Here is a 230,686-nt window from a genome sequence, read left to right as displayed (position 1 = left end):
ACGAGAAACATAGTACCCAATCCGGCATGCGCATCGAATACCAACCGATGTTTAATAATGGGGTAGAAATAAGCGGCATTCAATTGAGCAAATAACAATCCCGCACTTAGTGTATAACCGTCTGTTTTATTCTTTAAATAGGTGCCGGAACCGGTAAGATTAAAACCGAAATTCCCGTACAACCGCTTTATTGGAACAACAGTCAGCCGTATACCGCCCGCCAAAGGTGCGATATTCGTATTAAAATAATCTTTTTTTGACAATACTTGATTTCCGATAAAGCCATTAAAAACATAGTTGCCGGAAAGAAATATATCGATCGGCTTTTGGAATCGGAAAACAATATCATCTTTTTCTGCTAACAAATCACTCGGATCAACCGCGGCAAAGGTATAGGTTCCCGGATTTGCCTTCATAAATTCAAAGGCAACGACTGCATGCGTGCCGTCATCTTTTATCTCCATAATAGTTCCACGCAAAACCGACCCACTGAAATTATTTGTAAGAATAAAAGACGTCTCTTCATGAAAATTTTTACCGGTTATGGTAAGCGTGTGATCTTCCAACTCATCGAAGTTGATAACTTGCGGAGAAATCGTAGTAACTTCCGGCTGATAAGCAATTCGAATAGCAAAGTTACGATATGGACTCGCGTCTTCTTTTTGCCCTAAAAGATTGATAACTCGTACACGGAAACGGTAATCCCCCGGAGGCAAAGAAACGTCTGCATAATTCGTTTTTACGGTACGTTTATCTATCACGCGCCATACTTTCGTTTTTCTATCCTGCTGTTCAAGTTCAAATTCGAATCCCAGAATATCATCCAACGCTTCCCAAGAAAGCCGCTGCACAAGCATGACACCCTTATCAGTTTCCTTGAGAAAATAATTTTTCTTTTCATTTGCTGCTGTTTTTACATCCTGTGCAGAATCAGCAGTCTGCTGAGCAGACAAGGGAATAAAACAAAGCAAGAGGATACCAACAAGTAAACCATACTTATTTTCCATATAAAACTCCCGTTTCATCTGTCGATACCGTTCTTCCCTTAGGAATATCTATTTGAAAACGTATACGGGCGACAGTACCATCTTGGAATACTTTTCCATTACTTAGCCGCCGCTGCGCTCTCACTTCTGCAGAGAAAGTTCCACGGGATAATCTCGCGATATCTTTAAAGCTGACAGCCTGCTGCCCTTTACCATCTGAACGGATATCGGCTGTAAATATTGAGCGCCCGGAAGAATCAGAAAGCTTAAAACGATAATGGGTAGCATCATTCACTGAGTTCCATCTAAACTCGATACTTCGGTTTGACTTAAAGAAAGCAGCATCCAACACGGCATTTGCAGTTGGAAAGCTGAACGCAGCAGGTGGAAGCGGCGGTATCGGTGAAACAGTAAACGTAAATCGTTTACGCGATGAAATATCAAATCCTTCCGGCACAACAGCTTTTACTTCCCAAGTATATCTGCCCTGTTCAAGCGGCGGTGCTTGTACTGCAGTAGCAGGATTGGATACTTCAAAAACAGGGTTAGCAGTACCGGATTTTCTCAATATAAGTTTCGATGAGGCGGGAGGAACAACCGACTCCCATTTAAAGGTAAACGGATTGAGTGCGGCATCCAACCCACTTATTTTTGTACCATCAGCCGGATACAACAGTTCTACAGACTTTAGATGCTTGAGTGTGAAGTTATGATCGACAGCTAAACCATACCGCCGTGTTGACGTTACAGAAGCTGAAGCAAAGCCTTGAATGCTAATCCGATAGTTTCCTTCTACGACACGTTGTAAAGCAATTTCAACTTGAGTTTCGGTGATAAATAAATTTTCATATAGCGGAGAATCTTCATCACCAATTTTCGTAATACGCACCTGATAATAATCAGCGCCCTTAACCGGCGACCATGCGAATTTTGTTTTTCCTTCAGGGAAAACAATAACGGTGCTTCCGATATCAAATAAATTCGGCCTTTCTAACGGCGACGCAATAGTAAAATACTTTGTTTCAGCCTTTACCAAGCCTACTTCACTATTAGCGACAACCCGCCAATACCACTGACCATGCGGTAGAGAGATACCTTCAATACCATTCCCCGATGTTTTTACATCAACAGCAAGTGTCGAGAAATCTTTGGAAGAAGAAACCTGAAAATGTTTTTCCGTTTCGACATTTGTTTTCCAAGTAAATCGGGTATCCGGACAAAGCGTATCGGCAAGTATGTATCCGTTAGGCGGAAAAATACCGCGCAATGCATAATCGGTATTAATCGTTTGAAATTTAATCGGCGCTGAAGTCGCCATCTCAGTTCCCTTTGAATCGATTCCCGATACTGTCCAATAATAATCACCGTTAGGCAAAACCGCTGCAGCATCGTCAAGTTTAAAAGAATTCGTTTCAACAATTTTATCCACGACGATTGTTTTCATTTCAGCGTCTTTTGCGACTTTAAGCCGATAAGACTTTGTTTCAGAGATATTTTTCCATGCAAAAGACATCTCTTTTCCATGCGCGGTTTCTGCCGTTGCCTGCGGAAACAACACCTGCGGAGTTTCAGCCGCGGCGGACTGCTGTTCTACATGGAAGAATCCTACTTTCGATGATTCAGGAGTACTGTCAACACCGATAAGATACCGAGGAGTAACACGCCAATACCACGTTCCTTCAGCAAAATCAGACAACGTAAGCGACTGTGTATTGACAAACCGGCTTAATTGGGGATTTTTCAGTTCAGGATTGTCGGCAACTTCCAATAAATAAGAAGCGACAAGGGAATTTCCCTCCCATAAGAAACGGATGGCAGGAGGTGCCGACGTATATGTATACTGCGCTTCGACTGCCGGTTCTAACAACAACGGAGCTGGAGCGGCAATAATATTCACCTTACCGGATTGAGCATTAACAGCGGACTCATCGCCTGTTGCAGCATACAATCTCCAGTAAAATGATCGGTTTTGCTTTGCAAGTGTATATTCCGTCAAATCGGCAAGTGTATACTTTTGCACTTCATCGGAAAAATTACTCAGCGGTGAAGTTTCAAGTATTAATTCTTCGCCGGCAGGCAAAGAACTTTGCCATTGAAAGGGAACATCGACACCGTTTCCACTTTGATTGAGTAATCGCACATTTTTGCCGGGAGTAACTACTACCAGAGGCGCTTGTATTCCCGTCTGTATAACCGCACCCTGTGTCAGTAGCGCCGATTGCGCTCCTCCCTCCTGTCCGGTAACGGCTGCTTCACCTTTTTCTACAACGAGCTGTAGATTTCCCTCACCGCTTTTATCCGCACGGAACGAAGAACCTTTTGAAATCTTTGCGGTGGTATTTTCAGAACTAATCAGCATATTGGAAGAGTCTGAGGTTTCAACCGACACAAGTCCGCTTGCCAGATCGATTCGGGATTCTTCATTATTGACAAATACTTGAATCATCGTACTCGAACCGAGTTCAACAACATTGCGGTCGACAAAATATAATGTCGCTTCCGCCTCAGGGGACGTACGTATGGTATCACCATTATACACAGGAGAATTCTGCTGAGGACGATCCCAAACGGCACGGTCAAGAAACTTACGCTGCACCGATTTATACTTAAAAGTTATGGTTGCAACCGGTGTCTTGTCGTTACGTGAAAACGTTCTATTTAAGTTTTTCACAAATAAAAAAGAAGATACAAAAATTACCAACAGCGACAAGACAACAACGGAAATATCCGCGCCGACATTTGTAAAACTAGGATTGGATTTTGTATTTTTTTTCGTCTTCATTGAGATTTACCTTTGCAAAATCAGGAATAGGGATTCCCAAAACCTTTCTAATCTGATTAAGACTCGTTGGGCCTTTTTCACCTGCACCCGGAATACCTTTTTCGTTGGGCATATTAATAACCGCAAACATGCGGAGCGGCTTTTCTTTTCCTTTGACGGTAACTGACGGCATTTCTTCTACCAGAACCTGATCCTGTACCAGCTTATAGGTATATTCGGTGATAAGGATATCGGTACCCATCGGTTTATTCAAAGCTTCCGTTCGAGACGCAAGGTTAACCGCATCGCCGATAACCGTATATTCCATACGCTTTTGAGAACCGATTTGTCCTGCAACGACATGCCCCGAATTAATACCGCATCCGATGCGGATAATCGGCTTTTTATCACCGCCCCGTCCGCGATTAAATTGCATAAGAGCCGCTCGCATACGGAGCGCAGCACGGATACAATTCAACGCATCTTCACGCGGAGAGCCGGAACTCGTCGGCGCACCCCACACTGCCATAATCGCATCACCGATAAACTTATCAACAACGCCATGCGTGTCGTTGACACATTCAACCATCTGAGTCATGTATTCATTCAAAAAGCCGACAACTTCAAACGGTTCAAGTTTTTCGGAAATAGCGGTAAAAGAACGAATATCAGAAAAGAAGATTGTTGTTTCCTTCGTTTCACCGCCGAGTGCCAGCCGTCCCTGAGCAGCAAGCTCTGCGATCTCTTTATTGATAAATCTGCCAAACGAATCCTTTAAACGCTCCCGTTCTGCAAGACCTTTTCCCATCTGTACGAAACTTGAAGTTAAAAGCCCAACTTCATCTTGTGTCTTCGGCTTTAAGTCAAGCTCATATTCACCCGCTTCAATCTGATGAGCGGCAACGGTCAAAAGCTTAATCGGTGTACTGATGGTCTTTGATAAAAACCACACGAACATTGCCGAAAGCGCGAGTACCGCGATGCTTAAATAAAGGTTCCGCTTTGCCGTATCATTGACAGGTTCAAGCACCTGTGCAGCTTCTGCAGTCGTAAGAACCGCCGCATCTCCAAGCGAAAGCCGTGTATAGGAACCAAAATATTTTTTACCGGTCTCATCTTGAAACAGCATTTGCCGGTTGGTATCTCCGTTTTCACGCATCTGAGTAAACAGCGGGAAAGAGGCCACATTTGCACCGCGGCGGATAAGATCAAAATCGGAATGAATAAGCACATCCCCCGTATCGTTCACGAGGTACGTTGTCTGTAATGTTCCTTGCCCGAACCCGTCGGAAAGCTTTTCTGCAGAAAAGAATACTGCAAGCCCTTGTGCAAGGCCTTTTTCTCTATATGGATAAAATAAGACCAGCATCGGTTGATTAAAAAGAGGTGCAGCGTTGAGGATTTTCATAATCCCCTGCTCCACTTGAGTTGCCGATTCCCGTTCCTGCTTTAAAAACGTTTCTACAAGAGAAGGATCAAGCTCATGGGATAAAAAGAACGTCGTATTCAGCAACGTACGATCGATACCGTCGGGACGCCGCGAATCGGTAACCAGAACGGCGGCAACCGAAGGATTTCGTTCAAAATAAAAAGAAGCGGCTTGCTTTGCAAAACTGCTTGAACTGTCAGCTGTATTGATGAGATCTAATAACAGAAAAGCATTTGCTCTAATAGAAGCTAGTTCATTTTCGACGGAACTTGCCGCCTGCGCATTGACCGTTCGATTGTTTTCTTCGGCTGTGATTTGAACATCTTCACTTCCAAATAATGTTACCAACAGGGTAATCGTACCAAGTGCAATAATGAGCAAAATGGAAATCATTATAACCAACTTTGCTCCAATAGGAAAGCGTACTTTCTCCTGCTTCATTTTTTCATTTTGCCCTGACATTTTTTTCTCCGTACTCGGAATGATCATAGTTTTCCTAAGAAAATACATACAATGAGCCGTTTTATACATTTAACACATTATATTCTATGACTATTACTGAATAATTCTACTACAACTTTCTATTTACTACAAGGATAGATATACCCAAGAAATATAAAAGTTTAAAAAAAAGAACCATGGTTATTGTTCTTTAATATATGTAACGCCGCCGGTATGGTACTATACACCCTCTAAAAAACAATTCTTAGAGGGTGTTTTTGTCTCATTTTATAATGCTGCCAGTTTTTTTCGTACCAGTTCCGTCGTCTGGTTGGGGTTTGCCTTGCCTTGCGACTTTTTCATCACTTGCCCCATCAACCAACCGGCGACATTGGTTTTACCTTTTTTCCAATCGGCAATAGCTTGAGGATTTGCCGCAAATACTTCATCCACCAGTTTTTCGATAGCGCCAGCATCACTTACTTGTGTCAATCCCCTGTTTTTGATGATCTGCTGGGGATGTTCACCGCTTTCCAACATCTCTACAAAAACATCCTTTGCCTGCTTGCTGGTAATAGTCTGTGCATCAAGCTCATTTACCAATTCGGCGATATGGCCGGGACCAAACGGAAGCTGCTCAAGTCCGATATGCTTTTCATTTAATACCGCAAGAACTTCCGCAAGTACCCAGTTAGCAACTTTTTTGGGGTCTTTTGTTTGAGCGGCGGCAGCTTCAAACCACTCTGCTAAACTCCGCTCGGTTGTCAGTGTTTCCACATCGAATTGAGAAAGACCGTATTCTTTCTTAAACCGTTCCCGTTTTGCAGCCGGAAGCTCTCCAACGGTTTTGCATACCGAATCGATGTATTCACGACTCAGCATCAGCGAAGGGATATCGGGTTCGCGCATAAAACGGTAGTCAAGCGCGGAATTTTTTGTACGCTGGATAACGGTCTTTCCGCTCGGCTCATCCCATCCCATCGTACGTTTAAAATCAGCCGAATACTCTTGCCGATCGGTTTTAAACTCTTCGAGCTGCCGCTGAACCTCATACGCACAGGCGTCGCGTACCGTTCTAAACGAGTTCATATTCTTGACTTCGGAAATCGGCGTCCGGTATTCTTTGCCGTTTTCAAATACTTTTAGGTTGATGTTCGCGTCGCAGCGCATCGCACCTTCTTCCAAATTACCGTCGGTAACGCCGATAAACTTTAAAATTTCCCGAATTGTCTGCATATACTGCGCTGCTTCTTCGGGGCTTTTCATATCCGGCTTGGATACGATTTCGATCAGCGGAACTCCACAGCGGTTATAGTCTACATAGCTATGCGCTCCTTCGATGTGAAGGCTTTTACCGGCATCTTCTTCAAGGTGAATGCGCTCAATTCTGATTGTCCTCATCTGCGGCGGTTCATTGGGAGCTGCCATATTGATTTCAACCTGACCGTTTTCGCAAATCGGTTTATCGAATTGGGTAATTTGATAGCCTTTAACCAAGTCGGGATAAAAATAATGTTTGCGGTCAAACTTACTGAATTCGTTAACGGTACAGCCGAGCGCAAACCCTGCTTTAATACCGAGTTTCACATATTCATCGCCGATAACGGGCAAGGCGCCGGGAAGTCCCAAACAAGCCGGACAAACACGGGTATTCGGCATTCCGCCGTAACGGTTTTCGCAAGAGCAAAAGGCCTTTGTCTTTGTTAACAGTTGGCAGTGAATTTCACAGCCGATAATTACTTCGTAGGATAATTCCGAACTCATACCCGTGCCGCCTCCAACGTTTTTGCCAATCGTAAGATTTTTTCTTCAGAAAGCTTCGCGCCCGCAATTTGCATACCGATCGGGCGGCCGTCCTGTGCTTTGCCCGCGGGTATCGACAGCGCCGGAATATGGGATAAATTAACAAATGTTGTAAATAAATCCGAAAGGTACATCGCAAGCGGATCGTTTACACGCTCCCCGAGCTTAAATGCCGGTGTCGGCGCAGTCGGACAGAAAATAAAGTCATACTGCTGTAAGACCGCCCCGACCTCTTTTTCCATACGGGCGCGGACACGAAGCGCACTTTCATAGCAATCTCCCGACAGATGATGCGATAATACATAGTTTCCGGTGATAATGCGCCGTTTTACCTCGCGGCCGAAACCGGCAGAACGGGTTGCACAGTATAATTCGTCGTATCCCTTTCCCGGATCCTCGCGTAAGCCGTAGCGGATTCCGTCAAAGCGGGCTAGATTGCTCGATGCCTCGGAAAGCGCAATAACATAGTACATCGCAATGGCAGATTCCAACACCGGTATGGAAACGGGATCGACTTGAATACCCTTTGAGGCAAACCAACTGCGGAACTTTTCAAACAGCGCCGCAACATCCGTATCCAAACCTTTTGCTTGCGTAAATTCAACCGGTAATGCAATGCGAAGTTTCTTTAAATCGCTGTCAGTGTATGGTTCCAAATGTGCGCAGGAAGAAAAATCATATTGAACACTCGTTTCATCATGCGGGTCGGCGCCTGCTGCAACGGAAAGCCCCAAACCGACATCATCCACACAGCGGGCGAAAAGTCCTACTTGGTCGAGTGAAGAACCGAATGCAACCACACCGTAGCGGCTGATAGCGCCATAAGTCGGTTTTAATCCGTATATTCCGCAATACGAAGCGGGAAGCCGCACGGAACCACCCGTTTCCGTACCGAGCGCAAACGGAACTTGAAAGCCTGCAACCACCGCTGCGGAACCGCCCGAACTGCCACCGGGTGTCAGCGCGCGATCTACAGGATTATGCGACGGCCCGTATACCGAATATTCGGTGGAAGAGCCCATCGCAAACTCATCCATATTTGCTCTACCAATCGGTATTGCGCCAGCCTCCGTTAAACGGGTAATAACCGTCGCATTGTACGGGGCTCTGTAGCCGTCCAATATTTTACTGCAGCAGGTACAGAGTTTCCCGCGTATTGAAATATTATCTTTTACTGCAAAGGGCAAGCCTAATAGCGGCTTATCAGTCCCTTTGCCTTCTTTCCGCAGTGCATCAGCTTTTTCCGCTTGCGCTTCTGCATCGTCAAAAAACTCAATAAATCCATGCAACGGCGTCGTTTGCTTTTCATCCGCCTGATATGCTGCCTTTAATGCACGAACGATGTCAACGGAAGAGACCGCCCCTTCTTCCAAGTACGTTTTTAATTCGGCTAAACTTGCTGTACAAAGATCTTTCATAATCACACCCCGCTCCCGAGGACTTTAGGTACACGGAAATAGCCGTCCATATATTCACTCGACATCTTCCTCAAATCCGACTGTGTTATGCCTGCTACAATAGTATCGCGGCGGAGTAACCCTTCCGAAATCATTGCAGTGTCGTCTGCCTCGGTAGGCACATCATACTTTTTGAGAATATCGAAATATTCAACAATTTGACCAACCTGTCCGGCAATAGACTCCATGTCGCTGTCGTTAGAAGAAAGACGCGAAAGATAGAGTAAATTGTCAAATACTTCAGGAGTAATTTTACTGTTTTGAGCCATCGTTTTTCCTTAACCCATAAATATCTAAGGGAATCTCCCAAAACAGAGTTTTAGAGATTCCCATTATTTTTAAGAAACATCGAAAATATGATTAGATTTCGGGAATTTCATTGTTATCCGCCACCACTTCCTGATTCTGAGAAGATAAACGATTTAAGCGACCGATAATTTCCCGTGTTTGCTCTTGCGATTCTGCAGTTTTTGAAAAAATACGTATTAAGTTGGTAATATTGTCAAGCATTGAATCAATTTCTGCATTAACTTTTTCCGTTGCTTTTGTTAAACGTCCAAAGCTGGAAACCGTATTTTCTCGTGTTTCAATTATTCGGCTATTTTCGTTCTTCAAAGCCGTCATTTCTTCCAATACTTCTTTCAGCGTTTCTTCCATCCGGGTTGTATGGGCATCCGTATGTCCGATAAAGGTTGCGATTTCCACGAGCATGTGTTCAAAGTCCGTCACCTTATCACTAATATCAGTGAAACTCTGAGCTAAAACATCTGTCGCAGAAGCAGTTTCATCAATGGAGGCAGTAATCTGCTTAATAATTTTCCCTGTTGAATCCGATTCGGCAGACGCCCTCTCAGCCAAATTTCGGATTTCTTCAGCAACGACAGCGAACCCTTTACCTGCATCACCCGCATGAGCCGCTTCGATAGCAGCGTTCATTGCAAGCATATCCGTCTGCTCCGCGACCTGTGTTATCAACTGATTGGTCTCAAGCAAAACGGCGGAACGGGTAGTAATGTCGGATATCGTCTTTGTCATCTTTGAAAAGTTCGTTTTTCCGACTTCATTTGCTTGGAAGATATTTATGAAGTTATCTTGAATAACCTTGAATTTTTCCGTTAACAGTTTTGTGTTTTGGATTAAGTCCGTAAGCTTATCCATCGCATCCTTCGATTTTTCACTTTGATGCGTAATCTTCGTATCTAAACCTTCAAGGAACGTATTTAAATAGTTAGTATTGGTTTCCCTATCAATCAAACTTGTTTTCTGTGAGGATACCTCTTCGAGTACTAACTTAATATAGCTTGAAATTTTATCAACATAAGACTGAGCGTTGTGCATATTCGAAGTCAACACGCTATCTTCGTTTGCCAAATCTTCGATAACCTTTTTAATTTCGGTGATAAATGTACCCAATTGATCGGAAGAAGCAATGACTTTATCACGCATCAACTCACTCTCTCGCTTTTCAAAATAAAATATTCTGGCAAACGACACTGCCTGAATCAGTAGGAAAAAGAGGAGCCCGAAGGGGAGCGTTGCCGATATCTGAATAATATCCATCCCTTCAAGGAGATCGATCACGGAGGTAATTATCAACGCGGCAAATCCAATTGCAATAAACGATGCCTCTTGTTCTTTTTTATAAATAAGCCGCACGATAAGATACAGAATATAAAAAACTTCAAAAAGGCAAATAATTTGGTGTACAAAAAGGAAGGATGTAAAAAAAGAACCTTTTGTAACAAGCGTTAGAATTCCATATAGAAGACCTTCGGAAACCCAGACAATGACAATCGCCTTATGAATATATTTCTTATATAGTTCATAAAAGTATAAGATGACGGGAACTGAAACAGTTGCAAAAGTAAAGTAATCCATACGGAGCGTTGCCATCCAAGACAAGCCGAATAAATCGCATCCAATCATCGTCCCTGTCGAGAGTATTCGTATCATAACGATAAATACGAGCATGGTAAAATACAAAATACTGATTTCTTTTGATCTGAAAATAAACAATATCAAATGGTAAAGACCGAGCGCTAACGCAAAGCTGAAAATCATTGCTTCGATAAGCTTACGTTGATATATGGACGATTCGAGGACGGATGTTTTATTAAGGATAACAGGATTGTATATACCCTGTTTTTTGTGATCAATACTCTTTATTTGAATCAAAAGATCGATCTGCGTTTCGCCCGAGGGTAATACAAAACAAGAAGATTGCGCATCTGTAAGTTTTCTTCCGGAAGGATTATATGCGTCAAGTTTTACGCCGTTTGCAAAAACTGTCAGCGAAGGGAATCGGTTTTTCAGATACACCGAAAGAGAAGGTGCTCCTTTGGGCAACAGTAGTCTTATGGTATATGTCGCATATCCGTTTGAAGGATAGGCCTTACCTTGTCCCGCTTTTTCAGCTGCCCAAGAAGACGGCACCGACATATAGACAGAGGGTTCTTTCCAATCTTCCAGAAATTCGTTCCAGAAAAAGCCATAAGTACCGTTAAGCATCACTTTACCCTGAGTGTCAAAGTTCCAGTTGCGTAAATCGATAACACCACGTTGTACCGTAGGGACACTTTCTGCATAGACAGCGGTGCCAAAGCCCAAAAAAATAAAGGTCGTCAATACGACCGACAAAAAATACTTTTTATTATAGAAAGCTTTTTTAAACAGTGAACCGAGGCGGTATACCATAGCAGAAGCGGGACAAATCACTTCGGTATATTTTGCACCGGAACGAGAAATTAATTCTTTCATGCTGTAACTCTCCATAGGTATGCCGTTATCACAAGGGTATGATACCCCCAGCGATATAGACCGGCTATTTTGAATACATTTAGTATAGACTAAAAATATGAATTATGCTAGCACCCTACTTTTGAAAATATGCATACCGTCTACGGCGTTGCATTACCAAAAGTGTACATCCTTGTACACTTTTGGCAGCGAGTTTCAGCATCGCTGAAACATCGATTCTGATATAACCAGCGGCATCCGTGCCGCTACTGAAAATCCTCGACGTGCAAAAAGCACGCCTGCGGGTGTTATTCACTCTGCGCCTTGTATCCGGTACTACTATTTTCAAAAGCGCTGGAATTACGGGGCATATACGGCGTTGCAGCGTTATTTTTTATCGATGGGGTAAAAACGGATAAGTATAAATCCCAATAAGCATGTTGCCGCCGCGATCGGCCCTGCAATAAGTCTGATAGCAAATATCGTATCGGAGGACTGGAGTATATCGGCGCGATATCCCGCAGCGCTGAGGATTAAACCTGAAACACCGGTCGAAACAGCCTGCCCGAGTTTACTGGCAAATGTCCACACTCCGTAATAACAGCCCTCGTTGTGTACCGTATCAGGTTGCCACGCAATCGCATCAGGCAACATTGCCCAAGGTGTCGCAAAAGCAAAACCAACCCCAACTCCTGCACATACGAACAACAAAGCAAGACCGATTAATCCGATACGGTGTCCTATAAAAAAGATTACCATCGTAGAAATACACAATACGGCAAGTCCTATGCGGTAGGAAACATTTTTCCCCAGCACATTTGAGCATTTTGCCGCAACAGGAATCGAAATAATAGCGGTTATCAGCAATAGCCCCATAATCGTACTTGAAAATGATTCCGCTTGGTAAATGTATTTTAGGTAATACACAACCATTCCCTGCAAAAAATTGAGCGCAGTAATATGCAGCACAAAAACTGCCAGCAACACTGTGTACGCGGAATTTTTAAATACCGAGCGGTAGGCGGAAAAGAACGCTCCTGTTTTTTTCTTACCGTTTTTAGGCGGTGCAGCAGACTCTCGCACTGAAAAAAAGGTGATAAGCGTTGCTATTATGATAATACCGCCGATAGCTGCCCCTGCAACCGAGAAGCCTAAGGCTTTAGACGGAAACATATTGACAATCGGCACCACAATAACGGCGCCCATTATCGTACCGATTCCGGCGCACAAAAAACGGTAGGCATTTAACGAGGTTTGTTCGTTATAATCCGAGGTTAATTCGGGGGTTAAAGCAGAATACGGAATATTCACGAGGGTCATCGTCGTATTTACCAAACAAAGCATCAACAATGCCCACCAAAACAGCGCCGTTTGACCGGTAAACGAAGGCTTGGTAAAAAACAGCCAAAGCGAAAGACCGAACGGAAGCGCTCCGAACAAGAGATACGGACGGCGCCTACCGAATCGGGAACGAGTGTTATCGGAAAGAAAGCCGACAATGGGGTCGGTAACCGCATCCCATATTTTCGCCACCATAATGGCGATGCCGGCAAGAGCGGGCGCCAGATACACCGTATCGGTAAGATAGGTCAGCGTCCAAAATCCCATCGCCGTAAAAAACAGATTTCCACCGATGTCGGCAATGCCAAAACCGATTTTTTTTCGTACCGGCAACCGTACATCGGCTAAGCATACTTCGGTTATCGGGACATCTGCACTATCGGCAATGTTTTTTTTATTCATAGTTTTCTTACTCATAAACGATAACAATCTGCGGAAGCGCCCGCTCTTTTAAGATACGGCTTATGCCAAAAGCGATAGCTGCCCCTACGGCAAGACCGGCAGCGATACCGGCTAAAGCCAGCGATTCGTTATGCGTTTGCAAAAAGATTACCGTAAAGAAAAGCATCGAAAGCACGAGCGGAATACCGACTGCGCACAGTCCCTGAAAGCGGGCGGCCTTCTCGGAAATAAAGACGCCAACCTTGTTCCCAATCCATAAATCTTTTCCCGAAACGTTCAGCGCATCGACGATGTTGCCCTGTACAACCAACAAACCGTCTTTACTGCCTCCGCCACAAGCATGACAACCGCCGCCGCATGACGCGCATCCGCTGCGGCTATCGGTAGATTTAATGGAACAAAGATCTGCTTCGGGCGTATCGTATTCAATAGTCGCAATCTGCATGCCGTTCCGTTTCGTTATCGGCATACGTATCACTCTTCCTATTCTTTCCATTAAAAGACCCTCCAAAATTAAATACGGATATATGTTATGATGACAGCGGCATCGCAGCGGTAGGCATTTCGATACGAACCCGTTCTATCGACAGGGCGCCGCCCGCCCCGTCCAGCTCAATATCCAGCCCCTGTATACAGACCCGTTGCCATGTTTCTTGCGGGTACTCAAAAAGACCGGTGCGGTATTCCCGTATCTTGCCGGACGGGGCATGTCCGCCGACAGAGTCAAAGCTGCCGGTTCGTCCCGCATCCGTGATATAGGCGGTTTTTCTGTTATGCTGTTCGCAGCCTGTTTCTACAGTTGCAGTCTGCATATCGATATGCGCATCAGCGGAACCGGCACCAGATAAATCACACTCGGCGGACATCAGCCGCTCGTCGGCTGTGGCGGCGCCCGTACCTGACCCAATCAACACGGAGATCCGCCCTGCAAGAAAGAACGCCATAGTCTGTTTTTCGGCTGTTGCGGTTGAAGAAAAATCCGCCACGATAAACGGCGTTTCTCTTTCTATTTTCGGAAGCAGCGCCTGCATCAACGTAAACGGATTATCCGCTAAAAGCCGGTGGCGCCCTACCCGCCCCAAAATCGAAACGACCGCAAGTTTTTCCCCATTTCGGGTTGTAAAATAGCGGTAACCGGCTCCTAAACTATGCTTGGGTAGATTGCAAGGACGCAGTACAAAAGGCATCTGTGGGAGATTTTCGACTAAATCTTTCTTTTGAAAGATATAATCCCCGCCGGTGATGCAATCGATCCCCATCTTTCTCAAATAACCGGCATGTTGTTTGCCAAGCCCGCCTGCGCCTGTCGCCATACCAGCATTTGCAATAATAAAATCAGGCTGATAGCGGCGCTTAATTTCCGCAATGTTTTTTTTAACCGCCCATACACCTGCCTTACCGGTAATTTCGGCGATATAAAAAATTCTCACAGCTCGTTCCGCTTTTGTACCAGCGTATTCGGATTTTTTAATGCCAGTCTATCGATTATTTTAGTGCATTTTTTTGCAAGCTTTTTGTTTCCCAGCATCGTATAGGTATCGCGTAAATTAAAAAGCGTATCCTCGGAATCGGGAGCGAGCGTCAAGGCTGATTCAAAGGCGCGACGGGCTTGTTCATAGTTTTCTTCATTAAAAAGAAGCGTACCGTAGTTATTCCATATACGGCCGTTTTCGGTTTCCAGCTCAAGCGCTTTCGTATATGCAAGCCGTGAAGCCTCCATTTCGCCGGTTTCATGGAGAACGACACCGAGCGTATCCCAAATGTCGGCATCAAAGGGGTTGCAACGCGCTGCCTCGTAGAGTGCATAACGGGAGTTATCTTTATCATCAAGCGCATAGTAGCTGAGCCCCAAATTAAACCACATTAAGCTGCTGTACGGTTCAAGCTGTAAACCGCGGCGAAGACATGCTATCGCTTCGCTATGGCATCCCTCGGCGGCAAGCATCACTGCACTGTCGTTAAAAAAATCGGCTGTTTCTTGCATACTTTAAATATATACTATTTTACGAAAAACCTCAATCGATGGGTACGATACCTTGCGGTCAAAGAAGAGAGAAAGTACAGGGATTCAGATCCTTGACGCCCTGTACCTTTCCCATTAAAATCCGCAGAGTAAGGAAATTAGGAATGGATATTATTAAGCGAAACGGAGAAAAGGAAGCCTACAATGCCGAAAAGATTACATTGGCAATGCAGGCGGCGTTTAACAGTGTAACGGATGCAGCGGCGCAGCATGATGCAAATACGGCTGTACAAAAGGATACGGAACTATCAAAGGTTGACAATCTTGCGCAGGTGCTGCAGCTTATGACGGCGGAAATCGAAGCCGATATATATGAACTGAGCAAAAACGGGAATGCGGTACAAGTAGAAACCATTCAAGATCTGGTTGAAAAAACGCTCATCGAACATAATTATTACGCAGCGGTAAAGAGTTTTATCCTTTACCGTGTTGAACAGACAAAAAAACGGGATGCGCGGCGTGCTATTGCGGCTCATTTTTCTTCCATTGAAATTCAACCGGTACTAACCCGTATTCAGCAGGATTTTCCCGAAGAACAGTACAGCTTAACCCTGCTCTTTCATAAGTTTGAATCCTTCCGTAAGCAGGATATGACAGAATCGGAATTACTCGCCTTGCTGATAAAGGCTGCCGTTGAGCTCACTGCGCAGGAAGCTCCCCGTTGGGAGTTTATTGCTGCCCGCTTTTTGATGCTTGATTTTTCCGAAAAGCTGAAAGTCGAACTTGCCAAGCGGAACATCCGGTCGTTCTACGAAAAGCTCACCTATCTGGAAGAAAAAGAGCTCTACGGAGCTTATATCCGTGCAGGGTATTCAAAAAAAGAGCTGGAAAAAGCCTATTCATATATCGATAACGGTAAAAACGACCTTTTTACCTACAGCGGTTTGGATTTGCTTTTGCGCCGGTATGTTATTTCCACACGGGGGCACATTCCGCTTGAAACACCGCAGGAGATGTTTTTAGGTATCGCTTTACACCTTGCGTTGCATGAAAAAAAAGACCGGATGGAGTGGGTGCGCCGCTTTTACCTCATGCTGAGCAGCTTGCAGGTTACCATGGCGACGCCGACCCTTTCCAATGCCCGTAAGCCCTATCATCAGCTTTCGTCTTGCTTTATCGATACCGTTCCCGACTCCCTCGACGGGATTTACCGCAGCATCGATAACTTCGCAAAGATTTCCAAATTCGGCGGCGGTATGGGGCTGTACTTCGGCAAGGTGCGGGCAGTCGGCGCACCCATCCGCGGCTTTCAAGGGGCGGCAGGCGGGGTCATCCGCTGGATAAAGCTTGCAAACGATACCGCCGTTGCCGTCGATCAGCTGGGGGTGCGGCAGGGTTCGGTAGCCGTGTACTTGGACGTATGGCACAAGGACGTGCCGGAGTTTTTGCAGCTCCGTACCAATAACGGCGACGACCGTATGAAAGCGCACGATGTGTTCCCTGCGGTATGCTGCCCCGACCTCTTCTGGCGCACCGTCGATGAGGACATCAATGCCCCGTGGTACCTGATGTGCCCGCACGAAGTCCTCACGGTAAAAGGCTACGCGCTGGAAGACTTTTACGGTGAAGAATGGGAAAAACGCTACAAAGATTGCATCAACGATAACCGGATTTCCAAACGGGAAATCCCGATAAAAGAGCTGGTGCGCCTCATCCTGAAATCAGCGGTAGAAACCGGTACGCCGTTCATCTTTAACCGCGACCATGCAAACCGCGCTAACCCCAACGGGCATAAGGGCATGATCTATAGCTCAAACCTCTGTACCGAAATTGCACAGAATATGAGCCAGATCGAGACGGTAAACACCGAAATCCAAACACAGGATGGAGAAACCGTGGTTGTAACCGTTACAAAGCCCGGTAATTTCGTCGTCTGTAATCTCGCGTCGCTGGTTCTCGGTAATATCGACACCGATAACGAAACCGAGCTGGAAGGTGTCATAGAAGCGGCGGTACGTGCTTTAGACAATGTAATCGACCTCAATTTTTATCCCGTACCATACGCGAAGATCACCAACGAGCAGTACCGCGCCATCGGCTTAGGTGTTTCGGGCTATCATCATTTACTGGCGAAAAAACACATTGCATGGGAAAGCGAGGCGCATCTCCGCCTTGCCGATGAGTTGTTTGAAAAAATCAATTACTATGCAGTGCAGGCGAGTATGCGGATTGCTGAAGAGAAAGGTTCGTACCGCCTCTTTGAAGGCAGCGATTGGCAAACCGGTGCGTATTTTGAAAAACGCGGCTATCATTCCGAACAATGGAACACGCTGCGGGACGCAGTTGCCCGACACGGTATGCGGAACGGCTATCTGTTAGCGGTGGCTCCGACCAGTTCAACCTCGATTGTCGCAGGCACCACCGCCGGCATCGATCCCATTATGAAGCGCTATTTTTTGGAGGAAAAGAAAGGCTCGTTGGTACCCCGTGTTGCTCCAGCCCTCTCGCTCGAAACCTATTGGCTATATAAAAACGCCCACACCATTGATCAGCTCTGGAGCATCCGCGCCTGCGGTCTCCGCCAGCGTCATATCGATCAGGGGCAATCCATGAATTTTTACATTACCAACGAGTACAGTTTCCGGCAGGTGCTCAACTTGTATGTTGAAGCATGGAAAAACGGCGTAAAATCCGTCTATTATGTCCGCAGCCGCTCCCTCGAAGTAGAAGAATGCGAAAGCTGCAGCTCGTAGCGAAAACGCACCCAACGCATCTTTCATATAATTGACGTACGGAAATATGTACACTATATTAAGGTTAGTTCTTAGAGGTTCCCTATAGTTTATCAATGGAGGTTCTGTATGAATGCAATCAATATAACAAAGGCACGGGCAAATCTATTCAAAATTATAGCAGAGGTAAATGCGCACTCCGAGCCGGTGATTTTGACAAATACGAAAGGCAAAAATGCTGTTTTGATTAGTGAAGATGATTGGAATGCACTACAAGAAACCATCTATTTAAATTCCATTCCCGGAATGGCTGCTTCGTTGCAAAAAGGAATGGAAACCCCGCTGGAAGAATGTATCGCAGAAAAAGATGTTTTGTGGTAATTGCCGATGTATCATATAGTATACGATAAGCAAGCTGTCAAAGACATAAAAAATTTAAAATCGGCTCGGCTGGATATAAAAGCAAAAAGACTGATAGAAATTGTCAGAAGCAATCCGTTTGCAAATCCTCCACCTTATGAAGCGCTTATCGGGAATCTTGCGGGACTGTATTCACGGAGAATTACTATTAAACATAGATTTGTGTATCAGGTCTTTCCCGGCAAGATTACGGTAGACGATAACGAATATGACGGAACTGTGAAAATTATCAGGATGTGGACACATTATGATGATATATCATGATGGGGCAATATACTAACTTTCACATAATTGGCAGCAGGGCAACCGCATTAAAAATATTTTTAGCGGTTGCCTTCCTTCTGTGCGAAATTTTGCTTAAAATTTTGCACATTTTTTCAATAGGCGGGTAAACGCATCAGGTAGAGTAAATAAAAACCGCGGAAAAATTGAGACTGTGAGACCATTTGAACCATCTTCAACTGTTGTACATCCATGTACATCAGTTGAAGGCGAGTTTTGCGTTGCGCAAAACATCGCTGCTGTATGGAACCACTGCCATCCTTGGCAGTTCCGGTCGAATAGTCTCAATTTTTCCGCGGGAATGTTAAAAAAACGACCTGATGCGTTTACCCTGTAATTGGCACGCTAATCGGTTGCAGTAAATACTAAAACTCGCTATAATACGCGTTATGATTTTTCCGTTAAAAGAATTGATTGAATTCAAAGGCAATATTTACGAAATTACCTGCGCTGCAACACGACGTGCTTTTCAGCTGGTAACTATTCAAGATCCGATACTTGAAGAAAACAACGATAAGGTTGTGTGTACTGCGGCGGCTCAAGTGTTTACCGGCGCTATCGACTATAAAATAGACTATCGCCCCGATCATTCCTAATTCTTGATATCGACACCTACAATTCCGGTCGCGGTTATTTTCGGGGCTACCGCCTGCGGAAAAACCGCGCTTGCCGCTCATCTTTTTACTTCTCCTGTTAACTCCATTAAAGCGGAGATTATATCTGCAGATTCGGTGCAGGTATATCGCGGTATGCCGATCGGTTCGGCTCAACCTCCGCAAGAGCTGCTCGATACGCTCCCCCATCACCTCATCGGGATATGCGACCCTTCCGAAGAATTTTCCGTAGCGGACTTTGTACGCAGCGCGGATGCACTCTGCAAGGATATTGCAAGCCGCGGCAAACTGCCGGTTGTGCTTGGCGGGACGGCGTTTTATATTAAGCATTTTATGTACGGTATGCCGGTTACTCCGCAGGCGGATCCGGTTTTACGTGCACAATTGCAGGAACGGATGCAACGTGTCGGCGCCGCGGCAATGCACGCGGAACTTGCATCTTTTGACCCCGCATCGGCAGCCAAGATCCACATCCATGACGAATACCGTATCCTCCGCGCGCACGAGGTGTATTGCGCATCGGGGCGTCCGCTCAGCTCATTCGAGCTGTCGTACCGTTATCGCGAGGGTTTCCGCTTTTGCCCGATATGTTTAGACCGCCCTCGCGATGAACTGTACCGGCGCATCGAAGCCCGTGTCGATGAGATGTTTGCGCAAGGGTTGCAACAGGAAATTGCACAGCTCGTTTCGCAGGGCTGCACTGCCGAATATCCTGCGATGAAGGCAATCGGGTACCGAGAGTTTTTTGAGCTGTCCCCCGATGCGCCGGCAGCCGCCCCGCTCGATGCGGTGAAAGACCTCATTAAGCGCAACAGCAAACGGTACGCCAAACGGCAGCAAACCTTTTTCCAATCCTTTCCGAATGTTCACCGCATCGACATGACCGACCCGCAAAGCGAACAGCAAGTGGTAGAGATACTGCACCAGGGGATGTCTCAAAAGTTGGTTACTTTTTCGACATCCCCGCGAGTTTAAAATTAAGTCTTTATACAATAATGACTTAATTTTAAACATCGCATCTAAATCTAAGAAAACTGTCAAAAAACTGTTTCGCAATCCGCTTTAGCGGATATAATGAATAATTTCCTTACAGAAAAAGCCGATAGGCTTTCAGTTTTTGGACAGCCCCATCTCTAGGAATATCAAGGTCTCTCTAAAAACTCGGTTAGATTTTTTGCCGTCCTTATCGGTTTTTAAAAGTTCCCACAAGAAGAGAGCGAAAAACCGGTGATTGACATTTCACAGTCAAGCTGGTACAGTTATTAACTGTCTATCTTAAAATTAAGAAAACTAAAATCTGGATAAATTAAGGAAACAAAACTATGGCGGGCTTTAAAAAGAATACTTTAGCAATTGGAAGTATTATTATTCTGGTGTTCTCGGTAATTGCGTTTGTTTTTGTTCCGGCAGTAGGCGGACAATGGGGCAGCAATACAAAAACAACGCTCGGTAAATGGAAAAACAAGCGGCTTGACTATACAGCCGACGGGCTTTTTTTACGGGAATACCGGCAGCTTCATCGCTCTGCCGAACTACGCGGATATCTGAGAAATGACAATAATAATAAGGCGCAGCAGGAATTTATAGAACGGCAGATTATGCGCACAGCATTCAATGCTTCGATGATTCAGCTTGCTGCGAAGGAAGAAGCCCTGAACGCCGGTTTTTATCTACCCAATAAAAATATCAACAAGGCGCTCATTTCCTATTATACCGACTCGACGGGTGCTTATTCTGAAAAATTATACACCCAGACATCGGAACAGCAGCGGCTTGCCTATAGACGGGAAGTAATCGATTATCTTACCGCGCAGCGGTACATCGAAGATAACTTCGGTACATATAATAATATATTCGGGTTAAAAACCAGTTCGGCAGAAACCGCTTTTGTGCAGAAAATGGCAGAAAAAGAGCGTATCTTTAAGTATGTCGTATTTGAAGAAAGCCAATTTCCGCAGGATAAAATTCGTGCTTATGGGGAAGAACACGCGGATTTGTTTGCAGAACATAGCTTACTGATGTTGACGTTTAACTCACAAGAGGATGCGAATAAAATCGCTCAAGCACTCCAAAAAGGAGAGATCACGTTTGAAGATGCCGTTGTAACAAATTCTACCAAACTGGGTACCGATTCTAGCGGCAAACTGTTATCTCCGTACCGTACAACGGTAAACCGGACATTCCCCGAATCAAAGGATCTTGATACCGTACTCAAGCTCGGTGTCGATGAGATCAGTTCCGTTGTTAAAACTTCTTCGGGATATGCAATTGTAAAATGCACCGCTCCGGTTACACCTGCCGATTTTACACTGGCCGAAACCCAAGACCGCGTACTTTCATATATGAAATCGAATGAACGGGGTATTATCGAAGATTACCTTGAACAAAAGGCAAAAACCTTTATCGAAGCGGCAAAAATCGGCGGATTCGCACATGAAGCCTCCGTAAACGATTTGGTTGTGCAGACAAGCAACCCAATATCACTGAACTACGGTAATGCGGCTATTTTACCGCAAATTTCTTATCAGTCGGATACTTTCTTTACAGCCGGTATACGGAATGAAACTTTCTTTAAAAAAGCATTTGCACTCAAAGAAGGAGGAATTTCAGAACCGATTTTGCTGGGATCAAACGTGCTGGTATTGCAGCTTGATGAAGAGAAAGCGGTTTCGGAAGAAACGCAAAACAATATCGCAACCTCATACCGGCAATTTGCATCGATTTGGTATTACGAATATCCGCTTGCTATGCTTGCCTATCAGCAGCTTTCATGGGGACAGCAGACATTCATTGATTTTGTCTTGAACAGCAAAAACTTTACCGACAATTTTAATACGGTATTCAACTAAAAAGATTGATTAGCGACAACGAAGATAAAAAGCCTCTGCCAATACAAACAAGCAGGGGCTTTTCCGTTTTATACCGAAATAAATATCTCTATTCAAAATACAATCCTCAAGCGGCCATTATGGCGCAGATTGCAGCGTTGCAGATACCCGATTCTACATTAATACTCTGCCTTTCGCCGGTACTCGGATACGGACTGAAAGAATTGGCGGAAAAGCTGCCGGCTTCTTCCTATATCCTTGCACTAGAATGCGATCAAGTATTGATGCGGTTCTCGCTTGATCATTACGATTTCTCCCCATTTGCACAGCAAAGGTTTTCTTATATCCGAACGGATTCGGTTGCAGAGGTGTTGAAAAAGATAGAAGCCTTACCGCTGTTTCCCTTTAAAAAATGTATTGCGCTTTCCTTTTCAGGAGGGGTTCAGTTGAATCAAACCTTTTATGATGAGGTGCGCTTATATGCAGATGAGGTAATTTCTCGGTTCTGGAAAAACAGGATAACGCTGATGCACCTCGGCAGGAATTACGCACATAATACATTCCGCAATCTCCTCTCGCTGGCGAGATCGCTTGCAAAATCGTCGGCGAGACCGATGACGGGATCACTCGCAAGCTCGCCGGAGAGTTCTCCGGCGGAGTCTCCGGCATGGTGTGTGCCGTCGAGTAAGAGGAATTTCCAGTTGCTCACCGGCGATGAGCGTATCCGCAAGCCTCTTTTGATTGCAGGCGCCGGACCATCGCTGGATACTGCGCGGGATTTTATCATCAAGAATAGAAACTCCTTTTTTTTACTTGCAGTGGATGCCGCGGCTGCAGCGCTTTTACCCGATATTCAACCTGATGCAATAGTATTGGTGGAATCTCAGTATTGGATTGATTCAGCGTTCATCGGCTTGCACAAATACGGCATACCGATCTTTGCCGATCTGACGGCTTCTCCCCGTGCGCTGCAAGCATGCGGCGGAAATGTATACTTTTTTTGCACCGAGTATGCTCGATTGAAGTATTTGGAACGTCTCTATCAGACGCTGCATCCGCTTACTCTTCCGCCGATGGGTTCGGTAGGATTGACGGCAATACAGCTTGCCTTATCACTGACTGCCCCTCACCTGCCCGTACTGCATACCGGTTTGGATTTTGCATGGCAAAACGGTCTTACCCATGCCGCCGGAAGCAGCCCCATAAAAAAACTCTTTGCGGAAATAAACCGCACCGAATCGCCGTATAAGCTCAGTGTTTCTACCGGTATGCAGTGTATTTCCGGAAAGCGAGGACTTTCCTATTGGACAACGCCGGTGCTTTCCGGCTACGCAGAACTGTACCGCCATACCTTCGCCGGAAATGAGCGGGTTATCGACATTGGAACGGAAGGCTGCTTTCTGAACGGACGACAAGCTGATATGACCGAAGCGGAGCTGATACTTACCGATGCTGGTAACCGGCTTACAATAGATACGGATAGCCGACAGGCTGCAGCAGAAATACCGAATAGCAGAACCGAAGTCTCGAATGCGGGTGTGCCGGATGCAGGCGTGCCGGTTGTCGGTACCGGCAAATCGAATATAAATGCGGACGGGAGGCTTTTTGCTTTCGCTTGTAAATCAGACACTGCAAACGAACGATATGAAGCGCTCAATGCCTATCTTACCGGTGAAGCAGAAGCCCTGACTGTACTGAATGATCACTTACAGGGTAAGCGCTTGATATCGGAACACACGATGAAACAACTCTTCGCAGAGCGTGACTATCTGTACAGCCACTTCCCCGATGCAGCACGGGGCTATTCGCTTGACCTCGGTTTTCTAAAGCGGGCAGGTATCGAGCTGCGATATCTGTTAAAGATTCTCAGCTAACAGCGACGGAACCTCCGTTTCAAAAAATTGAGAAATTTTTAGACTGAATATTTTTACCTTGCCTTTTTAAATAAAATATGCTAAATTGTAGGCAAATGGATACAGTATCGCTTAATAACCTGGTATTTTCTAATGCTGAAAACGGATCCGTTGAACTGGATGCTTCAACTCTTGCCGGATTAAAAAAGATGCCGGTCGATATATTCGATAACGTATATGTCGGTGATGTAAAACCTCATGCGCTTATCCTTTGTGTTGACGTACGTGGATTCAGCAGTTTTCTTTGTTCACATGATGAAAAGGCAGTGTTTTCGCTTATCACCTCGTTTACTTCAAACTTTTTATCTTGTGTAAACCAATTCGGATATGGATGTTCATACTATAAACTCCTTGGAGATGGCGCTTTAGTTATTTGGGACGAAACGACGCCAACAACGCTAGGTGAAGCGATTATGGTATTTCAAACCTATACTGAGTTCCTCGGCGAAGAGTTGTTTAGGCCATATCCCGAATTAGGGCTTGGCGGCGCCTTAGTGATGGAACAGGTATATAAGTATGAAATTTCTGCAGAAGCGTCCGCCTTAAAATATCGTGATTATGTCGGTTACGGTATAAATCTTGCCTGTCGATTGCAAGGGCTTGCGCAAAAATCGGAATTGATTATCAATAAGAAACTTGCAGACCTTAATGCCTTAACAACGGTAACTAAAGATGCTCCGGCACTGCTGGAAGAGGCAAAGCGGTTGAAAGGTGTTTTTGTTGAAGATAAATATCCGTTATATTTTTACGCAGGTGTAAATCCGGCAAACACTTTCGGGTTATAATACCCTCACTGTGCAAAATTTTGACTAAAATTTTGCACAGTGAAATGTATACTACCAGAAATATTTCAAGTGGGTATCTTGATAATGGCTCTAAGCTAAACAGATTTGTTCGCTCAGTGTTTCCAATGCCGCTTGAGGGGTGCTGTTAAAAATATCTACCGATTGCATGGCTGTGTGAATAAACTGTGAAACGCTGGCATAGCGTTCCAATTCACGCGGTGTACATGTGCCTGTGTGAATACTCTCCTGTAAAAAAGCAATAACCGCTTCTAAAAAAAGCAGATATATTCGGCGCGGTTTACAATTATTCAACAGTTTCAGTACAGCCGTAATCGACGGTTCGTATGTTGAAGGATGTTCGGCACGGTAAGCCATAAGCTTTTGAGCAAGAACAGTAAACGATGTTTTTTGCCACTCTCCCCTATTTAAGCAATATTCCCAAAAGACTGCAGCAGCTTCCCGAAAATGTTCGGGAGCAACCGGCAAAAAACTCTGTAAGTACGAAACAATACGGATCGGCTGCGATGGAGATATCGTCGTACAAAAATGATGATCGCGGAATACCCGTTCGATCACGGCCTGTTGATGTTCCGTATCCCGTTCAATGAACAGATAAGTCCGCACACGGGATAAAATAGTCGGGATAACGGCAGCACGGCGCGTCGTGGTTAAAATAAAAACGGTATATTCGGGCGGCTCTTCCAATATTTTTAAAAATGCGTTTCGGGCGGATTCTTGCATTTTATCAGCATTTTCAATAATCAGTACCTTTTTTTTTCCGACAGGCATTAATCGCACCCATGCGGACGCTTTCCGTACTTGATTAACGGGGAGCATATCATACATACAATCTTCTTGCAATTTTTGGCAAAGGTCAGTGATTTTTTCAGTCTGCTTTTGCAGTTTTTTTGCTTCTTCTTCCGATATGGCTTCTATATTACCATATTGACCGATAAGATCAGATAAAGCTTCTTCTATGTCAGTAAGAATCGGAGCTGCTTTAACAAAACGGGATTCATCCGTATCCCACAGCCGGGAATCAAATCGGGAGGTAAGCTTACGTACGGCTCGGACAAAAAGGTACCGCGCTGCCGTAGTCTTTGCCGTACAGAGCGCATGAGCTGCTGCCTTTGTTTCAAGCACGGTATCCCGTGTTCCAAGGATTAACAGATCGCTTGCCGATAAGTCTTTATGCCGTTTGCAGGATTCACAAGTACATGTCCAGCTACCATCTGTCGCACATGAAAGAATACGCGCCGTTTCCAATGCAGCAGTCAGTTTACCGCTTGATTCCGGCCCTGAAAAGAGCAATGCCGGCGGTACTTTTCTCTGCTCCAACTCATCACTGAGTAACTGAATAACCGGCTGTCCGAGTACATTTTCAAACATATACCCTCTCTCAGGGCAATCGTATCAGACCATTTTTTAAATCTCCCCGCAAAATCAGGAGACCGTTCAAGCAGAATTGAACCTCTTCGCGGTTCAAATACTTGCCTAACCTCCTGACTTTGCGATTTATATTTATTCGTCTGATGCGTTTGCCCTTCTCAAAAAAAATGATAGGGCTGTCCAAAAACTGAAAGCCTATCGGCTTTTTCTGTAAGGAAATGATTTGTCATATCCGCTAAAGCGGATTGCAAAACAGTTTTTGGACAGTTTCCTTAAGCTTTAGATGCGATGTTTAAAATTAAGTCATTGCTGTATAAAGACTTAATTTTAAACTCGTCGAGGATGTCCCGAAAGTAACCAACTTTTGGAACATCCCCAAGTGGCAAGTAACCGTTCAAATATTTTCAGTACGGTTGCCATGGTACTTTGCACATTAGATGCCGCTTCGGATTATCTGTAGGATATTGTCACTGTCTACCGGAAGCGGTACCAGTATCCGTACAATCATACTATGAGCAATCAGTGCATCAACATTAAAAAGCGGCTGTAATTGCAACAGGGCTACTATAATAATAAGGACAATATATGCTTCAAATAAGCCTAAAAAGAATCCGAGCGCATGGTCGAGGCTATTTAAAATTTCATTATCAAAAACTACGGATATCAACATTTGCAACAATTTGACGGCAATAAAGACTATGATAAAAATCATAAAAAAAGCGATAAGTTTCATTGCAGTCGGAGAAAGGCCGCTGACTCTTGTATGCAAAGAAAGCGGACGGTAAAACCAGAAGGCTACAGCGATTGCAAGCAAAAAAGCTGCCATTGAAAAAAACTCATCAACGAAACCTCGAACGGTAACTTTAATGATGACAATAATGCTGATAATCAATAACACCATGTCAAGTATATTTATGCTCATTCTGTTATCCATTGTTGTAAAAGATGCGCAATTTTGACTGCCGGTTTTTCATCGGCAAGAGCCGCCGATGCTTGAGCCATCGCTTGTAACTCTTCAGGATTTTCTAAAAGCCGAGTTAATACGCTGCAAAGCACGTCCGGCGTTGTATCTTTACCGGAAAGGGTGATTGCCGCCCCTTGTTCGGTAAAAAAATCTGCATTTTCAATTTGATCGCCGCGGCTGCTGCCTTTTTCAAGCGGCAATAAAAGCATCGGTTTCCCTGCCGCCGCAGCTTCCCAGATGGTATTGGCACCAGCGCGCGACATCACAAGATCGGAGGCAGCGAGGACATCCGGCATTTGCTCAACGATAAAAGGATACGGTTTATATTGACCGCTCAAATCAGGCCGTTCTTCCTTTAACCGTTTTTTAATTCGTTCTCCTTGGGCACGGTGCTGAGCGCCGGTTTGGTGCACAACAAAAAAAGACTCTGCTAAAAAGAGAATTGTTTGCTCTACCAATACATTGATCTGAAGTGCACCGAGGCTTCCTCCCTGTATAAACAGAATCGGCTTATCTCCGGTATATTGAATAAATGCTTTTCCTGCATCTACATTGGCTTCATAAAAACGCATTCTAACGGGATTTCCCGTAACGGTAATTTTACGCTGCACTGCATTTGGAAAAAAACTTGCCGTTTTTGTGTATGAAACAAAAATTTGAGCGGCAAATCGGGTGTTTATTTTTGTGGCAAGTCCGGGAGAAAAATCACATTCATGCGTAATAACAGGAATCTTGAGACACCGCGCTGCAGCACACGGCGGCACCGACACAAAGCCTCCTTTAGAAAACACGAAACAGGGCTTCAGTCTTAAAAGGATAATCAACGAGGCGAAAAAGCCCCCGATAATTTTAAACACATCGATAAGGTTTTCAAGACTGAAATACCGACGCAGCTTTCCTGCCGGTATTCCGTAAAAAGGGATATCCGCACTGCATACATAGGATCGATCGGTACCGTTATTGGAACCTATCCAGACAATCGGTATCCCTGTCTCTCTTTTAAACACTTCAGCAACGGCAATACCGGGGAATATATGCCCTCCGGTACCGCCGCCGGTAAATATAACACAACTCATAACCGCGCAAGTATACCAGAAAAAAGACCGTCATACAATGATCCGATATGTTGCCATATTCTTCCCAAAGAAGTTTTAATACATTACAATGAAGGAGTATATTATGGCACAGATTATAGACGGCAAAAAATTAGCCGAAGCATTGACCGAAGCGGTAACACAAGAAAACGCCGCATATTGTAAAGAACATCCGCAGCCCTGCCTCGCGATTGTATCATCGGGAAGCGATCCCGCCTCACAGGTGTACATTAAAACGAAGGTGCGGGCACTGGAAAAAGCAGGTATGCAGAGCAGAATTATTCCGTATTCCGAAACAATCAGCGAACAGGAATTAACAGCATGCGTACAAACCCTGAATGCTGACAATACCGTTGACGGCATTTTGATTCAGCTACCCCTTCCCTACCCGCTGGATAGCAGACGGATATTGGCGCCGCTCGATCCGGCTAAAGACGTCGATGGGTTTACACCTGAAAATTTGGGACGATTGCTTACCGGCAGCTCAGGCTTTATCCCCTGTACACCGCAGGGAATTATGTATGCGCTGCGGCAATACGGCATACCGCTCAGCGGCGCTCATGCAGTTATTGTCGGGCGCTCTGCGATTGTCGGGAAGCCTCTCTCAGCCCTACTCACTGCGGCGGATGCAACCGTTACACTCTGCCACAGTAAAACGAAAGACCTTGCCGCACTGACACGGCAAGCTGATATTTTGATTGCGGCTGCGGGACATCCGGCGCTCATTACCGGCAGCATGATAAAAAAAGGCGCCGCAGTTATCGACGTGGGAATTAACCGCCTCCCCGATCCTACTGCACCCAAAGGCAGCAGACTGACCGGCGATGTTGACTTTGAAAGCGCCGCTGAGCAAGCCGGCTGGATTACCCCGGTTCCCGGCGGTGTCGGTCCGTTAACCGTAGCAATGGTGTTGCGAAATACCATGCGTGCCGCACAGCTCCGACACGGTTGCTTGCCGGAAGCGGAAACCGGAGCAGGGCTTAATACAGGCGCTGCCGGATGCTAGTTCTCAGCCGCAGCCGGGAGCAAGCCGCTCGACACGAACCCACTGTAGAGCCGGATGCAGGAGTAACGGATAGGGCGGCTATTTTATCCGAAGCATCGGCACCCATAGCTGCCGCAGAAATAACCGTAAAAAAATCGGTGTTCCGTGCCGAGGTGTTTTATACGGACAATGCGCAGGAAGCTAAAGAGACTGTAAAGCGGCAAAAAGACCAATACCGCGATGCACGGCACGTGGTACACGCCTTTGTTATCGGCGAAAGCGGCGCAGTACTCGGCTGCAGCGATGACGGAGAGCCGGCAGGCACAGCGGGACAGCCGGTTCTTGCCGTCTTAAAAGGAAGCGGAATTACCAATATTCTTGTAACCGTTACCCGCTGGTTCGGCGGTACTTTATTGGGAACAGGCGGCTTGGTAAAAGCCTATTCTACGGTAGCAAAAGAGGCGCTTGGCAAAGTACACACGGAGCCGCTTATTCAAAAAGCGGACTTTATATGCGAATGCAGCTATGAGGATCACAACCCGCTGCTCCGCGCCGCCGCACACCTGCCGATCAGCTTTGCACAAACGGAATTTGCACAAACCGTTCAGCTGAGCGGCTCAATTCCGCTTGAATATTGCAATGAGCTTGCTCAGCTTGTTACGGAAATCACCAAGGGCGCCTCTTCGGTGCAATTTTTAGAATAGAGCATCTCTAAAAGCGGATATATTTCCAAAGGAGAAGACTATGTTTAACAGCATCAGCGGAACACTGACCGGTAAAACGGCGGAGTCCATCTACATAGAAACCAATGGCATTGAATGGGAAGTTTTTGTATCCGCCCTGAGTGCAGACCGATTCGGAACTGCGGGGAGCACGGTACGGGTCTATACATGGCTCTATCATCGGGAAGATCAGATGAGGCTTTTCGGCTTTTTAACACCGGCGGAGCGGAGTCTTTTTTTGGATTTAACAAAGGTTGATGGGATTGGCCCGAAACAAGCGCTGAAAATTCTTTCCGGTCTTGACAGCGCAGCATTGGAAGCGGCTCTTGAGGCAGGAGATGTTGCACAGCTGCAAAGTATCCCCGGTATCGGCAAGAAAACAGCGCAAAAGATGGTGCTTACTCTGAAAGGTCAACTTACAGGATTGCACGACACGGGACGGGCGGAAACCGCAAAAAAATCGGAGTTTGAGGATATCATCACTGCTCTTATCAATATGGGATACGATCGAAAGCGTGCTGCAGAAACGGTAGAATCGGTTGCGCAATCCATGCGCGCGAAAGGTATTGATCCTGCTGCAAAAGAAGAAGAGTTATTCCGTACTGCGATTGTCAATTTAAGTTCAACATAGATAGTGAACTCAACGGAAAAATAGAGAAACAGTAAGAAAATTCCGGAAGGAGATTATATGTCTGATAAAAAAGAGTCTTTGATAGGCGGTGTAGTTGTAAAAACTTTGACATACAAAGAACAAGCTTATGAACTTATAAAAGATGCTGTTTTATTTAACCGGTTTAGAGTCGGAGCCATATACTCGCAAGATGAAATATGCGAAGAGCTCGGTATCAGCAGAACGCCTGTACGGGAAGCCTTGTTAGAATTACAAAAAGAAGGCTATGTTGCTTTTGCACGGGGGAGAGGCGTAAAAGTTGTTCCGGTTACCGATGAAATCGCCAAAGATATTTTAGAGATACGGTTATTAACGGAACAAAATAATGCTTATCTTGCGGCAGCACGGGCAAATGATCAGAGTGTAAAAGATATTTTTAACTGCTTACAAAATCTTGAAGATCAACTGGAAACAAGAGATGGAATCAACAACCCCGACGCAAGCGTCGGGGTACAATGCTCAATGTTTCGCATTGTATGTTCTATAAGGTGGTTGCAGTCGGCTTTAATACCCTTTGTTACGACGCAAGCGTCGGGGTATTAAACCCTCCGCACGAATAAAACTCTATCGATTGGATCATACATTTCACAGATCAATAGCAAAAGCAACAAACAATAAATGGCTTTATCGGGAAACGGAATTGATCTTGGATAACTATCTCCGCTTTGAAAATAAATCCGTGTACAATAATTCGATTGATGCGCAAACCGTATTTAATGAACATCTTGCTATTGCAGAAGCAATTAAAAAGAACAATCCCGATAAAGCAAAACGAATGATCAGAAAACATTTGATCAATTCATATAAAAGAACGTTAAATAAAATATTTAATGATGAAGACATTCTATAGGGCATCTCTAAAAACTCAGGTATAGCTTTTAGAGATGCCAAATATTTTCAATAGGTATATTTCTCCGTTACCGAAGACTTCTCGATCATACTTCGGTATAGCGCCGATTTTTGTAACAGCTCTGCGTGCGTACCTTCCGCATCAACTTTGCCTTTATTCATTACGATGATTTTATCGGCGTTCTCGATTGACTTTAAGCGGTGCGAAATGATAATCACCGTTTTGCCTTTTATGAGCGTGTTGAGGCTCTCCTGTATTTTCATTTCGTTTTCCACATCGAGCGAGGCGCTGATTTCATCAAGGATGATAATCGGCGCATTTTTCAAAAGGGCGCGCGCAATGGAAAGACGCTGACGCTCTCCGCCGGAAAGCCTACTGCCGTTTTCGCCGATGACCGTATTGTAGCCGTCCGGCAGCGCTTCGATAAACTCGGCGCAGTTGGCAAGACGGGCGGCTTCTTTTACTTCATCATCGCTGGCATTTTTATTTCCGACCCGGATATTTTCCATAATCGAGGTATTAAAAAGCCCGACATCCTGAAAGACAATCGAAATTTTATCGAAAAGGCTGTCGGTATCAATTGTTGCAATGTCTTTGCCGTCGATAAGGATTTGTCCCTTGCCGTAATCATAAAGACGGGACGCAAGCCGGAGTACGGTTGTTTTTCCGCAGCCGGAAGGACCGACAAGCGCGGTAACTTTATTTTGTTCCGCCGTAAACGAAATACCATCGATAATCTTTTGTCCGTCGTTATACGAAAACTCAACATCTTTAAATTGAATACCGTAATGCTGCAAAGAAGCAGGTTCGCCTTCCTGCGTTTTTGTTTCGCGCAGCTCGTTTATGCGCTTAACCCGTGCATCGATATACATCATCTCCGCAAGGTTTGCTTCAACACCTGCAACCGCATCCACAACACGGGAAGCTGCAATAATATAGCCGATAAGATACAAAAGCGATGCCGTGCCAGCCAAATACATTTTCAGTCCAAAAAATACGGTAACGCCAATGGAAAACTTTAAAAACAATAGTGCAATGTTGAGGGGGATCGCTTGATGCGCTTCCACAGTTAAATGTAGTTTCTCTGCTTCATCAACATTGCGGTTCAATTTTTCCATTGTGTCTTCCGTAAGCCCGTAGCTTTTAATTTCCTGTTGCAGTTCTATCGCTTCTTGAAAAAATTCCGTGCGCTCACGCTGTTTATGAAAGTCCCGCGTTGTCTCCCGTATTTGAATTTTTTTCGACAGGATTAAGAGAATAAAACTGATAATAATCGGAACAAATACGCATAAGCCTAATCCCGGATGAGCGGTAATCATCACTGCACCGATTATAATCAAATAGAAGATAAGACCGATTGTTTGCGGAATTGCGTGGCTGAGCGCATGTTCGATTGTAGCGACATCGGTCATTACCGTTTGCGATAAGTCGGAAACATCGTGTTTAGAAAAATACGCAAGCGGCAACTCCTTGAGCCGGTCTGCAATATTCACACGCAGTTCTTTACATTCTTTAAATGTCGCGGTGTAGAGCGTATTGTAATTGATATGCACAAGCACATACATCACAACTGCAAGCGCAGCAATAATACCGATATAAAATCCCGCTGACCGCAAGGTCCCGTCAAAATAACTTTGCAAAAAAAACATCATCACAAACATCGGTAAAATAAATGCGACATCCGCAAACATCGACCATACCGACGCCGTAACAATCCCTTTTGCCCCCGATTCGGTTACCCCGAACCATTTTTGTAGTTTAGTCATATATAACTCCCTAATTAGGAAAAAATCTCTTTTCTTCCAACGCTTTTGCAAATATGTGAGGTAGATGCTAGGAGCGTACAAAAAACACCCGCAGGCGTACTTGGTGTACGTCGAGGACTGTTTTTTGTTAAGCGACAACGCAGATACCCGCATATTTGCAAAAGTCTAGACTCTCCAGTCATTTGCCTTAGAATACAATCGTTGTAGATGGCTGTATTTACCACCCTTCTGCATCAGCTCCGCATCGCTGCCGCGTTCGGCGATATTTCCGTCTTCGACAACCAAAATCTCGTCGACATTTTTAATCGAGCTTAACCGGTGTGCAATCATAATAACCGTTTTGTTTTTCATCAAATTGGAAAACGCCTGCTGAATTTCGTATTCGTTTTCCGGGTCGGCAGCGGCGGATGCCTCATCCAGAATAATGATATCTGCATTTTTCAAAATCGCGCGGGCAATCGCAACACGCTGAATTTCTCCGCCGGATAAGTGTACACCCTTTGAACCGATAACCGTTTTTTCACGTTCGGGGAATTTTGCTAAAATATCTTCGCAGCGGGCAAGCCGAAGCGCAGTCATCACCTCTTCATCACTTGCATGTTTATTTCCCATTTTGACATTTTCAAAAATACTTGTTTTAAAGAGTTTCGAGGTTTGAAACACAAAGGCGATACTGCGCATTAGCGCATTCCGTGAATATAACGAAATATTTTTTCCGCCGATTAAAATTTCACCCGAATTTATTTTGTAAAAACCCGAAATCAATTTTGCTATTGTACTCTTTCCTCCGCCTGATGAGCCGACCAGTGCATAAGTTTTATTCGGTTCCAAGGTAAAACTGACATCATTTAAAATCTTTTCTTCCGTGTAGCCGAACGATACGTTTTTAAATTCGATACCGAAGTTCTCAAAGGTTTCTTCCGTACCGTGTTCAAGGTTATCCTTTTCCATGTCTGCAAAAAGATTTTCGAGTTTATCTACAACGCTTTTTGCCTGAAAGTTATACATGCCGACATACATCACGCGCATAAATGCCGAAAAAAGCACACCGGCGATACAGACAAAAAAGACAAGCTTTGCAATGATGAGGTTAGCGTCCGCCCCCTTGTTCATAAAATAAATAGCAGCAGGAATGGTGAATACCGCGAACAGATTAAACAGCACTTGAAACATCACGTATGGCGTACGGCAGCTGAGCGTGTACTTGTATGCTAAATCGGAATAGCCGGTAATCGCTTCGTAAAACGCTTTAAAAGATTCAACCGTGCTTCTAAAGATTTTTACAATTTGCATACCGCGGACATATTCAACTGCTTCGGCATTCATCCGCTCTAACGCTGCTTGATACTTCCGCATAAAATCTTTATTGCCCATCATAAACATCATCTGCGCACCGCCGATAAGAGCAACGGCAACCAGCAAAAGACCGAGTTTTACATCAACTGCAAATACAATGATAAACATAAAAATCGGCGTAAACAATGCGGAAATATTATCGGGAATTAAATGCGCAACCAGCATATGCGTCTCCTGTGCATTGTCGTCGATCAGCTTCCGGATTTTTCCCGACGGGTTCATATCAAAAAAGGCAAACGATGCATTCATCAAATGATTGATTGCCGTTTTGCGCAAATTCGATTCAAGCCTGAACCCAAGCACGTGCGATGCCCACAAAGCGCAGAAATATACAACCGAATAACCTGCCAACAGCGAAACAATCACCGTTGCGTACATCGATCCGTCCGTAACACTTTTGGTAACTAAAAGCGCGTACAAAAACTTCCATAAAAACCAAAATGCACCCATCTGAGAAGCAACTCCCAGCGTAGCGCACACTACCGAAATATACGCACAGTGTATTTTCTCCGGCGTATATTTTAATAATCTTTTATATGTGTCCATATAAACTCCTATTATTCAATTTATAATTTGTAATGTTTAATGGATAATTATTTTGGGCGTTCCGGTTTCCGCATTCTGCGCAAACCGTCGGGCTTTACGGGGTTCCGCTAACGCTCCATTCCTTCGGAACAGCTGCGCTGCCCCTCCAATCCCTAACGCTTATTACCAATTATGAATTCCCCATACCCCTTTAGCCCTTTACTTGTTCCATCCAATATTGTTTCCAGCCGGCACAATGGTATACGTTAAAATCAAATACATATTCCACCGCTTCCGATTTTTTTAAATTATGATAAAAAATTTCTTTTAAATTTTCAAAGTGAGACGTTACCATGACATGAATAAAAAACCGTATGCGCCGCGACATTTTAACGCCGTCGAGTTTCAATAATCGAAAGGTGTCTTTTTCAGTTATATCGATTGCCTTATCGAAAATATGCTCGTAGGAACTTCCTTTTGAACAGCAGACAATCAATTTCATCGCATCCCAATTATCATAAAAAAAATCTATCATTCTTAAGAATCGGCGTTGTGATAGTTCGATAATTGAGGAAAGGTCGCTCGTTTTCATACCGAAGTTCTGCGATTCAAGAAGTTCGCTGTGTGTCATGGTGTTCAATAATTCATCAAATACGCCGCTTACAAGCGCTTCGAATATGCCGTCCTTATTATCAAAAAGGTTATACAGCGCCCCTGTCGTAACCCCCGCCTTTTCGGCAATGGCACGCACATTTGTGCCTGCAAACTCCTTATCTAAAAACTCTTGTTTTGCAGCGCGCAAAATCTTTGCCCGTGTGTTGAGTTCATCCTTATCGGCTAATATTTTTTCCGTATAGTTGTCCATATTGTAATAACTCTTCTACTAATTAGTAACAATGTTACTAAAAAGAGCTAAAAATGTCAAGTGCGGGTTACTTTTATGATGCAGACAGATATATTCGGGAACCTCTAAAAACTTCAAGCCTATCGGCTTATTCTGTAAGGAAATGGTTTATCATATCCGCTAAAGCGAACTACGAATCAGTTTTTAGAGGTGAGCTTTGTCACATTATCCGTTCGCTGCAAGTTTCCAGCTTATGCCCGATTGGAAGTTGTTCCACATGTTGTTGTACATGCTGCTCTTTGCTAAAAGCTCTGCATGCGTTCCCGTCTCTTCAATTTTGCCCTCATTGATAACGCAAATTTGATCTGCATTGACGATTGAAGAAAGACGATGAGCAATCATTATTACTGTCTTGTCTTTAAGTAATTGACTTAATGTTTTTTTGATTTTATATTCGTTTTCTGCATCGGCAAAGCTGGTAGCCTCATCGAGAACAATAATCGGAGCATCATGCAAAAGAGAGCGGGCAATTGCAAGCCTCTGTGCTTCTCCTCCGGAAAGATATATTCCCTTAGTACCGTATACTGTGTCTATGCCGTCAGGCAGCTTTTCGATAATATCCATACACTCTGCTTTTTGCAGTACTGCAAGTACTTCTTCGCGTGTTGCATCTTTTTTACCGTAGCGGATATTTTCAAAAATGCTTTCGTTAAAAAGTTTATTTTCTTGAAATACAAAGCTGATAAGGTGCATAAGGTCATCTGTTTTGATCTCTTTGATATTTACACCGCCGATGGTAATTTCTCCGGAATCGGCTTCCCAAAAGCGTCCGAGCAAATTGACGAGGGTGGTTTTTCCGCCGCCTGAAGGTCCGACAAGGGCAGTCAGCGAATGTTCGGGAAATTTAAGTGATATGCCGCTGATAGCCTTTTTAAAAGATTGTTCAGCTGTTTGCGTCTCTTGCGCCTTTTCTTCTTTATAAGAAAATACAACATCCTTAAACTCAATATCGAATTTTTTCGGCATAACCGAATGTTCGGGTTCGGGGGCAGGCTTTTCATTTAAGATAGCTTCGATACGGTTGAGGGCATCTCCTCCTTGAAGATTCAAAGTTGAACCGTACATGATTTTTATCATCATATTAAGTAAAACCGGCGAAAGAGAAAGATAAAAAATAAAGCTATATAAAAACTTTGCATAAGCCTCGCCTTCTCCTACCGTTCCGGCAAAGACAAAGGCGGCGGGAACCAAAAAGATAAAGCCCGCTTTTAAGATGGCAAGAAAAACCGCAAAACCGTTTTCCCAAGAAACGGTATACTTAAAAACATTATCGCGGTAGTTCATAATCGAACTGTAAAAATCCTTAAAGCGATGTACTGATTGATTAAAAGTTTTAATAACCGAAATACCGCGGATATATTCCGTACCGGCACTGTTCATTTTTTCAAGTGAGTTTTCATAGATTTCCATGAACCCCATTTTTTTACCTTTTGCCATCATCACACCTTGAAGAACAAAGGCGATAACAAGGGTCAAAAACAAAATAAGTCCGAACCGCCAATCAAAAAAGAATATTAAAAACAAAACGGCAATTGGACTCACAACATTTTGTACGACATCAGGCAACATGTGTGCAATAAGCCCTTCAAGCGAATGGACGTTTTTTTCAAAAACCTTACGCACTGAACCACTCGCGTGCGATGTATGCCAGCCAACCGGAAGGCGAGCAAAGGTTTCCGCCAAGCGCATATTCATATTCCCCATTAAATTGAATGCGGTAATATGCGAACATATAAGGGCACCGAAGTACAAAAGGAAGCCTGCTGCAGCGGAAATAAGAGCCGCAGCTCCGTAAAAAATCATCCGGTTTATATCGATCGGTACACCCGACATATAAGCTGAAATAATATCACGCATAACATAAAATACAATCGCATACGGAATGAGCAGTGCAACTGTACTCAAGCTTGATAAAAAAAGCGACACATAGATAAAGGGCTTATACTTCCCCGCATAAGAAAGAATGCGGCTTACAACACCCGCTTGTTTTTCCTTTTTAGCTTTCTTTTTTTCTTCATTTTTCTTCATAGTATGTCTCCTTTAAAATACAACTTGTAATGGACACTTTGTAATTGGCATTAAATTATCCACCGCCATCCGTGGCGGTGTTGGCAGTGTACGTCCGTGTACACTGCTCAACGACAAGTTTTTCTAACGAAAAACTTGCTGCTACATGGAACCACCGCCCTCCTTGGCGGTTCTGATACATCGAGGATATTCAGAAGCGGCAGGGATGCCGCTGGTATTAAACAGCAGCGATGTTTCGGCGATGCCGAAACTCGTAGCCAAAACTATACACGGATGTATAGTTTTGGCGCAGCAACGCCGTAGATGCCCCGCTATTTATGCCGACCATGACTCGCTTTCCTTTTGTAACTGATACATCCCCGGATACGATGACTTTCCTTTCATCAATTCTTCATGTGTACCTATTTCTTCTATCGTTCCTTCTTTGAGAACGACGATTTTATCGGCATTCTCGATTGTTCTTAAACGGTGAGCAATGACTATTACTGTCTTGTTTTTAACGAGCTTGCTCAGTGCTTCCTGAATTAAGGTTTCGTTTTCGGGGTCGAGGGCTGCTGTTGCTTCATCGAGGAGAATTATCGGTGCATCTTTTAAAAGAGCACGGGCTATGGAAAGCCGCTGTCTTTCTCCGCCGGAAAGAGTGTAACCGTTTTCGCCGATTACCGTGTCGTAACCTTGCGGCAGTTTTTCGATAAAGTCGGTGCACCTTGCAGCCTGTGCGGCGGCAAGTACCTGCTCCTTTGTAGCGTCTTTATTCCCGACAAGGATATTGTTGTATACTGTGTCGTTAAAAAGCACTACATCTTGAAAGACGATTGAAAAAGCGGTCAACAGGGTTTCAGGGTCTACGGTAGAAACATCCGTGCCCCCTACGCTCACCGTGCCGGAAGACACATCCCAAAAGCGGGCTGCAAGACGGGCAATCGTTGACTTGCCGCAGCCTGAATGCCCGACGAGAGCAGTGACTTCCCCCTGCTTGGCAGTAAAGCTGATATTGCTTACTGTGTCGCGGCTTGCATTATCATTGTATGAAAACGAAACATTGTCATATTGAATATCATAGCCCTTGGGATTAAAAATTTCGCTTCCTGTTTGTTTGGGATAGTTTATGATTTCCAATTGGCGTTCAACCGCCGTGCGTGCATGGAAAAACTCGCCGAGCATCATAAAGACGGCAGTAAGGGGTTCAAAAATTCTTCCGGCAATCAGCAAAAATACGAGGTAGGTAAAAAGCGGGAGACTTCCTTGTGCATACAAAATCGCCCCTACTGCAATAACCAACGGAAACCCGAAGCGGATAATTATGATGGAACCTATCATAGTTGAGCCGACAAATAATTCAGCTCTCACTGCTTCCTTTGTGCTGTGTGCAATATCGTCTTTTATTTTTTGTACATAACTTTCTTTTTTGTCGGAGGATTTAAGCACCTTGATATTGTCGAGCATTTGCTGAATGGAATTGTAAACGCCGAGCAGTACTGTGTTAATCCTAACCGCATAACGGCGGGCTTGTTTACGTGATAAGTATACAAATAAAAATCCGAAAACTGAACAGCTGAAAAGAGCAATCGTCATGCGCCAATCAAAAAGAGCAAGCATTGCTGCCGATACAATAATTGAAATTGCAGCCCCGAATAACTCGGATGCCGTGTGGCTGAGTGCGTGTTCCATTGTAGCAACATCATTTAAAAGCGTTGCCGTCAAATCCGATAAGTCTTTTTTTCCGAAATACGAGAGGGGCAGCTTCCGGATACTTTCTGCAAGGGAAATACGCACATTAGCCGACTCATCGTAACAAGTCGTATAAGTTTTGCGGTACTTGAGTTTTTCAATTAAAAAAAGAACAATAATGATCAGCACGCAAATCCCTAGATAAAGCCACGGATTGAAAGCTGCAAGAGAACCTCCTTGAATAGGCTTTAAAAGTTCCTGCAGTGCATAAAATGAAAGTCCCAACGGAACAATTAAAAATAAATTTCCAAAGGCCGTAATAGCTACCGCCTTGTTTAAATCCCGCGCACCCTTGTCTGATAGCGCAAAATAATTCTTTAACATAATTCCTCCTTTTACTAATTCATAATTTTTAATTCATAATTAGGAATTGAGTTAACTCCTATCTAATTAAGCACCCCATTTTTCAAATAATTAAAGACATCTTCGGCTTTTTCCTCTGTGAATTCTGAATGTGAAATTACTTTTCCTTTTTCCATCAATACTATTTCATCGGTAACGAGGTTTAAAAATTCAAAGTCGTGACTTATAATTAAAATAAGCGTTTGCTGAGTGCGTATTGAATTAATCAGTTTTGCTGTTTCTGTTCATAAATAATCTCCCATACAGAAAATAAGGTCAGCTACCGATTAAACTGACGACCGTGTCAGTAACAGACAACATTATACAAAAAACAAAAACGTAGTCAACTAGCGCTAACTTTTTTCAGTAAATTATGTTGATTCGTGCGGAGACAGGGTAATATCTCGACCTCTGTACCATAATAACAATTACAACTACCTTACGGACTTTCGGCACATTGTTTCTTTTCGACAAATGGTCTATACTTAGCAGTTAGTTCGGCATACATCAGTATGCATAAGAATACTTTAAAATTTTGATAGGAGCATTCAGCTATGAGCAAAGGACTAAAAACAGGTCTTATCGTTCTCGGCATCATTGTGCTGATTATTTTTTCGCTATACGGCTATGTAACCCGTTCGTATAATTCGATGGTAGCGGCGGATGAAAACGTTAAAGCGGCATGGAGTCAGGTAGAAAACGTGTACCAGCGCCGTTTTGATTTAATCCCCAACCTTGTTAACACTGTAAAAGGCTATGCAAGCCATGAGGAAAAAGTTTTTACCGAAATTGCGGAAATGCGTTCCAGAGCGGGCGGCGTTATCAATGTTTCGGACGAAGTACTCAACAATCCTGAAGCGTTTGAAAAGTTCCAAAAAGCACAAAGCGAGTTAGGTGGTGCGCTGCAGCGACTGCTTGCCGTTGCGGAAAATTACCCCGAATTGAAAGCAAATGAAAACTTCCGCGACTTACAAAGCCAGCTTGAAGGAACCGAAAACCGCATTGCGGTGGAGCGGAAGCGGTTTAATGAGGCCGTACAGACGTATAATCTACAGATTAGACGGTTTCCGCAAGCGTTCCTCGCCAATATGTTCGGCTTTAGAGAAAAGGCGTATTTTAAGGCTGATGAGCAAGCTGCAACCGCGCCTAAAGTTGAATTTTAACTGATTACCGATTAAGGAAGGAACACGATGAAAAGAAACAGGCTGTTAAAACTGATGAGTATTTCTCCCACTCAAATGAGAGAGATTGCCAATACGGTTGCGGAAGTTGAGAAAAAGACAACCGGAGAAATTGCCCTTGCGGTTGTATACCAAAGCGATTCCTATGCCTTTGTAGAGTTATTCGTTGCATTTTGTGCGGCCTTTCTTTCTTTTTTTATCTTGTTTTTATGCTCTGCCCCCATCTGGAACCTTTTGGAACGCACTGTTTGGTTCCCCTCTCCTGCTCAACTGACGGCGGTTATCGGAGGCAGTGCAGCTACCGTTGTGTTTATTGTTTATTTATTGGTAAATATTCCTGCAATCGACCGATTGATTATCCCGAATACATTAAAACGCCGTCGTGTCTATGCCCGCGCGCTCCAGCACTTTGTGGAAAGCGGTGTGTATAAGACTACGGAACATTCCGGCGTTCTCATATTTGCATCCGTACTGGAACGGAAATTTTTTGTTATCGCCGATTCGGGAATTGCCGCAAAAGTAGCTCAAACCGAATGGGACAGCATTTGCAAAATTATGACTGCAGGATTAAAAGAACGCCAAGCCGCCCAAGCTTTTGTCTCTGCAGTAAAAGAATGTGGCAGGATTCTGCAAGAACACTTTCCTAACAAAGCGGAAAATCTCAATGAGCTGCCCGATGGGCTTGTTGTCTTGGAAGACTAAAACCCTTTTGAAAATATACGGCGCATCTACGTTGTCGCATCATCAAAAGTGTACATCCGTGTACCTCTCTACCGATGTACAAATCTCGTCGTTAAGCAGTTGTACACGGATGTACAACTGCTTAACAGTCTATTTCAAAAGGAGTTTGCCCTGAGCAACTGCTGCGGATACTCAATCGACCATAAAAAAAGTCCCTGCGGAGGGGCGGTTTCTCCTGCATTCCGGCGGTCTTTTGAACGGAGAACAGCCTCAAAATCCTCTTTTGTGCCATTCTGTTGTTCATAATGCAGCAAACTACCGGTTATCGAGCGTACCATGCGCCACAAAAAGGCATTGGCAGAAATTTCAAACACGAGAAATTCCCGATCGGTAAAAAAATGAGCCGTATAGATATAGCGCGATTTGCTTTTACTTTGATCGCCCGCGGCAGAGAACGTTGTACAGTCCAATTCTCCCGACAAAACGCTTGCCATCCGGTTGAGTACATCGATATCTGGTTCGCGCCGTATGTGCCAGCAATAGGGTAACTGGTGTGCAAAGGCGGTTCGCCCGCAGTGAATAAAATACCGATATGTGCGGGATCGGGCGCTAAAACGGGCATGCAAGTTATCGGAAACATTGGTCGCTTCCATAATCCGTATATCCTTGGGCAACGCGGAATTGAGCGCCGGAATAAAACTTTCCGGTTTAATCCGTGCTATATCGGTAAAAAAATGGGCTGCTTGTCCGCAGGCATGGACTCCGGCATCAGTTCTCCCCGAACCGAAAAGTTCAACAGGGTGTTTATGTAGCAGCGCCAGCGCTCGCTCAATTTCGCCCTGTACGGTGCGGAATGATTCTTTCCCATGCTGTAACTGTTTTTGCCATCCATGGAAGCGTGTTCCATCGTATGAAATACGAAGGAGAATATTCCGCCGCAGAATAGCCGGCTCAGCATCAGTCGTCGTCATCGGTTTCTTTTAATTCGACTTTCAATGCATCATAAAGAGCTCGGGCATGCTCCAAAATCGGGCCGGGCTTACTTTTGGAAGATTTTCCGAGACCGAACATTTTTGCCAACGCAATTTTGTGCATTTCCAGCCGTTTTTGCCGAGTTTCGGCATCCTTTCTCTGCCCATATCGATATTCCAATAAGGCGCCCAAATAAATAACACCATCATACCCGTAATTTTTATCTACATCGGGCCCAAATGATTTTAAGCCTGCAATCATCTCTTTGCCGGTGGTTTCCAGCTCAAGCGCACGCCGGTACAAAAACAATGCCTTTTGATAAAAAAGCTTTGAGATATAGGTATAGTTTTCTTCCGGTTCTTTTTCTCCGAGCGTCGAAAAGAGCCATGCCGCACGGAGCGCACATATTGCCTGTTTAATAGTAGGAGAATACTTTGACGTAAAATGATCGTAGCAGAGCAAAGCAAGATAATAGGAAGCGGCTCCTTCGTGGAGCGTTCTGGCAGTATTAAAATCAACATGCCCGAAAAGACCTTTTACTGCACTATAGCGTTCGTTCATAGCTTCCAGCAACTTTTCGGCGATCGGTTTTTCGATAACTCTAAAATCCTGCGTAAATCCCGTGTACAAACACTGTGGACAAACAGTCATACTATAGATGAGTGGATAAACCTCTCCGTATTTTGCCGACGGTTCATATAGGCGGCGCAATTCTTCCGTTAAATCACCGGCAATAACGCGGCCTCCGCCGGAATACATTTCTTCCCGTTTAAACTTTGCTCCACATACGGGGCATTCAATCTGATCCTTGGAATAATAAGAAATAGCTGCTTCTTTTTTGTTTTGCTGATCTTCTTCACGTTTCATACTATGGATCTCCTTTTAACCCTACCGGATGCGGTAAAAACCTCATTTTTTACCGGTGTCCGGTTAACTTTCCAATATAACACCTGCAATAGCCATATTACTTTCATGAGTCAGCGAAAGATGAATATGAGTACCGTGGATACGCTTAAACGGTATAGCTGCATCACCAAAGAGCGTTAACTCGGGTTTCCCGTTCGGATTATTGGTAACAAGAATATTTTTCAATGTTATCCCCTTTAACCCGGTACCAAGCGCTTTTCCATAAGCTTCTTTTGCAGCAAAGCGGGCTGCCAAAGAATATGCGGCAGTCAAGCCTCTGCTTTTGGTCTCCATCAATTCTTGCGGATGAAAAAAGCGAGCAAGCAGTCCCTCATACTCCATCCACCGCTGTATCCGGCTTATATCAACAGCATCTATTCCGAACCCGACAATCATCTGTGCATCTCATCATCTTCCGATACTTCTGTAAACTCCACCGTTACCTGCACCGATTTAGGATTCACTTGCAGTATCTGCAACTTTGAATACTCTGCCGATAACACCGGCACAACGGGCAGCGTATACACCCCTCCCTCGGTAATGCTTTCGCATGATACCGTTAATATATTTTCGGAAGGACTCCATGTTTCCAGCAGTTTTTTTGGCCCTTGTACTTCCAAGCTGCCGGTTTTTGTATCGGAGGTTATCGACAGCTCCTTATGCTGCTTTTCAAAATAAATGGGAATATTATCAAACTTTTTTTGGATAGTTGTTTCATTGATTTTAACGGTGGACTGCACTTGAGATTTGCCGACAATAGAAATCAGAGGATTGTTATTGATGATGGAAGCGGTTCCCGAAAAGCCGTTTGTACGCGCTTCTATCGAAAGCGGCTCAGTCACGAGTTCGTTGATTTTTTCAACGAGTTCGGCAGGGCCTTCAATTTCAACAGCCGCCGGTTCCAGCGAACTTTCGGTTACCTCATATCCATCGGCGGGAATTCCTTTCAAAGAAAGCATAACAGGAACCTGTTTACGTATACTTGTCGCCAATCGAAGCGTTAAAATTGCCGGTTCCGTACTAATTTCCATATTGCCGAGCGGCGTTACCGTTCCTGCTAACCGAGTTTCGATCGGTATTCGATAGGTTCCTTCAGTTTTAAAATCCGATAAATTAATAAAAGCAATAATATCATTTTCACCGATGGAACCGATTCCTGTCGCATCCCCCCAAACGGTAACCTTTATCTTTGCAGGATATTGTTCCGCAGGTGCGAGGGTACCGTCGTTTTCAACTGTAAGCGGTACAATGAGGTATCGTTTATCCAATAAGGTTCCGCGATAAAACTCCGACAGGAAAACAGCAAAGACAAGACAGATAATTTTAACCGGCCAATTTTCGGTAAGCCGGAGCAGTATTTGTTTTATGTTCATGAAGCGCTTCCTTCAGATTTCTCGGCGGTTTGAGTCTTTGCCTTAACCTTGAGCAGATAGGTCAGCTCCGATTCAATATTGTCCGTTGTAAGGTCGTAATACAGTTTTGAATCGTATGCAAGGCTGATCGCTCCCGATTCTTCGGAGACAATAAGCACGACCGCATCCGTTTCTTCCGCAATACCGAGCGCTGCGCGGTGCCGTGTTCCGAAACTCTTGTTGATATCTTCCTGCTTGGTAAGCGGCAGATAACAGCCCGCTGCGATAACCCGTCCGTTATCGATAACAACCGCGCCGTCATGCAGCGGAGTATCAAATTCAAAAATAGTAACGAGGAGATTCGAGCTGATCTCCGCATTGATTCGAGTTGCGGATGGACTTTCAATAATCTCTTTTAAGTTATTCTGCCTTAAAAATATGACCAACATTCCGCGGCGTTCTGCGGAAAGGCGCTCGGCAGCAGTTAATACATAATCGATATGGCTGTGTTGGGAGCGGGAACGTCTAAACCAGTCGTTTTGCCCCATCGTCAGGAACATTCTCCGCAGTTCAGGTTGAAAGATAATTGCAGCGCCGATAACAACCCCAGTCGCAAGCGTATTCAATATCCAAAGCAGCGTCGTAAGATGCAGTAAGAATGCAACCGCATAGATGAGAAGCATCAACAATGCTCCTTTTCCGAGCTGTGCAGCCTGCGTTTTAATCAGTATCTGATATGACTTATACATCAGAAATGCAAGGAGCAGCACATCCAGCACCGGCCCAATATAGGAGAGGTAGAACGACAGCATATCCCTAAGTAGTTCCATATCTTTGCAATTCCTTTAACACCAGTAATAATTCCTTCGTTTCCGCAACATCGTGAACCCGTACGATTGATGCGCCTTGCTGTACTGCATACATCGTTGCGGCAAGTGTTCCGGCAAGCCGTTGTTCGGGAGAACCGCCGGTAACGGCTCCGATAAACGACTTTCGTGAAAGTCCTGCTAAAAGCGGATACCCCAAGCCGGTGAAATACGTACTTGCCGCAACCAGCCGGTAATTATCTTCAACCGTCTTCCCAAAACCGATACCGTAGTCGATAATGATACGCTCTTGCGCTATTCCGCAGTTTAGAGCATACGCCACCCGTTCTTCAAGGTAATCCCGTACTTCCGTTACTACATTTCCATACTGCGGAACATTTTGCTGCATTGTCGGCGGCGTACCCCGTTTATGCATAAGGACAACGGCGCCGGCTTCTTCCGCAATCAGCCTACCGAGAGCCGGATCATCGGTTAAAGCCGAAATATCGTTACACAGTGTTGCTCCAGCCTTAAAAGCGGCCTTCATAACTGCCGCTTTCCGGGTATCTACCGAAATGGGAACAGCGCTGCGCTTCCGGATAGCCTCGATTAATGGAATAACCCGTTCAATCTCATCTTCTTCACTGATATAAGAAGAACCAGGACGTGTCGATTCTCCTCCGATGTCGATAATATCGGCACCTTCCGCTTCCAATGCTAATGCCCGCTCCAAGCCTTTTTCCACACTTATCGAACGGCTCGGTTCATAAAACGAATCGGGCGTTGCGTTGATAATTCCCATGATAAAAGCCGGTAAATCGGTTTTTATGATATGCCCTTTTCCGCAATCAAGCTGCAACCGCATAGCAGAGATTATAACAGATTTTCCGGCTCTTGTCCTAGACTTCGCACACAGGGTAAACGCATTAGGCCGTTTTTTTAGTAACCCCGCAGAATAATAGCGGCTGTTCAACCAGAGTTGAACCACTTCGCGGTTCAAATGGTCTCACAGCCTCAATGATTCTGCGCTTTTTATCTACTCTGCCTGATGCGTTTACCCGTCTGCCAAAAAAAATGTGCGAAAATTTATTCAAAATTTCGCACAAAAGGGTATGGTAAACGCATCAATGTGTGTGTCCGTTGCTCGATTTGTTGTTTTACTCCATATTTTTTGATACAATGCCTCACTATCTATGAGTACCATCTATACCCCCGATCAGGCGGCGCAAGAATGCCTGAATACTTCTATTATACAGCTTTCATTTTCCCGCCCGTGCAAGGGAATCGATGAAGCAAAGGCACGGCTCCGGCGTATCACGGTAAAAGGGAAAGCCGTGTATCAGCTGGAAACCGTTAAAAACAAGCAAGCATTTCAGAAAACGATTGAACGGGAGGCGGTATCCGGCACAATAGCGGAATGTTTTGCCCGTTTTAAAGCTGCGGAATGCCGCGGACAAAAAGAACAGCTCTTTTTTTTACAGAACAACAAGGGAACCATCGCCCTCACCAAGCGGGTACCCTGCTCCGCTCCGCTCATGGAAAACAACTGCGGCGGGCACAATAAGATAAAGAAGTATCTTATTCCCGAAGGAACACCGCTTGCATTCTTAATTGAACAGGGGGTTATGAATACGGAGGGCGCCGTCTTAAAGCAAAAATACCATAAGTTCCGGCAGATCAATAAATTTCTCGAATTTATCGCCGGGGTTGAACCGTTTATACGGGATACGGTTGCCCGTTCCGGCAAGCCTTTTTCCATTACCGATTTCGGCTGCGGCAAGGCCTATTTGAGTTTTGCGCTTTATTATTATCTGCATGAACGGCAAGAGCTTCCGGTGCGGATTCACGGGCTGGATTTAAAGGCCGAGGTTATCGAACACTGTTCCGCGCTAGCGAAACGGTGCGGCTATACGCATTTGGACTTTGCCGAAGGGAACATCGGCGACCATCCGCTGCCGGACGGTACCGGAATGATGGTATGCCTCCATGCCTGCGATACGGCAACCGATTTGGCGCTTGCTCAAGCTGTCCGCGCGCAGGTACCGATTATCTTTGCCGTTCCGTGCTGTCAGCATGAGCTCTATGCCCAGCTTAAAACCCGAAAAGAATCGTTCCGCACGGAAGATCACTTGCTGCTCCCCTTTATGGAGCACGGCATTATCACCGAGCGGTTTGCATCGCTTTTAACCGACACCATGAGGGCGCTCCTTTTACAGGCCTGCGGTTACACCGTGCAAATTATGGAATTTATCGAAACGGAACATACCCCTAAAAATATCCTGATCCATGCGGTAAAAAAAATACAAAGTGCCGATCAAGCGGAACGGTTGAAAGAAACCGCGATCCGGCAATACCGCCGCATCAAAGACAACTTTTGTATCGAACCGACATTGGAACAGCTATTGAAGGATATACTTCCGGCAAAACAACAGGAGAACCTATGACACTACCCAACAATACCGGCAAAAATGAAAATGTTCCGACCGTCCATACTTCGGTCGTATCGGCACAGCCGGAAACAGCCGCCGCCGAAGCATTTGCAGCGCTTTTTACCACCATTAAACGGCTGCGGGCGCCGGGCGGCTGTCCGTGGGACATCGAGCAAACTCCGATGACGCTGCGGTCAACGCTCCTTGAAGAAACGTATGAAACAATTGAGGCGCTGGAAGAAGCCTCCGCGGACAGCGCAAAGTCCGTCCATGCGGCGGAAGAACTCGGCGACGTGCTTTTAAACATCGTGATGATTGCATATATGTTTGAGCAGGATGGCGCCTTTTCCGTCGCAAAGATGATCGGCGAGCTGAACGAAAAACTGATTAGGCGGCATCCCCACGTATTCGGACAAACGGCAGGCTTTCCCGATCCCGACGATGCAAAAAAGCCGGTTACGGCGGAAAAAGTGCTTGCGCAATGGGATACCATCAAAGATACCGTAGAAGGCCGCGCAAGCGCCTCTGCACTGGATTCCATCCCGAAAACCTTTCCGCCGCTCACCCGCGCATACAAACTGCAAAAGCGCGCGGCAAAAAAAGGCTTTGACTGGGATACGACGGACGGACCTCAGAAAAAAACAGAAGAAGAACTTGCGGAATTTACGGACGCGCTTGCACACGGTACGCATGAAGAAGCGGAAGCGGAATTCGGAGACCTCTTGTTCAGTTTGGTAAACACCGCGCGGCATTTACATATCGACCCCGCAATTGCGCTCGGCCGTACCAATGCAAAGTTTGAGCGCCGCTTCCGCTTTGTCGAAAAACGCATGGCTGAGTCCGGTATTCCCTGCTCCCACGACACTTTAGCCCAGATGGACGGCTTTTGGGAAGAAGCCAAGCGTATGGAAGCTCAAACTTCCGCCGCCCCATGCAGTAACGATAATGCCGCATTATAATTGTGCCGTAGTATTAGGCGCTACAGCAACGGGAAAAACGGCGCTTGCCGTCAAACTTGCACACGCAAAGCACGGCGAAATCATCTCCGCCGATTCCCGGCAAGTATACCGCGGGCTCGATTTGGGCACGGGAAAGGATTTGCAGGAATACGGCAGCATTCCCTACCACCTCATCGATGTCTGCGATTTAAGCCGCGAGTTTACGGTCTTCCATTTTCAGCAGGAGGTGTACCGCATCTTTCCGCAGCTTGTTGACAAAGGCGCATTGCCGATTATCGCAGGCGGCACCGGACTGTACCTCGATGCCATCCTCCGCGGCTATGAGCTGATTCCCGTCCCCGAAGACCACGCATTGCGAGAAATGCTGGCAACAAAAACACTGCCGGAACTGCAAGCTATGCTCATAGCGCTCAAGCCGGATATTCACAATAAAACCGACCTTGAGCAGCCTGACCGCCTTGTCCGCGCTATCGAAATTGCCCGTTACCGGCAGGAACATCCCGAATCCACCGCCGCGCATTTGCATGCAGTGCCGCCTATTAAGCCGAAAATCTACGGTATCTCTTTTGAACGCAGTGCCTTACGCGAGCGTATCCGCCGCCGCCTCATTGCCCGCATCGACGCCGGTATGATAGAAGAAACCGAACAAATCCATGCACAGGGCTATTCATGGGAGCGGCTCGAAAGCCTCGGTTTGGAATACCGCTTTACGGCGAAGTATCTACAGGGAAAAATCGAAAGCAAAGAAGTCTATATCGAGCAGCTCTATCGGGCGATCGGACAATTTGCAAAGCGGCAGGAAACATGGTTCCGGCGCATGGAGCGGAACGGCATCGAAATAGAATGGATTGACGGTAATAAGGCGGCTCAGCTGACGGCAGCGGCTATTTCGGAAATGGCACCTTTACATTAAGCTGTATATTTTGTGAAATGCCCTATAAGGAACCTCTGAAACTAACCGAGTTTTTAGAACAACCTATAGTAATTAGAACTATTCTTCTTATGAATGATTAAAAATGGAAGCAGATAATAACAAATTTCTCAAAACGGGTCAATTGACTAAAGCACGGTTATCAGTATAATAATATGGAACTATGATAGATCGTTCTGTTCAAACTATATTGCAGCCTGCTCTTGTCTTCCTTAAGCAAGGAGACCTTGAGCAAGCGCATATCAGTCTTGGGCGACTGCTTGAACAGGACTTAGAAAACCCTCAAGTGATGTACACACTGAAGGGGGTTAGTTTCTGGCTTGATCGGGTGCGTTATTCACAAGCATTAGCCGATGATTTCTTGCGTGGTGAGTATATTATTTCTCAATGGAAGCCCTTTCTTGATTATATAAAGAAGAAAGGAGACTTTAACGAACCGATTATTTATGCGCTCAAGTGCAGTGTGTTTACAATTGCGTTACGATTGTACCGTTCGCTCTTAAACGGAACTGAACCGGTGCATAATACGGCAGAAATATATCGGAAAACAGGGCTTTGCTATAAAGCGCTGGGGGATTATGAAACGGCTATCGGTTGTTTACGATATGCAGCCGATCTGAATACCAATTCATCAGCTATTCCGGCGGAACTTGCTGATGCTTATGCTTTAAGCGGCGAAGTACGACTTGCGAAGATTTTTTTCCGGGAAGCGTTCTTTAAAAATGCTTCCGAAATAGAATTATGCTTTCTTGAATCTGAAATTATCAACGCACTCGTTACTAAAGTCGCAAACATTGGTTTTACAGGAGAGGAGTTGTTGGAATGGCTTCCGGTTTACGGTACGCTTGATGGCGTACTCAATGTAAAACGAGAACTGAAAGCCTTGGAACTGGGGAAGCTGAAACAGTCTATCTATATGCTTGAAAATGAGCTGAGACAGAAGGACGTAAAAAACAAAAAGCTGCTTGTCCCCCGTTTAATTAATTACTATTTTTGGCTTATAGACCATTATATGAATGGTACTGTCGAAAAGATAAAAATAGATGAGATTCTTCTAAGAATTAAACTGCTCGACGAGAAAATCTATGACCGCTACATACGGTAATGACACAGTGAGGTGAATATGTCAGATGTATTAGAAAAGAATGTCCGCGATATATTTAATGAGGAAAAATGGACACGTGCTGCCATTACAAATTATTCCATTAACAATTTTAAAGAACTTGATACACTGATTGAAGAAGCAAAAAAGAATCGTCATCTGGATGAATTGAAAAATTTATCCGATGAACATCTCTCTCATAATAAAACAAGTATTACAGCATTGTATATTTCGAGTATTATTGCACTTTCCAAACAGTTGCTCGATGACTCTTCGCTCATAACGCTGGTAACTATTTTTATCGATAACCATCGGATGCAGATCGTTGAATATCTTTGTCAGCGGGTTCTTGAATTCGGGGACTCAAAATTTGCACTTCGAACGTTAGCGAACTGCTATAAAGAAGCCGGCAATGAGGATATTTACGATATTTGGGAGCGGCTTGTTCGCATTGACTATGAAGAAGCGGATATTCCCAAACAACTTGCCGAACGATATCAGCAAATGGGCGATATGGAAAAAGCCGTTGAATATTATAAAAAGGCCTTATATCGTTATATCAACCGCCATTCTTATACTGCTGTAAAAGAAGTGTGGGCACGTTTGGTGGAGTTGGTACCGCAAGAAATCGACTTTTTCTATCACGTACAGCGGAAAATAGCGGATCATCTCGGTGCGGAACGAGGCGCCGCGCTTATGCAGGATTTGTACGATTATTATAAAAAAGAAAAAGATTGGAATACCGCTATCGATATTTTAAAACTGGTGCTCACCAGCGACGATAAAGATAACTGGGCTCGGAAAGAAATTGTCGAATGCTTTAGAGAAAAGTATGCATCGCATAGTCAGCTTGAAGAATACATAAAAGTATCCAATTTGACACAAAGTTGGCGGAATGTTTTTGAAGCTATCGACGATTTTGAAAAGCATATTTCTTTTGATGAAGGTTGCTTTGTATTCCACCGGACATGGGGTGTCGGACGTATTGCGAAAGTTAATAACGATGAATTGGTTATCGACTTTGCAAAGAAGCGCGGCCATACGATGAGCCTTAAAATGGGTATCACCGCACTCCAAACGCTGGATAAAGATCATATCTGGGTATTAAAATCGATTATGAAGCGCGACGAACTCGCCGCAAAGGTGAAAACGAATCCCGAATGGGCGCTGAAAAACATCATCCGCAGCTTTGATAACAACTGTGATTTTAAGCGGATTAAGCATGAGCTGGTTCCCTCACTGCTAACCGACAAAGAATGGACAACGTGGAGTACCAAGGCGCGGAAAGTCGTCAAAGAAAATCCCGAATTCGGCATCAATCCTAACAATATCGATTTTTACACTGTACATACTCGTCCGATTTCACTTGAAGAAAAACTTTCGAACGAATTTAAAGCACAGAAAAATTTCTTTGAGCGGGTTGAAATCATCTTTAATGTTATGGAAAGCGGTGATACGGACTCAGACAGCTTTCAAGATATGATCAATTACTTTGATGCTTTCCTAAAAGCCTTTAGTCAGGTAAATGAACAAGTGATTGCAGCCTATTTAGTTATGTCAAAGCTGACCGCAGCGCTGCCGCACCTGAGTGTAACGCAACATCATAATTTTGCGGAATTATTCGCGCAGATAGAGAACCCTGCTGCCATATATCGCGGCATAGAAAATAAAGAACTCCGAAGCGCATATCTCCGCAACATTAAGAACCTTGTTCCGGATTGGAGCGATCAATATATCCGCCTATTCCCCGTGGTACTCTCTGCCGAAGTACTCAATCCACTGCTGGAAGAATATCCCGAAAAGGTAAAAGAGCTGGTACTAACATGCTTCAAAGATTATAAAGAATACCGTGAAGCGGTTATTTGGTTCTTTAAAAATGCTCAGGAAGAGCAATGGTTTAAAGATTTGAATATCGACTATGAACACGAGATTATTGTCCTTATTCACATCCTCGATATAACGTATCGAGAAATTGCAAGCCGGCGGAATACCACTGAAAATCGAAAAATCAACAAGCAGATCCATACAATTCTCTTTGGTAAGGACGCCTTGCTCGAAAACTTTATCCTCGACCACGATGAAGATGCCGTTACAAGACTCTATACACTCGTCAGCGATATTAAGGACTTGGATCCGCCGATTAAAATGCAGCTGCGTAACCGTATCCTTGAAAAATACAAGAACTTTAAGTTCTTCGACGAAGTGGAAAAAACGGTTACAGGACGCGGCTTAATTGTAACGTCAAAAATGCTTGAAGAAAAGAAGAAAGAACTTCAGCGCCTTATTGAAGTTGAAATACCACGTAACTCGAAAGAAGTCGGTTTTGCACTTTCCTTGGGCGACTTGCGTGAAAACTCCGAATATAAGGCTGCAAAAGAAGAGCAGAATAGACTTAACAACACGGTAAGCCGCTTGCAGGAAGAGCTGGAACGTGCTCAAGTATTTGATCCTACAACCATTACCACAACACGGGTCGGTTTCGGTACCATTGTTGTATTGGAAAAACCCGGCAACAGCGAAAAAGAGACTTATACCATCCTCGGTCCGTGGGAGTCGGATCCCGAAAACGGCGTAATATCGTATATGTCGCCGCTTGGTACCAACCTGTTAAACCACAAGGTAGGAGAGACGCTTTCGTTTACAGTAAACGAAGAAGAAAAAACATACAAAATCCTTGATATTTCTGCTGCAGCCGGTTGATACGAGAAGGCATCTCAAAACTAACCAAGGTTTTAGAGATGTCCGATAATATAAGAAAGAGCCTTTGCAAAAATTGGAGCTGCCCATGTTGTAGAGGCTCTTTTTAGATACCAGTAAAGGGGAGTACATAATGAAAAAAATAAGGATTTTCGCTGCCGCAGCGGTCTTCTTTTTAATTACATCTACATTGAATGCCCAGACAACTCGGCAGGATGCAGCCGATGTAATCGTCCTTATGGACACTTCCGGTACCGTGTTACCCTATTACGAGGTTATCAACAAGCGTGTACTACAATCTATCATTTCAAAATTTGTACGCATAGGGGACTCCTTTCATCTTATCTCATTTAGTGCGATTCCTCAGTATGAAATGTCACAGAAAATCAATACCGAAGCGGATCTATCCCGCGTTGTTTCCCGTTTTATGCTTCTGTATCAGCTGGGGCAAAGCGCCGATTTTTTATCCGGTATTAATTTTGCCGGTCAATATATGACGAGACTGCCTTCGCAGCAGGAAAAAATTCTTATTGTTATTTCGGACGGTATTTTTAATCCTCCTGCATCAAGCCCATACCGGGACTATACCGGTGAACAGGTAAAGACTGAATTAGCCAAGATTTCTGCCTCCATCCGTGCGCATGGCTGGAAGGTATATTATGTAAAACTGCCCTTCCCCTCCGATGCGGTCATTAAGGACTTGGACGGAGCTTTTTATGCAGGTAAGCTGGATGCTACAGGTTCGCTTGATCGATCAGGAGTCGATAGTGCAGTATCTTCTTCGGGTGCAGCTTCCGGCAGCACAGGCAGTACTTCGAACGGGCAGAAAGGATACGCATCTGATATCGGCACGAATGCACAAAACAAAGCAACAGGACGAACCGATAGTCCGGCTGCCGCTTCTTCCGGATCAAATACCGTGCAAGGTGTAACCGATTCATTTGCCACAGCGGATTCCAATTCCACTACCGGCAATACCATAGACGCTCAAAATCAGGCGGGTACAACAGACAGTTCGAATATGGCAGGGCAAAATGCCGTATCGGCAACCGGCGGACAGGGAACCGGCACAGGTAGCGATTCCGCCGGACAAGGAGCGAAAGAATACACCGATGTGTCGCAGGCCTTTACGGAAAACCTTGGTATTGAACCGAGCAGTTTGCCGGAAGAAGGCGAGGTGGAATTCAATGACACGGCATTCCCTATTCCGCACATTATCTTTCCCGAACGTATAGAAACCTCAGGTAATACCGCCGAACTGCCGCTCACTATTATTAATGAAGCGACAGAACCTGTTGAAATACAATTACAAAGTGTTTCTTTGACAACCGGCAGTGAAACACAAAAGCAGCAACTGGAAAATATCATTGTTCGTATTCCTCCCGAAGGTAAAAGCGAACTTACCATACGGATTGCACTGCCCGACAGCTTACGGAGAGAAGGGAAACACCGTACCGATATACGGCTTGACCTTGCACAACAAGATAAGTCATTTTCCCAAGCGGCAGCCGTATTACTCACCGTTAAACCGACATTCATGCAGTCACTGCTGCAGGGTAATCTTCTATGGATTCTACTCGCCGCGCTGGTATTTATCCTTATCCTGCTGTTAATCATATTTATACTTCGCCGCCGAGCTTCTGAACCGGTTAAATATGCCGCACGGATGGTCGGACAACAGTCGGATTTAAGACAGCAAAGCAATACTGTTCAACAAACCGATTTTAATAGGAACCAGCGAGAAGCGCTTACCGCTTCCCAAACAAAATATTATCCCGAACAGCTGGGAAATAAAACCGATCCGCGCGACACCCTGAATACCTTCGGTTCACAAACAGCGGCAGCGACTGCGGCAACTAAAACCGAAACAGCAGCACAATTTGATCACCTTGCACAAGAACGATCCCGTGCTGCCGAAGGGCGTTTTGCCTTGTTAAACAGCGCAGAAACCCATCTCAACCGCCGTCCGGGATTGAATCACGGCTATTATAGCGGCAGGGTCAGTACAAAGCCTTCGCAGTCGGGAATGACAGAGCTTTTCGTCTATAACCAAACCACACTAATTGGAAAACGAAATATTCACGTAATGAAGTCAGGCACCCGCCTTAGCATCGGCGGCAGCAAGAGCGATGATTTTTTAATCTTTCTAGTACCTTTCCCTGCCAATCTTGCGCAAGTACAGTATGACGGTAATGATTATCGTGTTTCGATTTTAAAACCCGAGTATTTCCCATACGAAACATCGAATACGATTTATCCCTGCATCGGGCGAGACATAACAGCGGTGTCTAAGAAAGGCTATCATGTTACGTTTACGTTTAGAGGCTATGAAGACCCGATGATTAGGTTGAATACGCTCCTTACGTCGATTAATTACACTGAAGATCGCTAGCTAAAAAACGGGGCGTATAGCCCCGCAATCATCCTATGACTGAAAGAATTGTTCATCCCTTTCCGCCGGTATATAACTCCAAATCGCGTATTCTTATTTTAGGTTCTTTTCCCTCTGCCGCATCCCGTATGCAGGAATTCTACTATGGTCATCCACGGAACAGATTTTGGCCGCTTCTTGCCGCTTTGCTGGACGAGGCAGAGCCTCATTCAATAAAAGAAAAAAGAGAGATGCTGTTGCGCCATCATATTGCGCTGTATGATGCCGTTACCGCCTGTACAATTACCGGATCTGCCGATGCAAGTATACAGTCCATCATACCGGCGGATTTAAGCAGTATTTTCCAAGAAGCGCCGATCCAAGCAGTCTTTGCAAACGGTACGAAAGCGTACGAAGTATGTATCAAACACATTGGAATTTCGGCTATTAAGCTCCCGTCTACCAGCCCTGCAAATGCACGGTTCAGCTTTGCAGAGCTTTTAGCCGCATGGAAACAAATACTGCCGGAAGCAGGGCGAATACATTAGGTCGTTTTTTAACACTTCTGCACCGCCACGGCACGAATGCCCTATCAACAGAGCTAATGCATTCGCAAAATTACCAGCCTATATTATTCTGCTTACTCGGTTCCGAGGTTATCTACGCTGTAATCGTAAACCGTCCAAATGTCATCACGGGAGGCAAGGTTATAGGTAAAGCGCTTCTTTTCGCGAAAGCTGGTGTAATCGAACCATTCGATAACCGTAACCTCCGCTTCAGTCGTGCTGTAAGTTGTCCGCTCGATGGTAAACTCTACCGGAATCATTGCGATGTCTTTATCGGTACGCGACTGCATAAGATCGTGCTTATAAGTGTCGATCATACTGATACGTCCAGCTTCTGCTTCCGCTTTATATCTGCGGCTCCGTATCGGATCGCGGGCAATCATACGTTCAATATCAAGATATAGGAAGAATTGATCCCACTGCGATTTTTGGCGGGCAGTCAGCATATAGCTGATAACCTTGTCGGGGGAGATCGGCTGAGGCTGAAGCACTTCCCGTGAAACAGAGGCGATCGGAACGGCTCCAAGGGCAGCAGCCGAAGGAGAAGGCTTTATTTCAAGCCCGAGTCTATTGGAAGATACATGCATCTCTGAAGAATCGCTGAGGCGTTTTAATTCAGGATAAAAATTGGCAGAAAGCATATATGCGCCCGGACTTTCAATCGTAATATAATCTTTTACATTCTCAACAAAGGCATACGTTTCCCCGGTCTCTATCGTAATTTCTCGGAAATAAATCTGCTGATTGGTATTCCGTTTCCGAATCCACGGCTCAGTATGGGCAAGGCTCTTGTTTTTGGTATTTAATACCGAAAAATCAATGCTAAACATACGATCGTTTGCCAGTTTAAACCGCAACGGTTTGCTCCCTTTATTGGTAATGGAAACCTTTACAAAAATAGGTTCCGTTCCATCGTTTCCGGGATAATATACGCGGCGATCGTAAAATCGGATTGCAACATCCGCATCAAAAGATTTGCTTTCAGTATCCGTTTCGGCGGCAAAACACCATACTCCGAATAAAACGGCGGCGACTACTATTGAGACTATTTTCTTTGCTGACATATTCCTCTTCCTTAACGGCATTGCATATCTACGATGCCCTCTTACGCTTATATCGGCAGTTTAACCCATTCTCTTTATGCCGAATTGATGTACCGCATTGCATATTTTACGATTTTATGGCATATACCGATTATGACTTCAATTATTTCATGGAACGTAAATGGCATTCGCGCCGCACAAAAAAAAGGGTTTTTGGAATGGCTTTATACCGAAAATCCTGACATACTTTGTTTACAGGAAACAAAAGCTCGTAAAGAGCAGCTGACTTCGGAACTGATCAACCCTGTTTGGAAAGAGGGAGTTTATAAAACATACTGGCAGGCAGCCAAAAAACCGGGCTATTCGGGAACTGCCGTATTCTGCAAAAAAGAACCGCTCAATATCCGTACGATGAACATTTCTGCTTTTGACGATGAAGGACGAGTGCTTGTAGCCGATTTCGAAACGGTATCGGTTATTTCCGCCTATTTTCCCAACTCTCAAGAAGGAGGAGCGCGGCTCGGCTATAAGCTCGATTTTTGCGCAGCGATGCTTGAGTTTTGTAATGCACTGCAAAAGGAAGGTCGGCATATTGTACTGTGCGGAGACTACAATATCGCTCATACCCCTATAGATCTTGCCAACCCAAAGGCAAACGAGCAAAACCCCGGTTATCTGCCCGAAGAGCGGGCATGGATGGATACCTTTACGCAGGCAGGATATACCGACACCTTCCGGCATTTTTGTGCGGAACCGCATCAATATACGTGGTGGAGCTATCGTTTTCATGCCCGCGAGAAAAACATCGGATGGAGAATAGACTATCACTGTGTAGACAACGCTTTCTTACCGAATATCTGCGAATCATCAATTAAAGCGGATGTATTGGGTTCCGACCATTGTCCCATCAAGTTAGTGTATAAGGAATAATGCGGCAGGCTATGTTTGAGATCTCGTGTATAATACTTATGGGAACCTCTAAAAGCTAATTCGCAGTCCGCAAGGCGGACAAGTTAATGAATTTCTTTACAGAACAAGCCGATAGGCTTGCAGTTTTTTAAGATGCCCTTTGCTCACCGGTTTTCCTTAGACTTAATTTGCGATGTTGTGATGAAAAATGTACTTCCTTGTACGTTTTTGGCAATGCGACGCAGTAGATGCGCCGTCTATTTTCAAAAGAGTTATTGGCCTTGATATTCTTCAATAGTATCATTCAGATGTTCGAGCGTAACCCCTGCTTGTTTGAACATCTCGATTGAGTCGGCGCTATCGTGGTACCGTTTTTCGGCAATAACCCGTTTGATACCGCAGTTGATAATCAGCATTGCACACGTTCGGCACGGGGTCATTTTGCAGTAGAGCGTTGCGCCGTCGATACTGATACCCCGTTTTGCCGCTTGGCAAATGGCATTCTGCTCTGCATGAACGGTACGGACACAGTGTTGACTGATGGAACCGTCTTCATGCTGCACCTTTTTAAATTGATGCCCTACGTCATCGCAATGGGGTAACCCGCGAGGAGCGCCCACATAGCCGGTAACCAAGAGCTGGTTATCCCGCGCAATAACGCAACCGGATCTGCCTCGATCGCAGGTCGCACGTTTTGCAATTGCACGGCACACTTCCATAAAATATTCATCCCAAGTTGGGCGGACGTACGGTTGTTCACTCATGTTTTATCCTTTTATAAGACACGTGTATGCGACTTGCGTTTGTGTCCTATCTGCTCCTTTGTGAAAACTCCCTTATAGCCACGGGTTAATACCTTCATCCTGTATTGTTCCATTGTCCTGTTCCTGTGTTTCGGATTCGGCGCCGGAAGGGGCAGTTTCTAAGGGCGGGAAAGACGGTAAAGGGGTTCCCTCGTCGATCGTTTCCAAATGTGTTTGAGGAATCGGCGGCTGCAACGTATTGCCCACTCCTGATGTTCCCGAAGTCTGCCCCTGTTGAATTGCTGCATTTTGTTCTTGCTGAGGAGTCAACGTCGAAGACTGATTTTCGGATGTCTCATCTTCACCTGAGCGTAAGTATGGGTTAGATTCAAAAATGCTGTCTGAGCTGGAAGGTACTGTAAGATCGCCGGTTATAGATGAATCTGTCGTATAGGAAGTATTTCCCCTCCGTCTTTGTTTGCTCGGTTCAGGGTCTTCAAAAATACGCGGGTCAATGAGTACATCCGTTTTAATAATGTCGACCGGCGCTTGTCCGGTACTGTAATTGCTTTTGCGTAGACGGTCTTTTGCAATTTCGAGCAGTACATTGTTTGCTTCATGATAAGTACACGCCTCTGTCGGTTCTGTACCGGATAAAAAGTAGAGCGACACTGTTCCTTCGTTGCAGTACGGCGTTTGCAACATTCCGGATTTTGAACAAACCGAAACGGCAGTTAATCCTGTTTCAGGCCGAATAAAGTCCCGATACGGCATATCTTCATGGATTGCCTTCATAAAGTTTGCCCACGGCGGTCCTGCAAGTGTCGCCCCCGTGTTATCAAGACCGAGCGACTGACCTCCTTTGTCATACCCGAACCAAACGGCGGCAGTATAATACGGAGAAAAACCGATTGTCCATGCGTCAGACCAGTTTTGGGTCGTACCGGTTTTACCCGCAACAGGCATAGAAAAATACTTACCGGTTTTCTTATCCTTATAACGGAACTTTGAACCGCTGCTTGAAGCATAAGCGAGTGTCCCTTCAGTAACCGTTCTCTTTAGTACCGAAGTCATAAGATAGGCATTTTGGGGGCTGATAACCTGCATCGCATTTCCTCGCCGCCGCTGATCCAACCGTAAATCCCGTTCGGGATCCATCACAATGGTGCCGTTGCGGTTTTCGACGGTTCGGATGGCTATTGGGTCAACCCGCCGCCCCTGATTTGCAAAGACGGCAAACGCCTTTGCCATCTGGACGGGTGCAACGCTGATAACACCGAGCGCGAGCGGATATAGCCGCGGGAACGTGCGGTCGATTTCGTCCGGATCGGTGATGCCGAGCAGCGCTGCTGAGCGGGTGATTGCCGCATCAAAACCGATTGTATCGAGTACCTTAATTGCCGGAATATTCAGAGACTTTGCAAGCGCTCTCCATGCGAGAACAGTACCCTGCCAATGCCCTGCATAGTTATTGGGGATATATGGAACGCCGCTCTGGTTTTGAAATACCTGCGGTGTATCTTCCAGCACGGTTGCCGGTGTAATCAATTTGGTGTCGAAGGCTGCGGAATACAGAAGAGGCTTAAATGAACTTCCCGGTTGGACGCGCCCCTGTGTCGCCCGAATCATCTGATTCGATTCGTCGAATTTACTTCCACCGACGAGCGCCGTAATGTATCCGGTATTATTTTCCAAACAGATGAGCGTTCCCTCAACTGTTTTTCTTGCAAGCTCATCTTGAACCTTAGCCGTACTTTTTGTACCGGTAATTTTGAGATTGTTTAAACCGAAGAGCATTGCCGACATATCTACAATAGGATTTAAATTGCTGCGATAGTAGGAAAGGGTTTTTGCTTGCACCCGTTCGGAATCGATATGGAGTGCCGGAATATTAAAGGCGAGTGAAACGAGCGCAGTGATGTTGCTGTACAGTTCGCTCTGTGCAAATCGGTGCGAACGGGTATTTCTTACGCGGCTATTGGCAATGCGGATATAGTCTCCCATCTCTTTTTCAGCTGCTGCTTGATGGCGCAGGTCGCAAGTGGTATGTACAATATATCCATCGGAATAAAAATCCATCGTGCCGTACATCATCGTTTCAAGCTGGCGGCGTACATATTCGGAAAACCAGCGGGCTTTATCTTCGCGGTTAAACCATGCGGACGAAGCGGTTCGGGTATAATCGAAATGAGCCCAATACTCATCGTAGGACTCGTCTCGTTCCTCTTTAGTGAGATAACCGAGCCTAACCATCTCGTCGAGGATGTAACCTTGGCGTTCCTGTACGCGGTTCGGGTATTCAAAAGGATTGTAATAGGCGGGGTTTGACAGCTGAATAACCAGTATCGCTGCTTCCGCAGGGGTAATTTCCGCTACGGAGTGTCCAAAATAAAAACGACAGGCAGCGCTGACGCCGTAGGTACCTCCGCCGAAATAGACTTTATTCAAATAGAGTTCGAGAATTTCGTCTTTTGAGTATCGGCGTTCCATTTGAACCGCCCACCACAGTTCTTTTACCTTTCGCGAAATACTCATATCGGTACGGTCACAGTACAAAAGCCCTGCTATTTGCTGTGTAATGGTACTTCCGCCGCCGAGTGTTCTGTGGGTAAGCTTGCCGATAACAGCACGGAAAATCGCCTTTAAGGTAAAGCCTCGGTGCTGATAAAAGCTGCGATCTTCGCGTACAAGGAGCGCATTAATCAATGCAGGCGGTATCTGTTCAAACTTAATAATTTCCCGTTTCTCGTTGGAAGAGAATTCGGTAATTAAGTCTCCGCGTATATCAAGTATCCGGGTTGGTAAATCGGGATTAAAAGCCGTAAATTGTTCACTTTGCTTTACGGCAGCCGTTTCTGCCAGTAAGTAGCCCAGCATCGCCGAACCTGCAGCAAGCACGGTAAAAACAATAATAAGGTAAATATATAAAAAGACGGTACGTCCGCGCATGTGCCTATAAAAGCACAAAATCATTTTTTTTTCAAGCATATACCCGTGAAGTATTTACCTTGCGTAATCTATAAAAAAAGGTTACACTAAATAGATAGCGGGATATGAAAACGATTTGAATTTTTAGATCCCTGTCGAAAATATCCGAACGTTGATTATTAGAGGAGACTCGATCATGGATAGTAATACCATTCTGACCTATGCAAAGCAGTACATGGCGGAAGAAACTGATCCGGCATTCGTAAAAGAAGTAGAAGCGCTCATTGCAAAGAACGATGAGAAAGAGCTGTTTGACCGCTTCTACCGTCAATTGGAATTCGGAACCGGTGGTTTGCGCGGGATTATCGGCGGCGGAACAAACCGGATGAATCCTATGGTGATTAAAAAGGCGACTCAAGGACTTGCCGACTATATTATCGAAACCTTCCCCGAAAAGGCAAAGAGCGGAACATTAAAAGCCGTTATTGCCCACGATTCGCGCCGCTATTCGGATGTGTTTGCAGAGGCAACCGCCCTCATTTTTGCAGCGAACGGTTTTACGGTCTATTTGTTTTCGGCATTGCGTCCGACACCGGAGCTTTCCTATGCAATCCGGCAGCTTGGCTGCGATACCGGCGTTGTTGTTACCGCTTCTCACAATCCGCCGCAGTATAATGGATACAAAGCCTATTGGAATGATGGAGCGCAAGTTATTCCACCCCACGATAAGGGCATTATCGACAAAGTAAACACGGTTAAGAAAATTAACATGATGAACCGCGACGAAGCAATTAAGAACGGTAAACTCATCATCATCGATAAAGAGATAGACGAAAAATACTGGGCGAGCGTTAAAGCCAAGCTGCACCGCGGTGATCTTATTAAAGAAATGTCCAAGTCCGTAAAAATTGTCTACACCCCGCTGCATGGTACCGGTGCGATGCATGTCGAAAAAGTACTCGGCGATATGGGCTTTAACATCATCACCGTGCCGGAACAGCGTCAGCCGGATGGAAATTTCCCAACAGTCAGCTACCCTAACCCCGAAGACCCGGCTGCGCTTAAAATGGCGATTGAATTGGCGGAAAAAGAAGGCGCCGATATTTTAATGGCAACCGACCCTGATGCTGACCGTTTCGCTTCGGCGGTAAAAGACAGCACCGGAAAGATGCACCTTATCACCGGCAACCAGATGGGTGCTCTTTTTACCGACTACCTCTGCCTAACTGCAAAAGAATTCGGTGTTATGCCGGCAAAACCTGCTATTGTTCGTTCTATTGTAACGTCCCACCTGTGCGACCGCATCGCAAAAGGTTACGGAGTTGAATCCTTTGAATGCCTAACCGGTTTTAAATGGATTTGCAATAAGGCTGACGAGATTACCAAACAAGGGTATCATTATATCTATGGTTTTGAGGAAAGCTACGGCTATAATTTCGGGATGGAAATCCGCGATAAAGACGGAATTGCAGCCTCCGCACTTTGCGCCGAGATGTCGCTTTATTGGCGTAAACAAGGGAAGAGCTTGTTAGAGCGTTTAGACGAACTCTTTATACAGTACGGTTGCTTCTGCGAAACAACCATCAACAAGGTGTTCCCGGGTGCGGAAGGCGTAGAAATTATGAAAAATATGATGATAAAACTCCGTACTTCCGCATTAAAGGATATTGCCGGTGTAAAGGTTCTCACCATCCGCGACATCGATCAATCATGTTCCTATAATCCGCTTACTCCCGATAAGAAAGAAACAGTACATCTTCCGGTAAGTAATGTGCTGCAGTATTATCTTGAAGACGGAACAATTATCAGTGTCCGTCCGAGCGGTACCGAACCTAAGATCAAGTTTTATATCATCCACCCGCAGCCGGTACAGGGTAAGGATGTTGCCGCTGCTCAGACCAAAGCGGAACAGCAGGTTAAAATTTTTGCTCAAGCACTGGACACTCTTGTCTAATGACGAGTTATGATTGGTTGGCTGCCGTATACGACACGGCGGCCTTTATCGCTTTTGATACCGAAACAACCGGTCTTGATCCCTCATCGGGGCGAATTGTCGAAATCGGTGCGGTAAAGTTCGATCGGCGCGGTGTCATTGCCCGGTACAATGTGCTTATCAATCCTGAAATGCCGATGCCGGAGGAGGCAGGCAAGGTAAACGGAATCACCGATGAGATGTTGAAGGATAAGCCGTTGATTGCCGATGTTTTTCCTGACTTTTTCGATTTTATCGGTACCGGTGTTTTAGTTGCGCATAATGCTCCGTTTGACATTAACTATGTTAATGCGGAGTTAAAGCGCGCTGGAAAACCGACTTTAACCAATAAAGCCGTCGATACGCGGATATTTGCAAAGGAAGTATTTCCCGGACTTTCCAGCTATGCATTGCAGGATCTTGCCGTGCAGTTCGGCATTACGGCGCTGGAAGCTCACCGCGCCGAAGATGATGCTCGCGTTTGTATGGAGCTTTTTGAAAAGATTTTAAGCAGATTTTTAAAAAACAATCCCGAGCTTGTAGAAAAAATCCGTGCAGAAACGGATGCTACAAGCCTGTTAGCTCCCGAAACGGAGCAAAAAGAGAAAGATTATTCACGGAGTTTATTTTGATACCGCAACAAAAACGAGAAACAACCTCAATCACAAATCCTTTTAAGGCACCTGTATATTATTACGCGCGTACCGATTCTACATTGCAAGCTGCCCGCGAATGTCTTGCGGACGGTTGTCCGGACGGAACATTCATCTATGCCGGTTATCAGACGGAGGGGCGAGGCCGCATGTCCGGTCGGCAATGGCTTTCTCCTGCAGGGGAAAACCTGCTTGGTACGCTTATTTTGAGGCAGCCTGCATCCACCGATTTTACGCTGCGGATAGGGCTGGCAGTAAGTTTAACACTCGATTCGTTTTTGCCTTCCGGTGTGCGGACTGCCGTTAAGTGGCCGAATGATATCTTTATCAATGGGAAAAAAGCTGCCGGCATCCTGTGCGAAAGTGCGGGCGGCTGTGTTCTTGCCGGTGTCGGTATTAACCTGCTTCAAACAGCTTTTTTGCGCAGTATAGAACACACGGCAACTTCGCTTGCAATGATCATCGGCGCCGACAAATGCCCCACGTTTGAAGTGTTTATTCCTGCGCTGCTGACTCAAATACAGGAATGTCTTAGCCGCCGCGATTGGAACGAGGAAATCAGCCACCGGCTTTGGAAGCGAGGTTCTGTAGTACGCTTTATGCGCGGGCAACAGGAGAACGACGTCGTCGAAGGTATTCTTACCGGTATCGCGCCGGACGGAGCGCTGTGCATTACGGAAGAGGATAAGGAACGCCGGTACTATTCAGGTGAATTGATCTATTAATCAGTTTACAGGAGCCGTTAAAAACAGATCGTATTTTAAGAGGCGTCCTAAAGTTTTTCTTTGGGGATGATAACGAGATTCCGTTCCGCGTCATAAAAGGGTGTTTGTACCGGTATCACCTGATAGTCCGGTTTATAAGCGCCCAAAGCTTGCATCTCTTCTTCAATTGCGGTGCGTTTTCCCTTGTAGGCAGCTAAGATACCGGTACTGCGAATTCGTTTTTGCAGGGTCGCAAGCATTGTGCGGTCAAGCGGCCGAAATGCTCGGAATACGGCAATATCAAAATAATCGGCAGGAGCTTTTTCTGCCTCGGATTCCAGCACAGAGGTATTGGTCAACCCTAGCATGGCTTGTACGTTTTCCAAAACAGCGCATCGTTTGTGCATCCGCTCTATTAACGTAAATTTAATGCTCGGATCTTTAAGTAAAAACAGACATGCAAGCGGAATACCCGGCAGCCCCGCTCCCGAACCGATATCCGCAATAGTACAGGTGTCTTCGCTTTTGTGTGAATCGAGCCGGTGCGCTAACGCTTCCCACGGCGCAAGGCTGTCGAGGATATGTTTGATAATCAGCTCTTGAGTGTTTTGTACCTTTATCAAATTAAATGCGGCATTAAACGTTTCAAGTTCGCGAATGTATCGCGTTAACATATCTACCAATTTTCCTTGGCGGTCTTCAATATGTAATGCGGCTAATCCCGCTTGTAAAAGTTCCGTGTTTTGTGTATCCATTGTAAAGTGCACTCCCAATGCCGATTGCAAATTAAATCTAAAGAAAATCGGTGAGCAAAGCTCACCTCTAAAAACTGTTTCGCAATCCGCTTTAGCGGATATAATAAATCATTCTTTACAGAAAAAGCCGATAGGCTTGCAGTTTTTAGAACTGCCCAACTGTTTATTTTATTCCGTAGGCGTCGGTGATGGGCAGCACGAATAAGATGCCGTGGCCGTCCTTTTCAATATCGCTATGGCTGCGGATGGCGGCAACGACGGGTTCAACCTGTTCGGGATCTACAATTGTTAAGACAATTTCTTTTTCGGGTTCTATTTCAATATCGAAAATCAGCTTTGTTTGATTCGCGCCTGAACCACGGGCGTGAAGGATGGTGCCCCCGCGTGCTCCCGCTTCTATGGTAGCGTCCACCACATCATTAGCTCGTCCTCTATCTACAATTGTAAAAATCGCTGACTTCATAGCTTGTATCTCCTTTTGCGTTTCCGGCGGCAGTGCTCCGCTGAAATGTTTGTTTGAATAGGTAATCGGAATGATGAACGCAATGCCGAAATTTTTTCTGGTTACTTGATGGCGCCGGTTCAGTTCCTCCATAATCGAGGCAAGTTTATCATGTTCTCCCATCGTCAAAATCAATTCCTTTTGGATTTGATTGATGCCGAGAAAATCGAGCAGCTTACTTTTTACCGTGCCTTGAGCAAGCAGTGTTGTTGCGCCAATGAGGCCGAGCTCCCTGCCTTCGTGGATAATTTTCCGCGCTTGCCCATGCGGCACTAAAATGATCAATACTGAAAAAGCGGTCATGTCGTATTTCCTTTTTTACACATTTCGTTGTTTTAAATAAAACAGTAATCCCAGCACTTGCAGCGAGATAACCGGCGCCAAAGCGACCGCCGCGATAATACCGAACCCGTCGATAAGTACGTTTGCACCCGGCGTTGCTGCCGCCAGCCCTTGCGCAAAGGAGAGTACGAATGTCGCCGTCATTGGCCCCGATGCGACCCCTCCTGCGTCAAAAGCCATACCGACAAACAGCTCCGGTACAATCCACGAAAGTGCAAGCGCGACCATGTATCCCGGTAATAGAATATGCCAGAGCTGAAATGCGGGAATGACAATCCGCAGCATAGAAAGAAATGTCGCAATACTCACGCCGAGTGCAAGGAAGATGAGTACCAGCTTTCTCGGAATATAGCCGGCGCTGACGGTTTCAATTTGCTTGGTCAATACATAGACGGCCGGCTCCGCAAGGATGACCACACAGCCGATAAAAGCCCCGATGATTAAAATGAGTGGCAGATTTGCAATCTCTCCGATTTTATGCCCAATCAGAAAGCCGAGATCCAAAAAGCCTGCTTTTACTCCCGCTAAAAATAACATTAAGCCGACAAAGGTGATAATCATCCCTTTAATAATTCCGCTCAAGGTATTCTTTTTCAACCGTAACGAACATACATCGGTGAGTAAAAAGATAACCGCAATCGGTAACAGCGAGAGTGCCGATTCAGAGGCTGCATGTTTGAGTGCTTCGGATATGGCGGTAAGGATTGAGGCTCCGGCAGCAGGCTCCGAAATGCTGAAATTGTCATCAAAGGTCGGTAACTGCCGTATCAAGGTTATTGCAAGTACGCTCAAGATTGCTCCCGCCGAAACCATCCCGACAAGTCCGAAAGAATCCGTTTCCGATGCGATGGAGTTTTTCTTCATGCGGGAAACACCTGCTGCTATTGCCAGAACAAAAGGCACCGTAATCGCGCCGGTTGTTGCACCCGAAGAATCAAAGGCAATCGATATGCCCTCCCGTACCGAAAAAATCGAACAGAGCAATATCAATCCATAGGAGAAAGTAAAAGCTTTATGCTGCGGGATATGATAGACAATAGTTAATAATCCGACGGCAAGAAATACCGCGACACCGATTGAAACGATAACAATCAGCGTGGTTTGCGGGATTGCCCCCTTGGTGACTTGCATAACTTGAGCGCCGAGGATTTGCAGATCGGGTTCGGCAATCGAAATAAAAAAGCCGAGTATGAGCGCCCCGATAATAACCACCGATATTTTATTTTTCGCAGTGATAAACTGCCCCATCACATCACCGATCGGCGTAATACCGATGTCTATTCCGAATAGGAATATCGTAAGTCCGAGGCAGATAAAAACAACGCCGATTAAAAACTGAATAAAAAAAGTATAATCAACCCGCACAAAAAGGAAGTTCAAAATACAAATTAACACGGCAATGGGTAAAACTGAAAAAATAACTTCTTTACATTTTTCAGCTAAAACATTCATGAGGACTCAAGCGCCTCCTCTTTGCGAGGGATAAGGATAAACGAGTGGAAACCTCTAAAAACCGGTTCGTAATCCACTTTAGCAGATATGATAAAATATTTCTTTACAGAACAAGCCGATAGGCTTGATATTTTTAGAGGTTTCCTAAATACCTTATAATGTTAAGAATGCTCCCGGACCGAGCGGTAAGCCGGTTACATACCAGATAATCATCAAGCCGAGCCATGAAAGCAGGAACGCGATTGAATACGGCAACATTATCGATATCAATGTTCCAAGACCGGAATCCTCATCATACTTTTTCATAAAGACGACGATCATCGCAAAGTAGCTCATCAGCGGAGTGATGATATTGGTGCTGGAATCTCCAATACGATATGCAACCTGCGTTAAAGCCGGTGAAAGACCGAGGTTTACCATCATCGGTACAAAAATCGGCGCCATGATTCCCCATTTTGCAGAGGCGGAACCGATAAAGAGGTTCAAGAAAGCGGAAATAATAACGAATGCGATGATAAGCGGTAAGCCGGTAAATCCGATGCTCTTTAAAAAGTTTGCACCGTTTACGGAAAGAATGGTTCCGAGGTTTGTTTTACCGAAGTAGCTGACGAACTGTGCTGCAAAGAATGCCAGTACAAGGTAACCGGCCATTGAGTTCATTCCATGTGTCATTCCTTTTACGAGGTCGCCGGAATTCTTAATTTTTCCCAATTTTTTACCGTATACTAAGCCGGGTACCAAGAAAAGGATTAAGATAACGGGGAGCAAACCACCGTGCATAAAATTGCTGAGGGAACTGACCCCTGTTTTTGGATTCACTTCTTTTAATATGGCGAGAGACGGAAGACCGGGCAAACCGAACATTCCGATAATAAGTATGACCACCATAATCAAAATAGAAATACCGGCACGTTTTAATCCCTGTGTTTCTTCCGCAGAAACCGGTATATTGTCCGGCTGATAGGTTCCATGATATTCGCCTAAGTTTTTTTCTACGATTTTTTCGGTTACCAAAGTTCCAACGATTGTCAGCAAGACTGTTGAAACCATCATAAAGTACCAGTTACACGTCGGATCAAGCGGAATATCCATACCGGCATTGTGAAGCGCTTCAATAGTAATACCGGTTAATAGCGGGTCGGTAGTTCCCAGTACGAGGTTTGCAGAGAAGCCGCCTGAAACACCGGCAAAAGCAGCAGCAAGACCTGCCAACGGGTGCCGTCCGGCATTTGCAAACACAATAGCGCCAAGCGGAATAACTACAACGTAGCCTGCATCGGAAGCAATATTACTGATGATACCTGCAAAAACGACAACCGCTGTCATCAACCGAGGGTTAACATTACTGAGGAGCTTTTTCAATGAGGTATTGATGAGCCCTGTCCACTCGGCAACGCCGATACCGAGCATTGCGACCAATACCGTACCAAGCGGCGCAAAACCGGTAAAGTTTTTCGTTGCGCTGTTCAAAATATAGCGAAATCCCTCGACATTCAAAAGCGAAACAGCCTTTATCGTTACTTCCTGTCCTTTTTTTGCGTCAAAATAGGTAACCGGCGCACCAACAGCCGCTACAATGGCGGAAATAAAGACAACGATAATGCTGAGGATAAAGAATAACATCGCCGGATGCGGCAGCTTATTCCCAATCCTTTCAACACCCTTGAGAAAGCCTGAGACTTCCTTGTTCTTTTTTGTACTCATAAGAACTCCTAGAAAATAGTTTTCGCATATCATAATGCGATAATATTCTCAATTATATACGATGATTTCCATATTAGCAAATATAAATTTTAATAATATCAATATTTTTTTCCCATATAATTCTACCTAATTCTACCGTAATCCGCGAAAAGCAGTCGATGTGCTTGCACTGTTAATTAAACTGTTGTATATGGTTGACAATCCGATTCCGTTTATATATAGTTCTTTTTATCAAATAACTGACGATATCGTCGGTTTCTGTTTTAGGAGTTCTTATGACGGATAAACGGGAAGAGCTTGTTTCAGGAAATATATTCAAGCTCATGCTAAAATTAGGTGTGCCGGGCATTATCGGTATGCTGGTAATCAGTTTGTACAGCTTTGTCGATGCAATGTTTGTTGGACGGTATGTGGGCGAAAAAGCGCTCGGAGCAATCAGCGTCGCCTATGCTTTTACGCTGGTGAATAACGGTATCGCGGTATTGGTCGGGATTGGTTCCGCATCGATTTTATCGCGGGCAGTCGGCAGAAAAGACCAAAAGACCGTCGATGCGGTGATGGGAAACGTATTGGTGTTGTCGGTACTGATGTCCTCAGTAGTGATGATAGTCGGATACATTTTTGCGCCGCAGCTTCTCACCCTTATCGGGGCGGAAGGAGAAATGCACGCAATGGGGGTGCAATATTTACGGATTGTGTACCTTGGCTCCATATTTGTAAACTTCGGACAGGCTTCAAATATGGTACTGCGCGGAGAAGGAAGAATTGCACTTGCGATGATTATCATGGGATCCGGCGCCGTGCTGAATATTGTGCTTGACGCGCTGTTTATTATTGTATTCAACCAAGGAATCGCCGGTGCTGCCGTTGCCACGGTTATTTCGCAGGCGGTTTTCGCATTGGTCAGCTTTTTTTACTTTTTATGCTTCAGCAAAAATGTTCGCTTTAAAACCATTAAACCGGATAGATCGATTGTCGGAGAAACAATTGCAATCGGTATGTCTGCGATGATTATGCAGGTACTTTCGTTGGTGCAGCAAACGGTAATGTATTCGACATTGAAAAAATACGGCGGAGAAGATCAGGTTGTTCTAATGGGCGCATTCTTCCGCTATTTGATGTTGAGCTTTATTCCGCTGTGGGGATTAAGCCAAGGATACCAGCCCTTTGTCGGTACGAATTTCGGTGCAGGACTTTTTGATCGGGTAAAAAAAGGCACCGGCTTGTTCTATGGCTTCGGTCTTTTGCTTGCAATAACGGCATGGGGTATCTTTTTGCTCAGTCCCGAAAAGGTATTGGGCTTGTTCATCGATAACCCCGTACTTGTAGCACAGGGAAAAACCAATGCCGTTATTGCCATGATAATCTTCCCTGCGCTTGCGATTATGATATTGAATATGACGCTCTTTCAGGCTATCGGCAAGCCGAAACCCGCCGGTATTTTAGCGATTTCTCGCCAGCTCGTGCTTTTTGTACCCGCAGTACTGATACTGCCCCATTTTTTCGGAGCGCGGGGCGTATGGCTTGCTATGCCGCTCGTTGACGGAATCGTCGTAGTGCTTTCCGTTATTATTATGATAAAGATATTCGCAACCGACTTGGTAAAAAAATAACACTTACAGTCAGGCAACCGCTTAAAGTATTTTCGATGCGGTTGCCGTGTACGAAACGGTTGTCAGGAGTTGGGCGACGATATTGTGGAAGGGAAAAAAAGTATGCCCGCAATATTGCATATCGAAAAACATCCCGAAGATGCTGCGGCTCTTGCCGCTTATTCGTGCTGAGGGTTTAATACCTGCCATTTTTCGGCAACGCTCTGCGTCAGGGGTGTTGATTTTGAACAGGCGCAGCGGGAAGGCATTGATTCCCCTGCCATAGAAAAAACGATAGCATTGCTCAAGTCAAACGGTTCGCTTTTTCCGCAGCGTTTACATACTCCTCGCCCCAGTAATCGCAGAGGATTGCATAAGCTTCATCGCGGAGAGAGGGAATAACGCGCTTTAAGTGGCGGAGGTTTTGAAGCAAGGCTGTTTTACAGCGGTTTTGCAGGGCTGCGGTCAGCTTTTCGGCATTGGGGGCGCTCAAGGGGTGTTCTTCAAGATACGAAAAGATTACGGCAAAGACCGAGGCTGCCGTGCAAACCCTTTCCCAGCGGGCGAGGTCTTTTATTTCTTGGTTGGAGCTTATGCCCGTGCCTATATGATAGTTATAAACGATGTCTTCTATTCCGAAATAGGAGCGGGTATGGAGCAGGACAAAAAAGTAAATAAGAAAGTCTTCGCCCATCGTGCAAAATGTGTGAGGAATATCTGCAAAAGCAGCCTTAGCCGCCTCCGTACGAAAGAGTTTTGCCCATAAAAAACTTGATAGCTCTCTTTTTAGTAAAAAAGAATTTAAAAGTTCATCGCCTTCCAAAAGACCTATATGAACCTTTTTTATATTTTCTTCCATTTCGGCAAGGGGGGCTTCTTTGTAAAGCGGAGCTTCCTCATCGGGAAAGTCGGTTTTATACTCGGCCTTACCGTGGATGATATCGGCGGCATCCGCAAGGGAACCATTGCCTGAGGCAAGCAGTCCATCGTACAAATGTAAAAGAGCATTCGGCGGAAGGGTATCGTCGGAATCCACAAAGCAGAGGTAGGTTCCGGAGGCGGCTTGTACGGCAGTGCGGCGGGCTTCAACCAGTCCGAGATTTTTAGAGTGTTCCAAAAGAATAAGAGGAATGCCGGCGGCTTTGCATTTCTTTTTATAAGGTTTAAGGATTGTAGGCAAGGAGCCGCCGGCGGGGCTGCCGTCGTTTACGATGATAACTTCAACTGGCAGATGCCCCGCCTTTGCATCCGCTACATGGGAATGTCCGAAAAGGCTGTTTTTTAGCGATATTCGCAGCGAGCGGTTTTGCCCACCGTTGCTGATGGGCAAAGGCGCCTGCGCTAACACGCTATCCAGCAGCGCAGGAAGGGAGCCTTCCGTTCCGTAGACCGGAACGGAAAGACTGATAAGAGGCGCCATTATTTCCACTCATAACCGCAATAGGGCCTTCTCGTAAGTGTTTTTGAAAACCCAATAGCGGAATCGGTTTCTGTCGATTGAGGCGTGCCTTCAAGTGAACCGTCATCTTTTATACCAAAATCCCATATAAAATTGAATTGTTTAACATCATCAGTATTCGGATCACTTCGATCGGTAATGTGCCCCCAAAAACCGTCAGAGGCAATGATGAGTTTTTTCGGCATGACGGCAATAAACCGGTAAGGTGCAAATTTGCCGCCTTCTTTTCTTTTCGCATCGGCCACAGAGCCAGAGGCGTGAATTTCACTCCTCGGCAATTCCGTAGTGTAAAGCACCTCCGCATTTCCGGAAAAATCGGCTGTAGAACTGCCTATTTTCATGAGTTTTCCTGAAATAGAGTCTTTTGGGTAATATACATAAGTATCGTCATGTTCATAGCGGTACTGCACTGCCGTTAGACCGTATAAAATACCTTCTTGGATATGCAGAGCGGTTAAATCTCCCGGTCTTGACCAAGTTGAAGCGTTGGTTACCTCACCGAGAACATTAATTGCATTACCGACTGCACTGCCATCGTTATGCATATATTTTTGCACTCTAACAGTATACCCAAAAGTACCGGTCTCTTTTAGAGCAACAAAGAAGCCGTTTTTATCGGCTGCAAGCGCGGTAAAGCGTGTTTTGTTATTGCCAACATCTTGAGTACCTTCAAGGACGCCGCTATCAGCGAAACTAGTATCCGCCGCAGCGGAAGAAAATACAGCGTTCCTCTCCCATGTAAGCCGTTTGATACATGATTTATTACTGCCATCATAGCTGTAATACAAGGCGTTTACCGATTGACCATCCTTTTTTACACTGCCCGATATGTCAACGGCAATGGCAACCGGTTGATCGGATAATGCTAATGTACTTACAGTTACGCTGCTATCATAGCTGCCGTCATCTTTCAGCTCAAAGCGGCATATACGGTAGCCTCCGGTTTTATATCGTACTATGTAGAGGTTTCCGGCTTCGTCAAAGCAAAACACATCGGTAAAACGACTGCTGGATGATGTTGAATTAGCAAGTTCAGTTTCTGCCGTGAGTGCATCAGCGGCTGAATTGAGCTGATAATAGTCGAAACCGGCAGCATTCTTTTTCCAGACGATGGTCTTTGTATTTACACCTGTCCATACAGGATCTTCGCCCAGCCAAGTAATCCCGCTTGGGGCATCATTAAAGGTAAGCGCATTGGTTCCTTTATTAAGCGTTGCAATGCGGTTTTTGTTTGCGGTAATACGGGGCTTTCCTTTTTGATACTCGAACGTTACGCCGTCATCGGCTATGTAGAGGTTTTCTTCATCAAAACCGACTACCTTTACGGGGCCGTAGAAGTTGCTTTCTTCGGTCTGGTAAATACCGTTTCCATCAGAAGTATGCTCATTTGCAATACCGATGCGGACAGGAGTGCTTATTGAAGCGGTTGTATCGTCAGCCGAATATGAGTATTTGACAATACCGCCTAAGGAAAAGGAGTCCGGAATGGTTTGACATTTAGAAAAAAGAACATAGAGGGTATCGGCAGTCATGTAAAGGCCGTTTATCGTCCCATGTAACCACCCCGCCGACACCTCTAATGTAATCTTTGTATCTTCGCGTAAATCGGGCTGAGCGGAAAGCGTAATTTCGGAAACGGTATCTTCGGTTATGCGGTACATTTTTAATTCCGGACCTACCATTCCATAGCCTGAGGCGATGAGTACATTATTATATACGGCATAGCCGGTTAGATACCCGAGAGACGCTCCCATCAATTCTATAGGCGAGCCGCCGGCTTCGTTTATTCTATACAGCTTCATATTCAAGCCGTCTTTTGCAACAAGGTAGACTGCACCTGTTGCATGGTCGCTTGTGAGAAGCAGTGGAGAAGTACCCAAGAAACCGTCAAAGCTTTTATCTTCCTTATCACCCTCGCTCGTGTAACGTTCAATATTCCACCGGTTGCCGGTGTTGTATGCAAGATAGATTCTTCCCTTATTGTCGCGGCAAAAGTTATGATATTTAATGTGCTCTTTCTTTACTTCCTTTGAACCTATTTTCAACGTGAATGTGTAATCATTTACACCGCCTGAATGGGATCCATGGGGCTTATTAGTACCGAACAGGAGTCTGTTTAAAGCAGCGGCAGCTTTTTTAAGCTTAACGCTGACGGTATTGGTGCCGGAAGTAACCTCGTGCTGTTTTTCGCCCGACCATCGAGCCGAAACGTTTTTAACAATAACCTTTACGACGATTTTTTCGCCGACCGGCAACGTTAAGGACATGGTTTTAGGAGCACTTTCGGCAAAGTGTTTTTCCGTAATAGACGTTCCATCATCCTTCGTAACCTTTATGGTCATTTGGGAATTATTGAGAAGCGGTAAGCCGTTTGAGCCAACCGCACGGCTTACGCCATTCCCGGCAATTCCGATAATCACCGTCCCGTAGCCCTGCGGAGCCTCCGGTTTACCAAAGGCTGCCTGCCCACAGGAAATAAACAAAAAACTTACTGCGATAAAAAATATTGTAATCTTTTTCATTTTCTTCCTCCGTTTCTAAAATAAAGGCAGTATTACCTACATAATGCGGTGTTATTTCGCATACTCTAAAATCACTATAAGTATAATCTATAAGGGGAAAAAGTCAATGCAAGTGATTGACATATAAGCAATTACCGTCCTTATCCTTGCCGGAGGACGAGGTATAAAAACTGTCGGGCTGACTTTTTATCAATACGGTGTACGATAACGATATAGAAAAAACAAGTGTAGAAAAAGCTGTAACGATTTTTTAATCAATGATGCTTTCTTGTGTGCTATTAACTACTGCTTAAGGGGTAAATCTTCCCAAAAAGCTTCTCTTTTTACTATTAAGTTTCGCGCTCACTCGAAGCTCGCTGTTAAAAGTGTACACGGATGTACACTTTTAACGATGCAGACGCTAGTAACGTACAAAAAACACCCGCAGGTACATTACTGACTAGAACCACCGACGTCCTTGTTGGAAATGATACATTGAGCATTCGCTTTTGCGTAACGATGCCGTGGCTGCCCTTATCTCCAGCGCTTTTGGAAATAGACGATGCAGATACGAGGCGCGAGCACAAATTAACCGCAGGCGTATCTTTGATACGTTGAGGATTAATTTGTGCGCAGCAACGAAGTAGATGTGTCGTTTATTTTCAAAAGGGATCAAGGCTGATACCATTGTGCAAGACCTTCTGCTAAAGCGTCGGCAGCTTGTTGGGGCGTCTTTTTGCCTTTCATAACGGCAATTACGCCGTCATTCATCAAAGTATAACCGGAAGGCGTCCCGTTCATCAACTTAGGCCATACAAAGCGAACATCCTGTCCTCGTCCGGTAAGAAGTTCATAGATTTCGGCACTTTGAGGACTTTCGATAGGAATACGGCCGTTGAACATAGAATAAAAACCGCTCGGCAAATACTTTGCAACAACGACAGCTCCTTTAGGTGTACAAAGCCACGACAAAAAGTCCCTCGCCTCTTTTTGATGCATTCCGTTCGCATTCATCGCTATTCCTACATCAACATGGAAGCAAATTTCAGGCTGTTTCCCTGTTGGAGGCGGAAAAGCAAAATTTCCCCACTGAAACGGTAAATCTTTGAAACTGTCGAGTGTCCAAGACCCATCGGCATACATAGCCGCTTTACCTGTTGCAAAAAGCATATTTGAATCGGCATACGTTAAGGACTCAAAATTTTGAGGGCAATAGGGGGCAATATCCTTCATTGCAGTAAACGCAGCAACCATATCGTCGTCGTTAAAAGGACGCAAACCGTTTTCATATTCATGCCGACCTTTTTCACCGCCGATAAAGTTCGGTAATAACCCCATCATAAAACATTCATTGATATCCCAAGCATCGGCAAGTCCGTTTGCAAACGGGGTATATCCGGCATCTTTTAAATCTTTACAGGCAAGCAAAAGATCTTCCCATGTAGTAGGAATAGCAAGGCCGGCTCTCTCAAAAATATCTTTATTATAGTAAATACTCTGTACAACAGCGGCAACGGGAACCGCAAAGGATTTACCGTCGGCGCCCCGCCATGCATCTTTACTACTTTCAGAAAAATGTTCCTGTAAATGAGGCAAATCGCTTATATCTGCAAAAAATCCTTTTTCGTACAGTTCCATACCTGTTGCATAAGAGCGAGCAAACATTAAATCCGGTCCGAATCCGCTATCCAACTGCGAACGCAACTCCGCATTGTAATTGGGAGGATTGATGGGCTTAAATTGAATAAGTACGCCGCTCACTTTTTCATATTCAGCAAGCAGCTGTGTCCACACTTCCAAATCGTCCACGCGCCACGATTCCAGTGTTAAAACGACTTTTTCGGTACTGTCTTTTTTTGTATTCGTATTTCCTGTGCATCCGATAGAGACCAAAAGGACGCTCAATATTATCGAAAAAATCAGTACACTTACGGTAATTCTTATCCGCATTTTCCCCTCCTCAATTATGGCGAGCAACATTGATTTTTCTCAAATCTTCCGTAAAAATGCTCGTAACGTACACCGGTAATCGATCTCTGTCAATCTGTTAGTATAAAAATTAATGAATCAATAGAATAAAATAAAATAGAATACAATTTAAAAATTAGCAAGAAAATAAATACCGAGAAAGATAGCTAGTCGGGCTTTCTCTGCGGAAAGCTTAGGCTGTGCCCTGAGGCATTCAAGATAATACCAAAAAAGTCCGAAATCGGGATCAATACGGATGGCGTATTCTAAAAAACCTTCGCTGTCGATTTGGCGACCGAAAAGCAATAATACGACATCATGCAAGACGCCGAGACATTCAGGCAACAATTCCTCATAATCGACCGGCTTTTCTGCCTGCTGCATGGATTCACAAAAACAGCGGAGCCGATAGAGAACATCCTCTTTTACATCTTCGTCTGCTTTTTCAACCCACATCTTATCGACAAGCAGCCGTACATTTTTTTCAAAGCTGCGGATAAGGTTGATTTGATAGTGCTGCGTAATCGGCTCGGTACCGGTAAATACCTGTTCAAATGTCCCCCCTGTATGAAAAGCCCTTGCAATAAGTAGGGCTTGCACGGCAAGTACTTCAGCATCCTCTGCAGAGAGAAACGCCGGAAGATATTCAACTGCGGCTTTATGTATTTGTTCCGGTAGTTGTATATCGGCATCGTTAAAAATAGATTGGAGCATGCCTAAAAATGGTCTTTAATTTATTTTTTGTCAAGTAGCTTGCACTTTATGTAGCCGGTGCTTTATGTCAGGTAAACACATCAAGATCAGGCTGGTCTTTAACTGCCCCGTAGAATAATCTAGAAGACAGTTTGCCTCTTTCGGCGATTTTCTTCCCTTCCTTTATACTTTTTTTTGTGTTCTTGCTATGCCGGATGCAAAAGTTTCGGAGATAAAGTTTAGGATTCAAAGTTCCGATTGTCCCGTAACTGCTAAAGTGATAAAATAATCAACAGCCCCGACGCAAGCGTCGGGGCACAGTGCTCAACGTTTCGCTCTGTGTGTTCCTATAAGGTGGTTGCAGTCGCCTCTGCTCAATTCAATAATCGGGAATTACCTCAGGAGGTACCAATGAATAGATTTTCAAAAATTATAGCCGTTATCATGCTTGCAGGAACTGTTGCCTTCAGCTCATGTGCTAAAAAAAGCGCTTCGGTTTCAAATAGACAGGTATATTCAGAGGCTGAACATCCCGCAGGAGCGGTAAAAAATGCGGCATACGCAAAAGATGTAAACCCCACTGATGTAGATACCGCCGATATGCAGCGTCCTTTAGACGGCACAGAGGCTGCAAGTACCGCTGCAATCTTCGAACGGCAGCTCATAAAAGAAGGCTCGATCAATTTTGAAACGCACGATATAGCGGAAACCCGTCAGCATATCGAATCGCTCGTTCAAAAATACGGCGCGTATATCAGTCAAGAAGATGAGCGCGCAAGCTCTTCGCGGATATATCAGAATATGACGGTCAGAATACCTAAGGCTCATTTTGATGTATTCGTAACGGAGCTTTCCGGCGGCGTTAAAAAAATCGATGAAAAGTCCGTTACCGTACAGGATGTAACGGAAGAGTTTATCGATAGTACCGCACGCCTCGCCGTCAAAAAAGAAACGGAACAAGGATACCTGCGACTGCTCAACCAAGCAAAAACAATAAAAGATATCCTCGATATTCAAAATGAACTGCAGGATATACGGTCGGATATAGAATCGATAGAAGGCAGACTGCGGTATCTGAAAAATTCCGTTAATTTCAGTACGCTGCATATCAGTATGTACCAACAGATAGAAGCCGCATCGGAAACCGGTTCAGTTTTTATGCCGGTATGGGATGCAATAAAAGGCGGAGTACAGGCCTTTGCCGCAGTCTGTATCGCACTGTTGTACGGCTGGGTATTTATCGCGCTGGGAATAGCCGCAATGCTTATCATACTGCGTCTGAGGAAACGGCGGCGGTGCAATTCGCATAACAAAGAAAGCATTCGAGGAGATTAACTATGCCGCAGATGAGTAAAGGCGGAAAATATATTTTCGGTTCTTTAAAATTCGGCAAGTGAAAAGATTATCAAATCTTGAAGGTTGCCGAATTCGTTGGTTCGTAACAAAGTGAGAAACAGCATATTATAAGCGATGTTTGCGCCTGCGCAAACTCGGCATTTAACGAGAGCGCGCTATTTTAGCGGCTGAAAATAAACCTTCATTGATACAAAAAGCAAATGAATATACTGGAGAAATAGAAGTCTTCTGAAAATATGGTAAGAAGTACTTACACCCATGAATGCCTGCAAAAATATATCATAATATGACTATTGCAATCTAAAAAACACAGCTTGCACTTTTTTTGCGAATATACTAGGATACGCAAACTTGGGGTGCCGGAACAATGAACGGGAACCTCTAAGAACCTCATCGGCTTTTTAGAGATGCCCGAATCTATTCGTTCCGTGCTGAGAGCATACCCGAAAAAGGCGTCTGTACGGATGCCTTACACCTGATCCGGATAATGCCGGCGGAGGGAATAATGAAGTTACGTCTTTATTTCTTTTTGTTTATCGTATGTTCAATCATACTGCCTTCAACCGCTTTTGCAGGCGGAAAACAAGATACTGCGGAAAAAATCGTTGTTGTCTATACCTATGGCTCCTTTGCTTCTGAATGGGGGCCGGGCGCGGAAATTGCCAAGCGATTCAAAGATGAAACAGGCTACACCGTCAATTATGTGATCTGCGAGGATTCCGGTTCCGTCCTATCGAAAGCGATAGCCGAAAAAAAGAATCCGCGTGCCGATGTACTGCTCGGTATCAATGCGTTTCTTGTCGATAAGACGCGCAGTGCAGGCGTTCTGGAACCGTATACCTCTCCGAATTTGGATAAAGTTGTTCCGCAAGATGTTATAATGACTGATGATCAACTACTCACCCCGTATGATTGGGGCTATTTTGCGGTTATGTATGACACTCAGTCAAAGGTGCCGGCTCCTCAGTCGCTGGAAGATTTAACAAAGCCCGAATATGCAAAATCCTTGGTTATCATGGATCCCCGCACAAGCGCTCCCGGCTTAGGTTTTGCCGCATGGACAAAGGCGGTTTATGGAAACGATTATCTTTCGTACTGGAAAAGACTGATGCCTTCCATCCTGACGATGAGCCATTCGTGGAGTGCCGGATACGGGCTGTTTACGGCGGGGGAGGCTCCGCTTGCCGTCAGCTATACCACCAGTATGGCCTATCACATCCGGTATGATAAAACCGATCGGTATCAGGCATTGACGTTTGCCGAGGGGAATATGATTGCGCTTGAGGGAATGGGCGTCGTTAAAAATGCGCCGCATAGAGCAGCGGCTCACGCTTTTATCGATTTTATGCTGACCGAAAAAGCGCAGGAAGTGTTGCCCGAAACGCAGTGGATGTATCCGGCAAATACCGCGGTGCAGCTTCCCGAATCATTTAAAACCGTCCCGATGCCGAAAAAATCACTGACGATTTCCGGTACCGAGGCGGAAACGGCGGTAGACGCTATTATTTCAGTATTGGAAAAATAACCGTATTTTCGCATTTTTATCGCAGAATTGTATGGTTTCAATTAATCGATACGCTGCGAAGCGGACACTACTGCAAAACGCTTTTATAGTAGGCGGCGGGGTGTTATTCTGTGCGGTACTGATTGCTTTTTTCGTACCGCTCGGAGCTGCCGTTTTTCCGGCCTTCGATGGAGGCGCTTCTGCAGTGTCGTTCCGGCCTTTATGGAAGGCTGCCCGCTTTACTGTGATACAAGCGTTTCTCTCTGCGACAGGAGCAAGCGGTATCGGCCTCTGTGCGGCGTTTTTTTGCGCCCGCCGGAGGTTCTTCGGACGAAAGTTGTTGCTCTCTCTTTCGGCGATCCCCTTGAGCGTGCCGCCGGTGGTTATTGCGCTCGCGTTTATCCTCTTTTTCGGAAAAAACGGTTTGCTGAACAAACTATTTGCGGCGCTTTCGGCAGGGGAGCTTTCAATCGGCACCTTCCTTTATTCGACGGGCGGCATTGTGCTTGTACACACCTTTTATAATTTTCCCATCACGATGCGTACCGTATCCGCCGCATGGGAACAACTCCCTGAGGAAACCGAACAGGCTGCTCTTTTGCTCGGAGCCTCACCGCTGCGTATTTTTAGAACAGTGATCTTTCCGGCATTGAAGGCGCCGCTGTGTGCTTCGTTCGTCATTATCTTTTTATATTGTTTTTTCAGCTTTGTGATTATTCTGTTGCTGGGCGGTCTCGGCGTAACAACGCTGGAGGTTGAGTTGTATCAAACCATCCGCAGAGATATACACGCGAGTACCGCGGCGCATATTGCGCTGGTGGAAACCGGTATCGCAGCGGCTGCGGTAGGGCTGTACGCTTATTTAAGGAGCAGAACACCCGATCATGCTGAAAACACCCAATATGCCCGCATTCGGTTGCGCATCGGCGGCGCAGCGGAACATATCTTTTTTGCCGTGCTTATCTGTGTTATTTGTTTTTGTTTGCTGTTTCCGCTCGGTTCTCTGGTGTGGTACTCCCTGTCGAGTCCTAAGGCGCCGCTCACGATAACCGCTGATGCGTGGCGGCAGCTTTTACAGCGGCCTCACTTTTGGGGCGCGGTGCGGCACACCATCCAGACGGGGATCGGAACCGCTGTGCTTTCCGTAACGGCTGCGCTTTTTTTTGCGTATGCAGCGTTTCAATCGAATCGGAAGTGGTATAAAAGCCTGCCGCTCATTCCTTTTGCAGTTTCTTCTATTATACTGGGATCGGGGTGGTTGAAGCTTGATACCATGCCGTCGCTGCTGTTGCTGGTTATTGTGCAAAGTTCGCTTGCGTGGCCCTTTGCGTGGATGCAAATAGAGACCGGCCTCGCAAAAATTCCCCGTTCGGTACTCGACGCCGCCCGCCTTTTGTCCTCTACCCGCACGGATGCATTTTTTCGGGTATTTCTGCCGTTATGCAAAACCGGTATTATATCTGCGCTGTGCTGCGTGTTTGCAATCAGCGCGGGGGACGCATCGCTGCCGCTTCTGCTCCAGATTCCGAACTTTGAAAATCTCGCGCTGATGCTGTTCCGCTTTGCCGGTTCGTACCGGTTCACCGAAAGCGCCGGTATCGCGGTGATTCTAGCCGTGCTGACGGGCTCGCTCTTTTATATTCAGGACACGGTGAGGGAGCGCGGACAAACGCATTAGACTGTTTTGTTATGTCCGCCACGGATGGCGGTGACACTAATCAGCAGCAAGTTTTTCGTTAGAAAAACTTGTTATGAACACTGTACAAGGAAGTACAGTGTTCATATTGTCCCGCAAAATAAAGAGGCCGTTCAACCAGAGTTGAACCTCTTCGCGGTTCAAATGGTCTCACGGCCTCTTTATTTTGCGATTTATATCAACCTGTCTGATGCGTTTGTCCTTCTGTGGAAAAAAGCGTTCAAAATTTTATTTAAAATTTTGAACGTAAGGAAGACAACCGCTTGGAAAGATTAAAGTGCGGTTGCCCTGTGTATCAAAAGTGCGTATGGTAGGGAGCGTATATGAAAGGTGATTCGATGGGTTTTCCGATAAATAGAGCGAATGATGAAGGTGATGCGTTTCTCCGGCTTGTTTGTTTGACGAAACGGTTGCCGTCAAAGACTATCAGTCTTTCCTGTTCGGTGGAAAAGGCTGGGACGCTTGCGCTGCTCGGTTCGTCGGGATGCGGTAAGTCAACCGTGCTTAAAATGATCGCAGGTTTGTTGCCCGCCGATTCGGGAAACGTCTTTTTAAACGGGCGCGACATTACCGATGAGCCCGTCAAAAATCGCAGCGTCGGTATGGTCTTTCAGGACTATGCGCTGTTCCCTCATTTAAGTGTCGAAGACAATATCGGGTACGGCCTCGTTTCGCAAGGGATATCCAAAAAGGAAAGCAGACAGGCTGCTGCGGAATGGCTCGAACGTTTCGGTTTGACCGGTATGGAAAAAAGACGGATTGAAGGGCTCTCCGGCGGGGAGCGGCAGCGTGTCGCCCTTGCGCGGACGCTTGCAGTAAACCCGCTCGTGGTCTTGTTTGACGAACCGCTTTCCGCCCTCGATGCTCCGCTGCGGCTTAAACTCCGCGAAGAGCTCAAAAAGCACCAAGCCGAAATGCAGTACACGGCAATCTACGTTACCCATGACCGCGACGAAGCCGAGTACCTCGCCGACAACATCATCGAAATGCCTTCCTCCTGATCGAAATTTTAGGTATCATTTCTTTAAGCTCAGAGCAAACGCATCAGACCGATAGATAAAAATCGCAGAATCACGAGGCTGTGAGACCATTTGAGACGCAATGCGGCGAAATTCTGGTTGAACAGCCTCGTGATTCTGCGGGGATATCCAAAAAACGTCTGATGCGTTTGCCCTGTGACCGGAGGTGTAGATGTCGCTTAATTGCGCTGAAATTGATAAAATTCTGGAAGAGCTCGATTTGGAAGGCTCATACATACAAAAGGTGGTGCAGTCCTCCTATTCCGTGATGGTGCTGCACCTCTACAAGACCCGCCCGATGGCTCTGGTCATCTGTCTTGAACCGGGGGCGTGTCGCTTGCATGAAACCACGCGGAAAATCCCCAAGTTCGACAAGCCGCTCCGTTTTATGGAGCTGCTCCGTTCCCGGATCCGCGGCGCCAAGATTACCGAGGCTGTTCAGCTGAACAACGACCGCATTGTCAGGCTTTCGTTGGAGACCGCTTCAGGTATGCTCTACCTCTATATCCGGCTGTGGAGCGGGGCGGCGAATATGCTGCTTGTCGATAACGGCATTATCGTCGATGCCTTTTACCGCCGCCCTTCCCGTCATGAAGTGAGCGGAGAGCCGTGGCAGCTTCTGCCGGGAGAATCCGAAGCGGCTGCGACGGACGTTGAAGCAAAGACCACAGAAAGCACACCTATCACCGTGTCGCCTGTAGCCGCTGACAAACCGATAAAAACCTACACCGTCCGCAGCTATGATACTTCCAAGACCTTTAACGAAGCGATTGACGAATGGTACGCGCGGCAGGCGCCTGTGCTTTCGCTCGAAGCCTTACGTGCGGAAGCGGAGCGCTTTTACGGTCTTAAAATAGAGAAGATTTCCCGCGCGCTTGAAAAACTCGAAGCGAAAAAGCATTCGTTCTTGCAGGCTGATACGCTGAAACATCAAGGCGATTTACTCTTGGCAAATCTCTACCGGATTCCGCAGGGCGCTTCTTCCGTTGAGCTTGAAGATTATGCGGCGGACAACCGGATTATCCGCATCGCCCTCGACCCGAGAAAAACCGCGCAGGAAAATGCTGCCGGATACTATGAGCGGTATAAGAAAGCGGTTTCGGGGCTTGAAGCGCTCACCGATGATATCGAAGCCTCCAAGCGGACGCTCGCCGCGCTTAACGAAGAGCTTGCAAAGCTGCGGATTGAAGAAAATCCTTACCTTATCGAAAAGGTACTGCATAAAAGAAAGATACCCGTGCAGCGGAAACAGGCGGCTCAAGAAAAAGAGCGGCCGGGACTTACGTTCTACCATGACGGATGGATTCTGTATGTCGGTAGGACAGCCGCCGAAAACGATGAGCTGCTACGGCATCACGTGCGGGGCAAGGATATGTGGCTTCATGTGCGGGATTATTCCGGCGGCTATGTCTTTATCAAAAACAAAAACGGAAAGACCGTTCCGCTGCCGGTGTTGATTGCCGCGGGGAACCTCGCCGTGTTTTATTCAAAGGCGCGCCAGAACGGACAAGCCGATCTCTACTACACTGCAGTGAAGGATTTGCGGAGGGCGAAGAACGCGCCGAAAGGAACCGTACTCCCGTCAAACGAAAAAAATCTTTCCATTAAACTTGATCCGGCAGTTCTGAAACAGCTTGAACAGTCACGAGAGGAAACGCTTAAGTAATGAGCACGTTGTAATATTTAATGGGTAACTATATTTTGGGCGTTCCGGTCGGTCAAACATCGACACGGATGTCAATGGTTGACCGACCGTCGGGCTTTGCGGGGTTTCGCTGGCGCTTCATCCCTTTCGGAACAGCTGCGCTGCCCTTCCAATCCCTAACGCTTATTATCGATGCCCATTACCAATTAATTTGTTTGCAGGAATGCCGTATGTGCCTTGTAATTCCAGCACTTTTGAAAATAGTGATACCGGATACAAGGCGCGTGTAAAAAACAACCGGAGACGTGCTTTTTGCACGTTGAGGATTGTTTTTTACTAAGCAACGCCGTAGACGGTATGCATATTTTCAAAAGCCCTTGCATTTCTCAATATTTACTCCTATACTATTTCTATGCTGAGTTTTAAAATAGGATTACCGCAGTATAAAAACTCTCCCCCAAAAGCGCAGATACCCACATCTTTTCAAAAGGTAGTTGACACACATAGCTTTGTCGGCATAATCACTCAGCAACTCAGCAACTCAGCAACTCAGCAACTCAGCAACTAGACTGTGCCCTGATAAACGGGCGGCTTTTTCATTCAGACAACAACATCATTATTTCTCATCAATTTTTGCAGACGGCAAACGTACTGTTAATCTTTTCCCTATTAAACCGCAAAGAGTACCACGTATGCGGAGAGTACTGTTGAGCAGTATACATCCGTGTATCCTGCTCAACGCGAGTTTTTTGCAGAGCAAAAAACATCGCTACTGCGTGGAACCACCGCCGTCCGTGGCGGTATTGAGAGCGATGTACCGTATAAGGCATTTAAAACCTTACCATTTTCTGTGAGCTTTGCGGTTGCATTAAGAACTAAACCGTTTAGCGGTTGAAAATATATAAGTGCTAGGAGGAACAATTATGGATAAAAATGGAAGAACGAATCGGCTGTTGAGCCGGTTAGCAGTAGGGTTGATGCTTGCTGCAATGGCCTTGTTTACCGGATGTCCGAATAAGATAACGGTTAAACCGGAAACATTTGCAGTAACGTTTAGTGCCGGGGAACACGGTACGCTTAAAGCAAAGGCGGATGGCGTAACGGAAACGGATAAAAGCCCCATAAACGTCGAAAAGGGCAAAACCGTAACCTTTACGGCAAAGCCTGCGAGCGGCTATGAAGTAGATAAATGGACGGTCAATGGCACGGCTATAACGAACGATACAACAACGTATAGCCATAAAGTAACGGCAAAGATAGAGGTAAAGGTGAGCTTTAAGGCAAAGCCGCCTGCTGTCATAGCGGTAACGGAGGTAAAGCTTGATAAAAGCAAACTGGCGCTTGAGGAAGGAAAGAGTGAGCAACTGACCGCAACGGTTGCTCCTACAAATGCAACGAACAAAAAGGTAACGTGGAGTTCCGATAAGCCTGCGATAGCGAGCGTTGATGCAACCGGAAAGGTAACGGCGAAAAAAACGGGAACGGCTAAAATTATCGTAACGACCGAAGACGGCGGTAAAACAGCGAGCTGTACGGTAAACGTAACAGCCAAGCCTCCGACGACATACAAGATAACCTTTAGCGTAGACGGCACAGGCGGCACGCTTAAAGCAAAGGCGGAAGGCATAGTGGAAACAACGATCAGTCCCATAAACGTTGAGCACGACAAAACCGTAACCTTTACGGCAACGGCTGATTCGGGCTACAGGGTAAAGGGCTGGACACGTGACGGAGAAGCCGTAAACGGCACAAACGATTCCTATTCGTTTACCGTTACAAAGGGCGTCGAGGTTAAGGTGAGCTTTGAAAGCAACAGCACACCGCCGCCACCGCCTGCCGGCGATTTTGTAACGATAACCCCGCTTGCAACAGGAATTACCGGTATGGATCCGGATCCGGCATCTTTGCCCGGAACGGGAGATTATTGGAAAGGGGTATTCCGTGCAGGGCGGAAGGTAAAATTGAGTCCTTATAAGCTGGGCAAAACGGAAGTGCCGTATAAGCTGTGGAAAGAAGTATACGACTGGGCAATCGGAAACGGATATACGTTTGCTAATGAAGGGCAAAAAGGTAGCAGCGGAAGCGGGAGCGAAGAAGAGCCGGTAACGAAGGTAAGTTGGCGGGACTGCGTTGTATGGTGTAATGCGTATACCCAGAAAACGAACAATGCTGAGAGCGAATGCGTCTACCGCAAAAAGGACGATCATACCGCCGTATTAAAAAACGCGACTGACACAGCTGCTTGCGATGCCGCCTATGCCGATATGAGTAAAAAAGGTTTTAGACTTCCGACGGAAGCGGAATGGGAGTATGCAGCTCGGTGGCAGGGGAGCGACAACACCAATGCAGAACAATACGGCGAAGTATGGCTTACCAAAGTGAACAGTGCGAGTGGAGCGAAAGACAAGTGGAATACAGCCGAAACGGGAGAAGTTGCATGGTATAGCGGTAATGCAGATAGTAAAACGCATCCAGTTGGAACAAAGAAAGCGAATGCACTTGGCTTACACGATATGAGCGGGAACGTCTGGGAATGGTGTTTTGACCGGTATGATAATAATCCTACAGCAAACGACGGCGCTTACGAATCCGGCGGATTTGTAACCGACCCACAAGGTGCACCTGCTGCTCCCGGTACTAGACGCGTCATACGTGGCGGTAGTTGGGGCTATGACGCAGAGGACTGCGTCGTCGGTGCTCGGTTCAGCAGCAGCTACCCTGACAACAGCATCGTCAATCTTGGCTTCCGCCTGGCGTTGCGCCCCTGATGAAAAATGTACATCCGTGTACATTTTTCATCGACGAGATTTGCAATGAGCGCAAATCTCGCTTCTACATGGAACCAGCGGCATCCGTGCCGCGTTTTGCCTGCGAGGTTGAGCAGTTACGGGCGTGCGTAAGCCGCCCGTTGCAGTGAAACCGAACCGGCAAAATGTGTAGAGGTGGTGCAGTATAGTTTTGAAAAAAAGGTGGAATTACGACAATCGGACAGGATGTCCGTGGTTCCACGCAGTAGCAAGTTTGTTTCACAAACTTGCTGTTAAAAAATGTACAGGACGTACATTGCAGAATCGCCACGGATGGCGATGGTTCTATGAAGTAGCGTGTTTGCCCTGCAAACACGTCGTTCAAGAATGTGCAAGGATGCACATTCTTGAACAATGCGGCTCGAAAAATTTTTTGCGATAAATCATAATTTCGGATAGATTTATATTACAACTTATTATAAGTTTTGCTGATGAGATATCTTTTAAAAATTAAACCGGGATGTTTCAAATATACGAGGAGATACACGAATATGACTGTACAAGAGTTATCAGCGAAATTGAGTGCTATGTATAATAATGCTGCTGATGGAGAAAAGGTAACGAATATCCATTTATTCGGAATAAAATATGCAAAAATCATTCAACAGGAAGGGCATAGCGTAACGGACATAATTCGAAATACGAAACTTGCCTCATCGTATGGGACTGAAATAAGTAAAGGCATAAATCTTGCAAAGTATGTTATTGAAAAATCACGCATACAAGAATTATTGGATGAATAAGCGTAATAATTTAAAAATGAATTAAACGGTAGGGGCAAAAAAGGGTGCTGCTTCCGGTACTAAACGCGTCAGTATCGCCAAGGATGGCGATTGTTCCACTCAGGAACGATGTTTTTTGCTCAAGCAAAAAACTCGTGATCATATTTTGACAAGGAGGTCAAAATATGATCAGGGCGGCAGCTGGAACAACAACGCGAACAACTGCGTCGTCGGTATTCGGAACAACAACAACCCCGACAACAGGAACAACGATCTTGGCTTCCGTGTGGCAAGTTCAAAAATTGACCTTCATGTCAATTTTTGAACGCGAGTTTTTGCTTGGCAAAAACGTCGCTGCTGCTGACAGGATGTCAGTGGTTCTTCACAGTATCGAGTTTTTCATTAGAAAAACTCGAAGCGCACAAATGTACAAGGATGTACATTTGTGAGCGATGTCATCCGTGGCGGTACTGAAACGAGTTAGTGTGAAAGTTACTACTGTTTAGCTTTTATTTTCAGAACTATGCTTTGGAATCAATGCGGGTTCTTAGGGCAGAGCCCTAAGTCGCCGTTTTTCTTTAGATGGGGTCGTAGGGGAAGACTTTTTAGGTAGCCTCTAAAAACTTCAGTTTTTTAGAGGGTTTCCTTGAAATTTTTTTTGCGATGTTTTTAATAAGTCATTCATATTTATAGACTTATTAAAAACTCGACGGGCATCTGAAAAAACTGACCGAGTTTTTTGCAGATGCCCTGTTATCGAAAAAAAAGAAAAGTCTTCCCCTAACTTAATAAAAAAGGTGATTTTTCTTTCATTTCTTTAGCCATTTCTGCATCCGTGCTGTATATATCCTGTAGGAACTACCACTGTTGGTGGCGGTGCACGGAGGTGAATGACTATGAGAAAACATAATAGCCATTACAAGGATTCGGTCTTTGTTGATCTTTTCAGTAGTGATAGAACTGCAAAAGATAATTTTTTAGCATTGTATAATGCTCTGCATAATACGAATTATCAGTCTACAGCTATATTGCAAAATATACGGCTTAAACAAACAATGTATATGTCATTCGCTAATGATGTATCATACCTTGTTGACAATAAAATTATTGTCCTTGCAGAACATCAGTCAACCGTAAATCCGAATATGCCATTACGCTGCCTTGAATATGTAACACGGCTGTATGAACATATCCAAAATCCCCGAGACCGCTATTCACGGGCACTGAAAAAGATTCCAGCTCCGGTATTTTACGTTTTTTACAATGGAAGAGAAAACATTCCTGCACAAAAAATACTGAGACTTTCAGATTCCTTTATTATGCAACCTGAAACGCCAACTCTTGAGCTTGTTGTAAAACTGATAAATATCAATTATGATAAAGACAGTCAAATATTAAAGAGTTGTGAACCGTTGGGACAATACAGCCGGTTTGTGGAGGCAGTACGTCGGCATATTGCAGTTGATAAAGAGCATGGGTTTGAAAATGCCATTAGAGAATGCATCAAAAACGATATATTAAGGGAATATTTACAAAGAAAGTCACGGGAGGTTATAAACATGTTAGTAGTTGAATATGATTACGATACCGATATTGCCGTACAAAGAGAAGAAAGTTTAATGCTTGGGATACAACAAGGAGAAGCTCGCGGCTCCCGCCAAAAAGCGCTTGAAACCGCAAAGACAATGCTAACTATGGGGTATCCACTCAATGATATTTGTAAAATTTCGGGCCTCTCTCAAGAAGAAGTAGAAGCTCTATAAGAATCAAGTTCTGGAACCAAGGCGGATTCTTAGGGCAGAACTCTGAAACCTTAATGGAAATCTCCCCAGCAGCTGCCCGCTTCGATGCTGACACGGAGCGGGACCGCGAGTTCGACGACGTGCTCCATCTCTTGTTTTAACAGCGCTTTGACGGAATCGACTTCCGCATCGGGCGCTTCGAGTATCAGTTCATCGTGTACCTGTAACAGGAGGCGCGCCTTTAACTGCTGCTGCTTCAATGCGCGATCTACACGCAGCATTGCCGTTTTGACGATATCGGCGGCGGAGCCTTGAATGGGCGTGTTGATGGCGATCCGTTCCGCTGCGGCGCGCTGTGTTTGGTTTCGGCTGTTGATAGCGCGGATGTACCGCCGTCTGCCCATCAGCGTTTCCACAAAGCCCTTTTCCGCGGCCGACTCTTTGAGCGTCTCCATAAAGGCGGACACTCCCGAATAGGTGGTAAAATAGCGGGTAATAAACTCCGCCGCCTCGGTGCGGGAGATGCGCAGTTGATTGGCGAGCCTAAATGCGCTCATACCGTACATCACCCCGAAGTTAATCACCTTTGCAATGCGGCGCATATCGGGGACAACGTTTTCAACCGGTATATTAAAGATGAGCGCCGCCGTTGCCGCGTGGACATCGGTTCCGTGCCGGAATGCCTTTACTAAATTTTCATCCTGCGAAAAATGAGCGAGGATAACCAGCTCGATCTGTGCATAGTCGGCGGAAATCAGTTTACAGCCGTCCGCTGCGTAGAACGCCTTGCGGATTTTGCGACCTTCTTCTCCTCTGATCGGAATATTCTGCAAGTTCGGATCGCGGCTCGAAAGTCTCCCCGTCGCAGTCCCCGTCTGAATAAAACTGGTGTGTATCCGCCCGTGTGTATCGGCAAGCAGGGGTAGCGCATCGGCGTAGCCCGATTTCAGTTTTGCGGAAGCGCGATAATCGAGAATTTTTGCGGGAAGTTCATCGATGGCGGCAAGCTCCTCAAGCACGGAAATATCCGTAGAGTAGCCGGTCTTTGTTTTTTTACCGGTCGGCAGTTTCCGTTCGGTGAACAACACTTCCTGCAGCTGCTTAGGGGAGGCGATGTTAAAGGGATGGCCGACCAGCTTGTAAATTTCCGCTTCGTCCCGTGCAAGCGTATCCGCCAATTCATCAGAAAACGCGGCTAGCTCTTCTTTTTTAAGGAAGATACCCTGTGCTTCCATATCTGCAAGGAGTGGCATCAGCGGCATTTCAAGCGTTTCAAAAAGAGCGGTGAGGTTTGCCTGTTCCAAGGCGGGCTTATATATGTGGTATAATTGCAGGGTGAGGTCTGCATCCTCCGCCGCATACGCAGTCGCTTGCGGAAGGGGCACCGCCGCAAAGGTACAGCCCTTGGGTACGACGTCTTTATAGTTAATGCCCTGCAAGCCGAGCTGTGCTTCGGCAAGGTTCTCCAGTCCGAAACTGAGGTTATCAGGTTCAAGCAGCCATGCCGCTATCATCGTATCAAAGAGGCGGCAGCCGGCGCGGGTAAAAATCTTTGCTGTCCGCAGCACCTGATAGTCAAATTTGCCGTTGTGCAACACAAGGGTGAGCGCTTCGTTACTCCAGAGCCGTGCGAGTAGTTCCTTTGCGGCGGCAAGGGGCATCACGGCAAAGGGTTGTTCCCCCAGTTCGGGCGCCGGCGCTTTGAGCGGTACGTAGACGCCGGTACCGGCTTTTAAGCTGAGCGAAAATCCGACAAGGGCGTCGTACAGCGGGTTGAGGCCGGTGGTTTCGCAGTCGAAGGCGGCAAACCCCTGCGCTTCGGCTTCTGCGATAACCGCTTCGAGTTCTGCCGCGTCCGTCACGGTGCGGTATTCGCCGTTATTTTTACGGAGCTCCGCCGGTGCTGCACCGGTACCGATTTCCGGTACGCCGTCAGCGCCGCCTATCGGTTTTGTACCAGCCGCCAGTTTTGTACCTGCGCCTGCCGCTTTCATGCCGGTTCCGGCAGACGAGGCTGCTTTGCCGCGGGAAATCGCATCGCCTGTACCGGAACCGTTCTCTGCCGAACCGTTATCCGCTGAACCGCCGGCTGCTGCGGTATTCGACGCGGCAGCTGCATCGGCCGTACTTGCTTCTTCGGCAGCCTTTGTGTACAGTTCGCCGAGGCGCGGCAGCTCATATTCTTTCAGCAGCGCAGCCGCCTCCATATAGTGCAGCGCATCGCAGCGGTAATCCTCAATCGAGCCTTCGATGGGAATATCGGCGGCAAGCGTTATCAGTTTTTTTGAAAAATAGGCGCTCTCCTTTCCGGCAGTCAATTTCTTTTGTACGGCTCCCGAAATGGAATCAATATGTTCATATACAGCGTCGAGCGTACCATAATCCTGCAAAAGCTTTACAGCCGTTTTAGGGCCGATGCCCTTTACCCCGGGGATATTGTCCGAAGTATCGCCGATGAGCGAAAGATAGTCGAGCATCTGTGCAGGCGCAACCCCCCAATGCTCCTTAACCTCTTCGATACCGCAGTGCGCCAAGGCTTCACTCTTATCGGGTTTAAGCACCGAAACAAAATCTCCTACCAGCTGCGCTAAGTCTTTATCTCCGGAGATGATGACACAGCGGCGGCCTTCTTGTGCAGCGCGGCACGCAAGGGTTGCGATAATATCATCAGCCTCAAAACCGTCTTTGCGGAGACAGGCGATACCGAGCGTTGTCAGTATTTTTTCGATATACGGAATTTGCGCGTGCAAATCTTCCGGCGTCTTGTCGCGGGTTGCTTTGTATTCGGGATACCATTCGTGCCGAAAGGTCGGCGTGCGGGAATCGAAGGCTGCAAGAAAATACTGCGGCCGATATGTTTTTAAAATCATCGCAAGACTTCTAAAAAAGCCGTAAAGCGCAGAAACGTTTTTGCCCGCCTTATTGGTCAACGGATGGCTGACAAAAGCGAAGTAAGAGCGATAAATTAAGCCGTAGGAATCAAGTAGGTAGAGCGTATCTTGTGTATGCTGTGTCATGGGGATGAGTGTATCATAAAACGCCCCGCAGTTATAGCGGAGAGTATATGCAATTCAAGTGCTTTTTGAAAATCTTTTCCATAGATTATATTTGGTTTAATGAGTTTTAGGGAACCTCTAAAAAACTAACCGATCTTTTTTAGAGATGTTCTATAGAAACTATAATACGCTATAGACCGCCGAGGAAGATGCCGGCAATTACCAAAATCAGGCATACGGGTACAAAGACATACTGCATATAGGGGGCGTACCAACTACCGACCTTATGCTTGGCATGAAGGTTGATATCTTCGAGTGTCCGCTGTGCTCCATACACCCAAAAGATGACAAACGCCGCCGTAACCGCTGCGAGCGGAAAAATGATGATGGCGATAGTGTCGGTAAAGGTGCCGAATACCCTCATATCAAAGTTGAGCGGTACGGCGATACATGCTGCTAACACGGTGATAATAATCGCAGCTTTTTTTCTGCTGATTCTGAATTTTGACATTAGCGACTCAACCGGCACTTCCAACATAACAATCGAAGAGGTGAGGGCTGCGAACATTGCGCAGAGAAAAAAGAGGATGCCGAAGATATAGCCCGCCGGCATGTGTGCGATAATGTTAGGCACGGCAATAAAGAGGAGCGCGGCTCCCGCCTGCGGATTAATTCTAAGCGAATATGCGACCGGAACGGTAAACAGGGCGCACATTATCGAAGCAAGAAAATCCAAGCCTGCCGTTTGGCGAGCGGTACGGGGAACATCGGAACCCTCCGGCATGTAGCTTCCGTATATCAGCATTGCAGCTCCACCGAGACTGAGGGTAAAGAATGCCATTCCCAGCGCATATATCCAGATTCGGAAATGACCGAATACTTCCCACTTAGGCCTCAGCATTATGGCAACTCCGCGTAACGCGCCCGGCAGGGTGAGTGCACGGATAACCATCACGGTAACGACGATATAAAAGGTTGCCATCATCACGGTGGTAAAACGCTCGATGCCTTTTTGAATGCCGAGACTGACGATCAGTGCCGTTGCAACAAGGGCGGCGAGCGTCCACGGAATATTGGCGGGAGTGCCTGCAAAAGATTCGAAAAAAGCGGGAGGCATTGACGGGAATGTATTGGTAATCGCCAATACAAGATAGCGCAGTATCCATCCGATGATAACGGTGTAGAATGATAAAATGCCGATAAGGGCTACAACCGGAAACCAGCCGACAGCACGGAGTACGGGATTCGTTGTCTTTTGCGCGATAACCGATTCAAAGGCAAGTACCGGTCCTTTGCGCATCTTTCGTCCGAATGCATATTCACCCATCAGCCCAAAGGCGGAAAAGCCGAATAAAAAAATGAGGTATGGAATAAGAAACGTGATGCCGCCGAACTCCGCTAAGCGGGCGGGAAACATCCAAATATTCGCCAAGCCCATTGCCGAGCCTACGCAGGCAAGGAGCATTCCGATGTTTGTTTTAAAAAGTTCTCGTTTTTGTTTCATCCGTAACCTCAATATGGCAACCGCATCAGAAATATGTTAAGCGGATACCTTCTTTCTGTACGAAATTTTATCCAAAATTTCGTACATTTTTTTAGTAGATGGGTAAATGCATCAGCTAGACTAAATCAAATTCCGCAGAATAATATGGGCAGTAAGACCATTTGAATCGCGAAGTAGTTCCACTCTAGTTGAACAGCCTATATTATTCTGCGGGGATAGTCAAAGATGAGCCTGATACGTTTACCTCTTTAAAAGTGGCGCCTACCGCATTCATATCCTCGATAAATCGAGGGTAGGATATTTTTACACAATCAAAATCTTCTATACAAGAGGTTTCGGAAAATTTTTCGGTATTTTCCCTCGTTGTATCCGATTGTTGCCCAGTATGATAACGTGCGGCAATTCCGCATGCTGCGACGGCGAGCATCATCGCGATGCGGTGGTCGCCGCGGCTTCGTACCCGTGCGGGATGGAGTTTCTGTCCGCCGCTGTCGTTTACAACGCTGCTGTTCCTACCGCTGCCGCCGATGCGGAGAAAATCTTCCCCTTGAGTGATATCCGCTCCGAATTTTGCGAGTTCTTCCGCCGAGGCGGCAAGCCGATCGCATTCTTTAAAGCGGCACACACCGGCTTTGAGCAGCAGCGTTTCTCCCGTACAAAACACGGCGGCAGCGGCGAGGATGGGAACCGCATCGGGGATATCCGAACAATCGAAGCGTCCGCCTTTTAGTGTGCCGGATATGGGAAATACCGAAACCGTGCGGCGCTCTGCATCGCAGCGGATGTCAGCTCCCATCGCTTTAAGGATGGAAAGCGCCTGCGAATCCCCCTGCGTGTCTGCGGGATCGAGGTTGGTCAGCGTAAGCGCCGCATTACAGATGACGGCTGCGGTCAGGGGAAAGAGGGCGGACGACCAATCGCCCGGTATCGTTTGCGTAAAGGCACGATAGCGCTGTCCGCCTTTGATTTCAAAATAGCAATCGCCGCGGTTCAGTACCTCAATAGCGGCAATGCGGAGCCAAGCGCAGGTCATCCTAAGGTACGGACGTTCTCCGGCCTTGTCAAAGGTAATGCGGCTCATCCCGTTTAAAAGCGGCGCGGCAAGGAGAAGCCCCGTTACGGGCTGAGAAAAGGGGCCGTCGAGTTGATATGCTCCGGCCGGCAGCGGACCGCAAAAACGAAGCGGCGGGACTTCCATGCTGCCTGTACCGTTTTTACTACTTGCCGCCGAGTACGGGATGCCCGCTTGCCGGTATACCGAAAGGAGCGGCTCTACGGGGCGGCTCCGAAGGGATGCATCTCCAGTGAGACACACCGGTGCATCGGCTGCGGCAAGGATCATGCCTAAAAAGTAGAGGAGGGAACCAGAATTGCCGAGGTCGAGAATGCGTTCCGTGGCACCGTGCTCTACGGAGGAGAGGAGACCGTCGGCTGGCGGCGTAACTTTGAGTACAAGCGGATTATTCGATACTTCCGTAATGGTAACGCCGAGCTTCCGCAGTACCTGTACGGCGCTTTCCATGTCCCCGCTGATAAGGGGCGCGGTAATAAACGAAGTATCGTCCGCTAAAGAGGCGCAGATGAGGGCGCGGAGCGTATGGCTTTTGGAAGACGGCGCCGTCATCGTTCCGCAAAAAGACGGCGTACTCACGCTGAGATTCATTATGATACAGTTCGTTCCATTATCCAGTTGTTTTTTTTGTTCGGGGCTTTTTTATCGCCGCTTTTTCGGTTTTTGTATCAGCCTTTTCTTCTGCGGTAGACTCAGTCGCTGCCGTTCTTTTTTTGCTTACAGCGGACTTGGTTCTTGCGGTTGGCTTTGCATCCGCAGCAGACTTAGCAGATGCAGCTTTTTTTGCCTTGGTACCGGTAGCGGGTTCTGTTGCGTCCGCTCCTTCTTTGCCTGCAGCAGACTTGGCGCTTGCCCTTTTTTTTGTCTTGGCGCTGATAACGGATTCCTCTGCATCCGCGGCAGATTTGGAAGCTCTGCTTGTTTTTTTTGCCAGAGCTGTCTTCTTGGGCTTTTGTTCGGCTTTTGGCTCTGCGGTAGGCTCAGTCGCTGCAGTTCTTTTTTTGCTTACAGCGGACTTGGTACTTGCGGTTGACTTTGTATCCGTAGCAGATGCCGCCTTTTTTTTCTTGGCGCTTGCAGCGGGTTCCGCTGTGGATGTTTCTTCCTTGTTTGTTGCGGCTTGAGCGGTTGTGCCGGTATCCTGCAAAAGGGCTTGTTCAAGCGCATCGACACGTTCCGACGTTTCATACCGTTTAAGCTGTACAATCTGTGCTTGAGCCTGCTCGAACCGTTTTGTGTTGCGGTACACACAGGCAAGGTCGTAGTGTAGGTCGGGACTTTCGGTAAAGGATTCAAGCCCTGCCCGTAACGTTACCTCCGCACGGGCATAGTCGCCTTTTTGAACGGATATGGATGCAATCAGTTGATATATCCGTACGGACGGCTGGATATCGAGCGCCTTAACCAAACCGTCATCGGCCTCGTTGAGGAGGAAGAGCGCATAATCGTTTTCAGCTTTATCAGTGAGAAGCTCAGGATTTTTCGGATCGAGTTTTAATGCCTTATAATACCACTGCTGCGCTTCTTCGCGAGCATCGTCGTCGGCAAATGCATTCGCTAAGGCGTGGAACGCAGCTGCCCGATTCCGTTCTACCGCGAGGTCGGCGGTTCCGTTTTCAATATCGAAGAGCGGCAGACACTTTGTAAGCTGTCCCTTTCTGCGTTGTACTTCAAGATAGTTTACCAGCAGGGATACTTCATCGGGCAGTAGCCTGCGCGCTTCCTCGACTGCCGCTTCCGCCTGTTCAATATCGTTTTCGCGCAATGCGGCTAATGCGCGTAAATTATGCACCCAACCGTTGTGCGGATCGGCGGCGAGCGCTTGTTCCAATACCGGCTGATATTTTCCATTACTTAAATAGAGCGCTTCGGCTAATCGGAACTGATATAATCCGTACTCAGGTTCAAGGGTACATGCTTTTTTGAATGCTTTGACGGCCTCTTTCGGTTCTTCGGTTTTGAGCAAAAGTCCGTACAGGTACCAGTCAGCGGAATCTTCCGAACCCTTTTTGCACGCCGTTTTTAATTTGAGCAAGGCATCATCGTATCTGCCCACTGCGTAAGCATATTTTCCGGCAATCGAAAGCGTTCGAGGATCATTCGGCGCTATACGTTCCAATATCGTAATAACTTCCGCAAGGTCATCGTAGGCTTCCTGCTGTAAAAAAGCGCGCGCAGCCTGCATATATGCATCTACCGCTTCCGGCTTTTTCCCGCAATCGTAGAGTTCATTCGCCTGATGGAAGGCAAAAAGCCCCTGCTCGGGATCGATTGTAAACGCCCGCCGGTATGCTTCAGCCGCTTCTTCATAGTTCCCTAACGCATGGAATAAATGTCCTTCAAGGTTTGAGAGGAATGAGGATTGCGACATCATCGGCTTCGGAACTTTTTGCAGTAAGCGCTGTAAATCCTCGTACCGTTCAGCCCGATAGTAAATGCCGCCGAGTTCCGCAAAGGCTTCCTCGTTAGAGGGATTCGCTTCCAAGACCGATTGAAATTCCTGCTCGGCTTCGTCAAGCATCCGTTGCGCAAAATAAATGCGGCCTGCCAGTATCCGATCCGCTTCTTCCGGCTCCTTTAACCGCGCTGCAGCCCGAAGCTGGAGCAAGGCGGGAACATACCGCCCCATCGCATAGAGCGTTTTTGCAAGGCTGATGCGGGCATCCGGCGGCACCGCGGAAAATTCGTTTGCTTCCGTGTATGCCGTTTCTACCGTCATCGGGATGGAGTTTAACGAAAAGCGGGAAAGCTGCGCGATAACCTGCGGGTAGGTTTCCCAGTTTTGAATTGCAAAGGCAATTTTTCCCGCTGCCTGAATGGTGTCATCCTCGCAGCAAGCAACCCAATGGCCGTTTATCAAAATGGTGATGGTCGTATTATTCGCGATCAGTTTGATTGAGTACGCACGTTTTGTATCCGCTTCTCCTTTATGATTTGAATAGTCTGAATCAGGGTGATCTGAACTATGATGATCGATATCGGAATGAACGGAACCGGGGATTTTTACCCAGCCTAGGAGGGGCATCGGGGTGCTGTTGACGACCGCATCGAGCCGTACCCATCCCGCATCGGAGATCATCAGTGCGTAAAAGGTACTTTGGCTGATATAACGGAACAGGATTCCGGCAGCGAATCCTCCCGCCTTATCGGTTGGTGTATCCTGTCCGTCCGGCTTTTTTGCAGGTTCCGGCAAACGGATATCCGCTTCGATAATCACATCCTTATAGCGAAATACCGGATTGACCGTCCACGCATAGAGATGCTTCCGCTGCGCTTCGAGCGTGATGCCGCCCGTATTGTTTTCGGCAGGCTCAGGCGGCGTAAAGGCAGCCGTATATCCGTCACCCGTTTCCGCAGCGAACCGGCAGTTTTCAGGCTTGGAAAAATCGGCCTGCCATTGTTCTTCGACAATCTCTTCATAATCAATCGGAATTTCTTCTTTAGGCTTCCGCAGATTTTTGAGTTTACTTTTAAAATAATCGATGTAAAGTTTGAACATCCCCATACATTAAAAATAGCGAAAAAGAGAAAAAAAGTCTATCTGAAAAATATATCCTCTACGATTGAAATCACGGTATATCTATGCTATAAAGAAATATGCAACCGTCTATATCTTTTTATAATGTGAGAGATCCATCCGTATGCATTCCTTTAGAAACGGTATTTAAAATAAACGATGCAGAAGGGGGAAATTATATTCCTCGTCAGATACCGATTTTACCCGATTCGCTGATATATAAAAATCCTCCGCCGTCTTTTCGTGATGTTGCATTTGAAGTGTTCCGAGCATTTTTTCGGGATGTTATTCCCGAATCCGATTTATACACCCTTATTGCACGCGCGTTTCCTTTCAGGGTTCCGGTGTTTCCGATCGATCCCCGGACTTATATCATTGAACTTACCCATGGAGGTGGCGGCTCTTATACCGATTTTGGCGCTCGGTTTACTGCGCAGCTGGTTGATTATTTCTATCAGTGCAGTGGACAGCCGGTGCATATTCTTTTTGCGGGAACAGAGCTTGAAACGCTTTCGCTTGCAAAAGCATTTTCCGAGTTTGAAGATATTCATGCAACTTTTTTATATCCTCAAGATTCGAAAGATACTTTTCAGACTATGACAAAACAGCAAATTCTGTTGCTTCCTGAAAATATTCACACCTTTGGCGTCAACGGCTCTCTGGCAGACTGTAAAACGATGGTTCAAGAAACGGCAGTAGATGCTGATATTATCGGTTCGATGGAGTTGTTTATTCCTCATGCAGCACATATCGGCTATCTATTATCGCAGGTGTGTTGCTGTATGTATGCTGCATTGGCGGTACTTTCACGAACCGGTTATGATAACAGTATTGAGCAACCTCAGCTGATTATCGGTACTTCGTTAAACCAGCCGAACACCCTCAATGCTGCCGTACTTGCAAAAAAAATGGGAGCGCCTATAAACGGTTTTATTACAACAGTCAATGCTTCTTGCCGTATTCCTGAAAGAGACTATGAAGGAGAATGTCGACGCTTTAGGATGCTTTATACGCAGAGTTCTCCTGAAAGACGTGCCCCGGAAGTCGCCTTATTTCGATTTGATCAGGATTCTGTGTTAGAGGCAATGCGCGACTGTAAAGATCGGACAGGGTATATTATCAGTTCCGACGTCGCAGAAGTATGGCAGGCGTGGGGTTCGATAAAAAACGGTCAGGCGATAGCGGATGAACATCATCCTATTGAAAGTTTTTGTATGAACACCGGTTCGCTGCCTTGTTGGGTATCCGATGAACACACTGCGCATTCCTGTATTACGATTATCCCGGAAATAACGCATCCCGCTTTTCATTCCGAAGCAGTTAGAACGGCAACGGGAATATACCCGTCGGTACCCACTCGCTTGGAATATAATCCGCAAATAACAGATGAGCCGGTACTTGAATGTTCATCCGCAAAAGATTTAAAAGATTGGCTTTTGTCTCTTGTCTAATCGCCTTTTGCAAAACATCGCTGCTGATCGAAACAACCGCATCCGTGGCGGTTCTGACAGTCAGAACAATATAAAGACTTATCAAAAAGACTCGTTATAAGCTTTGCTGATAAAGGAAATTTATGAATGTTATTTTCATGGCGGGTTGATAAAGTAGAAACGGTCTACCCTGAATTTATACCACATCTCCGACGGCTTCAACACTGTCAATAATACCGCCGCCGACTACCCTACTCCCGCAATAAAATACAGCGGCTTGCCCGCGCGCAACCGCCCGTTCGGGTTCGGTAAAAACGATGCGGACTCGGCTGGCACCAGTCGGTTCGATGCGGGCTTTTTTCAGCTGCTGCCGGTACCGTGTTTTAACCTCCGCGTAAAAAGGCTCCTGCGGCATTTCGGCAATCCAATTTACTTCCCGCACCGAACAGGCGGCGGCAAGAAGGGCATCCCCCGCACCGACGGTAACCGTATTATGCTCTGCCGATTTTTCAACCACGTAAATCGGATAGCCGAACGGCAAAGCAAGCCCCCGCCGCTGCCCGATGGTATAACGGTGCAAGCCGCGGTGCGTGCCGACCTTGGCGCCGTTGATGTCGATAAAATCTCCTTCGGGAAAAGCATCGGGCGCCAATGCTTCGATTACTGCCGTATAGTCGCCGTCCGGTACAAAGCAAATATCTTGACTGTCGCTCTTATGCGCATTGACCAATCCGGCTTTTTCCGCAATGAGGCGAACCTCCGGCTTCGTCAATTCTGCAAGCGGGAAAAAAGTTCTGCTGAGCTGCTCTTGGCTCAGTAAGGCTAAAAAGTAGCTTTGATCTTTCTGCACATCAGTCCCTCGTTCCAGCATATACCGTCCGGACGGCTCCTGAAACACCTTAGCATAATGGCCGGTCGCAATAGCATCACAACCTTCCCGTAAAGCCTGTTCCAAAAGCAGCCCGAATTTAATCTGCCTATTGCAAATATAACACGGGTTCGGCGTTTCTCCGCTGCGGTAGCTTTTTATAAAATAATCGATAATCTGCTTTTGAAATTCGGCACGGAAATCGTAGACACGGTGCGGAATACCGAGAAGCCGTGCTGCCTGCGCCGCTTCTTCAATAATCCGCTCGGTTTGTTTCTTTGCGATGGAGGTTTGTTCATTCAGCAACCGGAGCGTAACACCACATACGTCATGCCCCTCTTCTATCAGAAGCTTTGCGGCAACGCTGGAATCTACCCCTCCGCTTAAACCTACTGCAATCTTCATACTCACAGTTCAAATATCCTTCATACGGTATGTTGGGCATCTCTAAAAACTCAGGTATAGCTTTTAGCAATTCCCCGCATTGTTCCGCTGTTACTTTTTTACAGAAGTCCGCAACGATACAGCTTTACCGTCCGTCAGCACAACCGCTTCCAATTGTTTATAGGTATGAGCGGGGAACTGAGCCGGTACGCTTAAAGCGCTGCCGATGTAAATCACTTCGACGGTTTTCGTTTCCTTCTCTTCCGTATCGCGGTTTGCTGCGGTGATACGGACGGTAAGCGGCAGCGCATAGTCACCACTCTCTTCCGTAGCTCCAAATGAAACATTCACATAGAGATATTCCTGCTGAGTCAAGTATTCCAGTTTGACCGGAACCCCCTGAATTTTTCCGGACTGCCGATCAGTTTTTAATAGAAAAGATAGAAACGTAAGCGCAAACACGGCGATAATGGCGAATAACATAGATCGGGATGAACGTGTCGCAGTAAGACTTTTAAGTAGGCTGATTTTTTTTATGTAATCGGGCTCATACATCTGCTGCACCGCTTCCGGCGCACGCTTTAAACGCTCACTTCGGTCATAGCGGAGATATGAACTCCCCTCGCTCCACGAATCCGGTTGGTTATTCATTTTTTGACGCTCCGGTAATTGTGTTTGTCTTCCACCAAACGATGTCCGCCTGTTTGTCCCCTGCAAGAAGCGCCGACAAGATACCATCAGAAGAAAGATGAAAAGCATTATACACCAGTTCATCAGGAGAAACGGCCAATGTCCGTGTATATATTTTATTTGAATGTAAATCGATTAGTTCGAGGATATATCCGTCGGAGCGCGGCGTTGTCAACAAGCACCAATTATTTGCCGTTACACCCAGCAGCCCATACACCTTCTTAACATGGCGGACGCCGGTATTCGTATCTTCGGTATCCTCATAAGGAGCAATATCCACCGTCCGTTCATACTGCCTGCTTTCAATATTAAACGTATACAGACAGCTTTTATCATAACTGATTCCGGCGCTCACATTGATATCCGTATCGATATCTTCACGGTAATAATCGACTTTAATATACAGCTTCTTAGCCGTAAAATCGGGAACAGCCTTATCAAGGCTGGAAAACATCTTTACTTCGTTAGTATAAGGCGATGGCAATCCGTTAAACGCAATGGGAATTTTATACAGCAAACTGCCGGTATTGTCATACCAGTATACCCTAATACCGGTTTCCGCCCTGCACACCACAATAATACCGTTGCTTGAATCCGCATACAGCCCTTCGATAGGCGGAAATGGCGTACCGCCGACACCTTCTTGCCCGACGGTATCCACAAATTCACCGGTCTCATTAAAATGAATGACCGTATCGTGCAATGCAAGATTTTCCGTTTGATCGTACTCAATACGTTCTTCGTTGACCGTATCAACGGCGAACAGGTGTTTATTCGGCGTTACGGCAAGATATGTCGGATGATTAAGCGGATACGGCACGGCGCTGCGGGTCATAATTTTATCAGCTTGATCGGCATCGATAAATGTTGGGCGGGGATTCTTTTCAGGATTATAGTACAGCGCCAACAAATCGCCGAACGATGTCAACCTGAGGATTTTTCCCGCACCTGAATTGCTCAGATAAAAGATACCGTCATCCATGACAAGCTGAGTGTCGGGACGGACATACGGACTTGCCAGCTGAAACAAATCGAGCTGGTCTTCAAAATTTCCGTATTTTATTGAAAAAAGCTGTTTGCGCTCCAAGTTCCCCGTTTTTTCTTTCCCACACGAAACCACACAAAGGGAAAAAACGGAACATAAGAAAATACAAAACTTTTGAAAAAAACAACCACGGCGGTACATTACAATAATCCGTTTTTTATGCTGCTTATTTGAGCACTTCGGCGATTCCCGACACAAGCCCTGCCATATTTTGAATATCCGCAGGGATAATAATTTTTGTCGATTGTCCGTCAGCTACTTTCTCGAAGGCTTCGAGACTGCGCAATTTAATCAGCGCGGCATCCGCACCGACATTCTTAATAAGATTCAAACCTTCGGCAGTTGCTTTCTGGATAGCTAAAATCGCCTCAGCCTCACCCTGCGCCCTGCAAATAGCGGATTCTTTTTCCGCTTCGGCCTGTAAAATCATCGATGCCTTTTTTCCTTCCGCCACCAGAATGGAGGACTGCTTTTGTCCTTCTGCGATAAGGATGGCCTCGCGCCGTTCGCGTTCTGCACGCATCTGCTTTTCCATCGCTTCCTGAATGGATTCAGGAGGAATGATATTCTTTACTTCTACGCGGTTTACCTTAATACCCCATGGATCGGTCGCCTCATCCAGAATGCTGCGCATACGAGTATTGATAACATCACGGCTTGTCAGCGTACCGTCAAGTTCCAATTCACCGATAATATTCCGCAGGGTTGTCGCCGACAGATTTTCAATCGCATTCATCGGGTTTTCAACGCCGTAGGTATAGAGCTTCGGGTCGGTAATCTGGAAATAGATAACCGTGTCGATCATCATGGTAACGTTGTCTTTCGTAATAACCGGCTGCGGCTTAAAATCGAGCACCCGTTCCTTGAGCGATACCTTATTGGCGATTCGATCGACAAACGGCATCTTAACGTGCAGACCGACTTCCCATGACTGGAAATAGCCGCCGAGCCGTTCGATAATGAACGACTGAGACTGCGGTACAATTCTGATATTCAAAACAAGCAGAACAAGTACGAACACAATTAATGCAAAAGCAATCCACATAATAAAACCTCTCTATTGGGAACTTCTAAAGATTAAACCTGTTCGATAACTTCGTTGTCGAACAGGTTTAATCTTTAGAAATGCCCTATTCTATCTTTTTTACAATCAGGGTAACACCCTCGATCTTTTCGATGATACATTCATCTCCGGCGGGTATAGCCGCGCCGTCAACCGAAGCAGCCGTCCACACGATGCCGTTGATTTTAACTTGCCCCTTTTCCCATTCGGTAATGGTTTGCAGCACAAGAGCTTTTTTACCGATAAGGCTGTCCGCATTGGTCTTTTCCCGTTTGGCATGCAGCAATTTCAACGCAATCGGGCGTGTGAAAAAAAGCAACAGCAGCGCAACAAGCGCAAACAGAACGCACTGCACATAAAACGGCGGATGTAACATAGAGATAAAAATCATCAATATGGCGCTGAGCGAAAACCATACCGTCGTTAAACCGAGTGTCAGGCCCTCGATCACTGCACAAATAACTGCGATAGCAAACCAAAACCACGGCGTATAAAGGGCTAATAACATCGACAGTTGGAAGAGCATACGGCCATCTCCTTAGGTTCGTGCCAGCGCCGCTCCGATAAAGTCACGGAATAGCGGATGCGGTTTATTCGGGCGGGAGGCAAATTCGGGATGGAACTGCACCGCTAAAAACCACGGATGATTTTTCAGCTCAACGATTTCCACCAAATTGCGCTCAGGGTTGATTCCCGAAAGCAGCATGTCGGAGTTTTCAAACCGGCTGCGGTACAAATTGTTAAATTCATAGCGGTGCCGATGGCGCTCGCGAATTTCGTGCATTTTATAAGCCTGCTCCGCCTTGCTGTTTTCCGCAACCATACAGCGGAAAGAACCGAGCCTGAGCGTACCGCCAAGCTGTACATCTTTTTGGTCGGGCATCAAGTCGATGACCGGTTCACAATTCTTGATAAACTCGGAGGAATGCGCACGTTCCAATCCGAGTACATGGCGGGCAAATTCGATAACGGCAATCTGCATTCCAAGGCAAATACCGAAATAGGGAACGCCCTTGGTACGCGCATATTCCGCAGTAAGCACCATCCCTTCAATACCGCGTTCACCGAAGCCGCCCGGAACGATAATCGCATGCGCATCTTTTAACAGTTCTTCAGCCTTTGACGCATCTGTAATCTTCGCTGCGTCAATCCACAGCTGCTTTACACGTGCGCGGTGATAGACCCCTGCCGCGGTCAACGCTTCGCTTACGCTTAAATACGCATCGGGCAGCTCGGTATATTTACCGACAAGCGCAACCGTTACTTCTTTTTCGGGATGATAATAGGATTCAACCATTTCCTTCCACGACTGTAAATCGGGTTCAGGATTGGGAATATTGAAAAGCTCGCAGATTTTTTTACCGAGGTTTCCTTCTTCCAGCATCAGCGGAACTTCGTAGATGGACTTTGCGGTAAGATTTTCGATAATGGCGTCTTGGCTGACATTGCAAAAAAGGCTGAGCTTTTCACGAATGGACTTACTGAGCCGTTTTTCGCTGCGGCACATAATGATATCGGGCTGAATCCCGAAGCCGAGCAGCTCTTTAACGCTATGCTGCATGGGCTTGGTTTTAAGCTCGCCGCATTCTTTTAGGTACGGTAAAAGGCCGAGGTGGATAAAAAGGCAATGTTCCCTGCCGACCGTGTTCCGGATTTGCCGAATTGCTTCTATAAAAGGGAGCGATTCGATATCGCCGACAGTACCGCCTATTTCCGTAATAACGATATCGCTGCCGGTTTGCTCCGCCGTTTGCATAATGCGGTGCTTAATTTCGTCGGTAACATGCGGGATAACCTGCACGGTCGCTCCGCGATAGTCCCCTGCCCGTTCATGGTCTAATATGGAAAGATACACTTTTCCGGCAGTGTGGCTGTTGAATTTATGTAAAGAAACATCGGTGAACCGTTCGTAATGACCGAGATCGAGGTCGGTTTCTCCGCCGTCCTCCGTTACAAAAACTTCTCCATGCTGATAGGGGTTCATCGTTCCCGGATCGATATTCAGATAAGGATCAAACTTTTGATTGATAACCGAAAAACCTCTGCTCTTCAGCAAAAGTCCGATAGATGCAGCGGTAATGCCTTTCCCAAGGGAAGAAACAACTCCGCCGGTAATAAAAATAAAACGAGCTTTCATCATGTGCGCCACTATAGCATATTATGAGGGATTCCGCAATCAACGCCCCCGACGCAGAGCATCATAAGATAAAACCATCCTTAGCGCTTAAAATTTCCTTCGAACGGATGTTCACAATCTCCCTAAAAAAGTATAAAATACAAAAGATTGCCGATTATCTTGAATGAATGGGAACCGGCAAGTTCTTGAGGAGTTAATAGACAGGGTGTTTCTTAAAAGTCTTGAAATATTCGGATTTAAATCGTTTGCGGATAGGACGCGGATAGAGTTTGCGGAAGGTATTACCGCCTTGCTCGGCCCGAACGGCTGCGGTAAAAGCAATGTCGTCGATGCGATGAAGTGGGTACTGGGTGAGCAGGCGTCAAAAACGCTCCGTGCGGAGAAGATGGAAGACGTTATCTTTAACGGCACCGAGTCGCGGAAGGCGCTCAATGTGGCGGAAGTTACGCTGACTATCAGCAACGAAAACGGATTGTTAAATCTTGAAGTAAGTGAAATTGCCATAAAGCGCAGGCTCTACCGGTCGGGAGAAAGCGAATATTTTATCAATAATACGCCGGTGCGGCTCAAAGAGCTGCGGGAGCTTTTTTGGGATACGGGTGTCGGAAAGGCGGCGTATTCGGTCATGGAGCAGGGAAAGATAGACCAAATTCTTTCCAGCAAGCCGGAAGACCGCCGCTATTTGTTTGAAGAGGCGGCAGGTATTACGCGGTTTAAAGTACGCCGTGCCGAAGCGGAGCGCAAACTGCAAAAGACCGAAGAAAATATGCGTCAAGTGGAAGGCGTATTGGGAGAGGTACGCCGCTCCTACGACGTTCTGAAAGTACAGGCGGAAAAAACCGTCAAGCACCGGTCGCTACGGGATGCCATCTTTGAACACGACCTCGATATCCAGCTGTTGCGCCTTAAAAAATTCACCGACGACTACGCACAGCGCGAGGAAAGCATAAAAGAAGCCAAAGCTAAGCGCGATGATGTACAGACCAAAATCGATTCCATCCATACGATGCTTTCCGAGAACATGGACGAAGTCAACAGCTTGGAAAAAAAGCTCGACGAACATCAAAAAGAGATTTACGGACTTGCCATCGAAAAGCGCGGAAAGGAAAATCAGGCACGTTTACAGGCAGAGCGGCAAACCGAACTGAAAACCAAACTCGGTCAGCTGGAGCTGCGCAAGACGGGGCTTGAAGAGCGTATTGAAAACCTTGAAGAGGACGCCGGAGAGCAGGATGCGAAGGTGCACGACTTTAAAAAGAAAGTGCAGGATATTCAAAAAAACATCGATGACTTTGAAGAAAGTCTCCGGCTTGCGTCGCAAAAAATTACCGATAACGACACCGCCCGTATGACGCTGCAGGAACAGATTGAAGACCTCGATAAAAAACGCGCCGGTATGGAAACCGAGCTCCGCGCCATCACCGAAGACATCGTTACGGAACTGGATAAGAACCTTTCCGCAGCAGGCTATTCGGCGCAGGGACGCGGCAAGCTGGAACAACAGGTTTTTGACTGCATCAGCCAAATCAAGGTGCTGTTAAACGGCCGTAAGAATATCTTTTCGGACTTTGCCGCGCTCAGCGATCATACTGAAAAAGAGACTGCGCAGTTTGCCGACAATGCCGTACAGTCGTTTACCGAGCTGCTCGGCTTAACCGAATCGCTGGAAACATATTTGCAGGAGTATAAAAAATCTTCTGCAAGTTTTATCGACGATTTTTTAGCGCCGGAAGGTATTATCACTCAAAAGCGCAGTATCGATGCGGCGATCGAAGCAAATCGAAATACTATAGAAGAAAAACGAAAAAAGATAGCAAATCTGCATACCGAAAACGAGCAGCTCGCAGTAAAAATAAACGAGTACCGGAAAACGCTGGAAGACCTCCGTATCCATAAAACCAAGATGAAGGCGGAATCCGACGCAGCCGAGCAGCAAGCGGCGTTTTTGCGGAAAGAATTGACGGTACAGCAAAACGCGCTCCGCGAACTTGAAAACGAGCTGTACACGGAGCAAAAACGCTTTGACGAGGTAAAAGAACAGCTCCTCGAAATCGAAGGAGAAATCGCATCGATTGACCGCAAGGGACGGCAGTTGACCGAAGCGCTCGAGCAGCTGGAAAAAGAAATCACCTCTCGCAACAACGAGCTTTCAAGCAACGAAGGAACGCTGAAAACGCTCAATGCGGAACTTGCCAAGCATAATTCGCTCATCGAAAAGTATTATGTCGATACGGCAACCCTTGAAATCGAAATCAAAAACGTCAAAGACAATTTTAGAGAAACCCATTCGCGTGAATTGATGGAATTTGAAGAGCGGATGTATAAAATCACCGCTTCCCCGATGGACTTACGGACGGAACTTGCCGAGCTGCGCAAACAGCTGAAAGACCTCGGCAGCGTCAACCTGATGGCTCCGGAGGAGTTCCAAGAAGTAAAGACCCGATTCGATTTTTTAACCGGACAGATCAACGACCTTGATAAAGCCCGCTCTGATTTGCAGCGGATTACGGATGAAATAAAGGCGGAGTCTACGGAGCTCTTCCTCGTCACTTATAATAAGATCAAGAAGAACTTTCACAATATGTTTAGGCGGCTCTTCGGCGGCGGCAGGGCGGAAATTAAGCTGACCGATCCCAAGCAAGTGCTTGAGTCAGGCATTGATATCTTCGCACAGCCTCCGGGGAAAAAGCTGGAGAATATCGGACTGCTTTCGGGCGGAGAAAAATCCATGACGGCGGTGGCGCTCCTTTTTGCAACATACATGGTTAAGCCCTCCCCGTTCTGCCTCTTGGATGAAATAGACGCTGCGCTTGACGAGCAAAACGTTAGCCGTTTCGTTACCGCCCTGTCAGGCTTTGCGAATGTCAGCCAATATATCGTCATCACCCATAACAAAAAAACGGTACTCGGTGCAAACACCATGCTCGGTGTTACAATGGAGGAATCCGGCGTCTCAAAACTCATTGCAATCAAATTGGATAATGATATTGAGTTATTAAAGCAGGAGAAAGCGGAAGAAGATGCCGATACTTTTATAGAAGAGGATGTAGAACCTGAAGAAGGTATCTACATTCCGTCGCGGCCGCCGAAACGACGACATACAATTCAGGAGGAACAGCCGGATGAACATCATAGAAACGATTCGGACGCATAAGCTCATCGTTCTAGCTTCTGCACTCGGTTTGCTGATTATCATGTTGATTATTTCCGTGATTATTTTACTAAGCGGAACAAAAAAACCGAGCATCGATCCTGATGAAGTAATGATTTCAATCGATCCGGTGATTTTTATGCTTCCCGACGAGCCGCTTGAACTTCCGCCGGTACAATATTCGCGCAAACAAAAGAAAATCTGGACTGATTCGGATTTGCAGTATTGGTATACGATTCCTGATGCAGAGCAGATGCAAAAACTGCACGATATAAATGAGCGGCAAATGAACAAATTATGGGAGAGTGTTCCGTGAAAAAATCGATCTATCCGCCCTGCCTTATCCTTCTTATATTACTCATCGTACCGGTTACTGCCTGTACGACAAGAGCCGCTGCGGAAAAACCGCAGGATACCCCCTCTCGGCAAGAACAGTCCGCTACAGAATCGGCTTCTCACACCGGCAATACAATGTCTCCGCAGCCGGCACCTGCAGAAACACAGCCGTCAAAACCGGCAATGCAGCCCGATGCGGTATCGGGTGCGACAATCGATACCGTATCCGGCGCAACCATATCCCAGCGGCAGAAAAGAACACCTGCATCGGAAGCAGTAGGAACCGACAAAGATATGGCAACCAGCGGCGCAGCCGTATCGAAAAAGCAACATACTCCGGCAACCACCGCAGGTAAAGCAGCCGGTCAAAAGAACACTGACGCAGATAAAACCGCCGCGAAAGCACAGAGCGAACCAACGGTAACAGCAGCTGCACAGCATTCCAAACAGGACAGCAGCGAGGCAGTTGTACAGAACGAAGAAAATAGTGGCAAGACAACCGTGCAGGATTCGACTGCGGTCGCCTCCCCTGCCCTTGCTGCCGCCGATACGTCTGTCCCTACAAAAACCGCCGGTGAGGCAGAGCCTACTGCAGCAGCCGGTGAGTCTGTAGCTGCCGAAACTGCCGGTGAGCTGACACTCGCCGCTTCCAATCCCGATACCGTAACCGCCGAGAACACGACAGCGGCAGATATCGCTAAAGCCACCGAGAACACGCCACAGCCCACAACAACGGCAGATACAGCCGTCGAGCAGGTTCCGACAGCTCCGTCCACGGGCGAACCGGTACCGCTTGCAACCGCAGACACGCCCGTCCTTTCTGCAGAGCAGAACGTACCGGCGTACGAAACAACGCTTGCGGATCTTATCAGTGATTTTGAAAAACAGGGCGGCACACACGGCTACGAACCTCCGCCGACCTTCCACGAAGAGATGCTCGACCTTTTTTCTCCACAAATATTTACCGTTGCGCTTTCAAAAGAACCGGAAACCGAACAAAAGCCCAAGGTTTCGCGCATGGTTGCAGTCGAAGAAAAGCAGCGGTTGGAACTTACCTATCCGGGGCACGGATGGGTCTATGTCGGCGAACAAACTTCCCAACCGGGGTTAAAGTATGAGCAGCGAAAACTGCAAGACAACACTTCGATTTTTATGTTTACAGCGGAGAAAAAAGGAGATTACATACTCCATTTCTCCTATTTCGACGTATTTACCAATGAGTTTGTCACCGACGCGATAGCCGTATCGGTGAGCGCCGCCCGCTCAACCGCAGCGAAAGCAATGGTAAAAGCGCCGGACTATCAAACCGAAGCGGATTCCGATACGACAGAAGCGCAAGCTAACAAAAATACGCAAGCATCCGCTTCTCAGCCGTCAAGCAGTTCGACCGCAACCACCGGAACCGGCACAACAACACACACGGCACAAGCAGCCGCCGAAGCTCCGCAAACAGCGGGTACCGGTTCGCAAAGTAAAACTTTGGAACAGACTATGAGCGCCGGAACGGTGGAAACCGCATCCTCGGCTGCGGAAAATACCGGCGATTCAACCGGACAAGTCCCCACAGCAGCAAGCGAAGAAGTACTCAGCTCCGATCAATTACTCGAAAAAGCGCGCACGGCAATCGCAGCAGCGGATGCAGGCACCGCCTTAACATATTTGGACAATTTCTTTACCACCGCGGAAGAGAAACTGGATGAAGGGTTGTTTTTAAAAGGACGCGCGTATGAATTGAACGGTTCCGTACGCAATATCAGACTTGCCCTTGACGCATACAAAACACTTACAGACGGCTTTCCGCAAAGTAAGTATTGGGCGGAAGCGGATGCACGAATACGGTATATCACCGGTTTCTATATCAACATCCAATAAGGCTGCTTTAAAATGACCGATTACATCGGTAGAAATACTTTATACATTTTGTTTAATTTTTATTAAACCTGCCCTTGAGTAAATTATCTATCTATGGCAGTATTGTCGCACCATAAAGCCGGATAATCCGGTCATAATGAATTATTTTTAGTACATGTATGCTCCGATGAGGCGGAGCTGAGTTGAAGAGGAGAATATTGTGGTAAAACATACCCCCGCATTAAATGAAGAACAAATCACCGCATTTCTTAAAGAAGTCGTAGAAACCGTTAAGACAGAAGAAGATCCCGATGTTCTTAACGCTTATCGTAAGATTTTTAGAAAGAACGTACCCTTTACACTGCGTTCTTATATCGCTGCTTATCTAATCAAAGAATTTGAAGGCTCATCCTTCCCCCGCTCGAAACCGTATAGCCGGCGTCCGAACGCTCGCTTCGGCGATCGTTCACGGGGATATGTTTCCGACCGTCCGCCGGTAGAACGCCCAATACTCGATCCATCTGAATCGGTAAGTATCTTTATGAGCATCGGTAGAAGCCGCCGTGTATTTCCCCGTGATATTATTACGCTGCTCATCCAAAATGCAGATATAAACCGAGAACGAATCGGCGATATTCGTATCCTCGACAATTACTCGTTTGTGCAGGTAATGAATGAAGATGCAGATAAGATAATCGAGAAACTCAATGATTTTTCATATCGCGGTAAAAATATTTCCGTCAGCTATTCCCGTAAACCGGAAGCTGAAGGGAGCATTACCGAAACTGTTATTGAAACAACCGAAAGCGATGCGGAATAAATGAAGTTGTGGCCTGTCCTTATTATCTTTATCTACACGGCGTGCTCGTTTAACTATCAGGAACTGCCGGAACAAACGGCGCCTCAACCTGATATGATATTTACAAACGTTACCTTAAAGCGATACGAGAATGCGATCGTCGATTTAAGCGTGTATGCACAAGCGCTCGAAATGTATGATGAAGAAAAAATTTGGGCGGGCAAGCACATCAGTTTTGTACAGTACGATAAAAAAACACAAAAAGAGTCTATGAAGGGGCAAACCGGTATTTTATACATCGATGAAAAAGCCGAAGAATACTCGCTGGGCGACACGGTATCCTTTCAGTTAATTGAAGATGATTTTTCAATCCGAAGCCCCGCCCTTATATGGAAAAAAAAAGAAAATCTCTTATCGGCGCCTGCCAATGAAATAGTAACGATTACTCAAAAAGATGAAATTACCATCGAAGGCAAAAGCTTTGTCGCGAATACCGCTGCAAAAGAATTCGCCTTTAACGAAGGTACCATCGGAACTATCTTGATAAAAGAAAAAGAACATACACAGGTGTCCGATTGATACAGAGTATTCATTCTTGAAGATGAGTTTCCATCGTTTTTAATCTCCCTCGATGCTTAAAATAGCACATTTTTTCTTAAAATGTTCATAAAAACGGCACTTTTTCTCTCAAATCTTTAGCCGAATTGCGGCTCATGCCCTATATATCCTTTAAGAAACTGCAACCATCGTGTTTTTTATGAGACGGTGGCAGGATGAGGAGCGTAAATAAAAGCCGTACAATAGCACGGTTTTTATGGGAGAAAAAAATGACTATTATGAGTTTTGCCTCCTTCGGCTATGAGGGGGAGATTATCAAGGTTGAAGCGGATTTGCGGCGTGGGCTGCCGATTGTCGATATTGTCGGACTACCGGGTTCGGCGGTAAAAGAGGCACGGGAACGGATGCGCGCTGCTATCAGTAATTCCGAGTTGTCTTTTCCACAAGAACGGATACTGATAAATTTAAGCCCTGCCGATCAGAAAAAAGAAGGCAGCGGGTTTGACCTGCCCATTGCCCTTGCCGTATTGCAGGCCGATTGCGCGCTCGATACACCGGTTATGGTAATCGGAGAGCTGGAACTTTCGGGACGAGTGAGGCCGGTGCGGGGCGTATTGGGCGCTTTAATTTCGGGAACCGCCGCCGGAATTGAGTACTTTATCGTACCGAAAGAAAATGAAGCGGAAGCCCGTATCCAGCAGGGGGTGCGCATATACGGTGTTGAAACGCTGCGGGAAGCTTTGGAATGCCTCTATGCGATTGAAGCGGAATTGCGCACAGAAAAAGACTGCAAATCAAACACAGGCGAAAAAAACGGCGGCGCACCGGCACAGGAGGCTATCGGACACATAAGCAACTCATTACGGCAAGACACCGTAGCAATTCACGGTGGCAGTGCTCTTATTCAAGGGAAAACGGCATACTGCACTGGCACGGCGGTGGAACCGATAATTTCCACTACCGCATCATGGTCGGAACCAAGTCAAGCAGATGCTGCCGCCAATACGGGTACGGGCGGCTTTTTCGAGGAGGTTTACGGGCAACGCGAACTGGTGCGGGCTTTGCACATCGCCGCGGCAGGCGGACACAGCGTACTTGCCTACGGGCCACCCGGCTGCGGTAAAACGCTTTCGATGCAGCGCTTTGCAAGCTTACTACCCGACCTAGACCCGAAAACGGCGGAAGAGGTTACCCATATCTATAGCATCGCAGGTCTTTTACCGAGTATGCGCGGTCATGATGTGCGGATTAAACGTCCGCCGTTTAGAATGCCGCATCCGAATGCCAGCCTTGAAGGAATGATCGGAGGCGCCGGAAAATGTATGCCCGGCGAAATCTCCCTTGCGCACGGCGGAACACTTTTTTTGGATGAAGCTGTACAATTTAAGCAAACGGTGCTGCAAACACTCCGTGCGCCGCTGGAGACGGGAACCGTTACTTTGAGCCGTGCGGGAAGGACGAGTACCTTCCCTGCTCGCTTCCAGCTTCTCATGGCGCTTAACTCATGTCCGTGCGGAAATCTCGGCGCCGATGGTAAAGTATGTACGTGCATGCCTGCCGTAGTTGAACAATACTGGAAAAAACTGACGGCGCCGTTAATCGACCGCATCGACTTGCGGATTCCGGTGTTTCCTCCTCAAGCATACGGGCTGCCGGAAAAGCCGTGTTATAATACCGCGGATATGCGCAAAAAAATTGCAGCTTCGGATAAAATGCAAAGAGAGCGTTACGCCGCATATCTGCGTAAAGGAACAACTGGAATGACGACGGGGAAACCCATAAACAAAAAGGCCGATGGTATCATCCCTTCCTATACTGTACAATCAACTGGTGTGCAGCTGTCTTATAAAAATGTCCATCTAACTCCGTCAGCCCTGTCGGCATTGTGTCCGCTAACCGGCGACGCGGAGCGTATTTTTACCCATAATGCCGAAAAAAAAGAACTTTCGGGAAGAGGCAGCCACGCAATTTTAAAGATTGCGCGTACCATTGCCGACCTCGCACAGGAAGATGTAATCGCTGCGGCTCACGTCGAAGAAGCAATCCGTCTCCGCGAATGGAGCTCCTTTTTACCGTTTTTTATGCATTGAAAGAAGTGAGAACGGTAGATACATTTATCATGCTATCCGTGTAGAGGGTGTAATATCTGCCGTTCATCTACCGCCATGGATGGCGGTTGTTCCACGCAGTAGCAATGGTGTGACAGAGCCACACCATTGCAGTCAAAACTATACACGGATGTATAGTTTTGACGAATGCTCTGCGTCGGGGTATATTGATTTCTACAAACTCGTAATGCAATCTTTCCTTATTTTCTTTACATTGCAATTCATCAAATGTCTTCCTTTATGATTTCTTCTTTGACGGTCGATACAGGCGGTTGCATCGGTCATTGGAAGTTTATATACAATCGGCTTTTTACTTTTTGTAAGCTGAGAGCTCCTCCATTGCAATATCCAAAGAAGACTGTTTTCTTCTCTTTTCTTTTGTCTCTTTTATGGATCCAACCAAGACAACTCTGTGTCTTGGTATTTTTAATACGTAAGTTTTATACCAATAAGGCTGTGGTTCGGGAATCTTAATATTTACCGCTCCCTTTTTGATGAAGAATTCTTTATTTTTCCAATATAAAACGGCATGATCTTCATATAGTTCAAGCTGTGCCTCTTCCTCCTTGCTGCTCCAACATTTTGCAGCAATCCATGCCGGTAGCGACATAGCAATAGGAATTAAACCGAATATCAAATAAACAGCATGCATAGGATGTTCTCTGAAATATACCGGTCCATATTCCGGTCCTTTCTCAATACCGGAGAACACAAGAAATGCATAAAAAGTCAAAAGTCCAAGAGTTACTCCAAAGAACACCATAATATACAATACACCGGGTGAATATTTATTGTATTGAAATGTTATTCTTCTCATCCTTTGCAACTCCTTTTTTAACGCTTTCTTCATATACATTATCTGCTTTTCAGTGATAAAATTCTCTATATATTCAAGCTGCTCTATTGTCTCTTTCTTAGTATTATTCAAGTAATTTCTGCAAAATACTCTTCTAAATGGTAATATATTTTCATGTCTTCATCATCTACATCACGCAGCACTAAAAACTTATTATGTTTTTCTTTATCAGCAAATACGAAGTTATGTTCACCATAATAAAATTGATAGCCTTTATCTTTCAGTGTCCAAAGCTCTCCTGCCTTAAAACTAAAAATATCTTTTTTAACAAGGTAGATCTTTCCTATTTCCATTTTTAAAACCTCTCTTTCACCTCATCCATCGGCTCCATCATATAAACTCTCAATGAGCAATGTTTATTTTAATTTTGTTACTGCTCATACATCTCTTTAAGCGATACTAATATCACTTTTTCATCCTGTAAAGTATCAAACCATTTTGTATAACCTGACAGTGAAAACAAAATATACGTTATTATGTCGTATGTCGGTGATATTACATTTGCCCGTCGTATCAACGTTTCATATATTCCCTTATCTATCTTTTCATGCTTAAATTTACACTCTCCTATGACCGCCTTTTTTTCCATTTCTGACAATGCAACCACATCAATATCAACAGATTGTACGACTTTCTCTCCATTGCTATTCAAAACTGTTTCCGTTCCCCACCATGTACCAACCGCGGTAATAAAACAATTAAATTTTTCAAGAACGCCTTGTCGCAATGTATAATATCTGCACATATCCTCAAATACTGTTCCCATAAAAAAATGTAAAACCGGTTTTACTGCTTTTTTATAATACAGCTTTCCCTGTCCCATTTCTATTACGCTGGCAGCCTTTGGAATAAATGCATACCAAAACTTAAACATGTGGTCTTTTAAAACGTACTGTGTCTTTTTCTTATTATTTTCCTCTGTAATACATTTTTTCTTTTCTACCAACCCGACACTTATTAATTTTTCAAGAGAATAGAGAATTGTCGGCTCTTTTTCATTTATTTTGTTAGCGATAACATTGATGGTATTTTTTCCTGATGCAATCTGCTCAATTATATTATTAACCACTGTTATGTCTGAAAATTCCTGTGTCAGAAGGTTTCTTGTTTCATCATATAAATATCCGTCTGTTCGAAAGAATAACCGTACAATATTTTCATCAAGATTTTTCTTAGGATCAATCATTGACAGATACTTTGCTACACCGCCGGTAATTCCGTAGCAGATTGCTTTATCCTCATAAGAATACTTTGGTACGAATTGAGCTGCATCCAAATAGTCAAATGCTTCTAATTTTATTTGAGAATCCCGTCTTCCAAATAACGGGCTTTTTTCACTCAGTACTTTATTTTCCATAAAGCTTAATGCAGATCCGCACAGTATAATTTTTAAGTTTTTATCCCGCCAAACGGTATCAATATACTTTTGTAATACTGAAAGTAGCGCTTCATCTTTTTCTGCCCAATACGGTAATTCATCAATTACCAGCAGTATTTTTTCATCTGACATATTTTGTGCAATAAAGTCAAACACGGCCTCAATTGTACGAAAGTTTATGTCTTCAATACCTGCTAAAAATACATCCGTTACCTGTTTTGAAAATAATTCCAAATTCCTTTCTTTACCCACTTTAGTGGCTGTATAAAAAATCACCTTTTTATCTTTCACAAATTCCGAAATAAGGGTAGATTTGCCAATACGTCTGCGCCCGTATATAACAGTCATTCTTAGTCCGGGTTTTTGATAAAATTCATTTAGATACGATAATTCTGTTTATCAAGTCAAATATGCTAAGGTAACATTATACCATGTTTAAGGTGCTTTTCTAACAGTTATCAACAATCGCAGTTTTTGATATAATCGCAAATTAAATCTAAGGAAAACCTCTAGTTTTGGAGGTTCCCAATATAAACAACAGGAGAATTCTTATGTACATAAGACCTGAAGATCGGCGTGAAAAATCGAATGCAAAAATAAAGGGAATGGGAATCGCATGTATGGAAGAACTGCCCTTGGTGGAATCATCAAAAGAGGCGAAGCTTAAAAGCTTTGGGGAAATCTGTGACAGAGCCATCGCGTGTCTTTTGTCGATTCAGTTGGCTCAAGACATTCATAATGAGCAAGGGTATGAAGAATCGAAGGAGCTTTTTTTACGGTTGCTTGAAAAATATGAAGTATCGGACTGCCTTTTGGAAAAAGAAAAACGGCTTTTTGACGGAACATACAGCGAACAGGATGTCATCGATGTCTGCTGGACTTATGAAGCTTATTGGTCGCTTGTGTGGGCTTTGGGCTTGGTCGAAGATATTTCGTATCCGAACACTATCTGTGATGTGGAGAGAGCGATAAAGCTGGTCGGCGACACCGATGGGAAAACTGCGTTTAAAGCACAGTGCAGACTCCGCGGTATAGAAGAAATACTGGATATGCTCGATCTGCACTACCGTTATCATTGGGCAACGGAGGAAAAACGGCTTCGTCCCGAAACGGAAATCAAAAACTTAAATCCCGATGTTTTGATGGAACGAAGACGCGGACTTGAATGGCTTATTTCCGAAGAATCCGATTGGTTCGATATTTCGATGGATACGTAGGCGAAAGCCGCTACTGCACTTTTGCCTTTTCCTCTTTCTGTCCTTTCTTCTTGATTTTGAGCAAAGAAAAAACAGTAAACCGATTTGATTTACTGTTTCGTAAGTTGATAAGGTATAGGTTTTATTTAATTATTTCATTTCGACAAACTGTAATTTTTATCTCTAAAAAACTGGAATTTGTCTTTCTTATCTGGCTTTCGCGGGTTTCTTTTCCGGAAGTTCAGCATACATACCATCCAGAAGTTCCAGAATTAGAGCCTTATCATCAAAACTATCAAATACATGCATCAGGGTCTTTGAACCTTCATACGGATAACGCAGTTCGGAATCTGCAAGCAGTCTGTCCGATGTCGGCGTTCTCTTTAAAAACAATTCATTATTGCAAATGTCACCTATCAGCTTACCGTTAAAATATACAAGGTATCCGCCCATCATAGATTTTATGACAATATCGCCGGATTCAGAAAAACTATCGCGAATATATTCATTAAATTCATTCACCTTGATTGTCCCCATCAAATTCTAATTTTTCTCTATCAAATATACATCGCTATTTTTATCCGGCGAAAATATATTCGATGACAAGTTCACAGATGGCATCGTTTTTATCGTAGCCGAAATATACCGGATATTTTCCATCACCGAAACCGCTTTGTATCATAGGAACGGTCAAGTCCGTTCCTTCTAACGGATAGTTAATCCAGTCCCCGCCATCTCGCTGAAAGCGTGGATTTGCTGCATAACTCTTTTTGAACTCTTTTGCAAAATAATCGTCGTATATATTTTTGTCGGGATTTTCGTTTGCCCAACGGCTTTCAAAATCGCAATAGGCATCCCGTGTTTTTACATCGACAACCGTTGCAAGCCCTGCATCGACATTAAACCCGAAAAAACTTTCTCCATTGACGTCGTCCAAATCTTCATTACCCGTTAAAGCTTCTCGATATACGGCAGCCTTTTCATTGGAAAATTTTACCCGTGTTGCAACATATCGGTAATGGTCTTCTTCTATTTCGGCAACTAAAGTTTCTAATGGAAAAATTCCTGTAGGTACTTTTTGCAGATACGGCTCCTCATTTTTGTCAAGGTAGACAAGCGGATCACGCACCAAAATATTTCCCGTCGGAAAATGCACGGTTCCCATCGGCAATATAAATAACTTTTTCCCCTGTACTTCATCTTGAGAAAACAAGTTACCGTAATGCACCGGAGATACAAGCAGCTCCTTCACTTTTTCATATTTTTCAATCCATTCTTTTGTCGGTATCATATAAACCTCCACATAAAGATTAAATAATATAGTATTTATCAGTACCTGTGTCCACAGACAAAAGTTTCATTTTTTGATATACTTACAAAAAGTTTTTATCGGAGTCATGATAAACAGTTCGGCAGGAATTCAGCCTCACTGTTTATCTGCCGAGTTTGTCTTTCGACAAACGTCGCATTATTATATGTGCTTTTTAACTTCGTTGCAAAAGCACGGAAAAAACTTTTTTTGCAAATTGATATTTGCTGCAAAAAGTTTTTATCGGAGATTAAGTTATGAAAAAAATGGAGCATCAATACTTCGGTCAGTTGAATCTTGCAACAACAGATGATGTGGAAGTAATTTGGGAAAAAGAGATTCAGGGGATCGACACATGGCTTTGGCTCGGCAAAAATGTAGAACCATCTACCGGCATACTCGACCTTTATGCACAGTTTCTTGAGAACATAGACGATAAAATAAAAGAAGCAAGAAAAGCACTGATAACATATTTAAAAGATGACAGCTACTATATTGACTTTCATATTGAAGAATGCGGACTGGAAGATTTACCGAGTGATATTACCGAGTTTGTAAGTAAAATGAAGATAACCAATATCGGCTTATGGATTGAAAGTGAAGGGCCGCATATCACAATGGATTTTATGATTGCGCCTGATGAAAGCGATGAAATACTCTGCGTAAAATTCGGTGAAGATGCAAAGATCATAGCCATTGATTGGGAAAGTTAATATGCTTAATTACTAAGAAAAGGCAGGTGTAACATGAAAAAAATAATATTGACTATTCTAATTATATTTACAGCATTTTCTGTAAATATATCTGCAGAGGAACTGAGTATCCAGAAAAATACCATAAGCATAAGTTTTGATTTTAGCAAAAAATTAAGGCTTGCGAGTAATCAATTTGCTGTATGGGTCGAAAACGAAAAAGGAATGCTCGTAAAAAATTTATTTGTTACCGATTTTACAGCAAGAAAAGGTTGGGAAAAACGGCCTGAAAGTCTGCCCTCATGGAGAAAAAACGTAAAAGATACCGACATAGATGGAATAAGCAGTGTGACTCCTAAATCAGGAAAGATTCAATTGCAATGGGATATCAAAAATGAAAACGAAGAACCGGTAGAAAAGGTATCTATAAAATATTTATTGAAGCAAATATAAAATAGGAAAATACCGTGTTATTTACATACGAGATAAAGATAGATGGCAATATTACAATAGGCGAAATTACAGAAAAAATATCGGGAAAAGGTTATAATAAACAAACCTTGATAACTAATATAGAAATAAAATTTTATTCGTGTAGAGATGTTATGAAAAACAGCTATTATATACGCATAAAAATTTTCTTCTCATTTAAAAAGTAAAGGTTTTGATGTTTTAGGATCATTTGAATGCAAGGGCTTTGATACCTACGGCCTATTTAAATTCTTCGCTGTCCTAGCCAAAGGGCATCCCAATGTTAAAAACATTGAAAATGCCGTAAAATTTATAAAAGATATTGAATAGGTTAAAAGACGACGGAAAAGTTCTTCAATTTAAGGTTTGAACCATAAAAAATATGAAATATTATGAATAAAATGCGCATAATTGCTCCTTTACTCTTTATTTTTCACGATTTTGAAGAAATTATTTTTATTAAATATTGGATTTTCTAGTTGAAAAAACTAATTGATTCAGCTATACTTAAAGAGATACAAGATTATATTATCTTGATTAAACTATAGATTGGTTTTATAAAATAAAGGATATAATAATATGCAAAAAAATTGGTTTCCGAAAGATTATAAAATTTTACGAGATGCTGTACATGGAGATATAATTATCGAAAATAGATATATTGCTATTATAAGTACAAAAGAATTTCAAAGATTAAGAAGAATTCGTCAATTATCGATTGCTAGTCTAATATTTCCTAGTGCAGATCATACTCGATTTAGCCATTCTATTGGAACTTTTTATGTCATGAAAAAAATGATAACTCAAATTTCAGAGCAATTGTCAAACTTAAAGTATGATATAAGTGAACGAGATAAAGATGTTGCCTTACTTGCAGCATTACTTCATGATATAGGTCATGGCCCATTTTCTCATGCTTTTGAAAATATTTTTTCAAATATACAAACTCATGAACATTGGACTGTAGATATAATTAAAAATAAAAAAACATCAATACATCAAGCTCTATGTGTTGAGTTTGATGAAAATATGCCAAATGATGTCGCAAGTCTTATTGAAAAAAATACAATAAAAAAAATAGATGATTCTAATAGAATATTTTATAATGTACTATCTTCATTAATTAGCAGTCAAATAGATGCAGATCGATTAGACTATTTGCTCCGTGATAGTTATCATACTGGTGTTATTTTTGGCAATATAGATTTAAATAGGATAATAAGTGCAATACATATTACAATATATGATAGTCAACCTGTCGTATATATACAAGAAAAATATCTAACCGATATAGAAGAGTATCTATTTTCACGATATCAAATGAATAAAAGTGTTTATTATCATCCTATAAAGCTAGAATTTGAAGAGATAATACGATTAATATTTACACGAGTTAGAAAATTAATTGATGATAAGAAATTAGAGTATACTCCTGAATATATAAATAAAATAAATAATAATAAATTATCTATTGCTGAGTATTGTGATTTAGATGAATCAACTTTAACTTCTGATTTTAAAATCTGGATGAAATCTAAAGATAAAGTCTTATCAAAATTATGTACTGCTTACATTAATAGAGAGAAATTTACTAAAGTAAGAATCTTAGATGGGAAACAAAAGAATATTGATGATTTCAAAAAAGAGTTTTTTCAAATTTTACAACATTATAAACTAATTATGGATAATATGAATACAAAATATTTTTGGATAGAAAAAAAATTTGAATTTACAATGTATAAATCTAATAAAGAAAATATATTAGTATTGAATAAATTAGGAAAAATGCAAGATATCACAGAGATATCTTCGGTATTTAATAATTCACAGAATGATATAGTAAATAAGTATACTGGTATATACACATATATAAATTATGATATTTTGGAATATCTGGTTATCGAAAAAAAAAGTGAATGTATTCAGGAAGTAAGAAATTTAGTGGATTCTTATGATTCAAGAAATCATATTGAAATTGAAAATAAATATCTGCTAAATGAATTATCGTTTGATGAGATAGAAAAATTTTTAGCTGAAAATTATCATGAAAATTTTAAGCAAATTGATTTTTGTGAACAAATAGACACATATTATGATACCTTGAAAAGAGAATTTTATGAAGCCAGTGAAACAATAAGGATTCGAAAGAGGAACTCAGACTACATTTTCACAATAAAAACACCTGTTTCAAAAACAGATACTGATTTAGTAGAGAATAAAAATGAGAGATTCGAATATGAAAAAAAAATTTCTTCTGACGATATTGCTTCATGTTATGATTATATCAAAGAAAAATCCACGTTAGAAAAAGATATAACAACAGAATTTGTTGCACCGTTATTAATAATAAAAAATAAGCGTAAAAAATTTGAGTTAGAATATAAAAACGCGATTCTTGAAATTTCTTTTGATGATTTCTCTTATCATAGGGATATTTCTCAAGAATCATATTTCTCACAAAAGCAAATAGAAATTGAGTTGAAATCTGATTATTCAAAAAAAATACTTCTCGAATCTTTCTGTATATTTTTTGAAGATAAATTTCCATGTATACATAAAACAGTTGATTCAAAACTCAAAATAGGCATGTCAAAATTAAATGATTAAATTATAATAAATGAATTAAAAATATAACCCACTATCCACCTTTCAAAAGAATCTTCCCCTTTCCCGTAAAATATTTCCAAAAACCGCTTACCTTGAACCTAACTCCAAGGTTTATATTATTAGTAATTAGGATGGTTTAATATGAATAAAATTCGTATTATGGGTATTTTTTAATCAAGAACACGAAAAGTGGCTTTTAGCTGAACGTAAAAAGCAAAGCATCTACTTAGCAAAAATCTGTGAGAAAATCGACTTTTTTACTGAAATATGTTGTAACGAGAGCTTTCATAATCTATCGTTATGCACTATCAGCATGATTTTATACAGTTTTTGATTTATTTTGTTTTTTATGTGAGAAATGAGCTAAAATTTTGCCATAATTTTTTCTGGTGTGGTTTCCCTGTACCATAAATACTTCCTAACTATTTTTTTGAAAAAAATATGATATAATATTTATAGTGTTAATTATATAGGAGGTATCAAATGGCAGTTCCGGTTTCTGAGCTTACACAAATGGTGAAAATGCTAACGGAGGAAGATTATACAGCGGTGATAAAATATATTGAGTTTCTTATTAGTTCCTGTAAGAAAATACCAAAGCTATCATCCGACAAATACAGGAAATGTTTACCGATGATAAAGGATGGACTTCTGAAGAAGAAATGTTATCGAATATGGCGGCTTTTTGCCGCTCACAGTTAGTATAATGTGAATTTTTTTAGATACGAATGTTCTTATTTCTACATTTGTATTCGCAGATAAGACAGTCAATCTTTTAGAAAGACCTTTGATATTTTTTCCTACAATGTTATATAACATAGGTTATGATAGAGTATAAACTACTATGAAAAGTTTGCCCCTGCAAAATCAAATATAGGGAATGTTACAATTCTTCTATGAAAACGAGGACTTTGGCGATAAGCTGATAGATTACATTAAGAATAATCCCGAGAAATTTGTCTATGTGGGCAGTTATGAAACAGATGAGGATTAGAGAGAAAGCAACAAACTATGATTTATGTTAAATTCTATAGCAAAACTAAAGATTGTTTTTTAGAGGACATCAACAGAAAACCAAGTGCCGAGATTGAAAAAATGATAAACCGGGAAGCTGACATTATCTATCAATCTCCTCATACAAATAAGATTATTTGGGCATCAAAGCGGCGGGACGAAAATTGCGTAAGCATAATCGCATTTGATGAAACTGCGAACAAAATTGCTTCTATAAAAATGGAAGATGAATTGAGCGATTCAGATATAGCTTTTACAAGTTTAAATGAAGAAAATCGTATAATAGTATCTTTTTCAGCAGGACAGGACGGCTCCCAAGATTATTGCATAGAATTAACTCAAAATGAGCTGAAAATAATATATAAGTTTCCTAAAAATTTATCTTATATGTTTAGCTTCGATAAATATGCTTTTCTTGCTGATTTTTACAGTTCGGCTTTTTTTAAAATTTCTTCCTCGGATTTTACGCCGATTGCTGAAAATACATCTTCTTTATTTAAAGAAGATTCATTATCCAATGTACAGAAAATCAATGATAGTTTCGGAATATTTTGTACCACTGAGGGGAAATGCTATGTATTTGACTTATCCGCACTTGAATTAATTGATGAGCTTATTATTGATTGTAAAATAGATGATTTAGAAAAAAATTGGACTGTGAATGCATTATTTCAAACAAGGGATGAGATGATATTCCAATATCGCAATTATAAAAATGGGAAAGAAAGCATTGAATGGATAAGCGTAGATAAATTATATTTGGATAGGATTATCAAAGAACAGATACTATGATATAATTAAAAAAAGGATAAATATTATAAAATTAATAGAAGCACTAAAAAAATTAAAAAAATATCCTAGACGGCGGTTACGGTAAAGATGGAAACTTAAAAGAAATAGGATTGAGCGAATACAGTTTGTCGCAAAATTAAAATTTTGAAATGTAATAATATATAAGAAGAAGAGGGCATAATTATGCGAGCGAAAACCGGCGATGTATACTGTGTGTATAATTCACATTTAAAAAAATATACTGCGTGCCAAATAACCAAGATAGAGGAAGGTGAGAAAAAACCGAAAGCAGTGCTGCTCTGGTTAGATTGGTCGGGTGAACAGCCTCTCAAAGAGGAAGAATTACCTTTACTAAAGCCGCTTTATCAGGACTTTATGTACTGGAAACGTGGTCTGCATCTTTGTAATGTTGATATCATGGTGCCTGCGAACCATATGTTAATCGGTAACATGCAGCCATTAACCGATGAAAGCACAAATACCTATGCAATGTTTTGGGGAAACGGATATGAAGTATATCGTCAACTTAAATGGCAGGAGATTCCTAAAGAGCAAAGAGATGCGTTTAAAAAAGCGGAGAGCAGTAAGGAAAAAATTATATTTGCCGGAAAAGAAATATCGGTTTCCAGACATCGCATACATGATGATGTTCCTTTTGAAAATGTGCTGGAATTAAAAGCCTTTCCATGCTTATCCTATTTGGCATGTAAAAAATGGCATATCGGTTTATATGACTATTTACAATCATGTCCGTTTTTAGATGAGCTGGTACTTGAAAATCATCAGCAAAAAAGATTGGATTTTTCCAATGCGCATTTGCACAAACTTTCTATTGATATGAACGGCGTGGAAGAACTGTATCTGAATAACGAATTGGAAGAACTTATTCTGTTAGGTGAAGTAACAAATAACTGTAAAATACATGCTGTTGAAAACGGAGCTTTATTACTTTTAACATCAACTGAAATAGTGCCTAAAATACAGGGGCTAAAAGACTTGGGCAAACTGCATTGCTCAGAGATTACAGAACTTGATGTAGCCGAGATTTTAAAAGCATATCCGATGCTGAAGGAATTGCGACTATGGGGCAAACCCGGTATTCTTTCTAACCTTTCTATGCTATCCCAATTTACAAAACTGGAGAGCTTTACTACGGTTGATTTATTCGGTTTTTCTGCCGAAGACATTCCGGAGCCGGAATGTTTACCTAACTTACATTGGTTTTGGATGAGCAGCCTGCCGGAAAATGCGGCAAAAAAAGCAAAACAACTGTATAAAAAGAAAACAGAACGAGGTCTTAACCTTTGGATACAAAAGCCGAGAAAACCCGAATGGCTAGCGCAGAACCTTGACAATCCGTTCCGCTCATGGGACGGACAGGAAAATATTTCTGCAGCGAATGCCAAGAAAGCGGCCGATTTATATAAAAAAACAAGAGCCGAAATCCTCAAATTGGAACAAATGTCCCCAAGCGAAGCCGCACAGTCAGCCGAAGCTTTGGTGAAGGCCTATACCGAAAGTTTTAATAAAATGGACAAACGCAAGTATTTTATCGAAACAGTAGAAAGAGAGGATATCTATTGTGCTCTTACAGAACTTTTAGATTTAATACCGCCTTCTCTATCTATCAATAAAGAAAAACTCTTAGAAATTTTTGACCTGACACGGGATTTTTAGGATTAAAAGATGTTTCCGAATTATTTTGACGGCGCAACTATTTTAACGATTGCTCACTTAGCCGATGATTCTGAAAATGAATTTGTAAAAAAGATATTCGCAATGATAAATCAACAACCCCGACGCTTGCGTCGGGGCACAGTGCTCAACGTTTCGCACTGTGTGTTCTATAAGGTGGTTGCAGTCGGCTTTAATACCCTTTATTACGACGCAAGCATCGGGGTATTAAACTCTCCGCACGAATAAAGACTTCGAGAATCTTTCTCCAAAAGAATAGGAAGTGTTCACAGTAAATTTTCCGCATATCTTTAGAAATTAACATGAATAAAATTGTAACTACAACAGTAATAGTAATTTTTACTTTTTTAGTTTTTACAGCCGATATAGTGTTAATCACAAGATTTTTCACACTGCTAAAACAAAGGAGATATAATGATTCGGCCCCTCTTTGGGGAGGACTTCCCGATTTGTTTCCGAAAATTGAAAATAAATATCTTAAAACTTTTTTGAACTACATCATGCTAAATATTGCGGTATATATCATCGGATACTATTTCCCAAAGACAGGAGTTTTTACCGGAACTCTTACCTTTTCTTTTGATATTGTTATCGAGAGCTATAGATTTTTAGTATCGTTTATAATAACGAATTTGTTTTTAGCTATTAGACAACTTACAAGAAAAATAAAAATTTTTCAACAAAATACAATTTCGGCTAAACTATACTACATTGAACTTATCATCATTCCCATTATTGTTGTTTTTTCTCTTTATTTTTTTGACAGTGTTTTTGATAATCTTGCAAGGAAGGTAACAATATAAAAGAATAGTACACTTACAAAATTGCTAAAAGATGATAGAATAAATATATGGAGGCACGATAAACAGTTCGGCAGAAATTCAGCCTCACTGTTTATCTTCGAGTTTGCCTTTCAGGCAGACATCGTATTATTATATATGTGTGCTTTCCGGCACACATTTGAAAAAACTTTTTTCAGGATTTAATAATCCTTGTAAAAAGTTTTTATAGGGGTAAAAATATGAACGGAGAATTATATCTAAAAAAGGGCATGCTGCAACTAAATAAAAAATTGTATGATGAAGCCTTGGAAACTTTGAATAAAGTCATCGAACTCGATGATGATCTTGCCAGTGTTACATCTGCAAAATGTATTTTAGGTGAATATTATTTTATTCATCAAAACTATAAAAAATCAAAAGAATTTTTATCATGGATTTATGATAAACAAGATGAGCTTGAAGAAGAGTTTGACGATTTACTTTCAGAAGAAATTGATACCGCGTCTGTGCTGATGGAGCTGATTGAAAAATATAAGTTGTAAAACAAATTTACTAAAAATACGCAGGAAATGATATTGTATAAAAAACAATTCTTATATTCATAACTTAAAAATGGAGCATGCAGAGCCTCTCCCTCTTTTTGAAGATATGTTAAAGGAAGGAAAAAGTTTTGCAAGAACTTGAAGCGGAGCGGTTACGCCGTCAAAATCTTACAAAAGAAGATTTGCAAAAAAAGTATGCCGAATTACAAAGAGCCGATTTTCCTCTTAGCGAATGTATCGGTTTTATAGCCGATTTAGGCGGCAGTAATCAGCTCGCTTATCATTACGAATTGATTTGCGAAGACTGGGGGCGAGATGATCCGTTGCATTTGAGTAACAGTTTCGACAAACACGATTTAGCAGGAATTAATTTTCTTTTTGCGACTATAAACAAAGCAGCAACCGAAAAAATACGGGTGTTCACCGCCTATCTCATTGCCGAAATTCTTGTGAGGTCGAAACATCGCGATTTTCATACGGCTGCATGCAATCGTCTTGTGCCGATACTTGTTTCGCTTACAAATACGAAGGACTGTGTTCTGAGGCGGAAAGCGTTGATAGCTATCGGGTGGGTTGGGACAGCGCAAGAGATTGGTATTTTTAATGACAGAATGCTTCACGACGAGGATAGTCTTTGCCGTGCATGGTCAGCTTCGGGGCTATGGCAATTATCATGTAACAGACTGCATAGTCAAACAATACTCCCGGAAGTAAAAGATGTTTTGAGACAGGCAATCGCTGTGGAAAAAGACCTTTTTGCATGCGGCGTAATAATAGAGTCGGCACAGAGTTTATTCGGTAAAAAATGGATATCGTCTATCGCTGTTGAAAATGCAGATGTTGTAAAAATAGAAAAGGCTCGCAAATCGGCTGTCAGATTTTTAAGTAAGGATTAAATATAAGGAGTATAATCATGAAACAAATTCCCGATTTTCTGAAAGAATACGAAACCGCTTTACAAAAATACAGGCAGCGTTCTGTCGAAATTTTTGCGACAGCCCTAAACGACGGTGAAACAACGGATATAAAAAGTTCCAAGTTTTTGGGAACCTCTTATTTACCTGTCGGTATGGACTATCCGAAAGACAAGGATGGCAAATATGAACGAAATTTATGCAATTAACAGCTTATCGGAACTGGAAGATTTTTTACATTCTCAAAACTCCATTGAAAACATACGTGAAAAACTTTTTGTAGAGTTTTTAAAATATGCGGATTATAAAAGCGTCTCGGAGTGGAACAAGGCAGTACGACTTTGTGAATGTCTTGCCGTAATCGGCTGGGGAAATTATGAACCTTTGGAAGCGTCAAGAGGTGTGTTTTTTAACGGTAATCCCCGTACCTTTTTTTGTAACAGATTTGGAGAGCTCCGGTTTGTCGAGGCAATATGGTCAAAAAGAAAAACAGGATTTACCATGGAACAGGGTAGAACTTCCTATTACCCCGCTCCCGACTACAAAGACAAAAAACAACCGATGTGTTGGGATTACCCCGTAACTGAAAATATAGAAGACATAAAAATTGAAAGTCAACGTAATTGGATTCCTAAAAATCCTGTTTGGATTGTGCATACAATATCAAACTGTTATGAAAATTCAAAACCGGTTATAGAAAGCATTAAAGAAAAACTTCAGGACGAATTAAATAAAAAGATGCGTCCCGAAAAATACGGCAAAGCCGTAAATTGTATTTTATTGAAATGTGCTTTCAGCTATTATGATAATGCTCATTGTAAAACAAACTATGTCATCGATGAATCGGGACGCAAATTATCAACTCAAGAAGCTGCAAAAGAATTACAGAAATTATACACAAAAGAAGAAATTTCCGAAAACGGATATTACTTGCGCCCCCGATTTCAATACGGGTCATTTAAAGCAGATACGGGCAAGATAGAAGCCGTCATACATTTTGAAAAAGAATTCAGCCTATTAACACATCGTCAGCAAAAAGAAAAACTGGCAGAGTATTTTTTAATTGCACTTAAAACCATTGCAGAAAGACAAAAAAAGAAAATACCGAATTATGATTTCAATTTAATGATTTCCGATTTTACTGAAATAATGAAAAAATGGATGAATTAGGGAGGTGTAAACATGCTATTCATTTCTGCCGGTCAATCTAATTTTCCCCTTGTTTTTCAATAAGATCTTGTACTTCTCTTCCCAAGATTAATAATCGGCTCATGTCTGATATATCGCTTATCCCGAAAGGATTGAAGGATGTAGCGCCTGTAATTGTTTTGTATTCTTTCAGTCTTGATATAAATGATATTTTCCGATTATCAATTCCTATATCAACCTTTACCAATTTGTCATGATTCGATTTGATTTTACAAAATAAGATTTTACCGGCCATAATTTCTTTTTTAAATCTTGTGATTAAACCAGCAATCCGTGTCCAGAGCATATTCCGTATTTTGTTTCTTACAGGCAATTTCGCTGTTCAAAAAATCATCCATAGTCGGCTTATCTTTTTGCAACAAACGCGTGCAGGCCAAATGATATTCTATTTTTCTTGGAGTCTGATCAATATCTGAAACAAAAACGACGCCGTACTCATTCTCAAATTTAACTGCAAGCACTTCTCCCACGTTAAAATACGGATTTCGTTTAATTTTTGCCTTCGGTACCTTAATCGGTTTCTGATTTTCACTTTGCAGCTGTACTGCCAGTTTATCAAGAGCCTTCTGTCTTTGCTTTAAAGCTTTGCCGTCAATTTCAAGCCAGAAATCATCAGCACCTTTTGCAATTATTGTTAATGCCTTATTCTTTATCTTCTCAGACAAATGTCCGACCTTCCACAAAGAATAAGCGAATGCAGTCCAGTAAATCTCCGTGTAAAATGAATCTATACAAAAATTATTCTCGTCATTTAAAATATCTTCAATTATTGTGTCGATATTTTCACCGTCTTTATATCGTTCTACTATAGTATTGTAAATGTCATACCCATCGTCACTGTCTATAATTTTTACACCGTCTATTGCCATTTCTCATAATCTCCTTTAATTATATATTATCCGCTTTTCAGTGATAAAATTCCCTGTATAAATTAGGATACTCATATCCTACAGGATATTTTCTAAAAATAAGATAGACGAATACAGCCGCAAGCAGGCAGAAGAAGTTGACGATGTATAAGTATTTAAGCGTATGGTGCCTGTGAAAAAACAACATAACGATTAAGAAGGTCATTATACCGATCGGCACATAGAGTCTGAACGTAATATAGTTATCTGTCATAGGTTTCTTTCCTATCTTTACTAACCCGTAATTCAGGTATTCCTTATTTTCTTTACATTGCAGTTCATCAAATACCTTCCTAAATGTTTGTAAGCAAAGGCTTTTATTCCTGACACTTCCTGATGATGATGTTTCAACAATTCATCAGGAGAATTCCATACTCCAAAATCTTGAGTAATTCCTTCGCTTTGTATGTACGTGTTGTTCCTGTCAAAATCAATTATTGGATGCCGGAAATCTTTTACCGCCACACCATAACCGCAGAAAAAACCGGTGCAGTTTGCAAATTGTTTTTGCAGTTTTGATAAATACTTTTGATCCAGTATAAAGGCTTCAAGTTCATACCACTTATCCTCAAAATACACTTCAACCCAACTGTGAAATATATTCTGCGGCGCATTTTTATAAACAAATCCGCTCATTACTCCTTTCTGTAATTGTTTGTCTATGGTAAAACCATGAACTCGACAAGGAATTTCGCAGGCACGCAACAAAGCCATGAAGAGTGTTCCTTTTGTATTGCATTGACCGTATCCGTCCTTAAGAACTTTAGATGCGCTGATACCATCATCTGTATTATACCCGAATGCGATATCATCTCTTACAAAGTTATAAATAGCTTTAAGGCAGTCAAATTTATTTTGTTCCTTCCAATGTTTTACTTCTATTAATTTTTGAATGTCCGGATTTGAAAAATCCAGCATTGTAGTCTCTTGCAAGTATTGATTCATATCCATTTTATTTTTCCAATGCTTTCAAAAAATCATACATATTTGAATGTCCTTTTACGGTATCATCACAAACCATTTTCTTACCTTCTTCTATTGCTGATGCTGTGATTATATTGGGAATATCCCTCTATTCTTAAATAGTATGTTCATTATTTCGTGCAACGTCAATATGTCGTCATTACCTATTTATATCTCATCTTCGCTTAATTCTCTAAAATTTGAAATATGATACCCAAAATAACATTTTCCGGATTGACCTATAAAAATTCCATGTTCCGGCATATTAGCTATCTCGCCTAAGTAAACCATAGGCATGTCATCAGAAAACGGATATAATACCATTCATTTTTGCCGGATAAATAATCTCGCACTGTGCTTCATTATTTTTGCCGCCTCAAAGAACTATTTTTATAAGTTTATATTCTCAATCATCTGTTATAATTTGTTTTTCCTAAAGGAATAGGAGTAGGATTTAACAATACCCAGAGAACCGAAAGTTCACGCAAACGCTCTGTTATAGCATCTTCATCCTCACCGTTTGTACGTATGCTTGAAATAAGATCTTTGGTCTCTTTCAGTTCTTCCTCAGAAAGCGGCGTGCCTGAAGCAAAATGATTTGGCAGGGTATTAAGCATATTTCTATAATCTTTATCCCAGTTTACTCCGCCGTTTCTGTATAGCTCATCCTGCACCCTGCCTGTTATACGGATGACTTCGCCTTGTACTGTTTTTGCAGCTCCGCTTGAAGGAATAAGCATATCCCAGAGTTCATCGTATTGTTTCTTCCAAGAACCTGTCTTTACAATAATAGGAGAAACTCCGTCATGTATCTTACGTTTTGGAGCAGGCTTTACATCAAATAGTACATAGAGTTTTTCAAGCTCCGCTTCTGTTTCAGTAAGATAATCTTTATTAAAGTTTTCTCTGTGAAATTCAAAATCCTTACCGATTATTTCGACTCTTTCAACCATTTCAGGCACTACCTCAGCACCCGCCTTTATCAGCATTTCTGCAATTTCTGCCGCCTGTACAATATTAATATTTCTGCAAGTAGCAAGGGCTTCGACTAACGGAGTTCGCCCCATATCATTTTTTGCATTAACATCTGCACCTTTTTCAATCAAAAAACTCACTATCTTAGGTCGGAAAAACCCTGCTGCTGTGTGCAAGGGCGTACTTCCGTATTGATCAGGTTTTTGTATATCTCCGCCTAATTCATATAGCAGTTTTACAGTATCTCTCCCCAGTGTGGCATGTTTATATAATGGCGTACGCCCATAATAATCAGGAGTATTTACATCTAAACCCTGTTCTACAAGCCAGATAACAAGTTCATCAGGAACACCGCCATAATGAAGCGCCGTATTGAGGCTGTATCTACCGTTATGAGCGGTAAGCTCACATTTATCATAGACAGCTTTAAGAGCTTCAATATCTCCTCCTGTAATCAGTTCATCAAAATTTTTAGGTAAGGTAATTCTTTTCTTTGCCATTATTCTTCTCCTTAGTTATAATTCCAAATTATTAAGTTTCCATTATACTATGTGAGTATCAAAAGTATTTGACACTTGTATATTTTACATTTCTAAACCCGCTTAAGGCCATTAACATCTTTTAAAACCATAGATTTTCCATCATAATCATTTTTTAATTCAACTTCTTTTTCCTTAACTGATATGTTGTTGTACCAGTGTTCAAAACTTGCATATTTTCCTGTATGGATATTGATAAGCATGCTTGTTATGGGATCCCAAGTGCCTTTTTTTACTGTTTCCGCCAGTAAATAATACGCATTTAAAAATATCAGATTTCTTCCATACATCCAAAATGGAAGTTTAATATTTAACAGCGGTAATTTTGCAGAAAAAATATCATCCCCATGCGGCGGCACTGTTTCATAGTGAAATTCTATTTCACTCCCATAATATGCAAACGTTGCCCCTTCACAACCGATACTTTGAGGAACACCTTCCTCAGCTACTATAAACTCCATTGTGTCCTCCTTATATTGTATCTGCTTTCATCCCTCTATATCAGCCGACACAACTCCCTTCTTAGGGCTGCCGCAAACCGTTATGCTATGCCCGAAGAAAAGGTCATCATCATCAAAATAAGCAGAAAATGAACCTCCCGATGTCATCCAAATCAAACTTAGACTAATTCTTTTTGCAAAACTTTCTGCTGTAATTTCAGCAGCTTCTTCATCAGATTCTGCCCATTCACAGGCAAGTTTTGTAAGCTTTTGGGCAGCAAAACTACGCAGGTCTGCATCCCATTTTTCCTGTTCTGAAACCAGTATTTTCAGAGCTTTTTTTGCCTTTGTTATTCCTGATTTATTATCCTTATCTACATATAAGGAAATATGTACCTTGCCACCAAGCCAAAGTATGTTTCCCTCAAAACTTTTAAGAGGCTTATCATAAGTTAACTCACCCAAGATATCATCCTGTAAAATTACAGGTTTTCTATACTCTGCAAGTATTTCTTCAAGTTCCGGACACGCTACATCTTTTTCAAGAACTTCCACAACTAAAAAATGGTTTTTTATTGGCAAAGCACCGTTTGGAACTTCCTCTGGCAGTTTTGCACGCACCTTTAATTTGTAAATGGTTTCGTCTTCAAATTGATATGGCAAATTTTCTTTATCTGTGACAGGAAATACTATACGCCCTTCTTCTTTATGCAGTTCACCTGTTTCACAGTCCACATAAGCTAAGAAATAAGCAGCCCAGTCCCAAAAACCGTTTCTCAAACTTCCGCCGCCTTCGTGTCTTAGAACAATAATCTCTCGTTTCTTTTTCTCAAAAGAGTCTTCCCATTCTTTTTGTGTCATTTTATTTCTTAGCCGCATGTATTCAATTAATTCCATTAAGTCCTCCAATCAATCCCCTCACCTGAATGTTTGACAAACTCATATACATCTGAGGCTACACGCTTCATTTCAATCGACCCCAAAGCTCCCAAATCATTCATATAAATAGTATCATCATAATCTTTTTTTATAAAGAAAGCCAAGTCACCGTCCTGTCCAATCATAAAAAAATCCGGCTCCCATTCTTCTATCTGATAAGTAGTATTTCTTTCTACCAAATCCGCCTTTGAATATAAAATGATACCGGTATCCTCTATTGTAAATTCTCCATCCTCTCCTATTTCTAATAAAAATTTATCATATAAAGTAGGCAGTACAAAATCCATCTGATTATTCATTGTAAACTTCTCCAAATATTTTCTGTCTTAATATTTTATATCTCATCTTCGCTTAATTCTCTAAAATTTGAAATATGATACCCAAAATAACATTTTCCGGATTGACCTATAAAAATCCCATGTTCCGGCATATTAGCTATTTCGCCTAAGTAAATCATAGGCATATCATCAGAAAACGGATATTCAAAAGATATTTCATCTTTAAGAGTAACCAAAGTTTTTTCTTTCATTGTGTAAGTGCTCAATTTATTACTCCATTTGAAATGCGATTTTGCATTTTGAGTTCTTTAAATTTGGAAAGCCATATTCCTCTAATCGATTTAATGTTTTTTGAATAGATTCAATTATATTGTTTTTGCTAATAGGTAAATTGCTTACGATATATATAATACCATTCAGTTTTGCCGGATAAATAATCCCGCACTTAGATTCATTATTTGTAATACGGAGCAGGTAAACATCATATTTTGTTTTGACATAGAAATCAAACTCTTGATTATCATAAATCTCCTCCGGAATCAGGTGGACTGGAGCTACGATACAGTCTTTCATTTGAAAACTATCATTTCCAAAATGTGCTTTACAATTATGTTTTCGCTTTATTCTTTCTATCCATTCGGTAATCATTATCATCTCGGTTTTAAAATTATATAAATACAAACTAACGAACATGGTCATTTTATGGAATATCTTTAAACTTTTCTGCAAACCTATCATTCCATATTTTGTAGTCATAAGCAGGCATATTAACAGATAGGGATTCTAATTTTTCAAGTTCTAAAACAGGCGAATAATCTCCATTCAATAGCCTAAATCCCGTTGTATGAAGATTTTTAATATTCTTCAAACTTTTTAAAAAATCAAAAGAATCTACTTTAATTATATTTCCCATAGAACTATGAATTCCCAGTTGTTTAAGATTTTTTAATTTGCCCAACGGCGAATAATCCGTTATGCCGGTGAAGTTAGATAATATAAGCACTTCTAAATTTTGTATTTCGCCTATGGAATACAAACTTTTTACTCTTGATGAAGCATATATTGAAAGAGCCTTTAAGTTTTTTAATTTTGTAATACACTGTATGTCCGAGAAATTGCCCTGAAATATAACGAGTTCTTCAAGTGACGTTTGATTACATATCGCTTCCAATAACTTCTGATTTACAATACCTGTTACTAAAAGCTTTTTAATGTTTGTTTTTGTATTGTTAAAATAATCTATCCAGCTTTTTAAAATGTTATCTCTGTCTTTTTTTAAAGGATATTTTTCTTCAGATAATCCGTAGCAATATAACTTTAAAATTTCTTCTTCTGTATAATCTTTTAACTCTGTAATAGAGTTTCCTGCCCATTTTGCATTCCAATTATAGTAATTCATAATTATTCTCCCATATTCACATAACAGTCAGTTCACTACTATAAATGCGACTAATCCATCATTCATCAAATTCGTTTTTTAGTTCAAATTGTTTTAAACTCGATAAAGGACTGTTTTATTTCAGACAGTTCTTTTAACTTTCTTTCCAAAATCACTGCATTCATTCCGTTTTTGATTGCAATTTCATAATACTTATCAAATTCGGGATGATTATTTTGTTTCACAACCGCTAAAAGTTCTGCAAAATATCCCCAAACGTTATTATAGCTTTTTGTTGAAGTATAATCTTCTCTTTTCGGCATCCACTTGAGTTTTACAAAGAATTTGTAAAGTATCTTACTCCACGTTTCTACATCATCATCATAGCAAAAAAACTTGGTCTCAAACAGACTGCCGAAACGCCTGTCCCAAAATTTTACATTGTCAGGCAAATACCAGGTGTTGCGGGTATCGCGGCATATCAATTCTGTTATTATTCTTTCAAGTATTTCGGATGGAAAACCTCCGGCACAACCGTAACTTCCGGCAACTGAAGTTTGAGCCGCTTCCTCTTTAAGTTCTTCATAGGCTGTGCGGCTATCAAGCAACAACAAAGCAATTTTGGCACGGTGACCAAAGGCCTTTCCTGCACTCAATATTCTATATTTCTCAATCTCGTTCATAGTTCCTCCGCTCGCCTAACTTTTCCTATAATACGAATTTTTCCCAGTCCTTAACCGATTCAATCAACATACCCCGACACAAATGTCGGGGTATGTTGTTCTCATAAGGTGGTTGCAGTCGGCTTTAATACCCTTTGTTACGACGCAGAGCGTCGGGGTATTAAATCCTCCGCACGAATAACAGGTATCCAACTATCGATTTCAAATTTTTCCTGTTCATAGGGTTCAGCATATCCATCCACTATTAATATTCCGCTGCATTGGATATGAGCCTTGCTATTCCTTATTTCAAGAATTTTTAATTTGTATGAAACTATCGGTTCGTGTTCATAAATGTAAAATGAATCTTCTCTATCATCGCTTTCTTCTATCGTCATTACAGAAAAGGATTCTCCAATTAATTCTGCTGCTGAGTTTTTGTTTGTACCTATCCGATTTATGCAAATAGAAGGTGCTATTGTTTCGCCCCTAAAATTACCTTTAGCAAATCCGACATCTACTGACCATGATGCAGAACCATCTTTTTTGAAATACATCAGACAGCTCTGTCTTCCATTCCAGTCATCTTCAAACGTATGATTTCCTCCGATCTTTAGCATTTGACATTTTCCTTTCAACTATTTTCACATCATAAAGTTAGCTTGTCTCAATTAATCTCTTCAAATATACTGGAAACCAATTCCGTAATACTCGGCGCTGCATAAACCACTTTATCAGGATCATGTATATAGCAGATAATCTGACCTTCTTTTCCCGCTGTATCCGGATCAAAATCCAACATCAGAAAGCAGCTGTCACAGTATTCGGCAAAGGGAATCCATTTTTTATTAAAGAGATAGGGTTTAATCCTGTTGTCCTTCATATTTTCAATATCTTCGTTTGTAAAATAATCCGTAAATTCCGTTAAGAGCGCATCTCTGTTTTGAAAATGTTCTTTTGTGCTTGTTACAGCCTGTAAGCTCATCAGATTAAACGGCATTTCTATTTCATCTATAACACAGGGTAAAATACTTAAGTATTTACTTCCATTTTTATATCGGTAAAGTTCTTTGAAGTCTTCCAGCAAAGTTATACCGAACTTCTTCTCAAATACTGATAGCTCTTCTTCGGAAGCTCCCGAAATTTCCTGATAGTCGTTCAGATATTCTTCTTCGACAGGATCATCCAAATCCCATTCTTCAAAATGCTTGCATATATACTTTTCAATTTCTTTGATTTTATCGATTAGCTGCATAGCTTTTATCTCCTAAATTGTTATTTTATATAACGTTCCGGCTTATCGATTGATAAGCCATTCTTTAAATATCGATAATCAACATTTCTATAACTACATTCCACGCACAATTCTCATTTCATTACATATTTGATACCATTATACCCTTTTTAAGGTATTTTTTCCACTGTCAGATTTTCATCGCCCCTCTTAAAAACGATAAGGAAAAATGATACAATAGAATATGAAAGGAAGAGGATTAGTTGATGAAGAAGCTCGGTTGAAAGGATTAAGTATATTGAAACAAATAAGGAAGATAAAAATATGAATAACCTAAAATTAAGTTTATTGAAAAAATGGAAATTGGATAGTGAGCTTTCGTTTGTGCATGGCTCTGTTTTGTTGCCGGATGGAACTGCTATAATTCTGACTACGGGCAAGAAGAGCGATTGGGGTAAATTTTACCTCCTTGTGCTTTCTGTCGATGGCATAAAAAAGATTCCGATTGAATATGAGAAAACATCAGGCAGAGATTATCCTGTACTTTTTCGATATGGTGCAAGTTTCGGACTCATCATTTCGGCAAAAGAAGTGCGGTATTACTCCGGCATTCATTCCTCACCGGAAATAATTCCGATAAAAAATAATTCACAGCTAAGAGGAAGCATTGTGTCGGAGGAGGCTGAACAGAGGTATTTTCAAAATATATCCGACAGCAAGACAATTCCCGTTTGCTTTGAAAATGAAGTTTATTGCGGGGACGCAAGATATTTTGCGCTTTTGGAATTTGATGAGGTAGCAAAAACTGCCGAATGGAAATACTTTTCTACAATAGATAAAAAAGCATTTATACATCAAGATGACAGATGCGGCGACGCACCTAAAATAGACAGCATTAAAATATCGGATAAAGAAATCTATGCCTTTACTCCGGGCGACAGCCAAACATCGGTTAATAAGTGGGGAATGAATTATTATGCTCTTGCAAGTATTTCCGAAGATGGGAAAGTAATCAAAAAAATTATCGAATCAGATGACTTAAAAAAAGACGGTAAAAAAGGCGGCATCAACGGATACTTTACGGATTCTCAATATGTGATAATGACTCCTCTTTTTAAAACCGATGATTGGAAAGGCAAGCAAAAAGTTTTTTCACTCAACACACGTGAATATTCCGATATTACTTTTCCAAGAGGAATGTCAAAACACAAACTCGAAAACATCTCAGGCGAAATATGCCTTACCTCGTTTTACGATAGAGGACTAAAAGAAATAGCATTATGCAATGTGAATTCATAAATAAAAAAAAAGGAATGGAATATGAACGGAAAAAATATCGGCCGAACTGTATCGTGGGTGTACTACAAAGACGAAAAACTCATAGGCGGGTCGGCATTTGATATACAACTCTTTCGGCAGATATTGGAAAACAATGCAAAGTTTTCGACTCAGGCTCAAGAAATGATAAAGAGTAAAATTAAAGAACAAAATATTTTTGATTGTATTTCACTTAAAAGCTCAAAATACACCAATCGCTTTTACGAAAATGGCGGCCATAGGGCATTTATACCCGAAAGTATCTGTATGGTTGATTATTGTGAAGATGAAATCTTTGCCGTTGTGAGAATCGGAGATCGGTGTGAAATTGTTTCTTATGATTATGACATCACAGGCAAGAAGGGACAAGAGTGGTTCAATTTTATAGGAAAGAATAACCCTGTTTTTGATAAAAAAATCATTGAGAATATAAAAACAGCTTTAACACAATACGGACAACTGCAAGTAAAAATACTTGAAGAAGAAGACAGACGTATTTGGGAGGAAAAAGAAAAACTTGCTTGCCGGAACAAAAGCTTACCTGCCGATACGGAACAAACTTTTTTATCGCTTTGCAAATTACTCGGCATATCTCCGCAAAAAGCCAAGAAAATATACCACATAGCATTGGAGCAAGAAGATATTTGTGTTTCTTTGATAAACAATTTTATAGATTTGAACTATTTGGCAATGTTCGATTGGAAGGCGGATGTGGGAGATATTGTATACGGTTACAATCTATTAGCAAAAAAGACAAAATCGAATATGTTTCGCTTGGATAAAGATACGGAATTTGAACCGCCGGAAGTTTTCCGTAGGCTTGCTGCGATGAGTGACAAGGTATTATATCTTATCGACACAAATAGCGATTGCTATATTTTAGGTTTGTCAGATAAAGAAAATAGAGAAAAAATCATAAGTGCTTATAAACAACTGTTCAGCCTGCTTCAATCTGAGAATACGATTGAAATTGTGAACATGCTGTAATCAACAACCCCGACGCAGAGCGTTGCCGAGGACGGCGAGTATTAAACCCTCCGCACGAATAAAGGAAAGAATGAAACAAGTAATTGCATTTTGTATATTTATATTCATTACTTTTGCACTATCTGTTGAGGGAAAGGACGGCTTTATGACTATTTCAAAACAATGTATTATAAGCCCTGATGAAATTGTATCAATGCAATTTTCCGATAATACGGATACAGCCTTACGAACAATTAAGGATGATGATATAAAAGCAATAACGGATATTTTAAATACTGCAAAATATGATGATGAGCGTAATGACGGAAAGATGTTTAAAATGACTGCACCGCAGTTAAGAATAGTAATACGATATAGTGATGACAGTGAAGTAAAAATCCAATTATGGGATGCACTTATGTATGTTAATAAAACATGGTATAAAATTGACATAAGAGCTATTAAAGAAATATTATATGGTAAGGAGTTATAAAATGAGTATTATAAAAAACTTGGAATCAAATAAACAGGATAAACAGCCGGCTATGCCGCAACAGAAACTTCATATCAATTTAACTAAAAACGGTTTGTATATTAATGATGAGTTTATTGAAAACCTATCAATAGATATTCTTGCGGAGAAATTCGGTGAATATAGAAAAGTATTGCGTAAGCCGCCTGATGGAACAGTAAGTAAAGATGATTTAGAGGAAATATATATCTGGGATAATATAGGAATAAAGAGTTTTGTTTCCAAAGGACGTATCAGCGAACTAGACATAAGAATATGTGAAGATAAGGAATGGGAGAAAAAAGTAAATTTTTCGTTTTTCGATGTAAATCCCAAGCAGGTGTTTCCCGGCATTTTTACGATAAACGGTAAAACTATTTTGGAAGCTATACCTCAAAAAACATTGAGAGAAGCTTATATATTTTTAGAAATGAAAGTGGAAAATTGGAAAATAAATTGCTCATTGTCGAGCAAATTAAACTCGGTTCTGGGCGCACTATCTTTTCAGGAACGTTTGAGAAAATCAAAAACCGATGAGATAGCCGATTTGGTATGTGCCGAACCTGAACCTATACGGGATATAAGTTTTTGGTATAAACCGCCGAGGGTGTCGAGCGGTAAATGGGCGCTGCCAAAGGTAAAAGGTGAAGTACTGACATTTACAAACTTCAATTTTAAACTTGCTGTTATCCAAGAGCTGATGTACAAACAAGAACTGCTTAAACCGAAATTTGATGTATATGATTTTTGCAATGATTATGCAAAAAAAGAAATAGATCCCGATGATTACTACGATAAAATGATACCTGAAGTAAAAAGCTGGTTTCAGCAATTGGAGATTCCTGCTGAATTGGCCCCAAAGGTAACACAGCTGTTTCTTGATGGCGGAAATGAAATTAATATGCAGCTTATTCCGCAATGGGACGGCGAGGATAACTTATTTGATATTAAATCTATTTCCGATGAAGAGTTGGCACAGTTTCCAAACTTAAAACTTATTGACGGCACCGTTATTTATATTTCCGAAAAAGCAAAGAAAAAACTTATCAAGAAAGGAATTAATATTGCAGAATAAATTTAAGTCATAAAGGATATATTATGCTTCATTTTGATATTGGATGGAGAAGAACTTATCGCAGTGTTAAAGCTATAATATAAAATAGAAGATAGATTATAAAATACATGGTTTATTATAACGACTGAGCTCTCTCATTCATTCCAATCACGTACTATTTCGGTTGAAATCTCAAAGCCGGTCATATCATTACTTTCATTAAAATGAATATAAGCAAAGTATTCATTCCAAAAGAGATGATCGCTTCCGGTTGACCATTTAATGCCGTAGTGCAGCTGAGTTATGTCTGTCGTATTTCTCGGCGGTACTAACCACAGTTTTTTATCGAATGTTTTTTGCAATGTTTCTCGCTGCAATGGAACGAGCAGCTCAACATCATCAAGACAATAACGAATTGAATTTTCTCTTGCATCGGAGATACAGTATTCGTCAATTTTTAAATGAATGATTTTACAATCCTCTAATACCGTATCCTTCTTTTTATGACCATAAAGACCGATGCTCCCAATCACAAAGCCGTCTTTTACAAGAAGATAATGAGCATAAGGTATAGCAGTATTATTTCTTCGGAATCCTTTTTCAACGAGAATACTCCGATCAACGGGATATTTTTTAAAAGCACCGCAAGAAAGCAGTTTTTTATAATCTCTGCCGGAAGGATTAGCCTGTTTTACATAAATATCGAATCCGTCTGCAACTATATCGGCAACAGTTGTATGTGCCATCTTAATCTTTGTGTTGTTAATCGTAAAAACCGGAGCCTTCACCGGAACGCTGATTATGATATATACCAAAAACATATAAAGTGAAAATATTGCGACAGCCACAAACACAAAAATACTTCTTCCGGTACGCTTCCGTGCATTAAAGAGAGCCATAACCGGAGGCAAAATAATATATGTTGCCAAATTAGAAAATCCTGAGCCTCCCTTTTTTATCACCTGTAAGGCAAATAATACCGCCCCAAGTATCGAAGATGCATATACTAAAAGCTCACTGAGCTCCATTTTTGTAGTATCAGTCTGTTCGTTTACTGCTTCTTCCATCAATGATTTTCCACCGGAAACAGTCCGTTTCATATAAATATACATTCCGAAGATAACCGCTAAAAAAATAAGTCCTGAAACGGAAAGCAGTAAAATAAAAATTAATCTTCCCAATCTATCGTCTCCTCATCTATATTATAGAAATATCTGTCTATGCGTTTTATATTCATTAAGCTTTTTTCTCATTATCAGTTATTATTCAAAAATCCGGTTCATATACTTTGTCATATTTTCTATAAAATCATCAAAGGCTGCCAAATCGATGAGCTCTTCATGTTCCATATCATAGCTTGCAATCTTTTTTGTTTTCGGGTTCCATACAATATAAATATGACTATAATCTCCGAGAGAACGGGAAAGTCTTAATAATTTTTGTCGGCCGAATTTAAATGGAATAGTATCAATCAGTTTGAAGAACTCAATATATCCAAAGTCGGAATCCGCTAACTCAAAGTGTAGGTTTTCACTATTTAAAAATTTAATTATTTTCTTTGGCAATTTATACGGTTTTAATTCATCTAATTTATTTTGTGTTTGATGAAATTCGGAAGGCTCTAATGATTTAAAATATTCTGCCATTTCCTCATCGCCTTTTTCCAAGGCTATGCTATATGGACGCATTCCGTCTTTTTCGGCAATCGTAACGTCCGCGCCATGCTTCACTAAAAATTTACACATTTCCAAATTAACATATCTTGCAGCTACACACAATGGAGTCGGTTGATTGGAATATACCATGTCGGACTTATTGTAATTAATATCTGCTCCATGTTCAATTAGAAATTCCAGAGTTTTATAATTACGGTCAGAAACCGCGTGACGAAAGAGTTGTCCGCCGTATTTAGCCGCGGTATGCCCAAGTTCTTGTATAATCGGAAAATTGTCAAAGCGTTTACCATAGTATGCTTCTAAAAATGCTTCCGAACCCACGTTGTTTACTAGATCTATCTTTGCACCATGGGAAACAAGAAACCTTATTACCTCTTCATTACAATATCTCACTGCTAGAAGAAAACTTGGCTGCTCCTTTACATTAAGGTTTACTCCTTTTTCCGTCAGCCATTTTATAGATTGAAATTTTTCCATTATCAATGCAAAATCTAAAGGAGAGAGTTCGGTGTATTTGCCGACTCTTATTGCTTTGTTAAGCTTCCACCCGTTTAATAGATGTTCTTCCAATGCAGAAATATTTTCATTTAGTACATCGTTTAAAATTTTCGGTATCGATTCAAATCTTCCGATGTTTCCGATTGTTATCATAATTAAATCCTTGTTTACCTATTTCTCGAAGTGTTAAGCACCTCTCTTTTAATCTTTAAATAATTCATGTATTTTTTTCGGTACATTAAATTTATAAGTATCATCTTCATTATCACATTTTGTCAAATTATTATTTATGTTGTTAATTCTCCGATATACTGCATTATCATTTTCTCTGTTACTCCTTTTCTCCGATAAAATTAATTACATCCGACCAGCCGTCATCTTTTGCATCATAAGCCCAGCGTTTATCCGTCAAGGATTCAAGGTCGTCAATGCTTTTATGCAAAGCCTCGGACATTTCTTTTCTCTTATCTGCGGAAATCGAATTTAAATATGTATCGCTTATTCTGAATCTGACATTTTGAAGAAAATTGACCGTATCCACATAGGTACTTGAATATTCAAAAACCGTATTTTCAGGGAAACATTTTATCACGTTTTCAAAAGCTGTTTTTATATCGGATAATTTTAATGCTGCCAATGTGTCGGGAACATAACGGATAAGCTGCGGATAATTACAGATAAATTCCCACCAACCATCTCCCTTCCAATTTCCTATGATGTTAACGGCAATATGAAAAAGAAATAAATCCTCATCGGTTTGATTTTTAATTTTTTCTATTTCTCCGATTCCCCATAGTTTATCCGATACTTCCGCAAAGAAGCTTTCATTACAATTTTTTTGATTTTTAATTAATTCTTTCAATGTAAGCATTTTATTTCTCCTGTTTTGCTACTTCGAAACATCAAATCCCAGTCTCTTTAAATTGTTCATTTGTTTTTGTTGATGCTCTGTAGTGCCGGTACTGATTAGGACGTCGCTGTAAATTTCACTTGTAGGCCAATTATCGTAATAATTATTGAGGAACTGAGGGATCTTTTCATACATAGGTTGAATGATTGAAATAAAGCCCTGTTTAAGGCATTGAATATATGTTTTTTCATCAAGTATTTCAGTATGGCCGTATTTGTCAAATGAAGTCCGGCGGTTGAGGGCTCCCTCAATGTCCCAAGGTGTAAATACAACTAAATGCAGAGGACGGCTCCAGCGTTCAATATCCGTTTTATCGGGCGAAGGAAAAAGCTTTTTCCAAAAGCCTCGCTTTACTGCATAGCTGCCGGTAGAAATATACAGACGGTATGGTGTATTCTCGAACGCTTCTTCGGATATTTCGCCGTATTTTTCCAATATTTCGCTCTGAATCGGTTCGAACACCCCGTATAAATCATAGTTTAGCAGGCGGGCATAATAGGATTTTTCGTCTGCATCTATTTCGTAAATTGCGCCAAGTTCGTATCGTGCCATTTAATACCTCCCATAAAAACTTTTTGCAATGATTAGCAAATCTTGAAGAAACCTTAACTTTCCCCGAATATTCGGGTAAAGAGTTTTTTCATTTCTCTTGCATATTTGACCGCACCCGGAATACGCAGCCTTTTATAATAATCTGCTAAAATTGCAGGATGATTTTTTAATATATCGAATTCCAGCATATACATGGCTAAACATGACTTTGTATATTTGCCGACTGAAATAAGTTTTGATTTTTCATCTTCATCAAGTTCTTCTTCCGGAGCAAATTCGCCGTCAGGATATTCATCCAACGTATCATTACTGTACTTCCAAAATTCTTTTATCCAAAGAACAATATCGCTTTTATTTTCTTTGATTAGATGCAAATACCATTCGGCCAGTTCTTTTTCGGTAGATAATTTACAAGTAAAACCTTCCAATAAAAATTGATGTTGTTTTAATCTATCATGTAATCGGGAAATTTCAATATCCTTGATTTTTTCTTCAATACTTGCCGGGTCCGTAAGCCGAATCAGCTCCGAATAGATTTCGCTGTCTAAAAATTCCTTTAAAGCATTTATTTCTTTTGCCATGTAAAAGCCCTTCACCAATTAAATATTGTTTATAATTATATCATTTTTAATCGGGATTTTCTATCTGTATAGAAGCGGTATAGAGGCGGTTATTTTTACGAGCCGGCTGTAACAGAAGTTTGTATGGAGAATCCGCACACAAAAAAACCGCCCCCGAAGCCGAAGTTTCCTCCAACTTGAGAGCGGTAGATTCAATTTTTAATTTGTAATGTGTAACTCAATTGTTAATTTGTAATGTGTAATTTGTAATTAAATTATCCATTACCAATTTCTAAAGCCCCACAAACGGCTTTTTAAAGTCCTTCCAGATCGGGGCATTTTCGTACGCGCTGACCGAGGCGGAGGGCACCTTTAATGTTACGCCGGCTAAGACCACATTCTTAAAAGCCACGTATTTCAGTGGGGGAGGAGTTACCGCACGGCAGGTAACGCTTTGCAATGCCGTGCAGTTTACACAGAGATTAGTTCCCGTTTCAGTAAGAGTAGATGGCAGTTCGAGTGTTTTAAGCTTTGTGCATTCGTAAAGGAACATGTAGTCCAAGAAGGTAATGCCTTCGGGAATCTTAACATGTTCCACCTTGCTGTAGCCGAGGAAGGCATTCCCTATGGAAGTAAGCGTCGAAGGAATATTGACCGTTTTTAACTCATGGCAGCCGTACAAAGCCCCGTCTTCTATCGTTGTAAGACCTGTCGGCAAAACAATAGAAGTAAGCGTGTCATTACCCTCAAAAGAGCTGTCTCCCAGTACCGTAACGGAAGCAGGCACCGTATAAGACGTGCCGGTTTTACCCTTCGGATAGCGGATCAGCTTTGTTTTAGCCTTATCGAATAAAACGCCGCCGTCTACGCTTAAAAAGGCAGTTTCACCGCTTAAAGCAAAAGCTTCTAATGAACTCAAATTACGAAACTCACTGACACATTCCCTACTGAAACCGGTGAGGGTGTATGTAATTCCCTCGTGCTCAACCGTTACGGCAACGGTATAAACGGTGCCGACAGGATCGTTTTCACGCTTTGTCATTATTACATGCCTTTGCGCCTTGTCGACTACCTTGTACTCTGCGCCGTTTAAAAACGTAAAATTATCGGGAATGGTTACGGAAGGCACAAAAGATACCTGTATATCCGCCCCGCGTGTTACGGTGTGCTCGTAGGTGGTTGAGGTATTGCCCGGTACGGCCGTGCCGTTTTCCGTCCATTTTTCCACCTTGTAGCCCGTTACAGGAGACGCCGTAAAGACGAGTACGGTGTTTTCGACGACCGCAGTGCCGGAAGTAAAGGCTGTCCCGTCCGCCTTGTACTTTGCGCTTATGCTTCCGTTAGTGCCTGCAACGCCGAAGCTGACGGTATATGTGGTAGGAGGCTTTAACTTAAAGCTCACGGCAACCGTTACCGGCTCGGTTATTTTTACCATCGCCGTACTGCTTCCCGCCTGTCCGCCTGCAAGGAGCTGCCCGCCCGTAATCGTCCACGCGTCCACCGTGTAGCTTGCTGAATCAGGAGAGGCGGTAAAGACGATAGTCGTGTCCTTATTTACCATACCGCCTGCAGGAAGGGCAGGTTCGGCACTTATGCTTCCGTTTGCACCGGCACTCATCGTTACCTTGTGCTTCGGAGTAAGCGTTTGCACTTGAAAGCTCACCTTTACGACAAGATCGGTAAGGCCTTCTTTTAAGTTTACCTGCGCCGTGTTATTTGCAGGCGTTCCGGTACCCGCCTCAAACACCGCTCCCGTGCCGAATATCTGCCACTCCTTTACCTCGTAGCCCGCAGCCGGAAAGGCCGTAAAGATTACCGTTTTGCCTTTTTGTACGCTTATTGGGCTTGTTGCCGTTTCCGCAACTCCGTCCGCCTTTGCTTTAAGCGTACCGTTTCCGCCTTCCACACTGAAATTCACGGCGTACTGCGGAAGCGGCGTGCTGTCGCTTTCAAAGCTCACCTTAACCTCGGCTGCCTTGGTTACAGTAAATGAATAGGAACTGTTTGTGCCGTTTACAGGGTTGCCGTCAAGCGTCCAGCCCTTTACATGAAAGCCCGAATCAGGTGTTGCCGTAAAAGTTACGGTTTTGCCTTTTTGTACGCTTATGGGGCTCGCATCCGTTTCCGCAACGCCGTCCGCCTTTGCTTTAAGCGTACCGTTTGGCGTAGTGCTGTCCACGCTGAAAGCGATAGCATGCTTAGGCTTTGGCGTAGGTGTTGGTGTGGGCTTTCCGCCGCCTCCGCTTCCCGAACCGCTTCCGCCCGCTGCATTCGGGCAGGCGGTCATTCCAAAGAGCGCAATGAGCGCTAAAACTGCGGCTGTGATGAGCGCCGCCCCTCTTTTCTTGTGTTTCATAGAATAACCCTCCTTATATTTTTTAATTTAACCGCTAAGCACGCCAAGGACGCAAGGTGTTTTAAGAGAGGCTTTGTAAGACATTCTTTTATAATCCTTTGCGTTCTCTGCGGACGTTGCGGTTTCCTTAAACGGTGTAATGTAAAAAACGCACAAAGACAGTGCTCCTGCTCTGTGCGTGTTATTAGTTGAGGAAATTTGTGTGTGTTCGGGTGTTTTATTTATGCAGATTACGCGCTTATGCCGCTCTGTCCGCTTGTTGCTTGTTGCTTGTTGCTTGTTGCTTGTTGCTTGTTGCTTGTTGCTTGTTGCTTGTTGCTTGTTGCTTGTTGCTAAAAATTGTGTCAGGCACACTGCTGCGTGTCAAGTGCTTTACTTCTCTTTTCGCATTTTTTTGGTGAGAATGGTTGTAGCTGCTACTATCAGTGTGTTTTTCTATCATTGGTGTACAGTATAGCACGGTTTTATGCGGATTTCAATGTTTCTTTTAAAAATATACAGGCATCTTCTGCGTTGCTACACCAAAACTATACATCCGTGTATAGTTTTGGCTACGAGTTTCGGTTTTACCGAAACATCGCGTCTGATAGAACCAGCGGCATCCGTGCCGCTTCTGAAAATTCTCACCATATCATTTCCGCCAGGATGGCGGTGGCTCCAAGCGTGCCTGCGGGTGTTTTTTTCTTGCGCCTTGAATCTGCTCCGCCTATTTTTAAAACGGCTGATTCAAAAATTGCCGTAGGCGTTTCAAATGTTTTCGACTTCTTCTTGAGTTAGGCCGGTCGCTTGCATGATCTTTTTTACGGAATCGCCGAGCTGTTTTAAAATCCGTGCCGTTTCAAGGGCTTTTAGACGGGAACCTTCAGCAAGACCAAGTGATTTACCTTGTTGTATGCCGTCCTTTCGTGCATCCATTTCAAATGCTTGTATTAACATGTATTCTTTCCTCCTCTCCTCATTTTCTTTTAGTTCTTTGATATACCGGTCTATCTTGCGGATAAAGGGGCTGTCGCTTGTTATGCCGTTCATGTATTCCAAAAAAGCCTTTAGTTCAGGGTCAGGCGTCTTGTCTGCTGCAGTGCTGTTGATAATGACCTTAGCTACGCCGTCTTGTAATACGATTGCAGTATTTTCACTGCATATCGTTTTGAAGGTGTATACCGGTAATCCTTTGTTTAGATAGTCGAAGGGGCAAAAAAAGATGATGAATGAATTGGGTAAATCAGTATAATGCCCGCCCTTTTCAAGGCTGCTTACATCAACCCTCTTTTGAAAATATGCATGCCGTCTACTGCGTTGCTGCACAAAAATAAATGCTCAACGTACAACCAGTACGTTTCCGCTTTATTTTTGTTCGCGCCTTGTATCCGACACCACTATTTTCAAAAGGCTTTTCAGAACCGCCATGGATGGCGGTGGTTCCACACAGTAACGAGTTTTCGAAAGGAAACTCGTAGCTAAACAATGTACAAGGATGTACATTGTTTAGCGATATCGTCGGTAATCGTTAAATCGTCAAAACTTTTACGCACTTTTTAATCTCCGCATACATTATACCACAATTACCTCAATTTTGTAAGAGCGTTTTTTTTAATTTAACCGCAAAGATACAAAGAGCGCAAAGGAATTTTGATGGATAGAAAAATACCGTAAAATCATGTATAATTTGATACATTAGAACCGGATATGGCTTATGTTCGGATTAGGAGAGAGAAAATAAATGACCACTAAAAAATTTGCTCAATATATGGAAAAACAATGCAAAGGAATAAATAATTTTTCACTGGAAGCTATTTTTGAAGAGTATATTGTACTTGTGTCGGGGAAACGAATCGGTGTGCTGTATCAGGAAAAGTTTTATGTCCTTTATGCGCCAACTTTTGAAAAAACAGAGAATATACTGCCTTGTTTTAAACCGGTAAATTTATTTAATTGGAAGTATTATCAATTTATTGAAGTTACAAATCTTGAAGATAAGGAGAACTTTGAAAAAATCATACATTATGTCTATCATGAATTATATTTTCTAAAAGAAGTTGTCATTGATATAGGATTTTTATTTCAAAGTTATAGAGGCTATCCCGAAACCATTTATAAACTATATGAAGAAAATCTTACATTTCTTAATTTTTCCTATGAAAAAAAACTGATAAAGGAAAATCCTGTAGACAGAGAAGGCCGAATTATAAAACTCTTATATACGAATCTCGATTTAACCGAAACCGGACAGAAAATTTTATATGACTTATATAATAAATGGCTGACCTATACGGATAAAAATGATGCCGATTCTTTAAAAAGAGCACGGAATATAAAACAATTAGAAAAGTATTATCAAAAACTGATGGAAGATTTATGATTGTTTCGCCTATCTTGATGATACAAGTAGATGCGGGGTATAGAAAGTAGATAGATGAACACGATAATGGATAACTCAAATTTTAATATTCAAGAATGGGTAAATTTAAATTCTTATACCGATAGTAAAGGCTGGAAAGGATATTGCAAAAGAAATAAGCCTTTCACTATTTTTCGCGCAAATAAAATAGTCGATTATTTTATGCATTTTTTTAGAAAACATACAAATAATATAATTATAGTTTCTAATATTTTCAAAGTAAAAGAATATAATTTAAATAACAGCAACATAAACAATTACATAAAATACATAGAAAAGTATTTAATTGATTTTGGATATATAGAAACAATTAGTGCGTCTATTTACGATAATGATAATTGTTTATCTTTAGGATTCAAAAAAATTCTAACTACGGATTATGATATTATATCTATGTTCTCTTTATTAATGATGATGGATGAAGGAATTGACGGGCATTGTTTTTTTGTTTTTGATGAATTAGGATTTATTGCTTATCCACATGATGATACAGGTTTTGGATTTATACGCATCAAAAATACGAAAGTTCACTATGACGATATATTTCTAAAAAATGTATCTCAATTTTCAGATTTTACGAGCGTTTGGTGATTATTCTAATTAAAACCGGTAATATTGTAGAGGTGTTATTGAGTATGGTGCAAGACATGATGCATATATAATTAGGTCATTACCGATATTTATGCGGGTAATTTTTGTTCGTGCCAGCTCCAAGTATTCCATTTCTTAATCTTCCCGATTGATATTATCTTAATAACGTAGTACAAAAGACAAGAGTATTCATAAGAATGATAATTTAGATAACAGCTAAGGAGAATTTGATATGGGAATGATTGCAAACTATCAACTCATAAGTGATAGGGACTTAAAAAAACTTATGACCGAAAAAGACATTGCGGATTTTACGGAAGAACTGCAAGAAGCCGAAGACTGTATTTTATTCGACATGGATAAAATGTGGGACGTTTTACATTTTGTACTTACCGGTGTTTCAGCAGGAGAGCCCGATAGAGGGTAACCCGCTCAGTGAAGCAATTGTCGGAGTAAATTCTTTCGAAGAATGCGAAGATTTTATCGGATATACAAAAAAGGAAAACATACGATTAATCGTGAAAAAATTAAATGAAACCAATATTGATTCTCTTTTGGAAAACTTCAGTATGCAAAAATGTAAGGAAAATAAACTGTATCCGAATATCTGGGATTATGAAGATGAAAAAGAAGAAATTATAGATGAACTTAAATGTGCATTTGCCGGACTTAAAGATTTTTATAACGAAGCAGCCCAAGCAGGTCAAAATGTTTTGGTTTCCATTTACTAAAATGTGAAGATTTTGAAATATTAGAATTTTGGAAATGAGTTTTTAGGAGGAAGTTATGAAACCAAGAGAACTTTGCGAAAAAGCATGGCAAGAAATAGCACGCAATTTTCCCGACTTTAAAGTGTTAGGTAAAGGAAAGGCTTTACGAAAAATTGCAAATAAAAAAGACATTATTTTTGAAATATATTTTCAAGCCAATAGATACAACTGTGAATCTAATGTTGAGTTTATCCCGCATATCAACATTTATTCAAAGGCTATGAAAAAAGCAGGCATAACCAGTGAAGGAATTATTTACGGCGGAGAACTTAGTTCTTTAGCCGGAAGAAAAGCAGGCGCTTGGTGGCAGTTGGCCGGAGCAAGCTATAAAGATACCGTAACGCAAATTACGGGATTATTACATAAATACATTATGCCCTTATTTGCAGACTTTGAAGATACAAATAAAAATATCGAAAGAATTTTAAACGGCTCATTAAAAGGGTATGCTTTACTCTACTATATCTACTATTTTGGCGGCAAAGAGCCGGCTGAAAGATATTTTAATAAAGTCATCAAAGAAGATAAGTTAAAGAAAAAATATATTTCGTTTTATAGCTCATTAAAAGAAATTCCAAAAGAAAATATCGATTTACATTTTGAGGACTTTTACGGTGCAAGTTTAATCAAATTTGCATATTTACATGGTTTAGAAATTATTCAATAATCTTTAGAAAAATGGGACAAGAGGAGGTGGTAAACTATGGACGAGCGTATTGAGCAATGGATAAAAAATAATCCTACTATTTTTGGAAAAATAATAGCGGTTGTGGTTTTTGTTTTCGGCGTTTGCCTCATTGTAGGCGCCGTCAGAGATTGGAATTTGCTGTATGCGCCGGACGCACACTATCAAAGTAAATGAGGAATGGGGCAGATAAGCCGTTATTTAGGCCGTCCTGTTGCCCGCATAATAGGTTTTGCAGGCGGTATTTTCTTTGCTATTTGGAATCTGCCTTATCCTATTCGGCATTTTCGTAACCGTAATATTTTCGTAAATCGTACTGTTTATCTTTTTTGCGATAAATGTATCGGCAAACAGTCTCTTCCGTTAGTTTTACTGCTTTTATACTAATGAAGCAGGGAACTTCTAAACCGTTTTTGCAGATATTCGGCGCTTACTTGAAAACTTTTGATCGGATCGTTATCAATCCAGTTTTTATGTGTTTCCACTATAATTCCTTCCGTTCCATTATTTAACGCGATTTCTAAAAGCGTATCCAAATCCATATTCCCGCATCCCAATTCGACGGCATCTTCTGTAAGTATCGGCGTCATATAGGGGCCGCGCTGTCTGCAACCACGATCATTGATATGCCATAATTTCATTCGCCGCCCCAGTTTCTCCATTATACGCACAGCGGAAGCGCCTCCATCTGTTATCCAATAACTATCGAGTTCAAAATTAACATATTTAGGATCGGTTTCTTCAATTATTATGTCGTACGCTGTCTTGTCGGCTGTTACCTTTTGCAATTCGACATTATGATTATGATATAATAAGCGTATTCCCTGTTCGGCAAGCGCTTTTCCTGCCTGATTCAACCGATTGGTTAGCGCTTTCACTTCTTCTAAAGTGCTGTAATCGAAGCGATACATTCCGGTAATAACTACAGTATCCGTGCCGAAATTTTTTGCCTTATCAGCTATCGCCTTCGAATCAGTTTCAATACTTGTCAAATTACTATGCAGACTGATTACTTTTAATTCGCTTTCGGTTATTAATTTTTTCCAATCATGATTACCGGATTTTCCAATCGGCATTCCCGAAAATTTTGTCATTAACCTTACTAACAGCGATGTCTTTTGAATCATAAAGTCATTGAGTTCAATGGCGTCATATCCTGCGTGCTTTATTGCCTGCAATGTCCCTAGTGCATTATCATAATTATTGCACAGTGTACCGATCATAATTTGCTGTACTGCAATAACGGGATTTCCTGTTGTATGTATTGCTGCCGTATTAGTTTTGTAATCAGCTCGATGTGCTTGTACAATATGATTGATTCGGATAGTTTCTTTAATATTGTATGCAGCAATACAAAGCACTACTATGATAATACACGAAAGAACGATCATTAAGCCTTTGGGTAAATGTCTCACAAATTTATATCCCCCGAATTATGCTTTACAAAAACACCGCAAAAAGGATCTAAGGAAAACGGGTATGTTTTAAAAATTGATTACTTTTTCGCCATATCCGTTCCATCCTATAGCGATAACTGTTCAAGATATTTCATAATATTTAATACAGCGTTTCGATTTTTTGCACTGCTGTCGATAACTTCTCCGATAATCGTTTTTATTTGTTTTGTTCCCTCATTGACGGTGTTCATTGTATTGTCGATATTTTGAGAAATTTCGACCAACCTTGCCATTTCTTTACCGACTTCCGTATTACCTGAACGTATTTCTACAGAGCTTTGTTTAACCTGTGCCGTTATGGCATTAACTTCTTTAACGGCTTCGAGTACTTGTGTATTACCGTCATTTTGCTTTGTCACCGATTCCATAATAGTATTACTGCCGCTATTAACCGTTGAAAGCTGTCGCATAATTTCTGCAAACTGAACAGCAGTTTCTTCCGCAACCGAATTCAATGCTTCAATTTTTTCTTTCAGTGTTTTTAACACCGCAGTAATAGTCTTTCCCTGTGTACTCGATTCCTCTGCAAGTTTTCTGATTTCGTCAGCAACAACGGCAAATCCCTTGCCGACGTCTCCTGCATGAGCAGCCTCAATAGCAGCATTCATTGCAAGCAAATTAGTTTGACTTGCAATATGTTGAATGACATTACTTGCTTCCAGTAATCCTTCGGATTGTTCACTGATGTTTTTTACAATCGTATGAGCATTTGATACTGCCGTATTGCCGGCATCGGCAGCAGTATTTAAATGTTTAATCGAATCAAAGGTGTTTTCTATCGTACGGGTAACCGACTGAATATCGGCAACCATCCGTTCAATAACAAGAACTGCCTGACTGATAGAAGTTGATTGTGTTTCAATACTGTTATCAAGATCTTCAATATTTTCTATTGCTTGACGAAGACTTTCCTGCATCTCTAAAACGCCGCTAGACTGTTCTTGGATATGATTTCGCACAAAAGATACACTCTCGCCAATCTTCTCAGCAGATGCAGAGGTTATCTTCATGTTAGAAGACAGTGCCTCTGCCGTATGAGTTGAGATGGTAACGCTTTCATTCAACTCTTTTAAGAAGTTTTTATTAAATGTGAGTAATTTATTAAAGTCCAACAATAAAAGAGCTATATCATCCCGCGTCCATGCACTAAGCATTTCTTGCCGATAATCTCCGTTTGCCAATTTCCTGACAATTTGCTGTATCAACGCTATTCTTCTTTCAAATGAACGTATGATGATCAATAAATTAAATACTGAAAAAACTAAACCGTATATAAAAAGCGGTAAGACTGCTGTAATCAGCTTGGTATGGATATCATGTTGTTGGTACCGTACAATCGGTGCAAGCACTAAAAGAACCACTGCGAAAATACAGGTAACGGACATAAACGCCACTCGCTTTAACATAGAAAGAGAGAGTGTACCTTCTTCGATCGGAACGAACGACGCCCATTTTTCAAAACTTCTAATTGTCGTTGAAGCAAATAAACTTCCGATTAAAAAGATATTTCCGATAGTACTAAAGATCGCCGATAAGAAGATACCGGGTTTTCCCATTAACCCCATTTCTATAGAAATAAAAAAAGGAATGGTAAAGGCTATTATAAGCGGAACAACCATAACAAGTCTTTCATATAATATGATATACTTTTTAGACTTTTCCGGATTCTGTTTCCAGTCTACAATCACAGGAATCATAACTCTGTAGCGTATAATAGGATTGATAGCTGCCAACAAGATGCCGATGATAAAAGCTTTTGTTCTGACAACTTCGCTTAAACTACCGGTACTCCCGACAAAGGGTGATGTAACGAAATTAGCTGCTATCCATCCGAGGTTTGTGCATAAATCAAAAATAAGAATTCGTTTAGGGGGATTTTGATACTCCTGTATTGCTGTTGTTTCTGCCATAATACTCTCCTTTCTGTGTATATGTGCGAACTTTTTTATATGGTGGAAACGGGGATGTCCCAAAAGTTTCTTTATTTCAGGATATCCCCAACGAACTTAAAATTAAGTTTTATATATCAATGACTTCATTTTAAGTATCACAGCTAAAAACATTATTCCTCTTGTTCTTCGATAAATGCCTTGGCAGCGGCAACTACCTCATCGGCAATTTTACCGGATATCGGGTCGTAGTGATCAAATGACATCTCAAAAGAACCGGTACCGCTGGTCATCGACCGCAGATCGATAGCGTAACGAAGCAGTTCTTTGTGCGGTACTTGTGCGCGGATTTCTTCAATACCATTTGCAAGCTGAGATTGACCGAGTATCCGACCGCGGCGCGAAGATAGATCACTCATAATATCGCCGAGGTAGGCAGTTTCCACATAGACCGTTAAATTCATAATCGGTTCCAACAGAATCGGCCCCGCATTGCGCATTGCATTTTTGAATGCATTCCGTGCCGCAATTTTAAAGGCCATTTCAGAAGAATCTACGGGATGTTCTTTACCGTCCAATACCGTCGTACCGACATCGACAACGGGATAACCCGCCATAACGCCGTTTTCCATCGCTTCTTTTACACCCTTTTCGACACCGGGAATGTAGCCCTTGGAAATCGCACCACCGAATACCGCGTTAGTAAAGCTGTATTTTGCACCACGCTCCAGCGGTTCAATCGCCAGTACGACCCGCCCGAACTGACCGTGTCCACCCGATTGCTTTTTATGTGTATATTCCGCTTGCGCTTTTTGCCGGATGGTTTCGCGGTAAGCAATGCGGGGAATAGAGGTTTGTACTTCAATCTTTGTCTGCTTCTTGATACGATCAAGTACGATGGAGGTATGCAAGTCTCCCATGCCGGAGAATACATTCTGTTTTGTTTCGGGGTTGTAGACAAAAGAGAGCGTCATATCTTCTTCGCAGGCACGGAGCAGTTGCTCGCCGAGTTTGTCATCATTTTTCTTATCAACGGCTGCAACCGCAAGCGAATAGATAGGATCGGGATTGCGCAGTTTTACAAACGGCGGGCAATCTTGGGATGCGGCGAGGGTATCGTTGGTTTTTGCCGCCGCGAGTTTAACCGCAACGCCGACATCTCCGGCGGCGAGTTCCTTTACTTCGGTCAACTTCTTTCCTGCAGCACGGTATAACTTACCAACTCGTTCTTTCTTTTGTTCGTTGATGTTATACACTTCCGCATCCGATACGAGTGTGCCGGTAATAACTTTGATGTACGAAAGCCGCCCTGAAAACTGGTCATTTGCGGTTTTAACGATAAAGCCGGAGAACGCAGGCTCCGAATCAATCTTGATGGTACATTCTTCTTCACCTTTTACCGCACGTTCCAAACAACCGGTCGGAGACGGTAAAATCTCCGTGATAAAGCGTAAAAGCGCTGTTAAGCCGAGTCCCATTTGTGCGGCTCCGGCAAAGATCGGCACAATTCTATTGTTTTTCATCGCAAGTGTGAGTCCCTTCGCAATCTCATCGCTATTGAGTTCTCCTTCGTCGATGAATTTTACTAATAAATCTTCATCACCTTCCGCTGCAGCTCCTGCAAGAATCTCACGCATTTCCTCGTATCGTTTTTTTTCCGAATCGGGAATAGGTATCTCTTTTTCTTTTCCGTTTGAATCTATTTGATATGCTACACCGTGCAATACGTCAACAATACCGGTAAGATCGGCGCCTTTCCCAATCGGAAAGGTAACCGCAAATACATCAGCTTTAAACTGAGTTTTTACATCCTGCATCGCGTGATCGAAGTCGGCGCGGTCTTCATCCATTTTATTAACAAAAACCAAGCGAGGTTTATTCCGGCGGTCAAGGTCTCGCCAGTATTTAATGGTTTCAATCTGTACTCCCGATTTTGCATCGAGTACCATCAAGCCCGTTTCCGCCGATCGGAAAGCAGCAATAACTTCGCCCATAAAGTCAGAAGATCCGGGTGTATCCCAGAAATTGATCACCATATCGTTCCAATTCGCCGACACCAATGCCGAATATATCGAAATTTTCCGCTCTATTTCTTCGGGCGTGTAGTCGCTAATCGTTTTACCGCCTGCAACCGGTTCTGCCCGTGCAATTGTACCCGTTACTGCCGCAAGATTTTCAATAAGCGTTGTTTTGCCGGACTGTCCGTGTCCAGCAATCGCAATCGTTCTTATTTTCTCTGTTCCAATTCCCATCACCAAGCTCCTCATACGATGTTAAAATTAACTATACTATATATTGTAAAGGCTAGTGATAGGAATTGTCAAGGAAATAATCGAGAACTTCAAAGTTAAACGCATCAGATACTTTTAGGATATCCCCGCAAAATCACGAGGCTGTTCAACCAGAGTTTCGCCGCTTTGCGTCTCAAATGGTCTCACAGCCTCGTGATTTTGTGATTCTTATCTATATTATCTGATGCGTTTAACTTTTCAGTAAAAAAAGGCATCATTGTAGACGCTCATCTTATACCTATGAAATTTCGCACAGGAGGAAGACAATCGCTTAAAATACTTGTACTGCGGTTATCCTACGAGAACTTACACACGGCTTTTAAAATCTAAGCCGAGCAGGTAGGTTTCGAAGCTGCTGCTGCGGCATGCCTCCGGTTTAAAGGCTCGGGCGGTTTTAAACAACTTTCGCATGTGCTGTAGGTACTGTTGTTCACTGCCACCCTGAAAGATCTTGACAACAAAGCTGCCGTGAGCTTCAAGCTGCGTTTCGGCATAGTAAAGCGCCATATCGACAAGAGCGGCGGAGCGAGCGGTATCGACGGTTTTATTGCCGGTAGTAGCGGGCGCCGCATCACAAATAACGGAACGGTAGGGACCGCAGCTTTTTACCGCAACAGCCATAGCCGCTGCGGTTAGATCCCCTTGGAAAAACGAAAGCCGCGAATCCCGGATCGATTCTGAAAGTGGTTGCAAATCCACTGCGCATACGCGGCCTTCCGAAGAAAGAAACCGCAGCAAAAAAGTTGTCCAGCTTCCCGGCGCGGCGCCAAGGTCAAGTATGCTATCATTTTTCCCGAATAGATTAAATTTCTTTTGCATTTCTTCTAATTTGTAAACCGACCGCGCCGGATAGCCTTCCGCAAAAGCCTTACGCGACCAATAGTCCGGTTCCCGATACTGATTTCCCATCTGTTCCTTTTTTTACCCCAAAAAGTGCAAAGGTATCGAAAGAGTAAATCAGTATCGCAGAATAATGGAGGTTATGACTTTTAAGCATAGTTTTTCCGTTAGCCTTTTGAAAATAGACGGTGTAGACACAAGACGCTAGCTGAAAATAAAGCGGAGACGTATCTATGATACGTTGAGCATTTATTTTCAGCGTACGACGCAGTAGATGCGCCGTCTATTTTCAAAAGGAAAGGTTGAACAACCCCTATTTATTCTGCGGGCTATATTTAGAAACTATTCGATGCCTTTGCACTTCGCTAGAGTAGTTCTCTATCAATAAAATATAAGATATAATAGTAGTATGAATGATGAATTTAAGCAACGGCTTGAAAAGATTGAACGCGCGCTGCATATTGCATTTTTACCCGATGCACCGGAGTCCGCTGCGGAACAGAATCCTATTGCACTTTTATCCGCTCCGTGCGCCTCGTTGGTGTCCGGCGGCGGAAAACGCTGGAGACCGTTGCTTGCGGTTCTTGCCTATCAGCTTGCAGGGGGCAATAGCGAGGATATCTACACACTTACGCCGCTAATCGAGGGAATCCATACGGCAAGTCTTATTCATGACGATATAGAAGACAATTCCGAACTGCGCCGCGGACAGCCTGCCGCTCATGTGGCCTACGGGCTCGATTCGGCACTTAATTCGGGCAGCTGGCTTTACTTTCGGGCATTGCAATCGCTCGAAGACTATCAGGCTCCTGCAAGCATAAAGCTCGATTTATATGCTACGGCGCTTACGCAGATTCGCGCCCTGCATGAAGGACAGGCGCTCGATATCCACTGGCATCGGACTGTCGGCTTTTTTCCCTCACAACAGGACTATGAACGGATGATTCGTTTGAAGACTGGGGCGCTCGCCGCGCTTGCCGCCTATACCGGTATGCGCGCTGCAGGAAAAAAACATGAAGAAAGCAAAGTTTTTGCAGCGCTTTTTGCAGGGGCTGGTGTCGGTTTCCAGATACTCGACGATGTAAAAAATATCAGCACGGGAAATGCCGGGAAAAAACGGGGCGACGATATTGTGGAAGGGAAAAAGAGCTTACCCGTAATACTGCATATCGAAAAACATCCGGAAGATGCTGCGGCTCTTACCGCTCATTTTGAACAGGCGCAGCGAGAAGGTATTGATTCCCCTGCGGTAGAAAAAGCGATTGCATTGTTGAGCTCAAGCGGTTCGATTGCCGATGCGGAAATGCAGGGAAAGAAAAAGATCGATTCTGTACTGGAGCAGCTTGAAACACAGTACGGCAGCACGGTAAAAAAGATGTTCGAAGCGCTCTTTAACCTTATGCAAGGGCGGACAACCTTTTAAAAATCGGCACCTTCTGCTTGAAGCCTATAAACTGCCCTATACTTTCCGCATACTGTCCAAGGGCTTTTCTTTACCTGCATACACGGCGGGCAGCAAGCAAACAATCACCGACAGAATAAGTGTTCCGGCGGCAATTATATACAGTTCGGTCATATTTAACGATATGGGGATATACTCTAAATAGTATTCGGGCGCTAAGAGGCGGATAGTTTCAGGGCTGCCCGTTTTTCCCAGCATATAATAGAACGCAGTCTGCCCCGCGTTGATTGCGTGTTCAAAAGCGACAAACAGCTCATTGATGTGCAAGGCCGCAAGGATTCCGCCGGTTAAGCCGATACAGAGGCCTGCCACTCCTGTAAAGAGACCTGCCAGTAAAAACGACAGAGTGATAAAAAACGGATGCGCACCGGTCGCTTTAAGAATTGCAATTTCCTTCCGTCGCTCCATGATGAGCATCACCATTGCCGACGAAACATTGACCGAAGCTGCAAGAAGAATTAAAAACATGATGAACATCAAAAGATTCTTTGAAGTCTGAAATGAATAAAACTGAGAGCGGTTTAAATCCTGCCACGTATACACCGAAAATCCCGCCGGCAATAATTGCTGAATAGCGTCTTTTACTTCCGTAAGTAAAGTGTCATTAAAAGGATCTGCAATGCTGACTGTAAGAGCGCTCAGCGAGGACTGCGGCGATAACACTGTATCGGCAGATGCCAACGGGATAAAAATCCACAGTGCATCCAACTCCTGATAGCCGGAAGAAAGAATACCCGCCACCTTAAAACGGGTGAGCTTCGGCTTTGTCTGGTTGCCTGTATACTGCGGCAGCAGCGTGAGCAATGAACAGCTGTCTCCGACTTTAAGACCGGTTTTCTCCGCAATCTTTTTGCCGAGCAAGATAGAACGGGCGCCGTCAAATTCAAGACTGCCGTCCACCACCGTTAATAGGTTTCGTGCAGCGGGATTTTCGGTAAAATAGCCCGCCTCTATTGCCCGTATCGTGCCACCGCTGCGGCCGGTCTTGCCGATGAGTAAACCGGTACCCTCCTGCTGCCGCCGCGAACCGGTGAGCACCGGCAGTGCATTCATACGGATTGAATCAAAAACCTCTTGGGCGCTCTGTTTCCGCTCATCAGCTGTCTGTGCACTGCGGGGGGTAGGACGTAGATCGAGTATCTGCAGGTGCCCGCTTCCGAGTTCAATCATGCGGGAGGTAATTCCCTTGATCATCCCATCGGAAACCACAAGCACAATCACCAAAGGGATAATACTGATACCGATTCCCCAAACAGCGCCGATTAAACTCTTCCGCGCATTTGAAACTGCCTTTCCCGCATTCAGCCCCAGATACCGCAGCGCCAGCTTCCATGCCAATAAAAAATTCATAAAAGATGTAGCTTTCCTTGTTCAAGCCGGTAGCACAGATCAGTGTCGGCGGCAATTCCTTGATCATGCGTTACGATGATAAGCGTTTTATGATGTTTATCCGCCATCGAAAAGAGCAATTCTTGAACCCCGTGCGCATTTGCGGGATCGAGGTTGCCGGTCGGCTCATCAGCTAAAATGAGCGAAGGGTTATTGATAAGCGCACGAGCGACCGCTGCCCGCTGCCGCTCTCCTCCCGACAGTTGAGCAGGAAAGTGATTAAGCCTCGTTTCCAACTTGACATCCTGCAAAAGCGCAGCAGCCTTCTCTTTTACCTCTTTTTTCGGCATACCTGCAATAAGTGCGGGCAGCATCACATTTTCGATAGCCGTAAAATCCTTCAACAAATAGTGAAACTGAAAGATAAAGCCAAGGTAAAAACGGCGGTAGTCCGTCAAACCACTTTCGTTGAGCCGGTGCAGTTCATATCCACCCGCAATAATCTCTCCCGAATCAGCCTGTTCCAAACCGCCGACAATATTCAAAAAAGTGCTTTTTCCGCAGCCGGACTCCCCTACTACAGCGATTTTTGCCGGTTGTTCGATTATCAGATCTAAGTTATGTAAAATGCAAATTGAGTCCGCCTCCGACTGAAAGGTTTTTGAAACGTTTGTCAGCGCTAAAATCGGTTTATTCATAGCGCAGCACCTCCGCAGGTTTAAGGGTTAGAATTTTTCGAGCTGCAATTGAAGCGGCAAAACTCGCAGAAAAGACGCCGAATAAGAATACTAAAAAAACTTCGCCGAAGAAAATACGCACGGGTACTGAATCAATATAAAAGTATTGAGGACTGAAAATAGTAAAGCCCGTAAAAAACGTATGCTCCAACAAAATATTTGCCGCTTCAATGACGGCATTTATCAAATATTCAGCCAATAAAAATACCCGATTGATGTCTGCAGAAAGCAGCAGTCCTAAGAGCAAGCCGATAGATGCGCCCAAAAGCCCGATCGTAAAGCCGTTAGCAATAAAGAGGGCTTGGATATGTTCTTTTTTAGCACCCAATGAAGCGAGTACCGAAATCTCCTCCCGCCGTTCATAAATGGAACGCCGCATTCCGTTGTAAATATTCACCGTGACCACTACAAAGATCAAAAACACAAGCATAAACATCGTATTTTTTTCGATACGCAAAGCCCCGAAAAACGCTTGATTATAGGTACGCCATGATTCGGCTTTTAATTCGGGTACGGCTGCGGCAATGCGGGCTATATATATCCCGTCAGCTTCCGAGTTTTGCAGTTTTACTGCGGCAGATAGCTCCTGCTGTGTGCCGCACAGCAGCTCGCCGGTCTCCGTTGACATAAAAGCAAAACCCGCATCGATTGCATAATAGCCGGTCTTCATTAAACCGGCGACCATACATTCAGCATTCTCCGGAAAGATGTCGGTATCCGCAGTACCCGAAAGTGCAAGGAGTGAAATGCTATCTCCTGCAGAAACGGAAAGCAGACGGGCAAGCTCATACCCAAGCACAACGGAATGCGGCGCACTGAGGTCAAAGGCTCCTTCCATCATTGTTATAGCACCGGCTAAATCGCGGTCATCGCTTAATATCGTTTTAGGCACGGCGCGTAGTATGGCGGGCTGCTGCCTGCCGTAGTTTCCCTGCATTATTGTCTGCGTTTCTGAAAATACATAAAAAGCTTTGAACCCACCTGCAGCCCGCGCCTGTTCAAGCGCCGCTTCGGAGCCATACAGCTGTACGTGTGCCGAGCTTACCTGCAAAATAGTATCGATAAAGCTACGCTGAAACCCATTCATCACAGCAAGAATAACAATCAAGACCATAACTCCGAAAGCGATGCCGAGTACTGAAAGGATTCCGGTAATTGCCGAGCGTCCTTTGGTATCAGCGGCATTAAATCTCCGCAGCACGAATAAAATCCACGTAAGATCGGTACGCTTCACGGTTCCTCTCCTACATACACTTCTTTGTCATCGACATAGAGGTGTACAATATGAGGAGTACTGTCCAACTCGATAAAGGCGGTTTTCTTTCCGTTCCGATATTTAGTTTGAGAAAGAGCCTTATCTTTGACGAATTCCCATACAGACCTATCGGTATTTTTCCCCGTAGTAATTGTCTGTTCAATCAGCTTATCGGCGGCGTTATAGACATTTTCCGTTTTGGATATCAAGTTTTTTCCTTCGTACCGCTCGATAGACAGCTCTTTTCCTTTCTCGTTATAGCGAAAAATTTCCGATGATTCCTTGCGAAGTATTTTTTTCTGCTCGGGATAGCGGGCAGCGCCCTGATATGTCCATACCGTTTTTTCAATCGCAGCGCCATCTTCGTAGAGTACTCCAAAGGCCGACCGTCCTTGCCGGTCAAAACCTTCGTAGTACCATTTATTTCCGTCCGCAACGGCTAATCCCTTGCTATGAATTGAGGCAAAAGTAGAATCGGTATCTTCGTTGCTTTCAGTCTCTTTTCCCTTCGCATCGGCTGTCGGTGAAGCAGTTCCGCTATTCGTTGAATCGCTCTTCGAATCGTCCGCAGGTACTTCTTTCGCTTGGACACTTGTATCAACATTCCCAGCAGACGGTAAATTATTTTTACCGCTTCCGGCTTCTTTCCCACCTTCTCCGGCTGACGAAGCGGTTCCGCTATCCTTTGCAGTTTCCGCAGAAACCTTCTCTGCTTGGGTAGTATCTATCGGCGCTGTATCTGCCGGAATCTCCGGAGTGATGTCTACCGGAATCTCCGACGTTGTATCGACCGGAATATCCGTTAATTCGATCCCGTCAGCAGCACCGAACGGCGATTGGCAAAACGCAACCGCTAAAATGAAGAACAAAAAAACAAAGCGTTTCATACCGGCATACCGATAAATTCCCGTAGATAGGTATCGGCATTGAAAGGGGCAAAGTCCCCGTATTTTTCTCCGGTGCCGGTAAAAATGACCGGCAGATTCAGCTGCCGTCCCACACTGAGTGCGATACCGCCCTTTGCCGTCGAATCGTATTTTGTCAGGATGACTGCATCGACACCGACCGCCTCGTGGAAAACCTCAGCCTGTCTAAAGCCGCTTTGCCCTGCCGTTACGTCGAGCACGAGTATTTTTTTATAACATCCCTCATCGGTTTTCGATTCGGCAATTCTATTGATTTTTTGTAGTTCCCGCACAAGGTCTTCCTTATTATGGAGCCGCCCGGCGGTATCGGCGATAACAAGACCGCCCCCCTGCGCCCGCACCGCCTGTGCTGCATCAAAGATAACCGCCCCCGGATCTCCGCCATATTGATGCGCAATAACCCGTACATCAAGCTGTTTCCCGTGATACTCAAGCTGCTCTATCGCAGCTGCCCTAAAGGTATCCGCAGCGGCAAGTATGATCGGCGATTCAAAGCGAGGTTTAAAATACTGAGCAAGCTTGGCAGCAGTTGTCGTCTTGCCTACTCCGTTTACACCCAGCAGCAAATACACGGAGGTTTTATCTTTCTCCGGCGTAAAAGAAGCAACCGGCAAAAAGGGAAGCAAAATATCGTATAAAATCTGCAATACCTGTTCTTGCTCTTCAACCTTCCGTTTTTTACATTCCGCACGAAGCAAATCTTCAATCTCGAACGCAAATTGAGCGCCGATATCGCCTTCTACCAATGTATCGGTGACGCTTTCAAAAAAAGAATCATCTAATTGAGAATGAATGCCGAACAGTTTCTTTAAGCCTTCGGAAAAACTTCTTTTAGCCATATTTTTCTCCAATATACTTAATATTACACGATAGCAGAGCATCTGAAAAAACTCGATTGGATTTTTTTCAGATATCTCATCAGCAAAGCCGATAACGAGTTTAACCCGTTATAACTTACGCGCCTCTTTTGGAATACTCTGATCAGCGGCGTACAGATACAGTCCAAGCTGTATCACATAGTTAATACCTAAACCGATTGTTATTCCCTGCATAACTGCAGTGCTTATAAACAACGCACGATATTTATTCTGTACTGCTGCATTAATCCCCAAACGGGAATCCGCAGCGGCAGAAGCCATATCCGCTGTTACCCCTTGCAAAATCATAAAAATAGGAAGCGATACATAAAAGGCGCCGAGCGACCAGTACAAAACATTCCGACGCCTGTCAATCAATGTCTTGGTCTTTTCTTTATTGAGCGTAGCTTGCAGCTGATAGATTGTCTGCCCTTGCTGCATAAAATTATCAGGCCGAAGCACAATATAGGTTTTTACATCTTTATATGAAAAACTGATAGCCGTATTTTTACCTGCCGGAACATCGGTTTGAAACGGAGTACCGGCAAAATACTGTGTATGTAAAAATACATCCGCATCAGGTTTTATAAACTGAAATCCGACGGAAATAATTTTTTCTTTTTTTAATTTTATGTTCAGCAAATAGTTTTGTCCAGCTTGAGCCTCGATAGTCTTACCGGCTGAATCGTAACCGGCAGCAAGCGCTTCAAGTCGATGACTCCCTGCATACATATAAATAGACTTTTTTCCCGTTTCCAGTGCTTCGCTGTCCAAATACACTTCCGCATCTTCCGGTTCGACAGTAAGCAAAACCTTTGCAGGTTGGGTATTTTTTACCGCCGTCATAATTTGCGCCGCTAACGAACGGGCAATTGTTTCGATTGACTGATACGGCCCCGCTTCGCTGAACCGGTAGTCGGGCATACCCGGCAAACCGGTTGTCAATACAACGGACACGTACATATACCCCGCCAAATCCTGTATCGAGCCGTCAATAACTGCGGAGATATTTTCGGATTTCAGCGTTTGCGAAATGTTCGCATATTCGGGAAGCTCAAACACCTGTTGGCCATCCTTCCACATCATAACGGGGAGCGTTTCAGCGGTAAAAGAGGTGTCAGCCAGCAATGTATCGATTTTCTCTTGGGCTTTTTGAATATCCGCTTCCTTTGCAGTTATTTTTTTGTTGAACGCAGCTGTCTGCTTCAGCTTTTCTTTTTCGGACATTACCGCAAGGTACAGCGAATCGCGTTCTGCGATTAATGATGACCGTTCGCGAATAAGCACAAGTTTTTTTGCAGCATAATCTATGAGTTGCCGCGCCCTTTTTTCTTCGGGGGTTACGAGCCTGCTTGCGGGTACAGCACAAAAAAGGTTGAGCATTGCGGGTAATGCAGTCGAATACGACGTATACAATTCAGGCACATCGGTAAGCGTGAATTTTGATGCCGTAATTGACCATGTAGGAAGTTCGCCTTTTGTTTGCGCAACGCCGAATAATGCAGTTACCATCGCAATCAGAGCGACACACAGCCGTTTTATTTTCATTCCGGAGTATCCTCATACATCAGCTGATTTGCCCATTGTTTTTTCAAAAAGTCTTCGATAAAACCGTCTATATCACCGTCCATAACGGCTTGGATATTTCCCGTTTCATGTTTTGTACGATGATCTTTTACCATTGTATAGGGCTGAAATATATACGATCTGATTTGATTCCCCCACGAAATCCCTTTTTTCTCAGCGGCGAATTTTGCATTCTCTTTTTCTTTTTCGTTGCGGTAGTATTCGTAAAGCCGTGCTTTGAGCATACTCATCGCCGTTGCCCGATTGGAGATTTGACTTCGCTCATTTTGACACGCTACAACAATACCGGTAGGCAAGTGCGTCAGCCGTACTGCCGAATCGGTTTTATTAACATGCTGTCCTCCGGCGCCGCCTGCACGGTAGGTATCTACCCGTAAATCTTCCGGTCTGATATTTACCTCGATGGTATCATCCAGTACGGGGAACACATAGACAGAAGAAAAAGACGTATGCCTACGAGCATTCGCATCAAAGGGACTAATTCTGATGAGTCGGTGTACACCCGTTTCCGCCTTTAAAAAACCGTAGGCATAATCGCCGCGTATCTGTAGGGTGATGGATTTTAAGCCCTCATCGGCTTCCAGTTCATCGAGCGTTTCGACGGAAAAACCGCGGCGCTCCGCCCAGCGGAGATACATACGGGTTAACATCCGTGCCCAATCGCAGGCTTCGGTTCCGCCGGCTCCGGCATGCACGGTCAAAAAGGCATCGCTCCCGTCAACCTCGTCGGAAAGGAGCGCCAACGTATTGAGCTTTTCAAACCGTTCTTGAAGGTTTTTAAGCGACGTATCGATTTCTTGAATGGAATCTGCATTATCTTCCGCTCCGGCTTCTTGAGCGAGTTCATAGAGCGTCTGCAAATCTTCTATATCAGCAATGAGTATTTCCCACGGCTCAATACGGTTTTTCAGTTTTTTAATTTCCGACAAGAGTTTTTCGGCATTTTTAGGGTCATTCCAAAAGCCTTCATCCCCCGCGATAGCTTCTTTTTCTGCAATCCGTTTTTTTACCGCTTCGGAGTCAAAGACGCCTCCAGATTTCGTCGACATCGGATTTAAGCGCTACAATCTGCGGTTTATATTCTTCCAATAACATCACTATCTCCTATAAAAACTTTTGCAGGATGTTTCAACATCCGAAAAAAGTTTTTAGCCGTGCGCGTAACGCGCACACGTAAATAATCAAGTTTGCAGCACAAACTTGAGCTAAAAAGTTGCCAACGATAATTTTAACTGGCACTTTTTAGCGTATCTCCTATAAAAACTTTTGCAGGATGTTTGAACATCCGAAAAAGTTTTTAGCCGTGCGCGTAACGCGCACACGGAAATAATCAAGTTTGCAACGCAAACTTTACCGCCACGGAGGGCGGTGGTTATAACAGAAGCGATATTTTGGCGTTGCCAAAATTCGCCATCAACCGATGTACACGGAAGTACATCGGTTGATGAGGCGACATAATTTTAGGCGGTACTTTTTAGCGTATCTCCTATACATTCCATCAGAAGCTTAGACTTTCTGAGGCGGACGGATTAAGAGTTTCCGCCACTTCTTCTTTGCAAGCGTGGAAATCGCTAATACGCCCTCAACGGGATACTGATATATGCGGATAACATCATAATAATCGGTTACCCGATCAATTTCACGTTTAAGAGCAACCAACTGTTTTTCATTAAGCGTAACGGATTCCCAACACGCCCGCTGCACCCGTTCAAATCCGTAAAAGGTTAACAATTCAGAAAGATGGGCGGCGGATTCCTCTCCGCCCGGATCTATCATTACCGATACAAACATAGTATCGTATAGAATATAACAAACAAGGCTCTAGTGTCAAAGGGCTTGCACCAAGGAGTCAGGGTAAACACATCAGGTCGGTTTTCATATCCGCCGCGGATGGCGGTGGTACTAATCAGCAACAAGTTTTTCGTTAGAAAAACTTGACACGAACATTGTGCAAGGAAGTACAATGTTCGTGTTACCCGCGGAAAAAATTGAGACTATTCGACCAGAACTGCCAAGGATGGCAGTGGTTCCATATAGTAGCGATGTTTTGTGCGTGCACAAAACTCGCCTTCAACTGATGTACATGGATGTACAACAGTTGAAGATGGTTCAAATGGTCTCACAGTCTCAATTTTTCCGCGGTTTTTATCTACTCGACCTGATGCGTTTACCCGTCCACTAAAAAAAATGTGCGAAATTTTATTCGTGCGGAGGATTTAATACCCCGATGCTTGCGTCGTAACAAAGGGTATTAAAGCCGACTGCAACCACCTTATGAGAACAACAACCCCGACGCTTGCGTCGGGGTTGTTGATTTCCTTAAAATGCAACAGTTGAACAAAATATGAATTTTGGAAACTGTTGCATTCGTGCGCGAAAAGCGCACACATCAATACGCAAGTTTTCGAAAGAAAACTTGACGGTTAATACATCCGCCACGGACGGCGGTGGTTAGAGCAGAAGCGATATTTTGGCTTTGCCAAAATTCGTCATCAACTGATGGACAGGGATGTTCATCAGTTGATGAAGGCGTCATTGTAGACGCTCACCTTATACCTATGAAATTTCGCACAGAAGGAAGGCAACCGCTAAAAATATTTTTAATACGGTTGCCCTGCTCACCCCCGCAGTCGCCGGTTTTTGAGGGCTTTTTCGACGGTAACGGCAAAGCGTAAGAGGTTTTCGATAAGAGCAGGCAATAAAGAAGCAAACCGGCGATAGGCGTTTACAATATCACGCCGCCGATGGGTACGTGCATCATAAGCATAGTTTAACTGCGCCCACACCTCAAACACACGAGGTACGCACATCAATGTGATGGTAAAGAGCGTCGAAAAGGCGCCGGTGTATTTCTTTCTGCAAAAAAAACGTTCGATTTTTTCACAGAGTACAAAAATTTCCAGCTTTGAGGTGGTTTCGTAAAATATTGAAGCAGTAAATAAGATAAGCGCGAGTTTTTGCATAAACAACAGTGTTTCCGCTGCCATAGTTTTAAACATATCTACCGTCAGCGGCATACCGATTATCTTGATAAAAAAAATACAAAGTGTATAAACACCTAAAAACCGGCAATTTCTTTTCACCGTTAGCCATGACAGTTTTGCACCAATACCGGCTAACACCAGAAAGAATGCGTATACCGCTAGCAGTATCTGAGGTGCGCTGTACAAGGTAAAGGAAGAAAGGCATAATATGCAGAACTTTACCCCTGCAGGGAGACGGTGAATCACCGTATTTCGCGCTGTATACTGAAATAAAAAGCTGTTTTTATCGACGATCATCGGTCATCTATATGAACCGGTGAGCTTTGCTCACCAATTTTCCATACAAGGTCGGCAAATACACGGTATGAGCAGAGCGGATTCCGTATGCCGTATTGTTCAAGGATACCGCTATGGAGTGCAGGCTCCGGTTCTGCGTTATAAACAAGATGTCCTTTGTGCAAGATGATAAGCCGGTTCGCAAGTGCAAGCACTTTTTCCAGCTCATGGGTAAGCACCATAACCGTTTTCCCGTCACGCTGCAGCTGCTCTATCATTGCCGTTACCTGCACCACCCCTGCAAAATCGAGATTGGCAAAAGGTTCGTCAAAGATGATAACATCGGCTTCCATCATCAGGATACCGGCAACTGCAAGCCGCCGCTTTTCGCCCCCTGACAAACTGCGGGCGGGCGAACGGCGCTTTTCGTATAAACCCAGCATCGTTAGTATCGTTTCCAACCGCTGCGCAATAACCTCTTTCGGCAACTTGCTGTCCCGCATACCGAAAAGCGCATCCTCCTCGACGGTATCGCCGAGGATTTGAGCGTCGGCTTCCTGAAACACCAGCCCGATACGCAACTCACCGCCGTCTTTCCTGCTGCGGACTATCGAACCGGAAGAAAGCGTTTCCAATCCGGCAATCAGCGTCATCAATACCGTTTTACCCGATCCATTCGGTCCCGATACGACAATGCAATCGCCATCAAATACCGAAAAAGATATACCGTTCAGCACCGGCTGCCCAGCTCCGGCAAAAGATTTAGTTACATCGGTGAGCTTGAGCAATTCATATCGTTCTGAGGAAGACATCATCAGTATAGCACTCAGTGCAGTGATAGAGGCAGTGTTATTCCGTATAGCGCCGTATAATCGGGTGCAATTTAAGCGTAATAGGAACGACAACGACCAGCTTAATCAGATCGGGTAGGATAAACGGCACAAACCCTTTCATAAAAGTATGCTGCCAGCTAAGGCTAAGTGCGTGCTTAAACCACAGAAGACCGAATACATAGATGGAAAGGAAGCTTAAAAGCCCTGCAACTGCAATGATGCCGCAGGCGAGCGTCCACCGCTGTTCCTCTCTGTAAAGTTTCATAATAAAACCGCCGACAACTGCTGCGGCAAGATACCCAACTAAAAAGCCGCCGGTCGGTCCTGCAAATACGGCAAAGCCGCCGGAACCGCCCGAAAAGACAGGCAAACCGACAGCTCCCGCAATCAGAAATAACAGCACCGAAAGACCGCCGAACAACGGCCCCAACAGCAATCCGGCAAGCACTGCAAGCGCGTTTTGCAGTACAATTGGAATAGGTCCAACGGGAATGGCCATCATCCATCCCGCACAAATCAACGCGGCAAAAACCGCAGAAATAATACTTTTACGCATTTTCGTACATACCCTTTGAGTACCTCTAAAAATTTGATGAATTTTTTAGAGGTTCCCTATAGTTTCGGCGGAATCAGTTTCCAGCTGCCGTTAATATTTTCCAAGCCGTAGACAAGCAACGAAACATTCGCCTGTTTCATAATAACATCAACCCGTGTCGGGGAAACAAACTTGATATCGTCTACCCGTACATTCTGCCGTGAAGGCACAAAAACATACGTAAAATAATCTTTCAAAGATTTAAGTTTTATCCCTTTAACCGGCAATGCTTCGGAAACTTTTTGAAGCGTCAAAGACTGAGAATACTGCTGTTTATACTCTTCCGATAGGAATGTTGTCCATTGAGTATAGTCTTTTGTCGCTGTAATACGGTTAAGCTTCTCGACGATTTTTTCCATCTCCGTTTTTGTTTGATCATACGTTTCTTTTGTAATCGTAACCCCTTCAAACTCGGCGATGACGGTATTTTTTTCTTCGACAGGTTCGGGTTTAACTTCAACAACCGGTTCCTTAACCGGTTCAGGCTGTGCAGGAGGTTCCTCCACCTTCACAGGCGGCTCCTCAACCTTCGCAGGAGCTTCCTCCACCTTCACAGAAGGTTTTTCTACCTTCACAGGCGGTTTCTTTGTTTTAACAGGAGGCTTCGGCTTAACCGGAACTGCAGGTTTAACGGGTTCCTGTTTTACCGGCACTTCCGGTTCTTTGATCGGTTCAGACTGAGGTGCCGGAGCTGTAATCTCTTCAGACTGCACCGGTTCCTCTTTTACGGACGCACACCCCACCGCTATGCTTATTAAAAAGCTTAGTAACAAATATTTATGGATTATTTTCATATCGCTATCCTATCGATAAAAATCGTTTTGGTCAAATCATCCAGTGATTGTACTCAAGGCAAACGGGACAATTCATTATGAACAGTGTTATATGTCATAAAACCGCCCGAAAGGTTCACCGTATTCTTATATCCGTTCTGCCGCAAGATCCGTTCAGCTGTATAGCCCCGCAAACCGGAGCCGCAGTTAATAACAATTGGACGGTCTTTCGGTACTTCGTTTAATCTACCACGCAATGCAGTATGCGGTATATTGACCGCTCCCGGAATGGCGCCGCAGCTAAACTCCTCTGGAGTCCGTGCATCAAGGAAGAACGCTCCCTGTTCTGCATATCGAGGAACATCCCGCCACGAAATAATCGTTGTTAAACCGTTATGGTCGTTTTCCGCAATAAATCCGAGTATATTGACAGGATCCTTTGCAGAGTCAAACGGCGGCGCATAAGCGTGCTCAAATTCGGCAAGATCGAAAATCGTGCCATTCTTTTTAATGTAGGCGGCAAGAACGTCAATTCTCTTATCAACACCTTCCGCACCGACCGCCTGTGCACCCCATAATCTACCATTTTCAGGATTATATAGAATTTTAATCGACAGTATAGAAGCATGAGGGTAATAACTTGCATGATGAGCGGCATGCGTTACCGCCTGCTTATAAGGGAGCCCTACCCTATCCAACGCTTTCTCTCCCAATCCCGTCGCAGCTGCGGTATAATCGAATATCCGCGCAATGCTGGTACCGATTGTCCCGCAGTATGTTTTCTTATTGCCGTACACGATATTATCCGCACAGATACGAGCCTGTTTATTCGCAGGGCCAGCAAGCGGAATTGTCGTATCGGTATCAAGCAAGGGGCTTTTAAACGAAATAGCGTCGCCGATAGCGTAAATATCCTTTTGAGAAGTTTCAAAATAATCGTTGACCTTTATCGCTCCGTTCGGCGCCAACTCAATATTGCAATCCTTTGCCAATTTGGTATCGGGACGTACACCGATCGAAAGAAGAACAGCATCGCATACCACCTCTTTACCCGACTGCAAACATACCGCCAAACCGGCGCTGCGCCGTTCAAACGCTGTTACTCCATCTTTCAGGTATACACCGACCCCCTTGCTGCGGATGTTCGCCTGCACGATTGCCGCCATATCATAATCGATAACATTCATCACCTGATCAACTGCTTCGATAATAGAAACGTCTATGCCACGGCGGTGCAGGTTCTCAGCCATTTCCAAACCGATAAAGCCGCCGCCGATTACAGCGACCCGTTTTGTTGCAGGGTTGTCTATTCTTTGTTTAATCGCATCGATATCGCTGACCGACCGCAATGTATAAATCGCTTCATCGTTAATTCCCGGAATCGGCGGCTTAATGGGGGATGCGCCCGGGCTTAAAATCAGCGTATCATAGTTTTCGATAACTTCCGCCCCGGTATCCAAATTTTTGACTGTTACCGTTTTGGAAGCAGGATTAATCGCCGTTACCTCATGTCGTACCTTTGCGGTAACGTTTAGCGATGCCTTAAACTTTTCGGGCGTCATCACAAAAAGCGCATCCCGGTTTTCGATAACGCCGCCGGCATAATAGGGAAGCCCGCAGTTTGCAAAGCTGATATGCTGTCCCCGCTCAAAGACGGTAATCTCCGCTGTTTCATCCAATCTGCGCAACCGAGCTGCAACGCCTGCCCCTCCGGCAACGCCGCCTACTATGATGTATTTTTTCATGTTTTTCTCCCATAAAAAGTCAAGAAGAAAGTATCAACTTTCGATTGACTTTTTACGCACGTTCGCAATGAAATGAGAACGTGCTTATGATATACAAGTTTGCACTTTAGCAAACGTGCGTAAATAAAAGCCTGAGCTATTTGTACGGCTTTTATTTTACACTCCATGAGTTATTCAATTTTCCCCGATGCAAAGGGGGGAAAACCACCACGTGAATAATGCTCCTAAAAATACAATCTATTTTTAGACGTTTTCCTTACATTTATCTTGTTTGTTTTTTCCAAGCGTCGATAAACTCAAGCATGTACTGCTGAATATCGCCGAACCATTTTTGCTGAAAATCGCAGGCTTCTACACCGATATAGCGGTAGTGCCATGACTCCCACACATAGCCGGTTACCGCCTCGTATCCTTTGGGAAAAGAAAGCGACCAGCCGTATTTTGAAGCGTTCTGTAGTACCCACTTACCGGCGCGTGTTTGTGCAAATTCATCGGAGATGGAACCGAAGTCTACGACCGTACCAAGCTGGTGTTGGCTTGTTCCCGCACGGGCGGAAAAGCGTTCCGCTTCTTTTTCACCGGATTCCCGTACATACCGATCAAATAAATTTTTCTGATATGTGTATGAACGGTACGAGGAGCTGACAATCAGTGTAACCCCATCCTGCTTTGCTGCAAGCGCCATCTCCTGCAAGGCTTGTTCCGCTGTTTTTGTCAGGGATAAATCCTTTCGGTTAATGATATAGGCGCGACCGGTATCCAACCTTACAAGATTTTGCGGCGTATATCCATCAGGCAATAGATGCTGCTTATCAACCAATATCAAAAGATTCTCTTTCTCGACAGCCAAGATCTTCTGCAAGTCAGCTAAGAAGGAAACTGCATTGTTACTAATATGACGCTGCATCTCTACGGGAATAGCAGAAGGATATGCAAAACTGCGAAGTTGCGTTTCCATATTTGCATCAACTGCCGTTACACAAAAGAATGATAATAGACATATCATTATACAAAGTATTTTTTTCATACCACTTACTTTTTAGCGACGTATTTATAGGTATACAATAATACAAGAGCGAGACTGCTCTTGTCGATAGCATACTCTACGAGCAAGATTTTTTGTCATCAATAAACCGAATCCCCGATACCGCTTTGCCTTCAGATCAAAATAGGGTTGTGTTCTCTTGAGCGCATGTAATAACTTATCAAAATTTGTACTACGGTAGGAGAAACAAAGACGCGGAAAGAAAATATTTGATACACTTAATAGAATATCTTTATTTTCAGCAAAGACGGCATGCTCGGCAATATTGTCAAACACTTCTGTTGAGATAATAAGCGCGGTTGTTCGTTTACTCTCAGGAATATCTTTAGAGGTAGAGATAAACTCTTCAATAAAGCCGATATTTTTTAAATCGGCTTCTACCTGTAAATGGTTCACGTCCTTATACCGTATCAGCCTATTTTACTTCGTCAAGCGAGCGAATAATAGGAAACACTTCCGAAAAACCGGTGGAGGCAATCGCAAGCTTTACAACCTCTGAAGGATTCAAAATATAAATTTTATGACCAAGCTCCTCCCCATCTTCGGAAGCAGCCATAAGGATTCCTAATCCTGACGAGGATAGGTTTGTAACCCGAGATACATCAAGTACAATTGAGTGTTCTTTAATAAGGTTGTAAACTTTTGTTTCAAATTCATGATACGTGTATGAATTTATTGAACCGGCTACCGTCAGCAAAACAAACGCATCGTTTGTTTTTTCCGTAATCGTTAAGTTATCCATCATTATACTCCTATCTTATTGATTATATTTCAATACCAATATAGTAACATCATCATCAATTTTACGTAAAATAAAATCCAGAAGGCTATTATAAATAGTACGAGCAATCTGAGAGGGGTTAGCGCTGTTATTTTCCTGCAGGATTCGGCCAACACGATCGCTGCCAAATCGGTCTCCTTTTAAGTTCGTTGCCTCAAGCAAACCGTCAGTCGTAAAAACAATCGTATCTCCTTTGTGCATGGTGATTTTCCGTACTTTTAAGAAAGGCGCAATATTCTTTACAAAGCCGAGAACTCTGCCTTCTCCCTGAATTTCGATTGCGTTCTTATATGAACTGATATACATTGACATCAGCGGAATACCGCAGTTCAAATAATAAATCGTATTAGTCGGAAAGTCGATAATACCAAAAAGTCCCGCAAAGAAAGTTCCGCGCGGCAGATTGTCCTTTATAAATCGGTTTACCTTTGTTATTAATTCCTTAAAATCTGAGATTGTCTGCAAATAGGTATGAATAATCGACTTTAAAATGACCATCGACATACTCGCACTTAATCCCTTACCTGAAACATCGCCGATAAGGAACATTGCCCGTTTTTCGTTCAACGTAATATAGTCGATAAAATCACCGCCGAGCTGATGCGCGGAATATGCAATAGAATCCATTGAAAATCCATGCTCTTCAAGCGTATCCTTATAATTCTGAATAGATCCGATAATTTGGTCGGACATTTCGACCTCGCGGTCAATCGTAACGGTAATATCTTGCTTAGAAATATTTCTAAGGTAATAGATTACCAAAAAGAAATACGAATACATATTGGACAATACTCGTATGTCATACGGGTTGTACTCCGCACTGTGCGTCTTAGGGGCTAATAGGATACAACCGATGAGTTTTTGCCCCTCTCTCATACTGATAAGAATTTCGGTCTGTGTTGTTTCAAAAATATCGAGCAGTTCACCCCGTATCGATTCATACAAATAATTAGCAATAAGCTCCGTTTTGGTAATAACGATATTATTTTGACTGAGTAGATATTCAAAACAAGGGAGGTTTGCGCTCAATGTATTATGATGGTCAAAATCCGAATACACCGTCTGCAAATTCATATTTTCATCGCTGACAAGAATATCGAGGCCTTTACAGGTGATATACTGTTTCATAATTCTCGGAAAAGTCTCCAACACCGTATCGTGACCTTTACCAAAATCGAGTTTTTGCAGCTCTGCATCTAACTTTACTTCGTAGTCTGCTGTTTTACCAAAGACATATTCAAGCTTACCGGCAACAAAACTTCGAATAAAGAAAAGAATAATACACGAAACCGTAATTAAAGCTATCCAACCGCCAACCGAAGGGATAAACTGCATAATAAGCGCTGTTGCAAAACCAGCAGCTCCGGCAAATAAAACAGTAAAAAAGATAAACCGGATAAAACCGAAGAGAATTTGCTTAATATCAAAAACACGCGTCAACGAAAATATGGCATTGTCCAACGCCAACATAGCAACATACCCGAACGGTATAAACGAAAAAGCCCAAGAAAACACCATAAAATAATGGTTTTCTGCAATCCATATCGCAAGAGCAAGCCCGATGGCAAATCCGTGCAACAGGAGCTGTTGTCGATGAATATTGCTTTTCACAAAAAACATTTTGACAAAGCATATTATGATTGAAAGTACCGGGACAAAGAATATGTAAATATACATAAAGAGTCTAATACCGCTCATACCCGGAACAACATCACGCTGTAAAAAGTAAAAACCCTTTAACGGACTCCACTGGAATCTACCGACGTAGAATACAATAAGCCCCATACCCGCAATATGGAATACTGCGTTAATCTTTTGAAGCACTTTATAAGCTTTAAACTCTGAAATAACAAGCACCATATCAAGGATGTGGTAAGAAGCAAGCAACATAAAGAAGATACCACACGTCGTTACAACTCGTTGTATACCAGCTTGACCATAAAAAACCAGATGAACGGAAACAGCGACACAAAGTGCAAAAGCAGCGGCGGGTACCGTAATCTTATTTAACAGGACACTAATACGATTCGATTGATGAAACGAAAGATACGATGAGTTTACAAGGAGTAAAACAGCGCCAAAATACGTAAAGAAAATTAAACCCATACATTATCCCTTTAATTTTACTGCTAAAATAGTGGTATCATCGCGGAAGGCTTTTGCAGCACTGTAGTTAAGTCCCAATTCCGCTACCTTTGAGGTAATTGACGATGCGTCAGACGAAGCAAAAGATTTAATTGATTCAATGTAAAGGTCATTACTACCAAGTTCCACACCTTCTTCATTGGTAATTTCGGGAATTCCGTCCGTCGTAATAACAAGCAAATCATTACGGTACAGAGGTTTTTCGGCAACCGTCACCGAATCGATATCAATAATCCCGATAACGGAACAATTTGAATCAAGCATCTTTACTTTATATCCTTCCGCCGCTCTAGTAAAGATCATCGGCGCTTCCATTGAAGCATTTACATAGCGTATTTTCATAGCCTTAGTGTCGATGAGCCCTAAAAACACGACGGTATATTTATCCAGTAGATTCATACGCTTAATAGCGCTGTCTACAGCAAAGATCAAACCGGCAAGATCTTCTTTATTTTCCATAATCCGTATTGTATTTACAAGGACCCCCATAACAAGTGCCGCTGCAAGACCTTTTCCGGAAACGTCCCCTGTAATAATCAAGGTTTTATCTTCGTCAATAGGGATAATATCATAATAGTCTCCCGATACGTTTACCAACGGCCGGAAATAAACACCTATTTCCAGCTTGTCAAGCGCCGGTATTTTCTGCGGCAGGAATGCCCGCTGAGTATTGGCAACCATTTGCCATTCCTGTGCAAGCTCCGAATAATAGAGGAGTTGCGAAAGTGTTTTTTCACGTCCGAAATAGTTTTTAAACTCAGTAAAAAACTGCGGGAATACTTCAGGTTCAACAGCGCGGATATAACGACAGATAATAAAAAGACGTGCAGAACTATATGCAATAACAAGACCCCGTGCTTGTTTCCTGTCGGAAGTCATTTGCATATCGGAATCCAATAAATAAATATTTTCTCCCCAGTGATCAAGCCACTCGGCAGAGAATCGATGCGCCAGCTTTTCATACACATCGGGATCCGAAACATAAGCCGAAGTACTGCTATATACAACCAAATCGGTGTCGGTATTGATAAGCAAGACAGAGCAATCAGCCTTGTATTCAAGCTCTTGCTGAACAGCTTCGATAAGGTTTTCACGTGTATAGCAAAAGCGTAATCTGTTGATAAAGGTCTCAAAAAGAGCAGTCTCCGTTTCTTTATACACCCTTTCCCGTACCTTACGAGATAAAAAGACTGTTCCAAGCGAGGCCATAATAGAAGCAATAGCAAAGATTGCAAAAGCAAAACCGAAACGAGTAAAAAAACTGAAATTAGGAAGCATCCGGTATTGTGTTACCATCAATGTAAGGTCTTTTGCCGAAATCAACCGTCCCAAAAACGAAAAGCGGGGACTCAACGCGAACATAAAAGCTGAAAAAACCAAACTGATGCCGGTAAAAATAATTAATTTACCCCAAAACTCCTGTTGTTTTCGTATCATGCGCTACAACCTCGTAACCATTTTAATTTACTTTTAATCACATTAATGCGCTTAAAACCAATCCGGTTTTATAAGCGCTTGATATTTTTGCCTTAAATACGAATAACACCGACCTGCCGCTATCGACAGATCAATGTTATTCCATATTACTATTGTTACTTACCTTCCATCTCGTTATTTCATGGTATTGACGGCAGGCTTGTCGCTGATCAGCGCGAGGTCACACCAATCCCAGTCGGTAACAAAACGTTTATCCCAGTTCTTTGCCCGCTTATTTACGGCATATAATTCCATACGATAAGCAGTCGGAATTGCCGGAGCTTCTTCAAGAATATTTTCGTCCCATTCTTTATAAGCTTGAGCACGGAATGCTTCGTCAAAAGCGGCTTCAGAAGTTATCTGAGCAAGCAACTCTTCGTTTTTCTCGTTTACCCAACGTTCCAAATTAAACTGGGCAACTTTCCCGTACAGTCCGGTCGGTTCCGGATTCGACCCGACTCCCCATGCAGCGGAATACATTTCTACGGTTGGGTCATCATCCAGCAGCTTATCATAGAACGCATTGAACTCGATCAATCGGCCGTCGTTCAGCGCGACATTTAAGCCGACATCTTTCCAGTTTTGGATATAGTAATTCGCCATCGGAGCTGCTACATCGCTGCCGCTCATAAACAGGAAGTTAATCTTAAGCGGTTTTCCGTCCGGTGTTTCGCGGTATCCATCCCCGTCGACATCCTTGTAACCCGCTTCGTCCAGCAACTTCTTTGCTTTTTCGGGATCATAAGAGTATCCTTTTCGGCTTGGGTCATAAAAACCGGGATGGTACGGTGTGATAAACGAGTTGGCGGTAACGCGCAAACCGTGGTAGTAGATAGCATTGATACCGTCGTTATCCATTGCATAGCCGATAGCATGGCGCAGTGCCTTATCCTTAAATTTACTACGGTCGGGGAACATTTCGCACATTTCTTTTTCTTTATTCCACGTACCGAATTTAAATCCGATGTACGTATACGTACCTTCGATACTGCCGACAATATCGATATTATCGATTTTCATTTTGGGCTTTCCGTTTTCGTCAAGGACGGTTTTACCCTCATCGTCAAGTTCGACCAATTGATCGTATATATCATTCTTAAATTGAATAACATCAACTTCACCTGCTTTTATCGCTGCAACAACGGAGGTCGGTGCAATTCGCTTTACGATAAGCTTATCAACGGCAGGCTTTTTCCCGAACCAATAGGGATTAGGTACATATTCAATTATATCCCCTTCAACCATCGAATTGATGGTGAACGGACCGTAGGAAAGAGGGGTTTTCCGTACGCGGTCGTGGGATGCCATCTCCGCTAAAGGTATATCTTTAAGATAATGAGCAGGCTCTGCATAATAGGTAAGTCCGGCGCCCCATAAGATGCCCGGGAAAAAGTTTTCAAAGGTAACTTCAACCGTTTTATCATCTATCTTTTTGAGGCCGGAAATCGTTTTTGCCTCGCCCTTGTGGTATTCAACCATGCCCACAACATTTTCAAACTCGCTGTCATAGCGAACACCGGTATAATCGGGATGGCCGATACATTCATACACAAAGATAATATCATCGGCAGTTACCGGTACTCCATCCGACCACGTAAGCTTCTCGTTTATGTGATACGTCGCCGTTTTCGCCTCACGGTCAAACGTCATCGCACAATATCCGTCTCTAATTTCATGGTTCGGGCCATCAGTCATAAAATATCCGAGGCGCGGCCGCATTACTTCCAAAGTGGGATTATCCTGATACAGGAACGTATTAAACACTCCCTTCCACGGTGTATCGTATGCATACCCATATACAAATGTGCCGCCGACCGCCGCTCCTTCCCGTTCGATCACTTGCGGAAACAACAGCTTTAATGTGTTATCCGTTGCTCCGTCTCCGCCGGCCTGCTTTTGTTCCGTTTTTCCGCCGCAGCTTGCAAGAGCCAACATTACCGCGCATAAAAACGCAGCAGCCTTTAAACCTTTTGACATTATTTTCCTCCTCATTTAAAAAGTCAAGAAGAAAGTATCAACTTTCGATTGACTTTTTACGCACGTTCGCAACGAAGTGAGAACGTGCAAATGATATACAAGTTTGCGCTTTAGCAAACTTAGGTAAATACAAGCCGTGCTATTTGTGCGGCTTGTATTTTACACTCCTCATTTATTTATAACGCTGCTTTGCATCGGAGGCGCGTTTTATCGTTTGTCCGACGTAGTTGATACACAGCATTAATACCATAATAAGAATAGATGCAGGCAGCCATACCCACAGCTTGCCGGAAATGGTTCCCGGATCGCGCGCATAGCCGATCAGCGTACCGAGCGACGGCGATGTCGGCGGGAGACCGAAGCCTAAAAAGCTCATTCCCGTTTCGATACCGATATTACCTGCCATACCGAGCGTAAAGTCAACGATAATAATGGAAGCGATATTCGGCAAAATTCCGCCGTACATAATCTTAAAATCTCCGGTACCCATAATGCGCGAGGCATTCACATAATCGCGATGGTTTTCAGATAAGGCTTTACTGCGCACAAGCCGAGTAACTCCCGTCCAATAAAAAGCGGACATAATAAAAATAAACGTCCAAATATTATAGGACGGTACGATAGTTACAAAGACGATAATCAGCATAACAACCGGCAGAATAAGAATAAAATCGCAAATACGCATAATGATGTTATCAACCCTTCCGCCGTAAAAACCGGTAATCAGGCCGAAAAAGACGCCGACGATTTCGGTAATAATGGTTACGCTGAATGCGATGAGGATGGAATTGCGCGCTCCGATAATCAGCTGTGGCAAAATCGGCCGACCGCCGAGATCTGCCCCGAGCAGGAATTTTTTGCCGGGTACCGAAAACTTATCCCGTAAACTCACCTTCATAACGGTTTCCGTATCAAGCACAAAACCACCGATGATAATTACCGCAAAGATAATAACCAATATGCCAAGCGCAACGATTGCCGCTTTATCATGTTTAAATTCCGTCTTTACAATCTTCCAAAACGACGGCACGGAAGACATTTCTTTTAACGTCGCTTCATCTATATTATCAATATCAAATGCCGTTTTTTCCATAATATCCCCTATTCAATTCTAATCCGCGGATCGACGATTATCATAATAATGTCCGAAATCAAGCTGCCGAACAGGGCAAGCGTGCCGTACAATAAGGTGAGCGCATTGATAATGGCATAATCGCGCGACATAATCGCTTCGATGAACAGCAAGCCCATTCCCTGATACATAAAAATCGTTTCGATAAAGATCGAACCGGCGAGCAGACCTGTTACTGTAAAGCCGAAAAAAGCCGCTATCGGTAATAGGGAGTTCCGAAAAATATGGTGCGTATACACCTTGTCGATCGGTACGCCCTTACTCCGTGCCGTTTTAACGTAATCTTGGCTTTTTGCATCAATAACCTCGTTACGCAGGTACTGCACAATACCCGTCGTGCGCAATACTGCTGCCGTAATGGCCGGTAGTAGCATGTGATATATTCTGCTTGCAATATAACGACCGGTATTCCCCATTGCCTCCAATCCGACAAATCCCGACGTGGGGAAAATTCTCAGCCGATAACCAAACAGCAAAAGGCTCAAAAGCCCAAGAATAAACGTCGGGATTGCATACGTGATAAAATTATAGACCAATACCGCCTTATCAAACTTCGAGCCGTTATAGCGGCCTGCACGGATACCGAGCGGAACGGCAATGGCATACGTTAACACCACCGTTAAAAGCGAAAGCCACAGGGTATTCTGCGCAGGTAATTTGATTTTATCCGTTACCGGAATTTTATAGGTATAGGACACGCCGAAATCGCCGTGCAGCAGAATGCGCCCCATCCAGTTCTTATACTGTACCGGCCACGGATCATTTAAACCGGCTTTTTCCCGCAGCTCTTCGATGCGGCTTGCCTTAATGTTAGGATTGCCGACCAGTCCGGTAAAGGGATCGCCGGGCATCATCTTTCCGATCAAAAAAACCAAAACACTCAATATAAACAGCTGCGGTATCATAATAAGGATACGGCGTACTATTGTTTTCCACATACTCTCCCCCTAATCCTTCAACGCAGCGTAATGGGTATCGCTGATTTTCTTTAAATCGTACACTCGCCCTTCGGGACTAAAGTAACGTTCCGATTCACGCTCATATATTTCTTCAATTTCGGCACGGCGTTTTTTATATTCGTCGCGTATTTCGACATTCATTTCAGGGATTGCTGCGATAAGCCGCTTGGTATAGATATGCATCGGGTTGCGATAAATATCATCCCGTGTTCCCGCCTCTACGAACCGGCCGCGGTACATAATGTAGATATAATCGCACATGTGCTTGACGACGCCTAAGTCGTGCGAAATAAACAGATAGCTCAGCATAAATTCACGCTGAATTTCTTTAAGGAAGTTGAGAATTTGTGCCTGTACCGAAAGGTCAAGCGCAGAAACCGGTTCGTCCGCCACAATGAGCCGCGGATTAACCGCTATCGAACGCGCAACACCGATACGCTGCCGTTGTCCGCCCGAAAATTCATACGGGTACTTATATAAGCCATCGGGCGGAATCCCGACAATCTGCAACAGTGAAAGCACCTTCTTTAATTCTTCATGCTTTGAAAGCCGTTCAAAGTTTCTGATAGGCTCCGCAATGATGTCTCGGATACGCTTTTTGGGGTCAAGGCTCGACATAACGTCCTGAAACACCATTTGAACGTTTTCGTTATATTTAATCTTTTTCTGCTGTGCCTTGGTATTTACAAGACTATCTTTGAAGCGGATTTCGCCGCCGGTGGGCTGTTCCAACCCGACAATCGCTTTACCGATAGTGGTTTTCCCCGAACCGGACTCCCCGATAAGACCGTAGGTTTTTCCTTCTTCAATCTGAAAAGAAACGCCGTCCACCGCCCGAACATAATCCTGTATCGTATTGAAAAAGCCGCCGCGGATAGGGAAATGTACTTTTAAATCTTTTACTTCCAATAACGCCATATCCGCCTCCTCTAAACCTCACCCTCGAACCGGAAATTTTTCCAGCAGGAGCAGCGGACAAAATGACCGGGACTTACTTCGTGCAAAATCGGCGTTTCTTCGTGTTCTTCAGCTGGAATCCACGGAATACGGTCGGCAAACCGGCAGCCCGTATGCTTGAGTTTTTTAAGCGAGGGAACCATACCTTTAATAACGTGCAGCATATCGTCATCTTTATCCGCCTGCGGAATCGATTTAAGCAAAGAACGGGTATACGGATGCAAGGGATGAGTAAACAGTTCCTGCACGGTAGCAAGTTCGACAATCTGCCCCGCATACATAACCGCAACGCGGTCGGCAACCTGCGCGACAACGCCGAGGTCATGAGTGATAAGGATGATGCCCGCCTTGTGCTCTTCCTGCAGGTCTTTAATAAGATCAAGAATCTGTGCTTGGATGGTTACGTCGAGCGCTGTTGTCGGCTCATCGGCAATGATAAGCGACGGATTACAAGACAGCGCCGTTGCGATAAGTACCCGCTGCCGCATTCCGCCGGAAAGCTCATGCGGAAACCGCTGCGCCGTACGCTTGGGGTTCTGGATACCGACATCGTTTAAAAGCTGTAAAACCCGCTCTTGCCGCTCTTTTTCGTTGAGGCTGGTGTGGTACAACAGAGCTTCTTCAATCTGCTTCCCTACCCGCTGCAGCGGATTAAGCGAAGCAAGCGGATCCTGAAAGATAAATCCGATATCTTTTCCGCGGATTTTGTTCATCTCGTCTTCGGGAAGTGTCAGCAAATCCCTGCCGTTCAGGAGAATTTCGCCCGAAACTTGCGTAAACCGCATATCGTGAAGCCCCATAACGGACATCGCAACGGTACTTTTACCACAGCCGGATTCCCCTACAATAGCAAGCATCTCATTGGGATGAACGTCAAACGACACGCCGTCAACAGCATCATAGTAGCTGCCGTCGATACGGAAAGCCGTGTGCAAATTTTTAACGGTCAATAAATTGTTTTGTTCCATGGTAGTTTACTGTATTTATAACCTTTTTTTAATAGCTATGGGCATCTTCTAAAAACTCAGGTATAGTTTTTAGAAGATGCCCGACGAGTTTTAATTTCAGTCTTTATATTGTAATGACTTAAATTAAAACATCGCAAAAAATCTAAGGAGAACCTCTAAAAAACTGAGGTTTTTAGAGGTTCTCCTATGTAATACGGTATCACGGATACGCAAATTTTGCAACCGTACACCTATAAAAAAATCCGGGTAACTGCATCAGGCTCTTTTGTTATCCCCGCAGAATAATTGAGGCCGTTCAACCAGAGTTGAACCGTTGGTTCAAATGGTCTCTCGACCTCAATTATTCTGCGATGTTTATCAATTTTTCCTGATGCGGTTACCCATCTGCTAGAAAAAATGTGCGAAATTTTATCCAAAATTTCGCACAGAAAGAAGGTACCGCATCCTTATACTCTATAGCACGTACTTTTCTAAAAAGCGGGCGATACCGTCTTCGTTATTGGTGTAGTCCGTTACTGCGTACGCAATATCTTTGATAGCGTCGAGGCCGTTTTTCATGGCGATGCCGTATCCCGCAAGACGGATCATCGTTTCGTCATTCATGCTATCGCCGAATGCCATCACTGCCTCATTTTTGATACCGAGCAGCCATGCCAGCTCTTGCAGAAACTCCCCCTTACCGGTATCCAACGGAATGATTTCCAAAAAATACGGCTTACTGGTAAACAGGACAGCCCGCGTACCGAACCGCTTTCTAAACTCAGGTTCGACGGCAGTGATAATATCAGGCTCCGCAGGAATGAGCAATTTATACACCGGCTTGGTGCGCAAAATCTCCCGATAGTCTTCCGGTATCACCGTCTTCATTTTTGTCAGATGCGCATCCCTATCCGAAAAAACAGTCCGTTTAGCGATGTAAATGGTATCGTCAAAATAGAGATGGCAGGAAAGATTTTGCGATTCTATATAATCGTAAATCTCAATCGCAAGATCGGCGCCGAGACGGCGGCTGATGATTTCCAGCTTCATATCGGAGGTCAATATCTGCGTCCCGTTGTTGCACAGGATATAGCTTTCCGTTTTATCCGAACCGATCCGCTGCGCATACGAATGTACCGAACGAGGACTTCTCCCCGAAGCGAGCAATGTCAGTACACCCTTTTTCATCAAGGCCTGTAAAACCGATACCGTATAATCGGAGATGGTCAGATCATCCCGCAAAAGGGTGTCGTCCAAGTCCATCGCGATAATTTCTATGTTTTTTAGCTTTTCCATTACAGCGGCTCGCCTTTCAGCAATTTACCGATACGCTCAAGCGCAATCCGTATCTTGCTTATGTCGGTAGCGTAGCAGCAGCGGACAAAGCCTTCGCCGCCGCTTCCGAACACGTGGCCGGGCACAACAGCAACTTTGTAGTCGGTAATCAGCTTAACCGCAAAATCTTCCGAACTTAAACCGGTACTGCGGATATCGACAAAGAGGTAAAATGCACCGTCGGGCGTTATATAAGGAAGATTCATCGAATCAAAGCTCTTCATCATCAAGTTACGCCGCTGCCGGTAGGAAACCCGCATCCGCTCAACCTCGTCCCAGCCACGTTCCAATCCTTCCAGCGCCGCATATTGGCTCATAATCGGAGCGCAGATTGCCGCATACTGATGAATTTTATGAATTTGAGCCATCAGCTCCTGCGGGCAGGCGATAAACCCGATACGCCAGCCGGTCATCGCAAAGGACTTTGAAAACCCGTTGAGGATAATACAGTAATCCTTCATTCCGGGAAAGGAACCGATAGATGTATGCGGCGCTCCATACCGAAGTTCGCAATACACCTCGTCGGACAGCGCCCAAATCTTATGCTTTTTAACGACGGCGGCGATCTTTTCCATCTCATCAGCAGGAATCATCGTACCGGTGGGATTGTTCGGGCTACAGATAATCAGCGCCTTAGTTTTCGGCGTAATGAGCGCTTCGATAGCCGCCGCAGTCGGGATAAAGTTATCCGCCGAAGTATCCAGCCCAACCGGTTTCGCCCCGCAGAGCGCCACCAAGGGCTGATACGAAACATAGCACGGTTCCGCAACAATTACCTCATCTCCCGGATTCAGGATGGAACGGAACACAATATCGATTGCTTCCGAAACGCCGAAAGTAATCAGTACCTCGTTTTTAGGAGAATACGACATGCCGTAGCGGTTCAAATAACCGGCAATCGCCTTGCGGAGCGGTTCAAGCCCCCAGTTTGAAGTATAGGATGTATGCCCGCATTCGAGATGATACCACGCTTCCTCGCGCATACCCCACGGCGTTGCAAAATCAGGCTCCCCTACCCCCAGAGAGATAATATCATCTTGTCCGGCGGCAAGCTCAAAAAAACGGCGGATACCGGAAGGAGCGACGCTCACAATCCGGTTGGAAAATTTATCGGATCTGTCCATTATGCGGTAATCTCTTCACGGGGATCTTTTTTCGGGTCGATATAATACGTTCCGTTTTCTTTATAGGTCTTGAGCACAAAATGAGTACGTGTACTGATCACTCCTTCCAGCGAGGCGAGTTTTTCCGACACGAAAAAGGCAACCTCTTTTAAATCTTTTCCTTCGACCAGCACATGCAGATCATATCCGCCGGACATCAGCTGTACCGTCTTTACCTGCGGGTACCGATATATCCGCTCCGCAATGCGGTCAAATCCGTGTTCCCTCGCCGGTGCAACCTGAATTTCTATCATCGCAGATACCGTATCGCTGCTTGCAAGCCGTTCACGGTTGATAACCGCAGCATATTTTAAGATGATGCCCTCATCCTCTAATTTTTTAATGGCAGCGCGAACCTCTTCCTCGGACTTACCCGTCATTGCGGCAATATCCTGCGGACTCAGCCGCGCATCGTTTTCCAGTAAATCGATAATTTCCTGCATAACAGCTCCCATAAAAAGTCAAGAAGAAAGTATCAACTTTCGATTGACTTTTTACGCACGTTCGCAACGAAGTGAGAACGTGCTTATGATATACAAGTTTGCGCACCGCAAACTTGAGTAAATAAAAGCTGTGCCATTTGTACGGCTTTTATTTTACACTCCTTATTCTTAATTCATAATTGTAATATTATGAATTGACATATTCTCAGTTATTTCTTGGGCATTGTTTTTAATGAATATTGATTTGCTTAAAGGATTCGATACTATTGAGCATCTCTAAAAAATGAGATTTTTAGAGGTTCCCTACAGTTTGTTCCGTCATATCGGCGTATTGTTCTGCAAAAGCACAAAATACGCCGACTATTCACGGACGGTTCTATTCCAGCGGGGCAAAATAGCCGGTTTCATCCCTTCCCGAACGGGTTAGAAGCCGTACCTCAAGCTCTACCGGTAAATAGGCACGGCCGAAGTCGGTTGGCAATGTAGAGGTATAGCTTAGCTGATACGAGCCTATAGGTTTGGCGATTAAATCTTCAATAATCGGAGAAAGCCCCTGTTCGGCATAGATATACGTACTCATTCCGCCTGTCTTCGTGCAAAGATACGAAAGCTCAGGAGGCAATGTCCGCGGCTTTAGATTAACCGTATAAAAACGGATACCGTTGTTGGTCATATATGCGGCAAGATCGTTTAAGCTGTACTGCTTAAAGCTGTCGGAACCGATATCTTCAAACGATAAGAACACGATAGCCCGCTTGGGAGCCGCATTAATAAGCTCTCCGCTTGCCAACCGCAGCGCAAGATCACAGTTCCATACGGGCGACCACGCCGCCTTTAATTTAAGCGGCTGCGATAAAAGCGCTTCCGGAGAAAATTTTCCCTCCAGCACCGGCAGTTGAGAGGCCGACACAACGGAAATTTTCCCTTTTCCCTGCATCGCCTCGGCAAATTCTTTTACCACCGTCTTAACCAGCTCCAATTCTTTTTCCGACTGTGGAGAGCGCTCGATTACAACGGCAATATCGCAGCCGGTATTGAGGTAGGCGGCGCCCTTTAAAGTAAAGTCATTAACCTGCCGGTTCGATTCGGTCAGGAAAAAATTATTTTCCGTTAAACCGACCACCGGCTGCCCCATCCGGTTTTCTACGCGGACATCGACGGTAACCGTCGGGAACTTATCGGCATAGACGCGGTCGAAACGGACAAACAAACCGCCCGCCAGTTCGTTGATATGGGAAAAAACCTGAATATTTCCGTTTTTATAATCGGCTAACAAAAGACTGCCGTTGGCATCGGGAATTGCCGCGGTTACACGGGCGGGCGCATTCCCTAAACTCGCAACGGTATATAAGCTCGCTAATCCGATATCGACCAAGTACACCTTATTGGCGCAGGACACCAGCAAGTTGTTTTTCCATACCCGCATCGACTCCGCCTGCACGACACTTCCGTCCGGCAGCAGCGTTCTGATATAGTTTCCCGCCGTATCGAATATATAGATAGAGCCTTTTACCGAATCCGCAACGTAGACTAAATCGTCCAAGATTGCGATACCCGCCGGAGCGGTAAAGCCCGGGAATATGCCGCTACGCTGCCCGAAGGTAAAAAGACCTTCTCCGTCCGGAGAAAACACAACGACGCGGGCGTTGCCGAAATCCGTTACAAAAATATTTCCATAAGAATCATGCGCTAAAAACTGAGGGCCGATGCACTGTCCGTCTCCCCTGCCCTTTGTGCCGAACGACTTAATGAATTTTCCGTCTTTGGTAAGCAGTGAAAGCCGATCGGCAGCAAATTCTGAGATAAGGAGATTTCCGTTTTTGAGCGGTAAAATATCGAAAGGACGGTCAAAGCCCTGCAAGGGGCCGCTCGTCCGGTCAAGTATGATGCCGTTAATATCGAAGTGTACCAATTCGTTGGAACCGTAGGCAACCACCCAGAAACTGCCGTCCCCCATTGCCGCAACTGAAAGCGGCTGTTTAAAAAAGACTTCCGATCCATGTTTGGATTCAAATACGGCGGTTTCCACATAGCGTACCGATTCCGCAAAATCGGGCTGAGAACTGCGTCGTTCTTTCACAACCTCTATTTTGTTTTTTAAAAGCTGCCCGCCGTATCCTGAGGCAGACGCTGCCGACCATTGCTCAAGTGCAGCCCCCTCTATACCGGAGCGGTAATAGGCTTGTCCGAGCCAATCCAAGATGAGCGGATCGCCGGGAATATGCGTGAGAGCTTTTTCAAATAGCAGGATAGCCTCGTTAAAGGTTCCGCGGTAATACGCCTGCACGCCGCGGCGGAATTCTTCAAATCCATGATCTCTATCGGCGGAACTCAGGCGGGGTTGAAGGCTGTTGGTCTGCGCAGGCAGCGCCGTAGCGAGGCACAATAAAAACAGTGTTAAACCGGCTGTTTGCAATAGTCTCTTCATACGCATGATAGTTAATCCTTTTAACAATTTTCTAAAAACATGAAGTCTTCGGCCACTTTCACAATGAACCTAATTATCTGCTCATAATAAGCTGCAGATGGCGCTTAATTATTTCGTTACCGGGAAGCTGTGCATCCGCCCGTTGGATATATGAACGGGCTTCGGTATCAAAGCCCATCTTGTAATATGTCCACGCCAGCGAATCCAAATAAGCGGGATTATCGGGCTGTGCGTCGAGCGCTTTTTTACACAGAATCAAAGCCCGAGTTAAATCTTTTTCGGTATCGGCAAGGATGTAGCCAAGCCCGTTAAGCGCCGTCGAATTATCCGGATCAAGTTCCAGCGCTTTCTCATAAAGACTCAAAGACTTGTCTACTTTATCCTGCTCATACGCCAAATACGCCATCGAAGTATGCACCTGCGGAGAATCGTATCCTGCATCCAAAAGCTTTGAAAGCTCAAACTCTGCCAAACGGGCACGGCCTGTCTTGGTATAAATAAAGGCCAGAATAAGCCGACACTGATATACGCGGGCGATATCGGTCCCGGCTGTGATAATCTGTTCCAAATAGACAAGCGCATCGTCATATTGTAAAAGGCTCGCATAACAGAGACCGATATAATACGCCAAATCGAAATTGAGCTCAACATCTTTAGACGATATCTTTAAAAATGCGGCAAGCGCTTCTTCATACCGATTTTCCCGATAGAGCTGTATGCCTTCTTTAAGAACCGTATCCATTTCGTTTCTCCATCATAGTATGCGTACTCCGCCGGAAGGTTTCACTTTATAATACAAAGGCTTAAATCCGAAAATTCGTTCATAGTCGCCCAGTTTTTCAATATAGGTTTGGATATCATCCGCTCTTAAAATACTGTACGTACATCCGCCGAATCCCCTTCCCGTCAGGCGCGAACACACAATATCGTTCATATCGGGAGCGACAAATTCCATAGCCCGCTTCACAAGCCAATCCAATTCGGGGCAGGAAATTTCAAAGCGATCGCGCAAATTCTCTTGAGAGCGTGTTACAATACGCGAAAACACCACCCAATCGTTTTTCTTTAAGGCGCCGATAGCGTCATCAACACTTATCGATTCGCGGATAATATAGAGTACCCGCCGCCGTACCGATTCCGGGATGGCAAGCTCTTCAAGATCGCTTTCGGCAAGCTTACTGAAATCATTGGGAATATCCGGCATCTTTTTAACCCGCTCGTAGGCTTCCATACATTCCTGGATTCTATGGTTCAGCTCTTCCCGTGCCAACAGACGGGGAACCCGAGAATCCGTCAAAATGATCCGGTAGTTGCTGATAGGAAACGGATAAATATCGGCCGTCTTCCGCCGGTGATTTGTCCGTATGCAGTGTCCCGCCTTTGCATAGAGCGCACACAAAATATCCGCACGGTGGGGATAGGTTTTAAGGTGCTGCACATTCGCATTTTCCAAAATATCGACAAGGTCAGCCTTCGTAAGCCGCGGCGCAAACACCTTCCGCAACGCCATTGCCGTCGCAACCTTGAGTGCGTTCGGCGTACCGAGCCCTGCATCGGCAGGGATTTCGGAAAGGATGGTAAAATTGAGCCCTGTCATCTCAATCCCTTGATCCATGAAGGAAAGAATAACAGCCTTTATCGAATTTGCCCAACGGTCCTCTTTACGATACCGCAAGTTTGCGGCGGCAACTTTTTTCCGCTCTTTAAGCGACAAAGAAAGGAAGCGATAATTAGAATCTTTCCTTTTTGAAACACAAAGATACAGATAATGATCGATCGCCATCGAAAGCGTATTGCCCTGTGCAAACCATGTATGTTCGCCTAAAAGGTGAAAGCGCCCGGGAACTGCAACGGTTACTTCCGGCTCATCTCCATATTCGTCTACATGAAACGGTAGAATCTTCTGCATACTCTCTATAATATCCCTTATATTGAAACAATTCAAGAAAAATGATTAAATTGTTGCAAAATTATGTCGGTTATTTCATCTTTTTTAGCGGTTTTATGCTCTGCGGTGCTGCTTTCATTAGGAATATCGAATGAATATCTCCATTTCGGATCGGCGCTGTTCGGTATCATTGCACTGATACCGTTATATACCGCATTTTGCATCAGCCCTACACGAAGACGCACTGCATTGATGTTCGGCGCCCTGATAGCTTTTGTCCACCTGTGTTCCAGTTTTTGGCTGGCATATTTTGAAAACTTTGCAATTTTTACGCTCGGCGCTTCCAGCGTCGCTTATTTGTTCCTCGGCTTTCTTTTCGGCCACTGGTTCTATTATGGAATGAAACTACCATTGAGTCTGCGCCCCTTTGCATTTGCCGGTTTATGGACGCTCTGGGAATGGTTTAAGGGCAGCGGCTTTGTCGCCTATCCATGGGGCAGCCTTTCGATGACCACGCTATCGCTGCGTCCGCTCATTCAAATAGCCGATATTACCGGCGTATGGGGAATTACCTTCCTTATTGCATTGATTTCCGCGCTCCTTGCAGAAATAATCAGGGCAGCGGCAAGATTAACCGCCGGTTTTTCCAAACCGCAGGGCAGACCGTTGCTACGACCGCTGGCATTTACGGCTGCGTTGTTGCTGCTGATCAATGGGTACGGACTTTTTCGCATATATCAAAAAAGGACGCCGCAGCAAAACCTCAATCTTGTGTTAGTGCAGCAAAACACCGACCCGTGGGTCTCCGGTCTCGATCTGTTTTTTGATAACCTCTATAACACTCAACAACTCACCGAGCAGGCAATTACCGAATCGCCGGTTAAACCCGATCTTATCGTATGGAACGAGAGTAGCCTTGCATACGGCTATGACCAATTTCAAGATTATTATAGGCAGCTTCCCTTTAAAGAGTCCTTCACCGATTTTTTGCAGCGGATGGATATACCGATTTTAACGGGTTCTCCGCTTTTTCAGGATGCCGAAAGAGAAAAATACTCGAATGCCGTCTATCTCATTGCACCCGACGGTACGGTGCTCGACACCTATTCAAAGATACAGCTGATCTGCTTTGCGGAATACATTCCCTTTATTGACCATCCGTTTGTGCAGCGTTTTTTTGACTCGCTGGTCGGTTTTTCATCGGGATGGGCGCCGGGAACGGAATATAAAGCGATGACGTTTACCGCACAAAACGGAAATGATATCCGGTTCGCCGCACCCATCTGTTTTGAGGATGCCTTTCCAACGCTCTGTGCCGATTTGCATAATCAGAAAAGCAATATCTTAATTAATCTGACCAATGATTCATGGTCAAAAACGGCGAGCGCGGAATATCAACATTTTGCCGTCGCCTATTTCCGTGCAATTGAACTGCGAACGCCGCTTGTCCGCTCTACCAACGGCGGCTATACCTGCGTTGTCGATCCCGTCGGAACCGTTACCGCGAGCCTTCCGCTCTTTACCGCAGATTCCCTGAGCGTTTCGGTACCGATCTATCCCTACCGCCGGACTTTTTATGCGCAATGGAAGGACTGGCTTCCTGCGCTTTTCTTAGCAATTGCGCTCATCTCCGCCACCGCATACCGGTTCAACCCCGCGTTTTGTAAAAAAGCGGTGGTGTATATGGAACATCCGCTCGAATGGCTCTCCCCTGCCGAACGAAGAAAACGGCAACGGAAACAGCTCTGGAAAAAGCCGTGGTTTAGAAAACGGCGGAAAACGGCAAAAACTGATAAACTGATCACGGTTGATAAGAGGCCGCAGTTTCAAAAATAGTAATATCGGATACGGAAGTTTTTATAGGAGATATAATCATGAATACACCCGAACAAAATCCCGCAAGGGAGATACCCTTTTTTAGACCGTCGTTCGACCGCAGGGAAGAAGAAGCGGCGATCCGCGTGCTGCACTCAGGCTGGCTGACGACCGGCAAGGAAACGCTCGCCTTTGAAAAAGAGTTTGCCGATATGGTACACAGTCCGTATGCGCTTGCGGTCAATTCCGCATCAAACGGATTGATGCTTGCTATGGAAGCCTTCGGAATCGGCAAGGGAAGCAAAATACTCACCAGTCCATACACCTTTGTATCGACTGCAACCAGCGCCTTGCACCTTGGCGGAGAAGCGGTCTATGCGGATATCGAAGCGGATTCCTACAGTATCGATCCCGAAAAAATCGAAGATAAACTCAAGCAGGATAAAAGCATTAAAGCGATTGTGCCTATCCATATCGCAGGAAACCTCTGTAATATGAAAGCGATTAACAGCCTTGCAAAGAAATACAACGTCGCGGTTATTGAAGACGCAGCCCATGCCTTTCCTGCAAAAACGGCAGACGGCTACGGCGGCACCTTCGGCGATGCGGGCGTGTTCTCTTTTTATGCCACCAAAACCATCACAACCGGAGAAGGCGGTATGATCTGCGTCCGTAATCCCGAAGCGGCGGAACGCATTAAGCTGATGCGCTCCCACGGTATCAACCGCACAATATGGGATCGCTACACCGACAAACACGCCAGCTGGCAATACGATGTCGTTGCGGAAGGCTACAAATGCAACCTGCCGGACATCTTATCGGCAATCGGCAGGGTACAGCTGCAAAAAGCGGAAGAGTTTTACCGGAAACGGAAGCTCATCGCCGAACGCTTTACCCGCGCCTTTAAACCGCTCGACTTTTTTCAAGTTCCGCCGGACGGAGAAGGCAATGCGTGGCATCTCTACATCCTCCGCATCGTACCGGAAACGCTTTCCGTCGGCAGGGATGACTTTGCCCGCGCGCTGCAGGAACGGGGACTCGGTATTTCAGTTCACTTTATCCCCCACTTTGAACTGACCTTCCTGAAAGAACGGTACGAGCTGCGCGCACAGGACTTCCCCAATGCCGCAGCGCACTATGCGCAGAGCATCAGCCTTCCGTTCTGGCCGGATATGACTAATGAAGATGTGCAGTATGTCATCGATATGGTCATCGATACCGCAAAAAAGTTTCGCAAATAGAGAAGATACCGCGGGGAATGGCAAAAAGGAACCGACTTTTGAGGCATTCCCAAAGTTTTCAAAAAGCAGGATTTTGACAGGAAGTTTGATATGATAGAACAATTTGTTTCGGATATGAGCTTTGAGGGGCAGCGCTATGCGGTGATTGTCCGCGCCCCCGTATCATCGGGGATCATTTCCGCCGTACATCTGCCGCTCTTACCCGAAGGATATGCCTTTTACGGAGCAGCACAGATTCCCGGTCAAAAAACAATCGAAGTATTTGAACACTCGATCCCTCTTTTTGCAGCAGGAGAGATAGAATATAAGGAACAAGCCGTCGGCATCCTTACCGGCGATAATACGGCAACACTTGAAGCGCTGCGGAAAGATATCACAATAGAACTTGAGCCGATACCCGAAGACAGTTTTGAGGCAGGACGGACGCATACGCTGTTTGATTATCCTATTATTGCACGGGAAGATCGAACTTCGGGAAATATCGATTCAATCTTTGAAACAGCCGCTTCAACCGTATTCTCATCGCTTAAAATAACTTCGCAGTATGCTGCCCGTTCGGAGCCGTTTTCCGCCGTTACAGTGTTCCGTGAGGACGGGCTTGACGTCTATGTACCAACCCAATGGCCGTTTCACGTCCGCACGGCGGTAGCAAAAGCAACCGGACTGGCAGAAGAAGCGGTTGTCGTACATCCAACCCAAACAGGCGAAACATTCAACGAGCTTTTATGGTACACATCCCTCCTTGCCTGTCAGTGCGCTGTTGCGGCGGTTTTGCAGCGGAATACCGTTTCGCTCAATCTATCCGCGGAAGAAAGCAGGGCGGCAGCGCCTAAAACACCGGAGATGATTATCGAACATAAATCGGCGCTATCAGACACTTATTCGATTGACGCAATGCAGATTTCAATTATTGTCAACGCCGGCACCTGCTGCCCGCTCATCGGCAATATACTCAAACAAATGACCGCCGCCGCATTAGGACCGTATACCGTACCGAACTATCGGATAGAAGCGCGGGCATCAAAAACGGCGGAAGGCCTTATTGATATTTTTGAGGGATGGGGCGACTACTATGTGTCAAACGCATTAGAAAACCACATCAACAAGATCATTCAGGATTACAATCTCTCCCCGGCTGAATGGCGTATAAAAAATATGCCGGACGATTACAGCGCCGTTTTTTCAAATCTCTTTGAACTCTTAACCGGCAAAAGCGATTTTATCTGCAAACATGCCGCGTATAATGTTTTTAACCGAGGTAAAACTGATAAACGGGATGGACGATGGCGCGGTATCGGCTTGGCCGCAGGCTTTCAATACAGCGGATGCGCCGCAGATTTCACGTATACGGCAGAGATGACGCTGGATGTTCACAATCAGCTTTCAATTAAAGCGGAACCGGCGGAGGATAATTTAAAGAAAGTCATCAGGAAGCTGGCTGCAAAAAAACTGGACATTGCCGAATCCGATATTACCTTTGCAGGTCTTACAACTGCCGATATGAATGAGTCCGGGCCTGCAACTGCCGGCAACACCGCCGGTATCGTTCTTCCCCTTGTTGAGCAATGCCTAGCCGATCTACAGGAGCAGCGATTCCGCAATCCGCTCCCGATCAGCATTTTAAAAAGCACGCGAACGCCGCAATCGGATGTCTCACAGTCCGATGCCCCGCCGCTCGATGTTCCACAAGCAGATGGCTCACAGTCCGATGCCCCGCCGTTCGATGCTCCACAGTCAAACGTTCCATCGCTAGAAAATGAAACCGGCAAAAACAGTGTTCCATTTATTTCCAAAACGCCCGCTGCCTGTATTATCGAACTCGAAATGGACACGGTTTGCTATGAAATACAAATCCGGAAAGTATGGCTCGCATGCCGTCCCGGAAAAATCTACGAAAAAAAACAGATCCTCAACTATCTGCGTAAAAATATTGCTGCAGCATTATCGCGTACCGCTAAGGAAGCGCTCCCTTCAGCTGAAACTGATGATACACCTCTTCACTATTCGGAATACCGGATGATACTGCCGAATGAGATGCCACCCCTTTCCGTGGATATTCCTGAACGGAGAAATTCGACGAGCGCGTTCGATTCATCTGCGCTGAATATACTGCCCGCTGCATACCTTGCAGCGTTGAACCAAATACTGTTGCGTGTTCCTGCGCGGATAGATGCGTTACCAATCCGAAGGGAACACCTCTTTAAAGCTTTGACGAGGAAAAAATAACATGAAGATACGATTTTACCTTAATAACGAAGCGGTAGATATTGAAGCCGATGCCGACGAGCGGTTATCAGACGTGTTAAGGCGGGATTTCGGCATTCTCAGCGTACGGAGAAGCTGTATGCAGGGTACCTGCGGTTCCTGTACGGTGTTATTAAACAATCATCCGGTACCGTCCTGTATGCTTCCCATCTTTGCTGTAGCAGGACAAAATATTATTACACTTGAAGCCTTTAGCGCTACGCAGGAATATAAGGACATTATCACCGCGTTTGAAAAAGAAGGCATTACACTGTGCGGTTTTTGCTCCGCCGGTACCCTTTTAACCGCTCACAGTATTGTGCAAAAACACTGGAATCCCACCGACGAACAAATACGAAATGCCTATATCGGAACTGTGTGCCGATGTACCGATATTGTTTCAATCACAGCGGCGTTAAAACAGGTGTGCAAATCAAAGAGAGGCAAGCGGCATGAAAAATAATTATATCGTCAATACCGCAAAAAACATGGCGGAGCTGTATACGCTGATGCAGAACAATACCGACATTACTCCGCTTGCCGGCACCACCGGATTGCTCAAAGATTGTCATACCGACCGTTTCCTCCTGCCGGAATCGATTTTATTTTTAAAGAATCTTCCCGAACTTGAAACTATCGCAAAACGGGAACGCTTCATAGACTTCGGCGCTGCCGCAACCCTCAATACCATTTTAGAACTGGGAGAAAAAAACGTACCGCAAATTCTTTATCAAGCGATTTCCCTTGCGGCAAATCCCGGTGTCCGCTCGCTTGCAACTATCGGTGGAAACATCGCACAAGCGCCTATGCAAAATTCCTGTCTTATCCCGTTAATCGCGCTTGATACAAAGATCGAAATACGGACACGGAAAGAAACGTTTTGGATGCCGCTCATTCAGTATTGCGACGAAAGCAGCAATGTGCTGCGCCATACCCCGCATATTATCCTCCGCGTGCGCGTTCCATTTGAAGAATGGAACATTTCATATTACAAGCGGCTTGGGCCGATCGGTCATATTACTGCCGATACCGCCTCTTTTGTATTTATGGCTCGTACGCAGAAAAACCTGCTTTCCGATGTTAAATTACTGTTCGGCGGCACTCAGCTGATAAAAAGTAAAGAGTTTGAAAACCTCTTAACCGGAAAAGGGCTCCCCATCGACCGGCGCAGCGTCGGCGCATTGATGAAAGAAACCGAAGAGATTTTCAGCGATACCTTTTCCGCTGCAGAGATATTCGAGTTCCAAAAGGCGTGTTTTTTCAATTTGATTGAAGAGAGCATCTACTTGCTGACCAATTAAGAATGGAAGTGAACTATTACACCGCTTAAATCTTTATCCAGCCTTTAGAGCGGGACAGTTTTCTTACATTGTATCAGAGCTGCTTCTTATGCTAGTATCAACGCTATGTTACGACATATAATATTTTTTATATTACTACTGTCCACCTACACCACTACAGCACTGGATGCACAAATACAAGGCTATATTCCCTCTCCGTTGTATGGCATAACGCTTGACGATGTTTCAGAGCATTCTATCACAGCTATCATAGATGCAATTAAAGCATTACCGGTAAAACCGACCGCACGTATCGTTATTGATGCCGATAGAAAGCCGGCTGATTTTGTTTCACTTCTGGCAAGTATTCACGAAGTCTCGTATATTATGCTTTGTCCATGCGATTCGTATGATATGGCTTTTTATAAAACAGCCGAATCCTATAAAGCGCGCTTCGCCGAATGTGTGGCACATCTCACGCCGTACGTAGATATTTGGGAAATCGGAAATGAAGTCAATGGAGAAGGATGGTTAGGCGGTTCGGAGGAATTGATTGCCGAGAAAATTTATACGGCATGGAAATACATACATCAGCAAGGTTTTGCAACAGCACTTACCGCATATATGGCTGATCCGGATTCTCAAAGTATAACAATGGAAGACTGGCTTTTAAACTATATTCCACCTGATATGCGAAATACACTTGATTATGTGTTAGTCAGTTACTATGACGATGATAATGACGGTAAGCATGAAGAATGGCAGAGTATGTTCAGAAATCTGTATAACATATTTCCTAATTCTTGGCTTGGATTCGGCGAATGCGGATTTGCAAAACCACACAACGCCGGAAAAACTTTCAATATGCAGGCAGATAGATATTATCGTATGCTTCCCTATAACCGCCGCTATATTGGCGGTTATTTTTGGTGGTATTGGCAGGAAGACTGTATTCCACATAAACACAATTTACGATGGAACAAAATAGCCGACAATTTTTTGTGGATGAAAGAACAATACCGCTAAAAAAGATAGTACAAAAAAAAGTCATCGCTGTTAAAAACCAAACTTTTTAACAGCGATACCTAAAACTTTTATTTTACTTTACAAAAGCGCCTACTCGCATCCCCCCTTAATTCATCAATCTGAATTAAGGGGGCAAACCGCGCATTACGCTCCGCTACTTCATCTTAGTATACTCAATAAATGGCTCTCCAAGCCATGCAAGTACCGGCTTATCTGTCGTACCAACCTTATAGTTGTCTATCATAAGTCGGTTGAATTCGGGGATGCTTACATTGGGTACGCCAATCGACGGAATATACATCGAAATCCAGTTTCCGGTAAAGGCACCATTTGTATCTGCACCGGCTAGACCAATAGAAGCGGTATTTTTCGGATATGCAAGCTTAATCGTACTCTTTGTTCCCGCCTGTGCATTGTTGTAGTAGCTGATATACGGTAATCCGTTTACCATCGTAATGCCCGTTTTATACCCCACCGACTGATACGCATCAACTATAACCTTACTCGTAACCGCCGCTGCGGCACCACTTGTTTCCACAACCGCCAATTTAAGCGCAGCGTTTGCCGCATCGTGATATGCGATGTAGAGTTTTGTGCCGGAAGCAGCCATAGAAACATACTGCCCGGTAAGCGTACCGTTATCGACTTCAAGCGTGTTCCATGTGGCAGCCGTGTTTGCAAGACCTGTCGTAAGAAGCGGTGCTTTTGAATACGCCAGTTTAAGCGTTGTAGAAGCAGCATCGTAGTAAGCAATATAAATTTCACTACCTACCTTTGCCATAGCGGTGTGTTCACTAGATTTGCCTCCGGTGGTATTGGGAAGAACAAGATTACCGTTCTTTGCCAAACCTCTGGGCTCAACATATTGAGGACCGGCTTCAGATAAATTTGTTGTTTCATTACCGGTTTTCTTAAAGGCAAAAAAGCGGATTTCTTGTGCTTTTGAATCGTAATAGGAAATATAGATTTGTGCCGAATTATTGGAACCATCTACAATTAAATTAGGATACTTAAACCGATTTAGCGAAGGTTTATCCCACCCGCTATTACCGTATGATGTATTACACAGCTCTATAAATCCGTCCTGTGATACATAAGAGGTATTATATCCCTCATATCCTATTAATGCAGACTTTGGAAAATTATAGCCCTTATCATTGGAATTAAGATACAAATAGCCGGAATATCCATACGTAAAGTTATCTTCATTGCTTAATATCATGTACTTGTTGTCACTCGTTTTTGCAAGCACTGCATTCCGTGCAAACCATTTACCGCCTTTTTGATAACTGGTAGAATCGTTGTCAGTTCTCCATGTAAATCCGTCATTGTTATTGCAGTAAGCAAAAATGGGCTTATCTCCGCTCATCACCATTGAAGGATAGTAAAAGGTTTGGTCGGTTTTTGAAGTACACACCTGTGTATTTTGCCAAAATACCAGCTCGCGCTTTACATTCCACAAATTGGAAGAGGGATTAGTTATGTCTTTTTCCTGATTGTAAGGCTTGGTAATGTCGACCATGTTGTTGATGCTTTCAACGGTACCTACCGTAATAACCAAGTCGCCCGACTTTGAAGCTTTTTTGCTTATCTTAATTTGATTACCACTTACATCCGAAACAGTTGCTGTTACCCCGCCTATTGTTGCTGTCGGATCACCGCTTGCAGGCTTCAAGTTAAACCCTTTTACGGTCATTTTTTCGGTTGCCGAATAATTCATTGAATACGTACCGTCGGAACCGCGTATAACCGAGTTGCTCAAACCTTCTCCGGCTGTGTTTGCAATGGAAGTGATAAAGGGCACTACATCGACTCTGCGATTTTTTGCAACCGTATTGGTCTGATCCGTATCTTTTACCCTTATCGTAATGGTTTTATCGGTTCCGACACCGTTCGCTATCTTTGAGCTATCCCAATCGAGCTGCCATTTAACGGTATGACCTTTTTCTACGCTGAACTCATTCGATACAACCGTAAACTTCCAACCGTCTGTATCAACATTACCGGATTCTACCGTAAAAGTACCGTTTGCAGCATTATACGCCGCCAGTTTCGTTTCGCCTCCCAAAACGGCGCCGGCTACACCGGTAAATGTAAAGCCGTCGATCTTTGCCCAAATTTCCGTAATAACCTGATCGTCATGAGCAGTTCCCGTAATGCTTATTTTACCGGAAACTTTATCATCCTTGTCCATAAGACCGTTTGCTTGGTTAAAAGTACTTGGTAAATCGGCTCCTATTTCGATGTGTCCGTTATCGCGGCTGTTGCCGTACAAGCTGTTTTCGCTTTCGGAAACCCACTTAAATGGGTCTATCTCGTTTGTAGGGGCAACTCTGTCCTTCGTATCTACAATAACATCAAGTTCCAGCTCTGCCATCCACGTATCGGTACCGCAGGTTAACCCCCTGTGCGGAATCCCATACGGTAAGAAGAAGTTTACGCTTTTTTGGGTCGCTTGTGGCAAGGTCATCACTTTGACCTATTTTAGTAAAATCAGCCGCATTCAGCGTAATGACACCATCTGAAGGTAAAGCAGTTAGATTCCGAATGTCAGTACCGTTTGTTACGCATTTCAGTGTATACTTTTTAGCGCCGCTTCCGCCGCCGGTTCCAATTTTAATGTGCGACGTATTGTTTTTAAACCTAAACGTACCGCCGTCAGCTTTACCGTGCCAATCGTATTTTTCACTGTCGATACCGTCAGGATTTGCTGCGTTATATGTCAGCGCCAATGTTTTGGTTTCAACCACCGTAGAGCCGACATCCGCGATAGCACCGTTCCGGTTCATATCCGTTCCCAATGCTACAGCACTTATCCTCAAAGGCTCCTTTTTAAGTTTTACGGGTACTTTAATCGGAGCAGAGACATTATTTGCGCGGTCAATCGGCGTAATGACGATTTTTCCCGTACCGTCTGCAAAGCTGTTTACATTAATCTCACCCTTCCATGTTACAAAGTTGACATCGCCGTTACCGACATCCGTTTGCACGCCGCTCGGAAACTCTAAAACAACTTCGGTTGCAGAAGGAGCGTCATATTTTACTTTGACCTTTTCAACTCCCGCGCCTACATCATACGCAGCGCCGGATACCCACACTTTACCGCTCGTGTCAGGCTTCAAATATTCAATGGGGCTGTAAATAAGATACCCCTTTGTAGGATTGACCGGAGCAGACGCAAGCGTAACCTTGCCGGTATTCTTGTCGAATGCGGTAATTTCAATATCCTCGCCCGAAGCAAAAAGCTTCATTGACGTACTGATATTTGTTCTTCCTCTTAACGCAGTGTCGGTAAACGAAGTGCCGCTCACCGTTACGATACCCGACGAATATATTTTCGTGCCAAACACCGCTGTAGGCTTACTGTTATCATACTTAAAGGAGAACGAAGTTGAAGCGGTTAAACCGTCTATATCTCCTTGTTTTTGTTTTTTAGCCTTTATCGTAACGTTAATAGTAAATCCGTTATTATTTGTGGGATTCGCCGTCGTCTTTAACGGAATCCGCATTTTGTAATTGTGGCCGTCTTGTTCAAAACACTGCTGATTATGCAGCTTATAGCCGGTTATTTCGCTGTTTCCCGTTAAAGAGACATCCTGACCGATATAGGTACCGCTTATATCTATTCTTTCGATACCGGCATCATGCGATAAATCTGCACATAAATAAAGATCATCTCCCTTTATCCACATATTTGAAACATAGTCTTGGTTTTCAGGGTCTATCGGCCATGATGGAATGGGCGTGTTGATATTACCATCCGTTGCAACTTTCATACCGGTAATGGTCGGAGCCGCTTTATCGATGGTAACTTTAATCGGCGCTGTCCATTGACCGGCAATATTCTTATCATTTTTACCACGCAATCTAAACCAAATAACCCGCTGCGTACCGCTTGAAGCGTCAAATTCTTTACTTTTGTTTATTTCTACCGACCAATACGGACTTCCCTCCGTATATGATAATTGTTTCCCCTCAGAAGGACACCAGTCAGTACTGCCGAATACAGCACTCTCGCTAAAATCCGGTTTATCGGAAGCATCTACCTTATCGGTAATCTGAATCATCACCGCCTTGACCACTCCCGCTGCAGGATTGGGCACGCTCACTGTTCCCCAAATACGGATCGTACCGCCTAAAACTTTATCCGCGTCAGGCGATCGTACCGTTATTTCAGGAATATCTCCGTTCGGGTCTACTCTTATTATGTGACTGACAATACCGGCATTGCCTGCTTTATCTTCCACTAAAAAGAAGAGTGGAATATCATACAGTTCTACTCCCGCTGCAAGCCCGTCTACCTTTTTTCCGAGACTTTCGGCTTTTGCTTTTTGCGTGATATTATCCGCATCGGTAAAGGTAATAGCCCATGTATCTCCCGATAAGTCAAACGCTTTCCACTCTGCAATGGTTTCATCAGGCTTTTTCGTTATATCGCTGCTATCTTGTTTACCGACGATATATTTTATGCTTTTTACACCGCTGGGTATATCAATAACCGATCCGCGCATCGTAAAATCACCGCTCTGATTTTTAGATAAATCGGGACTCAGTATTTCTATTTGGGGAGGTCTATTGTCTATTTTATAGTTTTTTGTAATTTTAGATGGCTTTCCACCCTTGTCGGTAACGGTAACGATTGCTTCATATTCACCGTCGGGAATAGCGTATCCATTTTCATTCGCTTCGTTGTCTATATGAACCGTCCACTCTACCGAGGCGCTGCCTTTGCTAAATCCTCCGACGTCATATACTTGGCTCTTTTGTTTCGTTTTGATGTTTTCAAAAACAACCGAAATCGATTGGATACCATCGTCATCGTTCGCCTTCCCCTTTAAGTCAAATGAACCGCGTATTGCCCCTCCCCCCATCAGGATAGGTAATCTCCCCAATCGGCGGAAGAATATCTATCTGACCGCCTAAACCGATATTGTTCTTACACGTCGTAAATAAGGCTGTAAAGCACATTATCAATGCTGCTACTAATGCTGTTTTTCCAATACGTGCCTTTTTCATACACTGCTCCTTTGCTTTTATACTATACCAAGAGTATCCCGCCTCTCATATTGGCAATAAGACCGCAGAACTTTATTCTTGCTAATGATAGACCTTTTGTACAATTACGTTTATAGATGACTTTTAGAGGACGGCACAATACCGCATAGATTACTAAATATCATTTGATGTATATCGATAATACTCCGCTTTGTCAAGCGGAGCCCTATATCTTTATCCGACCTTTGAAGCTGCGCATCAGCGTCAGTTTATCGGTGTACTCCAAGTCGCCGCCGACCGGCAGACCCGATGCAAGACGGGTAACCTCGACGGGAAGATCACGCAGCACCTTTTGGATATAGAGAGCGGTGGTATCCCCTTCGATTGTCGGATTGGTTGCAAGGATCACTTCTTTTACTATCGTACCGTTGCCGATACGTTTAACGAGGCTTGCGATACGGAGCTGTTCCGGCCCGATGCCTTCAAGCGGAGCGATAACACCGCCGAGCACGTGAAAAAGCCCGCGATATTCACCCATGCTCATCAAGGTATAGACATCCTGCGGCTGCTCCACTACACAGATACAGGAGCCGTCCCGTCCCGGATCGCTGCAAACAGCGCACACGTCCTGATCGGTAAAAGCGCCGCATATCGGGCACGGTTTAATACTGTCGTGAAGCCTGTAGAGGCTGTCCGCCAGCCGGTGCGCGTATGGCGGTTCCTGCTTGAGGATATGATATGCGAGCCGGGCTGCGCTCTTTTTTCCAATACCCGGCAGGCGGCATAAATTGTCGATAAGGTCTTCGAGCGCATTCATTATGACGGCATTCCTCCCGTAAGCGCAGCGAGCGGCCCCATTTTTTCCTTCAATGTATCCTTAATTTTTTCTATTGCATCGGTATGAGCGGAGCGGATCAGGTCTTGTAACATCGGAATATCGCGGTTATCGACGGCGATGGGATCCAATTCGACTTTTACCATATCGAAGGTACCGCTCAGCGTTACCTTCACCAAGCCGCCGCCCGAAACGCCTTGCACGCGAAGCTCCGCCAGTTCTTCTTGCATTTTTCCGAAATGAGTCTGCAAATCTTTTGCGTTTTTCATCAATTCAAACGGATTTATATTCATTATTCTTCCTCCGGTTCTTCTGCAACTGCTTTTTTCTGTATGTCAACGATACTGCCCTTGATATTACGCAGTACCATCTCTACCCGCGCAGGAACGGACAGTTTTTGCACCGTCTCTTCTTGAGCGAGTGTTATTTGTATTTTTAATTCTTTGCCGTAGAGCTCAGCCGTCTTTCGGGTTAGGATATTCTTTTCCCGCTGCAGCTGCTGTACTTCAAAAGGGGTATGAACGGACATATACAGCACACCGTCTCGTTCGAACCAGTTGAGCGTTTTAGCGACTGCCGCCGACAGCATCGTATGCTCTATTAGCAAATGCTGAACGAGCGCCTCTTTGAGTTCAGCAATGTTGTGTATGCGGAGCGGCGGCGGGGTTTCCGCTGGAGACTGGCGTTCCGCTATTGGCGGCTGAACCTGCTGTACTGCTGAAAGCGGATATCCCGTTGCGGACGACTGACGTCCTGCTGTCAGCGGGTTAATCTGCTGCACCGGCGGCGGCTGAATCTGCGGAACCTCCTGCGATAACGGAACATTCCGCTGCACCGGCTCCGCTCCGGAGGCCGGACGCTGTACATCCTGTTGCTGCTGCACAGCTCCGGTTACCGGATGCTGAGTATAACCTATCGGAGTATTGACCGATATCCCTATCTGCGGTGTACCGGCTATTCCGACCGGAGCATTCACCGGTATCCCGGCCGATGCGGTGTTTCCGTAAGTACCGGCAGCCCTCAGCGAAGAGAAGCCGCCGGTCTTAAAAAAGGGGAGTCAGCCCCGCCTTTTTGCGGCGCCCCATTGCCGGGCAGTGCTCTGGTTGCCGATTGAACCGCCGTAGGTACGCCCGCGAGCAACGCTTGAGCCGCATCAAAGGCTTCTTTCAGTTCCTTTGGAGAAACATAGTCGGAAAGCCACGCAAGGCGGGAAACCGTTAATTCCAGTTCATAACGAGGATTGAGCGAGAACCGGAGATCTCTGAAAAGCTGCAAAAACAGATACAGCGCGCGCTCAAGCTGCTGCGCACCCCATCCCGTCAGTATTTCCTGCGGAAATCGCTCCGCACGTTGTCCTATCAAAGCTTCTTTTGTAATGCCTTGTTGTATCAAGAGAAGACTGCGGAGATAGTTGGTGCAGTCTACCGTAAATTGCTCGGTGGAAACTCCGTTTTGCAGAATAGTATCAAGGGTGAGCAGCGCGGCGGCGGCATCCTTTTGAACGCAAGCAGTCAGCAAGGCGCCGATTGAATCGGTACCCGTTAAACCGAGCGTACTCTGTATTTTTTCAAAGGTGATATGACCGTCCGAAAAGGCAGCCACCTGATCGAACAAAGTGTAACAATCGCGTACGCTTCCGGTAGCCTCACGCGCAATCCAGTACAGCGCCTCGTCGTCAGCTTCAATATGCAGCTCTGCTGCCGCCTCCGCCAATGCCTGTTTAAGCACTTCTACATCAACTAATTTAAAATTGAAATGCTGGCAGCGGCTTTTGATGGTTGCCGGAACCTTGTGCAGTTCGGTTGTTGCAAAAATAAAGATAACATACGGAGGCGGCTCTTCAATCGTTTTCAGCAACGCATTGAAAGCGCTCGTGGAAAGCATGTGAACTTCGTCGATAATGTAGATTTTATAGCGGCTGGTATTAGGAGGAAAGAGGATTTCGTCCTTGATTTGCCGCACATCGTTGACGCTCGTATTTGATGCGCCGTCTATCTCGATAACATCGATGCTTGAACCCGCCGTAATTTCGCGGCACGAGGTACAAACTCCGCAAGGAGTAGCGACCGTTCCCGTTTCACAGTTGAGTGCCTTTGCTAAAATACGTGCCGAACTGGTTTTACCGCATCCACGCGGACCTGAAAAAAGATACGCATGGGCTATTTTCCCCGCTTCAATAGATTTTTGCAGCGTCGCCGCAACAAAATCCTGCCCTAATAAATCTTCAAATCGCTGAGGCCTGCGCCGTGTCGCCGTTACTTGGTACTCCATCCGCGCATAGTATCATAAATCGAGGTTTGGATAAAGTATTTACTCACGTAAAAATCTAACGGAAAGCCTTGACATCTAATCGAAAAGCTCCTTGTCTAACAAGTCATACACTGATATAGTACACTATGCACACAGAAAAAATTATTATCCTTGATTTCGGAGGGCAGTATAGCCAGCTCATTGCCCGCCGTATCCGCGAATGCGGTGTTTATTGTGAAGTACTTCCTTTCGATACAGAACTTACCCGTATACAAAGTATTTCTTTAAAGGGAATCATCTTATCCGGAGCGCCCGATTCCGTATATGCCGATGATGCGGCAACCTGCAATCCTGAAATATTCAACTTAGGGGTGCCGGTGTTGGGTATCTGCTACGGAATGCAGCTGATGACGTATTTGCTCGGCGGAAAAGTGCAGCCGGCAGAAAAAAGCGAATTCGGTAAGACAAAGCTGCACACCGGCGGAGATGCAGCAGGTGCAGCACTCTGGAAAGACTGCCCTACGGATTCTATTGTGTGGATGAGCCATAACGACAGCGTATCTGCCCTTCCCGAAGGGTTTACAACCATTGCGAAAACGGATAACTGTCCTATCGCCGCAATGGCGAATACTAAGCGTAAATGTTACGGCGTACAATTCCATCCCGAAGTATTACACTCCGTATACGGCACGCAAATGCTCAAAAACTTTGTGCGCAGCATTTGCGGATGTACCGAAGTCTGGAATGCCGCAACCGCCGCCGACTCGGTCATTCAGGAAATAAAACGGAAGGTCGGAAACAAAAAGGTTATTTCGGCTCTGTCGGGCGGAGTTGATTCCTCCGTTGCTTCGGTACTGGTGCATAAGGCTGTCGGCGATCAGCTTACCTGTATCTTTGTCGATCACGGTCTTTTACGCAAAGATGAGGCGGCACAGGTATTAAAAACATACCGCGAAACACTCGGTCTTAACATCATCCATGTGGATGCCTCCGAGCGGTTCTTAAAAAAACTTGCCGGAGTAACCGAACCCGAACGCAAGCGGAAGATTATCGGTGAGGAATTTATCCGTGTTTTTGAAGAAGAAGCGAAAAAGATCGGTACGGTTGACTTTTTGGTACAAGGGACCATCTATCCCGATGTTATTGAATCCGGCGGCAGTAAAAAGGCGGCTGTCATAAAATCCCATCACAATGTCGGCGGACTTCCCGAAAATATCGACTTTAAAGAATTGATTGAACCGCTGAGGATGCTATTTAAGGACGAGGTGCGGGCGCTCGGCACAGCGCTTGGTATTCCCGACGAACTGGTCAAGCGGCAGCCATTCCCCGGCCCTGGACTTGCGGTGCGTATCTTAGGAGAGATTACTCCCGAACGGCTGCATTGGGTACGCGAAAGCGATGCCATTCTCCGCGAAGAGATTGCGCAGGCGGGCTTGGCGGATTCTATTTGGCAGTATTTTACCGTATTCCCCAATGTTCGCACGGTCGGCGCCATGGGTGACGGCAGAACGTATGACAACCTGATAGCGATACGGGCGGTAACCTCCGTCGATGCGATGACGGTTGAGGTCGCGGAAATCCCGTATCCGCTGCTGCAGAAGATTACGCTCCGCATCATCAACGAAGTCAAAGGCATCAACCGCGTAGTGTATGACATTACGCCCAAACCGCCCGCCACCATCGAATGGGAGTAAAAGAAGCGTATGAAAAGACCTTTTAGCTGAGGCAACAGCTCACAGCTAAAAGGTTTTATAGTCTCCTGTGTTAAATCCATTCACAAGAGGAAGCCGACCATTGCTTAGTGTACTCCGTACTCTCGATAGCTGACACGAACGGAGCTGCCAAGAAAACTTTTATTGTATTAAGCACTGTACCATAATCATCCGTTTTAGTGTTAATCTTACGCGTAAAGGCGTCCCACTTCTTCTGCATTGCTGCATCATTATTAAAATTCATTACCTGTTTAAACTGTTCAACAGTAAAGAGGTGGTTACGATTGGCAAAAGTTTCCCTTAAAGCTTCTGACAATACCTGACCGTCAAAATCAAACTTGTTGGCGATATAATAGATATCATAATAGTCCTTCATCCGGCTGGAAAACTCCATCAGACTAAGAACGGCATCGATTTTTTCAGCCACTACGGTTTCAATGGAGTAGGTATTTACTGTCGGAGATACAAAATCAGGAAGTTGGGTCGGAATTCTGCGCTTTTCCTGTTTTGGAACAATAACATCTCCTACACCGAAGTCAACACTGAATCTTATTTTAATATTTCTAATGCGAGCAAGAATTGAGGCTCCAATACCTGAGTATTTTTTGGTAACGGCAATCGGTTCAACATCTTTTATCTCAAAACTTATAAAATCATTATCCGTAGAAACAGCGATAATTTCCTCTAAAATAAATTTCAACTGTTCCGGCGTATTAGGTATTTTTCGAAGCAAAAAGTCTACGTCCATCGTAACTCTGCTGTCAAACTCTGTAAGAGAATAGAGAAACAAACCGCCCTTTAGTACGAGATTCTCGGCATATTTTGATTTTTCCAAACGGCGCAGAAATTCCTCTTGGCAAAAAAGCTGGAGACACAGCTGATAGCTTCTACCGCTTTCGAGAGCCTTGTTTTTGAGCCGTGCAAGAACGGAAGCTGCAATATCAGCCATTAAGCAGTACCTCCATTACATCCATCAATCTTTTGTAAATATGCATTTCCTTTGCATATCTTGAAAGATTACTCAAATTTTTCTTTTCATCGGCAGCGTATGCATTGAGGGCATTGTTAAACATTTCGTTATCCAATTTTGTTCGATATTTAAAACAGTCACAAATAGTGCGTTCACGGTCATAAACAGCAAGTTGTATACCGCCAAAATCGCCGCTTGTTTTTCCGATTTCGAAATGAGCAAGCTGTACAAAATAGGTTTTTATAGCAAGAGAATCAATCTTTAACTTTGTGCGTGAAAATGTTCGCGGAACGGCAATCGACCATTGCCTCGGTGTAAAGTCGCTATAGTTGTAGTAAAACAGCGCTGACTCCACACAGACAATACTTTCAGGTAGAAGTGCCGCAAGCACTCGTTCTTCTTTTATATCTTTTTGTTCCGAAAGCTGATAATAGCCATGCCTAACGCGTTCAATATAGCCTTTCTTGCATAAATGTGCGACATCATAATGAGAAAGACTCTCAGAAACAAAATCAGAAGTCTTAGCAATACCATCGGACTTCTCTATGATTCTTTTTATGACTTCTTTTTTATCCACTTATTTATCAACCTCTACATCATAAGGAAACTTCTAAAAAACTGCTTCATAGTCCGCAAAAGGATTATACTATACAAAAACTCAAATATCAACAATTTTCAGTACACAAATTAAAATAACTGTGTAATATAAATTGGTAACTAATTGCAAAACCATGTAAAATTTGCTATGCTAAAATAGCTGAGCATTGCTTAATCATATTCGCATGATTAATACTATCAATATCAAAAACGACAGAGAATATCCCCTAAATAAAATATATTAGAGGCTGTCGAATGGGAGTAACATAACCGTATGAGCGTTTCCCACTTTCACATAATGCGTCTTTTAAAGCATCTTTTACTCCTTATTTCCCTGCTTGCAGTATTGCTCTGCTTTTCGTGCCGGTCGGTTCCGCCGTCCATTCCTAAAGCGATTATGGGTACCGGACGCATGACACAGGAACAGCTCGTTTCGTTCTTTTTAACGCAAACTGCCATAACGCAAACGGGAGAAATCAATCAGGAAAAAGTAGAACGGTTGGCAGCGTATTATGTAAAAGAATCCGCAGTTGAAGGGATAAATGCCGATATCGCTTTTGTGCAGATGTGTTTGGAAACCGGCTTTTTACGGTTCGGCGGATTGGTAACTGCAGACATGAACAATTTTTGCGGACTGGGCGCAATCAATGCCGAAAATCCGGGGTTGGCGTTTCCCGACGAACAAACGGGAGTCAGAGCGCATATTCAGCATCTAAAAGCATACGCCAGCGCCGAACCGCTCAACCTTCCTGCCGTAGATCCTCGTTACCGTTACGTAAACCCGAAAGGCAAGGCGCCGTATATTTATAACCTTGCCGGAACGTGGGCATCGGATCCCGCTTACGGGCATAAAATAGACCAGCTGCTGCGTCGTATGTACGCAGGGCTCTAGAGAAAATATAACCGGTAACTTCTAAAAAACTCAATTTTTGAAGTTACTTTAAATTGATTTGCGAAGGAGATCACTATGACAATAGCTGAACGTATTAGCGTATTGCGCAATAAAATGGCGGAATGCGGCTTCGACGCGTATTATATTCCAACCGCCGACCCGCATCAGTGCGAATATCTTGCCGAACACGATAAGACCCGCGTCTTTATTTCCGGCTTTACCGGCTCTGCGGGCGCCGTATTGGTTACAAAAGACAAGGCCTTTTTATGGACTGACGGTCGGTATTTTTTACAGGCTGAAAAAGAATTGAAGGAAAGCGGTATCCTCTTGCAAAAGAGCGGAGAACCGAATGTACCGACCGTATTTGAATATCTTGCACAAGCGCTTCCTGCGGGAAGTACGATCGGTATGGACGGGAAAGTGATGGCGGTTAATTCGTTTGCACAGTTTAATTCGTCGCTTCCCGATATGAAGTTTGTTATCGACCGTGATCTCATCGGGGAGATATGGACGAATCGGCCAGCGCCCGTATTAAGCGCCGCCTTTTTACTCGATGTCCGCTACACGGGAAGATCCGCGTCGGAAAAAATTAAAGAAGTCCGCGCGGCGCTTCGGGAAAAGAAAGCGGAGTCGACGGTTATCGGAGCTTTGGAGGATGTCTGTTACCTCTTTAACATTCGCGGCAACGATATTGAATGCACGCCGGTTGTTACCGCCTACGCCTTGGTTGATATGCAGAGCGCACGGCTTTACATCGACGCGCGGCAAATGACGGATGAGGTGAAGGCGACGCTTGAAAAAGAAGGGGTGTCGGTTGCGCCTTACGAAGCGGTTTTCGCCGATGCCGAAAAATTACAGGGTACGGTCTACCTTGATCCCGCACGGACAAATATCTTCTTACGCAACAAGATTAAAGCGAATATCATAGAAGGCCTTAATATCACTTCTTCGATGAAAGCGGTGAAAAACGAAATCGAAATTAAAAATTACCGGAATGCGTTCCTTAAAGACGGCATCGCGATGGTCAAAATCCTCAAATGGGTGGAAGATCATGCCGATAGCGGCGTTACCGAATGGGACGTTTCCGAACAGCTGCTGCGCTTCCGTGCCGAACAGCCCGACTTCATAGAGGCGAGCTTTACCACGATTGCCGGATATGGAGCGAATGCGGCGATTATCCACTACGGGCCTAAAAAAGAAACAGCCGCTACCTTGCAGCCCAAAAGCTTTTTACTGCTCGACTCAGGCGGACAATATCGGGACGGAACAACGGATATTACCCGTACCATCCCGCTCGGCCCGCTCACCGCGGAAGAAAAAGAGGATTATACGCTGGTACTCAAAGGGCATATCCAGCTCGCTTTAGCAAAGTTCCCCGAAAACACGACCGGCTATAAGCTTGATATCCTTGCCCGCAATCCGCTTCGAAAATACGGCAAGGACTATAAGCACGGTACCGGACACGGCGTCGGGTATGTGCTGTCCGTTCACGAAGGGCCGCAAAATATCGGGCTCCGCTATACGGACGCTCCGATGAAGGCGGGTATGATTACCTCCAACGAGCCCGGCTTTTACTGTGCTGGCAGTCACGGTATCCGCATCGAAAATCTCACACTGACAAAGGAATGGAAAACAACAGAGTATGGGACATTCTTTGAGTTTGAAACGCTGACGCTCTGCCCGATCGACACACGGCCGGTGGTGAAGGAGCTACTGCTTCCCGAAGAACTCAAGTGGCTGAATGATTATAATCAAGCGGTTCGTACTGCGCTGGATCCTCATTTGGATGAGGCACATCGTGCATTCTTAAAAGTGCGGACACAGGCGCTGTAATACGCAAATGCGTGCTTTAACCGGCGTTAATATGGTAGGAAAATAAGGAGAATGGCGGAACAGCGGACAGCCGCAGGACGGATTATCATGGGGATTGACCCCGGGCTTGCCTCTACCGGCTACGGCATCATTGCTGTGTCCGGCAGCAGGATGCGCTGTATCGAGTACGGTGTTATTCAAACGGAGGCGGGGCAGGTACAGGGAAATCGGCTGCTCATTGTCTTTGACCGGCTCACGGAGCTTATCCGCACATACCAACCTGCTGCTGCCGGTATCGAAACGCTCTATTTCGCAAAAAACGTAACGAGCGCTTTGAGCGTTTCGGAAGCACGCGGCGTAACGCTGCTTGCCTTAGCGCAAGCAGGTGTTCCCGTCTTTCAATACGCGCCGAACGCTATTAAAAAAGCGGTTACCGGTATCGCGCAGGCGGAAAAGCAGCAAGTGCAGCTAACAGTACAGTTACTGCTCGGCCTTAAAGCGATACCGAAACCCGATCACGCCGCCGATGCGCTGGCGGCGGCGATTACTTATGTAAATACAGTACCTACCTTTTGAAATAGACGGCATATCTGCGTTGCCTTGCCAAAAGTGTACATCCTTGTACACTTTTGGCAGCGAGTTTCAGCGATGCTGAAACATCGCTTCTGATATAACCAGCGGCATCCCTGCCGCTACTGAAAATCCTCAACGTATCAAAGATACGCCTCCGGTTGGAATTTGCTAGGCGCCTTGTAGTTTCAGAACGGACAGGGATGTCCGTAGTTTCACACAACGGCGACGTTTTTGCTCCGCAAAAACTCGCGTCCAGAAGTGTACACGGATGTACACTTCTGGACAGGCTATTTTCAAAAGGCTTACGGAAAAATGCTGTTCAAAAAGCATCAGCCTTGCTTATTCTGCAGCTATGAGGAACCGCCACTCTCTATGACGGGAACTTGGTTGATGTGTTTATCCTGGAGCAAGCAAAGGGTTGTTTTTTTTATATGGGCTGTATATACTGTTCCAATGCTTTTTTATTTATCGGGGCTTCTTTCTTCGTTCTACGGCCCCATGCGGCTTTTACAATCATATCTCGTACTTATTTCAATTTCATTTTATGTAGGCTTTTTTTTAACGGTATTCATTTTACCGCGCTTTTACGCACGGCTGCCGAAAGACAGGGGAAAGGAATTCGGTATTTCTCCTGAAGCGGCAAAGGGAAAACCGACCGGTGGCGGTGTCGTATTTATTACAATTTTTGTTGTTATGATTTTTCTGCTGATCATACCTTCGGGTACGCAAATAGCCGTACTGGTTTTAACATGGCTGGTAATGCTTACCGGCTATCTTGACGACCGGTCGGTTAATCCGTGGGGAGAATACCGGAAAGGTGCATTGGATTTACTATTGTCGCTGATTACTACGGCAGTGCTTTTTCATTGGTATTTTGACGATTCCATTTTTTATTGGATTCCGTTTATGAGTCAAAGTATCGCGGTACATCCTGCCGTATTTTTTACGGTTTCCGTTTTAATTTTGTGGTTTTCCATCAATACGACGAATTGTACCGATGGGGTGGATGGGCTTTCCGGTACGCTCATTTTGACAGCGCTTATTTCGCTTGGTATGGTCTTCTATTTTATTATCGGGAACGTAAAAGTTTCGGAATATCTGCTTATTCCGCATCGGGTAGACGGTGCACAGTGGGCGCTTATTTGCTTTAGCCTTTCCGGTGTGCTGATGGGATATTTGTGGCATAATGCATATCCGAGCAAGGTGATGATGGGTGATGCCGGTTCCCGTGCGCTCGGCTTTTTTATCGGCGTATTGGTCATTATTTCGGGCAATCCTTTCTTGCTGTTAATGACCAGCGGAATGATTCTGCTTAACGGCGGCACAGGTCTCGTTAAAGTGGCGTTATTACGCTTTTTTCATATCCGTATTTTTAGGAATATCCGGTTCCCGCTCCATGACCACATGCGGAAAAACCTTCAATGGTCATCGACGCAGGTATTGATAAAGTTCCTTATTTTACAACTGCTCATTACGCTTGCCGTATTTGCAGTCTTATTCAAAATCCGCTAAGCTCTTGGCTGAGCCGGATAGTAAGAACGCTGTGTGCAATTCATACGATACGCACAATATCGGTACGGCTATACAGGACGAGCCTGACCCGCTATTTATCCGGAGCAAAGCGCTTATCGGGACGGAAGGTGTTAACCGGTTTCGTAAGTTGCGGGTTGCGGTATTCGGTATCGGCGGTGTTGGCGGGTATACGGTTGAAGCCCTTGCACGCGCCGGTGTCGGAACACTGTACTTAATCGACGGCGATACGGTAAGCCCTTCAAACATTAACCGGCAGCTCTATGCACTTACATCCACCATCGGCCAGCACAAAACCGCTGCGGCTGCCGCGCGAATCGCCGATATAAACCCGGCGTGTACGGTTCATCAGCTCGTGCAGCACATTCTCCCTGATGCGGATGGCTCTCTTTCTTTTTTACCTCTTTTATCCGACATCGATTGTATTGTCGATGCGGTTGATACGATTTCACTCAAAGTTGCACTGGCGGCAGAGGCGGAAAACCGCGGCATCCCAATCGTAGCGGCAATGGGCTGCGGAAATAAGCTCCACGCGGATTTATTTCAATTTGCCGACATTTACGATACTGCCGTTTGTCCCTTGTGTAAAACCATGCGCGGACTGCTAAAAAAGCGGGGAGTAAAAAAACTGCGGGTACTATATTCTAAGGAAGTTCCCGCTGTCCGCAGCCGTCCGCCAAGCTCGGTTTCATGGGTACCCGCCGCAGCCGGCATTCTGCTTGCAGGCGACTTACTCAATCAAATATTACAATCCTAAACGGCAGGACAGTGCGGAAAGTATCGGCTATTTTTCCAGCACGGTGATTTCAACACGGCGGTTCCTTGCTCGGTTCGCTTCCGTAGTATTAGGAGCAATCGGTTTTTCCGCACCAAACCCGCGTGTAAAAACATGGTGTTGTTCTCTCACCCCAAGTTCTACCAGATAATTTGCAACAGCCGCTGCCCGCTGCTCAGACAGCACCTGCCTTGCTTCAGCCGTACCCGCCAGCGCCGTATGTCCCGAAACCAATAGCTCATAATCGGGATATGCGCTCAACAATTTTCCGATTTTTTCAATCTTTTCTTTCTCGGACGGAAGGAGACGTGCAGAATCGGGTTCAAATTGAATATTTTCAAGGCTTATGGTGATTCCTTCATCATTTTTTTCTACGGTTGTATTCGAAATACCCATATCCCGGATATGCTTATCGAGTATTTCCGCTATTTTTTCCTTATTCATACGCTGCAGCATCGTAATTTCAGCCTTTGCAGTGCCGCGGTATTCTATTACCGCCCCTGTGTTTAACTCCATCATTATGGTAAATACTTCGTCATAATAGGGAAGCATCCCTGCATTACTATCCCAATAGAGGCGTTGTTTTGAATAGCCCATAGTACGGACAGGGTACAGCATCGGCAATGTTGCGCTTCCGTTTCTTTTATTCTGGATATTTTTTAATGGAATATCATAATAAAGATCATAATTCACTTCTATTAACTGATAGGTTTTTCCTTCATGCTCGGCAAGACCTTTGTATGTGTACGTAACATCGATGGGAACGACAAAAGGCTTTTGAATATTGAAATTATCCCGCAGATCGTGCGCTTCGCTTGCCGAGTGCCGCCAGCTTTCACCTTTCTTTACATCATGCTGAGGGAAAACCGGAACATCCCGCACTACCGGCATAAAATACTGCTCACCGATGGTGTAAATACCGAATTCATCTCGGCGGAATACGCTCGGATATTCGCGTCCCCACGAGAATGTCCTGTTGCTGTTTTGCTCGCTTGTCATAAAAGTACAGGTATGAAGCGCGGAGGAAGGCTTTCCGTTTGATGCCGGTTGAACATCTGACACTTCCACGGTAACACGGTTGGTGATATAAGCCTGATGAGCAAATTGCCCGTTCAAGTATACATCTTCGGTAACGGTAGAATTGATTCGGTAGGTATCCCCGTCCCTGAAGTTGAAACGGAAGATTTCGGCATACAGCGGAGATAATCCTCCTATTACAAAAAAAACGCCTAAAAAGAGAAGGCGTGAAAAACGCATCCGGGGAAAATTTTTAAGCCTGTTCATAGTATTCGAAAAAGAAAAAAGTAATTGCATACCGTACCCTAATATTTTCATAATTTTTTGTAAATATGTAACCTTTCTTTTTTTGTCTGTTTAAGTGGTGTATATTGCGATACGTACTATCAAAGAGTATTCAATGTACCTCCTTTACAGTTGCCCTGTAGGATTTTTTCCTCCTTTTGCCTACAGGGTTTTTTCTTTTTCAAGCCCTTCGGATAATGAGGTTTTCCTTAGATTTAGCTACACCATTTAAAATTAAGTCTATCTTGTCTTTTTACATTTCTCTTGACAAATTACAATATACATTGTATATACTTCATTTATAGGAGAAGTATTATGCAGGCAGTAGTTCAGAAATGGGGAAATAGTCTCGGGCTTAGAATTCCGTCACTTTGGGCAAAAGATAACAATGTTAAAAATGGAAGCAAAGTAGAAGTAATTGCAGAAAAAGGGAAAATGCTCATTCTTCCTCAAAAAAAATCACTTGAAGATATTATGAATCTTGTTACGGATGAAAATATCCATTCAGAAATAAAAACTTTTGAAGCAGTAGGAAAAGAAGAATGGTAATTACCGGTTTTATTCCTGAAAAAGGAGATTTAGTTTGGTTAGAATTTAATCCGCAAGCAGGACATGAACAACAGGGACATAGCCCTGCAATGTGTGTTTCTCAAAAATTATATAACCAAAAAACAGGATTGGCGTTATTTTGCCCGATTACAAGTCACGTAAAAGGCTATCCATTTGAAGTCGTTTTAAATGACCATTCAATAAAAGGTTGTATTTTGAGTGATCAAATAAAAAACTTGGATTATGTTCAAAGAAAATGCAGTTTTATAGAAAAAGCTTCAGAAGATGAAATAAATTCTGTAATAGATAATATAAAGCTGATGATGGAATAATGAACACCGATCATTCGCTTCAAAGCTGACAATGCGACAACGCAGATGCTTCGTGTTTTTTCAAAAGTCCCTTGCGTTTTCAGTTATTTGCCCTTATAATATCTCTATGCTGAGCTGGAACATAGCATTACCGCAGTACCAACCGCCTCTCGTTAACCTTTTGAAAATAGGCGGAGTAGATGCTAGGAGCCTAGTCGAAATAAAGCGGAGACACGCCCAAAAACGGACATCCGTGTCCATTTTTGGGCTGCAAGTTTGCAAGCAAACTTGTTACAGCGTGGAACAACCGCCATCCTTGGCGGTTCTTATACGTCGAGCATTTTCAGCAGCGGCACGGATGCCGCTGGTTTATATCAGAAGTGATGTTTCGGCTGCTGCCGAAACTCACAGTCAAAACTATACACGGATGTATAGTTTTGACGATGCGACAACGCAGATACCCGCATATTTTCAAAAGGTACTTGACACGCGCATAATAGACGGTACAATCCTCACAGCTCACAGCTCACAGCTCACAGCTCACAGCTCACAGCTCACAGCTCACAGCGTGAACTTTATTTAGATGAGATTTTTCACCTACTTTTCATAAGCATCACTATTTTTTCTCACCGGCAAGAGCAAGGTGGAGATATCCAATCCGCTTTTTTTCAATACACGTACAAGACAAACGGCAAAGTACATGCCCCATTCCCAAGATTCAGCAATAAATTTCGCACCGCACAATTACACATTACACATTACACATTACCAATTATTATAAAGGAGTTTTACTATGACACGAACATTCACTTCACTACTTCGTGCGCTTGTGCTGTTGATAAGCGCGGTAGTAATGGCAGGTTGTCCGCAAGGGAACCAAAATAACAAGCCGGGCGTCAAATCGCAAGCGTATAAGGTAACGCTTACTAAAAGCGGCCACGGCACGGTAACGGCAGTTCCTGCGCTACCAACCGATGGCATGGTTGCAAAGGATACGCTTATCACCTTTACTGCGAAGCCTGATGAAGATTTTGTTGTAGACCGATGGACACTTTCAACCGGCGGTTTTGAAGCCGGTACCGGAACAGACAGTAGTGCCGTCGCAAAAATAAAGGTAACGGCTGCGGTAACGGTAACGGTAAACTTTAAGTCCAAACCTGAAGGAACCGTTAAGTACACAGTAGAGCACTGGCAGCAAAATATTACAGGTACGGACTACACCAAAGTGGCGGAAGAAATCAAGTACGGTAAGCCGGGTGAAAACACTCAAGCAGAGGCTCAGACCTACGAAGATTTCAATGCAAAATTGCCCATAGTTCAGCACATAATAGATGGCAACAGTACAACGATAGTACAAGTGTATTACGACAGAAAAGAGCTTAATAACACCAATCCTGAGCTTGACGAAAGTAAACGGAAAGTTCTTATCGAAGAAGCAAAAATCATTATATTGGAAGCGGAATATAGGCTCAATACGTATTGGTCAGGTTTAACTGATGAGGTAAGGAACCAGTGTCAACATATCATGACTGAAATTTCCCGGTATAAATGGCAGCTTGAGAGTATTGTAAGAGAAACTAATCCTGCCACTGCAGAAATACGGACATCAATAGGCAATCTCAAACAGAAAATCGCCGAATTTGATGCAGCGCTCAAAGATAATCAAACCTATCAAACAGCACTCGCCATAGAAAAGGCAAAAACGCAGCTTGATATTGCCCGTTTAAAAATAGAAAAAACTCAGTTAGAATTAGCAAATATAAAATTTGCAGAAGAAAAATCGGGAAAAACAATTGACGCATCGCTTAAAAATGCGGTAACCGCTGCCGTAACCGCTTTGCAAAATGCGACAGAAGACCTTAACAAGGCTGTTACTGCTTCCAAACCGCAACAGAGCGAAGTTGAAAATAAAATGGCAGTTTTAAGGGACAAAATAGCGGAGCTGACCGTCGCAATCAAGCCGTTACAAATTGCAATAGCAGATTTGGGGAAGGAATTTTTAGCAGGCGTACCGGTATTTGTAAAGGAAGACGGCATAACCGTTGAAATGAAAAACGGTGAAAGCATTACCTATACCGACTTAAAAGTTTTAAAGAATCTCTATCCCGATACAACCTTAAACACTGAAAATGTTGCGGTACACGTTGATGCTTTAACGCCTGCTTTAGTAAACGATTTTTTTAAAAATTTTACACACCTCAATATTGATATTTCAAAGGAAGTACAGGTAACAAGCAATGACACCCAAGACCCCGACGCCGACGGCAATGTACAATATTTTAAGGCCTCGGACTTATCGGAAGTTACCGAGAAAATTAATTTTGTTGATAACTCGTCCGGTTCAATGAACCCGTTCAAAACCTTTCAGTTTGAAAACATAAAAGGGAACATCGTTATAGCGGATACTTTTTCCGGTTTTGATCATCGTGAACTCGAAGCTTTTGTTACGGACTCTTACACTCTATATAACGGTACTGTCATACCGCGCACAAAAACATGGGTTACCTTTAGCCAACTGACAAAGCTGATCCGCTGGTTAAAAAAGTATGAATTTTTCAATAACAAAGTTAGGTTCGGTGATATGCTCGTTGTCAACAAAAGGGATGGGGATCAAGGTGTTTTAAACTGTCTTGATACAATGATAAATGAAAATATTGAGAGGTTTGAATTAAAAAACACCCCCGGCGAAGAGTACAGTATAAAATTTGCCGGGCACAATAGTATCCGCTGCTATATGATACTGCGCGGTTACAGACCAAATCCGGAAATAACCGTTCCACAGCTTTTGCAAATTAGTAAAAGGTGCCGAGGGGGAATGTCTTTACGTTTTAACATAAAAAACCTCAACTGCAAAAAACTTTCAGCTGATGACTTAAAAGACCTGACCTTTGAAGGCGCATGGTTTAGCGGACATTTTGAAGGTGAAGACACCGACTTATCCGAAATTTCGTTTAGAAGAGCAAGCAGCAATGCCGCAGGTGTAGTCAGCTTTACCGGTGTACTTCCCAAAAATCAGGCGGGGGCTCTTTACGGATATCTTATTATCCGTGATGCTGAAATTCCCGATTTTAGCGACCAAGAGGATTTTATTTCAGATTGGGGTGATGATCCTGTCGTTATAGAAGCCCGAAAGGGAATTGCGTGTTTACCAAGCCGCATAGAGAATCTAATTGTGCATAACCTAAAAGGGCTTGATAAAATTGCCAAGGGCTTAACTAAAAAAAAGATATCTGAGTTATACATTAATGGAGAATTTACATTCGGTTATAACTACACGACGATTGGTGAGCTGCTTACTATAGGGGATAGGTATGCACATTTTTATGCAGGCATGTATATCGGTTCTGAAGAAGCTTATAAGGAATTCGATCGGCTCTATACTTTTAGACATCTAGGGTATTGGTATGAGGAGGATAATACAAGCAGATTCGTATGTTTTACCGATAAAAATAATCATATTATTAAAGGACCGTATGCGCGTAAGTCGGATAAAATTAAGAAGAATGATCACGGCAAGTGGGAATACATAGAAGACGGAGAACTCATTCCCGTACCGCTGGGTAATTATAAGCAGGACGAAGACGGCTTTTTTGAAGAAAAATAAGGGTACGGTACCGGTGTAGCGTCCCGCGGCAGCATTCGCTTCACCGGCATTGTAGTGCAATGCGGGAGAAGCGAATGCTCACCACCCGTTATATATAAAAAAACCTCTAAAAACCTGATTCGCAATCCGCTTTAGCGGATATGATAAATCATTTCCTTACAGAACAAGCCGATAGGCTTGATGTTTTTAGAGGTTTGCAAGCAGCCGTTTTTAGATTTTTCCAACTAAGTCGATAGAAGGATACAGTGTATTTTCACCGGGATGCCATTTGGCAGGGCATACCTGATCTCCGTGCGCTGCGGTAAACTGGGCGGCTTGAACCTTGCGCAGTAATTCGGATGCATCGCGGCCGATACTGTTATCGTGTACCTCGTATGCTTTAATGATACCGTCAGGGTCAACGACAAAAGAACCGCGGAGGGCAACCCATGTTTCAGGTACAAGGATGCCCAACGAAGCGGCAAAAACACCCGCTTTATCGGCAATCATTTCATAAGGCAGAGTACTGATTGTCGCACTTGCATCAGCCCATGCCTTATGCACAAACTCGCTGTCTGTAGAGACGGAAAAGACCCTACATCCGATTTCTTGAAATTCCGAATACAGCTTGCCCAAATCGGCTAATTCGGTCGGACATACAAACGTAAAGTCTGCGGGATAAAACATAAATACAGCCCAATTTCCCAGCAACGACTGACTCGATACGGTGGTAAACTTTCCCTTACAGTATGCAGGCAAAGTAAAATCAATAATCTTTGTTCCGATTAAATTTTCCATACAACACTCCTATAACTTAAAATAATAATCGTTACGATAATAATGAAACACCCTCTAAATGTCTAGTGCGGGCTAACCGCACTGATAATATTTCAATCGGTTACCTCCTTGTTACACGAAATTTTTCTAAAATTTCGTGTAGTTTTTTTGAGAACGGGCAACCGAACCAGACAAATGGATAAAAATCGCAGAATAATGGAGGTTGGACAACCATTTGAACCGCGAAGTGGTTCAACTCTGGTTGAACGGCCTTCATTATTCTGCGGGGTTATTTTAAAACAGTCTGATGCGGTTGCCCTCAACTACAGTATTGAGTTTTTTATGTAATAAGCCGATATTTATAGACGAATATGTCTAAGCATCGTTATTCCGTCTGTTTTTTTATTTTTTCTCTTGCCGTTTATTCATCCGCCGGAGCGGATACCCTGCATATATTGGAGAAAGGCGAAACGCTCTATGCGTTAAGCCGTAAATATTCGGTGCCGGTTGCTATCCTCCTAGAACGGAATAACATCAGCGATGCGGGAAAAATTACGGTTGGACAAAAAATCTATATTCCCGAAACATACACGATACAAAAAGGCGACACGCTTTACAGCATTGCAAAAAAATTCTCCGTTACCGTCGAAGCATTGCGGAAAGCGAACAGTCTTTCCGATTCTGCCGTCTTAAAAGTCGGAAAAATATTGATTGTACCGGAAAGAGAAAAAACTGCCGTTGCCGCAGCTTCCAAGAATACAATAGCTTCCGCCAATATGACGACAACTCAGCAAACATCTCCGGCTTCGTGGGAGGATCCGCGTTCTTACGTAAAAAAATCAATCGATAAAAAGCTTCTCTGGCCTGTTCCTATATCCGATATTTCATACCTGTCAGGAAAGCTCTACGGCGTTGTTATCGATTCGACAGCGAATGCTCCCGTACAGGCTATCGCTTCGGGGCGTGTCATTTCAATTGGTCCGCACCGGGGATACGGACAGGTTATCTTTATTCAATCCAAAACAAAACATGTCTATGTATATGGAGGATTAGCGCAGATACTTCCGCAAGCGGGCGCGCACATTACCGTCGGTCAAAAACTCGGTACCCTTGCTGCAGACTCTCTCACCGGTACGCCGCGTCTTTATTTTATGGTATACTCTAACAATAAACCGCTTGATCCTGCAAAGGCTCCACGCGGCAAATAAAACCGTTGTGCCACCGTTGGAGGAAATATGGAATTTAAGCACCTTGAAGTATTTGTAAAGCTAGTCGAAAACCTCAGTTTTTCTATAGCAGCTGAAGAACTGAATATTTCGCAGCCGACAGTCAGCCTGCATATTAAGCAGCTTGAAGAAGAACTCGACACGCCGCTGTTTATTCGTTCGACACGGGAACTGAAAATTACAGAAGAGGGAACAATACTCTACCGCGAAGCAAAGGATTTACTGCAACAACGTTCGTCGCTTATCGATCGGTTTATCAATCCCAATCGAAAGATTCTGCGGCTCGGAGCTTCTACTATTCCAGCGGGGTATATTCTCCCTTTTGTATTGAGCCGGTTCAGAAAAGACCATCCCAATATTCTTATCCAAGTTGAAGAACACAACAGTTACGAAACGATTAAGCGGATTTCCGCTCGAAAGGTCGATGCCGGTATCGTCGGAATGAAACCCGATGATGAAAACTGTGAGTTCCGACCGATTTATCAAGATGAGTTTGTCTTTATCACGCCCAATATTCCCTATTATCGGGCTTTACAGCAGACAAAACCTGATTTAAAGCGGATCGCACAGGAACCGCTCATCGTACGGGAAAGCGGATCAGCGGTAAAGCAAAATATGGAACTTATGCTGAACGCTGCGAATATTTCTATGGAATCGCTTCATATTATCACCTCGATTAACAATATCGAAGTGATAAAGCGGCTTGTCGCGCAAGGGGCAGGCACTTCATTTATTTCCAAAATCGCTGTAGACGATATGATAGACCGCGGAGAGCTGCTTGCGTTCTCTCTTGAGCATATACCGCACCGCTACCGCGATCTCTATCTTGTATGGAATAAAAAGATTACAGTCCCGACATATTTGCAGGAATTTTTAGACTGCGCACTTGCATATTCTCAAGATAAGTTTTCAAAAACTTGAGTATAAACAATCCCTAAACACCTTGGAACAGTAGCCAGCGGGCAAACGCACCGGCAATAGTGCTGAACGGTGGCGTCCCTGTCTGTGCATATTCTTCAAGCGCATAGCCTAACTTTACAAAGAAGGTTGTAATGCTCGCTAAACCGGCGGTTACCATCAATATACCGAAGAAGATAATCAGCAATCCGGCAGTTATTTTAACCCCGCGCGTATGCCGCTTGAACCACTGCAGCACCGGTTCCGCTTTATCAAAAAACAACCCTACCAGCAAGAAAGGGATGCCGAGCCCGAGCGAATACGCCCCAAGCAAAAAGGCTGCTTTTACGATATTACCTGCCTGAGCCGCAAAGAGCAAAATAGACGACAATATCGGCCCGATACAGGGACTCCATCCGGCGGCAAACAACATACCGAATACAAAAGCCTTTGAAAAACTCGCGGCAGTATTCGGCGCCTGCGCTTTTATCTCCCCGCGTAAAAACGGTATAAAATCGAAGAGCATGTTAAGGCCGAGCAAGATAACAAGCACCCCTGCCCCCCGCATAATCATACGCGGTACGGCACTGCCGATAAAGCGGGCGCCCGTACCGAATAAAATTGCAAGCAGCACAAACACAACCGTAAATCCCAGTACAAAGCTAACACTGCGCAGGAAAAGGCGCATACGACCGCTGCTGCCTTCACGGATTTGAGCCAGCGATTCGCCTGAAATAAAAGAAAGATAGACAGGGATAAGCGGCAGGACGCAGGGACTTAAAAACGAAAGCAGCCCTGCAAAAAAAGCTCCGAATAAGCCGGGAAGAGAGGCACTACCCATCGGCCAATTCCTTGAGCAGCTTTATCAATTCCGCTTGGTCATACTCCATCGCCCCAACACGTGCAGCGATAACCTTTCCTTCTTTATTAACGAGGTAGGTAGAAGGGAGCCCGCGTGCCGCAAAGATAGACGACAACGCATTCGATTCATCTAAATAGATAGGGAATGTATACTTATTTTTCTTGATAAAAGATGCGACTTGCGAACGGTGTTCGCCGGCATCGACGGCAACAATCCGGAAGTTTGTACCGCTCATCTGCTGGTATAAGCGCTCGATGGAAGGCATTTCCGCACGGCACGGCGGACACCATGTCGCCCAAAAATTGAGGAGCGTGATGTTACCGATAAAATCGCTCACTTTAACAGGCTCACCCGTAAGTGCAGGTATGGGCGCGGCTATCGGCAGATCAATCGGCTGCTCATACACATAAA

201 protein-coding genes and 2 pseudogenes (2 of these 203 running past the window's edge) are annotated in these 230,686 nt (G+C 44.0%); 85 read left to right on the top strand and 118 right to left on the bottom strand.

Going from position 1 to position 230,686, the window contains the following annotated elements; translation table 11 throughout:
* The 11 genes from DWB79_RS09340 to DWB79_RS09290 form a co-directional block, all read right to left on the bottom strand.
* Positions 1-1,007, bottom strand: the 5' portion of a protein-coding gene (locus DWB79_RS09340; protein WP_016523795.1) for a fibronectin type III domain-containing protein. Its footprint begins 217 nt before the window's first position; the window shows 1,007 of its 1,224 coding nt (coding positions 1-1,007); it begins with the start codon at positions 1,005-1,007; its stop codon lies off the left edge, out of view.
* Positions 997-3,768 (bottom strand): FecR domain-containing protein, encoded by a 2,772-nt coding sequence (locus tag DWB79_RS09335; RefSeq protein ID WP_016523794.1) that lies wholly within the window; start codon positions 3,766-3,768, stop codon positions 997-999. Before DWB79_RS09335 ends, DWB79_RS09340 begins: the two co-directional genes overlap by 11 nt.
* A complete protein-coding gene (locus tag DWB79_RS09330; RefSeq protein ID WP_040859639.1) occupies positions 3,734-5,638 on the bottom strand; it encodes an adenylate/guanylate cyclase domain-containing protein in 1,905 nt (634 codons plus the stop codon). The genes DWB79_RS09335 and DWB79_RS09330 overlap by 35 nt, the downstream gene beginning before the upstream one ends.
* Before the next feature lie 267 nt (positions 5,639-5,905).
* Complete coding sequence (gene gatB / locus DWB79_RS09325) at positions 5,906-7,381, bottom strand: Asp-tRNA(Asn)/Glu-tRNA(Gln) amidotransferase subunit GatB (RefSeq protein ID WP_016523792.1); 1,476 nt, start codon at positions 7,379-7,381, stop codon at positions 5,906-5,908.
* Entirely contained in the window at positions 7,378-8,838 is a 1,461-nt protein-coding gene (gene gatA, locus DWB79_RS09320) for an Asp-tRNA(Asn)/Glu-tRNA(Gln) amidotransferase subunit GatA (protein ID WP_016523791.1), read from the bottom strand. The genes gatB and gatA overlap by 4 nt, the downstream gene beginning before the upstream one ends.
* A 2-nt stretch (positions 8,839-8,840) precedes the next feature.
* Entirely contained in the window at positions 8,841-9,146 is a 306-nt protein-coding gene (locus tag DWB79_RS09315; RefSeq protein ID WP_016523790.1) for an Asp-tRNA(Asn)/Glu-tRNA(Gln) amidotransferase subunit GatC, read from the bottom strand.
* Positions 9,147-9,237: 91 nt separating this feature from the next.
* Positions 9,238-11,634, bottom strand: a complete 2,397-nt coding sequence (locus DWB79_RS09310; RefSeq protein WP_016523789.1) for a methyl-accepting chemotaxis protein — start codon at positions 11,632-11,634, stop codon at positions 9,238-9,240.
* A 366-nt stretch (positions 11,635-12,000) separates the two neighbouring features.
* Positions 12,001-13,356: an MFS transporter gene (locus tag DWB79_RS09305; protein ID WP_016523788.1), complete on the bottom strand. Its 1,356-nt coding sequence runs from the start codon at positions 13,354-13,356 to the stop codon at positions 12,001-12,003.
* A gap of 7 nt (positions 13,357-13,363) precedes the next feature.
* Positions 13,364-13,825, bottom strand: a complete 462-nt coding sequence (locus tag DWB79_RS09300) for a SoxR reducing system RseC family protein (protein ID WP_230974324.1) — start codon at positions 13,823-13,825, stop codon at positions 13,364-13,366.
* 61 nt (positions 13,826-13,886) lie between these two features.
* A complete protein-coding gene (locus DWB79_RS09295; RefSeq protein WP_016523786.1) occupies positions 13,887-14,786 on the bottom strand; it encodes a TIGR00282 family metallophosphoesterase in 900 nt (299 codons plus the stop codon).
* The gene (locus tag DWB79_RS09290; RefSeq protein ID WP_016523785.1) at positions 14,783-15,340 is read right to left on the bottom strand and encodes a tetratricopeptide repeat protein; all 558 of its coding nucleotides are present in this window, start codon (positions 15,338-15,340) and stop codon (positions 14,783-14,785) included. The genes DWB79_RS09295 and DWB79_RS09290 overlap by 4 nt, the downstream gene beginning before the upstream one ends.
* Before the next feature lie 143 nt (positions 15,341-15,483).
* Between DWB79_RS09290 and DWB79_RS09285 the strand changes: the two genes are divergently transcribed.
* The 8 genes from DWB79_RS09285 to DWB79_RS09250 all read left to right on the top strand — a co-directional run bounded on the left by DWB79_RS09285 (position 15,484) and on the right by DWB79_RS09250 (position 24,893).
* Positions 15,484-18,072 carry a ribonucleoside-diphosphate reductase subunit alpha gene (locus tag DWB79_RS09285; protein WP_016523784.1) on the top strand — a complete coding sequence of 863 codons (2,589 nt, stop codon included), beginning with the start codon at positions 15,484-15,486 and terminating at the stop codon, positions 18,070-18,072.
* A gap of 108 nt (positions 18,073-18,180) precedes the next feature.
* Positions 18,181-18,432 (top strand): type II toxin-antitoxin system Phd/YefM family antitoxin, encoded by a 252-nt coding sequence (locus tag DWB79_RS09280; protein ID WP_016523783.1) that lies wholly within the window; start codon positions 18,181-18,183, stop codon positions 18,430-18,432.
* Positions 18,433-18,438: 6 nt separating this feature from the next.
* Positions 18,439-18,735 carry a Txe/YoeB family addiction module toxin gene (locus DWB79_RS09275; protein WP_016523782.1) on the top strand — a complete coding sequence of 99 codons (297 nt, stop codon included), beginning with the start codon at positions 18,439-18,441 and terminating at the stop codon, positions 18,733-18,735.
* 407 nt (positions 18,736-19,142) lie between these two features.
* Positions 19,143-19,349 (top strand): DNA-directed RNA polymerase subunit omega, encoded by a 207-nt coding sequence (locus tag DWB79_RS09270; protein WP_016523781.1) that lies wholly within the window; start codon positions 19,143-19,145, stop codon positions 19,347-19,349.
* A 3-nt stretch (positions 19,350-19,352) separates the two neighbouring features.
* A complete protein-coding gene (gene miaA / locus DWB79_RS09265; RefSeq protein WP_016523780.1) occupies positions 19,353-20,342 on the top strand; it encodes a tRNA (adenosine(37)-N6)-dimethylallyltransferase MiaA in 990 nt (329 codons plus the stop codon).
* A 347-nt stretch (positions 20,343-20,689) separates the two neighbouring features.
* Positions 20,690-22,216, top strand: coding sequence for a peptidyl-prolyl cis-trans isomerase (locus DWB79_RS09260; RefSeq protein WP_016523779.1), 1,527 nt, complete (start codon positions 20,690-20,692; stop codon positions 22,214-22,216).
* A 119-nt stretch (positions 22,217-22,335) separates the two neighbouring features.
* Complete coding sequence (locus DWB79_RS09255; protein ID WP_016523778.1) at positions 22,336-24,069, top strand: 6-hydroxymethylpterin diphosphokinase MptE-like protein; 1,734 nt, start codon at positions 22,336-22,338, stop codon at positions 24,067-24,069.
* 95 nt (positions 24,070-24,164) lie between these two features.
* Positions 24,165-24,893 carry an adenylate/guanylate cyclase domain-containing protein gene (locus DWB79_RS09250; protein WP_016523777.1) on the top strand — a complete coding sequence of 243 codons (729 nt, stop codon included), beginning with the start codon at positions 24,165-24,167 and terminating at the stop codon, positions 24,891-24,893.
* A 90-nt stretch (positions 24,894-24,983) separates the two neighbouring features.
* Here DWB79_RS09250 and DWB79_RS09245 read toward each other — a convergent pair whose 3' ends face one another.
* From DWB79_RS09245 to murG, 3 genes are all read right to left on the bottom strand, one after another.
* Positions 24,984-26,282: a hypothetical protein gene (locus tag DWB79_RS09245; protein ID WP_016523776.1), complete on the bottom strand. Its 1,299-nt coding sequence runs from the start codon at positions 26,280-26,282 to the stop codon at positions 24,984-24,986.
* Positions 26,283-26,715: 433 nt separating this feature from the next.
* Complete coding sequence (locus tag DWB79_RS09240) at positions 26,716-27,204, bottom strand: CvpA family protein (RefSeq protein ID WP_016523775.1); 489 nt, start codon at positions 27,202-27,204, stop codon at positions 26,716-26,718.
* Entirely contained in the window at positions 27,201-28,322 is a 1,122-nt protein-coding gene (gene murG, locus DWB79_RS09235) for an undecaprenyldiphospho-muramoylpentapeptide beta-N-acetylglucosaminyltransferase (protein ID WP_016523774.1), read from the bottom strand. Before murG ends, DWB79_RS09240 begins: the two co-directional genes overlap by 4 nt.
* Before the next feature lie 103 nt (positions 28,323-28,425).
* Here murG and folD point away from each other — a divergent pair, with 103 nt between their 5' ends.
* Genes folD through DWB79_RS09210 form a run of 5 tightly spaced genes read left to right on the top strand, consistent with a single transcriptional unit; the run spans position 28,426 to position 31,567 of the window.
* Positions 28,426-29,346 (top strand): bifunctional methylenetetrahydrofolate dehydrogenase/methenyltetrahydrofolate cyclohydrolase FolD, encoded by a 921-nt coding sequence (folD, locus tag DWB79_RS09230; RefSeq protein ID WP_016523773.1) that lies wholly within the window; start codon positions 28,426-28,428, stop codon positions 29,344-29,346.
* Positions 29,340-30,029, top strand: coding sequence for an IMPACT family protein (locus tag DWB79_RS09225; protein ID WP_016523772.1), 690 nt, complete (start codon positions 29,340-29,342; stop codon positions 30,027-30,029). The genes folD and DWB79_RS09225 overlap by 7 nt, the downstream gene beginning before the upstream one ends.
* A 40-nt stretch (positions 30,030-30,069) precedes the next feature.
* Complete coding sequence (gene ruvA, locus DWB79_RS09220) at positions 30,070-30,678, top strand: Holliday junction branch migration protein RuvA (protein WP_016523771.1); 609 nt, start codon at positions 30,070-30,072, stop codon at positions 30,676-30,678.
* Between the two features lie 57 nt (positions 30,679-30,735).
* Entirely contained in the window at positions 30,736-31,260 is a 525-nt protein-coding gene (locus tag DWB79_RS12120) for a GntR family transcriptional regulator (RefSeq protein ID WP_016523770.1), read from the top strand.
* 28 nt (positions 31,261-31,288) lie between these two features.
* Positions 31,289-31,567, top strand: coding sequence for an FCD domain-containing protein (locus DWB79_RS09210; protein WP_245541319.1), 279 nt, complete (start codon positions 31,289-31,291; stop codon positions 31,565-31,567).
* Positions 31,568-31,614: 47 nt separating this feature from the next.
* On the opposite strand, the gene DWB79_RS09205 is transcribed toward DWB79_RS09210, so the two are convergent.
* The 5 genes from DWB79_RS09205 to DWB79_RS09185 form a co-directional block, all read right to left on the bottom strand.
* Positions 31,615-33,333: an ABC transporter ATP-binding protein gene (locus DWB79_RS09205; protein WP_016523769.1), complete on the bottom strand. Its 1,719-nt coding sequence runs from the start codon at positions 33,331-33,333 to the stop codon at positions 31,615-31,617.
* A gap of 165 nt (positions 33,334-33,498) precedes the next feature.
* Entirely contained in the window at positions 33,499-35,235 is a 1,737-nt protein-coding gene (locus tag DWB79_RS09200) for an ABC transporter ATP-binding protein (RefSeq protein ID WP_016523768.1), read from the bottom strand.
* A gap of 190 nt (positions 35,236-35,425) precedes the next feature.
* Complete coding sequence (locus DWB79_RS09195) at positions 35,426-36,079, bottom strand: TetR/AcrR family transcriptional regulator (RefSeq protein ID WP_016523767.1); 654 nt, start codon at positions 36,077-36,079, stop codon at positions 35,426-35,428.
* Positions 36,080-36,283: 204 nt separating this feature from the next.
* Positions 36,284-38,146, bottom strand: a complete 1,863-nt coding sequence (locus DWB79_RS09190) for an ABC transporter ATP-binding protein (RefSeq protein WP_016523766.1) — start codon at positions 38,144-38,146, stop codon at positions 36,284-36,286.
* A gap of 315 nt (positions 38,147-38,461) precedes the next feature.
* Complete coding sequence (locus DWB79_RS09185) at positions 38,462-40,201, bottom strand: ABC transporter ATP-binding protein (RefSeq protein ID WP_016523765.1); 1,740 nt, start codon at positions 40,199-40,201, stop codon at positions 38,462-38,464.
* 572 nt (positions 40,202-40,773) lie between these two features.
* On the opposite strand from DWB79_RS09185, the gene DWB79_RS09180 reads away from it, so the two are divergent.
* Both DWB79_RS09180 and DWB79_RS09175 read left to right on the top strand, forming a co-directional pair.
* Positions 40,774-41,382, top strand: coding sequence for a LemA family protein (locus tag DWB79_RS09180; RefSeq protein WP_016523764.1), 609 nt, complete (start codon positions 40,774-40,776; stop codon positions 41,380-41,382).
* A 27-nt stretch (positions 41,383-41,409) separates the two neighbouring features.
* A complete protein-coding gene (locus tag DWB79_RS09175) occupies positions 41,410-42,102 on the top strand; it encodes a TPM domain-containing protein (protein WP_016523763.1) in 693 nt (230 codons plus the stop codon).
* A 134-nt stretch (positions 42,103-42,236) separates the two neighbouring features.
* On the opposite strand, the gene truA is transcribed toward DWB79_RS09175, so the two are convergent.
* The 6 genes from truA to folP all read right to left on the bottom strand — a co-directional run bounded on the left by truA (position 42,237) and on the right by folP (position 46,982).
* Positions 42,237-43,052 (bottom strand): tRNA pseudouridine(38-40) synthase TruA, encoded by an 816-nt coding sequence (gene truA, locus DWB79_RS09170; protein ID WP_016523762.1) that lies wholly within the window; start codon positions 43,050-43,052, stop codon positions 42,237-42,239.
* Entirely contained in the window at positions 43,039-43,920 is an 882-nt protein-coding gene (locus DWB79_RS09165; RefSeq protein WP_016523761.1) for a DUF2225 domain-containing protein, read from the bottom strand. Before DWB79_RS09165 ends, truA begins: the two co-directional genes overlap by 14 nt.
* A 63-nt stretch (positions 43,921-43,983) precedes the next feature.
* A complete protein-coding gene (gene acpS / locus DWB79_RS09160) occupies positions 43,984-44,355 on the bottom strand; it encodes a holo-ACP synthase (protein WP_016523760.1) in 372 nt (123 codons plus the stop codon).
* Positions 44,352-45,332 carry a CdaR family protein gene (locus DWB79_RS09155; protein WP_016523759.1) on the bottom strand — a complete coding sequence of 327 codons (981 nt, stop codon included), beginning with the start codon at positions 45,330-45,332 and terminating at the stop codon, positions 44,352-44,354. Before DWB79_RS09155 ends, acpS begins: the two co-directional genes overlap by 4 nt.
* Positions 45,329-46,141, bottom strand: coding sequence for a diadenylate cyclase CdaA (cdaA, locus tag DWB79_RS09150; RefSeq protein ID WP_016523758.1), 813 nt, complete (start codon positions 46,139-46,141; stop codon positions 45,329-45,331). Before cdaA ends, DWB79_RS09155 begins: the two co-directional genes overlap by 4 nt.
* Positions 46,128-46,982 carry a dihydropteroate synthase gene (folP, locus tag DWB79_RS09145; protein ID WP_040859187.1) on the bottom strand — a complete coding sequence of 285 codons (855 nt, stop codon included), beginning with the start codon at positions 46,980-46,982 and terminating at the stop codon, positions 46,128-46,130. Before folP ends, cdaA begins: the two co-directional genes overlap by 14 nt.
* 328 nt (positions 46,983-47,310) lie before the next feature.
* Between folP and DWB79_RS09140 the strand changes: the two genes are divergently transcribed.
* The 7 genes from DWB79_RS09140 to DWB79_RS09110 all read left to right on the top strand — a co-directional run bounded on the left by DWB79_RS09140 (position 47,311) and on the right by DWB79_RS09110 (position 57,154).
* Positions 47,311-48,561: a class I SAM-dependent methyltransferase gene (locus DWB79_RS09140; protein WP_016523756.1), complete on the top strand. Its 1,251-nt coding sequence runs from the start codon at positions 47,311-47,313 to the stop codon at positions 48,559-48,561.
* The gene (mazG, locus tag DWB79_RS09135) at positions 48,558-49,505 is read left to right on the top strand and encodes a nucleoside triphosphate pyrophosphohydrolase (protein ID WP_016523755.1); all 948 of its coding nucleotides are present in this window, start codon (positions 48,558-48,560) and stop codon (positions 49,503-49,505) included. The genes DWB79_RS09140 and mazG overlap by 4 nt, the downstream gene beginning before the upstream one ends.
* On the top strand, positions 49,492-50,418 hold the full coding sequence (miaA, locus tag DWB79_RS09130) for a tRNA (adenosine(37)-N6)-dimethylallyltransferase MiaA (RefSeq protein ID WP_016523754.1): 927 nt from the start codon (positions 49,492-49,494) through the stop codon (positions 50,416-50,418). The genes mazG and miaA (DWB79_RS09130) overlap by 14 nt, the downstream gene beginning before the upstream one ends.
* A gap of 181 nt (positions 50,419-50,599) precedes the next feature.
* Positions 50,600-51,541 (top strand): hypothetical protein, encoded by a 942-nt coding sequence (locus tag DWB79_RS09125; protein WP_016523753.1) that lies wholly within the window; start codon positions 50,600-50,602, stop codon positions 51,539-51,541.
* Between the two features lie 18 nt (positions 51,542-51,559).
* Entirely contained in the window at positions 51,560-54,238 is a 2,679-nt protein-coding gene (greA, locus tag DWB79_RS09120; RefSeq protein ID WP_016523752.1) for a transcription elongation factor GreA, read from the top strand.
* Between the two features lie 130 nt (positions 54,239-54,368).
* The gene (locus DWB79_RS09115; protein ID WP_016523751.1) at positions 54,369-56,627 is read left to right on the top strand and encodes a vWA domain-containing protein; all 2,259 of its coding nucleotides are present in this window, start codon (positions 54,369-54,371) and stop codon (positions 56,625-56,627) included.
* A 35-nt stretch (positions 56,628-56,662) separates the two neighbouring features.
* A complete protein-coding gene (locus DWB79_RS09110; protein ID WP_016523750.1) occupies positions 56,663-57,154 on the top strand; it encodes a DNA-deoxyinosine glycosylase in 492 nt (163 codons plus the stop codon).
* A 92-nt stretch (positions 57,155-57,246) separates the two neighbouring features.
* On the opposite strand, the gene DWB79_RS09105 is transcribed toward DWB79_RS09110, so the two are convergent.
* Positions 57,247-58,236 (bottom strand): hypothetical protein, encoded by a 990-nt coding sequence (locus DWB79_RS09105; RefSeq protein ID WP_016523749.1) that lies wholly within the window; start codon positions 58,234-58,236, stop codon positions 57,247-57,249.
* 132 nt (positions 58,237-58,368) lie between these two features.
* On the opposite strand from DWB79_RS09105, the gene DWB79_RS09100 reads away from it, so the two are divergent.
* On the top strand, positions 58,369-59,145 hold the full coding sequence (locus tag DWB79_RS09100; protein WP_040859632.1) for an exodeoxyribonuclease III: 777 nt from the start codon (positions 58,369-58,371) through the stop codon (positions 59,143-59,145).
* Between the two features lie 251 nt (positions 59,146-59,396).
* Here DWB79_RS09100 and DWB79_RS09095 read toward each other — a convergent pair whose 3' ends face one another.
* Both DWB79_RS09095 and DWB79_RS09090 read right to left on the bottom strand, forming a co-directional pair.
* Positions 59,397-59,888 carry a deoxycytidylate deaminase gene (locus DWB79_RS09095; RefSeq protein WP_016523747.1) on the bottom strand — a complete coding sequence of 164 codons (492 nt, stop codon included), beginning with the start codon at positions 59,886-59,888 and terminating at the stop codon, positions 59,397-59,399.
* A 72-nt stretch (positions 59,889-59,960) separates the two neighbouring features.
* Positions 59,961-62,816 carry a penicillin-binding protein 1A gene (locus tag DWB79_RS09090; protein ID WP_040859630.1) on the bottom strand — a complete coding sequence of 952 codons (2,856 nt, stop codon included), beginning with the start codon at positions 62,814-62,816 and terminating at the stop codon, positions 59,961-59,963.
* 175 nt (positions 62,817-62,991) lie between these two features.
* Between DWB79_RS09090 and DWB79_RS09085 the strand changes: the two genes are divergently transcribed.
* The 3 genes from DWB79_RS09085 to DWB79_RS09075 are packed head-to-tail and all read left to right on the top strand — an operon-like array spanning position 62,992 to position 66,145.
* Positions 62,992-64,749, top strand: coding sequence for a phospho-sugar mutase (locus DWB79_RS09085; protein ID WP_016523745.1), 1,758 nt, complete (start codon positions 62,992-62,994; stop codon positions 64,747-64,749).
* The gene (locus tag DWB79_RS09080) at positions 64,749-65,399 is read left to right on the top strand and encodes a 3'-5' exonuclease (RefSeq protein ID WP_016523744.1); all 651 of its coding nucleotides are present in this window, start codon (positions 64,749-64,751) and stop codon (positions 65,397-65,399) included. Before DWB79_RS09085 ends, DWB79_RS09080 begins: the two co-directional genes overlap by 1 nt.
* The gene (locus tag DWB79_RS09075) at positions 65,396-66,145 is read left to right on the top strand and encodes a biotin--[acetyl-CoA-carboxylase] ligase (RefSeq protein ID WP_016523743.1); all 750 of its coding nucleotides are present in this window, start codon (positions 65,396-65,398) and stop codon (positions 66,143-66,145) included. Before DWB79_RS09080 ends, DWB79_RS09075 begins: the two co-directional genes overlap by 4 nt.
* A gap of 47 nt (positions 66,146-66,192) precedes the next feature.
* Here DWB79_RS09075 and rsmG read toward each other — a convergent pair whose 3' ends face one another.
* The 4 genes from rsmG to DWB79_RS09055 all read right to left on the bottom strand — a co-directional run bounded on the left by rsmG (position 66,193) and on the right by DWB79_RS09055 (position 70,879).
* Complete coding sequence (gene rsmG / locus DWB79_RS09070; protein ID WP_016523742.1) at positions 66,193-66,879, bottom strand: 16S rRNA (guanine(527)-N(7))-methyltransferase RsmG; 687 nt, start codon at positions 66,877-66,879, stop codon at positions 66,193-66,195.
* Between the two features lie 163 nt (positions 66,880-67,042).
* Entirely contained in the window at positions 67,043-67,684 is a 642-nt protein-coding gene (locus DWB79_RS09065) for a P-II family nitrogen regulator (protein ID WP_016523741.1), read from the bottom strand.
* Positions 67,685-67,699: 15 nt separating this feature from the next.
* Positions 67,700-69,175: a DUF1538 domain-containing protein gene (locus DWB79_RS09060; protein WP_016523740.1), complete on the bottom strand. Its 1,476-nt coding sequence runs from the start codon at positions 69,173-69,175 to the stop codon at positions 67,700-67,702.
* Between the two features lie 153 nt (positions 69,176-69,328).
* A complete protein-coding gene (locus DWB79_RS09055) occupies positions 69,329-70,879 on the bottom strand; it encodes an AbgT family transporter (RefSeq protein WP_016523739.1) in 1,551 nt (516 codons plus the stop codon).
* Positions 70,880-71,154: 275 nt separating this feature from the next.
* On the opposite strand from DWB79_RS09055, the gene DWB79_RS09050 reads away from it, so the two are divergent.
* Positions 71,155-72,492 carry an MATE family efflux transporter gene (locus tag DWB79_RS09050; RefSeq protein ID WP_016523738.1) on the top strand — a complete coding sequence of 446 codons (1,338 nt, stop codon included), beginning with the start codon at positions 71,155-71,157 and terminating at the stop codon, positions 72,490-72,492.
* A gap of 283 nt (positions 72,493-72,775) precedes the next feature.
* Here the strand turns inward: DWB79_RS09050 and DWB79_RS09045 are convergent, their stop codons facing one another.
* The 4 genes from DWB79_RS09045 to DWB79_RS09030 form a co-directional block, all read right to left on the bottom strand.
* Positions 72,776-73,891, bottom strand: coding sequence for a glycosyltransferase family 2 protein (locus tag DWB79_RS09045; RefSeq protein ID WP_016523737.1), 1,116 nt, complete (start codon positions 73,889-73,891; stop codon positions 72,776-72,778).
* Positions 73,891-76,452: a hypothetical protein gene (locus DWB79_RS09040; protein ID WP_016523736.1), complete on the bottom strand. Its 2,562-nt coding sequence runs from the start codon at positions 76,450-76,452 to the stop codon at positions 73,891-73,893. Before DWB79_RS09040 ends, DWB79_RS09045 begins: the two co-directional genes overlap by 1 nt.
* A gap of 651 nt (positions 76,453-77,103) precedes the next feature.
* A complete protein-coding gene (locus DWB79_RS09035) occupies positions 77,104-78,381 on the bottom strand; it encodes an ABC transporter substrate-binding protein (protein ID WP_016523735.1) in 1,278 nt (425 codons plus the stop codon).
* A gap of 147 nt (positions 78,382-78,528) precedes the next feature.
* The gene (locus tag DWB79_RS09030; RefSeq protein WP_016523734.1) at positions 78,529-79,113 is read right to left on the bottom strand and encodes a hypothetical protein; all 585 of its coding nucleotides are present in this window, start codon (positions 79,111-79,113) and stop codon (positions 78,529-78,531) included.
* Positions 79,114-79,503: 390 nt separating this feature from the next.
* Between DWB79_RS09030 and DWB79_RS09025 the strand changes: the two genes are divergently transcribed.
* The 11 genes and pseudogenes from DWB79_RS09025 to DWB79_RS08980 all read left to right on the top strand — a co-directional run bounded on the left by DWB79_RS09025 (position 79,504) and on the right by DWB79_RS08980 (position 91,604).
* A complete protein-coding gene (locus DWB79_RS09025) occupies positions 79,504-80,427 on the top strand; it encodes a DUF4349 domain-containing protein (protein ID WP_016523733.1) in 924 nt (307 codons plus the stop codon).
* A gap of 526 nt (positions 80,428-80,953) precedes the next feature.
* Positions 80,954-81,973, top strand: a complete 1,020-nt coding sequence (locus DWB79_RS09020; protein WP_016523732.1) for a thiamine ABC transporter substrate-binding protein — start codon at positions 80,954-80,956, stop codon at positions 81,971-81,973.
* A 31-nt stretch (positions 81,974-82,004) separates the two neighbouring features.
* A complete protein-coding gene (locus tag DWB79_RS09015) occupies positions 82,005-83,630 on the top strand; it encodes an ABC transporter permease (protein WP_016523731.1) in 1,626 nt (541 codons plus the stop codon).
* 341 nt (positions 83,631-83,971) lie between these two features.
* Positions 83,972-84,649: an ABC transporter ATP-binding protein gene (locus DWB79_RS09010; protein WP_016523730.1), complete on the top strand. Its 678-nt coding sequence runs from the start codon at positions 83,972-83,974 to the stop codon at positions 84,647-84,649.
* A gap of 190 nt (positions 84,650-84,839) precedes the next feature.
* On the top strand, positions 84,840-86,333 hold the full coding sequence (locus tag DWB79_RS09005; RefSeq protein ID WP_016523729.1) for an NFACT RNA binding domain-containing protein: 1,494 nt from the start codon (positions 84,840-84,842) through the stop codon (positions 86,331-86,333).
* 20 nt (positions 86,334-86,353) lie between these two features.
* Positions 86,354-86,602 carry a hypothetical protein gene (locus tag DWB79_RS09000; RefSeq protein WP_206180999.1) on the top strand — a complete coding sequence of 83 codons (249 nt, stop codon included), beginning with the start codon at positions 86,354-86,356 and terminating at the stop codon, positions 86,600-86,602.
* Between the two features lie 633 nt (positions 86,603-87,235).
* A pseudogene (locus tag DWB79_RS12115) lies at positions 87,236-87,790 on the top strand (Ig-like domain-containing protein); the annotation flags it as partial.
* A gap of 93 nt (positions 87,791-87,883) precedes the next feature.
* On the top strand, positions 87,884-89,080 hold the full coding sequence (locus DWB79_RS12110; RefSeq protein ID WP_245541341.1) for an SUMF1/EgtB/PvdO family nonheme iron enzyme: 1,197 nt from the start codon (positions 87,884-87,886) through the stop codon (positions 89,078-89,080).
* A gap of 530 nt (positions 89,081-89,610) precedes the next feature.
* A complete protein-coding gene (locus DWB79_RS08990) occupies positions 89,611-89,862 on the top strand; it encodes an HTH-like domain-containing protein (protein WP_016523727.1) in 252 nt (83 codons plus the stop codon).
* Between the two features lie 164 nt (positions 89,863-90,026).
* A complete protein-coding gene (locus DWB79_RS08985; protein WP_016523726.1) occupies positions 90,027-90,290 on the top strand; it encodes a hypothetical protein in 264 nt (87 codons plus the stop codon).
* Between the two features lie 447 nt (positions 90,291-90,737).
* Positions 90,738-91,604 (top strand): Rpn family recombination-promoting nuclease/putative transposase, encoded by an 867-nt coding sequence (locus tag DWB79_RS08980; protein ID WP_016523725.1) that lies wholly within the window; start codon positions 90,738-90,740, stop codon positions 91,602-91,604.
* A 50-nt stretch (positions 91,605-91,654) separates the two neighbouring features.
* Here the strand turns inward: DWB79_RS08980 and polA are convergent, their stop codons facing one another.
* The 4 genes from polA to DWB79_RS08960 form a co-directional block, all read right to left on the bottom strand.
* The gene (polA, locus tag DWB79_RS08975) at positions 91,655-94,600 is read right to left on the bottom strand and encodes a DNA polymerase I (RefSeq protein ID WP_016523724.1); all 2,946 of its coding nucleotides are present in this window, start codon (positions 94,598-94,600) and stop codon (positions 91,655-91,657) included.
* 169 nt (positions 94,601-94,769) lie between these two features.
* Positions 94,770-96,083, bottom strand: coding sequence for a sodium-dependent transporter (locus tag DWB79_RS08970; protein ID WP_016523723.1), 1,314 nt, complete (start codon positions 96,081-96,083; stop codon positions 94,770-94,772).
* A 202-nt stretch (positions 96,084-96,285) separates the two neighbouring features.
* On the bottom strand, positions 96,286-97,746 hold the full coding sequence (gene aroA / locus DWB79_RS08965; RefSeq protein WP_016523722.1) for a 3-phosphoshikimate 1-carboxyvinyltransferase: 1,461 nt from the start codon (positions 97,744-97,746) through the stop codon (positions 96,286-96,288).
* 19 nt (positions 97,747-97,765) lie between these two features.
* The gene (locus DWB79_RS08960; RefSeq protein ID WP_016523721.1) at positions 97,766-100,660 is read right to left on the bottom strand and encodes a tetratricopeptide repeat protein; all 2,895 of its coding nucleotides are present in this window, start codon (positions 100,658-100,660) and stop codon (positions 97,766-97,768) included.
* Between the two features lie 92 nt (positions 100,661-100,752).
* Between DWB79_RS08960 and DWB79_RS08955 the strand changes: the two genes are divergently transcribed.
* Complete coding sequence (locus DWB79_RS08955; RefSeq protein WP_016523720.1) at positions 100,753-102,123, top strand: PALP domain-containing protein; 1,371 nt, start codon at positions 100,753-100,755, stop codon at positions 102,121-102,123.
* 175 nt (positions 102,124-102,298) lie between these two features.
* Here the strand turns inward: DWB79_RS08955 and mnmA are convergent, their stop codons facing one another.
* The 6 genes from mnmA to DWB79_RS08925 form a co-directional block, all read right to left on the bottom strand.
* The gene (mnmA, locus tag DWB79_RS08950) at positions 102,299-103,375 is read right to left on the bottom strand and encodes a tRNA 2-thiouridine(34) synthase MnmA (RefSeq protein ID WP_040859181.1); all 1,077 of its coding nucleotides are present in this window, start codon (positions 103,373-103,375) and stop codon (positions 102,299-102,301) included.
* 90 nt (positions 103,376-103,465) lie between these two features.
* On the bottom strand, positions 103,466-104,005 hold the full coding sequence (locus tag DWB79_RS08945) for a hypothetical protein (protein WP_016523718.1): 540 nt from the start codon (positions 104,003-104,005) through the stop codon (positions 103,466-103,468).
* Positions 103,998-105,164, bottom strand: coding sequence for an LIC_12708 family protein (locus DWB79_RS08940; RefSeq protein WP_252722479.1), 1,167 nt, complete (start codon positions 105,162-105,164; stop codon positions 103,998-104,000). Before DWB79_RS08940 ends, DWB79_RS08945 begins: the two co-directional genes overlap by 8 nt.
* Before the next feature lie 91 nt (positions 105,165-105,255).
* Positions 105,256-106,134: an SPFH domain-containing protein gene (locus DWB79_RS08935; RefSeq protein ID WP_016523716.1), complete on the bottom strand. Its 879-nt coding sequence runs from the start codon at positions 106,132-106,134 to the stop codon at positions 105,256-105,258.
* Positions 106,135-106,219: 85 nt separating this feature from the next.
* Positions 106,220-106,678, bottom strand: coding sequence for an NfeD family protein (locus DWB79_RS08930; protein WP_016523715.1), 459 nt, complete (start codon positions 106,676-106,678; stop codon positions 106,220-106,222).
* Positions 106,679-106,690: 12 nt separating this feature from the next.
* Positions 106,691-108,289 carry a CTP synthase gene (locus DWB79_RS08925; RefSeq protein WP_156831514.1) on the bottom strand — a complete coding sequence of 533 codons (1,599 nt, stop codon included), beginning with the start codon at positions 108,287-108,289 and terminating at the stop codon, positions 106,691-106,693.
* A gap of 205 nt (positions 108,290-108,494) precedes the next feature.
* Between DWB79_RS08925 and DWB79_RS08920 the strand changes: the two genes are divergently transcribed.
* From DWB79_RS08920 to DWB79_RS08895, 6 genes are all read left to right on the top strand, one after another.
* Complete coding sequence (locus DWB79_RS08920; RefSeq protein WP_040859179.1) at positions 108,495-111,443, top strand: chromosome segregation SMC family protein; 2,949 nt, start codon at positions 108,495-108,497, stop codon at positions 111,441-111,443.
* Positions 111,412-111,756: a hypothetical protein gene (locus tag DWB79_RS08915; RefSeq protein WP_016523712.1), complete on the top strand. Its 345-nt coding sequence runs from the start codon at positions 111,412-111,414 to the stop codon at positions 111,754-111,756. The genes DWB79_RS08920 and DWB79_RS08915 overlap by 32 nt, the downstream gene beginning before the upstream one ends.
* A complete protein-coding gene (locus DWB79_RS08910; protein WP_016523711.1) occupies positions 111,753-113,648 on the top strand; it encodes an outer membrane protein assembly factor BamD in 1,896 nt (631 codons plus the stop codon). The genes DWB79_RS08915 and DWB79_RS08910 overlap by 4 nt, the downstream gene beginning before the upstream one ends.
* Positions 113,649-113,847: 199 nt before the next feature.
* Complete coding sequence (locus tag DWB79_RS08905; protein ID WP_016523710.1) at positions 113,848-114,447, top strand: DbpA RNA binding domain-containing protein; 600 nt, start codon at positions 113,848-113,850, stop codon at positions 114,445-114,447.
* Positions 114,448-115,005 (top strand): LPS export ABC transporter periplasmic protein LptC, encoded by a 558-nt coding sequence (lptC, locus tag DWB79_RS08900; protein WP_016523709.1) that lies wholly within the window; start codon positions 114,448-114,450, stop codon positions 115,003-115,005.
* 248 nt (positions 115,006-115,253) lie between these two features.
* Positions 115,254-117,074 (top strand): YifB family Mg chelatase-like AAA ATPase, encoded by a 1,821-nt coding sequence (locus tag DWB79_RS08895; RefSeq protein ID WP_016523708.1) that lies wholly within the window; start codon positions 115,254-115,256, stop codon positions 117,072-117,074.
* Positions 117,075-117,402: 328 nt separating this feature from the next.
* On the opposite strand, the gene DWB79_RS08890 is transcribed toward DWB79_RS08895, so the two are convergent.
* The 3 genes from DWB79_RS08890 to DWB79_RS08880 all read right to left on the bottom strand — a co-directional run bounded on the left by DWB79_RS08890 (position 117,403) and on the right by DWB79_RS08880 (position 119,674).
* A complete protein-coding gene (locus DWB79_RS08890; RefSeq protein ID WP_016523707.1) occupies positions 117,403-117,909 on the bottom strand; it encodes a hypothetical protein in 507 nt (168 codons plus the stop codon).
* 107 nt (positions 117,910-118,016) lie between these two features.
* On the bottom strand, positions 118,017-118,241 hold the full coding sequence (locus DWB79_RS08885) for a hypothetical protein (protein ID WP_016523706.1): 225 nt from the start codon (positions 118,239-118,241) through the stop codon (positions 118,017-118,019).
* A 77-nt stretch (positions 118,242-118,318) separates the two neighbouring features.
* A complete protein-coding gene (locus DWB79_RS08880) occupies positions 118,319-119,674 on the bottom strand; it encodes an ATP-binding protein (RefSeq protein WP_016523705.1) in 1,356 nt (451 codons plus the stop codon).
* Positions 119,675-119,877: 203 nt separating this feature from the next.
* Between DWB79_RS08880 and DWB79_RS08875 the strand changes: the two genes are divergently transcribed.
* Positions 119,878-120,543 carry a DUF4272 domain-containing protein gene (locus DWB79_RS08875; protein ID WP_016523704.1) on the top strand — a complete coding sequence of 222 codons (666 nt, stop codon included), beginning with the start codon at positions 119,878-119,880 and terminating at the stop codon, positions 120,541-120,543.
* Positions 120,544-120,729: 186 nt separating this feature from the next.
* Here the strand turns inward: DWB79_RS08875 and DWB79_RS08870 are convergent, their stop codons facing one another.
* Both DWB79_RS08870 and DWB79_RS08865 read right to left on the bottom strand, forming a co-directional pair.
* On the bottom strand, positions 120,730-121,044 hold the full coding sequence (locus DWB79_RS08870; RefSeq protein ID WP_040859614.1) for a TfoX/Sxy family protein: 315 nt from the start codon (positions 121,042-121,044) through the stop codon (positions 120,730-120,732).
* A gap of 55 nt (positions 121,045-121,099) precedes the next feature.
* Positions 121,100-121,813 (bottom strand): DUF4241 domain-containing protein, encoded by a 714-nt coding sequence (locus DWB79_RS08865; protein ID WP_016523702.1) that lies wholly within the window; start codon positions 121,811-121,813, stop codon positions 121,100-121,102.
* 275 nt (positions 121,814-122,088) lie between these two features.
* On the opposite strand from DWB79_RS08865, the gene DWB79_RS08860 reads away from it, so the two are divergent.
* The 11 genes from DWB79_RS08860 to DWB79_RS08810 all read left to right on the top strand — a co-directional run bounded on the left by DWB79_RS08860 (position 122,089) and on the right by DWB79_RS08810 (position 132,510).
* Positions 122,089-122,544 carry a DUF2004 domain-containing protein gene (locus DWB79_RS08860; RefSeq protein ID WP_016523701.1) on the top strand — a complete coding sequence of 152 codons (456 nt, stop codon included), beginning with the start codon at positions 122,089-122,091 and terminating at the stop codon, positions 122,542-122,544.
* A 33-nt stretch (positions 122,545-122,577) separates the two neighbouring features.
* Positions 122,578-122,976 (top strand): DUF2271 domain-containing protein, encoded by a 399-nt coding sequence (locus DWB79_RS08855; protein ID WP_016523700.1) that lies wholly within the window; start codon positions 122,578-122,580, stop codon positions 122,974-122,976.
* A 597-nt stretch (positions 122,977-123,573) separates the two neighbouring features.
* Positions 123,574-125,601, top strand: a complete 2,028-nt coding sequence (locus DWB79_RS08850) for an HD domain-containing protein (protein WP_016523698.1) — start codon at positions 123,574-123,576, stop codon at positions 125,599-125,601.
* Positions 125,602-126,612: 1,011 nt separating this feature from the next.
* A complete protein-coding gene (locus tag DWB79_RS08845) occupies positions 126,613-127,407 on the top strand; it encodes a hypothetical protein (protein ID WP_016523696.1) in 795 nt (264 codons plus the stop codon).
* 183 nt (positions 127,408-127,590) lie between these two features.
* The gene (locus DWB79_RS08840) at positions 127,591-129,084 is read left to right on the top strand and encodes a hypothetical protein (RefSeq protein WP_016523695.1); all 1,494 of its coding nucleotides are present in this window, start codon (positions 127,591-127,593) and stop codon (positions 129,082-129,084) included.
* 9 nt (positions 129,085-129,093) lie between these two features.
* A complete protein-coding gene (locus DWB79_RS08835) occupies positions 129,094-129,330 on the top strand; it encodes a hypothetical protein (protein ID WP_016523694.1) in 237 nt (78 codons plus the stop codon).
* A 74-nt stretch (positions 129,331-129,404) separates the two neighbouring features.
* Entirely contained in the window at positions 129,405-129,905 is a 501-nt protein-coding gene (locus DWB79_RS08830) for a hypothetical protein (protein WP_016523693.1), read from the top strand.
* Positions 129,906-130,123: 218 nt separating this feature from the next.
* Positions 130,124-130,426 carry a hypothetical protein gene (locus DWB79_RS08825; RefSeq protein WP_016523692.1) on the top strand — a complete coding sequence of 101 codons (303 nt, stop codon included), beginning with the start codon at positions 130,124-130,126 and terminating at the stop codon, positions 130,424-130,426.
* A 128-nt stretch (positions 130,427-130,554) separates the two neighbouring features.
* Positions 130,555-131,322 (top strand): HEAT repeat domain-containing protein, encoded by a 768-nt coding sequence (locus DWB79_RS08820; protein ID WP_016523691.1) that lies wholly within the window; start codon positions 130,555-130,557, stop codon positions 131,320-131,322.
* Positions 131,323-131,339: 17 nt separating this feature from the next.
* Complete coding sequence (locus tag DWB79_RS08815) at positions 131,340-131,549, top strand: YwqG family protein (RefSeq protein WP_016523690.1); 210 nt, start codon at positions 131,340-131,342, stop codon at positions 131,547-131,549.
* Positions 131,527-132,510 carry a hypothetical protein gene (locus DWB79_RS08810; RefSeq protein ID WP_016523689.1) on the top strand — a complete coding sequence of 328 codons (984 nt, stop codon included), beginning with the start codon at positions 131,527-131,529 and terminating at the stop codon, positions 132,508-132,510. Before DWB79_RS08815 ends, DWB79_RS08810 begins: the two co-directional genes overlap by 23 nt.
* A 37-nt stretch (positions 132,511-132,547) precedes the next feature.
* Here the strand turns inward: DWB79_RS08810 and DWB79_RS08805 are convergent, their stop codons facing one another.
* From DWB79_RS08805 to DWB79_RS08745, 13 genes are all read right to left on the bottom strand, one after another.
* Complete coding sequence (locus tag DWB79_RS08805) at positions 132,548-132,784, bottom strand: hypothetical protein (RefSeq protein WP_040859175.1); 237 nt, start codon at positions 132,782-132,784, stop codon at positions 132,548-132,550.
* Positions 132,785-132,794: 10 nt separating this feature from the next.
* Positions 132,795-133,418 carry a hypothetical protein gene (locus tag DWB79_RS08800; RefSeq protein WP_016523687.1) on the bottom strand — a complete coding sequence of 208 codons (624 nt, stop codon included), beginning with the start codon at positions 133,416-133,418 and terminating at the stop codon, positions 132,795-132,797.
* A gap of 285 nt (positions 133,419-133,703) precedes the next feature.
* Positions 133,704-134,408: a transglutaminase-like domain-containing protein gene (locus DWB79_RS08795; protein WP_016523685.1), complete on the bottom strand. Its 705-nt coding sequence runs from the start codon at positions 134,406-134,408 to the stop codon at positions 133,704-133,706.
* A gap of 422 nt (positions 134,409-134,830) precedes the next feature.
* Positions 134,831-135,895: an ankyrin repeat domain-containing protein gene (locus tag DWB79_RS08790; RefSeq protein WP_016523684.1), complete on the bottom strand. Its 1,065-nt coding sequence runs from the start codon at positions 135,893-135,895 to the stop codon at positions 134,831-134,833.
* Between the two features lie 92 nt (positions 135,896-135,987).
* Positions 135,988-136,395, bottom strand: a complete 408-nt coding sequence (locus tag DWB79_RS08785) for a hypothetical protein (protein ID WP_016523683.1) — start codon at positions 136,393-136,395, stop codon at positions 135,988-135,990.
* 27 nt (positions 136,396-136,422) lie between these two features.
* Positions 136,423-137,271, bottom strand: a complete 849-nt coding sequence (locus tag DWB79_RS08780) for a DUF2262 domain-containing protein (RefSeq protein ID WP_016523682.1) — start codon at positions 137,269-137,271, stop codon at positions 136,423-136,425.
* The gene (locus DWB79_RS08775) at positions 137,271-137,600 is read right to left on the bottom strand and encodes a hypothetical protein (protein WP_252722478.1); all 330 of its coding nucleotides are present in this window, start codon (positions 137,598-137,600) and stop codon (positions 137,271-137,273) included. Before DWB79_RS08775 ends, DWB79_RS08780 begins: the two co-directional genes overlap by 1 nt.
* A 47-nt stretch (positions 137,601-137,647) precedes the next feature.
* Positions 137,648-137,842: a hypothetical protein gene (locus DWB79_RS08770; protein ID WP_016523680.1), complete on the bottom strand. Its 195-nt coding sequence runs from the start codon at positions 137,840-137,842 to the stop codon at positions 137,648-137,650.
* Between the two features lie 19 nt (positions 137,843-137,861).
* Positions 137,862-138,245 carry a hypothetical protein gene (locus DWB79_RS08765; protein ID WP_084762317.1) on the bottom strand — a complete coding sequence of 128 codons (384 nt, stop codon included), beginning with the start codon at positions 138,243-138,245 and terminating at the stop codon, positions 137,862-137,864.
* A gap of 46 nt (positions 138,246-138,291) precedes the next feature.
* Complete coding sequence (locus tag DWB79_RS08760; protein ID WP_016523678.1) at positions 138,292-138,990, bottom strand: leucine-rich repeat domain-containing protein; 699 nt, start codon at positions 138,988-138,990, stop codon at positions 138,292-138,294.
* Between the two features lie 83 nt (positions 138,991-139,073).
* Positions 139,074-139,652: a hypothetical protein gene (locus DWB79_RS08755; RefSeq protein ID WP_016523677.1), complete on the bottom strand. Its 579-nt coding sequence runs from the start codon at positions 139,650-139,652 to the stop codon at positions 139,074-139,076.
* Positions 139,653-139,789: 137 nt separating this feature from the next.
* Positions 139,790-140,251 (bottom strand): hypothetical protein, encoded by a 462-nt coding sequence (locus DWB79_RS08750; RefSeq protein WP_016523676.1) that lies wholly within the window; start codon positions 140,249-140,251, stop codon positions 139,790-139,792.
* 47 nt (positions 140,252-140,298) lie between these two features.
* Entirely contained in the window at positions 140,299-140,886 is a 588-nt protein-coding gene (locus tag DWB79_RS08745) for an SMI1/KNR4 family protein (protein WP_016523675.1), read from the bottom strand.
* Positions 140,887-141,189: 303 nt separating this feature from the next.
* Between DWB79_RS08745 and DWB79_RS08740 the strand changes: the two genes are divergently transcribed.
* The 4 genes from DWB79_RS08740 to DWB79_RS08725 all read left to right on the top strand — a co-directional run bounded on the left by DWB79_RS08740 (position 141,190) and on the right by DWB79_RS08725 (position 144,734).
* Positions 141,190-142,164 carry a hypothetical protein gene (locus tag DWB79_RS08740; RefSeq protein WP_016523674.1) on the top strand — a complete coding sequence of 325 codons (975 nt, stop codon included), beginning with the start codon at positions 141,190-141,192 and terminating at the stop codon, positions 142,162-142,164.
* A gap of 21 nt (positions 142,165-142,185) precedes the next feature.
* Entirely contained in the window at positions 142,186-143,169 is a 984-nt protein-coding gene (locus DWB79_RS08735; RefSeq protein WP_016523673.1) for a DUF6630 family protein, read from the top strand.
* Between the two features lie 70 nt (positions 143,170-143,239).
* Positions 143,240-143,641, top strand: coding sequence for a hypothetical protein (locus DWB79_RS08730; RefSeq protein ID WP_040859171.1), 402 nt, complete (start codon positions 143,240-143,242; stop codon positions 143,639-143,641).
* A gap of 1 nt (position 143,642) precedes the next feature.
* Entirely contained in the window at positions 143,643-144,734 is a 1,092-nt protein-coding gene (locus DWB79_RS08725) for a DUF6892 domain-containing protein (protein ID WP_016523671.1), read from the top strand.
* A 134-nt stretch (positions 144,735-144,868) separates the two neighbouring features.
* Here the strand turns inward: DWB79_RS08725 and DWB79_RS08720 are convergent, their stop codons facing one another.
* The 8 genes from DWB79_RS08720 to DWB79_RS08685 all read right to left on the bottom strand — a co-directional run bounded on the left by DWB79_RS08720 (position 144,869) and on the right by DWB79_RS08685 (position 152,570).
* The gene (locus DWB79_RS08720) at positions 144,869-145,894 is read right to left on the bottom strand and encodes a hypothetical protein (protein ID WP_016523670.1); all 1,026 of its coding nucleotides are present in this window, start codon (positions 145,892-145,894) and stop codon (positions 144,869-144,871) included.
* Between the two features lie 81 nt (positions 145,895-145,975).
* Complete coding sequence (locus DWB79_RS08715; RefSeq protein ID WP_016523669.1) at positions 145,976-147,040, bottom strand: ankyrin repeat domain-containing protein; 1,065 nt, start codon at positions 147,038-147,040, stop codon at positions 145,976-145,978.
* 178 nt (positions 147,041-147,218) lie between these two features.
* Positions 147,219-147,758 carry a hypothetical protein gene (locus tag DWB79_RS08710; RefSeq protein WP_016523668.1) on the bottom strand — a complete coding sequence of 180 codons (540 nt, stop codon included), beginning with the start codon at positions 147,756-147,758 and terminating at the stop codon, positions 147,219-147,221.
* Positions 147,759-147,776: 18 nt separating this feature from the next.
* Positions 147,777-148,349, bottom strand: a complete 573-nt coding sequence (locus DWB79_RS08705) for a hypothetical protein (protein WP_016523667.1) — start codon at positions 148,347-148,349, stop codon at positions 147,777-147,779.
* 53 nt (positions 148,350-148,402) lie between these two features.
* Complete coding sequence (locus DWB79_RS08700) at positions 148,403-148,930, bottom strand: hypothetical protein (RefSeq protein WP_016523666.1); 528 nt, start codon at positions 148,928-148,930, stop codon at positions 148,403-148,405.
* 271 nt (positions 148,931-149,201) lie between these two features.
* A complete protein-coding gene (locus DWB79_RS08695; protein WP_016523665.1) occupies positions 149,202-151,265 on the bottom strand; it encodes an InlB B-repeat-containing protein in 2,064 nt (687 codons plus the stop codon).
* A 238-nt stretch (positions 151,266-151,503) separates the two neighbouring features.
* Positions 151,504-151,707: a hypothetical protein gene (locus DWB79_RS08690; protein ID WP_084762291.1), complete on the bottom strand. Its 204-nt coding sequence runs from the start codon at positions 151,705-151,707 to the stop codon at positions 151,504-151,506.
* A gap of 305 nt (positions 151,708-152,012) precedes the next feature.
* Positions 152,013-152,570, bottom strand: coding sequence for an Rpn family recombination-promoting nuclease/putative transposase (locus DWB79_RS08685; protein WP_016523664.1), 558 nt, complete (start codon positions 152,568-152,570; stop codon positions 152,013-152,015).
* 415 nt (positions 152,571-152,985) lie between these two features.
* Here DWB79_RS08685 and DWB79_RS08680 point away from each other — a divergent pair, with 415 nt between their 5' ends.
* From DWB79_RS08680 to DWB79_RS08660, 5 genes and pseudogenes are all read left to right on the top strand, one after another.
* On the top strand, positions 152,986-153,624 hold the full coding sequence (locus DWB79_RS08680; RefSeq protein ID WP_016523663.1) for a hypothetical protein: 639 nt from the start codon (positions 152,986-152,988) through the stop codon (positions 153,622-153,624).
* Positions 153,625-153,678: 54 nt separating this feature from the next.
* The gene (locus DWB79_RS08675) at positions 153,679-154,254 is read left to right on the top strand and encodes a hypothetical protein (RefSeq protein WP_016523662.1); all 576 of its coding nucleotides are present in this window, start codon (positions 153,679-153,681) and stop codon (positions 154,252-154,254) included.
* A 232-nt stretch (positions 154,255-154,486) separates the two neighbouring features.
* Positions 154,487-154,985: pseudogene (locus DWB79_RS08670) on the top strand (YfbM family protein).
* A gap of 55 nt (positions 154,986-155,040) precedes the next feature.
* Positions 155,041-155,691, top strand: a complete 651-nt coding sequence (locus tag DWB79_RS08665) for a DUF4304 domain-containing protein (protein WP_016523660.1) — start codon at positions 155,041-155,043, stop codon at positions 155,689-155,691.
* 36 nt (positions 155,692-155,727) lie between these two features.
* Entirely contained in the window at positions 155,728-155,886 is a 159-nt protein-coding gene (locus tag DWB79_RS08660) for a hypothetical protein (RefSeq protein WP_016523659.1), read from the top strand.
* 206 nt (positions 155,887-156,092) lie between these two features.
* On the opposite strand, the gene DWB79_RS08655 is transcribed toward DWB79_RS08660, so the two are convergent.
* The 4 genes from DWB79_RS08655 to DWB79_RS08640 form a co-directional block, all read right to left on the bottom strand.
* On the bottom strand, positions 156,093-157,124 hold the full coding sequence (locus tag DWB79_RS08655; RefSeq protein WP_016523658.1) for a sugar phosphate isomerase/epimerase family protein: 1,032 nt from the start codon (positions 157,122-157,124) through the stop codon (positions 156,093-156,095).
* Positions 157,125-157,231: 107 nt separating this feature from the next.
* Complete coding sequence (locus DWB79_RS08650) at positions 157,232-159,076, bottom strand: methyl-accepting chemotaxis protein (protein ID WP_016523657.1); 1,845 nt, start codon at positions 159,074-159,076, stop codon at positions 157,232-157,234.
* A gap of 152 nt (positions 159,077-159,228) precedes the next feature.
* On the bottom strand, positions 159,229-161,307 hold the full coding sequence (gene fusA / locus DWB79_RS08645) for an elongation factor G (RefSeq protein WP_016523656.1): 2,079 nt from the start codon (positions 161,305-161,307) through the stop codon (positions 159,229-159,231).
* Positions 161,308-161,652: 345 nt separating this feature from the next.
* On the bottom strand, positions 161,653-162,255 hold the full coding sequence (locus DWB79_RS08640; RefSeq protein ID WP_016523655.1) for an SAM-dependent methyltransferase: 603 nt from the start codon (positions 162,253-162,255) through the stop codon (positions 161,653-161,655).
* A gap of 340 nt (positions 162,256-162,595) precedes the next feature.
* Between DWB79_RS08640 and DWB79_RS08635 the strand changes: the two genes are divergently transcribed.
* Positions 162,596-163,609: a polyprenyl synthetase family protein gene (locus tag DWB79_RS08635; protein WP_016523654.1), complete on the top strand. Its 1,014-nt coding sequence runs from the start codon at positions 162,596-162,598 to the stop codon at positions 163,607-163,609.
* 36 nt (positions 163,610-163,645) lie between these two features.
* Here the strand turns inward: DWB79_RS08635 and DWB79_RS08630 are convergent, their stop codons facing one another.
* From DWB79_RS08630 to DWB79_RS08490, 29 genes are all read right to left on the bottom strand, one after another.
* The gene (locus DWB79_RS08630; RefSeq protein WP_016523653.1) at positions 163,646-164,998 is read right to left on the bottom strand and encodes an ABC transporter permease; all 1,353 of its coding nucleotides are present in this window, start codon (positions 164,996-164,998) and stop codon (positions 163,646-163,648) included.
* Positions 164,995-165,675 (bottom strand): ABC transporter ATP-binding protein, encoded by a 681-nt coding sequence (locus tag DWB79_RS08625; RefSeq protein WP_016523652.1) that lies wholly within the window; start codon positions 165,673-165,675, stop codon positions 164,995-164,997. The genes DWB79_RS08630 and DWB79_RS08625 overlap by 4 nt, the downstream gene beginning before the upstream one ends.
* Complete coding sequence (locus DWB79_RS08620) at positions 165,668-166,948, bottom strand: ABC transporter permease (protein ID WP_016523651.1); 1,281 nt, start codon at positions 166,946-166,948, stop codon at positions 165,668-165,670. The genes DWB79_RS08625 and DWB79_RS08620 overlap by 8 nt, the downstream gene beginning before the upstream one ends.
* Positions 166,945-167,856 (bottom strand): hypothetical protein, encoded by a 912-nt coding sequence (locus DWB79_RS12100; RefSeq protein WP_016523650.1) that lies wholly within the window; start codon positions 167,854-167,856, stop codon positions 166,945-166,947. The genes DWB79_RS08620 and DWB79_RS12100 overlap by 4 nt, the downstream gene beginning before the upstream one ends.
* Positions 167,853-168,734, bottom strand: coding sequence for a signal recognition particle-docking protein FtsY (ftsY, locus tag DWB79_RS08610; protein ID WP_016523649.1), 882 nt, complete (start codon positions 168,732-168,734; stop codon positions 167,853-167,855). Before ftsY ends, DWB79_RS12100 begins: the two co-directional genes overlap by 4 nt.
* A 108-nt stretch (positions 168,735-168,842) precedes the next feature.
* Positions 168,843-170,300, bottom strand: coding sequence for a PEGA domain-containing protein (locus DWB79_RS08605; RefSeq protein ID WP_016523648.1), 1,458 nt, complete (start codon positions 170,298-170,300; stop codon positions 168,843-168,845).
* Positions 170,297-171,434, bottom strand: a protein-coding gene (prfB, locus tag DWB79_RS08600) for a peptide chain release factor 2 (protein ID WP_156831510.1) whose coding sequence is annotated in 2 segments (ribosomal slippage) — positions 170,297-171,361 and positions 171,363-171,434 — 1,137 coding nt in all. Because the reading frame shifts where the segments join, the coding sequence is not laid out codon by codon here. The genes DWB79_RS08605 and prfB overlap by 4 nt, the downstream gene beginning before the upstream one ends.
* Positions 171,435-171,845: 411 nt before the next feature.
* A complete protein-coding gene (gene cas2, locus DWB79_RS08595) occupies positions 171,846-172,130 on the bottom strand; it encodes a CRISPR-associated endonuclease Cas2 (protein ID WP_016523646.1) in 285 nt (94 codons plus the stop codon).
* An 827-nt stretch (positions 172,131-172,957) separates the two neighbouring features.
* Positions 172,958-173,620: an energy-coupling factor transporter transmembrane component T family protein gene (locus DWB79_RS08590; RefSeq protein WP_016523644.1), complete on the bottom strand. Its 663-nt coding sequence runs from the start codon at positions 173,618-173,620 to the stop codon at positions 172,958-172,960.
* Positions 173,617-174,414 carry an ABC transporter ATP-binding protein gene (locus tag DWB79_RS08585; protein ID WP_016523643.1) on the bottom strand — a complete coding sequence of 266 codons (798 nt, stop codon included), beginning with the start codon at positions 174,412-174,414 and terminating at the stop codon, positions 173,617-173,619. Before DWB79_RS08585 ends, DWB79_RS08590 begins: the two co-directional genes overlap by 4 nt.
* 34 nt (positions 174,415-174,448) lie before the next feature.
* Positions 174,449-174,988: a biotin transporter BioY gene (locus DWB79_RS08580; protein WP_016523642.1), complete on the bottom strand. Its 540-nt coding sequence runs from the start codon at positions 174,986-174,988 to the stop codon at positions 174,449-174,451.
* Between the two features lie 56 nt (positions 174,989-175,044).
* Entirely contained in the window at positions 175,045-175,821 is a 777-nt protein-coding gene (locus DWB79_RS08575; RefSeq protein WP_016523641.1) for a hypothetical protein, read from the bottom strand.
* A gap of 53 nt (positions 175,822-175,874) precedes the next feature.
* The gene (locus tag DWB79_RS08570; protein WP_016523640.1) at positions 175,875-177,545 is read right to left on the bottom strand and encodes a CoA-disulfide reductase; all 1,671 of its coding nucleotides are present in this window, start codon (positions 177,543-177,545) and stop codon (positions 175,875-175,877) included.
* Positions 177,546-177,807: 262 nt separating this feature from the next.
* Positions 177,808-178,551: a M15 family metallopeptidase gene (locus DWB79_RS08565; RefSeq protein WP_252722477.1), complete on the bottom strand. Its 744-nt coding sequence runs from the start codon at positions 178,549-178,551 to the stop codon at positions 177,808-177,810.
* A gap of 45 nt (positions 178,552-178,596) precedes the next feature.
* A complete protein-coding gene (locus DWB79_RS08560) occupies positions 178,597-178,986 on the bottom strand; it encodes a hypothetical protein (protein ID WP_016523638.1) in 390 nt (129 codons plus the stop codon).
* A gap of 19 nt (positions 178,987-179,005) precedes the next feature.
* On the bottom strand, positions 179,006-179,335 hold the full coding sequence (locus DWB79_RS08555; RefSeq protein WP_420825625.1) for an STAS domain-containing protein: 330 nt from the start codon (positions 179,333-179,335) through the stop codon (positions 179,006-179,008).
* A 12-nt stretch (positions 179,336-179,347) separates the two neighbouring features.
* On the bottom strand, positions 179,348-181,477 hold the full coding sequence (locus DWB79_RS08550; protein WP_016523636.1) for a PP2C family protein-serine/threonine phosphatase: 2,130 nt from the start codon (positions 181,475-181,477) through the stop codon (positions 179,348-179,350).
* A 3-nt stretch (positions 181,478-181,480) separates the two neighbouring features.
* The gene (locus DWB79_RS08545) at positions 181,481-182,953 is read right to left on the bottom strand and encodes a PP2C family protein-serine/threonine phosphatase (RefSeq protein WP_016523635.1); all 1,473 of its coding nucleotides are present in this window, start codon (positions 182,951-182,953) and stop codon (positions 181,481-181,483) included.
* Positions 182,954-183,127: 174 nt separating this feature from the next.
* A complete protein-coding gene (locus DWB79_RS08540; RefSeq protein ID WP_016523634.1) occupies positions 183,128-184,969 on the bottom strand; it encodes an oligopeptide ABC transporter substrate-binding protein in 1,842 nt (613 codons plus the stop codon).
* Between the two features lie 172 nt (positions 184,970-185,141).
* Positions 185,142-186,062 (bottom strand): ABC transporter permease, encoded by a 921-nt coding sequence (locus tag DWB79_RS08535; protein ID WP_016523633.1) that lies wholly within the window; start codon positions 186,060-186,062, stop codon positions 185,142-185,144.
* Positions 186,063-186,070: 8 nt separating this feature from the next.
* Positions 186,071-187,039, bottom strand: a complete 969-nt coding sequence (locus DWB79_RS08530) for an ABC transporter permease (RefSeq protein WP_016523632.1) — start codon at positions 187,037-187,039, stop codon at positions 186,071-186,073.
* Between the two features lie 9 nt (positions 187,040-187,048).
* Positions 187,049-187,978 carry an ATP-binding cassette domain-containing protein gene (locus DWB79_RS08525; RefSeq protein ID WP_016523631.1) on the bottom strand — a complete coding sequence of 310 codons (930 nt, stop codon included), beginning with the start codon at positions 187,976-187,978 and terminating at the stop codon, positions 187,049-187,051.
* A gap of 11 nt (positions 187,979-187,989) precedes the next feature.
* Positions 187,990-188,985, bottom strand: a complete 996-nt coding sequence (locus DWB79_RS08520; protein WP_016523630.1) for an ABC transporter ATP-binding protein — start codon at positions 188,983-188,985, stop codon at positions 187,990-187,992.
* A gap of 453 nt (positions 188,986-189,438) precedes the next feature.
* Positions 189,439-190,260: a Cof-type HAD-IIB family hydrolase gene (locus DWB79_RS08515; RefSeq protein ID WP_016523629.1), complete on the bottom strand. Its 822-nt coding sequence runs from the start codon at positions 190,258-190,260 to the stop codon at positions 189,439-189,441.
* Positions 190,260-191,426, bottom strand: coding sequence for an aminotransferase class I/II-fold pyridoxal phosphate-dependent enzyme (locus tag DWB79_RS08510; RefSeq protein WP_040859161.1), 1,167 nt, complete (start codon positions 191,424-191,426; stop codon positions 190,260-190,262). Before DWB79_RS08510 ends, DWB79_RS08515 begins: the two co-directional genes overlap by 1 nt.
* Positions 191,423-191,905, bottom strand: a complete 483-nt coding sequence (locus DWB79_RS08505) for an Lrp/AsnC family transcriptional regulator (protein WP_016523627.1) — start codon at positions 191,903-191,905, stop codon at positions 191,423-191,425. The genes DWB79_RS08510 and DWB79_RS08505 overlap by 4 nt, the downstream gene beginning before the upstream one ends.
* A gap of 376 nt (positions 191,906-192,281) precedes the next feature.
* On the bottom strand, positions 192,282-194,339 hold the full coding sequence (locus DWB79_RS08500; RefSeq protein WP_016523626.1) for a hypothetical protein: 2,058 nt from the start codon (positions 194,337-194,339) through the stop codon (positions 192,282-192,284).
* A gap of 67 nt (positions 194,340-194,406) precedes the next feature.
* Entirely contained in the window at positions 194,407-195,075 is a 669-nt protein-coding gene (locus tag DWB79_RS08495) for a tetratricopeptide repeat protein (RefSeq protein ID WP_016523625.1), read from the bottom strand.
* 12 nt (positions 195,076-195,087) lie between these two features.
* Complete coding sequence (locus DWB79_RS08490; RefSeq protein WP_016523624.1) at positions 195,088-196,242, bottom strand: galactokinase; 1,155 nt, start codon at positions 196,240-196,242, stop codon at positions 195,088-195,090.
* Between the two features lie 63 nt (positions 196,243-196,305).
* Between DWB79_RS08490 and lnt the strand changes: the two genes are divergently transcribed.
* From lnt to DWB79_RS08460, 6 genes are all read left to right on the top strand, one after another.
* Positions 196,306-198,057 carry an apolipoprotein N-acyltransferase gene (gene lnt / locus DWB79_RS08485; RefSeq protein ID WP_016523623.1) on the top strand — a complete coding sequence of 584 codons (1,752 nt, stop codon included), beginning with the start codon at positions 196,306-196,308 and terminating at the stop codon, positions 198,055-198,057.
* Positions 198,058-198,095: 38 nt separating this feature from the next.
* Entirely contained in the window at positions 198,096-199,277 is a 1,182-nt protein-coding gene (locus tag DWB79_RS08480) for a DegT/DnrJ/EryC1/StrS aminotransferase family protein (protein WP_016523622.1), read from the top strand.
* A gap of 90 nt (positions 199,278-199,367) precedes the next feature.
* Positions 199,368-201,503 carry a molybdopterin cofactor-binding domain-containing protein gene (locus DWB79_RS08475; protein WP_016523621.1) on the top strand — a complete coding sequence of 712 codons (2,136 nt, stop codon included), beginning with the start codon at positions 199,368-199,370 and terminating at the stop codon, positions 201,501-201,503.
* Between the two features lies 1 nt (position 201,504).
* Positions 201,505-201,984, top strand: a complete 480-nt coding sequence (locus tag DWB79_RS08470; protein WP_016523620.1) for a (2Fe-2S)-binding protein — start codon at positions 201,505-201,507, stop codon at positions 201,982-201,984.
* Positions 201,974-202,822 carry an FAD binding domain-containing protein gene (locus DWB79_RS08465; RefSeq protein WP_016523619.1) on the top strand — a complete coding sequence of 283 codons (849 nt, stop codon included), beginning with the start codon at positions 201,974-201,976 and terminating at the stop codon, positions 202,820-202,822. The genes DWB79_RS08470 and DWB79_RS08465 overlap by 11 nt, the downstream gene beginning before the upstream one ends.
* 105 nt (positions 202,823-202,927) lie before the next feature.
* Positions 202,928-203,827, top strand: coding sequence for a hypothetical protein (locus tag DWB79_RS08460; RefSeq protein WP_016523618.1), 900 nt, complete (start codon positions 202,928-202,930; stop codon positions 203,825-203,827).
* A 154-nt stretch (positions 203,828-203,981) separates the two neighbouring features.
* On the opposite strand, the gene DWB79_RS08455 is transcribed toward DWB79_RS08460, so the two are convergent.
* The 7 genes from DWB79_RS08455 to dnaX form a co-directional block, all read right to left on the bottom strand.
* Positions 203,982-206,204 carry a hypothetical protein gene (locus tag DWB79_RS08455; RefSeq protein WP_156831509.1) on the bottom strand — a complete coding sequence of 741 codons (2,223 nt, stop codon included), beginning with the start codon at positions 206,202-206,204 and terminating at the stop codon, positions 203,982-203,984.
* Complete coding sequence (locus tag DWB79_RS08450; protein WP_206180997.1) at positions 206,185-208,698, bottom strand: hypothetical protein; 2,514 nt, start codon at positions 208,696-208,698, stop codon at positions 206,185-206,187. The genes DWB79_RS08455 and DWB79_RS08450 overlap by 20 nt, the downstream gene beginning before the upstream one ends.
* On the bottom strand, positions 208,667-208,843 hold the full coding sequence (locus DWB79_RS08445) for a hypothetical protein (protein ID WP_206180995.1): 177 nt from the start codon (positions 208,841-208,843) through the stop codon (positions 208,667-208,669). Before DWB79_RS08445 ends, DWB79_RS08450 begins: the two co-directional genes overlap by 32 nt.
* A 205-nt stretch (positions 208,844-209,048) precedes the next feature.
* A complete protein-coding gene (gene recR / locus DWB79_RS08440; protein WP_016523616.1) occupies positions 209,049-209,639 on the bottom strand; it encodes a recombination mediator RecR in 591 nt (196 codons plus the stop codon).
* Entirely contained in the window at positions 209,639-209,950 is a 312-nt protein-coding gene (locus DWB79_RS08435; RefSeq protein WP_016523615.1) for a YbaB/EbfC family nucleoid-associated protein, read from the bottom strand. The genes recR and DWB79_RS08435 overlap by 1 nt, the downstream gene beginning before the upstream one ends.
* A complete protein-coding gene (locus tag DWB79_RS08430) occupies positions 209,950-210,633 on the bottom strand; it encodes a hypothetical protein (protein ID WP_016523614.1) in 684 nt (227 codons plus the stop codon). Before DWB79_RS08430 ends, DWB79_RS08435 begins: the two co-directional genes overlap by 1 nt.
* A gap of 44 nt (positions 210,634-210,677) precedes the next feature.
* Positions 210,678-211,928, bottom strand: coding sequence for a DNA polymerase III subunit gamma/tau (gene dnaX / locus DWB79_RS08425; protein ID WP_016523613.1), 1,251 nt, complete (start codon positions 211,926-211,928; stop codon positions 210,678-210,680).
* Between the two features lie 125 nt (positions 211,929-212,053).
* Between dnaX and guaA the strand changes: the two genes are divergently transcribed.
* Positions 212,054-213,601: a glutamine-hydrolyzing GMP synthase gene (guaA, locus tag DWB79_RS08420; protein WP_016523612.1), complete on the top strand. Its 1,548-nt coding sequence runs from the start codon at positions 212,054-212,056 to the stop codon at positions 213,599-213,601.
* Positions 213,602-213,671: 70 nt separating this feature from the next.
* Here guaA and DWB79_RS08415 read toward each other — a convergent pair whose 3' ends face one another.
* Complete coding sequence (locus DWB79_RS08415) at positions 213,672-214,568, bottom strand: nucleotidyl transferase AbiEii/AbiGii toxin family protein (protein ID WP_016523611.1); 897 nt, start codon at positions 214,566-214,568, stop codon at positions 213,672-213,674.
* The gene (locus tag DWB79_RS08410; RefSeq protein WP_016523610.1) at positions 214,561-215,166 is read right to left on the bottom strand and encodes a type IV toxin-antitoxin system AbiEi family antitoxin domain-containing protein; all 606 of its coding nucleotides are present in this window, start codon (positions 215,164-215,166) and stop codon (positions 214,561-214,563) included. Before DWB79_RS08410 ends, DWB79_RS08415 begins: the two co-directional genes overlap by 8 nt.
* A 318-nt stretch (positions 215,167-215,484) precedes the next feature.
* Between DWB79_RS08410 and DWB79_RS08405 the strand changes: the two genes are divergently transcribed.
* The 5 genes from DWB79_RS08405 to DWB79_RS08385 all read left to right on the top strand — a co-directional run bounded on the left by DWB79_RS08405 (position 215,485) and on the right by DWB79_RS08385 (position 220,750).
* Complete coding sequence (locus tag DWB79_RS08405) at positions 215,485-216,078, top strand: glucosaminidase domain-containing protein (RefSeq protein WP_169558586.1); 594 nt, start codon at positions 215,485-215,487, stop codon at positions 216,076-216,078.
* 75 nt (positions 216,079-216,153) lie between these two features.
* On the top strand, positions 216,154-217,911 hold the full coding sequence (locus DWB79_RS08400; RefSeq protein ID WP_016523608.1) for an aminopeptidase P family protein: 1,758 nt from the start codon (positions 216,154-216,156) through the stop codon (positions 217,909-217,911).
* 51 nt (positions 217,912-217,962) lie between these two features.
* Positions 217,963-218,466, top strand: coding sequence for a crossover junction endodeoxyribonuclease RuvC (gene ruvC, locus DWB79_RS08395; RefSeq protein WP_016523607.1), 504 nt, complete (start codon positions 217,963-217,965; stop codon positions 218,464-218,466).
* A gap of 450 nt (positions 218,467-218,916) precedes the next feature.
* Entirely contained in the window at positions 218,917-219,975 is a 1,059-nt protein-coding gene (locus DWB79_RS08390; protein ID WP_016523606.1) for a phospho-N-acetylmuramoyl-pentapeptide-transferase, read from the top strand.
* A gap of 70 nt (positions 219,976-220,045) precedes the next feature.
* Positions 220,046-220,750: a tRNA threonylcarbamoyladenosine dehydratase gene (locus tag DWB79_RS08385; protein ID WP_040859594.1), complete on the top strand. Its 705-nt coding sequence runs from the start codon at positions 220,046-220,048 to the stop codon at positions 220,748-220,750.
* A gap of 27 nt (positions 220,751-220,777) precedes the next feature.
* Here the strand turns inward: DWB79_RS08385 and DWB79_RS08380 are convergent, their stop codons facing one another.
* Positions 220,778-222,103: an OmpA family protein gene (locus tag DWB79_RS08380; RefSeq protein WP_252722476.1), complete on the bottom strand. Its 1,326-nt coding sequence runs from the start codon at positions 222,101-222,103 to the stop codon at positions 220,778-220,780.
* 282 nt (positions 222,104-222,385) lie between these two features.
* Between DWB79_RS08380 and DWB79_RS08375 the strand changes: the two genes are divergently transcribed.
* The 4 genes from DWB79_RS08375 (at position 222,386) to DWB79_RS08360 (ending at position 226,534) form a co-directional block, all read left to right on the top strand.
* Positions 222,386-222,619: an AbrB/MazE/SpoVT family DNA-binding domain-containing protein gene (locus DWB79_RS08375; RefSeq protein ID WP_016523603.1), complete on the top strand. Its 234-nt coding sequence runs from the start codon at positions 222,386-222,388 to the stop codon at positions 222,617-222,619.
* The gene (locus tag DWB79_RS08370) at positions 222,613-222,951 is read left to right on the top strand and encodes a type II toxin-antitoxin system PemK/MazF family toxin (RefSeq protein WP_016523602.1); all 339 of its coding nucleotides are present in this window, start codon (positions 222,613-222,615) and stop codon (positions 222,949-222,951) included. The genes DWB79_RS08375 and DWB79_RS08370 overlap by 7 nt, the downstream gene beginning before the upstream one ends.
* 337 nt (positions 222,952-223,288) lie before the next feature.
* Positions 223,289-223,513 carry a hypothetical protein gene (locus DWB79_RS08365; RefSeq protein WP_040859157.1) on the top strand — a complete coding sequence of 75 codons (225 nt, stop codon included), beginning with the start codon at positions 223,289-223,291 and terminating at the stop codon, positions 223,511-223,513.
* A gap of 210 nt (positions 223,514-223,723) precedes the next feature.
* Positions 223,724-226,534 carry an InlB B-repeat-containing protein gene (locus DWB79_RS08360; RefSeq protein WP_016523600.1) on the top strand — a complete coding sequence of 937 codons (2,811 nt, stop codon included), beginning with the start codon at positions 223,724-223,726 and terminating at the stop codon, positions 226,532-226,534.
* Positions 226,535-226,744: 210 nt separating this feature from the next.
* On the opposite strand, the gene DWB79_RS08355 is transcribed toward DWB79_RS08360, so the two are convergent.
* Entirely contained in the window at positions 226,745-227,311 is a 567-nt protein-coding gene (locus tag DWB79_RS08355) for a redoxin domain-containing protein (RefSeq protein WP_016523599.1), read from the bottom strand.
* Between the two features lie 350 nt (positions 227,312-227,661).
* On the opposite strand from DWB79_RS08355, the gene DWB79_RS08350 reads away from it, so the two are divergent.
* Positions 227,662-228,498: a M23 family metallopeptidase gene (locus DWB79_RS08350; RefSeq protein WP_016523598.1), complete on the top strand. Its 837-nt coding sequence runs from the start codon at positions 227,662-227,664 to the stop codon at positions 228,496-228,498.
* A 27-nt stretch (positions 228,499-228,525) separates the two neighbouring features.
* Entirely contained in the window at positions 228,526-229,437 is a 912-nt protein-coding gene (locus DWB79_RS08345) for a selenium metabolism-associated LysR family transcriptional regulator (protein ID WP_016523597.1), read from the top strand.
* Positions 229,438-229,450: 13 nt separating this feature from the next.
* Here the strand turns inward: DWB79_RS08345 and DWB79_RS08340 are convergent, their stop codons facing one another.
* Both DWB79_RS08340 and DWB79_RS08335 read right to left on the bottom strand, forming a co-directional pair.
* Positions 229,451-230,254 (bottom strand): cytochrome c biogenesis CcdA family protein, encoded by an 804-nt coding sequence (locus tag DWB79_RS08340; protein ID WP_016523596.1) that lies wholly within the window; start codon positions 230,252-230,254, stop codon positions 229,451-229,453.
* Positions 230,247-230,686: the 3' portion of a TlpA family protein disulfide reductase gene (locus DWB79_RS08335; protein ID WP_016523595.1), read on the bottom strand. The gene runs 196 nt beyond the window's last position; only the last 440 of its 636 coding nucleotides appear in the window; the start codon falls outside the window, past its right edge; its stop codon occupies positions 230,247-230,249. The genes DWB79_RS08340 and DWB79_RS08335 overlap by 8 nt, the downstream gene beginning before the upstream one ends.

Origin of the sequence: Treponema medium, from assembly GCF_017161265.1 — a bacterium.
GTDB lineage: Bacteria > Spirochaetota > Spirochaetia > Treponematales > Treponemataceae > Treponema > Treponema medium.
The sequence above is the reverse complement of the archived record's forward strand: the minus strand, read 5'-3'. Positions and strand labels throughout refer to the sequence as shown.

Bases quoted from the DNA above. Each gene is read 5' to 3' on its own strand.
- DWB79_RS08805 (WP_040859175.1), bottom strand. From the start codon at position 132,784: ATGGCCGGTAAAATCTTATTTTGTAAAATCAAATCGAATCATGACAAA.
- DWB79_RS08350 (WP_016523598.1), top strand. From the start codon at position 227,662: ATGTCTAAGCATCGTTATTCCGTCTGTTTTTTTATTTTTTCTCTTGCC.
- DWB79_RS08855 (WP_016523700.1), top strand. From the start codon at position 122,578: ATGAAAAAAATAATATTGACTATTCTAATTATATTTACAGCATTTTCT.
- DWB79_RS08815 (WP_016523690.1), top strand. From the start codon at position 131,340: ATGAAACAAATTCCCGATTTTCTGAAAGAATACGAAACCGCTTTACAA.
- DWB79_RS09040 (WP_016523736.1), bottom strand. From the start codon at position 76,452: ATGAAAAAGATTACAATATTTTTTATCGCAGTAAGTTTTTTGTTTATT.
- DWB79_RS08735 (WP_016523673.1), top strand. From the start codon at position 142,186: ATGAACGGAAAAAATATCGGCCGAACTGTATCGTGGGTGTACTACAAA.
- DWB79_RS08665 (WP_016523660.1), top strand. From the start codon at position 155,041: ATGAAACCAAGAGAACTTTGCGAAAAAGCATGGCAAGAAATAGCACGC.
- gatA (WP_016523791.1), bottom strand. From the start codon at position 8,838: ATGAAAGATCTTTGTACAGCAAGTTTAGCCGAATTAAAAACGTACTTG.
- DWB79_RS08380 (WP_252722476.1), bottom strand. From the start codon at position 222,103: ATGAAAATATTAGGGTACGGTATGCAATTACTTTTTTCTTTTTCGAAT.
- DWB79_RS09090 (WP_040859630.1), bottom strand. From the start codon at position 62,816: ATGCGCGGACGTACCGTCTTTTTATATATTTACCTTATTATTGTTTTT.
- DWB79_RS08925 (WP_156831514.1), bottom strand. From the start codon at position 108,289: ATGAAAGCTCGTTTTATTTTTATTACCGGCGGAGTTGTTTCTTCCCTT.
- DWB79_RS09050 (WP_016523738.1), top strand. From the start codon at position 71,155: ATGACGGATAAACGGGAAGAGCTTGTTTCAGGAAATATATTCAAGCTC.
- gatB (WP_016523792.1), bottom strand. From the start codon at position 7,381: ATGAGTTCGGAATTATCCTACGAAGTAATTATCGGCTGTGAAATTCAC.
- DWB79_RS09095 (WP_016523747.1), bottom strand. From the start codon at position 59,888: ATGAGTGAACAACCGTACGTCCGCCCAACTTGGGATGAATATTTTATG.
- DWB79_RS08605 (WP_016523648.1), bottom strand. From the start codon at position 170,300: ATGAAAATAAAACGGCTGTGTGTCGCTCTGATTGCGATGGTAACTGCA.
- acpS (WP_016523760.1), bottom strand. From the start codon at position 44,355: ATGATTGTCGGGTTCGGAATAGATGCTGTTGATATAAGCCGGATACAG.
- mnmA (WP_040859181.1), bottom strand. From the start codon at position 103,375: ATGAAGATTGCAGTAGGTTTAAGCGGAGGGGTAGATTCCAGCGTTGCC.
- guaA (WP_016523612.1), top strand. From the start codon at position 212,054: ATGCACACAGAAAAAATTATTATCCTTGATTTCGGAGGGCAGTATAGC.
- DWB79_RS08475 (WP_016523621.1), top strand. From the start codon at position 199,368: ATGATAGAACAATTTGTTTCGGATATGAGCTTTGAGGGGCAGCGCTAT.
- DWB79_RS09300 (WP_230974324.1), bottom strand. From the start codon at position 13,825: ATGCCGATAACGAAACGGAACGGCATGCAGATTGCGACTATTGAATAC.
- DWB79_RS08745 (WP_016523675.1), bottom strand. From the start codon at position 140,886: ATGCAGCTAATCGATAAAATCAAAGAAATTGAAAAGTATATATGCAAG.
- DWB79_RS08455 (WP_156831509.1), bottom strand. From the start codon at position 206,204: ATGGCAGAGCTGGAACTTGATGTTATTGTAGATACGAAGGACAGAGTT.
- DWB79_RS09315 (WP_016523790.1), bottom strand. From the start codon at position 9,146: ATGGCTCAAAACAGTAAAATTACTCCTGAAGTATTTGACAATTTACTC.
- DWB79_RS08465 (WP_016523619.1), top strand. From the start codon at position 201,974: ATGAAAAATAATTATATCGTCAATACCGCAAAAAACATGGCGGAGCTG.
- DWB79_RS09280 (WP_016523783.1), top strand. From the start codon at position 18,181: ATGAATGCAATCAATATAACAAAGGCACGGGCAAATCTATTCAAAATT.
- DWB79_RS08590 (WP_016523644.1), bottom strand. From the start codon at position 173,620: ATGATCGTCGATAAAAACAGCTTTTTATTTCAGTATACAGCGCGAAAT.
- lnt (WP_016523623.1), top strand. From the start codon at position 196,306: ATGTCGGTTATTTCATCTTTTTTAGCGGTTTTATGCTCTGCGGTGCTG.
- aroA (WP_016523722.1), bottom strand. From the start codon at position 97,746: ATGAATCTCAGCGTGAGTACGCCGTCTTTTTGCGGAACGATGACGGCG.
- DWB79_RS08880 (WP_016523705.1), bottom strand. From the start codon at position 119,674: ATGACTGTTATATACGGGCGCAGACGTATTGGCAAATCTACCCTTATT.
- DWB79_RS08725 (WP_016523671.1), top strand. From the start codon at position 143,643: ATGAGTATTATAAAAAACTTGGAATCAAATAAACAGGATAAACAGCCG.
- DWB79_RS09085 (WP_016523745.1), top strand. From the start codon at position 62,992: ATGGATAGTAATACCATTCTGACCTATGCAAAGCAGTACATGGCGGAA.
- DWB79_RS08980 (WP_016523725.1), top strand. From the start codon at position 90,738: ATGAGAAAACATAATAGCCATTACAAGGATTCGGTCTTTGTTGATCTT.
- DWB79_RS08955 (WP_016523720.1), top strand. From the start codon at position 100,753: ATGCAACCGTCTATATCTTTTTATAATGTGAGAGATCCATCCGTATGC.
- DWB79_RS08935 (WP_016523716.1), bottom strand. From the start codon at position 106,134: ATGTGGATTGCTTTTGCATTAATTGTGTTCGTACTTGTTCTGCTTGTT.
- DWB79_RS08810 (WP_016523689.1), top strand. From the start codon at position 131,527: ATGAACGAAATTTATGCAATTAACAGCTTATCGGAACTGGAAGATTTT.
- DWB79_RS08825 (WP_016523692.1), top strand. From the start codon at position 130,124: ATGAACGGAGAATTATATCTAAAAAAGGGCATGCTGCAACTAAATAAA.
- DWB79_RS08495 (WP_016523625.1), bottom strand. From the start codon at position 195,075: ATGGATACGGTTCTTAAAGAAGGCATACAGCTCTATCGGGAAAATCGG.
- DWB79_RS09310 (WP_016523789.1), bottom strand. From the start codon at position 11,634: ATGAAAGAATTAATTTCTCGTTCCGGTGCAAAATATACCGAAGTGATT.
- DWB79_RS09245 (WP_016523776.1), bottom strand. From the start codon at position 26,282: ATGTTTGAAAATGTACTCGGACAGCCGGTTATTCAGTTACTCAGTGAT.
- DWB79_RS09155 (WP_016523759.1), bottom strand. From the start codon at position 45,332: ATGAACATAAAACAAATACTGCTCCGGCTTACCGAAAATTGGCCGGTT.
- DWB79_RS08450 (WP_206180997.1), bottom strand. From the start codon at position 208,698: ATGGGGGGAGGGGCAATACGCGGTTCATTTGACTTAAAGGGGAAGGCG.
- DWB79_RS08945 (WP_016523718.1), bottom strand. From the start codon at position 104,005: ATGAATAACCAACCGGATTCGTGGAGCGAGGGGAGTTCATATCTCCGC.
- DWB79_RS09045 (WP_016523737.1), bottom strand. From the start codon at position 73,891: ATGGCGCCTCTTATCAGTCTTTCCGTTCCGGTCTACGGAACGGAAGGC.
- DWB79_RS08790 (WP_016523684.1), bottom strand. From the start codon at position 135,895: ATGGCAAAGAAAAGAATTACCTTACCTAAAAATTTTGATGAACTGATT.
- DWB79_RS08545 (WP_016523635.1), bottom strand. From the start codon at position 182,953: ATGATACGAAAACAACAGGAGTTTTGGGGTAAATTAATTATTTTTACC.
- DWB79_RS08630 (WP_016523653.1), bottom strand. From the start codon at position 164,998: ATGAATTTTTTATTGGCATGGAAGCTGGCGCTGCGGTATCTGGGGCTG.
- DWB79_RS09225 (WP_016523772.1), top strand. From the start codon at position 29,340: ATGCTAGTTCTCAGCCGCAGCCGGGAGCAAGCCGCTCGACACGAACCC.
- DWB79_RS08885 (WP_016523706.1), bottom strand. From the start codon at position 118,241: ATGGAAATAGGAAAGATCTACCTTGTTAAAAAAGATATTTTTAGTTTT.
- DWB79_RS08690 (WP_084762291.1), bottom strand. From the start codon at position 151,707: ATGATAGAAAAACACACTGATAGTAGCAGCTACAACCATTCTCACCAA.
- DWB79_RS08550 (WP_016523636.1), bottom strand. From the start codon at position 181,477: ATGGGTTTAATTTTCTTTACGTATTTTGGCGCTGTTTTACTCCTTGTA.
- DWB79_RS08780 (WP_016523682.1), bottom strand. From the start codon at position 137,271: ATGGAATTAATTGAATACATGCGGCTAAGAAATAAAATGACACAAAAA.
- DWB79_RS08740 (WP_016523674.1), top strand. From the start codon at position 141,190: ATGAATAACCTAAAATTAAGTTTATTGAAAAAATGGAAATTGGATAGT.
- DWB79_RS08865 (WP_016523702.1), bottom strand. From the start codon at position 121,813: ATGATACCGACAAAAGAATGGATTGAAAAATATGAAAAAGTGAAGGAG.
- miaA (WP_016523754.1), top strand. From the start codon at position 49,492: ATGCCGCATTATAATTGTGCCGTAGTATTAGGCGCTACAGCAACGGGA.
- DWB79_RS08435 (WP_016523615.1), bottom strand. From the start codon at position 209,950: ATGAATATAAATCCGTTTGAATTGATGAAAAACGCAAAAGATTTGCAG.
- folP (WP_040859187.1), bottom strand. From the start codon at position 46,982: ATGCGGTTGCAGCTTGATTGCGGAAAAGGGCATATCATAAAAACCGAT.
- DWB79_RS08365 (WP_040859157.1), top strand. From the start codon at position 223,289: ATGCCGCTGGTTTATATCAGAAGTGATGTTTCGGCTGCTGCCGAAACT.
- DWB79_RS08520 (WP_016523630.1), bottom strand. From the start codon at position 188,985: ATGGAACAAAACAATTTATTGACCGTTAAAAATTTGCACACGGCTTTC.
- DWB79_RS09035 (WP_016523735.1), bottom strand. From the start codon at position 78,381: ATGCGGATAAGAATTACCGTAAGTGTACTGATTTTTTCGATAATATTG.
- DWB79_RS09025 (WP_016523733.1), top strand. From the start codon at position 79,504: ATGAATAGATTTTCAAAAATTATAGCCGTTATCATGCTTGCAGGAACT.
- DWB79_RS08875 (WP_016523704.1), top strand. From the start codon at position 119,878: ATGTACATAAGACCTGAAGATCGGCGTGAAAAATCGAATGCAAAAATA.
- DWB79_RS08555 (WP_420825625.1), bottom strand. From the start codon at position 179,335: ATGATGGATAACTTAACGATTACGGAAAAAACAAACGATGCGTTTGTT.
- DWB79_RS09110 (WP_016523750.1), top strand. From the start codon at position 56,663: ATGACTGAAAGAATTGTTCATCCCTTTCCGCCGGTATATAACTCCAAA.
- DWB79_RS08765 (WP_084762317.1), bottom strand. From the start codon at position 138,245: ATGATAATGATTACCGAATGGATAGAAAGAATAAAGCGAAAACATAAT.
- folD (WP_016523773.1), top strand. From the start codon at position 28,426: ATGGCACAGATTATAGACGGCAAAAAATTAGCCGAAGCATTGACCGAA.
- ruvC (WP_016523607.1), top strand. From the start codon at position 217,963: ATGGCGGAACAGCGGACAGCCGCAGGACGGATTATCATGGGGATTGAC.
- DWB79_RS09175 (WP_016523763.1), top strand. From the start codon at position 41,410: ATGAAAAGAAACAGGCTGTTAAAACTGATGAGTATTTCTCCCACTCAA.
- DWB79_RS08760 (WP_016523678.1), bottom strand. From the start codon at position 138,990: ATGAATTACTATAATTGGAATGCAAAATGGGCAGGAAACTCTATTACA.
- DWB79_RS09105 (WP_016523749.1), bottom strand. From the start codon at position 58,236: ATGTCAGCAAAGAAAATAGTCTCAATAGTAGTCGCCGCCGTTTTATTC.
- DWB79_RS08730 (WP_040859171.1), top strand. From the start codon at position 143,240: ATGAAACAAGTAATTGCATTTTGTATATTTATATTCATTACTTTTGCA.
- DWB79_RS08480 (WP_016523622.1), top strand. From the start codon at position 198,096: ATGAATACACCCGAACAAAATCCCGCAAGGGAGATACCCTTTTTTAGA.
- DWB79_RS08370 (WP_016523602.1), top strand. From the start codon at position 222,613: ATGGTAATTACCGGTTTTATTCCTGAAAAAGGAGATTTAGTTTGGTTA.
- DWB79_RS09100 (WP_040859632.1), top strand. From the start codon at position 58,369: ATGACTTCAATTATTTCATGGAACGTAAATGGCATTCGCGCCGCACAA.
- DWB79_RS08775 (WP_252722478.1), bottom strand. From the start codon at position 137,600: ATGGATTTTGTACTGCCTACTTTATATGATAAATTTTTATTAGAAATA.
- DWB79_RS08890 (WP_016523707.1), bottom strand. From the start codon at position 117,909: ATGAGAAGAATAACATTTCAATACAATAAATATTCACCCGGTGTATTG.
- DWB79_RS08930 (WP_016523715.1), bottom strand. From the start codon at position 106,678: ATGCTCTTCCAACTGTCGATGTTATTAGCCCTTTATACGCCGTGGTTT.
- ruvA (WP_016523771.1), top strand. From the start codon at position 30,070: ATGTTTAACAGCATCAGCGGAACACTGACCGGTAAAACGGCGGAGTCC.
- DWB79_RS08540 (WP_016523634.1), bottom strand. From the start codon at position 184,969: ATGTCAAAAGGTTTAAAGGCTGCTGCGTTTTTATGCGCGGTAATGTTG.
- DWB79_RS09270 (WP_016523781.1), top strand. From the start codon at position 19,143: ATGATTTTTCCGTTAAAAGAATTGATTGAATTCAAAGGCAATATTTAC.
- DWB79_RS09015 (WP_016523731.1), top strand. From the start codon at position 82,005: ATGGTTTCAATTAATCGATACGCTGCGAAGCGGACACTACTGCAAAAC.
- DWB79_RS08715 (WP_016523669.1), bottom strand. From the start codon at position 147,040: ATGATAACAATCGGAAACATCGGAAGATTTGAATCGATACCGAAAATT.
- fusA (WP_016523656.1), bottom strand. From the start codon at position 161,307: ATGGGAATTGGAACAGAGAAAATAAGAACGATTGCGATTGCTGGACAC.
- DWB79_RS08695 (WP_016523665.1), bottom strand. From the start codon at position 151,265: ATGAAACACAAGAAAAGAGGGGCGGCGCTCATCACAGCCGCAGTTTTA.
- mazG (WP_016523755.1), top strand. From the start codon at position 48,558: ATGACACTACCCAACAATACCGGCAAAAATGAAAATGTTCCGACCGTC.
- DWB79_RS08585 (WP_016523643.1), bottom strand. From the start codon at position 174,414: ATGATGTCTTCCTCAGAACGATATGAATTGCTCAAGCTCACCGATGTA.
- DWB79_RS09165 (WP_016523761.1), bottom strand. From the start codon at position 43,920: ATGAAACGTGAAGAAGATCAGCAAAACAAAAAAGAAGCAGCTATTTCT.
- DWB79_RS09140 (WP_016523756.1), top strand. From the start codon at position 47,311: ATGAGTACCATCTATACCCCCGATCAGGCGGCGCAAGAATGCCTGAAT.
- DWB79_RS08895 (WP_016523708.1), top strand. From the start codon at position 115,254: ATGACTATTATGAGTTTTGCCTCCTTCGGCTATGAGGGGGAGATTATC.
- DWB79_RS09255 (WP_016523778.1), top strand. From the start codon at position 22,336: ATGGCGCAGATTGCAGCGTTGCAGATACCCGATTCTACATTAATACTC.
- DWB79_RS09000 (WP_206180999.1), top strand. From the start codon at position 86,354: ATGGGTAACTATATTTTGGGCGTTCCGGTCGGTCAAACATCGACACGG.
- DWB79_RS09125 (WP_016523753.1), top strand. From the start codon at position 50,600: ATGATAGATCGTTCTGTTCAAACTATATTGCAGCCTGCTCTTGTCTTC.
- DWB79_RS08375 (WP_016523603.1), top strand. From the start codon at position 222,386: ATGCAGGCAGTAGTTCAGAAATGGGGAAATAGTCTCGGGCTTAGAATT.
- DWB79_RS08635 (WP_016523654.1), top strand. From the start codon at position 162,596: ATGAATGATGAATTTAAGCAACGGCTTGAAAAGATTGAACGCGCGCTG.
- DWB79_RS08515 (WP_016523629.1), bottom strand. From the start codon at position 190,260: ATGGAAAAGCTAAAAAACATAGAAATTATCGCGATGGACTTGGACGAC.
- DWB79_RS09305 (WP_016523788.1), bottom strand. From the start codon at position 13,356: ATGAATAAAAAAAACATTGCCGATAGTGCAGATGTCCCGATAACCGAA.
- rsmG (WP_016523742.1), bottom strand. From the start codon at position 66,879: ATGGATACACAAAACACGGAACTTTTACAAGCGGGATTAGCCGCATTA.
- DWB79_RS09195 (WP_016523767.1), bottom strand. From the start codon at position 36,079: ATGGACAACTATACGGAAAAAATATTAGCCGATAAGGATGAACTCAAC.
- DWB79_RS08355 (WP_016523599.1), bottom strand. From the start codon at position 227,311: ATGGAAAATTTAATCGGAACAAAGATTATTGATTTTACTTTGCCTGCA.
- DWB79_RS08340 (WP_016523596.1), bottom strand. From the start codon at position 230,254: ATGGGTAGTGCCTCTCTTCCCGGCTTATTCGGAGCTTTTTTTGCAGGG.
- DWB79_RS08650 (WP_016523657.1), bottom strand. From the start codon at position 159,076: ATGGCAGAAACAACAGCAATACAGGAGTATCAAAATCCCCCTAAACGA.
- DWB79_RS08990 (WP_016523727.1), top strand. From the start codon at position 89,611: ATGACTGTACAAGAGTTATCAGCGAAATTGAGTGCTATGTATAATAAT.
- greA (WP_016523752.1), top strand. From the start codon at position 51,560: ATGTCAGATGTATTAGAAAAGAATGTCCGCGATATATTTAATGAGGAA.
- DWB79_RS09055 (WP_016523739.1), bottom strand. From the start codon at position 70,879: ATGAGTACAAAAAAGAACAAGGAAGTCTCAGGCTTTCTCAAGGGTGTT.
- DWB79_RS09020 (WP_016523732.1), top strand. From the start codon at position 80,954: ATGAAGTTACGTCTTTATTTCTTTTTGTTTATCGTATGTTCAATCATA.
- DWB79_RS08785 (WP_016523683.1), bottom strand. From the start codon at position 136,395: ATGGAGTTTATAGTAGCTGAGGAAGGTGTTCCTCAAAGTATCGGTTGT.
- polA (WP_016523724.1), bottom strand. From the start codon at position 94,600: ATGACACAGCATACACAAGATACGCTCTACCTACTTGATTCCTACGGC.
- DWB79_RS08830 (WP_016523693.1), top strand. From the start codon at position 129,405: ATGAATAAAATTGTAACTACAACAGTAATAGTAATTTTTACTTTTTTA.
- DWB79_RS08750 (WP_016523676.1), bottom strand. From the start codon at position 140,251: ATGCTAAAGATCGGAGGAAATCATACGTTTGAAGATGACTGGAATGGA.
- DWB79_RS08505 (WP_016523627.1), bottom strand. From the start codon at position 191,905: ATGCAGGAAATTATCGATTTACTGGAAAACGATGCGCGGCTGAGTCCG.
- DWB79_RS08710 (WP_016523668.1), bottom strand. From the start codon at position 147,758: ATGCTTACATTGAAAGAATTAATTAAAAATCAAAAAAATTGTAATGAA.
- DWB79_RS09080 (WP_016523744.1), top strand. From the start codon at position 64,749: ATGACGAGTTATGATTGGTTGGCTGCCGTATACGACACGGCGGCCTTT.
- DWB79_RS08565 (WP_252722477.1), bottom strand. From the start codon at position 178,551: ATGATATGTCTATTATCATTCTTTTGTGTAACGGCAGTTGATGCAAAT.
- DWB79_RS08660 (WP_016523659.1), top strand. From the start codon at position 155,728: ATGGACGAGCGTATTGAGCAATGGATAAAAAATAATCCTACTATTTTT.
- DWB79_RS09180 (WP_016523764.1), top strand. From the start codon at position 40,774: ATGAGCAAAGGACTAAAAACAGGTCTTATCGTTCTCGGCATCATTGTG.
- DWB79_RS08845 (WP_016523696.1), top strand. From the start codon at position 126,613: ATGATTTATGTTAAATTCTATAGCAAAACTAAAGATTGTTTTTTAGAG.
- recR (WP_016523616.1), bottom strand. From the start codon at position 209,639: ATGAATGCGCTCGAAGACCTTATCGACAATTTATGCCGCCTGCCGGGT.
- DWB79_RS09330 (WP_040859639.1), bottom strand. From the start codon at position 5,638: ATGTCAGGGCAAAATGAAAAAATGAAGCAGGAGAAAGTACGCTTTCCT.
- DWB79_RS08675 (WP_016523662.1), top strand. From the start codon at position 153,679: ATGAACACGATAATGGATAACTCAAATTTTAATATTCAAGAATGGGTA.
- DWB79_RS09285 (WP_016523784.1), top strand. From the start codon at position 15,484: ATGGATATTATTAAGCGAAACGGAGAAAAGGAAGCCTACAATGCCGAA.
- DWB79_RS08575 (WP_016523641.1), bottom strand. From the start codon at position 175,821: ATGAAAATAATCCATAAATATTTGTTACTAAGCTTTTTAATAAGCATA.
- DWB79_RS12120 (WP_016523770.1), top strand. From the start codon at position 30,736: ATGTCTGATAAAAAAGAGTCTTTGATAGGCGGTGTAGTTGTAAAAACT.
- DWB79_RS12100 (WP_016523650.1), bottom strand. From the start codon at position 167,856: ATGAAACGCTTTGTTTTTTTGTTCTTCATTTTAGCGGTTGCGTTTTGC.
- DWB79_RS09200 (WP_016523768.1), bottom strand. From the start codon at position 35,235: ATGGACACATATAAAAGATTATTAAAATATACGCCGGAGAAAATACAC.
- DWB79_RS08860 (WP_016523701.1), top strand. From the start codon at position 122,089: ATGAAAAAAATGGAGCATCAATACTTCGGTCAGTTGAATCTTGCAACA.
- DWB79_RS09240 (WP_016523775.1), bottom strand. From the start codon at position 27,204: ATGAGCATAAATATACTTGACATGGTGTTATTGATTATCAGCATTATT.
- DWB79_RS08795 (WP_016523685.1), bottom strand. From the start codon at position 134,408: ATGGATATGAATCAATACTTGCAAGAGACTACAATGCTGGATTTTTCA.
- DWB79_RS09190 (WP_016523766.1), bottom strand. From the start codon at position 38,146: ATGAAGAAAAATGAAGAAAAAAAGAAAGCTAAAAAGGAAAAACAAGCG.
- DWB79_RS08640 (WP_016523655.1), bottom strand. From the start codon at position 162,255: ATGGGAAATCAGTATCGGGAACCGGACTATTGGTCGCGTAAGGCTTTT.
- DWB79_RS08580 (WP_016523642.1), bottom strand. From the start codon at position 174,988: ATGCGTAAAAGTATTATTTCTGCGGTTTTTGCCGCGTTGATTTGTGCG.
- lptC (WP_016523709.1), top strand. From the start codon at position 114,448: ATGAAGTTGTGGCCTGTCCTTATTATCTTTATCTACACGGCGTGCTCG.
- DWB79_RS08840 (WP_016523695.1), top strand. From the start codon at position 127,591: ATGCGAGCGAAAACCGGCGATGTATACTGTGTGTATAATTCACATTTA.
- DWB79_RS08705 (WP_016523667.1), bottom strand. From the start codon at position 148,349: ATGGCACGATACGAACTTGGCGCAATTTACGAAATAGATGCAGACGAA.
- DWB79_RS08960 (WP_016523721.1), bottom strand. From the start codon at position 100,660: ATGGGGATGTTCAAACTTTACATCGATTATTTTAAAAGTAAACTCAAA.
- DWB79_RS08700 (WP_016523666.1), bottom strand. From the start codon at position 148,930: ATGGCAAAAGAAATAAATGCTTTAAAGGAATTTTTAGACAGCGAAATC.
- DWB79_RS08500 (WP_016523626.1), bottom strand. From the start codon at position 194,339: ATGCGTATGAAGAGACTATTGCAAACAGCCGGTTTAACACTGTTTTTA.
- DWB79_RS08755 (WP_016523677.1), bottom strand. From the start codon at position 139,652: ATGAACGAGATTGAGAAATATAGAATATTGAGTGCAGGAAAGGCCTTT.
- DWB79_RS09250 (WP_016523777.1), top strand. From the start codon at position 24,165: ATGGATACAGTATCGCTTAATAACCTGGTATTTTCTAATGCTGAAAAC.
- DWB79_RS08800 (WP_016523687.1), bottom strand. From the start codon at position 133,418: ATGGCAATAGACGGTGTAAAAATTATAGACAGTGACGATGGGTATGAC.
- DWB79_RS09010 (WP_016523730.1), top strand. From the start codon at position 83,972: ATGAAAGGTGATTCGATGGGTTTTCCGATAAATAGAGCGAATGATGAA.
- DWB79_RS08490 (WP_016523624.1), bottom strand. From the start codon at position 196,242: ATGCAGAAGATTCTACCGTTTCATGTAGACGAATATGGAGATGAGCCG.
- cdaA (WP_016523758.1), bottom strand. From the start codon at position 46,141: ATGGAACTACTTAGGGATATGCTGTCGTTCTACCTCTCCTATATTGGG.
- DWB79_RS08470 (WP_016523620.1), top strand. From the start codon at position 201,505: ATGAAGATACGATTTTACCTTAATAACGAAGCGGTAGATATTGAAGCC.
- DWB79_RS08345 (WP_016523597.1), top strand. From the start codon at position 228,526: ATGGAATTTAAGCACCTTGAAGTATTTGTAAAGCTAGTCGAAAACCTC.
- DWB79_RS08625 (WP_016523652.1), bottom strand. From the start codon at position 165,675: ATGAATAAACCGATTTTAGCGCTGACAAACGTTTCAAAAACCTTTCAG.
- DWB79_RS09030 (WP_016523734.1), bottom strand. From the start codon at position 79,113: ATGCTCCAATCTATTTTTAACGATGCCGATATACAACTACCGGAACAA.
- DWB79_RS08535 (WP_016523633.1), bottom strand. From the start codon at position 186,062: ATGGAAAAAACGGCATTTGATATTGATAATATAGATGAAGCGACGTTA.
- dnaX (WP_016523613.1), bottom strand. From the start codon at position 211,928: ATGGAGTACCAAGTAACGGCGACACGGCGCAGGCCTCAGCGATTTGAA.
- DWB79_RS08985 (WP_016523726.1), top strand. From the start codon at position 90,027: ATGATCAGGGCGGCAGCTGGAACAACAACGCGAACAACTGCGTCGTCG.
- DWB79_RS08525 (WP_016523631.1), bottom strand. From the start codon at position 187,978: ATGGCGTTATTGGAAGTAAAAGATTTAAAAGTACATTTCCCTATCCGC.
- DWB79_RS08570 (WP_016523640.1), bottom strand. From the start codon at position 177,545: ATGAAAAAATACATCATAGTAGGCGGCGTTGCCGGAGGGGCAGGCGTT.
- DWB79_RS08445 (WP_206180995.1), bottom strand. From the start codon at position 208,843: ATGAAAAAGGCACGTATTGGAAAAACAGCATTAGTAGCAGCATTGATA.
- DWB79_RS08530 (WP_016523632.1), bottom strand. From the start codon at position 187,039: ATGTGGAAAACAATAGTACGCCGTATCCTTATTATGATACCGCAGCTG.
- DWB79_RS08415 (WP_016523611.1), bottom strand. From the start codon at position 214,568: ATGGCTGATATTGCAGCTTCCGTTCTTGCACGGCTCAAAAACAAGGCT.
- ftsY (WP_016523649.1), bottom strand. From the start codon at position 168,734: ATGGCTAAAAGAAGTTTTTCCGAAGGCTTAAAGAAACTGTTCGGCATT.
- DWB79_RS09290 (WP_016523785.1), bottom strand. From the start codon at position 15,340: ATGCAAGAAACAGCCGATTTTTTTAACGACAGTGCAGTGATGCTTGCC.
- DWB79_RS08850 (WP_016523698.1), top strand. From the start codon at position 123,574: ATGCAAAAAAATTGGTTTCCGAAAGATTATAAAATTTTACGAGATGCT.
- DWB79_RS09260 (WP_016523779.1), top strand. From the start codon at position 20,690: ATGGCGGGCTTTAAAAAGAATACTTTAGCAATTGGAAGTATTATTATT.
- DWB79_RS08680 (WP_016523663.1), top strand. From the start codon at position 152,986: ATGACCACTAAAAAATTTGCTCAATATATGGAAAAACAATGCAAAGGA.
- DWB79_RS08390 (WP_016523606.1), top strand. From the start codon at position 218,917: ATGCTTTTTTATTTATCGGGGCTTCTTTCTTCGTTCTACGGCCCCATG.
- DWB79_RS08915 (WP_016523712.1), top strand. From the start codon at position 111,412: ATGAACATCATAGAAACGATTCGGACGCATAAGCTCATCGTTCTAGCT.
- DWB79_RS09275 (WP_016523782.1), top strand. From the start codon at position 18,439: ATGTATCATATAGTATACGATAAGCAAGCTGTCAAAGACATAAAAAAT.
- DWB79_RS08835 (WP_016523694.1), top strand. From the start codon at position 129,094: ATGTTTCCGAATTATTTTGACGGCGCAACTATTTTAACGATTGCTCAC.
- DWB79_RS09005 (WP_016523729.1), top strand. From the start codon at position 84,840: ATGTCGCTTAATTGCGCTGAAATTGATAAAATTCTGGAAGAGCTCGAT.
- truA (WP_016523762.1), bottom strand. From the start codon at position 43,052: ATGACGACGACTGATGCTGAGCCGGCTATTCTGCGGCGGAATATTCTC.
- DWB79_RS08460 (WP_016523618.1), top strand. From the start codon at position 202,928: ATGTTACGACATATAATATTTTTTATATTACTACTGTCCACCTACACC.
- DWB79_RS09335 (WP_016523794.1), bottom strand. From the start codon at position 3,768: ATGAAGACGAAAAAAAATACAAAATCCAATCCTAGTTTTACAAATGTC.
- murG (WP_016523774.1), bottom strand. From the start codon at position 28,322: ATGAGTTGTGTTATATTTACCGGCGGCGGTACCGGAGGGCATATATTC.
- DWB79_RS08405 (WP_169558586.1), top strand. From the start codon at position 215,485: ATGCGTCTTTTAAAGCATCTTTTACTCCTTATTTCCCTGCTTGCAGTA.
- cas2 (WP_016523646.1), bottom strand. From the start codon at position 172,130: ATGTTTGTATCGGTAATGATAGATCCGGGCGGAGAGGAATCCGCCGCC.
- DWB79_RS09185 (WP_016523765.1), bottom strand. From the start codon at position 40,201: ATGTTAAAGAATTATTTTGCGCTATCAGACAAGGGTGCGCGGGATTTA.
- DWB79_RS09205 (WP_016523769.1), bottom strand. From the start codon at position 33,333: ATGACTAAACTACAAAAATGGTTCGGGGTAACCGAATCGGGGGCAAAA.
- DWB79_RS08770 (WP_016523680.1), bottom strand. From the start codon at position 137,842: ATGAAAGAAAAAACTTTGGTTACTCTTAAAGATGAAATATCTTTTGAA.
- DWB79_RS09060 (WP_016523740.1), bottom strand. From the start codon at position 69,175: ATGAATGTTTTAGCTGAAAAATGTAAAGAAGTTATTTTTTCAGTTTTA.
- DWB79_RS08360 (WP_016523600.1), top strand. From the start codon at position 223,724: ATGACACGAACATTCACTTCACTACTTCGTGCGCTTGTGCTGTTGATA.
- DWB79_RS08970 (WP_016523723.1), bottom strand. From the start codon at position 96,083: ATGAAACAAAAACGAGAACTTTTTAAAACAAACATCGGAATGCTCCTT.
- DWB79_RS09115 (WP_016523751.1), top strand. From the start codon at position 54,369: ATGAAAAAAATAAGGATTTTCGCTGCCGCAGCGGTCTTCTTTTTAATT.
- DWB79_RS09065 (WP_016523741.1), bottom strand. From the start codon at position 67,684: ATGACCGCTTTTTCAGTATTGATCATTTTAGTGCCGCATGGGCAAGCG.
- DWB79_RS08400 (WP_016523608.1), top strand. From the start codon at position 216,154: ATGACAATAGCTGAACGTATTAGCGTATTGCGCAATAAAATGGCGGAA.